This is a genomic window from Nakamurella multipartita DSM 44233 (assembly GCF_000024365.1).
Taxonomy (GTDB): Bacteria; Actinomycetota; Actinomycetes; order Mycobacteriales; family Nakamurellaceae; genus Nakamurella; species Nakamurella multipartita.
The window spans coordinates 5500743-5729660 of record NC_013235.1; the positions used below are offsets into that span (position 1 = coordinate 5500743).

The 228918-nt window shown below is 71.9% G+C and carries 208 protein-coding genes and 5 pseudogenes (2 of these 213 running past the window's edge); 101 read left to right on the forward strand and 112 right to left on the reverse strand.

The annotated features are described in order from the left end of the window. The 11 genes from NAMU_RS24430 to NAMU_RS24480 form a co-directional block, all read right to left on the reverse strand. A protein-coding gene (locus NAMU_RS24430; protein ID WP_015750009.1) for a glycoside hydrolase family 13 protein crosses the window boundary here: on the reverse strand, positions 1-1026 show its 5' portion. Its footprint begins 711 nt before the window's first position; the window shows 1026 of its 1737 coding nt (coding positions 1-1026); it begins with the start codon at positions 1024-1026; its stop codon lies beyond the left edge, outside the window. A gap of 8 nt (positions 1027-1034) precedes the next feature. Further along, positions 1035-1367 (reverse strand): histone-like nucleoid-structuring protein Lsr2, encoded by a 333-nt coding sequence (locus NAMU_RS24435; protein WP_015750010.1) that lies wholly within the window; start codon positions 1365-1367, stop codon positions 1035-1037. A gap of 244 nt (positions 1368-1611) precedes the next feature. Further along, complete coding sequence (locus tag NAMU_RS24440) at positions 1612-2418, reverse strand: sugar phosphate isomerase/epimerase family protein (RefSeq protein ID WP_015750011.1); 807 nt, start codon at positions 2416-2418, stop codon at positions 1612-1614. A gap of 106 nt (positions 2419-2524) precedes the next feature. Continuing rightward, a complete protein-coding gene (locus NAMU_RS24445; protein ID WP_015750012.1) occupies positions 2525-3205 on the reverse strand; it encodes a response regulator transcription factor in 681 nt (226 codons plus the stop codon). 43 nt (positions 3206-3248) lie between these two features. Beyond that, a complete protein-coding gene (locus NAMU_RS24450) occupies positions 3249-4451 on the reverse strand; it encodes a sensor histidine kinase (RefSeq protein ID WP_138180459.1) in 1203 nt (400 codons plus the stop codon). Positions 4452-4568: 117 nt separating this feature from the next. Then, on the reverse strand, positions 4569-5312 hold the full coding sequence (locus NAMU_RS24455) for a phosphoglyceromutase (protein WP_015750014.1): 744 nt from the start codon (positions 5310-5312) through the stop codon (positions 4569-4571). Positions 5313-5425: 113 nt separating this feature from the next. Continuing rightward, the gene (locus NAMU_RS27860; protein WP_015750015.1) at positions 5426-6595 is read right to left on the reverse strand and encodes a DUF4349 domain-containing protein; all 1170 of its coding nucleotides are present in this window, start codon (positions 6593-6595) and stop codon (positions 5426-5428) included. Positions 6596-6725: 130 nt separating this feature from the next. Continuing rightward, the gene (locus tag NAMU_RS30710) at positions 6726-9686 is read right to left on the reverse strand and encodes a C40 family peptidase (protein WP_015750016.1); all 2961 of its coding nucleotides are present in this window, start codon (positions 9684-9686) and stop codon (positions 6726-6728) included. Between the two features lie 167 nt (positions 9687-9853). Next, positions 9854-10333, reverse strand: a complete 480-nt coding sequence (locus NAMU_RS24470; RefSeq protein ID WP_015750017.1) for a type III secretion system chaperone family protein — start codon at positions 10331-10333, stop codon at positions 9854-9856. Further along, on the reverse strand, positions 10330-11730 hold the full coding sequence (mshA, locus tag NAMU_RS24475; RefSeq protein ID WP_015750018.1) for a D-inositol-3-phosphate glycosyltransferase: 1401 nt from the start codon (positions 11728-11730) through the stop codon (positions 10330-10332). The genes NAMU_RS24470 and mshA overlap by 4 nt, the downstream gene beginning before the upstream one ends. A 60-nt stretch (positions 11731-11790) precedes the next feature. Then, positions 11791-13089, reverse strand: coding sequence for a L,D-transpeptidase (locus tag NAMU_RS24480; RefSeq protein ID WP_015750019.1), 1299 nt, complete (start codon positions 13087-13089; stop codon positions 11791-11793). 129 nt (positions 13090-13218) lie between these two features. Between NAMU_RS24480 and NAMU_RS24485 the strand changes: the two genes are divergently transcribed. Together NAMU_RS24485 and NAMU_RS24490 are read left to right on the forward strand one after the other, a co-directional pair. Further along, positions 13219-14298, forward strand: a complete 1080-nt coding sequence (locus NAMU_RS24485) for a UDP-N-acetylmuramate dehydrogenase (RefSeq protein ID WP_015750020.1) — start codon at positions 13219-13221, stop codon at positions 14296-14298. A 107-nt stretch (positions 14299-14405) separates the two neighbouring features. Next, positions 14406-15848, forward strand: coding sequence for a gamma-aminobutyraldehyde dehydrogenase (locus NAMU_RS24490; protein ID WP_015750021.1), 1443 nt, complete (start codon positions 14406-14408; stop codon positions 15846-15848). Positions 15849-15918: 70 nt separating this feature from the next. Here NAMU_RS24490 and NAMU_RS24495 read toward each other — a convergent pair whose 3' ends face one another. Further along, a complete protein-coding gene (locus NAMU_RS24495) occupies positions 15919-17133 on the reverse strand; it encodes a cytochrome P450 (protein ID WP_015750022.1) in 1215 nt (404 codons plus the stop codon). A gap of 73 nt (positions 17134-17206) precedes the next feature. On the opposite strand from NAMU_RS24495, the gene NAMU_RS24500 reads away from it, so the two are divergent. Continuing rightward, positions 17207-17581, forward strand: coding sequence for a rhodanese-like domain-containing protein (locus NAMU_RS24500; RefSeq protein WP_015750023.1), 375 nt, complete (start codon positions 17207-17209; stop codon positions 17579-17581). A gap of 4 nt (positions 17582-17585) precedes the next feature. Here NAMU_RS24500 and NAMU_RS24505 read toward each other — a convergent pair whose 3' ends face one another. The 7 genes and pseudogenes from NAMU_RS24505 to NAMU_RS24535 all read right to left on the reverse strand — a co-directional run. Then, positions 17586-18764, reverse strand: coding sequence for a winged helix DNA-binding domain-containing protein (locus NAMU_RS24505; RefSeq protein ID WP_015750024.1), 1179 nt, complete (start codon positions 18762-18764; stop codon positions 17586-17588). 227 nt (positions 18765-18991) lie between these two features. Continuing rightward, positions 18992-19615, reverse strand: coding sequence for an IS110 family transposase (locus NAMU_RS24510; RefSeq protein ID WP_015746762.1), 624 nt, complete (start codon positions 19613-19615; stop codon positions 18992-18994). Positions 19616-19687: 72 nt separating this feature from the next. Beyond that, complete coding sequence (locus tag NAMU_RS24515) at positions 19688-21070, reverse strand: IS256 family transposase (protein ID WP_407669224.1); 1383 nt, start codon at positions 21068-21070, stop codon at positions 19688-19690. A gap of 326 nt (positions 21071-21396) precedes the next feature. After that, on the reverse strand, positions 21397-22212 hold the full coding sequence (locus NAMU_RS24520; protein ID WP_015750026.1) for an ExeA family protein: 816 nt from the start codon (positions 22210-22212) through the stop codon (positions 21397-21399). After that, positions 22209-23678 (reverse strand): DDE-type integrase/transposase/recombinase, encoded by a 1470-nt coding sequence (locus tag NAMU_RS24525; RefSeq protein ID WP_015750027.1) that lies wholly within the window; start codon positions 23676-23678, stop codon positions 22209-22211. Before NAMU_RS24525 ends, NAMU_RS24520 begins: the two co-directional genes overlap by 4 nt. A 108-nt stretch (positions 23679-23786) precedes the next feature. Continuing rightward, positions 23787-24380, reverse strand: a complete 594-nt coding sequence (locus NAMU_RS24530) for a hypothetical protein (RefSeq protein WP_015750028.1) — start codon at positions 24378-24380, stop codon at positions 23787-23789. Between the two features lie 206 nt (positions 24381-24586). Continuing rightward, positions 24587-25132 (reverse strand): annotated as a pseudogene (locus NAMU_RS24535) (IS110 family transposase); the annotation flags it as partial. A gap of 630 nt (positions 25133-25762) precedes the next feature. Here NAMU_RS24535 and NAMU_RS24540 point away from each other — a divergent pair. Beyond that, entirely contained in the window at positions 25763-26881 is a 1119-nt protein-coding gene (locus NAMU_RS24540; RefSeq protein WP_015750031.1) for a globin domain-containing protein, read from the forward strand. 37 nt (positions 26882-26918) lie between these two features. After that, on the forward strand, positions 26919-27761 hold the full coding sequence (locus NAMU_RS24545; protein WP_015750032.1) for a DivIVA domain-containing protein: 843 nt from the start codon (positions 26919-26921) through the stop codon (positions 27759-27761). 63 nt (positions 27762-27824) lie between these two features. Here the strand turns inward: NAMU_RS24545 and ilvD are convergent, their stop codons facing one another. Then, the gene (gene ilvD, locus NAMU_RS24550; protein ID WP_015750033.1) at positions 27825-29528 is read right to left on the reverse strand and encodes a dihydroxy-acid dehydratase; all 1704 of its coding nucleotides are present in this window, start codon (positions 29526-29528) and stop codon (positions 27825-27827) included. Positions 29529-29658: 130 nt separating this feature from the next. On the opposite strand from ilvD, the gene NAMU_RS24555 reads away from it, so the two are divergent. The 3 genes from NAMU_RS24555 to NAMU_RS24565 are packed head-to-tail and all read left to right on the forward strand — an operon-like array spanning position 29659 to position 33358. Beyond that, entirely contained in the window at positions 29659-30987 is a 1329-nt protein-coding gene (locus NAMU_RS24555; RefSeq protein WP_015750034.1) for a patatin-like phospholipase family protein, read from the forward strand. A 55-nt stretch (positions 30988-31042) separates the two neighbouring features. Next, entirely contained in the window at positions 31043-32230 is a 1188-nt protein-coding gene (locus NAMU_RS24560) for a serine hydrolase domain-containing protein (protein ID WP_015750035.1), read from the forward strand. Between the two features lie 33 nt (positions 32231-32263). Beyond that, positions 32264-33358, forward strand: coding sequence for a M48 family metallopeptidase (locus NAMU_RS24565; protein WP_015750036.1), 1095 nt, complete (start codon positions 32264-32266; stop codon positions 33356-33358). Between the two features lie 288 nt (positions 33359-33646). Here NAMU_RS24565 and NAMU_RS24570 read toward each other — a convergent pair whose 3' ends face one another. Beyond that, positions 33647-35272 (reverse strand): biotin carboxylase, encoded by a 1626-nt coding sequence (locus tag NAMU_RS24570; RefSeq protein ID WP_015750037.1) that lies wholly within the window; start codon positions 35270-35272, stop codon positions 33647-33649. 148 nt (positions 35273-35420) lie between these two features. On the opposite strand from NAMU_RS24570, the gene NAMU_RS24575 reads away from it, so the two are divergent. Then, positions 35421-36506: a C45 family autoproteolytic acyltransferase/hydolase gene (locus NAMU_RS24575; protein ID WP_015750038.1), complete on the forward strand. Its 1086-nt coding sequence runs from the start codon at positions 35421-35423 to the stop codon at positions 36504-36506. Positions 36507-36634: 128 nt separating this feature from the next. Here the strand turns inward: NAMU_RS24575 and NAMU_RS24580 are convergent, their stop codons facing one another. Further along, positions 36635-38398 carry an alpha/beta hydrolase gene (locus NAMU_RS24580; protein ID WP_015750039.1) on the reverse strand — a complete coding sequence of 588 codons (1764 nt, stop codon included), beginning with the start codon at positions 38396-38398 and terminating at the stop codon, positions 36635-36637. Between the two features lie 162 nt (positions 38399-38560). Beyond that, a complete protein-coding gene (locus NAMU_RS27870) occupies positions 38561-40357 on the reverse strand; it encodes a PucR family transcriptional regulator (protein ID WP_015750040.1) in 1797 nt (598 codons plus the stop codon). A gap of 177 nt (positions 40358-40534) precedes the next feature. Between NAMU_RS27870 and gabT the strand changes: the two genes are divergently transcribed. From gabT to NAMU_RS24600, 3 genes are all read left to right on the forward strand, one after another. Beyond that, positions 40535-41917, forward strand: a complete 1383-nt coding sequence (gene gabT / locus NAMU_RS24590) for a 4-aminobutyrate--2-oxoglutarate transaminase (protein WP_041369415.1) — start codon at positions 40535-40537, stop codon at positions 41915-41917. 38 nt (positions 41918-41955) lie between these two features. Beyond that, on the forward strand, positions 41956-43419 hold the full coding sequence (locus tag NAMU_RS24595) for an NAD-dependent succinate-semialdehyde dehydrogenase (protein WP_015750042.1): 1464 nt from the start codon (positions 41956-41958) through the stop codon (positions 43417-43419). Positions 43420-43659: 240 nt separating this feature from the next. After that, entirely contained in the window at positions 43660-45054 is a 1395-nt protein-coding gene (locus NAMU_RS24600) for an NAD(P)/FAD-dependent oxidoreductase (RefSeq protein WP_015750043.1), read from the forward strand. A 75-nt stretch (positions 45055-45129) separates the two neighbouring features. Here NAMU_RS24600 and NAMU_RS24605 read toward each other — a convergent pair whose 3' ends face one another. Then, positions 45130-47061 (reverse strand): primary-amine oxidase, encoded by a 1932-nt coding sequence (locus NAMU_RS24605; protein WP_015750044.1) that lies wholly within the window; start codon positions 47059-47061, stop codon positions 45130-45132. Between the two features lie 240 nt (positions 47062-47301). Here NAMU_RS24605 and NAMU_RS24610 point away from each other — a divergent pair, with 240 nt between their 5' ends. The 5 genes from NAMU_RS24610 (at position 47302) to NAMU_RS24630 (ending at position 51911) form a co-directional block, all read left to right on the forward strand. Next, positions 47302-47796, forward strand: coding sequence for a DUF2505 domain-containing protein (locus NAMU_RS24610; RefSeq protein WP_015750045.1), 495 nt, complete (start codon positions 47302-47304; stop codon positions 47794-47796). Between the two features lie 84 nt (positions 47797-47880). After that, positions 47881-48750: a formyltetrahydrofolate deformylase gene (gene purU / locus NAMU_RS24615; RefSeq protein WP_015750046.1), complete on the forward strand. Its 870-nt coding sequence runs from the start codon at positions 47881-47883 to the stop codon at positions 48748-48750. A gap of 193 nt (positions 48751-48943) precedes the next feature. Beyond that, on the forward strand, positions 48944-49858 hold the full coding sequence (locus tag NAMU_RS24620) for a PAC2 family protein (protein WP_015750047.1): 915 nt from the start codon (positions 48944-48946) through the stop codon (positions 49856-49858). A gap of 78 nt (positions 49859-49936) precedes the next feature. After that, a complete protein-coding gene (locus tag NAMU_RS24625) occupies positions 49937-51133 on the forward strand; it encodes a potassium channel family protein (RefSeq protein ID WP_015750048.1) in 1197 nt (398 codons plus the stop codon). A gap of 67 nt (positions 51134-51200) precedes the next feature. Continuing rightward, positions 51201-51911 carry a GAF and ANTAR domain-containing protein gene (locus NAMU_RS24630; RefSeq protein WP_015750049.1) on the forward strand — a complete coding sequence of 237 codons (711 nt, stop codon included), beginning with the start codon at positions 51201-51203 and terminating at the stop codon, positions 51909-51911. Positions 51912-51935: 24 nt separating this feature from the next. Here the strand turns inward: NAMU_RS24630 and NAMU_RS24635 are convergent, their stop codons facing one another. Further along, positions 51936-52862, reverse strand: coding sequence for a sigma-70 family RNA polymerase sigma factor (locus NAMU_RS24635; protein ID WP_015750050.1), 927 nt, complete (start codon positions 52860-52862; stop codon positions 51936-51938). Positions 52863-53101: 239 nt separating this feature from the next. On the opposite strand from NAMU_RS24635, the gene NAMU_RS24640 reads away from it, so the two are divergent. Further along, a complete protein-coding gene (locus NAMU_RS24640; RefSeq protein WP_015750051.1) occupies positions 53102-53653 on the forward strand; it encodes a SixA phosphatase family protein in 552 nt (183 codons plus the stop codon). Positions 53654-53718: 65 nt separating this feature from the next. Here NAMU_RS24640 and NAMU_RS24645 read toward each other — a convergent pair whose 3' ends face one another. After that, entirely contained in the window at positions 53719-54525 is an 807-nt protein-coding gene (locus NAMU_RS24645) for an inositol monophosphatase family protein (RefSeq protein WP_015750052.1), read from the reverse strand. 73 nt (positions 54526-54598) lie between these two features. On the opposite strand from NAMU_RS24645, the gene NAMU_RS24650 reads away from it, so the two are divergent. Beyond that, complete coding sequence (locus NAMU_RS24650; protein WP_015750053.1) at positions 54599-55552, forward strand: LLM class F420-dependent oxidoreductase; 954 nt, start codon at positions 54599-54601, stop codon at positions 55550-55552. A gap of 9 nt (positions 55553-55561) precedes the next feature. Here NAMU_RS24650 and NAMU_RS24655 read toward each other — a convergent pair whose 3' ends face one another. Then, on the reverse strand, positions 55562-56113 hold the full coding sequence (locus NAMU_RS24655) for a YbaK/EbsC family protein (protein ID WP_015750054.1): 552 nt from the start codon (positions 56111-56113) through the stop codon (positions 55562-55564). Between the two features lie 77 nt (positions 56114-56190). On the opposite strand from NAMU_RS24655, the gene dusB reads away from it, so the two are divergent. The 4 genes from dusB (at position 56191) to phoU (ending at position 60675) form a co-directional block, all read left to right on the forward strand. Further along, positions 56191-57387, forward strand: coding sequence for a tRNA dihydrouridine synthase DusB (gene dusB / locus NAMU_RS24660; protein ID WP_015750055.1), 1197 nt, complete (start codon positions 56191-56193; stop codon positions 57385-57387). After that, a complete protein-coding gene (locus NAMU_RS24665) occupies positions 57377-57910 on the forward strand; it encodes a hypothetical protein (protein WP_041369418.1) in 534 nt (177 codons plus the stop codon). Before dusB ends, NAMU_RS24665 begins: the two co-directional genes overlap by 11 nt. A 308-nt stretch (positions 57911-58218) precedes the next feature. After that, positions 58219-59874, forward strand: coding sequence for an LCP family protein (locus tag NAMU_RS24670; protein ID WP_015750057.1), 1656 nt, complete (start codon positions 58219-58221; stop codon positions 59872-59874). A 123-nt stretch (positions 59875-59997) separates the two neighbouring features. Further along, positions 59998-60675, forward strand: coding sequence for a phosphate signaling complex protein PhoU (gene phoU, locus NAMU_RS24675; RefSeq protein ID WP_015750058.1), 678 nt, complete (start codon positions 59998-60000; stop codon positions 60673-60675). A gap of 414 nt (positions 60676-61089) precedes the next feature. Here phoU and pstB read toward each other — a convergent pair whose 3' ends face one another. From pstB to NAMU_RS31560, 6 genes are all read right to left on the reverse strand, one after another. Then, a complete protein-coding gene (gene pstB / locus NAMU_RS24680; protein WP_015750059.1) occupies positions 61090-61869 on the reverse strand; it encodes a phosphate ABC transporter ATP-binding protein PstB in 780 nt (259 codons plus the stop codon). Positions 61870-61887: 18 nt separating this feature from the next. After that, positions 61888-62967: a phosphate ABC transporter permease PstA gene (pstA, locus tag NAMU_RS24685; RefSeq protein ID WP_015750060.1), complete on the reverse strand. Its 1080-nt coding sequence runs from the start codon at positions 62965-62967 to the stop codon at positions 61888-61890. Then, positions 62964-64073: a phosphate ABC transporter permease subunit PstC gene (gene pstC / locus NAMU_RS24690; RefSeq protein ID WP_015750061.1), complete on the reverse strand. Its 1110-nt coding sequence runs from the start codon at positions 64071-64073 to the stop codon at positions 62964-62966. The genes pstA and pstC overlap by 4 nt, the downstream gene beginning before the upstream one ends. Before the next feature lie 115 nt (positions 64074-64188). Then, positions 64189-65352 (reverse strand): phosphate ABC transporter substrate-binding protein PstS, encoded by a 1164-nt coding sequence (pstS, locus tag NAMU_RS24695; RefSeq protein ID WP_015750062.1) that lies wholly within the window; start codon positions 65350-65352, stop codon positions 64189-64191. A gap of 206 nt (positions 65353-65558) precedes the next feature. Then, on the reverse strand, positions 65559-66470 hold the full coding sequence (mshD, locus tag NAMU_RS24700) for a mycothiol synthase (protein ID WP_015750063.1): 912 nt from the start codon (positions 66468-66470) through the stop codon (positions 65559-65561). Continuing rightward, a complete protein-coding gene (locus NAMU_RS31560) occupies positions 66467-67165 on the reverse strand; it encodes a winged helix-turn-helix transcriptional regulator (protein WP_015750064.1) in 699 nt (232 codons plus the stop codon). The genes mshD and NAMU_RS31560 overlap by 4 nt, the downstream gene beginning before the upstream one ends. A 343-nt stretch (positions 67166-67508) precedes the next feature. Between NAMU_RS31560 and NAMU_RS24710 the strand changes: the two genes are divergently transcribed. The 6 genes from NAMU_RS24710 to NAMU_RS24730 all read left to right on the forward strand — a co-directional run bounded on the left by NAMU_RS24710 (position 67509) and on the right by NAMU_RS24730 (position 71614). After that, entirely contained in the window at positions 67509-68309 is an 801-nt protein-coding gene (locus NAMU_RS24710) for an alpha/beta hydrolase family protein (protein ID WP_015750065.1), read from the forward strand. A gap of 12 nt (positions 68310-68321) precedes the next feature. Then, a complete protein-coding gene (locus tag NAMU_RS24715) occupies positions 68322-69044 on the forward strand; it encodes an LmeA family phospholipid-binding protein (protein WP_169312550.1) in 723 nt (240 codons plus the stop codon). Positions 69045-69103: 59 nt separating this feature from the next. Continuing rightward, the gene (locus NAMU_RS32020) at positions 69104-69202 is read left to right on the forward strand and encodes a putative leader peptide (protein WP_407669178.1); all 99 of its coding nucleotides are present in this window, start codon (positions 69104-69106) and stop codon (positions 69200-69202) included. Between the two features lie 154 nt (positions 69203-69356). Further along, positions 69357-70184 carry a sulfurtransferase gene (locus NAMU_RS24720; protein ID WP_015750067.1) on the forward strand — a complete coding sequence of 276 codons (828 nt, stop codon included), beginning with the start codon at positions 69357-69359 and terminating at the stop codon, positions 70182-70184. Between the two features lie 30 nt (positions 70185-70214). Next, a complete protein-coding gene (locus NAMU_RS24725; protein ID WP_015750068.1) occupies positions 70215-70514 on the forward strand; it encodes a DUF1416 domain-containing protein in 300 nt (99 codons plus the stop codon). Between the two features lie 257 nt (positions 70515-70771). After that, positions 70772-71614, forward strand: coding sequence for an FABP family protein (locus NAMU_RS24730; RefSeq protein WP_217180627.1), 843 nt, complete (start codon positions 70772-70774; stop codon positions 71612-71614). A 110-nt stretch (positions 71615-71724) separates the two neighbouring features. Here NAMU_RS24730 and NAMU_RS24735 read toward each other — a convergent pair whose 3' ends face one another. The 3 genes from NAMU_RS24735 to NAMU_RS24745 are packed head-to-tail and all read right to left on the reverse strand — an operon-like array spanning position 71725 to position 73335. Then, the gene (locus NAMU_RS24735) at positions 71725-72129 is read right to left on the reverse strand and encodes a hypothetical protein (protein WP_015750071.1); all 405 of its coding nucleotides are present in this window, start codon (positions 72127-72129) and stop codon (positions 71725-71727) included. Further along, positions 72122-72718, reverse strand: a complete 597-nt coding sequence (locus tag NAMU_RS27875; RefSeq protein WP_015750072.1) for a hypothetical protein — start codon at positions 72716-72718, stop codon at positions 72122-72124. Before NAMU_RS27875 ends, NAMU_RS24735 begins: the two co-directional genes overlap by 8 nt. Next, positions 72709-73335, reverse strand: a complete 627-nt coding sequence (locus NAMU_RS24745) for an RNA polymerase sigma factor (RefSeq protein ID WP_015750073.1) — start codon at positions 73333-73335, stop codon at positions 72709-72711. Before NAMU_RS24745 ends, NAMU_RS27875 begins: the two co-directional genes overlap by 10 nt. 180 nt (positions 73336-73515) lie before the next feature. Here NAMU_RS24745 and NAMU_RS24750 point away from each other — a divergent pair, with 180 nt between their 5' ends. The 11 genes from NAMU_RS24750 to NAMU_RS24800 all read left to right on the forward strand — a co-directional run bounded on the left by NAMU_RS24750 (position 73516) and on the right by NAMU_RS24800 (position 82111). Further along, on the forward strand, positions 73516-73689 hold the full coding sequence (locus NAMU_RS24750) for a CsbD family protein (RefSeq protein ID WP_015750074.1): 174 nt from the start codon (positions 73516-73518) through the stop codon (positions 73687-73689). Between the two features lie 123 nt (positions 73690-73812). Continuing rightward, positions 73813-74217 carry an Asp23/Gls24 family envelope stress response protein gene (locus NAMU_RS24755; protein ID WP_052308075.1) on the forward strand — a complete coding sequence of 135 codons (405 nt, stop codon included), beginning with the start codon at positions 73813-73815 and terminating at the stop codon, positions 74215-74217. 49 nt (positions 74218-74266) lie between these two features. Further along, on the forward strand, positions 74267-74515 hold the full coding sequence (locus NAMU_RS24760; RefSeq protein WP_015750076.1) for a hypothetical protein: 249 nt from the start codon (positions 74267-74269) through the stop codon (positions 74513-74515). A gap of 62 nt (positions 74516-74577) precedes the next feature. Continuing rightward, entirely contained in the window at positions 74578-74778 is a 201-nt protein-coding gene (locus NAMU_RS24765) for a DUF2273 domain-containing protein (RefSeq protein ID WP_015750077.1), read from the forward strand. Next, positions 74775-75179 (forward strand): Asp23/Gls24 family envelope stress response protein, encoded by a 405-nt coding sequence (locus tag NAMU_RS24770; RefSeq protein ID WP_015750078.1) that lies wholly within the window; start codon positions 74775-74777, stop codon positions 75177-75179. Before NAMU_RS24765 ends, NAMU_RS24770 begins: the two co-directional genes overlap by 4 nt. Next, positions 75176-75724, forward strand: coding sequence for a DUF6286 domain-containing protein (locus NAMU_RS24775; protein ID WP_015750079.1), 549 nt, complete (start codon positions 75176-75178; stop codon positions 75722-75724). The genes NAMU_RS24770 and NAMU_RS24775 overlap by 4 nt, the downstream gene beginning before the upstream one ends. Continuing rightward, entirely contained in the window at positions 75724-76314 is a 591-nt protein-coding gene (amaP, locus tag NAMU_RS24780) for an alkaline shock response membrane anchor protein AmaP (RefSeq protein WP_015750080.1), read from the forward strand. The genes NAMU_RS24775 and amaP overlap by 1 nt, the downstream gene beginning before the upstream one ends. 90 nt (positions 76315-76404) lie before the next feature. After that, positions 76405-77247 (forward strand): ZIP family metal transporter, encoded by an 843-nt coding sequence (locus NAMU_RS24785; protein ID WP_015750081.1) that lies wholly within the window; start codon positions 76405-76407, stop codon positions 77245-77247. Positions 77248-77314: 67 nt separating this feature from the next. After that, positions 77315-79186 carry a lysophospholipid acyltransferase gene (locus NAMU_RS24790; protein WP_015750082.1) on the forward strand — a complete coding sequence of 624 codons (1872 nt, stop codon included), beginning with the start codon at positions 77315-77317 and terminating at the stop codon, positions 79184-79186. Next, on the forward strand, positions 79183-80649 hold the full coding sequence (locus tag NAMU_RS24795; protein WP_015750083.1) for an HAD-IB family hydrolase: 1467 nt from the start codon (positions 79183-79185) through the stop codon (positions 80647-80649). The genes NAMU_RS24790 and NAMU_RS24795 overlap by 4 nt, the downstream gene beginning before the upstream one ends. A 1-nt stretch (position 80650) precedes the next feature. Beyond that, entirely contained in the window at positions 80651-82111 is a 1461-nt protein-coding gene (locus tag NAMU_RS24800; RefSeq protein ID WP_015750084.1) for a wax ester/triacylglycerol synthase domain-containing protein, read from the forward strand. Between the two features lie 21 nt (positions 82112-82132). Here the strand turns inward: NAMU_RS24800 and NAMU_RS24805 are convergent, their stop codons facing one another. The 5 genes from NAMU_RS24805 to NAMU_RS27880 form a co-directional block, all read right to left on the reverse strand. After that, positions 82133-83068, reverse strand: a complete 936-nt coding sequence (locus NAMU_RS24805; protein WP_015750085.1) for a linear amide C-N hydrolase — start codon at positions 83066-83068, stop codon at positions 82133-82135. Between the two features lie 103 nt (positions 83069-83171). Continuing rightward, positions 83172-83765, reverse strand: coding sequence for a copper resistance CopC family protein (locus NAMU_RS24810; RefSeq protein WP_015750086.1), 594 nt, complete (start codon positions 83763-83765; stop codon positions 83172-83174). After that, positions 83762-85006 carry a Dyp-type peroxidase gene (locus tag NAMU_RS24815; protein WP_015750087.1) on the reverse strand — a complete coding sequence of 415 codons (1245 nt, stop codon included), beginning with the start codon at positions 85004-85006 and terminating at the stop codon, positions 83762-83764. The genes NAMU_RS24810 and NAMU_RS24815 overlap by 4 nt, the downstream gene beginning before the upstream one ends. Beyond that, a complete protein-coding gene (locus tag NAMU_RS24820) occupies positions 84999-85610 on the reverse strand; it encodes a copper chaperone PCu(A)C (RefSeq protein WP_217180629.1) in 612 nt (203 codons plus the stop codon). Before NAMU_RS24820 ends, NAMU_RS24815 begins: the two co-directional genes overlap by 8 nt. Before the next feature lie 192 nt (positions 85611-85802). After that, positions 85803-86345 carry a hypothetical protein gene (locus tag NAMU_RS27880; protein WP_015750089.1) on the reverse strand — a complete coding sequence of 181 codons (543 nt, stop codon included), beginning with the start codon at positions 86343-86345 and terminating at the stop codon, positions 85803-85805. A gap of 169 nt (positions 86346-86514) precedes the next feature. Between NAMU_RS27880 and NAMU_RS24830 the strand changes: the two genes are divergently transcribed. Beyond that, complete coding sequence (locus NAMU_RS24830; RefSeq protein WP_015750090.1) at positions 86515-87501, forward strand: aldo/keto reductase; 987 nt, start codon at positions 86515-86517, stop codon at positions 87499-87501. 13 nt (positions 87502-87514) lie between these two features. On the opposite strand, the gene NAMU_RS24835 is transcribed toward NAMU_RS24830, so the two are convergent. Beyond that, complete coding sequence (locus tag NAMU_RS24835) at positions 87515-88099, reverse strand: Rv1733c family protein (RefSeq protein ID WP_015750091.1); 585 nt, start codon at positions 88097-88099, stop codon at positions 87515-87517. A 180-nt stretch (positions 88100-88279) separates the two neighbouring features. On the opposite strand from NAMU_RS24835, the gene NAMU_RS27885 reads away from it, so the two are divergent. Beyond that, the gene (locus NAMU_RS27885) at positions 88280-89329 is read left to right on the forward strand and encodes a GGDEF domain-containing protein (RefSeq protein WP_015750092.1); all 1050 of its coding nucleotides are present in this window, start codon (positions 88280-88282) and stop codon (positions 89327-89329) included. A 75-nt stretch (positions 89330-89404) separates the two neighbouring features. Here NAMU_RS27885 and pgm read toward each other — a convergent pair whose 3' ends face one another. The 4 genes from pgm to NAMU_RS24860 form a co-directional block, all read right to left on the reverse strand. After that, complete coding sequence (gene pgm, locus NAMU_RS24845) at positions 89405-91057, reverse strand: phosphoglucomutase (alpha-D-glucose-1,6-bisphosphate-dependent) (protein ID WP_015750093.1); 1653 nt, start codon at positions 91055-91057, stop codon at positions 89405-89407. A gap of 46 nt (positions 91058-91103) precedes the next feature. Then, complete coding sequence (locus tag NAMU_RS24850) at positions 91104-91970, reverse strand: LLM class F420-dependent oxidoreductase (protein ID WP_015750094.1); 867 nt, start codon at positions 91968-91970, stop codon at positions 91104-91106. An 89-nt stretch (positions 91971-92059) separates the two neighbouring features. After that, on the reverse strand, positions 92060-92923 hold the full coding sequence (locus NAMU_RS24855; protein ID WP_015750095.1) for a protein kinase domain-containing protein: 864 nt from the start codon (positions 92921-92923) through the stop codon (positions 92060-92062). 200 nt (positions 92924-93123) lie between these two features. After that, positions 93124-94851, reverse strand: coding sequence for an ABC transporter ATP-binding protein (locus tag NAMU_RS24860; protein ID WP_015750097.1), 1728 nt, complete (start codon positions 94849-94851; stop codon positions 93124-93126). A gap of 102 nt (positions 94852-94953) precedes the next feature. On the opposite strand from NAMU_RS24860, the gene NAMU_RS24865 reads away from it, so the two are divergent. From NAMU_RS24865 to NAMU_RS24885, 5 genes are all read left to right on the forward strand, one after another. Continuing rightward, complete coding sequence (locus tag NAMU_RS24865) at positions 94954-95223, forward strand: hypothetical protein (protein ID WP_041369422.1); 270 nt, start codon at positions 94954-94956, stop codon at positions 95221-95223. A gap of 9 nt (positions 95224-95232) precedes the next feature. Continuing rightward, positions 95233-96294 carry a sensor histidine kinase gene (locus NAMU_RS24870; protein WP_041369424.1) on the forward strand — a complete coding sequence of 354 codons (1062 nt, stop codon included), beginning with the start codon at positions 95233-95235 and terminating at the stop codon, positions 96292-96294. Continuing rightward, complete coding sequence (locus NAMU_RS24875) at positions 96291-96920, forward strand: response regulator (RefSeq protein ID WP_015750098.1); 630 nt, start codon at positions 96291-96293, stop codon at positions 96918-96920. Before NAMU_RS24870 ends, NAMU_RS24875 begins: the two co-directional genes overlap by 4 nt. A gap of 61 nt (positions 96921-96981) precedes the next feature. After that, positions 96982-97554 carry a hypothetical protein gene (locus NAMU_RS30175; protein ID WP_169312551.1) on the forward strand — a complete coding sequence of 191 codons (573 nt, stop codon included), beginning with the start codon at positions 96982-96984 and terminating at the stop codon, positions 97552-97554. Between the two features lie 95 nt (positions 97555-97649). Further along, entirely contained in the window at positions 97650-98171 is a 522-nt protein-coding gene (locus NAMU_RS24885) for a hypothetical protein (RefSeq protein ID WP_138180467.1), read from the forward strand. Here NAMU_RS24885 and NAMU_RS24890 read toward each other — a convergent pair. Continuing rightward, a complete protein-coding gene (locus NAMU_RS24890) occupies positions 98136-99071 on the reverse strand; it encodes a PfkB family carbohydrate kinase (protein WP_015750101.1) in 936 nt (311 codons plus the stop codon). The two genes, NAMU_RS24885 and NAMU_RS24890, sit on opposite strands and share 36 nt — an antisense overlap. Positions 99072-99080: 9 nt before the next feature. Here NAMU_RS24890 and NAMU_RS24895 point away from each other — a divergent pair, with 9 nt between their 5' ends. From NAMU_RS24895 to NAMU_RS27890, 3 genes are all read left to right on the forward strand, one after another. Next, positions 99081-99362 (forward strand): DUF2277 domain-containing protein, encoded by a 282-nt coding sequence (locus tag NAMU_RS24895; RefSeq protein ID WP_015750102.1) that lies wholly within the window; start codon positions 99081-99083, stop codon positions 99360-99362. Between the two features lie 849 nt (positions 99363-100211). Continuing rightward, entirely contained in the window at positions 100212-103130 is a 2919-nt protein-coding gene (locus NAMU_RS31565; protein ID WP_041369427.1) for a helix-turn-helix transcriptional regulator, read from the forward strand. Positions 103131-103189: 59 nt separating this feature from the next. Next, positions 103190-104107 carry a hypothetical protein gene (locus NAMU_RS27890; protein WP_015750104.1) on the forward strand — a complete coding sequence of 306 codons (918 nt, stop codon included), beginning with the start codon at positions 103190-103192 and terminating at the stop codon, positions 104105-104107. A 134-nt stretch (positions 104108-104241) separates the two neighbouring features. On the opposite strand, the gene NAMU_RS24910 is transcribed toward NAMU_RS27890, so the two are convergent. Both NAMU_RS24910 and NAMU_RS24915 read right to left on the reverse strand, forming a co-directional pair. Further along, positions 104242-104625 (reverse strand): VOC family protein, encoded by a 384-nt coding sequence (locus NAMU_RS24910; RefSeq protein ID WP_015750105.1) that lies wholly within the window; start codon positions 104623-104625, stop codon positions 104242-104244. A gap of 239 nt (positions 104626-104864) precedes the next feature. Then, on the reverse strand, positions 104865-106145 hold the full coding sequence (locus NAMU_RS24915; protein ID WP_015750106.1) for a S8 family serine peptidase: 1281 nt from the start codon (positions 106143-106145) through the stop codon (positions 104865-104867). A gap of 127 nt (positions 106146-106272) precedes the next feature. Here NAMU_RS24915 and NAMU_RS24920 point away from each other — a divergent pair, with 127 nt between their 5' ends. Next, positions 106273-106566: a hypothetical protein gene (locus NAMU_RS24920; RefSeq protein ID WP_015750107.1), complete on the forward strand. Its 294-nt coding sequence runs from the start codon at positions 106273-106275 to the stop codon at positions 106564-106566. A 1129-nt stretch (positions 106567-107695) separates the two neighbouring features. On the opposite strand, the gene NAMU_RS24925 is transcribed toward NAMU_RS24920, so the two are convergent. From NAMU_RS24925 to kdpB, 5 genes and pseudogenes are all read right to left on the reverse strand, one after another. After that, positions 107696-108541 (reverse strand): aminodeoxychorismate lyase, encoded by an 846-nt coding sequence (locus NAMU_RS24925; protein ID WP_015750108.1) that lies wholly within the window; start codon positions 108539-108541, stop codon positions 107696-107698. Positions 108542-108576: 35 nt separating this feature from the next. After that, positions 108577-109254 (reverse strand): response regulator, encoded by a 678-nt coding sequence (locus NAMU_RS24930; protein ID WP_015750109.1) that lies wholly within the window; start codon positions 109252-109254, stop codon positions 108577-108579. Continuing rightward, positions 109251-111862 (reverse strand): annotated as a pseudogene (locus NAMU_RS24940) (ATP-binding protein). The gene NAMU_RS24930 and the pseudogene NAMU_RS24940 overlap by 4 nt, the downstream one beginning before the upstream one ends. 45 nt (positions 111863-111907) lie before the next feature. Then, positions 111908-112774 (reverse strand): potassium-transporting ATPase subunit C, encoded by an 867-nt coding sequence (locus NAMU_RS24945; protein ID WP_015750111.1) that lies wholly within the window; start codon positions 112772-112774, stop codon positions 111908-111910. Then, positions 112774-114930 (reverse strand): potassium-transporting ATPase subunit KdpB, encoded by a 2157-nt coding sequence (kdpB, locus tag NAMU_RS24950; protein WP_015750112.1) that lies wholly within the window; start codon positions 114928-114930, stop codon positions 112774-112776. The genes NAMU_RS24945 and kdpB overlap by 1 nt, the downstream gene beginning before the upstream one ends. A gap of 101 nt (positions 114931-115031) precedes the next feature. Between kdpB and NAMU_RS24955 the strand changes: the two are divergent. Beyond that, positions 115032-116583: pseudogene (locus NAMU_RS24955) on the forward strand (IS1182-like element ISNml3 family transposase). A gap of 181 nt (positions 116584-116764) precedes the next feature. Here NAMU_RS24955 and kdpA read toward each other — a convergent pair. Together kdpA and kdpF are read right to left on the reverse strand one after the other, a co-directional pair. Next, positions 116765-118420 carry a potassium-transporting ATPase subunit KdpA gene (kdpA, locus tag NAMU_RS24960; protein WP_015750113.1) on the reverse strand — a complete coding sequence of 552 codons (1656 nt, stop codon included), beginning with the start codon at positions 118418-118420 and terminating at the stop codon, positions 116765-116767. Next, entirely contained in the window at positions 118420-118509 is a 90-nt protein-coding gene (gene kdpF, locus NAMU_RS29635; protein ID WP_041369434.1) for a K(+)-transporting ATPase subunit F, read from the reverse strand. Before kdpF ends, kdpA begins: the two co-directional genes overlap by 1 nt. A 256-nt stretch (positions 118510-118765) precedes the next feature. Between kdpF and NAMU_RS24970 the strand changes: the two genes are divergently transcribed. Then, complete coding sequence (locus NAMU_RS24970) at positions 118766-119545, forward strand: DUF4118 domain-containing protein (RefSeq protein WP_138180468.1); 780 nt, start codon at positions 118766-118768, stop codon at positions 119543-119545. 16 nt (positions 119546-119561) lie between these two features. Here the strand turns inward: NAMU_RS24970 and coaA are convergent, their stop codons facing one another. Then, entirely contained in the window at positions 119562-120491 is a 930-nt protein-coding gene (coaA, locus tag NAMU_RS24975) for a type I pantothenate kinase (protein WP_015750115.1), read from the reverse strand. A 269-nt stretch (positions 120492-120760) separates the two neighbouring features. Between coaA and ygfZ the strand changes: the two genes are divergently transcribed. The 5 genes from ygfZ to NAMU_RS25000 all read left to right on the forward strand — a co-directional run bounded on the left by ygfZ (position 120761) and on the right by NAMU_RS25000 (position 124920). Further along, positions 120761-121870, forward strand: a complete 1110-nt coding sequence (gene ygfZ, locus NAMU_RS24980; RefSeq protein WP_015750116.1) for a CAF17-like 4Fe-4S cluster assembly/insertion protein YgfZ — start codon at positions 120761-120763, stop codon at positions 121868-121870. Positions 121871-121875: 5 nt separating this feature from the next. Then, complete coding sequence (locus NAMU_RS24985; protein WP_015750117.1) at positions 121876-122826, forward strand: threonine ammonia-lyase; 951 nt, start codon at positions 121876-121878, stop codon at positions 122824-122826. An 82-nt stretch (positions 122827-122908) separates the two neighbouring features. Then, positions 122909-123463 (forward strand): hypothetical protein, encoded by a 555-nt coding sequence (locus NAMU_RS27895; RefSeq protein ID WP_015750118.1) that lies wholly within the window; start codon positions 122909-122911, stop codon positions 123461-123463. An 89-nt stretch (positions 123464-123552) separates the two neighbouring features. Continuing rightward, complete coding sequence (locus tag NAMU_RS24995; RefSeq protein WP_015750119.1) at positions 123553-124527, forward strand: asparaginase; 975 nt, start codon at positions 123553-123555, stop codon at positions 124525-124527. Between the two features lie 150 nt (positions 124528-124677). Then, positions 124678-124920 (forward strand): DUF3073 domain-containing protein, encoded by a 243-nt coding sequence (locus tag NAMU_RS25000; protein ID WP_015750120.1) that lies wholly within the window; start codon positions 124678-124680, stop codon positions 124918-124920. Positions 124921-124945: 25 nt separating this feature from the next. On the opposite strand, the gene NAMU_RS25005 is transcribed toward NAMU_RS25000, so the two are convergent. Continuing rightward, on the reverse strand, positions 124946-125944 hold the full coding sequence (locus tag NAMU_RS25005) for a magnesium transporter CorA family protein (RefSeq protein ID WP_015750121.1): 999 nt from the start codon (positions 125942-125944) through the stop codon (positions 124946-124948). Positions 125945-126072: 128 nt separating this feature from the next. On the opposite strand from NAMU_RS25005, the gene NAMU_RS25010 reads away from it, so the two are divergent. Further along, positions 126073-127284: a type III PLP-dependent enzyme gene (locus NAMU_RS25010; RefSeq protein WP_015750122.1), complete on the forward strand. Its 1212-nt coding sequence runs from the start codon at positions 126073-126075 to the stop codon at positions 127282-127284. After that, complete coding sequence (locus NAMU_RS25015; RefSeq protein WP_015750123.1) at positions 127281-128612, forward strand: MFS transporter; 1332 nt, start codon at positions 127281-127283, stop codon at positions 128610-128612. The genes NAMU_RS25010 and NAMU_RS25015 overlap by 4 nt, the downstream gene beginning before the upstream one ends. On the opposite strand, the gene NAMU_RS25020 is transcribed toward NAMU_RS25015, so the two are convergent. Continuing rightward, positions 128575-129195 carry a TetR family transcriptional regulator gene (locus NAMU_RS25020; RefSeq protein ID WP_217180631.1) on the reverse strand — a complete coding sequence of 207 codons (621 nt, stop codon included), beginning with the start codon at positions 129193-129195 and terminating at the stop codon, positions 128575-128577. The genes NAMU_RS25015 and NAMU_RS25020 overlap by 38 nt on opposite strands. 97 nt (positions 129196-129292) lie before the next feature. On the opposite strand from NAMU_RS25020, the gene NAMU_RS25025 reads away from it, so the two are divergent. Further along, complete coding sequence (locus NAMU_RS25025) at positions 129293-130168, forward strand: oxidoreductase (RefSeq protein ID WP_015750125.1); 876 nt, start codon at positions 129293-129295, stop codon at positions 130166-130168. Between the two features lie 9 nt (positions 130169-130177). Here NAMU_RS25025 and NAMU_RS25030 read toward each other — a convergent pair whose 3' ends face one another. The 4 genes from NAMU_RS25030 to NAMU_RS25045 all read right to left on the reverse strand — a co-directional run bounded on the left by NAMU_RS25030 (position 130178) and on the right by NAMU_RS25045 (position 134638). Further along, positions 130178-131302, reverse strand: coding sequence for a winged helix DNA-binding domain-containing protein (locus tag NAMU_RS25030; RefSeq protein ID WP_015750126.1), 1125 nt, complete (start codon positions 131300-131302; stop codon positions 130178-130180). A 42-nt stretch (positions 131303-131344) separates the two neighbouring features. Further along, the gene (purM, locus tag NAMU_RS25035) at positions 131345-132427 is read right to left on the reverse strand and encodes a phosphoribosylformylglycinamidine cyclo-ligase (RefSeq protein WP_015750127.1); all 1083 of its coding nucleotides are present in this window, start codon (positions 132425-132427) and stop codon (positions 131345-131347) included. Positions 132428-132524: 97 nt separating this feature from the next. After that, the gene (purF, locus tag NAMU_RS25040) at positions 132525-134066 is read right to left on the reverse strand and encodes an amidophosphoribosyltransferase (RefSeq protein WP_217180633.1); all 1542 of its coding nucleotides are present in this window, start codon (positions 134064-134066) and stop codon (positions 132525-132527) included. Positions 134067-134260: 194 nt separating this feature from the next. Then, entirely contained in the window at positions 134261-134638 is a 378-nt protein-coding gene (locus NAMU_RS25045; protein WP_015750129.1) for a sterol carrier family protein, read from the reverse strand. 84 nt (positions 134639-134722) lie between these two features. Between NAMU_RS25045 and NAMU_RS31570 the strand changes: the two genes are divergently transcribed. Then, positions 134723-135439 (forward strand): alpha/beta hydrolase, encoded by a 717-nt coding sequence (locus NAMU_RS31570; RefSeq protein ID WP_169312553.1) that lies wholly within the window; start codon positions 134723-134725, stop codon positions 135437-135439. 222 nt (positions 135440-135661) lie between these two features. On the opposite strand, the gene NAMU_RS25055 is transcribed toward NAMU_RS31570, so the two are convergent. Together NAMU_RS25055 and NAMU_RS25060 are read right to left on the reverse strand one after the other, a co-directional pair. Further along, positions 135662-136447 (reverse strand): oxidoreductase, encoded by a 786-nt coding sequence (locus tag NAMU_RS25055; RefSeq protein WP_015750131.1) that lies wholly within the window; start codon positions 136445-136447, stop codon positions 135662-135664. A gap of 42 nt (positions 136448-136489) precedes the next feature. After that, entirely contained in the window at positions 136490-137290 is an 801-nt protein-coding gene (locus NAMU_RS25060; RefSeq protein WP_015750132.1) for an alpha/beta hydrolase, read from the reverse strand. 166 nt (positions 137291-137456) lie between these two features. On the opposite strand from NAMU_RS25060, the gene NAMU_RS25065 reads away from it, so the two are divergent. After that, a complete protein-coding gene (locus NAMU_RS25065) occupies positions 137457-138416 on the forward strand; it encodes a LysR family transcriptional regulator (protein ID WP_015750134.1) in 960 nt (319 codons plus the stop codon). 161 nt (positions 138417-138577) lie between these two features. Here the strand turns inward: NAMU_RS25065 and purL are convergent, their stop codons facing one another. From purL to purS, 3 genes are read right to left on the reverse strand one after another with little or no spacing between them, the layout of a single operon-like run. Next, positions 138578-141001, reverse strand: a complete 2424-nt coding sequence (purL, locus tag NAMU_RS25070; protein WP_015750135.1) for a phosphoribosylformylglycinamidine synthase subunit PurL — start codon at positions 140999-141001, stop codon at positions 138578-138580. Next, positions 140998-141693: a phosphoribosylformylglycinamidine synthase subunit PurQ gene (gene purQ / locus NAMU_RS25075; RefSeq protein ID WP_015750136.1), complete on the reverse strand. Its 696-nt coding sequence runs from the start codon at positions 141691-141693 to the stop codon at positions 140998-141000. Before purQ ends, purL begins: the two co-directional genes overlap by 4 nt. Beyond that, on the reverse strand, positions 141690-141938 hold the full coding sequence (gene purS, locus NAMU_RS25080) for a phosphoribosylformylglycinamidine synthase subunit PurS (RefSeq protein ID WP_015750137.1): 249 nt from the start codon (positions 141936-141938) through the stop codon (positions 141690-141692). The genes purQ and purS overlap by 4 nt, the downstream gene beginning before the upstream one ends. Before the next feature lie 373 nt (positions 141939-142311). Between purS and NAMU_RS25085 the strand changes: the two genes are divergently transcribed. After that, complete coding sequence (locus NAMU_RS25085) at positions 142312-142878, forward strand: NADPH-dependent FMN reductase (RefSeq protein ID WP_015750138.1); 567 nt, start codon at positions 142312-142314, stop codon at positions 142876-142878. A 117-nt stretch (positions 142879-142995) separates the two neighbouring features. On the opposite strand, the gene NAMU_RS25090 is transcribed toward NAMU_RS25085, so the two are convergent. Next, the gene (locus NAMU_RS25090) at positions 142996-144252 is read right to left on the reverse strand and encodes an acyltransferase family protein (protein WP_015750139.1); all 1257 of its coding nucleotides are present in this window, start codon (positions 144250-144252) and stop codon (positions 142996-142998) included. A gap of 82 nt (positions 144253-144334) precedes the next feature. On the opposite strand from NAMU_RS25090, the gene NAMU_RS25095 reads away from it, so the two are divergent. From NAMU_RS25095 to NAMU_RS25115, 5 genes are all read left to right on the forward strand, one after another. Continuing rightward, positions 144335-145078, forward strand: coding sequence for a CPBP family intramembrane glutamic endopeptidase (locus NAMU_RS25095; protein WP_015750140.1), 744 nt, complete (start codon positions 144335-144337; stop codon positions 145076-145078). A gap of 215 nt (positions 145079-145293) precedes the next feature. Beyond that, a complete protein-coding gene (locus NAMU_RS25100) occupies positions 145294-145923 on the forward strand; it encodes an MBL fold metallo-hydrolase (RefSeq protein WP_015750141.1) in 630 nt (209 codons plus the stop codon). A gap of 57 nt (positions 145924-145980) precedes the next feature. Next, positions 145981-148059 (forward strand): spermine/spermidine synthase domain-containing protein, encoded by a 2079-nt coding sequence (locus NAMU_RS25105; RefSeq protein ID WP_015750142.1) that lies wholly within the window; start codon positions 145981-145983, stop codon positions 148057-148059. 199 nt (positions 148060-148258) lie between these two features. Next, positions 148259-148864 carry a carboxymuconolactone decarboxylase family protein gene (locus NAMU_RS25110; RefSeq protein ID WP_052308249.1) on the forward strand — a complete coding sequence of 202 codons (606 nt, stop codon included), beginning with the start codon at positions 148259-148261 and terminating at the stop codon, positions 148862-148864. Further along, on the forward strand, positions 148861-149796 hold the full coding sequence (locus tag NAMU_RS25115; RefSeq protein ID WP_015750144.1) for an RNA polymerase sigma-70 factor: 936 nt from the start codon (positions 148861-148863) through the stop codon (positions 149794-149796). Before NAMU_RS25110 ends, NAMU_RS25115 begins: the two co-directional genes overlap by 4 nt. Before the next feature lie 87 nt (positions 149797-149883). On the opposite strand, the gene NAMU_RS25120 is transcribed toward NAMU_RS25115, so the two are convergent. From NAMU_RS25120 to NAMU_RS25130, 3 genes are all read right to left on the reverse strand, one after another. Continuing rightward, the gene (locus NAMU_RS25120) at positions 149884-150666 is read right to left on the reverse strand and encodes a hypothetical protein (RefSeq protein WP_015750145.1); all 783 of its coding nucleotides are present in this window, start codon (positions 150664-150666) and stop codon (positions 149884-149886) included. Positions 150667-150772: 106 nt separating this feature from the next. Further along, entirely contained in the window at positions 150773-151858 is a 1086-nt protein-coding gene (locus NAMU_RS25125) for a hypothetical protein (RefSeq protein WP_015750146.1), read from the reverse strand. 180 nt (positions 151859-152038) lie between these two features. Further along, positions 152039-152932, reverse strand: coding sequence for an alpha/beta fold hydrolase (locus NAMU_RS25130; RefSeq protein ID WP_015750147.1), 894 nt, complete (start codon positions 152930-152932; stop codon positions 152039-152041). 59 nt (positions 152933-152991) lie between these two features. Here NAMU_RS25130 and NAMU_RS25135 point away from each other — a divergent pair, with 59 nt between their 5' ends. Further along, a complete protein-coding gene (locus NAMU_RS25135; RefSeq protein ID WP_015750148.1) occupies positions 152992-153315 on the forward strand; it encodes a DMT family transporter in 324 nt (107 codons plus the stop codon). Positions 153316-153354: 39 nt separating this feature from the next. On the opposite strand, the gene NAMU_RS25140 is transcribed toward NAMU_RS25135, so the two are convergent. The 7 genes and pseudogenes from NAMU_RS25140 to NAMU_RS28730 all read right to left on the reverse strand — a co-directional run bounded on the left by NAMU_RS25140 (position 153355) and on the right by NAMU_RS28730 (position 160338). Beyond that, entirely contained in the window at positions 153355-154236 is an 882-nt protein-coding gene (locus NAMU_RS25140) for a phosphoribosylaminoimidazolesuccinocarboxamide synthase (RefSeq protein WP_015750149.1), read from the reverse strand. Between the two features lie 36 nt (positions 154237-154272). After that, positions 154273-154818 carry a HutD/Ves family protein gene (locus tag NAMU_RS25145; protein WP_015750150.1) on the reverse strand — a complete coding sequence of 182 codons (546 nt, stop codon included), beginning with the start codon at positions 154816-154818 and terminating at the stop codon, positions 154273-154275. Positions 154819-154839: 21 nt separating this feature from the next. Continuing rightward, on the reverse strand, positions 154840-156162 hold the full coding sequence (locus NAMU_RS25150) for an ammonium transporter (RefSeq protein WP_015750151.1): 1323 nt from the start codon (positions 156160-156162) through the stop codon (positions 154840-154842). A gap of 161 nt (positions 156163-156323) precedes the next feature. Next, positions 156324-156485, reverse strand: a pseudogene (locus NAMU_RS32025) (helix-turn-helix domain-containing protein); the annotation flags it as partial. Between the two features lie 242 nt (positions 156486-156727). After that, complete coding sequence (locus NAMU_RS25155; protein WP_015750152.1) at positions 156728-157138, reverse strand: MmcQ/YjbR family DNA-binding protein; 411 nt, start codon at positions 157136-157138, stop codon at positions 156728-156730. A gap of 37 nt (positions 157139-157175) precedes the next feature. After that, positions 157176-159215, reverse strand: coding sequence for a M3 family metallopeptidase (locus tag NAMU_RS25160; protein WP_015750153.1), 2040 nt, complete (start codon positions 159213-159215; stop codon positions 157176-157178). A gap of 28 nt (positions 159216-159243) precedes the next feature. After that, positions 159244-160338, reverse strand: coding sequence for an Acg family FMN-binding oxidoreductase (locus NAMU_RS28730; RefSeq protein ID WP_015750154.1), 1095 nt, complete (start codon positions 160336-160338; stop codon positions 159244-159246). Positions 160339-160939: 601 nt separating this feature from the next. On the opposite strand from NAMU_RS28730, the gene NAMU_RS27900 reads away from it, so the two are divergent. After that, positions 160940-162427: a serine/threonine-protein kinase gene (locus NAMU_RS27900; RefSeq protein ID WP_052308077.1), complete on the forward strand. Its 1488-nt coding sequence runs from the start codon at positions 160940-160942 to the stop codon at positions 162425-162427. Positions 162428-162470: 43 nt separating this feature from the next. Here the strand turns inward: NAMU_RS27900 and NAMU_RS25175 are convergent, their stop codons facing one another. Beyond that, complete coding sequence (locus tag NAMU_RS25175; protein ID WP_015750156.1) at positions 162471-162941, reverse strand: universal stress protein; 471 nt, start codon at positions 162939-162941, stop codon at positions 162471-162473. Between the two features lie 269 nt (positions 162942-163210). Here NAMU_RS25175 and NAMU_RS25180 point away from each other — a divergent pair, with 269 nt between their 5' ends. From NAMU_RS25180 to NAMU_RS25200, 5 genes are all read left to right on the forward strand, one after another. Next, positions 163211-164317: a HAMP domain-containing sensor histidine kinase gene (locus NAMU_RS25180; protein ID WP_015750157.1), complete on the forward strand. Its 1107-nt coding sequence runs from the start codon at positions 163211-163213 to the stop codon at positions 164315-164317. Further along, positions 164314-164967: a response regulator gene (locus tag NAMU_RS25185; protein ID WP_015750158.1), complete on the forward strand. Its 654-nt coding sequence runs from the start codon at positions 164314-164316 to the stop codon at positions 164965-164967. The genes NAMU_RS25180 and NAMU_RS25185 overlap by 4 nt, the downstream gene beginning before the upstream one ends. A 32-nt stretch (positions 164968-164999) precedes the next feature. Beyond that, complete coding sequence (locus NAMU_RS25190; RefSeq protein ID WP_015750159.1) at positions 165000-165275, forward strand: DUF3040 domain-containing protein; 276 nt, start codon at positions 165000-165002, stop codon at positions 165273-165275. 95 nt (positions 165276-165370) lie between these two features. After that, on the forward strand, positions 165371-167725 hold the full coding sequence (locus NAMU_RS25195) for a serine hydrolase (RefSeq protein WP_015750160.1): 2355 nt from the start codon (positions 165371-165373) through the stop codon (positions 167723-167725). A gap of 65 nt (positions 167726-167790) precedes the next feature. Next, on the forward strand, positions 167791-168114 hold the full coding sequence (locus NAMU_RS25200) for an ArsR/SmtB family transcription factor (RefSeq protein WP_015750161.1): 324 nt from the start codon (positions 167791-167793) through the stop codon (positions 168112-168114). Between the two features lie 187 nt (positions 168115-168301). Here the strand turns inward: NAMU_RS25200 and NAMU_RS25205 are convergent, their stop codons facing one another. Beyond that, positions 168302-169168: an SAP domain-containing protein gene (locus NAMU_RS25205; protein ID WP_015750162.1), complete on the reverse strand. Its 867-nt coding sequence runs from the start codon at positions 169166-169168 to the stop codon at positions 168302-168304. Between the two features lie 666 nt (positions 169169-169834). Between NAMU_RS25205 and NAMU_RS25210 the strand changes: the two genes are divergently transcribed. Continuing rightward, positions 169835-170392 carry a hypothetical protein gene (locus NAMU_RS25210; protein ID WP_015750163.1) on the forward strand — a complete coding sequence of 186 codons (558 nt, stop codon included), beginning with the start codon at positions 169835-169837 and terminating at the stop codon, positions 170390-170392. 62 nt (positions 170393-170454) lie between these two features. Here the strand turns inward: NAMU_RS25210 and NAMU_RS25215 are convergent, their stop codons facing one another. Beyond that, on the reverse strand, positions 170455-170994 hold the full coding sequence (locus NAMU_RS25215; RefSeq protein WP_015750164.1) for a DUF6328 family protein: 540 nt from the start codon (positions 170992-170994) through the stop codon (positions 170455-170457). A gap of 28 nt (positions 170995-171022) precedes the next feature. Beyond that, a complete protein-coding gene (gene purB / locus NAMU_RS25220; protein WP_052308250.1) occupies positions 171023-172399 on the reverse strand; it encodes an adenylosuccinate lyase in 1377 nt (458 codons plus the stop codon). 276 nt (positions 172400-172675) lie between these two features. Between purB and NAMU_RS25225 the strand changes: the two genes are divergently transcribed. After that, positions 172676-173305 carry a LysE/ArgO family amino acid transporter gene (locus tag NAMU_RS25225; RefSeq protein WP_015750166.1) on the forward strand — a complete coding sequence of 210 codons (630 nt, stop codon included), beginning with the start codon at positions 172676-172678 and terminating at the stop codon, positions 173303-173305. Positions 173306-173321: 16 nt separating this feature from the next. Here the strand turns inward: NAMU_RS25225 and NAMU_RS25230 are convergent, their stop codons facing one another. Continuing rightward, positions 173322-174116, reverse strand: coding sequence for an SDR family oxidoreductase (locus NAMU_RS25230; RefSeq protein ID WP_015750167.1), 795 nt, complete (start codon positions 174114-174116; stop codon positions 173322-173324). Positions 174117-174243: 127 nt separating this feature from the next. Here NAMU_RS25230 and NAMU_RS25235 point away from each other — a divergent pair, with 127 nt between their 5' ends. After that, complete coding sequence (locus NAMU_RS25235) at positions 174244-175032, forward strand: hypothetical protein (RefSeq protein ID WP_015750168.1); 789 nt, start codon at positions 174244-174246, stop codon at positions 175030-175032. A 204-nt stretch (positions 175033-175236) separates the two neighbouring features. On the opposite strand, the gene NAMU_RS25240 is transcribed toward NAMU_RS25235, so the two are convergent. The 4 genes from NAMU_RS25240 to sigK form a co-directional block, all read right to left on the reverse strand. After that, the gene (locus NAMU_RS25240) at positions 175237-176346 is read right to left on the reverse strand and encodes a hypothetical protein (protein WP_015750169.1); all 1110 of its coding nucleotides are present in this window, start codon (positions 176344-176346) and stop codon (positions 175237-175239) included. Further along, positions 176343-176867, reverse strand: a complete 525-nt coding sequence (locus tag NAMU_RS25245) for a SigE family RNA polymerase sigma factor (protein WP_015750170.1) — start codon at positions 176865-176867, stop codon at positions 176343-176345. Before NAMU_RS25245 ends, NAMU_RS25240 begins: the two co-directional genes overlap by 4 nt. A gap of 211 nt (positions 176868-177078) precedes the next feature. Continuing rightward, entirely contained in the window at positions 177079-177867 is a 789-nt protein-coding gene (locus NAMU_RS25250) for an anti-sigma factor (protein ID WP_015750171.1), read from the reverse strand. Continuing rightward, positions 177864-178496 (reverse strand): ECF RNA polymerase sigma factor SigK, encoded by a 633-nt coding sequence (gene sigK / locus NAMU_RS25255; protein WP_015750172.1) that lies wholly within the window; start codon positions 178494-178496, stop codon positions 177864-177866. Before sigK ends, NAMU_RS25250 begins: the two co-directional genes overlap by 4 nt. Positions 178497-178676: 180 nt before the next feature. Here sigK and NAMU_RS25260 point away from each other — a divergent pair, with 180 nt between their 5' ends. The 3 genes from NAMU_RS25260 (at position 178677) to NAMU_RS25270 (ending at position 182359) form a co-directional block, all read left to right on the forward strand. Further along, on the forward strand, positions 178677-180389 hold the full coding sequence (locus tag NAMU_RS25260) for a molybdopterin-dependent oxidoreductase (protein ID WP_015750173.1): 1713 nt from the start codon (positions 178677-178679) through the stop codon (positions 180387-180389). Between the two features lie 145 nt (positions 180390-180534). Then, entirely contained in the window at positions 180535-180945 is a 411-nt protein-coding gene (locus NAMU_RS27905; protein ID WP_052308079.1) for a hypothetical protein, read from the forward strand. 100 nt (positions 180946-181045) lie between these two features. After that, positions 181046-182359: an HNH endonuclease signature motif containing protein gene (locus tag NAMU_RS25270; protein WP_052308080.1), complete on the forward strand. Its 1314-nt coding sequence runs from the start codon at positions 181046-181048 to the stop codon at positions 182357-182359. 28 nt (positions 182360-182387) lie between these two features. Here NAMU_RS25270 and NAMU_RS25275 read toward each other — a convergent pair whose 3' ends face one another. After that, complete coding sequence (locus tag NAMU_RS25275; RefSeq protein ID WP_015750175.1) at positions 182388-182843, reverse strand: MarR family winged helix-turn-helix transcriptional regulator; 456 nt, start codon at positions 182841-182843, stop codon at positions 182388-182390. Then, positions 182840-183214: a cupin domain-containing protein gene (locus tag NAMU_RS25280; RefSeq protein ID WP_015750176.1), complete on the reverse strand. Its 375-nt coding sequence runs from the start codon at positions 183212-183214 to the stop codon at positions 182840-182842. The genes NAMU_RS25275 and NAMU_RS25280 overlap by 4 nt, the downstream gene beginning before the upstream one ends. A gap of 192 nt (positions 183215-183406) precedes the next feature. On the opposite strand from NAMU_RS25280, the gene NAMU_RS25285 reads away from it, so the two are divergent. From NAMU_RS25285 to NAMU_RS25295, 3 genes are read left to right on the forward strand one after another with little or no spacing between them, the layout of a single operon-like run. Continuing rightward, the gene (locus NAMU_RS25285) at positions 183407-185191 is read left to right on the forward strand and encodes an N-acetylglutaminylglutamine amidotransferase (RefSeq protein WP_015750177.1); all 1785 of its coding nucleotides are present in this window, start codon (positions 183407-183409) and stop codon (positions 185189-185191) included. Between the two features lie 3 nt (positions 185192-185194). After that, a complete protein-coding gene (locus NAMU_RS25290; protein WP_015750178.1) occupies positions 185195-187102 on the forward strand; it encodes a S9 family peptidase in 1908 nt (635 codons plus the stop codon). Beyond that, on the forward strand, positions 187099-188568 hold the full coding sequence (locus NAMU_RS25295; RefSeq protein WP_015750179.1) for a circularly permuted type 2 ATP-grasp protein: 1470 nt from the start codon (positions 187099-187101) through the stop codon (positions 188566-188568). The genes NAMU_RS25290 and NAMU_RS25295 overlap by 4 nt, the downstream gene beginning before the upstream one ends. Before the next feature lie 40 nt (positions 188569-188608). Here the strand turns inward: NAMU_RS25295 and NAMU_RS25300 are convergent, their stop codons facing one another. Further along, positions 188609-189139, reverse strand: a complete 531-nt coding sequence (locus tag NAMU_RS25300) for a hypothetical protein (protein WP_015750180.1) — start codon at positions 189137-189139, stop codon at positions 188609-188611. A gap of 638 nt (positions 189140-189777) precedes the next feature. Between NAMU_RS25300 and NAMU_RS25305 the strand changes: the two genes are divergently transcribed. Next, complete coding sequence (locus tag NAMU_RS25305) at positions 189778-192762, forward strand: AfsR/SARP family transcriptional regulator (RefSeq protein WP_015750182.1); 2985 nt, start codon at positions 189778-189780, stop codon at positions 192760-192762. 163 nt (positions 192763-192925) lie between these two features. After that, positions 192926-193153, forward strand: coding sequence for a hypothetical protein (locus tag NAMU_RS29640; RefSeq protein WP_015750183.1), 228 nt, complete (start codon positions 192926-192928; stop codon positions 193151-193153). On the opposite strand, the gene NAMU_RS25310 is transcribed toward NAMU_RS29640, so the two are convergent. After that, on the reverse strand, positions 193119-193556 hold the full coding sequence (locus tag NAMU_RS25310; RefSeq protein WP_015750184.1) for a YybH family protein: 438 nt from the start codon (positions 193554-193556) through the stop codon (positions 193119-193121). The genes NAMU_RS29640 and NAMU_RS25310 overlap by 35 nt on opposite strands. Before the next feature lie 107 nt (positions 193557-193663). Between NAMU_RS25310 and NAMU_RS25315 the strand changes: the two genes are divergently transcribed. Continuing rightward, the gene (locus NAMU_RS25315) at positions 193664-194665 is read left to right on the forward strand and encodes a polyprenyl synthetase family protein (protein ID WP_015750185.1); all 1002 of its coding nucleotides are present in this window, start codon (positions 193664-193666) and stop codon (positions 194663-194665) included. Here NAMU_RS25315 and NAMU_RS25320 read toward each other — a convergent pair. The 4 genes from NAMU_RS25320 to NAMU_RS25335 all read right to left on the reverse strand — a co-directional run bounded on the left by NAMU_RS25320 (position 194647) and on the right by NAMU_RS25335 (position 199556). Continuing rightward, positions 194647-195036, reverse strand: a complete 390-nt coding sequence (locus NAMU_RS25320) for a nuclear transport factor 2 family protein (RefSeq protein ID WP_015750186.1) — start codon at positions 195034-195036, stop codon at positions 194647-194649. The genes NAMU_RS25315 and NAMU_RS25320 overlap by 19 nt on opposite strands. Positions 195037-195155: 119 nt before the next feature. Continuing rightward, on the reverse strand, positions 195156-198371 hold the full coding sequence (locus tag NAMU_RS25325; protein ID WP_015750187.1) for a bifunctional cytochrome P450/NADPH--P450 reductase: 3216 nt from the start codon (positions 198369-198371) through the stop codon (positions 195156-195158). A gap of 142 nt (positions 198372-198513) precedes the next feature. Continuing rightward, a complete protein-coding gene (locus NAMU_RS25330) occupies positions 198514-199230 on the reverse strand; it encodes a VIT1/CCC1 transporter family protein (protein ID WP_015750188.1) in 717 nt (238 codons plus the stop codon). A gap of 77 nt (positions 199231-199307) precedes the next feature. Next, positions 199308-199556: a hypothetical protein gene (locus NAMU_RS25335; protein WP_015750189.1), complete on the reverse strand. Its 249-nt coding sequence runs from the start codon at positions 199554-199556 to the stop codon at positions 199308-199310. Between the two features lie 192 nt (positions 199557-199748). On the opposite strand from NAMU_RS25335, the gene NAMU_RS25345 reads away from it, so the two are divergent. The 7 genes from NAMU_RS25345 to NAMU_RS25370 all read left to right on the forward strand — a co-directional run bounded on the left by NAMU_RS25345 (position 199749) and on the right by NAMU_RS25370 (position 204475). Then, positions 199749-200216 (forward strand): LapA family protein, encoded by a 468-nt coding sequence (locus tag NAMU_RS25345; RefSeq protein WP_015750190.1) that lies wholly within the window; start codon positions 199749-199751, stop codon positions 200214-200216. Positions 200217-200265: 49 nt separating this feature from the next. Next, the gene (locus tag NAMU_RS30180; protein ID WP_015750191.1) at positions 200266-200403 is read left to right on the forward strand and encodes a hypothetical protein; all 138 of its coding nucleotides are present in this window, start codon (positions 200266-200268) and stop codon (positions 200401-200403) included. A gap of 86 nt (positions 200404-200489) precedes the next feature. After that, entirely contained in the window at positions 200490-201281 is a 792-nt protein-coding gene (locus NAMU_RS25350; RefSeq protein WP_015750192.1) for a UbiA family prenyltransferase, read from the forward strand. Next, positions 201278-202372 carry a type III polyketide synthase gene (locus tag NAMU_RS25355; protein WP_015750193.1) on the forward strand — a complete coding sequence of 365 codons (1095 nt, stop codon included), beginning with the start codon at positions 201278-201280 and terminating at the stop codon, positions 202370-202372. Before NAMU_RS25350 ends, NAMU_RS25355 begins: the two co-directional genes overlap by 4 nt. Then, on the forward strand, positions 202369-202926 hold the full coding sequence (locus NAMU_RS25360) for an isoprenylcysteine carboxyl methyltransferase family protein (protein ID WP_015750194.1): 558 nt from the start codon (positions 202369-202371) through the stop codon (positions 202924-202926). Before NAMU_RS25355 ends, NAMU_RS25360 begins: the two co-directional genes overlap by 4 nt. Further along, positions 202919-203950, forward strand: a complete 1032-nt coding sequence (locus NAMU_RS25365) for an NAD(P)/FAD-dependent oxidoreductase (RefSeq protein WP_015750195.1) — start codon at positions 202919-202921, stop codon at positions 203948-203950. The genes NAMU_RS25360 and NAMU_RS25365 overlap by 8 nt, the downstream gene beginning before the upstream one ends. A gap of 54 nt (positions 203951-204004) precedes the next feature. Beyond that, positions 204005-204475 (forward strand): PPOX class F420-dependent oxidoreductase, encoded by a 471-nt coding sequence (locus NAMU_RS25370; RefSeq protein WP_015750196.1) that lies wholly within the window; start codon positions 204005-204007, stop codon positions 204473-204475. A 97-nt stretch (positions 204476-204572) separates the two neighbouring features. Here NAMU_RS25370 and NAMU_RS25375 read toward each other — a convergent pair whose 3' ends face one another. The 10 genes from NAMU_RS25375 to NAMU_RS25420 all read right to left on the reverse strand — a co-directional run bounded on the left by NAMU_RS25375 (position 204573) and on the right by NAMU_RS25420 (position 214161). Further along, entirely contained in the window at positions 204573-204755 is a 183-nt protein-coding gene (locus tag NAMU_RS25375; protein WP_015750197.1) for a hypothetical protein, read from the reverse strand. Between the two features lie 204 nt (positions 204756-204959). Continuing rightward, positions 204960-205412 (reverse strand): flavin reductase family protein, encoded by a 453-nt coding sequence (locus NAMU_RS25380; RefSeq protein ID WP_217180643.1) that lies wholly within the window; start codon positions 205410-205412, stop codon positions 204960-204962. A 35-nt stretch (positions 205413-205447) separates the two neighbouring features. Beyond that, positions 205448-207040: a GMC family oxidoreductase gene (locus NAMU_RS25385; RefSeq protein ID WP_015750199.1), complete on the reverse strand. Its 1593-nt coding sequence runs from the start codon at positions 207038-207040 to the stop codon at positions 205448-205450. Further along, positions 207037-208419: an NAD(P)/FAD-dependent oxidoreductase gene (locus NAMU_RS25390; protein ID WP_015750200.1), complete on the reverse strand. Its 1383-nt coding sequence runs from the start codon at positions 208417-208419 to the stop codon at positions 207037-207039. The genes NAMU_RS25385 and NAMU_RS25390 overlap by 4 nt, the downstream gene beginning before the upstream one ends. A gap of 119 nt (positions 208420-208538) precedes the next feature. Then, positions 208539-209567 carry a bifunctional lysylphosphatidylglycerol flippase/synthetase MprF gene (locus tag NAMU_RS25395; RefSeq protein WP_015750201.1) on the reverse strand — a complete coding sequence of 343 codons (1029 nt, stop codon included), beginning with the start codon at positions 209565-209567 and terminating at the stop codon, positions 208539-208541. Then, a complete protein-coding gene (locus tag NAMU_RS25400; protein WP_015750202.1) occupies positions 209533-210045 on the reverse strand; it encodes a hypothetical protein in 513 nt (170 codons plus the stop codon). The genes NAMU_RS25395 and NAMU_RS25400 overlap by 35 nt, the downstream gene beginning before the upstream one ends. 39 nt (positions 210046-210084) lie before the next feature. Then, positions 210085-211230, reverse strand: coding sequence for an acyl-CoA dehydrogenase family protein (locus NAMU_RS25405; RefSeq protein ID WP_015750203.1), 1146 nt, complete (start codon positions 211228-211230; stop codon positions 210085-210087). Continuing rightward, the gene (locus NAMU_RS25410) at positions 211227-211736 is read right to left on the reverse strand and encodes a type II toxin-antitoxin system RatA family toxin (protein WP_015750204.1); all 510 of its coding nucleotides are present in this window, start codon (positions 211734-211736) and stop codon (positions 211227-211229) included. The genes NAMU_RS25405 and NAMU_RS25410 overlap by 4 nt, the downstream gene beginning before the upstream one ends. Next, positions 211724-213085 (reverse strand): aspartate aminotransferase family protein, encoded by a 1362-nt coding sequence (locus NAMU_RS25415; protein ID WP_015750205.1) that lies wholly within the window; start codon positions 213083-213085, stop codon positions 211724-211726. The genes NAMU_RS25410 and NAMU_RS25415 overlap by 13 nt, the downstream gene beginning before the upstream one ends. Beyond that, on the reverse strand, positions 213085-214161 hold the full coding sequence (locus NAMU_RS25420) for an SDR family oxidoreductase (protein ID WP_015750206.1): 1077 nt from the start codon (positions 214159-214161) through the stop codon (positions 213085-213087). Before NAMU_RS25420 ends, NAMU_RS25415 begins: the two co-directional genes overlap by 1 nt. A gap of 156 nt (positions 214162-214317) precedes the next feature. Here NAMU_RS25420 and NAMU_RS25425 point away from each other — a divergent pair, with 156 nt between their 5' ends. Together NAMU_RS25425 and NAMU_RS27910 are read left to right on the forward strand one after the other, a co-directional pair. Beyond that, the gene (locus NAMU_RS25425; RefSeq protein WP_015750207.1) at positions 214318-215553 is read left to right on the forward strand and encodes an NAD(P)/FAD-dependent oxidoreductase; all 1236 of its coding nucleotides are present in this window, start codon (positions 214318-214320) and stop codon (positions 215551-215553) included. A gap of 371 nt (positions 215554-215924) precedes the next feature. Then, a pseudogene (locus tag NAMU_RS27910) lies at positions 215925-217901 on the forward strand (MMPL family transporter); the annotation flags it as partial. 56 nt (positions 217902-217957) lie between these two features. On the opposite strand, the gene NAMU_RS31250 reads toward NAMU_RS27910, so the two are convergent. Continuing rightward, on the reverse strand, positions 217958-219148 hold the full coding sequence (locus tag NAMU_RS31250; RefSeq protein WP_015750208.1) for an aminotransferase class I/II-fold pyridoxal phosphate-dependent enzyme: 1191 nt from the start codon (positions 219146-219148) through the stop codon (positions 217958-217960). Positions 219149-219155: 7 nt separating this feature from the next. Next, positions 219156-220418 carry a phosphoribosylamine--glycine ligase gene (gene purD, locus NAMU_RS25435; protein ID WP_015750209.1) on the reverse strand — a complete coding sequence of 421 codons (1263 nt, stop codon included), beginning with the start codon at positions 220416-220418 and terminating at the stop codon, positions 219156-219158. A gap of 104 nt (positions 220419-220522) precedes the next feature. On the opposite strand from purD, the gene NAMU_RS25440 reads away from it, so the two are divergent. Beyond that, the gene (locus tag NAMU_RS25440; protein WP_015750210.1) at positions 220523-221296 is read left to right on the forward strand and encodes a maleylpyruvate isomerase family mycothiol-dependent enzyme; all 774 of its coding nucleotides are present in this window, start codon (positions 220523-220525) and stop codon (positions 221294-221296) included. 158 nt (positions 221297-221454) lie between these two features. On the opposite strand, the gene NAMU_RS25445 is transcribed toward NAMU_RS25440, so the two are convergent. Together NAMU_RS25445 and NAMU_RS25450 are read right to left on the reverse strand one after the other, a co-directional pair. Next, positions 221455-222468: a GNAT family N-acetyltransferase gene (locus tag NAMU_RS25445; RefSeq protein ID WP_015750211.1), complete on the reverse strand. Its 1014-nt coding sequence runs from the start codon at positions 222466-222468 to the stop codon at positions 221455-221457. A 151-nt stretch (positions 222469-222619) separates the two neighbouring features. Beyond that, positions 222620-223594, reverse strand: coding sequence for an endonuclease domain-containing protein (locus NAMU_RS25450; RefSeq protein ID WP_052308083.1), 975 nt, complete (start codon positions 223592-223594; stop codon positions 222620-222622). 374 nt (positions 223595-223968) lie between these two features. On the opposite strand from NAMU_RS25450, the gene NAMU_RS25455 reads away from it, so the two are divergent. After that, the gene (locus tag NAMU_RS25455; protein ID WP_015746281.1) at positions 223969-225240 is read left to right on the forward strand and encodes an IS110 family RNA-guided transposase; all 1272 of its coding nucleotides are present in this window, start codon (positions 223969-223971) and stop codon (positions 225238-225240) included. Between the two features lie 183 nt (positions 225241-225423). On the opposite strand, the gene NAMU_RS25460 is transcribed toward NAMU_RS25455, so the two are convergent. Then, positions 225424-226725, reverse strand: a complete 1302-nt coding sequence (locus NAMU_RS25460; RefSeq protein ID WP_015750213.1) for an adenylosuccinate synthase — start codon at positions 226723-226725, stop codon at positions 225424-225426. A gap of 108 nt (positions 226726-226833) precedes the next feature. Here NAMU_RS25460 and NAMU_RS25465 point away from each other — a divergent pair, with 108 nt between their 5' ends. Further along, positions 226834-227523, forward strand: coding sequence for a hypothetical protein (locus tag NAMU_RS25465; protein ID WP_015750214.1), 690 nt, complete (start codon positions 226834-226836; stop codon positions 227521-227523). 85 nt (positions 227524-227608) lie between these two features. Then, complete coding sequence (locus tag NAMU_RS25470) at positions 227609-228826, forward strand: pyridoxal phosphate-dependent aminotransferase (RefSeq protein WP_015750215.1); 1218 nt, start codon at positions 227609-227611, stop codon at positions 228824-228826. Between the two features lie 7 nt (positions 228827-228833). Here the strand turns inward: NAMU_RS25470 and NAMU_RS25475 are convergent, their stop codons facing one another. Continuing rightward, positions 228834-228918, reverse strand: partial view of a DUF3151 domain-containing protein gene (locus NAMU_RS25475; protein WP_015750216.1) — the 3' portion only. 323 nt of this gene lie beyond the right edge of the window; only the last 85 of its 408 coding nucleotides appear in the window; its start codon lies beyond the right edge, outside the window; the stop codon is at positions 228834-228836.

Genomic DNA, 228918 nt, shown 5'->3' on the forward strand with positions numbered 1-228918 from the left:
GTCCCAGTACAGGCTGTTCCAGCCGCGCTCGGCCAATCCCGCCTGCCAGCGACCCAGGCTGGCCTTCAGGTCCAGCAGGCGCAAGGGCCGGATATCCCATTTCCCGCCCGGACCCTGGTCGAGGCTGACATGTTCGAACTGGAAGACCATGTCGACCTCGCGCCGCTGCGGATCGGTGAACAGCACGGCCTCCTCGACCGTCACCCCGGGCATCTCGCCGACGGTCAGCACGTGTTCGGGCCGGCCGGCGAATACCTGCTCGTGCATTTCCTGCAGGAACTCGTGAATACGCGGTCCGCATTGGAACAGGGCCGAGCCGTCGCCGAGAACGCCGTGCGTCACCGGCCCGTCGGCCAGCGGCAGCTGCTTGGAAATCATGTTGATGACGTCCATGCGGAAACCGTCGACCCCGCGGTCGAGCCACCAACGCATCATCGCGTAGACGGCCTGGCGGACGTCCGGATTCTCCCAATTCAGGTCGGGCTGTTTGCGGGAGAAAAGATGCAGGTAGTACTCGCCGCTGGCCTCGTCGAATTCCCAGGCCGGACCGCTGAAGAACGAGGCCCAGTTGGTCGGCTCGGCCCCGGGCGCACCGGGCGCCATCCCCGGACGAGCGCCGCGCCACCAGTACCAGTCCCGGCGGGGACCGGCCGGGTCAGCCCGTGATTCGACGAACCACGGGTGCTCGTCGGAGGTGTGATTGACGACCAAGTCCATCACCAGTCGCATGCCGCGGTCGTGGACCCCGGCCAGCAACTCGTCGAAATCGGACAGGGTGCCGAAGACCGGCTCAATTCCCTGATAGTCGCTGATGTCGTAACCGTTGTCGTCCTGCGGCGAGGGATAGACCGGCGAGAGCCAGATAACGTCCACGCCCAGCCGGGCCAGATGGTCCAGCCGGGAGATGATCCCCCGCAGATCGCCGATTCCGTCCCCGTCGGAATCGGCGAAACTGCGCGGATAGATCTGGTAGACGACGGCCCGTTTCCACCAATCGGGACCGGATGCACGACTCACGACGGCCATCGGGTGCCTCAGCCGGCCGCGGCTTCGTACTTCTCGACGACGTCCGAGGGAATGCGCCCGCGCGCGGACACCGTGATCCCGTTGGCCGCGGCCCATTCCCGGACCGCCTTGGCGTCGACCTTGGCCGGTGCGGCCGCCGCCGCCGGCTTGGCGGCCGGCCGGCCGCCGCGAACCTTGCGCGCGGCCGCGGTGAATTCACCGAGCGCCTTTCGCAGCGCGGCGGCATTTCGCTTGTTCAAGTCGATTTCGTACGAGCGCCCGTCGAGGCCGAATCGCACGGTTTCCGCGGCTTTCGTGCCGTCCAGATCATCTGTCAGCGTCACCGTGGTCTGCTGCGCCATTGTGGTTTTCCGTACCTTCCACTGCCCGCCAAGCGAGAAAACCGCTCCTTGATCTGGACAATTCGGATGGCACCCGCTCAACGGGATCCCCTGGGAGACAGGGCAAGCCCGTGCTGGAACACGATCCGAAGAGGTCGACCCGAGTCGGCGGCCGGGGAATCCCGGCGTGTTGACCACGATAGCGCGTCGAGTGCGTGGTGGCCGCGCATCGATCAACGTCGCGCGGCCGGCCCTGACGCGAACTTTATTGACCGCCGGGCGAGAAGGTGGCCAGATTCAAGCGGGCGAATGTCAACGCCTCGGCCAGGTCGATCTCCCGGGCATCGGCGGTCTTGCCCCGGGTCGAGATCTCGACCACCACCGATCCGTCGAACCCGTTGCGGGCCAGGCCTTCCAGGATTTCCCCACACGGCTGGGCGCCCCGGCCGGGCACCAGGTGCTCGTCCTTGCTCGACCCCGAGCCGTCGGCCAGATGCAGATGGGCCAGCCGCTCGCCCATCTGGTCGGCCAACTCGATCGCGTCGGTGCCCGAGGTGGCGGTGTGCGACAGGTCCAGGGTGAACCAGCGGTGCCCGGCCGGAACCGGATTCCAATGCGGCCGGTAACTGTTCACCACCGTGCCCCGCACCTTCACCGGGAACATGTTCTCCACGGCAATGCGCACGGGCGTGCGGTCCTGCAATTCGGCGACGCCGTCGGTGAAATGGGCGGCCGCCGCCCGCTGCCAGAGAAAGGGCGGATGGACCACCACGGTGCCGGCACCCAGCCGCTCGGCCATGTCGATCGAGCGGGCCAGCTTGACCAGCGGGTCGGTCGACCACACCCGGGCGGTCACCAGCAGGCACGGCGAGTGCACCGAGAGCACCGGCAGGGCGTACTCGTCGACCAGCCCGGCCAAGGCCAGCGGGTCCTGGCTGACCGCCTCGGTCTGCACCATCACCTCGACGCCGTCGTACCCCAGTTCGGCGGCGCGGGCGAAGGCCCGGGCCGTCGACTCCGGATAGACGGCCGCCGTCGACATGCCGACCTTGATCGGCGGAATGCGGATCACCGGCCCCCGCCTGCCCACGTCACGACTGTTTCCCTCCGGTCCGGCGCGGCGGTCCCGGCCCCTGCGTCCGACACCCGACCACGCTACCGGGCGCCGACGAACCGGGTCAGGCCTCCAGCTTGTAGCCCAGGCCGCGCACGGTGACCAGGTAGCGGGGTTCCGCCGGGTCGGGCTCGATCTTGGCTCGCAGGCGTTTGACGTGCACGTCCAGGGTCTTGGTGTCGCCGACGTAGTCGGCCCCCCACACCCGGTCGATCAGCTGGCCCCGGGTGAGCACCCGGCCGGCGTTGCGGATCAGGTACTCGAGCAGGTCGAACTCCTTGAGCGGCAACGACGTCGGCACGCCGTGCACGCTGACCACGTGCCGGTCCACGTCCATCCGGACCGGACCGGCCTGCAGCACCGGCGAGTGGGCGTCGTCGGCGTCCGCCCCCCGGCGCAGCACGGCCCGGATGCGGGCGATCAGCTCCCGGGTCGAGTAGGGCTTGGTGATGTAGTCGTCGGCGCCCAGCTCCAGCCCGACGACCTTGTCGATCTCGCTGTCCTTGGCGGTCACCATGATCACCGGGACCGCGCCGCGGCCCCGCAGCTGCTTGCACACCTCGGTCCCGCTCATCCCGGGCAGCATCAGGTCCAGCAGCACGATGTCGGCACCGACCCGGTCGAAGGTCTCCAGCGCATCCGGACCGTTGGTAGCGATCTCCGTGCTGAAGCCCTCCTTGCGCAGCAGGAACGCCAACGGCTCGGCCATCGACTCCTCGTCCTCGACGATCAGGACCCGGGTCACGCGGCCACCTGTGCGGTTCTGACGTGGGCGCGGTCGGCGTGGATCATGCAGCTCCTCGGGGTGCGGACAGCGGAACGGACGGATCCGTTCCGGACGTCGAGGCGGCGTCGGTGCGGCCGTCCTCGGCACCGGCGTACGCCGGCAAGCTCAGGGTGAAGGTCGATCCGGTGCCCGGGCGGCTCCACACGGTGGCGAGGCCGCCATGGTTGGTCACCACCTGCTTGACGATGGCCAGCCCGAGGCCGGTCCCGCCGGTGGACCGGGACCGGGCCGGATCGGCCCGGAAGAAACGTTCGAAGACCCGCTCGGTGTGCTCCGGGGCGATGCCGACGCCGCGGTCGGTGACCGCCACCCGGACCATGCCCTCACCGGCGGTCCGGCTGATGGACACCTGGGTGCCGGCCGGCGAGTAGTTCACCGCGTTGGTGATCAGGTTGGTCAACGCCATGATCAGCAGGGCCCGGTCCCCGCGGACCAGCAGGCCGGACGGCCGGTCGGCGACGATCGCGATGCCGGCGTCCTCGGCGGCCGCGGCCACCCGGTTGATCGACTCCTCGACGACGGCGTCGATCTCGACGACCGTGGGGTCCGAGAGCGGGTCGGCCCCCTGCAGCCGGGACAGCGTGATCAGCTCGGAGACCAGCGCGCCAAGCCGGTGGGCCTCGTGATGCAGCCGGCCGGCGAAGTGCCGCACCGACTCCGGGTCGTCCGCGGAGTCCACGGTGGCCTCGGCGAGCAGCCCGATCGCCGCGACCGGCGTCTTGAGTTCGTGCGAGACGTTGGCGACGAAGTCGCGACGGACCGCCTCGACCCGCTGGGCGGCCGACTCGTCGGTGGCCGAGACCAGGATCCGGTTGTCGCCGAACGCCTGGACGACCGCGCGGACCACCATCGGCTGCGCGGACGAGGCGGTCAGCGACGGCGGCTGGGTGGGCCACAGTTCGACGTCGACCGGCTCACCGGAGATGGCGACCCGGTCGGCCGCGTCCCGGATCTGCGCGTCGACGATGCCGGCCGCGAGCACGCCCAGCTCGCGGGCCCGGGCGTTGGACAGCAGCGGCAGGCCCATGTCGCTGAGCACCAGGTAGCCGGTGCTGGAGCGGCGCAGGATCTCCCGCTCCAGCGGGACCGGGGCCGGCGGCTGCCGGGTCGGGTCCGACCGGCGCCGGCGGCGCAGCAGGGTCGCGGCCAGCGCGCCGAGGGCAAAAGCCACCACGGCAATCGCCACATATCCCACAGCCGACACACCGTGATGGTAGGTCGGATCACGACCCGATCCGACGCGCCGGTGGCCGACCGAACGACAAAGCGCGGCCACCGGCCTCGGGATTCATCCAGCGTTCACCGGACGTCCACGAACGATTCAGCGGCCCTGGTTGGCCACCGCGGTGATGGCCGCGGCCGCCGCCTCCGGATCCAGGTACTCGCCGCCGGCCTTGATCGGCTTGAAGTTCTCGTCCAGTTCGTACTTCAGCGGGATGCCGGTGGGCAGGTTCACCTTGGCAATGCCCTCGTCGCTGATCTCGTCCAGCATCTTGACCACGGCCCGCAGGGAGTTGCCGTGCGCCGCGACCAGCACGGTCTTGCCTTCCTTCAGGTCGTCGAAGATCGGCCCGTACAGGTAGGACTCCATCCGGGCGACGACGTCGGCCAGGCATTCGGTCTTCGGGGCGTCGTCGCCGAGATCGGCGTAACGGGGGTCCCCGGCCTGGGAGAACTCGTTGGTGTCGCTGATGGGCGGCGGCGGGGTGTCGTAGGACCGCCGCCAGAGCATGAACTGCTCCTCGCCGTAGGTATCCAGCGTCTGCTTCTTGTTCTTGCCCTGCAGGTCGCCGTAATGACGCTCGTTGAGCCGCCAGGACCGCCGCACCGGGATCCAGTGCCGGTCGGCCGCGTCCAGCGCCAGGTTGGCCGTCATGATGGCCCGGCGCAGCAGCGAGGTGTGCAGCACGTCGGGCAGGACCCCGGCGTCGGCGATCAGGCCGCCGCCCCGGATCGCCTCGGCCGTGCCCTTCTCGGACAGCGGGACGTCGACCCACCCGGTGAACTGGTTCAACGCGTTCCAGGTGCTTTCGCCGTGGCGCAACAGGATCAAGGTGTATGTCATGGGCCGATTCTCCCGCAGGCCGGGAGAACTCACCCGACGAGGCCCCGGCACCTCACACCGCCCGAACCCGGCCCGCATTGCCTCCACGGGCCGCGTCGGGGCCGGGTCGGGGCTCACCGCACTCCGGCCGGCTCGCGGGACTCGTCCGGGGCGTTCGGACCCCGGTCCGGGGCCGGGGCCGGGTCGGGCTCGCCGGCCGGGCCGGAGCCCGGGTTCGGCCCTTGATGCGGACCCTGGTTCGGCCCCGCGCCGGCCGGACCGCCCCGCCGGCGCAACCGGCGGACCGCCCACCAGGTGACGGCGACCACGAGCGCGATCAGCGGCAGCCAGGGCAGCAGGCCGCCGACCAGAGCGCCCAACCAGGACAGGAACTGGAGCAGGTTGTCCCAGCCGGCCTTGACCCCGGCGACGAACCCGTTGTCCGGTTCCGGTTCGACGACGCCGGGCCCGGGCAGGGTGACCGCGGTCAGCCCGACCGTGACGGTGGACATCGCGACCTGGCCCTGCAGGGCGGCCTGCTGCTGCTGCAGGGACTCGAGATCGGCCTCCCGGGTGGAAAGCTCGGACTCGATCGAGATGACGTCGGCGACGGTGGTGGCCTGGTCCAGCAGGGCCCGGACCCGGGCCACGCTGGCCGTCATGCTGGCGACCCGGCTGTTGACGTCGACGATCTGGGCGGTGACGTCCTGCGAGCTCTCGGTCCGGTTGGTCACCGAGCCGAGCGCGGCCAGCTTGTCCAGGACCGCGTCGTACTGGTCGGCCGGCACCCGCACGGTGACCGTCAGTTGCGAGCCGCCGCCGTCCGCGGCGGCCACGAAACCACCCGCGGTGGTGGCGATGCCACGCACCGTGCCGGCGGTGGCCGCGACCAGATCGGCCCGGGCCTTGGCGTTGGCCTCGCGGTCGGCGGTGGCGTCGTCGGTGGCCGGGACGGGCTCGGCCTCCAGGCGCAGGGCCAGGTCGGCCACCCGGATCACCGAGGTGCCGCCCACCTGCCCGGTGATCGGCAGCTGGCCCGTCGATCCGGCCGAGGCGTCGGCCGCGCCGCCGGCCGCGCCACCGGCCGACTCCCCGATCGATGCGGCCTCACTCGGCCCGTCCGGAGCGGCGGCCCGTTCCGGCGCCTGGGTGGCCGCCGCGGCGGCACTGGTCTGGTCGGCCGCCCCGACGGTGGAGCTGGCCGAACCCGAACTGCAGGCCACCACCACGCTCAGCGCCAGCGCCCCCAGCAGCGCCGATCCGCCGACGCGCAGCGCGCCGCGTCCGGTCCGTCGTCCCCTCATGGCCATCCTCCATCGGCTCGACACCGCCGCCGCTGACGCGGTGGGCTGCCGGGAGGACGGAGGTCAGCGGTTCAGCGGCTGCACGGCCAAGGTCACGGTTGGGCAACGACGGAACCCGGCCGGGCGCCGATCAGGGCAGGTCGGGCTCGTCGCAGTCGGGCAGCGGGGTGCCGTCGGTCGCGGTGGCGAAACCGTTCTTGGCGGTCAACACGGCCGACAGGTCCGCGCAGGACACCGGCTTGATCGGTGCCGGCGGGTCGGTCGGGGCCGGGTCGCCGGTCGACTCCGCGGTGGTTGATTCAGCGCTGGCCGACTCCGCAGTGGCCGACTCCGCAGTGGTCGACTCCGCAGTGGTCGAGTCAGCGGACGACTCGGCCGCGGAGGACTCGGCCGTGGAGGACTCGGCCGTGGACGACTCGGTGGCGGGGGGCGCAGCGGTCGCGGACGGCGATGCGGTCGTGCCGGTCGCGCTCGATTCCGTCGAGGTCCCCGATGACGTCCCCGATGATGACGTCGGCGCCAAAGACGACGGGCTGGCCGAGGTGGTCGGCGATCCCGTCGTGGTTGCGGGCGAGGTGGTGGTGGTGGTCGGTGTCGGGCTGGTCGAGTCGGCTGAGGTCGCCGTGGTGGTCACCGAGGTCGAAGACCCAGTGGTCGCGGTCGTCGGGACCGGAGCGGTCGTGGCGGTGACCGATGACGGCGGGGCGGCGGGCGGCGTGGGGGTCGCTTCGGCCGGGGGCGCGGTGGTCGCAGCCGGCGGGGTCGGCGTGCTCACCGGTGGCACCTCGGCAACCGGGACGGGCACGGTGACCACCGGCGCGGGCGCCGGGTACGGCACCGGGCGGATCCGGGGGATGTTCGGCGTGTAGGTCGGCGACGAGCCGGAGCCGGCGGCGACCGCCCCGCTGAACGAGGTGATGCTCGAGCGGTAGGTGGGCGCCGTGTACGAGTAGGTCCGCACGATCGAGGAGAAGTCGGCCACGCCGGACGGGCGGACCGCGGCGCCGGTCCAGTAGCGGTGCACCCGGTCGTCCATGTCGGTGCGGGTCAGCGGCACGATGTGCACGGGGGTGCCGACCCAGGACGCTTCCAGGATGTAGGGCCGGCCACCGAAGGTGCCCAGGTAGACGGCCACGTGCCCGGGGAAGCCGACGATGTCGCCGGGCAGCGCCTGCGACCAGCTGACCGAGACCCCGGCCGATCGCTGCGAACCGGAGTCACCGGGGGTCTGGTACCCGGCCATGCCCAGCACGTATGCGGTCAGGCCCGAGCAGTCGAAGCCGATCTCGGGTCCGCAGCTGTTGTAGTCGCCGCCGCCGCGGGCGCAGCCGTTGTTGGGGCCGGCGCCGGAGCCGCCGCCACCCCAGACGTAGGGCAGGCCGAGCGCGCTGAACCCGGCCGCCAGCCCGGCAGCGACCTGGGGGGTGGGCGCGGTGATCGTCTGCCCGGCCAGGGCGCCGGAGACATAGGGGTTATTGGGGACCTTGACCGTGGTGCCGGTGGCCAGCACGGCCGAGTTGACGGCGGTGGTCGAGGCGCCGCCGCCGGTCGAGCCGAAGTACTTGCGAAACAGGAAGAAGAAGTTGCGGTTGCCGTAGGCCGAGCAGGCGTCGCCCGCGCCGGGGTAGGCGGCCAGGGACGCGGCGTTGGGCTGGTACGGCGTGTAGTTGTACAGCGACGCGGTGGCCTGGTTCTTGATCGTCACCGGGGCGCCGCCGCAGCCGGACTCGGCGACGTTCCACAGGATGGTGACCGTCTGGCCGGCCTGGTAGTTGTACTTGCCCGGATCGACCCGGTACCGGGCCCACTGCTTGGCCATGCCGTAGCCCTGGTTGAAGAAGCCGGCGTAGGCGGGGTCGCAGTTGGCGGTGCCGCCGGGCCCGCTGTCCGGGCAGTGCCAGCCCCAGGCCGCGTTGTAGGAGGCGGCGGTGGTGTCGGTCCGGCTGAGCAGGCCGGACTCCTTCTGCAGGGTGACCAGCATGACCTGCGGATTGATGCCGCAGGCGGTGGAGAACTTGGCGATGACCGTGGCCGCGTCCTCGTTGGTCCCGCCCGGATACGCCTGGCAGTACTGGTCGGCCGGCTGGCTGGTGGTGCTGATCCGCAGGTTCTTCAGACAGGCGGCGGCGGTGCAGCCCTCCCCCTCGGACAGCAGGAAGGTGCGGATCTGATCGGCCGTCATCGCCGAGCTGTTGTAGAAGACCGCGTCCGAGATGATGTTCCCCGGATCGAAGGCCGACCCGGTGGCGGCCTGCTCGGCCGGGGCCGGCGTGCAGGTCACCTCGTCCTGCTGGATCGAGACCGCGTCCATCAACTGGTCGACCAGCGCGCCGGCCATGTCGGAGTACTCGGCGAAGCGCCACCCGGTGGTGGTCTTCTGGACCACGTCGCCGATCTCGTCGTCGGAGCGGGCATCGGTGTCGTATCCGGGCACCTGCTTGATCAGCTGGTCGTAGAACATCCAGGCGGCGCCGCCCGGCTCGGTCCGCCGGTACTGGGTGTAGGTGACCGGGTTCTGCTGGAACAGGCCGAGCCATTCCTTGTTGACCGCCTCCGGCCGCAGGCTGGACTGCTCGGTGGCCACCGCGATGCCGATCCGGATGCCGCGCTTGCTGATGCCCATCTGCTTGCCGACGGCGATGACGGTGGCGGCCATCTTGACCTGCTCACCGTCCAGCGCGACGCCGGCGAACACCCCGCCGTCGGCCAGGTCGGCAGGCAACCCCTGCAGGTTGCCCAACGGGGCCGGGGTGCCGGAGCCGGAGACCGGGGTGGATTCCTGACCGGGAGCGCAGATCGGCAGGGCCGAGCCGAGGCTGACGCTGCTGGGACCGATGGGACCCACGGCTAGGGCGGAGGCCGACGGCACGGCCAGGGCCATCACGACCGCGCCGACCGCGGCGCCGGCCAGGACCCGCACCGACAGGGCCGAACGTTCGACCGGTGGCTGGGCCGGCACGGGCGGTTCGTAGGAGGGACGCTGGGTCAGCGGCAGCCAACCGTCCGGAATTCCGGCCGGCGGGGACCGGCGGCGCAGCGGTCGGACGGCGCGCGTGAGCGCGTCACGTACCCGACGCTGTCGCCCGGTCAAGGGCACTCCCCCAGGGTCTCGTCACGTGCCTGGACCGTCCTCAGCCCGGTGAGGACGATACTCGACCACGCTGTGTGGTGTGATTTCGATAATAGTGACCTAGGGTGCTTGACCGAATCCATCGTTCGAGTGCAGATAACCCATTTGCTGACCCTGACGGGCGAAATCTAGCTCGCATCGATGAGATGTCGGAAGGCAGTGAGGTTCGCGACGGACTGACCGCGTGACGTCCGCCAGGCCCACTCACGCCGGATGGCCGAGGCGAACCCCCGTTCCAGGATGGCGTTGAAGTCGGCGTCCGAGGTGGCCAGGACCACGCCCAGCACCGTGTTCAGTTCGTCGGCGGTGATCGACCCGCGGCCGAGCCGGCCGACCAGATGGATGTCGCCGTCACCGTCCACGGCGTAGGCCACCGAGCGAAGCTGGGCGTTGCGCTGCAGCAGGAACCGGTAGACCTGTTCGGTGTTCTCGTCGGGCTTGCGGCACACGAACGACTCGATCAGGACGTGGTGCTCGCCGACGACCAGCCATACCAGCGTGCGATGCCGCCGCTCGCCGGGCAGCGTGATCAGGAACGCGTCGTCCTCGGGGCGGGCGAAATCGACCCCCAGGTCGGTCAGCGCGGCGGCGATGTCGTCGGGGCTCATCGGCCGGCCACCCGGGCCAGCGGGCTGCCGTTCGCCTCGATCCGGCCGATCTGATCTATCCGGGCGATCCCGGTCCGGCCCTGGTCCACCCGGGCGCCGTCGCGGGCGGCCCGGTAGCTACGCAGCAGGCCGTCGACGGTCGCGTCCCAGGAGAACTGGGCGGCCTGCTGCCGGGCACCCACCGAGAGGCGATCCCGCCGGGGCGCGTCGAGGGTGACCGCGGCCAACGCGTCGGCCCACCGACCCGGGTCGTGACCGTTGACCAACGACCCGCTGACGCCGTCGGCCACGGCCACCGTGAGGCCGCCGACCGCGGCCGCGACCACCGGCGTCCCCGACGCCTGGGCCTCGATCGCCACCAACCCGAAGGACTCGTTGTAGCTGGGCACGGCGACCACGTCGGCGGCCCGGTAGATCACGGCCAGCTCGGCGGCCGGCACCGCCGGCCGGAAGTCGATCGTGTCGCGGCTGCCGAGCAGGTCGACCAGCTCGTGCAGTTGATGCCCGGGCCGGCGGCCGGCGCCGGAGGCGCCGCCCACGATGACCAGCCGCCATCGCTGGTCGGGGTACCGGTCGGCCAGCTGATGCACCGCCCGCACCACCACGTCCGGTCCCTTGAGCGGCTGGATGCGGCCGGCGAAGACGATGACCTTCTCGTCCGGCCCGATGCCCAGCGCCTGCCGGGCCGCGGCCCGGTCACCCGGGCTGAACACCTCGGTGTCCACCCCCGGGGGGACCACGTCGATCAACCGCTCGTCCGCGCCGTACAGGCCGACCAGCTCGGCCCGCTCGGCGGCGGTGTTGGCGATCAACCGATCCGCCTCGACCACCACCTGCTCCTCGCCGATGATCCGGCCGCGCGGTTCGGGGTCGTCACCCTCGGCCATGGCCGCGTTCTTGACCTTGGCCAGGGTGTGCGCGGAGTGCACCAGCGGCACTCCCCAGCGGTCCTTGGCCAGATACCCGACCTGGCCGGAGAGCCAGTAGTGCGAGTGCACGAGGTCGTAGTGGCCGGGGGCGTTGCGGGCCTCGGCGCGCATCACCCCGGCGGCGAACGAGCACAGCTGCCCGGGCAGATCTTCCTTGTCCAGGCCCTCGAACGGCCCGGCCACGATGTGCCGGACGAGCACCCCGGGCACCATCTCCACGATGGGCGGCAAGTCGCTGGAGGTGGCCCGGGTGAAGATCTCCACCTCGACCCCGCGCGCGGCCAGCCGGCGGGCGGTGGCCTCGATGTAGACATTCATCCCACCCGCGTCGCCGGTCCCCGGTTGGGCCAGCGGCGAGGTGTGCAGCGAGATCGCGGCCAGGCGTCGGATCGGCGGATCAGCCGGCCCGCCACCGTCCGGGGGGATGAAGGCGGAGGCGTCGTCCTCGGCCGCGGAGTGCTTGCCCATGTCGAGGTCACGGTACGCCCGGCCGGCGTCGCCCCGCCCGGGCCCCCGCAGCCGCCGGCGCTACAGCGCCGACAGTTTCTGCCAGTCGGCGAAGGAGTAGATCCAGTCGTAGATGGAGTCCTTCTCGCTCATCTGCGCGCCAGTGTTGCTCACGATCACCGGGTCGCCGTACAGGGCCGAGTTGTAGTACTCCTCGGCGTCGCCGACGCCCATGTTGATGCAGCCGTGCGAGACGTTCTCCTTGCCCAGGTAGGGCGTGGTCAGCGCGTTCTCGTGGATGAACTCGCCGTTGTTGTTGATCCGGACGGCCCACTTCTCCTCGACGTTGCAGTAGTCGAACTCCGGGTTGCACATGGAGAAGGTGGGGTATTTCTCGGTCACCACGTGGATGCCGCTGACCGTGGCCCGGCCGGGCACCGACTCCTTGCCGTAGGACACCGGATAGTTCTTGACCACCTGGTCGTCGACCAGCACGACCATGTGGAACGTGGTGACGTCGGCCTGGACGACCTGCTTGCGCCCGACGGTGAAGTCCGTGGAGATGTCCTCCTTGCCCCAGGCGCCGCCGCCGTAGTTCACGCCCTGCAGGTTGGCCTCCACGTGCACGTTGGTGTTGGCCGGCCAGAACTCGGCCGGCCGGAAGTGCACGATCGACTGCTTGACCCCGGTGCCCTGGATGTCCTCGTCCTGCAACCAGCCCCAGGAGCCCTTGATGTCGCCCTTGTCGGTGGTCAGCTTGAAGGTGGCCTGCGCGGCCGCCTTGTCGGTGATGGCCTCGGCGAAGGTGATGATCACCGGCGCGGCCACCCCGACGGTCGTGCCGGACGGGATCTGGAACGAGGCCCGCGGGGTCTTCTCCGGCTTGACCGTCTGCAGCGTCCCGGTGAACGGCACCTCGTTGCCGTCGGTGTCCACCGCGGTGCCGTTGAAGGTGTAGGTGGTGTTGTAGCTCAGCCGCTGACCGAGGGTCCAGGTGGCCTTGTCCTCGGAGATGGTGCCGGTCACGGTCGATCCGTCGTCGCCGGTGACCGTCAGGTCCTTCATGGTCGCCGAGAACAGGGTGACGGTGACCGGGTCGGCCGGGGCCACGTCGGTGGAGCCGAACTTGGGCTTGGAACTCACCCGGACCTTGGTGTTCAGGGCCGTCGACTCGCTGGTCGGCGCGGCCGACTGGTCCAGACCGGAGACGGTGACCGGGGCGCCGGCGGTCGAGGTGACCGTGACCACGACGTCACCCTGGGAGCCGCAGGCACTGACCGCGAGCAGCGTGGCCAACGCCAGCGCGATCCAGCCGACGCGACGCCGGGCCGACCACCGGGTTCGGCTCGCTCGATCCGACCGCAGGAACGTTCGACGCACCGCGCGCTCCCTTCACCAGTGTTGCCCGCTCGGTCTGCTCCGCTTGTCCGTTCACGGTAAGCCGCGTTCGTAAGGTCCCGGTGACGCGGGTGAGTCCTCGCGCCCAGAACGCTGACTACCCTGTCCCGGGTGTCCACCCCCGTCCGCCTCGCCGACCTGACCACCTTGCATCTGGGCGGCCCGGCCCCGGCGCTGTCCGAGGCGCACACCGCCGACGACGTCAAGCGCATCGTCGGCCAGGCCGACCACACCGGGACCGGAGTGCTGGTGCTCGGCGGCGGCTCCAACCTGGTGGTGGCGGACGCGGGCATCGATGTGCCGGTCGTGCGGATCGCGATCAAGGGCGTCCGGGTCGAGCCGGCGACCGGGTCCGGTCCGGCCCGAGTGACCATCGGCGCCGGCGAGAACTGGGACGAGGTCGTCGCGCAGCTGACCGCGGACGGCTTCGGCGCGCTGGCCCCGTTGTCCGGCATCCCGGGCTCGTCCGGCGCGACCCCGGTGCAGAACGTCGGCGCCTACGGCACCGAGATCGCCGAGATGTTGCACTCGGTCACCCTCTACGACCGGCCCTCCGGCGCGATCTTTTCCGCCCCGGCCGCCGACCTGCAGCTGCGCTACCGCAGCTCGACCCTGCGCGGCACCCAGCGCGGGGTGATCACCGACATCACCCTGGAGCTGACCCGCGGCCCCGTCGTGGTCAAGTACGCCGAACTGGCCCGCACCCTCGGGGTCCAGCCGGGGGCACTCGCCCCCGCGCAGCGGGTCCGGGAGGCGGTGCTCGACCTGCGCCGGGCCAAGGGCATGGTGCTGGACCCGGCCGATCCGGACACCCGCAGCGTCGGGTCCTTCTTCACCAACCCGATCCTGGACGCCGATCAACTGGCCCGCACCGACCGGGCCATCCGGGACCGGCTGGGTACCGAGGCCAGCTACCCCCGGTACCCGGTGCCGGACGAACCGGCCCGGGCCGGGCGGGTCAAGCTGTCGGCGGCGTGGCTGATCGAGCGGGCCGGCTTCACCAAGGGGCACCCCGGGCCCGGCGGGCGGGTGTCCATCTCCGGCAAGCACACCCTGGCCCTGGTCAACCGGGGTGGCACGACGGCCGACCTACTGGCCCTGGCCGCGCAGATCCGGGACGGCGTGGAAGCCGCCTTCGGGGTGCGGCTGGAGCCCGAGCCGATGCTGATCGGGGTCCAGCTGCCCGGCTGACACCCGGCGGCCCGCACCCGGGTCGGGCGAGCCGATGACCCCAGCGGACCCGCCGAGCCGGGGTTAGGGTCGTTCTCTCACGACGGCGTAGAGAAAGGGCAGGTCCGGTGGGCGAAAAAATCGCACTGGAAAACGTCATCAACGGTGAAACGGTTGCGGCGGCAGACGGGGCGACGCTGGACATCATCGATCCGAGCACCGGTTCGGTGTACGCGACGTCGCCGCTGTCCGGGGCGCAGGATGTGGATCGCGCCTACGCCGCGGCGACCGAGGCGTACGCGTCCTGGCGATGGGCCACCCCCGGCGAGCGGCAGCACGCGCTGCTCAAATTCGCCGACCACATCGAGGCGAACGCCGACGAGCTGGTCGCCGTCGAGGTGCAGGACACCGGCAAGCCGACCGCGCTGACCCTGTCCGAGGAGATCGGCCCGATGGTCGATCAGCTGCGGTTCTTCGCCGGCGCCGCCCGCGTCCTGGAGGGCAAGTCCTCCGGCGAGTACATGCGCGGGTTCACCTCCTCGATCCGCCGCGAACCGGTCGGCGTCGTCGGCCAGGTCGCGCCCTGGAACTACCCGATGATGATGGCCGTCTGGAAGATCGCGCCGGCCCTGGCCGCCGGCTGCACGGTCGTGCTCAAGCCGTCGGACACCACCCCGGCCAGCTCGGTCTGGATGGGCAAGGCGCTGCAGGAGTTCTACCCGCCGGGCGTGGTCAACGTCGTCTGCGGCGACCGGGACACCGGGGCGGCGCTGACCTCGCACCGGGCGCCGGCGCTGGTCTCGATCACCGGCTCCACCGGGGCCGGCATCGCGGTGGCCACCGCGGCGGCCAAGAACCTGACCCGCGCCCACCTCGAACTGGGCGGCAAGGCCCCGGTCGTCGTCTTCGACGACGCCTCGATCGAGGACGCCGTCGAGGGCATCGCCACGGCCGGCTACTTCAACGGCGGCCAGGACTGCACCGCGGCCACCCGGGTCATCGCCCAGGCCGGGATCTACGACGACTTCGTCGCCGCGCTCAGCGCGAAGGCGAAGGAGACGAAGACCGGCAGCCCGAACGACGAGGACATCCTGTTCGGCTCGATCAACAACGCCAACCAGCTGGCCCACATCGCCGGCATGGTGCAGCGGGCCGGCAACAACGCCGAGATCACCGCCGGCGGCGCCCCGCTGGACCGCCCCGGCTACTACTTCCCGGCGACGGTGGTGGCGGGCGTGCACCAGAAGGACGAGATCGTCCAGAACGAGGTGTTCGGCCCGGTCATCACGGTGCAGAAGTTCGACACCGAGGACCAGGCCCTGGAGTTCGCCAACGACATCGACTACGGCCTGGCCTCCTCGGTGTGGACCAAGAACGTGGACACCGCGGGCCGGATGTCGGCGCGGCTGGACTTCGGCTGCGTGTGGATCAACACCCACATCCCGCTGGTCGCCGAGATGCCGCACGGCGGGTTCAAGAAGTCCGGCTACGGCAAGGACCTGTCGATGTACGGGTTCGAGGACTACACCCGGATCAAGCACGTCATGCACTACCACGGCTACACCGGCTGAGCCGGCGCCCGCCCGGGCTGATCAACTCGGCGATTCGCGTCCGGATTGCCCCGCTTCGCGGCCGCGTGGATCAGCCCGGGCTCGGTGAGCCGGTCGTCACCGGCAGGCGTTGGTAGCCGCGCAGGGTCAGGCTGATCCGGCGCATGCCCGACCCGGCCCGGCCCAGCCGCGGGTACCGGCGCAGCAACGCCGGGAACGCGACCTGGCCCTCCAGCCGGGCCAGCGGCGCCCCGAGGCAGTAGTGGATCCCGGCGCCGAAGGCGAGCGACCCGCCCTGCGCCCGGGTCAGGTCGAGCCGGTCCGGCTCGGTGAACCGGGCCGGATCCCGATTCGCCGCGCCGATGCACACCGTCAGCTTCTCCCCCGCGGCCACCTCGGTCTCGCCGATCAGCAAGGGCCGCAAGGCCTTCCGCCGGGCGATCTGCACCGGGGAATCGAACCGGAGCAACTCGTCGACGGCCGGTTCGGCGAGCTCGTCCGGCGCCGACCGCCAGCGCCGTAGCTGGTCGGGGTGACCGAGCAGGCTGACCAGCCCGTTGCCCAGCAGGTGGGTGGCGGTCTCGAAACCGGCGGCGAACAGCAGCGCGGCCATGGTCACCACCTCGTCGCGGCGCAACCCGTCGGCGCCGGTCGCGACCAGCGCGCTCATCAGGTCCTCCCGTGGCCGGGCCCGCCGCTCGTCGGCCAGATCGCCGAGATAGGAGCACATCTCGGTGGCCGCGGCATCGGCCTTGGCCAGCACCCGCGGGGTGGTCACGTCCAGCACGTGCGTCCAGTCCCGGGCCAGTTTCTGGAACGGCGGCTGGTCGGCCCGGGGCACCCCGAGCAGCTCGCCGATCACCGCGATCGGCAGCGGGAAGGCGAACGCGGCGATGAAATCGGCCTCGCCGTCCAGCGTCTCGAGCAACTCGCCGACGACGCCGGCGACCGCCGGGCGCAGCGCGGCCGTGCGCCGCGGGGTGAACGCGCCACTGACGATCCGACGCAGCCGAGTGTGCACAGGCGGATCCAGGCCGAGCAGGCTGGTGCCGAACAGCCGCAGCGCGGGGTGCTCGCGCCAGTCCGGCACCCGCGCACCCCCGACATCGTCGGAATGGCCGACGTCCGGACTGCGCAGCGCGGCCGAGCAGTCGGCGAACCGGGTGATCATCAGCGATCCGTCGCCGAGTCGGGGCAGCACCGGCAGCGCCAGCAGCTCGCGGTAGACCGGATAGGGATCGTCCCGGCCGGCCCGGGACACGAACGCGGCCAGCAAGGATTCGGCGGCAACGCTGTCGGTGAGCACGCGTGTCCTTCCCGGGTCGTCGCCATCGATCCTTGCACCCCACGCGACACCCGGCCCGGTTCACAATGCACCGATGAGCGCGATTGAGGACCTGCTGGCCCGAGCCCGGGACCGCCTGGACAGGGTGTCGCCCGAAGGGCTGGCCGCCGAGGCCGCGGCCGGAGCGCTGGTGGTCGACACCCGGCCGGTCGAGCAACGCGAGCGGGACGGGCCGCTGCCCGGCGCAATCGTCGTCGACCGCAACGTGTTGGAGTGGCGGCTGGACCCGACCTCGGCACACCGGCTGCCCGTCGCGACCGACCACGACCGGCGGATCATCGTGGTCTGCAACGAGGGGTACAGCTCCAGCCTGGCCGCGGCCACCCTGCGGGACCTGGGCCTGCACCGGGCGACCGATCTGGTCGGCGGGTACCACGCCTGGCGGCAGCATCGGGCCGAGCAGCCCTGATCGTTCAGCCGGCGACCAGGTCGCGGTCCAGCGGCACCCGGAACTTGGGGATGACCCGGGCCGGCCCGATCCACTCCTGCAGGCGGGCCGCCTCGGCCGCGACGGCGGCGCCGGCCGCCGCGCCGATGTCGGTCAGCAGCCGGGTCACCACCTCACCGGAGGGTCGCTGCGCCCAGCCGCCGACCACCCGGCCGTCACACCACACGGTCGGCCCGATGTTGCCGGTGCGGTCGAACAGCAGCGGTTTGAACTCGGGCGGGAAGTACCAGTCGCGCTCGATCCAGCCCATCGGCGTCGGATCGAGCGCGGGCAGCAGGGCCACCCACGGCGCCGGGACCGGGACCGGATCCAGATCCGCGGCGAGCACGGCCCCGGGCCCGTCGTCGAGGTCGATGTCGACGGCGCCGGCGGCGGCCAGCGCGGCCTTGGTGTCGCGGCCGTTCCACCCGGTCCACCAGGCGACGTCGGCCACCGTGGCCGGCCCGAACCGGGCCAGCCAGGCCCGCACCAGCCCGGCCCGAGCCACCGCCGGATCGAGCTCGGCGATGCCGTTCGGGAACCAGCTCTCGATCGGCCCCCACTCGTACTGGGCACCGGTCCAGGCACCCTTGGTGCGCCCGCGCACGACCAGCCCGTCGGCGGCCATCAGGTTCAACACCCGGGTGGTGATGGTGCTCGACCCGCCGTAGGCCTTGCCCTCGGCGTAGACGAGCTTGGTCCGCAGCCGCGGCTCGGCGGTGGACAGCGCCGTCGCCGGCGACCCGCCGGTGGTCCGCACGAGTTCGTGCACCGACCCCTCCACGTCGGCCAGCCAGGCGCCCGGTGCCTGCACCACCGCCGTGAGGTCCTTGATCAGCGCCGCCCGCAGCCGAGCAGCGACCGCGTCGGACGACGATCGCTGCACCAGCGCCACCAGGTCCGACGGCACGACGAACATCGTCCGGCGCATGCCCAGCATCCGGACCAGCGACCGGTCCTCGTACAGCGCGCGGCCCAGGTCGTCCGGAGCCAGGTCCGCCGCGCGCGCCGCCACCGAGAGGTAGACCGTGGCCGGGTCGGTCGCGTGCAGTACCAGCACGTCGGCGGCAACCGCGCCGGCCGGGCGGCCGACCGATCGGGCGGCCAGGCCATGGCGGAGGCCGAGCCGGGCCCGGCGCTGCTCGACGGTGATGCGTTGCCCCATCGACCCACTCTCGCACCCGGGCCGTCTCGGAGAGCGGCGGGCCGGACGGCGACGGGGTGGATGCCGGCGCGGATGAAGCAGGCGACTGTCGTCCCAGCCGTCACCAACGACGTCGGTTCCGCCGCGCCGGAGTAATTGACACGAAAGTCTTCAGGGCGCGCGGCTCTCAGGGCACGGTGCAGGGTGGGGCGTCCGTGACGGAGCTCCAGCGGTGCTGCAGGTGAGGGTCAGGCGGTTTTCGGGAGGGGTTCGAAGTGGGCGGCGTAGCCCAGTTCTTGGGCTTGGCGGGTGATCCGGCGAAGGACGTTCTGGGGGTGGCGTCGCTGGTGGTATCCGGCGCCGAGTTCGCGGTAGGGCTGGTTGCTGACCAGCATGTGCCAGATCGAGCGCAGGATGCTGTGCTCGAGCGCGACGATGGTCTTCAGTCCACCGATGCGTGGTTTGAGGCGGTGATGACGGTCCTGCAGGAACGTGTCGTGGACTTGCATGCTGGACATGGCGGCCTGGCCCAGCGCGCCTTTGAGGTAGGAGTTCCCGGGTCTGGTCCTGGCTTTCTGGTTGACCTGGGCGGATTGATGGTGGCCCGGACAGATGCCGGCCCAGGACGCCAGGTGTCCGGCGGTGGGGAACTTGCTCATGTCCGCACCGGTCTCGGCGATGATGACGACCGCGATCTGTTCGCTGACCCCGGGGATGGTGATCAGGAGTCGGAGCTGGCCGCGAAAGGGTTCGATCACCACCTCGATCTGGCTGCTCAGTTCCTCGATCGCCGCGGTCAACTGATCGATGACCTGTAGATGCAGTTTGAGCATGAACGCGTGGTGGCCGGTGAACCGGCCGGTCATGGCCATGGTCAGCTGCTCACGCTTGAGGCTGTCAAGTTTTCTGTGTAAGTCGCGATGTTGATCTTGGGTTGGGGTTGGTCAGCTGATCCTGGGGGTGATGCGGTCGGGGTATTGGATGGCCAGTGCACCGAGCGCGGGTTTCCAACCGGTGGTGACCTGGCCCTCGACGAGCCGGCCCTCGGCGGTGCGTCCGACTCGTTTGCCCTTCTCCGCGGCCCGGTCCCGGGCGCGTTTGTCCTCGATATCGCGGATGGCCAGCCACAGCAGCTTGACCACTGCGTCGTCGTTGGGGAAGTGCCCGCGGTTCTTGATGATCTTGCGGAGCTGGTAGTTCAACGACTCGATCGCGTTCGTGGTGTAGATGATCTTGCGGACCGGCCATGGGAACGCCAGGAACGGGATGAACCGGTCCCAGGCGTCCTGCCAGGTCCGCAGGCAGGCCGGGTAGCGGCGGGCCAGATCGGTCTCGGCGAACGTCAACAGCGCCGTCTCGGCGGCGTCCACGGTCGGGGCGGTGTAGATCGTCTTGAGCTGGGCCACGACAGCCCGCCGGTCGGTGTAGGACACGAACCGCATCGAGGCCCGGATCAGGTGGACCACACACGTTTGGACGGTCGTCCGCGGCCAGGTCGCCTCGATCGCCTCGGGTAGCCCGGTCAGCCCGTCGCAACACACGATCAGCACGTCCTTGACGCCCCGGTTGGCCAGCTCGGCGCAGACCCCGGCCCAGAACTTGGCGCCCTCGGTGGACTGCACCCAGATCCCCAGCACGTGCTTGATCCCGGCCATATCGACGCCGACGGCGATGTACGCGCTCTTGTTCCGAACCTGGTGCCCGTCGCGGACCTTCACCACGATCGCGTCCAGGTACATGATCGGGTAGAGCTCTTCCAACGGCCGGGACTGCCAGGCCTTGACCTCTTCCAGGACCGCGTCGGTGATCTTGCTGATCGTGTCGTGGGACAGCTCGGTGCCCAGTGTCCGGGCCAGATGGGCCTGGATATCGCGGACGGTCATGCCGCCGGCGTAGAGGCTGATGATCTGCTCGTCCAACCCGCCCAGGCGGCGTTGGCCCTTGGGCACCAGCCGCGGCTCGAACGTCGACTTGCGGTCCCGCGGCACGCTCAACGGAACCGGACCGACCTCGGTCGAGAGCGTTTTCGGGGTGTGCCCGTTCCGACTGTTCGGCGAGCCCCGACCAGCCGGGTCGCCCGCTTCGTAGCCCAGGTGCCCGGTCAATTCCGCGGCCAGGCCTCGTTCGAGCACAGCCTTGATCATCTCCGGCAAGAACCCGCCCTCGCCGGTCAACCTGACCCCGCCGGCCTCGGCGCGGTCGATCAACTCATCCAGCCACACGTCGTCGGCCAGCAACTCCCGCAGCTGCCGACCAGTCGACCGGGCCGGACCCGGCACCTCATCATCGACCGGCGACGACGGCACCGATGAGGACTGCTCGGTCATGGTCATGATCCGCTCCTTCGCGAGGCACCCGCCTCAGCATCCGATCGCGGTTCCTACACAGACCATCTGACACGCCCCGTGGTGGCCGGTGAACCGGCCGGTCATGGCCATGGTCAGCTGCTCACGCTTGCCTTTGAGCGAAGCCTTGGCCAACCCGGCCAGCACCTTGGGATCACGCTCACCGGCGACCAATGTTGACCGGCGCTCTTCTTGGCGATGATGGCGTCGTTGTTGTTGACGATGGGCTGGGTGTTGAAAGGCCCCGCCCGGTGGTGCTGGGCGGGGCCGTGGTGGTCGTGGTGACGTGGTCGTCGTCGGAGTGATGTTTAGTCGCCGCCGGTTTCGGCGATCGCGGCGCGGGCGGATTTCTCGTCGACGATGGCTTGGTTGCGGGCGAACGCAGCGGTCAGCGCGTTGATCGCGAGGTTGTTGACGGCGCGGGGGTAGCCGCGGGCGGCGTTGTGGATCAGGGTGATGGCGTCGCCGCTGAACAGGGTGTCGCTGCGGCCGGCGATTTTGAGGTGGTGGGTGAGGTAGTCGGCGGTTTCCTGGTCGGTCATCCCGGTCAGGGTGCAGCGCACGGAGATCCGTTGGTCCAGGGCGGCGAGCACCCCGAGGCGGAGCCGGTGCCGCAGGGTGGGTTGCCCGACGAGCAGGGCTGCGAACGGGCTGCCGGAGTCCATGTCGTGGTTGGACAGCATGCGTAGTGCTTCGAGTTGCTGGTTGTCCAGCAGGTGGGCTTCGTCGATGACCACGACGGGGGTGCGGCCGCGTTCGGCGTGTTCGGCGGCCAGGGCGTCGGCGGCTTGCGGGGCCAGGGTCGCGGTGTAGAACGACGGGGTCCGGCCGAGGGCGGCGACGATGTGGTGGAGCATGCCGCGGACCCCGACGGAGGGGTTGGGCAGGTAGATGACGACGTGTCGGCTGCTGTCCAGGGCGGCGGTGGCGGCGCGGACGGCGACGGTCTTGCCGGCGCCGACCTCGCCGGTGATCACGCCGAGGGCGTGTTGGTCGACGCACCAGCTGATCCGGGCGATCGCTTCGCCCAGTCCGCGGTGCCGGTGCAGCATGCCCGGGGCCAGGTTCCGGCCGAACGGCATGCGGGTGAACCCGTAGTGGGCCTGGAGCCGTTGCACGCTCATCCGGCCACCCCCGGCCGTTCGCCCTGGTCGGGTCGGTCGTGGGTGTTGATGTCGGCCAGGGCGTCGTCGATGCTGAGCTGTCCGGGCAGTTCACCGGGGTAGAGGGCGTGGTAGTTGATCTTCTGATCGGTGGTGATCTGTTGTTGGTGGTCCTGCGCAACCAGCGCGAGGTAGTCGATCCCGGTCCGCGGTGTAGTGGCCGGCTCCGGGGTTTCGGGTCGCGCTTTGGGGTGGGTGTGCCGGTGGATGCGGTGCGGCACGGCCGGCCCGTGATCGCGGCCGTCGTAGCGGACGCGGATGGTTTCCAGGTCGAACGGGGAGAACACCAACTCGACCTTCCGGCCGGCCAGGACCTGGTCGACCTGGTAGGTGTTGCCGTGCAGCGACACCGTCGCGGTCTTGGTCACCACCCGTTGTTCGGACCACAGGAACGCCTCGGTCAGATCGGCCGGGGTCGGCATGGCCGGGGACCGGCCGGCCCGCTGCCACCCGTCGTTCCAGCGTTGCAAAGGGGTTTGCCCGGTCTCGGAATGGACGCGGTGGTGGTAGGACGCTTCGACCCACGCGGTGAACGATCCGTTGAGTTCCAGCAGCGCCTGGGCCGGGGTCATGATCGCGTCGCGGACCTTCTCGGCGGTGCTGTCTTCGATCTCGACGAGGAACTGGTCCCGCACGCTGCGGAACCAGCGTTCGATCTTGCCCCGCCCCTGCGGCTGGCCGGGACGGGAGTGGACCAGCCGGATCCCGAGCACCGCGCAGGCCCGCAGCAGCCAGTTGTCGACGAACGCGGACCCGTTGTCGACGTAGACCGAGCCGGGGACGCCGCGGCTGCCCAGGGCGGGTTGCAGGGCCGCGGCCAGTCGGACGGTGTCCTCGGCGAACCCGAACCGGTACCCCACGGCCAGCCGTGAATGATCATCAAGGAAAGCGAACAGGTAGGTTTTCCGGCCGGCGACCCTGGGGCCGTGCAGGGCGTCACCGACCCACCGTTCGTTGCAGTCCGGGGCCTCGAACCGGCCGAACACGGCCGGGCCGGCGCCGCCGGGGACCATCAGGTCCAGCCGGTGAAAATGTCGTAGCAGCGTCGTTTCCGACGGTGACCAACCCGTGCTGGCTCGCAGGATCCGCGCGACCTGGGCGACCGTGCGGTCCGGGTTCTCCCGTTTCAGGGCGGCGGCCAGCTCGAACACCTGGGCGTCGATCCGGGCGCCGGGCTGCCGGGGTGACGGGGACAGGGCCTCGAACCCGCCGCCCCGGTAGCGGCGGATCCACCGGTCCAACGATTCCCGTGAGTACCGGACCCGGCCGCCGAACGGGCCGTCGTGGTCCCGGTCGGCGATCGCCCGGACGATCCGGCCGCGTTGCTTGGTCGAGAGCCCGGGTTCCAGGGCCGGGCAGATCAGTTGATATCGGAACAACGCGATCTGCTGCGCCCGTTCCCGTTGTTTGACCGTGTCCACGCTCATCACACACCCGTCCTTCGCCGCTCAAGCTGCCCGGCAGGTGTTGCCGGGCAAGGGTCTTCGCGACGATCCCGGACCACCAGCCGCGGCGTCAGGGGCAGCTCGTGTTGATCAACACGGTGTCGACGGCCGGGGCCAGCCCGGGGACAGGAGCCGACCACCCGAGGACGCGCAGGCGACCTGAGCGGCCGTCACCGTGCCGACCAACCCGGCCGACCCGAACCGGGACGTGATCGCCAGCCAGGCCGCGGCGACCGCGGCCACCACGTCCCGCCAGGCGTCGCCCGCCGCGTCCGGGACGGCCTGGTCCACGCCGGCCCGGCGGGTGACCACGGTGAAATGCACCCGGACCGGCTCGAGCCGGGTGCTCATCCGGCGCAGCCACCCACGAGCGGTCGACGTCGGCGTCCCGACCAGGGCAGCGATCGTTCGGTGTCCGTGGCCGGCCGCCCGCGCGACCAACGCGGTCCAGATCACCGCGGCCGCGTCAGCCCGCCGCAGCAGCACCGTGACCGGCAGCAACACGTGCGTGACCAGGCACAACGAACACCTGGCCCGGCGGGGCTGCAGCGTCCCGACGCCACGGACCTCACGTCGGCGGGCCCACCCCCACGGGGTCAGCACCCCCGGGCAGACCGGACACGGCACCCCGCCGGCTGTCAACCGGGACTCGACCAGAACCTGATCCGCCTCTACCGTGACCAACGGGTGCCTCCGTGCATCCGAGCACGGCCCTCCCGCACAGGTCTTCCCGGACACGTCGGCGGGAGGGCCGTTGTCCAATTTTCCGATGCTGGTCACACTGACGGTGACGACCACCAGACTCAACCCACCAGCAGCCGCCGCACGTTCATCGGCAGCATCGATGACGAAGCACGGGTCAGCGGTCGTCATCCAGGGCGGTGGTCAACAACCAATGCCTCCAGCATCAACCGGCACGAGACCCCGTTGATCCTGGTAGCGACAGATGTCAGCTTGATACCCGCGTCTTCGAGCACGGACTGCAACCGGTTGTACTCGCGGGCGCGGTCCCTGGTCAGGTCCGCATGGGTGCGGGTCAGGTCCCGCAGCACCCGGATCGGTGGTGGCGGCACCAGCGAACCCCGGACCAGGCCGTGGGCGGCCAGATCGGCCAACCACTGAGCGTCCGACACATCCCTTTTCCGGCCAGGGAGACCTTTGACGTGCCGCGGATTGACCAGCATCACCTCGAACGGTGCATCTTCTAACAGGTAGTAAAACGGCTTCCAGTAGTCGCCGGTCGATTCCATCACCACCAGCGTGACTCGCTGCTCGAGCAGGAACGTCCGCAACGCAAGGATCTGATCGGTCATCGACCCGAACGTGGTGACCTCGTTCCGGTAACGGCCACCCGGGGCGCCCGGCACCCGGATACACACCTTCACATCACGCTTGGAAATGTCCATCCCGGCGCAGCGCTCATGCAGCACTTCCACAGCTGTCCAACCCCTCCCGGTCACGCCACTCGACCGGCCCGGGCGGGTTACCCGGCCGGGCGCGTCTCGGGCGGGACCAGGGAAGTCAGGAGTTTGACACTCGTGCTCAAAGCAACAATCCGCTGTCCCCGCGGTGGTGAGGGGTCCCGCGCCTCCACGTTGATCCACGGACCGAACCACAGCACCAACTACGTTCACAGGGTCACCGAGACGACGCCCCAGCAGCATCGCCCACACGGCAGCCACCGCCAGACTTTCACCCTCACCACAGAGGGCAACAAGCTCTGCGTCGTTGATCCGCGCGGACGGGTGGGCCGGGGCGGCGGGGGATGACGGTTCGACTGCCTCGACTGAGATGGGGCGGCGATCGTGGAGCCTACTCGGGCGAAGCGGACGCCGGCCGACCCGTCTCCCGGCGGCTTGTCACGCCCTGGTGAGTTTTTCCGGCCTCGCCGCGGCCGCCCTCACACGATCGGCGTAAGGGGGGCTTTGATCCTGCCGCGGTTTGCGGTTACGCTCGCTCCGAGTAATCGTCGACGCTGCGAGGAGCGCCTGTGACGAATTCGCCGCGCCGGAGCCCGCTTGCGGGCCGAGCCAGCCGTCCCACCATGAACGCGTGAGGAACCCGTAGTGGCGGACATCGACACGGCCGGACTCAAGGCGAACTTCGGCGAGGTCGCGGGGCACGGGCCGGACGTGGTCGCGCAGTACTTCTACAGCTACCTGTTCCTGCGCTACCCCGAGACGCGGGACATGTTCCCGCCGTCGATGGCCAAGCAGCGCGACCGCCTGGTCGGCGCCCTGGTCCGCATCGTCACCAACGTGGACAACATCGCCGAGCTGGTCCCCTACCTGGAGGACCTGGGCCGCGATCACCGCAAGTTCGGCGCCCTGTCCGCCCACTACCCGGCGGTCGGCGAGGCGCTGATCACCACCTTGCGCCACTTCAGCGGCGATTCCTGGACCGAGAAGCTGCACGACGACTGGGCCGCCGCCTACGGCCTGGTCGCGGCCACCATGTCCGGCGCGGCCGAGAAGGTGGACGCGTCCGAGCCGGCCTGGTGGGACGCCGACATCACCGAGGTCGACCTGCGCACGTTCGACCTGGCCGTGCTCAAGGTCCGCACCGAGACCCCGCACCCCTACGTCGCCGGCCAGTCCATCTCGGTCGAACCGAGCACGTTGCGACCCCGCGAATGGCGCCTGTACACGCCGGCGAACGCCCCCGGCGGCCTGGAGATCGAGCTGCACGTCCGGTTGATCGACGGCGGCCCGGTGTCCACCGCCCTGGTCCGCAGCGCCGCCCCCGGCGACAAGCTGCGGCTGGGCCCGCCCTTCGGCCAGATGGTGCTCGACCCGGCGTCGCGCCGGCCGCTGCTGCTGGTCGGCGGCAGTACCGGGCTGGCCCCGCTCAAGGCCGTCATCGACCAGCTGGCCCGCGACGGCGGCCGGCCGACCCACCTGTACTTCGGGGCGCGGTCGGTCCGCGAGATCTACGACCGCAAGGACCTGGATCTGCTCGCCGAGCGGTACCCCTGGCTGACCGTGGTGATCGCCATTTCCGACGACATTCGCTGGAAGGGCCCCCGCGGCGTGGTCGGTAAGGTGGTCGCCAACGCCGGCGACTGGTCGTCGCACGACGTGATGGTCTGTGGCTCGCCCGCGATGGTGAAGTTCACCGTCGCCACCCTTATCGCCTCCGGCGTACCGGAGAATCAGATCAAGTTCGAGGATTTCGGCGACGCGTGACGGCGACCGAGCACCGGTCGATCAGAAGGAGAAACCCATGACGGACTCGACCTCCGGGCTTCGAAACCTCGATGCGGTCACCGGCGCGGACCTGCAGACGGTCACGTTCGGCACCTCGAAGGGGTTCGGCCGCGGATACGACCAGCACGAGGTCGACTCGTTCGTCGTGCGCTGCGCCCAGGTCGTCGACCGGCTCCGGGCCCGGATCGACGACGTGGCCGCCCAGTACCAGTCGCAGATCGCCGAGTTGCAGGAACGCATCGACCGGGACAGCCGCAGCAACGAGGTCGCGCAGGCCATGAGCGTGCTGATCACCGCGCAGCAGACCGCCGATAAGACCGTGGCCCAGGCGGACGAGTACAGCGCCAAGGTGATGGCCGAGGCCCGCGAGCTGTACGAGGACACCCGCAAGAACGCCGCGACCCTGGAGCAGGAGACCGAGGACAAGGCTCGCCACGTCTACGAGGAGGCGCTGAGCCGGGCCGAGGCGATCGAGCGTGAGGCGACCAGCCGGGTCGAGCGGATGAACCTGAACTCCGAATCCGTGCAGACCGAGCTCGACCAGCAGACCGCCTACCTGCGCACGCTGCGGGACACCACCCGGGTGCAGATCCAGACGTTCCTGGAGGGGCTGCTGGACCACGTCACCGACGAGTACGGCAAGGCCCACCCGATCGCCGCGGAGGCCGCGTCGGCGGCCACCGCCAACGCCCGCAAGGTGAAGCGGGCGGCCCGCTCGGGCAGCAAGGCGCCGGCCAAGACGATCAAGGTGGCCGGCCTGAACCCGGTCCGCCGCGGCCTGCCGGCGTTGCCGCCGCAGCCCGAGCCGGTCTACCAGGAGCAGTACTACGAGCAGGTCGACGTCTACCGCGACCGCTAGCCCCGCCCGCCTCCGACGAGCCCCCGACCGTTGCGGTCGGGGGCTCGTGCGGTGCGCGGCCGGTCAGAAGCAGACGGCGCCCTTGGCGGCCGAGCCGACCAGCTTGGCGTACTTGCCGGCGACCCCGAAGTTCAGGTTCTGCTCGCGGGGCTCCCAATCGGCCCGGCGTCGCTCCAGCTCGGCCTCGTCGACCAGCAGGTCCAGGGTCTTGGCGGCCAGGTCGAGCCGGATCTGATCACCCTCCTGCACCAGCGCGATCGGCCCGCCGTGCGCTGCCTCCGGGGCGATGTGCCCGATGCAGGGGCCGGTGGTGCCGCCGGAGAACCGGCCGTCGGTGAGCAGCAGGACGTCCTTGCCCAGGCCGGCACCCTTGATCGCGCCGGTGACGGCGAGCATCTCGCGCATCCCCGGGCCGCCCTTGGGGCCCTCCCAGCGGATGACGATGACGTCGCCCTTGCCCAGCGTGCCGTTGGTGACCGCCTCGAGCACCCCGGCCTCGCCGTCGAACACCCGGGCCGGGCCGGTGAACTCGGCGTACTCGATCCCGGCGCTCTTGATCACCGCGCCCTCCGGGGCCAGCGAGCCGTGCAGGATGGTGATCCCGCCGGTGGTGTGGATCGGATTGGACAGCTTGCGCAGCACGTCGCCGTCCAGCTCCGGCGGGTTCAGCTCGGCCAGGTTCTCGGCCATCGTCTTGCCGGTGACGGTCAGCGTGTCCCCGTGCAGCAGGCCCGCGTCCAGCAGCGCCTTCATCACCACCGGCACCCCGCCGATGCGGTCCACGTCGGTCATCACGTAGCGGCCGAACGGCTTGACATCGGCCAGGTGCGGGGTCCGCTCGCCGATCCGGTTGAAGTCCTCCAGGGCCAGGTCGACCTTGGCCTCGTGCGCGATGGCCATCAGGTGCAGCACCGCGTTCGTCGACCCGCCCAGCGCCATCAGCACCGTGATCGCGTTCTCGAACGCCTTCTTGGTCAGGATGTCGCGCGAGGTGATGCCGGCGTCGATGAGGGCGACGACGGCCTGCCCGCTGCGGATCGCGTAGGTGTCCCGGCGCGCGTCCGGGGCGGGCGGCGCGGCGCTGCCGGGCAGCGACATGCCCAGCGCCTCGGCCACGCTGGCCATCGTGTTGGCCGTGTACATGCCGCCGCAGGCGCCCTCGCCCGGACAGATGGCCTTCTCGATCTCGGTCAGCCGCTCCCGGCTGATCTTGCCGGCCAGGCAGGCGCCGACGCCTTCGAAGGCGTCGATGATGGTGACGGTCTCGCCGTCGAGCTGACCGGGCAGGGTCGAGCCGGCGTAGAGGAACACGGCCGCGATGTCCAGGCGGGCCGCGGCCATCAGCATGCCGGGCTCGGACTTGTCGCAGCCGGCCAGCAGCACCCCGCCGTCGAGCTGCTCGGCCCGGAAGACCGTCTCCACCGAGTCGGCGATGACCTCACGGCTGACCAGCGAGTAGTGCATGCCGCCGTGGCCCATGGAGATGCCGTCGGACACCGAGATGGTGCCGAACTCCAGCGGGTAGCCGTCGGCCTCGTGCACGCCCTGCTTGGCCGCCTTGGCCAGCCGGTCCAGGGACATGTTGCACGGGGTGATCTCGTTCCAGGAACTGGCGACGCCGATCTGCGGCTTGCGCCAGTCGTCGTCGCCCATGCCCACCGCCCGCAGCATGCCGCGGGCCGGAGCCCGCTCGATGCCGTCGGTGACGATGTGGCTGTGCGGCTTGCGGTGCTGCTTTCCTGCGGCGTCGGCGGCGGTCTCGCTCATGGGCTCGACCCTACTTCGGCGGGCTCGCCCAGGAGAACTCGCTCACATCGCGACACTGCACGTCAGGGGGTGGCCGATCGGCCAATTACCCTCGACCCACAGTTCTTACCTCTTTCGAAGGGTGCGCCCCATGGCGAACCAGCCTCCGGTCACCATCGCCATTGCCTGTCAGGGAGGTGGCAGCCACACCGCCTTCACCGCCGGCGTGCTCAGCCGCTGGCTCGAGGACGACGCGCTGCGCGAGGTCGAGGTCAAGGGTCTGTCCGGGACCTCCGGCGGCGCGATCTGCGCGTTGCTGGCCTGGTCGGCGTTGCTGGAGAAGCGGCCGGAGGACGCCCGGCGGCGGCTGGCCTCGTTCTGGGCGGCGAACTCGGCCGCTTCGCCGGCGGAGAAGGTCGTCAACGATCTGATCCTGGCCGCCTCCCGGCTCTCGCACTACGTCGCCGCACCGGCGATCAGCCCCTACTCCACGCCGACCTCGACGATGTCGCTGGACCACCTGCGCTCGCTGCTCGAGGACGCCCTGGACTTCACCGCCATCGGACAGCTCGCGGCCGACGCCGGCGAGCAGGCGCCGCTGCTGCTGCTGGGCGCGGTCGACGTGCTCTCCGGCTCATTCAAGGCGTTCAACAGCCACGAGGGGGAGATCAGCGCCGACGCGGTCCTGGCCTCGGCCGCCATCCCCAACCTGTTCCGGTCGGTGCCGGTCGACGGCCACCTGTACTGGGACGGGCTGTTCTCGCAGAACCCGCCGATCGGCGACCTGCTCTACTGCGAGCCCGACGAGATCTGGGTCATCCAGATCAACCCGACCGAACGGGTCACCGAGCCGACCAGCGTGCTGGAGATCGAGGACCGCCGCAACGAACTGGGCGGCAATCTCTCGCTGTACCAGGAGTTGAACTTCATCGAACAGATGGACTCGATGATCGAACGCGGCCTGCTGCGCAGCGAGCGGTACCGCCCGGTCACCGTGCGGATCCTGGAGATGAACCGGCCGCCGTCCTCCGAGCGGCTGGGCTACGCCTCCAAGCTCAACCGGGATCCGGCCTTCCTGCGCGAGCTGATCGCCCAGGGCGAGGAGCAGGCCGGCGAATTCCTGGCCGCGTTGCGCTTCGAGAACGCCTGGGACGCGGGCGAGCTGGAGACCGTGCTGGACTTCTTCGCCCCGGACGCACTGATCGCCTCGTCCAGCCCGTTCAGCGAGCTGGCGCCGACCCGCGACCCGGCCGCCCGTCGCGAGTACCTGACCGACCGGCTGGCGGCCGGGGTGACGATCGACCACAACCGCAAGCAGATCGTCAAGCGCAACCACGCCAAGTGGCGCATCCGCTCCACCGATCCGTCGACCGGGGTGAAGGTCGAGGGCACGGCCGCCGCCGACTTCCGCGACGGCAAGGTGGTCCGGTTCTCGCTGGGTACCTTCGACATGTTCCCGCTCGACCCGCTGGAGGAGTGAGGGCACCGCCCGCCCCGTCCCCCCGGAACCACTTCGCCCTGGAGTCAGCACCCCCATGACCATGATCGGCTTTCCGCCGCGCCCGGCCGACCGTTGGTCGCTCGCCACCTGGCAGAACGCGCCCGCCAACCGCTGGTCGTTCCAGCACGTCCGCGAGGTCGTGCCGACCGCCCGGGTGTCCCGCGGCGGCACGACGGCCACGCCGCTGCCGATGGCCGGCGGGTTCGACCCCGAGCAGGCGGTGTGGCGACTCGAGGGCAACTGGTCGACGGTGGCCGACGTCATCGCCGACACCTACACCGACGGTTTCCTGGTGCTGCACCGCGGCCAGGTGGTCACCGAGCAGTACCCCGAGGGCATGCCGGCGGACCGCCCGCACATCCTGATGTCGGTCTCCAAGTCGGTGGTCGGCGCCCTGGTCGGCATCCTGGCCGACGAGGGCGCGATCGACGTGCTCACCGCGGTGGACGCGTACGTGCCCGAACTGGCCGGGTCCGGGTACCGCGGGGCCACCGTGCAGGACGTGCTGGACATGCGCTCGGGGGTGCGGTTCTCCGAGACCTACCTGGACCCGGCCGCCGAGGTGCGGCTGCTGGAGCAGGTCATCGGCTGGGCACCGCGCACCGATCCGGACCTGCCGACGTCGATGTACGACTACCTGGCGACACTGCGGGCCGATCGCGCGCACGGCACCGCGTTCGAGTACCGCTCGTGCGAGACCGACATCCTGGCCTGGGTGTGCGAGCGGGCCACCGGCAGCCGGCTGACCGAGCTGCTGTCCTCCCGGATCTGGGCCAAGCTGGGCTGCGAGCAGGACATGGACGCGGCGGTCGACCCGGCCGGCGCGGTGTTCGCCGACGGCGGCCTGTCCGCCACCCTGCGCGACCTGGGCCGGTTCGGTCAGATGCTGCTGGACGGCGGGTTCGCGCACGGACGGCCGGTGGTGCCCGGCTGGTGGATCACCGACAGCCTGGCCGGGGCGGCCGACACCCGGGACACGTTCGCCGCCTCCGGCAACGGCTCCTGGCTGCCGGGCGGCGGCTACCGCAACCAGTTCTGGCTACCCGGCGGCCGGGAGGTGTTGCTGTGCCTGGGCATCCACGGCCAGCTCATCTGGATCGAGCCGGCTCGCGAGCTCGTCGTGGTCAAGCTGTCGTCCTGGCCGTTGCCGCAGCAGCCGGCCCTGCTGCTGGACACCTTCGCGGCCATCGACATGATCGGATTCCAGCTCACCCTCGGCTGACCCGACGAACTCGAAGACCAACGGAGGTCAGCGATGTCGAACTCCCCCGCCCGCCGGCGCGTCCGATTCCCGGGCATCAGTTCCCGGGCCTGGGAGCATCCGGCCCACCGGTCCGCGCTGGTCGCGCTGCGGGCCCTGCCGGGCTTCGACACCCTGCTCAAGACGATGGACGGCCTGTTCCGGGGCCGCAAGCAGCGGCTGATGTTCCTGGCCTCGGCGGTCCGGGTCGGCGAACGGCAGTTCCCCGAGCTCGATCGCCTGCTCACCGACGCCGTCCTGACCCTGGACGCCCAGGAGCGGCCGGAGCTGTACGTGCTGCAGAGCCCGGAGGTCAACGCGGTCAGCATCGGCATGCAGCAGCCGTTCATCGTGCTGACCACCGGCCTGCTGGACCTGATGGAGCACGAGGAGCTGCGGGTGGTGATCGGGCACGAACTGGGCCATGTGCTCAGCGGCCACGCCGTCTACCAGACCATGCTCGGCCACCTGCTGCGGGTCGCCGGCAACTTCGGCTGGCTACCGGTCGGCGGCTGGTCGCTGCGGGCCCTGATCGCGGCGCTGTACGAGTGGAGCCGCAAGTCCGAGCTGTCCGGCGACCGGGCCGGCCTGCTGGTCTCGCAGGACCCGCACGCATCGATCCGGGTGATGATGAAGATCGCCGGCGGCGCCGGGCTGGCCCAGATGGACACGGTGGCGTTCATGGAGCAGGCCGCCGAGTACGAATCGACCGGCGACGCCCGGGACAGCCTGGCCAAGCTGATGAACGTCGAGCTGCAGACGCACCCGTTCTCGGTGATGCGGGCCGGCCAGATCCGGTCCTGGGTCGACCACGGCGAGTACAAGGCGATCCTGAGCGGGAAATACCCCCTGCGGGTTGACGATCCGCAGGCCTCGGTGACCGATCAGGTCAAGGCGGCCGCCCGCAGCTACCGGGACAACCTGACCACATCCAAGGATCCGCTCACCCAGAAGGTGGTCGGTGCGACCCGCAACCTCGGCGGCGCCGCGCAGAACGCCGGGCAGAACGTGGCCAGCGCGCTGGCCACCCTCTGGCGGCAGGCCAACCAGGGCGGCACCGACATCGACGGGTCCGCGGATGAAGGGCCGGCGGGCGCACCGCGTCCCTGAGCGCCGACTCCGGGCTGGTTCGCTGATCTTTCCCGCGCCGTCGCCGGCGATCTGCCCGATTCGGCGCGGGTTTCCTCCGCGAACCGGCCCGGCCCGGTTCGCTGATCTTTCCCGCGCCGATGCTGGCGATCTGCCCGATTCGGCGCGGGTTTCCTCCGCGAACCGGCCCGGCCCGCCACGGTTCGCTGATCTTTCCCGCGCCGACGCCGGCCATCTGCCCGATTCGGCGCGGGTTTGATCAGCGGACCGTCAAGGGCGGCCGACCGTCAGGGGCGGCCGACCCCGGGCTCAGCCGCCGGACTTGACCCCGACGCTGGTGGCCGGCGCGACGAACTCGGCGCCGACCGGCACCCCCGCGTACTGGTCGCGGATCGCGTCGATCAGCCGGCGGGCCCGCGCGGTCAGCCGGGGCTTGCCGGCCGGCTGGGGCGCGGACTCGATGCCGACCGGCTGCGCGTCGGACTGCGAGCCGGAGATCAGGTCCGGTGGCGCGGCCTCGACCTCGGGTTCGGCCGTCGTCACCGCGTCGGACTCCTCGGTCTGCAGGCGGCCCTTGGTCACCAGGACGCCGAGATCGGCGCCCTTCCAGCGATAGTCGCCGGCGCCGAAGATGCGCAGGAAGAAGCACTCGCTCTCCCGCTGCAGCTGGTGCCAGTCCAGCGCGGCCCGGCGGAAATGCAGCTCGCCGTCGTCGTCGAAGTACCACTGCCCGGTCCGGGCGCCCTGGGTGATCAGCTCGACCTCGGGTGAGATCTCCTTGATCACCATCTGCGACCAGACGTCGACCGAGGCGAGATCCTCCCAGCGGCGGTTGATCTCGTCGACGTCCAGCTCGTAGTCGACGCCCATGAACTCCAGCAGGTGGAACAGGAACAGCGGCATGTCCGAGTAGGCGCCGGCGGTGACGTTGGTGATCGAGGACGCCCCGCTGATCCGCGGGTTCAGCTCGCCCAGGTAGACCTCTTCGGAGTCCAGGTCGACCAGCACGTCGACCTCGAAGAAGCCCTTGTACCCCTCCCCGGCGAGCCGGTCGCCGAGCCGGCGCACCAGCTGGGTGGCCTTCTCCCGGCGCAGCCCGGTCAGCACCTCCGGGTACATCTCGTTGCCGCACCAGCCGCCCTTGTACGGGGTCAGCTCGGCGTGCCCGACTAGCTCGGACATGAACGGCCCGACCACGGTGCCGTGCCGGGTCAGCACGGCCTCGACCGCGATGCCGCGGTTGTTGATCCGCTTCATGATCTTCTGCTGCTGGCCGACGATGTCGTCGGCGTTCTTGTCCCAGTCCGCCTGGCTGGTCAGGAAGAACGTGGTCTTGCCGGAGTCGCCGTATGGGGTCTGCAGCACCACGTCGGTGCCCAGGCCGGCGGCGGTGCACTCCTTGACCAGCTCGTCCCAGGTGTCCACCGAGGTCAGAATGTTCGGCACGCTGGGCGCGCCGGCCTCGTTGCCCAGCCGGGTGGTGACGATCTTGGAGTCCAGGTGTTCGCGCAACGCGGCCGAGGGCAGGATCAGGTCGTAGCCGAGCTCGGCGCAGATCCGCTCGGTCTCCTCGTCGAAGAAGACCATGGCGACCTTGGGTCGGCCGCCGTTGCGCTGCATGTAGGCCCGCACCTCGGGGTGCTGCAGCAGGTAGTTGTTGATCTCCTCGCCGCTCTCGAACTCGATGTACGGCTTGTCCTTCGGCGTGAACACCCGCGGATGGGCGCCGTCCCACGCGTCGTAGTAGGTCACGTATTCGAAGTTGCGCACCCACCGGTCCAGGCCGAGCAGGTTGAACGGGGTCGCTCCGATGAAGAACACCGGAGTGGTGTTGGTCCGGAAGAAGTGTCGGATCTCGGCGATTCCCTTGAGGGGCCGCTGGCCGAAGGGCGCCGACCCGGAAGCCGTCCCGCCCGGGGTGCTCTGCTCACTCATGGGCCTGATCGTTGCGTACGGGCTGGTCAGCGGCAACCGGGCCGCGCACGGGACCGGCGCGGCGAGCCCGGGCGGGGTCGAACCCGGCGAGGGATGATGACGCGACGCCGGAGTCGGGCCGGCCGCGGGAAGGGATGGTCGGTCGGTCATGGTGCTGGGTGGGGGTCGGCGCAAGGGCCTGAACCCGTTCCCCCGGGCGTTCCCGCCGCCCCGTCCGATCGACGCCGACGCCCCGATCCCGCTCACCGTCTTCGGCATCCACGAACCCACGCCCGGGCCGCGCTGGCAGGCGCTGTTCGCGGCCACCTGGCCGGGCTACCGCCGCTGGTACCTGCAACGCGACGTCCGACCGCGCCCCGCCCTGGGGCTGGCCCAGGACATGCTGGCCACCCACATGCCGGAGCTGCTGCCGACCTACCGGCGGATGGTCGAGCTGGCCGAGGAGTCCGTCGCCGCGCTGAATCTGGCCTCCGACGACGTGGCCGCCCGGATGCTGACCCTGTGGGATCCGCCGCGGTTCCTGCCCGGTTGCTCGCAGGCGGTCATCACCGCGCCGGAGATCGCGCTGTGCCGCAACTACGACTACTCCCCCGCGCTGTGGGAACGGGTCGTCATCTCCACCGCATTCGACGGTCGCCGGGTGATCGGCAACGGCGACTGCCTGTGGGGGCTGACCGACGGGATGAACGACGACGGGCTGGTCGTCTCGCTCAGCTTCGGCGGCCGCCGCGGGTCCGGGCCGGGATTCGCCGTGTCCCTGGTGGTCCGGTACCTGCTGGAGGTCGCCAGCAGCACCGAGCAGGTGCGCGAGATCCTGAGCCGGATGCCGGTCGCGATGGCCTACAACCTGACCGTCGTCGACGCGTCCGGGACGGTGCTGACCGCCTTCGTCGGACCGGACCGGCGACCCGAGTTCAGCGATTCACCGATCGCCACCAACCACCGCGGCGAGGTGCCGGACAGCATCGAGCACGCCCGCCAGTTCGCCAGCGTGCCGCGCCGCGAGCGGCTGGCCGAGCTGGTCGCCGACGACCCGAGCCCCACCGACCTGGTCCGGGCGTTTCTCAAGCGGCCGCTGTACTCGACCCAGTACTGGCGGGCGTTCGGCACGGTCTACACCGCGCTCTACCGGCCGGCCAGCGGCGCGATGCACCTGTACTGGCCGGGCCGCAGCTGGCGGCGCAGCTTCGACGACCCGGACGGCACGTTCGAGGTGGTCCTGCATCCGGGCTGAGCACCCGGCCCACCCACGGCCCGCGCTCACCCCCACCCGCGCGCACACCACGGCCCGCCCCGGTGCCGAGTGTGCAGATACGGCCCCTATTCCGGGCGATAAGGACCGTTTCTGCACACTCGATGGGGTCAGCCGGCGTCGTCCTCGGCCAGGATGATCGCCCGCAGTTGCTCGGCCTTCTCCGGTGTCCACCCGGCCGGCTGCACCACCTGGGCCCAGGCGTCCAGGTAGTTCACGGTGTAGTCGTGGCCGTGCCCGCTGGGCACGTCGACGAGTTCCATCATGTCCACGGTGACCTGCCAGAACGTCACGAACGGGACCCAGAACATGCCCTCGAGCTGGTCCGTGCCGGCCGGTTCGTCCAGCCAGTCCGGGCGGGTCAGCAGCAACGACGGACTCCACCAGACGACCGGATCGGACCCGTGCATGACGTAGAGCACGCGGGTGCCGTCCCACGGGGCGTCCGTCGGCCGGGTCGGCTGGGACGGGTCGGGGGTGAACCGCACGGTGCGGCCGTCACGGAAGACCGGCTCGGCTGCGGTGCTGCCGGGGTCGCGACCGGCCTCGAACTCCTGCCGCAGCGCGTTGAAGTTCGGCGGGCCGACGAACAGCACCCCGTCGGTGCGATTGGCCAGGTCGGCCTCGCCGCTGAAGGCCGCCTCGCCGGAGAACGAGCCCAGGCTCACCCCGAACACCAGCAGCTTGGGCCGATCGTCGACGGGCAGGGCGATCCAGCGCTGGTACACCGCGTCGAACATCGCCCGGCCGGCCTCCCGGGCCCGGACCTGATCGACCATGAACGAGAGCCACGACGGCAGGTAGCTGTACTGGATGCCGACACTGGCCACGTCACCGCGGACCTCGTACTCCAGTGCGTCGATGGAGGCCGGGTCGATCCACCCGGTGCCGGTGGTCCCGGCGACCACGAGGTACTCGCGGTCGAAGCCGCCGGCCCGCTCCAGATCCTGCACGGCCAGCTGCGCCCGTTCCTCCACGTTCGGCGCGGACTGGATGCCGGCGTAGGCCCGGATCGGCTCCAGCGCGGGCCCGCCCCAGAACGCGGCGATCTGCTGCTGGGTCGGTCCGGTGCCGGTGTAGTTGCGGCCCTGCAGGCCGAGCGTGTCCCAGGCGACCAGGGAGTCCGGGCCGCCGGAGCGCAGGGCCGTCGTCGGCTGCTCGGCGCCGTCCGCGGTGCCCCGGTCGGCCACCGAGAAGCTGTTGTCCAGGCCCTGCAGCAGCACGTCCTGCAACAGCCCGGAGACCAGCAGCACGCTGAGCCCGGTGACCGCCACCCAGCCGATCGCCCGGGCCGCCCGCCGGCCGATCCAGCGGGACAACAGCCCCCACAGCCAGCGGTACGCCCCGCGCAACCCCCGGCCGATCGCCACCAGCAGGACGAAGACCAGCGCGGCCGAGACCGGCAGCAACAGCTTGGACCACCAGCTTTCGGCCGGCGCGGACATCATGTCCCGCAGCTGGCGCTGCCAGCGCTGGCCGAGCAGCCAGCACACCAGCAGCAGCACCGCCCCGACGGCGTAGAACACCGGCCAGGACCAGCGCCGGGGTGGACGGGCCGGCCGATCGGGGAAGGCCCGCCAGACCGACGCGCCGACGACGCCCAGCCCGTACCCGATGGCCGCGCTGATGCCGCAGACCACGCCCTGCAGCAGGCCCGGGCGCGGCACCAGGGACGGGCTGAACGACAGGCCCGCGAAGATCAGCGCCGTCCACGCGCCGGGCAGCGTGTACCGGAACCAGGCGCCGCGGCGGGGCGGGCGGTCCGCCGCCGGCGGGGCGGCCGCCGGTGGGGCAACCGCCGGCGGGGCCGCGGGGTCGGTGGGTCCGGCCGGCGCCGTCTGATCGACGGGCTCCACGGACTGATCGGATGGCATGCGGCCCACTCCTTGGTCGTTCCGACGACGGTCAGGCGCCTGCCCGCTGACGTGCTCGTCGCCGCGACCATTGTCCGGCCCGGCGAGGAGCGATCCGTCCTCCGGGCATCCCCACCCGGCGAAAGTGATCCACGTCGCAGCATTCCCCGACGGATCGGGCGGTCAGCCGAGCAGCTGCAGGGCCAGCCACAGCTCGCTGCGCACCGTCGGCGAGTCCAGGTCCCGGCCGAGCAGCTGCCCGGCCAGGGTCATCCGGCGGCGCAGCGTGTGCCGGTGCACCCCCAGCGCGGCCGCGGCCGGGTCCCACTGGCCGTGATGTTCCAGCCAGGCCCGCAGCGAGGCGACCAGCTCCCCGCGTCCGGTCCGGTCGTGCTCGACCAGCGGCGCCAGCAACGACGCCGCGAACGCCGCCGCCCGCCGCGGGTCCCACAAACCCTCGATGCCGGTGGTCGCGATGGCGTCGAAGCCGAGGGTGGGCAGGCCGCGAGCGGCCGCCGCGGCGGCGGCCTGCCGGGCCTGGGTGAGCGCGGCGGGCAGCCCGGTGGCCGGCGTCGGCGCGGACCGGCCAACCGGGCGGGCGCCGGCGGCGGGATCCGCCGGGCCAGCGGGTGGCCCGGTCGGCGGTGCGGCGGCCGTCGCGGTGATCGGTGACGCGGGGGTGGGTGACGCGGGGGTGGGGGACGCGGGGGTGGGGGACGCGGAGGAGGCGGGAAGCGCGGCGGCCAGCTCGGCCGCGAGTTCGGCCGCCGCCGCTTCGGCTCCGTCGGCGGCGGTGAGCACGATGAGGTCGCCGTCCCGGTCGGTCGTCCAGACCGCCCCGCTGACGGCCCCGCCCACCCGCGCAGACCGTCCGCGCGGATGATGTCGTTGACTCCCGTCCCACCCGTCCCAATCGGTGCTGGTTGATCCGCGCCGGCGAAGTTGATCCGCGCGGGGTAGGGGGTGATCCGCGCGGGGAAGGGGGTGATCCGCGCGGGGAAGGGGGTGATCCGCGCGGGACGGCGGGGCGGGGCGGGCGGGGGCGACCAGGACCACCAGGGGGTCGGGGGGCCAGGTCGCACCGACCCGGTCGGCGAGCGTCCGGGCCAGGTCCAGGTGGCCGTCCAGGGCCAGGTCCAGGGCCACCGAGCGGACCTCGGCCAGGGCGTCGGGGCGGGTGGCGTCCTGCTCGAAACCCAAGGTGAGCAGCATGACGGCGGCGTTGACCAGGTGCCGGTCGGCCGACGGCAACGGACCCGGCCGCCCGACGGCCAGGAAGCCGCGCCGGCGGGTGCCCGCCCCGACCGGCTGCAGGCTGACCGTGTCGGTGCGGCCGTCCACGTCGATCTCGAACCCGGCGCCGATCGAACCGCGATGATCGCGCAGCCGGGCCACCTCGACGGCCACCACCGGCACCACCGCCGCGGCCCGCTCCGAGCTGGTCGCCAGCGCGGCTCCGCGCTCGTCCAGCAGTACGGCCCACCCGTCGATCTTGCGGGCCAGCAGCCGGATCAGCCGGGCCGGCGACTGCAGGGAGAGGGCGGCTCGGGTCAGCTCCTGCTGGGCGGTGAAGGTACGGGCCACGGCCGCGTACTCGTCCGCGGCCAGGGCGCTGGACACGGCCCGGGACAGCGCGATGAACGGGGTACGCCGGGGCACCCGCAGCAGTGGCAGGCCCAGCGCGTCGGCGGCCCGGACCAGCTCGTCCGGGATCTCGGCGAAGCTGAGCCCCACCCCGAAGCCCAGGCCCCGGACCCCGGCGTCGCGCAGCTTGCCGACGTACCCGGCCAGGTCCAGGCCGTCCCGGACGAACAGGCCGGTGGTCAGCAGCAGCTCGCCGCCGGACAGGAACGGGGTCGGATCGTCCAGCTCGCTCACGTGCACCCAGGTGATCGGGTCCGGCGCTCCGGGGGCGGCCCCGGCGATCAGGTGCACGCCCAGCTCCGGCAGCTGGGCCAGCTCCCGGACGGTCAGTGCCATGGCCGCTCCCGCGGCGAATGCGCCACTGTGTCCATTCGTTCCACTCTAGTGCGCCAGAACGGCCCATTACCCGAGCGGACGGATTCGAGGAGGCTGAAGCCAGCACGCGATGACCACGCGAACCCCACCCTGCCCGGCTGCTGCCGCGCCGGCGACCGGTCCGAGAACAGGAGCACCATGACCGCCACGCTGCCCACCACGTCCGCCTCCACCACCGTCACCGGCCCGGCGTCCACCGATCTGCCGCAGGAGCGCCGGCTGGTGACCGAGCTGCCCGGACCCAAGTCGCGCGAGCTGTTCGCCCGGCGCAACAGCGTCGTCTCGGCCGGGGTCAGCACCGCGTTCCCGGTCTTCATCGAGCGCGCCGGTGGCGGCGTGCTGGTCGACGTGGACGGCAACTCGCTGATCGACCTCGGGTCCGGCATCGCCGTGACCAGCGTCGGCAACGCATCGCCCAAGGTCGTGCAGGCGGTCAGCGAGCAGGTCGCCGCGTTCACCCACACCTGCTTCATGGTCACCCCGTACGAGGGGTACGTGCAGGTCTGCGAGCAGCTGGCCGAGCTGACCCCGGGCGATCACGCCAAGAAGTCGGCCCTGTTCAACTCCGGGTCCGAGGCGGTGGAGAACGCCGTCAAGATCGCCCGGCACGCCACCGGCCGCACCGCGGTCGTCGCGTTCGACCACGCCTACCACGGCCGGACCAACCTGACGATGGCGTTGACCGCCAAGAACATGCCCTACAAGCACAAGTTCGGCCCGTTCGCCTCCGACATCTACCGGGTGCCGACGTCCTACCCGTTCCGGGACGCCGGCGTCGACGGCGCCGCCGCGGCGGCCCGGGCGATCAGCCAGATCGCGGTCCAGGTCGGCACCGAGAACGTCGCCGCGGTGATCATCGAGCCGATCCAGGGTGAGGGCGGCTTCGTCGTGCCGGCCGCCGGCTTCCTGCCGGCCGTTGCCGACTGGTGCAAGGCCAACGGCATCGTCTTCATCGCCGACGAGATCCAGACCGGCTTCTGCCGCACCGGCGACTGGTTCGCCTGCGACCGCGAGGGCGTCGTGCCCGACCTGATCACCACGGCCAAGGGCATCGCCGGCGGGCTGCCGCTGGCCGCCGTCACCGGCCGGGCCGAGCTGATGGACGCCGTGCACGCCGGTGGCCTGGGCGGCACCTACGGCGGCAACCCCGTCGCCTGCGCGGCCGCCCTGGGCACCATCGCCACCATGCGCGAGCTGGACCTGGCCGGCGCCGCCCGGGCCATCGAGGAGACCATGACGACCCGGCTGCGGGCCATCGCCTCCCGGCACCCGGCCATCGGTGACATCCGGGGCCGCGGCGCGATGATCGCCGTCGAGCTGGTCAAGCCGGGCACCACCGAGCCGGACGCCGCCCTCACCGGGGCGATCGCCAAGGCCTGTCACGCCCAGGGCGTGGTCGTGCTGACCGCCGGCAGCTACGGCAACGTGTTGCGCTTCCTGCCGCCGCTGGTGATCGGCCAGGATCTGCTGAACGAGGGCCTGGACGTCATCGAGGCCGCGTTCGACCAGCTCGCCGCCTGACGCCCGCCACCATCGACGACCCGACACGAAGGACGACCATGGCTGTCACCGACGAAACCGTCACCCGCGTCCTGAACGCGGTCCCCACCGGCCTGCTGATCGGCGGCAAGTGGATCAGCACCGAGCACACCATCGACGTGGAGAACCCGGCCACCGGGCAGACCATCGCCCAGGTCGCGGACGCCACCCCGGAGCAGGGCATCGAGGCGCTGGACGCCGCGGTGGCCGCCGCCGACGACTGGGCCGCGACCGATCCCCGGGCCCGCGGGGAGATCCTGCGCAAGGCGTTCGAGCTGCTCACCGAGCGGGCCGAGGACATCGCCCTGCTGATGACCCTGGAGATGGGCAAGCCGCTGGCCGAGGCCCGCGGCGAGGTCACCTACGGCGCCGAGTTCTTCCGCTGGTTCTCCGAGGAGGCCGTGCGGATCTCCGGCCGGTTCTCCGTCGCCCCCTCCGGCGGCACCCGGCTGCTGACCATGAAGCAGCCGGTCGGCCCGGTCTACGCGATCACCCCGTGGAACTTCCCGCTGGCCATGGGCACCCGCAAGCTCGGCCCGGCCATCGCCGCCGGCTGCACCAGTGTCATCAAGCCGGCCGCGCAGACCCCGCTGACCACCCTGGCCCTGGCCGCCGTGCTGATCGAGGCCGGCCTGCCCGACGGCGTGGTCAACGTGATCACCACCTCGCACTCCGGGCCGGTGTCCGAGCCGATCATCCGCGACCCGCGGCTGCGCAAGCTCACATTTACCGGTTCCACCGGGGTCGGCCGCCGGCTGATCGAGCAGTCCGCGCAGAACGTGCTCAAGACCTCGATGGAGTTGGGCGGCAATGCCCCGTTCCTGGTGTTCGCCGACGCCGACCTGGACAAGGCCGTCGAGGGCGCGATGCTGGCCAAGATGCGCAACATCGGGGAGGCCTGCACCGCGGCCAACCGGCTGCTGGTGCACTCCTCGGTCGCGGAGCAGTTCGCCGCCAAGCTGGCCGCGAAGATGGGCGCGATGACGATCGGCCCCGGCATCGAGGACGGCGTGCAGGTCGGCCCGCTGGTCGACGCCGCCGCGGTGGACAAGGTCACCGAGCTGGTCGCCGACGCCGTGGACAAGGGTGCGACGGTCCTCACCGGCGGCGCCCCGATCGACGGCCCCGGCCACTTCTACCCGCCGACCGTCCTCACCGGCGTCGGCACCGACGCCCGGGTGTTCACCGAGGAGATCTTCGGGCCGGTCGCCCCGATCATCACCTTCGACACCGATGAGGAGGGCATCGCCAAGGCCAACGACACTGAGTACGGCCTGGTCGCCTACGCCTTCACGGAGAACCTGACCCGGGCGATCACCGTCGCCGAGAAGCTGCAGACCGGCATGGTCGGCATCAACCAGGGCATCGTGTCCAACCCGGCCGCCCCGTTCGGCGGCGTCAAGGCCTCCGGCCTGGGCCGCGAGGGCGGCGCCGAGGGCATCGAGGAATACCTGGAGACCAAGTACGTCGGGATCAAGCTGTAGCGGTTCGCCCCGCAGTTTCCGTGACGTGCGCCACGCCGGGCCGGGTTCGCCCGCGCCCGGCGTCCCGCGCGCGCTTCTCGTCATCCACGCGCAATCTTGGATGCGGTAGGACATCGTTGCGGTCGGGCGCCGTCCACCGATGTGTCCGGTGCTGTCCCGCTGGCCAGCAAACGCGGCCTGCGGGCAGCCGGGCGCCCGGTGACCGTGGATGATGGTCATCTTGGAAACCATGGAGGAAATATGTCCAACGGGCGACACCGGGTGGTCGTGGTCGGCGGCGGGTTCGGCGGGCTGAACGCGACCCGCTACTTGAAGGATGCTCCCGTCGACGTCACGATCGTCGATCGCACCAACCACCACCTGTTCCAGCCGTTGCTGTACCAGGTCGCGGCCGGACTCATCTCGCCCGGGCTGATCGCCCCGGCCATTCGGGCCACCATCAAGAAGCAGCGCAACGCGCGGGCCCTGCTGGGCGAGGTCAAGGACCTCGACCTGGCCAACAAGGTGGTCAAGGCGCTCGGCCCGGACGGCCGGCCGCTGGACCTGGAGTACGACTCCCTGGTCGTCGCCGCCGGCGCCTCGCACTCGTACTTCGGCAAGGACGAGTTCGCCGAGTTCGCCCCGGGCATGAAGACCATCGAGGACGCCCGGTACCTGCGCGACGGCATCCTGTCCAAGTTCGAGATGGCCGAGATGGCCACCGACCCGGTCGAGCGGGCCGAATGGCTGACCTTCGTGGTCATCGGCGCCGGCCCGACGGGCGTCGAGCTGGCCGGTCAGCTGGCCGAGCTGGCCCACCTGGTGCTGCCGCAGGAGTACCGCACGGTGGACACCACCGAGGCGCGGATCATCCTGCTCGAGGGTGCCCCCGCGGTGCTGCCGCCGTTCGACGAGAAGCTGCAGAAGTACACCAAGGCCCACCTGGAGAAGATGGGCGTGGAGATCCGGGTCAACACCCTGGCCACCGACATGAACCACGAGTCGATCACGGTCAAGGGCCCGAACGGGGTGGAGACCATCCGCGCCCGCACCCGGATCTGGGCGGCCGGCGTGCAGGCCTCCCCGCTGGCCAAGATGCTGGCCGAGAAGACCGGCGCCGAGCTCGACCGGGCCGGCCGCGTCTCGGTCAACCCGGACTGCAGCCTGCCCGGACATCCCGAGGTCTTCGCCATCGGCGACATGGTCTCGCTCAACAAGCTCCCCGGGGTGGCCCAGCCGGCCATGCAGGAGGGCAAGTACGTGGCCAAGCTGATCAAGGCCCGGACCACCGGCGCCCCGATCCCGCCGCCGTTCAAGTACTTCGACAAGGGCAGCATGGCGACCATCGGCCACAAGGCCGCCGTCGCCGACGCGTTCGGCTACAAGTTCACCGGCTTCATCGCGTACCTGATGTGGGGCTTCATCCACGTCGCGTACCTGGTCGGCTGGGGCAACCGGCTGGGCACCCTGTACAACTGGGCCCACTCGCTGTGGTTCAGCAAGAGCCGCGGCCACCGCATCATCACCTTCGAGCGCACCATGGTCGAGCTCGACGAGAACCGCAAGAAGGGCCGCGCCCCGGTCGTCCTGCCCGGGTCCAAGCCCTCGCTGGCCGACGAGATCGACGCCGCGGAAGGCGCTCCAAAGACCGCCTGAGCAGGTCCCCGACGCCAATGGCGCGGACCCGGGTCAGTACGACCGGGTCCGCGCCATTGGCGTCTGCGGCATCGCTCAGGTGTGGCAGTGATCCCCCGAGCCCGGCTGCGGCGGCACGTCCAGGGACGGGTTCCGGTCGAAGAAGCCGAACGGCTTGAGCCAGAACGAGATGGTGTCCACCGGCATGATCGGCCAGTCCTCGACCCGGGTGATGTGGTGGATGCCGAACACGTACCAGAGCACCACGTCGGTGTTGACCAGCGACTCGTCGTCGGCGATCCACCGGGTCAGCCCGTCGTCGGTCTCGCTCTGCGTGGGATAGGTTCCGGCCGGCCACTTCTCGTCGTCATGATGCTTGGTGACCCAGAGCGTGTGACCCATCACCGGGGCCCGCAGGTACTGCGCGGTGGTCGGTTCCATCATCACCGGGAACGCCGCGCCGGGCACCAGCTTGTAGGCCACCGGGGTGCCGAAGGCGTTGGTCTTGTTCGGGTTGACCACCTTCCAGCCGCGCTGCCGCTCGTAGTTGAAGTCCCGCGCCGACTGCGCCTCGGACTCGATGACGGTCGCCTCGGTCACCACCGACAGCCCGTGCGGGTTGTCCGGCCCGACCGGCAGCGCGTAGGAATCGCTCTCCACCACGCTGTTGTGCTGCCCGTCCACGTCCAGGTCCAGCCGGGCGACCAGGAAGTGCTGGTGGAACGGCGCGTAGGTGCGGTGGTCGACCAGGGTGCCGGTCCGCGGCGTCGGCTCGCCCTCGGGGATCGGGGTGGTGACCATGATCCCGGTCGCCCGGACCTCGCACTCGATGTTGCCGTCCTGGTAGAAGCGCCAGTAGACCAGGTACTCGTAGTTGGCCACGGTGGCGTGGATCGAGACGACCATCCGCCGGGCCCGGCGCACCTCGGCCCGGCCGTTGATCGAGTCCACGTGCTTCCACAGGACCGCGTTGTCCTCCTCGTGCAGGCAGATGGCGTTCTTGATGGTCGCCGGCTCGCCCAGCGAGTCGGTGAGCACCGCGTCTACGTAACGGATCTCGCCCAGGCAGTCGCAGCCGAGCTCCAGCGACTGGGTCATGTAGCCGATGCCCCACTCGCCGATGTCGTAGGCGGTGCGCCGGTAGTGATCGAAGCTGGCGTCCCGGTACGGCACGATCATCTCGGCGAACGACATCCGGTAGGCGATGTCCCGCTCGGTGCCGTGGTCGTTGTAGCTGACCTGGTGGATGACCGGGCCCTCGCGGTAGTTGAAGGCCAGCCGGAACGTCCAGTTCTGCCACTTGATGACGTTGCCGTCGACCTCGAACGAGGGGCCGTCGGGCTGGATGATGTCCAGCGCCTTGATGTCCTCGCGCAGCGTCTGGCCGGGCACCAGGGCCGGCTCGTACTCGCCCATCACCGGGGCCGGGGCGGCAACGACGTCGGCCCGGTCGATCTCCAGCAGCTCCATCGTGTTCATGTCCACGATCAGCTTCATCCCGGAGACCGGGTTGGCGTAGGGATTGCCGGTCGGGCTCGAGCGCACCCAGATGTCGGCCCAGCCCAGCCGCCGGTCCCGGTACTTCTCCGGCATCAACGCCTTGCCGTAGGTCCAGACGTCGATCAGGACCAGGTCCAGGTCGGTCAGACCGCGCTCGGCCAGAGCCGCGACCACGTCGGGGTTCGCCTTCATGGCGACCTCGCAGTCGTGCCACTCGTCCGGGGTGAAGTTGGGCGTGACGCCCGGGATGTGGGTGAAGGAGACCACCCGGTCCGCGTCCGCGCCGGACTCGGCGAGCTCGACGATCGCCTCGTAGGTCTTGTTGTCGGCCCGGTCCCACAGCACCGACAGGGAGCGCCGCACGATCGGGTCGCCCTCCCGCCAGGCCAGCACGTCCGCCTTGGCCGGCTCGTCCAGGGTGATGGAGGCGAACCGACGGGTCGGCACCAGGTCGCCGGACGCCCGCAACGCCCCGGTGGTGCGACGGAACTCCTCAGCGCTGAGAGAGTCGAGTGGATGACGGGACACGGGTGCTCCTCCGGACGTCGGTCGATGGCAGCCGGCCGCACGGTGTCCACAGATCTATGCCTCCATAGATCTGACGTCGGCCGAACCGGTTGACCGTAACCTTTTCGGCCGATCCCGGCAGAGGTGACCCGGCGGATCGCCGGCCATTCGGCGGGGCAGGTTGCACCGCCGGTGGACCGGCCGCGATGATGCGGAGGCGACGCGCAGCCGCATCCACCCATTCCCGAGGGAGTTCCACCGGTGCCCACTCCGCTGAAGGTGACCCAGCAGTACGACGCTCCGGCGGCGGAGGTGTTCGCCCTCTACAACGACCGTGACTTCATCCAGGGCCGGCTGGACGACTCCGGCGCGCTGGATCCGAAGGTGCAGGCGTTCGAGCCGACCGAGGACGGCGTCACCATCGTCACCCGGCAGGCCATCCCCGCCTCGGTGCTGCCGTCCATGGTCGCCTCGATGATCCAGGGCGACCCGGCCACCGAGCGCACCGAGACCTGGAAGGCCGACGGCGAGGGCTACACGGCCGACTTCCTGCTCACGGTCAAGGGGGCCCCGGCCACCATCAAGGGCACGATGTCGCTGGTCAACGCCGGCCCCGGGTCGACCCTGACGGTGGTCGGCACGGCCGCAGTGCCGATCCCGCTGTTCGGTTCCAAGATCGAGGGCGTCATCGCCAAGCAGATCACCGAGCTGCTGGCCATGGAGGAGACCTACACCCGGGCCCGGCTAGCCGGCTGACCCACCCGCCGCCGCCCCGCCCGACGCCGAGCCGGACCCGGGCCGATTTCGCCGGCCGCCCGGCGCCTGGCAGCATGGACCGCCGTGCCCGATGACCGTCGTTTCGTGCTGACCCTGAGCTGCCCCGACCGCACCGGGATCGTCGCCCGGATCACCACCTTCCTGGCCGACATCGGGGGCTGGATCACCGAGGCGGCCTACCACTCCGACGAGGAGTCGGGTCGCTTCTTCACCCGCCAGGAGATCCGGGCCGACTCGACCTCGTTCCCGGTGGCCGAGCTGCGCCGCCGGTTCGGGGCGGTGGCCGGCGAACTGGAGGCCGACAGCTGGCAGGTGGTCGACAGCGCCGACCGCAAGAAGATCGTGCTGATGGTCTCCCGCGAGGGCCACTGCCTGTACGAGCTGCTCTCCCGATGGCATTCCGGCGCGATGCCGGCCGACATCGGGGTGGTCATCGGCAACCGCACCGACCTGGAGCCGGTGGCCCGGTTGTTCGGCCTGCCGTTCCGGCACATCCCGGTGCCGACCGATCCCGAGGGCAAGGCGCAGGCCTTCGAGCAGGTCCGGATCGAGGCCGAGAGCCACCAGCCGGACGCGATCGTGCTGGCCCGGTACATGCAGGTCATCCCGCCGTCGCTGTGCCAGGCGTGGGAGGGCCGGTTGATCAACATCCACCACGGCTTCCTGCCCTCGTTCCGCGGCGCCCGTCCGTACCACCAGGCGTTCGTGCGCGGGGTGAAGATGATCGGCGCCACCTGCCACTACGTGACCCCGGAGCTGGACGCCGGGCCGATCATCGACCAGGACGTCATCCGGGTCGACCACGCCGCCTCCCCGGCCCGGATGGTGCGGCTGGGCCGGGACATCGAGAAGTCCGTGCTGGCCCGAGGACTGACCTACCACCTGGAGGACCGGGTGCTGCGCGACGGCCTGCGCACCGTTGTGTTCGCCTGATCCACCGGCGACCCGGGGCCGCCCGGCGACCACCGTTCGGGAATGCCCGGCCGGCGGATCACGTTGCCCCAGCCACAGGCGCCGGGCGACGATGGACCCGGACGATTTCAGTGCCGTTGTGCAGTGCCGTTGGGCAGTGCCAGCTCAGAGCAACTTTCGGTGCCCCGCGGGGCGGACACACGGAGCGATTCCCATGGGCAGCGAACCGGGCGAGCTGTACGAGCTGCACCTGGAGCGGGATGAGATCGAGCTGCTCAACGAACCGGTGCTGCTGGTCGCGCTGGACGGCTACATCGACGCCGGGTCCGGGGTGCGGTTGGCGGTCGAGCACCTGCTGGCCGCCCAGCCCCACACCGTCATCGCCACCTTCGACATCGACCAATTGATCGACTACCGGGCACGCCGGCCCATCCTGACCTACCAGCAGAACGCGTTCACCGACTACCAGCAGCCCGAGCTGCAGGTGCGGGTGCTCACCGACACCGACGGGACCGCGTTCCTGCTGCTGTCCGGACCGGAACCGGACACCCAGTGGGAACGGTTCATCGCCGCGGTCGGCCAGATCGCCGACCGGTTCGCGGTGCGGCTGACGGTCGGGCTGATGGCCATCCCGATGGGTGTGCCGCACACCCGGCCGACCGGGATGTCCTCGCACGCCACTCGCACCGGCCTGCTGCCCGACCAGGAGGACTGGCTGGGCGTCATCCAGGTGCCCGGGCACGCCGTCGGCCTGATGGAGTACCGGTTCGGCCAGGCCGGTCGGGACGCCATCGGTTTCGCCGCCCACGTCCCGCATTACATCGCCCGGTCCGACTACCCGGAGACCGCGCGCACGTTGATCCAGGCCACCGCCGATGCGACCGGCCTGCTGCTGCCCACCCGGGGCCTGGACGAGGCCGCGGCCAAGGTGCAGGCCGAGCTGGCCAAGCAGATCCAGGACAACGCCGAGGTGGCCGAGGTGGTCAAGGGCCTGGAGCAGCAGTACGACGCCTACGTCTCGGCGACCGGGCAGAGCCTGCTGGCCCAGTCCGCGCCGCTGCCCACCGCGGACGAGTTGGGCGCGCAGTTCGAGGCGTTCCTGGCCGATCGGGAGCCGCCGACCAGCTGAACCCGGGCGGTTCCGGCCGGTCCCGCGCGGCCGGGTCCCGGCCCGGCGACCAGCAGGTTCGGCGTACTGTGCGGCCTTGTGGCGCACGAGAATCCCACGCTGGCGTTGCCGGTCAAGGAACACGGTCCGATCCGGGCCATCAGTTTGCGCATCGTCATCGCGGTGATGTGCGTGGTCATCACCACCGCCGTGGTCTACCTGGAACGGGCCGACTACCGCGACCTGGACGGCCAGATCGACACCTGGCTCGACGCCCTCTACTACGCGACCGTCACCCTGTCGACCACCGGGTACGGCGACATCACCCCGGTCACCGAGACCGCCCGGCTGACCAACATCGTGGTCATCACCCCGCTGCGGTTCCTGTTCCTGATCGTCCTGGTCGGCACCACCATCGAGGTGCTCACCGAGCGGAGCCGCCAGCAGTTCCGCACGAGCCGCTGGAGAAAGCGCGTGAAGAAACACACGGTCGTCATCGGCTACGGCATGAAAGGCCGCTCCGCCGTCGGCGCCCTCATCGACCAGGGGTATCCGGCCGACCACATCGTGGTCGTCGATAGTGACGCGGCCAACATCAAGGCGGCCACCGGCGACGGGTGTGTCGGGGTGCTCGGCGACGCCCGGCGCGAGGAGGTGCTGCGGCAGGCCGCCCTGCCCAGCGCGACGCAGGTGATCGTGGCCGCCGACCGGGACGACACCAGCGTGCTGGTCACCCTGACCGCCCGCCGGCTGGCCCCGCACGCCACCATCGCCGCGGCCGCCCGTGAGGAACAGAACATCGAGGTGCTCCGCCAGGGCGGGGCCGACGTGGTGATCCCCACCGCGGAGTCGGCCGGCCGGATGCTGGGGCTGTCCATCTTCGCCCCGGCCGCCGGCGAGGTCATCGAAGACTTGCTGGAACCCGTTGCCGGGCTGCAGATCTCCGAGCGCGAGGTGCGGCCCGAGGACGTCGGGCTGGCCCCGTCCCGGTTGCAGGCGCGCGGGGAGATCGTGCTGACCGTCATCCGCAACGGGGTATCGCACCGCTTCGACTCCGGCGGGGTCAAGGTGTTCCAGCCCGGCGATCGGATCGTGGTGATCAAGGCGAACGCCGATCAACCGGAGGCGCTGAGCCGGCGCTCCCGGACCCGGCGCGCCGTCGAGCCGGACCGCAGCGGGCTGGCCGACCGGTCCCGGCTGCCTCCGGGCACCGAATCCGGCGGGTCGCGGGAGTCCCGAGAAGGCAGCCCGGGCACTCCGGCGGCGAACCGACCACCGATTCGCGACCTACGCTGATCTGTTGACGGGCCCGCCGATCCGAACGGATCAGGGCGGGCGAGACGACGCGGAAGGAACATCGCGGATGACGGCGAACGGGACCGAACTGCAACCGGACCTGGGCCCGACCTCGGAGTCCGATCTGGCCGAGGCGGCCCGGCAGGTGGCCGACAATCCGGACGTCCAGGACGCGCTGCAGTCGGTGGTCGAGCTGGCCATGGCCTCCTGCGAGTGCTTCGGGGCCAGCGTCACCCTGGTCGGCGTGGCCGGCGGGGCGGAGACCACGGCCACGTCGGCCCAGATCATCGAGCAGGCGGACAACCTGCAGTACGACTTCGACGAGGGCCCCTGCCTGAGTGCGGCGGAGACCGGCGGGGTGTTCCTGATCGTGGACACCCGCACCGATCCCCGGTGGCCGGTCTGGGGGCCCGCCGTGGCCGAGATGGGGCTGGGCAGCGTGCTCAGCATCCACCTGTTCACCGACACGCGAGTGCTCGGGGCGCTGAACCTGTACTACGAATCGATCACCGACTTCAGCGACGACGAGGTGGAGACCGCGCGCATTGTCGCCGCCCACGCGTCGGTCGCGCTGGCCCGGTTGCGGTCCGAACGCGACCTGTGGCGGGCCATCGATTCCCGGCACCTGATCGGGCAGGCCCAGGGCATCTTGATGGAGCGGCTCAAGCTCAGCCCGGAGAAGGCGTTCGCCGTGCTCCGACGCCACTCGCAGCAGAGCAACATCAAGCTGCACGAGGTGGCGGCCACACTGGTCCGCACCGGGCAGCTGCCCTCCTGAAGAGGGGCAGCCACCCGGGGTGGGTCAGCGTTCCACGCAGGACGCCAGCTTCTCGGTGATGGAGCGCAGCCAGCGCGAGACCTGCATCTGGCTCACCCCGATCTCGCGGCCGATCCGGGACTGCGACCAGCCGTTGTCGAACCGCATGTGGACCACGTCCCGCTCGCGATCGGTCAGGGCGTCGAGCAGCCGCTCGACCGTCGCCCGGTCCTCCACCCGCCGCAGCTCGGCGTCCTCCTCGCCCCAGCTCAGCGCCAGCGCCAGGCCGGGGCCCTGCTCCTCGTCCAGCGAGCGCGGCCGGCAGCACGCGGCCGCCGCCCGGGCCTCGTCGATGTCGGTCACCGTGGCCCCGGTGGCCTTGGCCAGCTCGGCGTCCGAGGGCGCGCGACCGTCCTGATGCCGCTGCGACTGCTCGGCCTCGCTGATCGCGGCCCGCAGCTCCTGGATCCGCCGGGGCGGGCGAACCAGCCACGAGTGATCGCGGAAGTAACGCTTGATCTCACCGACGATGGTCGGCACCGCGAACTGCAGGAAATCGTCACTGCGGCCCGGCCGCCAGCGCTGCACGGCCTTGATCAGACCCATGTAGGCCAGCTGCTCGAGGTCGCTGCGCTCCACCCCGCGGCCGGAGTAGCGGGCGGCCAGCGAGCGGGCCACCGGGATGTACTCGGTGACCACCTGCTGCTGGCACCGGCGCAATTCGTCCGGGTCGGTGCAGCCGGCGGTGTACTCGAGCAGTTCGCGCACCCGGCGGGCCCGGTCTCCGGTCGGCGCGGCGGCGATGGTGTGCCCCGAAGCCGGCCGCCGGGCCGGCTCGACCGGCTCGACCAAGCCGACGGACTCGACCGGCTCAACGGACTCGACCGGCTCGACCGGCGCGGGCACCAGGGTGAGGGTGGGAATGGTGGGGGAAGAAGGCGTCAGATCGACGACGTCCAGGACAGCAGTCACGAGGAACTCCCGGCATGTCTGGGATTGTTCCTGGCGCCTCTGCTGGACCAGTAACTCCACTAGATCACACCAGCGGCGTGCTTTCAACGCCGAGGGGGGACAAACCGAACAACACTGCGTCACGTTCCGATGACGGTCCGCGCTCTGCGCTACCGTGTTGCCTCCCGCGGTTGCCTCCCGCGGTTGACTTCCGCGGTTGACTTCCGCGGATGCCCCGCGCGCGAACCCCTGGAGATGCGATGGCCGAGCCAACCGCGCCGAGCGACCGGTCCGATCCGGCCGGCGCCCGGACCCTGGTCCTGATGCGGCACGCTGCGGCCGGCAGCGCGGTCCGCGACCACGACCGGCCGCTCACCCCGGACGGGGTGCGGGCGGCCACCGCGGCCGGGCAGTGGCTGCGCGGCCACCTGCCCGCGGTCGACGTCGTGGTCTGCTCCACCGCGGCCCGCACCCGGCAGACGCTGGCCGCGACCGGCATCAGCGCCCAAGTCCGGTACCGCGACGAGCTCTACGGCGGCGGGGTCGACGAGATCCTGGCCGAGGTGGCCGCGGTCCCGGCCGACGCGAGCACCGTGCTGGTGGTCGGGCACGCCCCGACCATCCCGGCCACCGGCTGGGAGCTGGTCCGGCAGTCCCTGCTGAACCGGGACGCGGACCCCTCTTCGGGCGCCGGCGACGAGCTGCGGCACTTCGCCGCCGGCACGTTCGCGGTGCTGAGCACCACCGGGGCCTGGGCCGATCTGGCGCAGGCCGGCGCCGAACTGCAGCTCGTGCAGCATCCGGTCGCCTGACCTGACCGGCCTGGAACCCGAACCCGGCCCCGAGCCCCGGTCGAGGGGCGGACCGGGAGTCGCCCTCAGCCGGCGTCGCGAATGCGGACCAGCGCGGCCACCAGCTCGTCGAACAGGGCCGGACCGGCGACCAGGATGCCGGGCTGGCCGGCGATCGGCGCCGTCCGGGTCAGGTGTGCACCCGCCTCCTGCGCGATCAGCCCTCCGGCGGCGACGTCCCAGGCCTTGACGCCTTCCTCGAAGTAGGCGTCCACCGATCCGGACGCCACGGCGCACAGATCCAGGGCGGCCGAGCCGATCCGCCGGATGTCGCGGACCTGGGGCAGCAGCCGGGCAATCATCGCGCCCTGCTGCCGCCGGATGTCCGGGTCGTAGCCGAAGCCGGTGGCCAGCAGCGCCCGGTTCATCGGGACCGGGTCGTTGACCCGCAACGGTTGCCCGTCGACGCTCGCCCCGACCCCGCGGACGGCGTGGAACGTCCGCTTGGTCACCGGGTTGTGCACGACGCCGACCAGGGCCCCGTGTTCGTCCTCGGCGGCGATGCTCACCGCGAAGTTGTCCAGCTCGTAGAGGTAATTGACCGTGCCGTCCAACGGGTCGATCACCCAGCGGATGCCCGACGTGGATGCCCGGTCGGCGCCCTCCTCGCCGAGCAGCCCGTCGTCAGGACGCTCCGAGGTGATGAGCTTGACCAGGGTCGACTCGGAGCACCGATCGGCGTCCGAGACCGGGTCGGTCGCCGACGATTTCGTGCTCAGCCCCTCCACCTTGCCGTAGCGGTTGAGCAGTTCCCGGCCGGCGGCGCGGGCGCCGCGCATCGCCAGGTCCAGGAGGCGGGCAGGGTCGACGGCCGTGTCCGGGGCAGGAGACATGGCGCCCATCCTGCCCGGCCGGCGATGATCACCTCGTGCCACCTCCGCGGCGCGCCGCACTACCCTGCCCGTCATGGATCTCCGCATCTTCACCGAGCCCCAGCAGGGCGCCAGCCACGCTGATCTGCTGGCCGTCGCGCAGGCCACCCGAGCGGGTGGATTCTCCGCCTTCTTCCGCTCCGACCACGTGCTGGCGATGGGCGGGGCCGGCTTGCCCGGCCCCTCGGATTCCTACGTCAACCTGGCCGCGATCGCGGCCCTGGTGCCGGACATCCGGCTGGGCACGCTGGTCACCTCGGCCACCTTCCGGCACCCGTCGATGACCGCGCTGGCCGCCGCGTCGGTCGACGACATCTCCGGTGGGCGACTGGAACTCGGCCTGGGCACGGGCTGGTTCGAGGCCGAGCACCGGGCCTACGGCCTGGACTTCGGCGACTCGTTCGGGGAGCGGTTCGACCGGTTGACCGAGCAGCTGAAGATCATCACCGGGATGTGGGCGACCCCGGTCGGCCAGACCTTCAGCCACACCGGCCGGCACTACACGATCACCGACTCGCCCGCCCTGCCCAAGCCGCAGCAGCGCGATGCGCAGGGCCGGGCCCACCTGCCGATCATCATCGGCGGCCACGGACCGAAGCGGACCCCGGCGCTGGCCGCCCGCTTCGCCGACGAGTTCAACGTCGGCTTTTCCGACCTGGACACGACGACCACCCAGCTCGGCCGGGTCCGCGCGGCCTGCGCGGCGGCCGGCCGGGATCCCGGGTCGCTGGTCTACTCGATCGCCCACCCGATGTTCGTCGGCACCGACGACGCGCAGGTCGCCCGCCGCGCCGCCGCCGCGGGTCGCTCGCCGGAGCAGGCCCGGGAAAGCCCGCTGGCCGGCACCGTCGATCAGGTGGTGGACACCCTGGCCACCTGGGCCGCGGCCGGCGTGCAGCGGGTCTACCTGCAGGTCCTGGACCTGGCCGACCTGGACCATCTGGCCCTGGTCGCCGAACAGGTGCTGCCGGCGGTGCGGGAGTTCTGAGCCGGCCGGTCAGACCGGGCCGGCCAGGCCTTCGATCACCTCGGCGCCGGTCAGTTCGACCAGCAGGGCCGCGTCCAGCACGATCTTGGAGCCGCGGATGCCGGAGCCGATGACCACCGGCCCGGCGGCCGCGACCGCGGCGTCGATCAGCACCGGCCAGCCGGCGGGCAGGCCGATCGGGGTGATCCCGCCGTACTCCATCCCGGTCAGGCTGACCGCGTCGGCCATCGCCGCGAACGACACCTTGCGCACGTCCAGCCGGCGTCGCACCACCCCGTTGACGTCCGCCCGGGTGGTGGCCAGGATCACCGCGGCCCCCCAGCGCTGCTCGCCCGCCCGTTTGCCGGCGACGACGACACAGTTCGCCGACGCGGCCGGCGAGACCTGGTAGGCCGCGCAGAACGCGGCAGTGTCCGCCAGCTCGGGGTCGATGGGCGCGACCGCGACCCCGCCGGCCCGGGCGTCGGCGGCCAGCGCGGCGGCCACCGGCGGGGCCAGCAGGTCGGTCCGTTCCAGCGCCGGGGTGGTGCTCAGCGTGCCCAGGGTGCGCAACGGCGTCATGCCGACACCCTGCCACCGGGGTGCACCGGCCCGGCCGGCGACCCGGAGCGGGGGAATCGATCGGGGACAATGGTCCGGTGCATCTCCCGTCCACCCTCACCCCAGCGAGCGCGACGACCGCGCAGCCGGCGCCGAGCCCGGCGCCGGCTGCCGGCACGCTGCAGATCGGTCCGTATCCCGTCTGGCCGCCGGTCGTGCTGGCGCCGATGGCCGGCGTCACCAACGCTCCGTTCCGCTCCCTGTGCCGTGAGTTCGGTGCGGGGCTGTACGTCTGCGAGATGATCACCACCCGGGCGCTGGTGGCCGGCGACCCGAAGTCACGGGCGATGATGCGCTTCGAACCGGACGAGCACCCGCGCTCGGTGCAGCTCTACGGGGTCGACCCGGTGGTGGTCGGGCAGGCCGTGCGCCTGGTCGTCGAGCAGGACCTGGCCGACCACATCGACCTGAACTTCGGCTGCCCGGTGCCCAAGGTCACCCGCAAGGGCGGCGGTTCGGCCATCCCCTACAAGCGGCGGCTGTTCGAGTCGATCGTCCGGTCGGCCGTCGACCAGGCCACCCCGCACGGGGTTCCGGTCACCGTCAAGATGCGCATCGGCATCGACTCCGACCACATCACCTACCTGGACGCCGGCCGGATCGCCGAGGACGCCGGGGTGGCCGCGGTCGCCCTGCACGCCCGGACGGCGATCCAGCACTACTCGGGACAGGCGGACTGGGAGACGATCGGCCGGCTCAAGCAGGCGGTCACCTCGGTGCCGGTGCTGGGCAACGGCGACATCTTCGCCGCCTCCGACGCGCTGACCATGATGGCGATGACCGGCTGCGACGGCGTCGTCGTCGGCCGCGGCTGCCAGGGCCGGCCGTGGCTGTTCGCCGAGCTGGCCGCCGCCTTCGACGGCCGGCCCGCCCCGACCCCGCCGGACCTGCGCGCGGTGGCCGAGGTGATGCGCCGGCACGCGGTGCTGCTGGTCGCCGAGATGGGCGCCGACCGCGGCATCCGGGAGCTGCGCAAGCACACGGCCTGGTACCTGCGCGGGTTCGCCGTCGGTTCGCAGGTCCGCCGCGAGCTCGGCATGGTCGCCAGCCTGACCGAGCTCGACGAGCTGATCGGTCAGCTCGACCTCGACCAGCCCTATCCGCAGGCCGCCGAGGGACCCCGCGGCCGGCAGGGCACGCCGCAGCGGCGGGTCGCGCTGCCGCACGGCTGGCTGGACGACCCGGAATCGGCGGCCGTCCCGCATGAGGCCGAACTGGACGACGGTGGCGGCTGAGGCGGCTGGTGGTAGTGCCGCGCGGGTCCGGGGGGCCCGCGCCGCGCTGGTCGGGGCGTTGCTGCTCGCGCTCACCGCCGTGACCGGGTGTCAGGCCGATGCCGGCACCACCGACACCTCCGGCACCCGGGCGGCGCCGGACCCCGCGGCCGACACCGCCGTGCGAGCGACGATCGAGGCGTTCAACGCCGCGGCCGCCGCCGGCCCGGCCGACCAGCAGCACCGCCTGGCCGACCTGGTCGAGCCCGATCGCGCCGCGGAGGTGCAGAACTGCCCGGCGGCCACGTCGACGGTGCGCTTCGAACCGGTCTACGCAGGGCTGCGCGCGGCCGGCGCCCCCGAGCCAGCGGGCCAGACGGCGGCGGACGCCGCGGCCCAGAGCTACCTGCTGCCGGCGCTCATTCGGATCTACTCCGGCGAGCGCGTCACCGGCACCGATCTGACCACGCTGCACCTGGTGGTGCGGCCGGCGCCCGTAGGCGGCGATTCTGAGGCGTACCTCACACCCTTCTGTGTGAATTGAACCCGACCCCGCCTATTGCGTCATTCAGGGGAACGCGGCCGGGAAAGCAGTAAGCCGATCGTCGCATTCGCGTGAATGAGTGGCCCACGTCAGCCGGATGACACATCGCCGGCGATATGGCGACAACCGTCCGTACGATGGACAATCGCTGAAACCTCGTCCGGCGTCGGCCCAGACGGCAGCGAAGCAGACAGCGATGTGCGACAAGGAGGTCACGTGAGCAAGCCCCGGCGAGCGACCAACCAGCTTGACCGCCGGCGAGCCTCACGGACCGCAGGTCACGGGCCCGTCCGGCGCAGGGCGACGACGTGACCCACAGCGCGTCCCCGGGCCCCGAGAAGTCGCCCACCTCCGCGGCCCCCGCACCCCATCCGCACCACGTCTGGCTCAATGTCGGACGGGTCGCGGTGGCCCTGCTGGCCGTCCTGGTGCTGGCCGCCACCGGCCTGGAATGGACCATCAAGTCCCGGGCCGATTCGGGCATTCTTTCCCGCAGCGTCCAGGCGATCGTCACCGACGACACCAATATCTCCACCGCCCCGGGGACCACGGTCGCGCCCGGCGAATTCACCCCCGAGAACATCCTGCTGCTCGGTTCGGATACCCGGGCCGGAGCGGCTAACGCGCAGGCCGGCGGCACCGACGACAGCACCGCCGACGGGGTGGCCAACTCGGACACCCTGATGATCGCGCACATCAGCAGCGACCGGCACGTCACCGTGCTGTCCATCCCCCGCGACACCATGGTCGACGCGCCCACCTGCAGGGTCTGGGACGGGGCCACCGGGCAGCTCAGCGACCAGACCTACCCGGTCAGCTCGGGCGACAAGTGGCACATCAACTCGGCCTACTCGGTCGGTGGCCCGCAGTGCACCGTCCGCGCGGTCCAGGACCTGACCGGGCTGCGGATCGACCGGGTGATCGGCATCGACTTCGCCGGGTTCCAGAGCATGGTCGACGCCCTGGGCGGCATCACCGTGAACGTCTGCCGGCCGATCGTCGACGGTGAGCTGGGCACCGTGGTGCCCGACGGCGGCGTGCAGACCATCCATGGCGAGCAGGCGTTGAGCCTGGTCCGGGCCCGCAAGGTGGAGGGCGACACCGACTCCGACCTGGCCCGGATCCGCCGGCAGCAGATCGTGCTGTCCGCGATCCTGCAGCAGGTCACCAGCGCCGGCACCCTGCTCAACCCGGCCAAGCTGGACGCGTTCCTGCAGGCGTTCGTGCAGAACACCTTCACCGACAACGTCACCATCGACGACCTGGTCGCGCTGGCCCAGTCGATGGGCAACCTGGACCCGAGCAAGGTCACCTTCTACACCCTGCCCACGGTGCCCAGCCGGTCCAACCCGGACGCCCTTGACCCCGACGAGGACGCCGCCAACGCCGTCTTCGAGGCGCTGCGCAACGACCAGCCGCTGCCCGGTGAGTCCGGCTCGACGACCTCCACCGCGCCCAGTACCCCGGCGGTGCCCGAACCGTCCGCCGGCGCGGTCGGCGGCCTGGCCACCGGCACCACTGTCGACCCGGCCACGGTGAACCTGACCGTGGTCAACGTGACCGGCCGCAGCGGCGTCGCCGGCCAGGCGATGGACGAGCTCAACAACGTCGGCTTCGACATCACCGACGACGACCTGCAGGCCCGGCCGGACGACGTCCAGTCCGCGGTCACCATCGAGTACGACCCGACCAACCTCAACGCCGCCCTCACCGTGGCCGCCGCCGTGCCGGGAGCCACCGTGGTCCCGGTCAGTGGCCTGGGCAAGTCGGTGCGGTTGCTGCTCGGCGAGGACTACGACGGATCGGTGTCGCCGGTGAAGGCGAAGGCGAGTGTGACCGCGACCATGGGTTCGGCCACCAGCACCCCGACCGCGAGCGACGATCAGGACTCCGCCCAGAGCACCGCCCCGTCCCTGACCACCCCGCTGACCTCGATCAATGCCGGCGAGGCGCTCTGCGCCTGAGCGGCCCGGCCGGCCCGATTCCGGGGTGAGTGACCCGCGCGGCGGCCATTCCTTCCCCGGCGTTCATCGCGAGTTCACTCTTCGCGTACCGACCGACCGCGTAACCGACATATTCTGACGATCATGCGCGAGGGTTATCATCTGCGGCTGGCCGAACTCGGTGAGCACGGTTCGTCCATGTGCCAGGTCGCCAGCGATGCGCTGCGCGACGCCACCCAGGCCCTGCTCGACGCCGACCTGGCGCTGGCCGAACGGGTCATCGCCTCGGACGTGCAGCTCGACGACATGCGGGCCAACGCCGAGAAGGTCGCGGTGGAGCTGCTGGCCCTGGAGGCCCCGGTGGCCCGGGACCTGCGGATCGTGGTGTCGGCGCTGTGGATCGTGGCCGACCTGCAGCGGATGGGCGCCCTGGCCATCCACGTGGCCAAGGCCGCCCGCCGGCGACATCCCGCGCACGTCATCCCGGCCGATGTGCGGCCGATCGTCGAGCGGATGGGCCGCGTCGGGGTGCACCTGGCCGACCAGGCCGGCGTCGTGCTGCGCACCCGGGACGTCGAGCTGGCCCGCCAGCTCGAGATCGAGGACGACCTGATGGACGACCTGCAGCGCGACCTGTACAACTCGCTGCTCGCCCCGACCTGGCGGCACGGCGTCGCCCCGGCCGTGGACATCTCGCTGCTGGCCCGCTTCTACGAGCGATTCGCCGACCACGCGGTCTCCATCGCCCGCCGCACCGTGTACCTGGTGACCGGCGAGAACGTCGGCGGCGACACCACCCCCGCCTTCGCCTCCCGCGACTAGCCCCACCGCCCCACCCCACCCCGCGCCCCTGCGCGGGCCTGCCCCAACGCGCCCTCGTCCCGCGCGGATCATCTACGCCGGCGCGGATCAACTCACCCCGTTTGTGACGGATGAGACGCAAGTCGACGACTTCATCCGCGCGGCTGCCCACATCGGATCCGCGCGGATCAAGGTGCACCGGATGTGACGGATGGGGCAGGAGTCGCCTTCTTCATCCGCGCTGGGGAAGTTGATCCGCGCGGGAAAAGGGGCCGCGCCGGGGCAGTTGATCCGCGCGGGAAAAGGGGGCGACGGCGGAGTCGCTCCGCGCGGGAAAGGGGCGACGACGGCGGAGTTGCTCCGCGCGGGAAAAGGGGCGGGGACGCGGAACGGGCGCGCCTGGAGCCAGGCGCGCCCGTCGGACTGCGGCGCGGATCAGCCGAAGCGGCCGGAGATGTAGTCCTCGGTGGCCTTGACCTTCGGGTTGGAGAAGATCGTGGCGGTGTCGTCGTACTCGATCAACCGGCCCGGCTGGCCCACGCCGGCGAGGTTGAAGAACGCGGTGCGGTCCGAGACCCGGGCCGCCTGCTGCATGTTGTGGGTGACGATGACGATCGTGTAGCGGGTCTTGAGCTCGCTGATCAGGTCCTCGATGGCCAGGGTCGAGATGGGGTCCAGGGCCGAGCAGGGCTCGTCCATCAGCAGCACCGACGGCTCGACGGCGATGGCCCGGGCGATGCACAGCCGCTGCTGCTGGCCACCGGACAGGCCCGCACCCGGCCGGTTCAGCCGCTGCTTGACCTCTTCCCACAGGTTCGCACCCTTGAGCGAGCGCTCGACGATGTCGTCCATCGTCGACTTGTTCTTCTTGGTGCCCGCGATCTTGTAGCCGGCGATCACGTTGTCGTAGATCGACATGGTCGGGAACGGGTTCGGCTTCTGGAACACCATGCCGACGGTCCGGCGAACGTTCACCGGGTCGACCCCGGGCCCGTACAGGTCCTCGCCGTCCAGCAGCACCTTGCCGGAGACCCGGCCGCCGGGGATCACCTCGTGCATCCGGTTCAGCACCCGCAGGAAGGTCGACTTGCCGCAGCCGGACGGGCCGATGAACGCGGTCACCGACAGCGGGGCGATGTTGATCGAGGCGTCCTGCACGGCAAGGAAGTCGCCGTAGAACACGTTGACGTCTTCGACGTCGATGCGCTTGGCCATATCGATGGACTCCTGGAACTAGCTGGTCTTGGGCTTGGCGAGGCGGGCGAGCAGCCGGGCGCCGACGTTGAGGATCAGCACCAGCAACACCAGGGTCAGCGCGGCGCCCCAGGCCCGCGCCTCGGTCAGGTCGTTGGAGGTGGTGCCGGAGCGCTTGCCGAGCTGGTCCCACACCATCATCGGCAGGGTGGCCTGGTCGCCGGAGAACGGATTGAAGTTGATCGACGCGGTGTACCCGGTGAGCAGGATCAGCGGCGCGGTCTCCCCGGCCACCCGGGCGATCGCCAGCAGCGAGGACGTGATCAGGCCGGACATCGCGGTGGGCAGCACGACCTTCAGCACCGTCCGCCACTTGGGCACGCCCAGCGCGTACGACGCGTCGCGCAGGTCGCGGGGCACCAGCTTGAGCATCTCCTCGGACGCCCGGACGGACACCGGCACCATCAGGATCGCCAGCGCCAACGCCCCGGCGGCACCGAACGGCCGCATGCCGAAACCCAGCAGCAGGAAGGTGTAGACGAACAGGCCGGCGACGATGGAGGGCACGCCGGTCATCACGTCGACGAAGAACGTGACGATCCGGGCGAACGTGCCGCGACCGTATTCGACCAGGTAGATGGCCGTGAAGATGCCGATGGGCAGGGCGATGATCGCGGCGATCGCCACCTGCTGCAGGGTGCCGATCAACGCGTGGTAAACGCCGCCGCCGTCCATCCGGCTGGTCACGCCGTTCATCGACCGCAGGAAGAAGTCGGCCGAGAACACCGAGAAGCCCTTGACCCCGATGTAGGTCAGGATCAGCACCAGCGGCACGATCGCGGCCAGGAACGAGGCGTAGATCAGCGTGGTGGCGAACCGGTTCTTGGCCTGCCGGCGGCCCTCGATGCCGATCGACCAGGCCGTGAGCACGATGACGAACAGCGCCGCGGCGGCCAGCACGGTGGTCGCCCAGCCGGTCCAGTCCAGCAGGGTGCGCAGCAGCACGGCCAGCCCCATCGCGGCCACCGCGCTGCCATAGGGCGCCCAGGACGGCAGCCGCGCCCCGACCAGCTCGGAGCGGATGGACCCCGGCGAGGCCGGGGCGGTCGCCACACTCATGTGAACTCCTTGCGTCGCGCGATGACGATGCGGGCCGCGGTGTTGACGACCAGGGTGATGACGAACAGGAACAGGCCGGCCGCGATCAGCGCGGCAATGGCCACCGGCGAGCCGCCGGCCTCGCCGAACTTCAGGGCAATGGTCGAGGCGAAGGTGTCGCCGCCGGGCTCGGTGAGGTGCCAGTTGATCCGGAAACCGGAGTTGAGCACCAGGGCCACCGCAATGGTCTCGCCGAGGGCCCGGCCCAGGCCGAGCATGGCCGCCGAGATGATGCCGGCGCGCCCGAAGGGCAGCACCGCCGTGCGGATCATCTCCCACTTGGTGGCGCCGAGGGCCCAGGCCGCGTCCACGGTCTCCCGCGGGACCTGCAGGAACACCTCCCGGCAGACCGCCGACACGATCGGGATGATCATGATGGCGAGCACGATGCCGGCGATCAGCAGGGATTTGCCGAACTGGTCGACGCTGGTCGCGGTGGTGTTGTTGAACAGCGGGATCCAGCCGAAGTACTCGCTGAGCCAGGCCTGGAATCCCTTGGTCTGCGGGATCAGGAAGTACAGCCCCCACATGCCGAAGACCAGCGACGGCACGGCCGCCAGCAGGTCCACGATCGCGCCCAGGGTGGTGGCGGCCCGGCGGGTCGCGTAGTGCGAGATGAACAGGGCGATGCCGATGGCGACGGGGACGCCGACGAGCATCGCGATGAACGCCGAGGCCACCGTGCCGAAGAACACCGCGGCCATGCCGAAGACCGGCGGGCTGCCCTGCGGGTTCCAGGTCTGGGTGGTGAACAGGCTCCCCGAGTTGCCGGTGAACGCCGGGATCGCCTTCCAGACCAGGAAGATGGCGATCGCCGCCATCACGATCAGCAGGATCGCCCCGGACCCGGCGGCGAGCCCCTTGAACACGCGGTCGCCCCAGCGCACCGTCCGACCCGAGATGCCCGCCTCCGGGCGCCCGTCGGGCAGGATCGTGCCGGGGGCGTCGATTGTGTCCGCGCTGTCCGGTTCCGGGCGCCCGATCAGCGGGTTCGCTCCGGGCACCCCCTGCGCGGCTATCTCGAACGGATCGTCCGTTCGCGAGTCGTCTCCGGCCGTCTGAACCATCGCTCCTCGACTTGATGTTGGTTCCGGGTGTCCACGGGCATCGGTGCGATGCCCGTGGACCGGGCGCCGGTGGCCCACCCCGGATCGGCCGTGGCCGCCGGGGTGGGCCGCCGGGTCAGCTGATGGACGACGCCGAGGCGATGACCTGCTGCTGGATGCTGGCCGGCAGCGGGGCCGCGCCCAGCTCGGCGAGCGTGGTCTGGCCGTCCGTCGCGGTGTAGCCCAGGAAGGACTTGAGCAGCGGCGCGGTGTCGGCCGAGTTCCCGGCCGAGCAGACGATCTCGTAGGTGACCAGGATCAGCGGATAGGCGCCGGCTTCCTTGGTGGCGTAGTCCAGCTTGAGGGCCAGATCCTTGCCGGTGCCGACGACCGTGGCCGCCTCGACCGCCTTGCCGGCCGACTCGGCGGTCAGCTCGACCGCGCCGCCGCCGTTGTCCAGCTGGGCGACGTTCAGGCCGTCATCGAGAGCGAAGCCCCATTCGACGTAGCCGATCGACCCGTCCGTGCTCTTGACCTGCTTGGACACCCCGTCGCTGCCCTGGGCGGCGACACCACCGGGCGCGGCCCAGGCCTTGGCCGGGGTGAAGGTCCAGGCGCTCGGCGCGGCGGCGGCCAGGTACTTGGTGAAGTTCTCGGTGGTGCCCGAGTCCTCGGCGCGGTGCACGGCCTGGATGCCGGTGGCCGGCAGGGTGACGCCGGGGTTGATCGCGGCGATGGCTGGGTCGTTCCAGGTGGTGATGGTGCCGCTGAAGATGCCGGCGATGACGGCCGGGGTCAGCGTCAGGGTGTCGACGCCGGAGACGTTGTAGGCCAGGGCGATGGGGCCGGTGACCATCGGCAGGTTCAACGCCGGGTTGCCCGCGCACCGCTGGGACTGCGCCTGGGCGGCCTGGTCCTCCTTGAGCGAGGAGTCCGAGCCGGCGAAGTCGACCTGGTTGGCGATGAAGTCCTGGATGCCCTTGCCGGAGCCGCCGCCGCCGTAGGCGTTCAGGTTAGCGCCGCACTTGGCGTTGAAGTCGGCGATCCACTGCTCCATGACCTTGCCCTGGGCGGTGGAACCCGAGGACCGCAGGGCCCCGGTCGCGCAGCTGAAGCCGGCGCCCTCGAAGGTGGTGCCACCCCCGGCGGCCGCCGACCCGCTCGCTGCCGCGGAGCTGCCGCCGGCCGAACCGGCCGCGGCACTCGTCGTGGTCGTGTTGTTGTCGCTGCCGCAGGCCGCCAGCAGCAGAGTGCCGGACGCCAGGAGCGCCACCAAGCCGGCCCGTCGCGTGATCTTCACGCCTGTTCCTCCGTTGGGTTCATCGTTCGTCGATGCCGGTCCTGCGGCCCGCGTGAGCGGCGCCGGTGTCCGACGCTCGGAATGTAAGTGGCCGGGCGGAACGGATTCCCCACGGCAGGTGAACGGCGAGTGAACCCAGCTGTCCGCGGCTGTGACGGGGCCCACCGGGACCATGCGGACGCATGGGCAGTTGTCGCTGCGCGAACTCAGCCCTGGTTCGTCGGCCGGTAGACCACGTTGCGCTGGAAGACGGTGAACCCGAGCCGTTCGTAGAGCCGGACCGCGGGGGCGTTGTCGGATTCGACGTAGAGCAGGGCGGTGTCCAGGCCGCGCTGGGCCAAATACTGCAGCCCGCGTTCGGCCAGCACCGACCCCAGCCCGCGGATGCCGGCGGCCGGGTCGACGCCGAGAACGTAGATCTCGCCGAGGGCGCCGGTGGGGTTCTGGCCGGCGGGTTCGGCCGGGTGGACCTTGGTCCAGTGGAAGGCCAGCAGCTCGTCGCCGGGGTCGGTGACGGCCAGGAAGAAGCCGTTCGGGTCGAACCAGTCCTGGGCCATCTCCTCGCCCAGCCCGGAGCGGTCCAGCCGGCCCTGTTCCGGGTGGCTGGCGAAGGCCCGGGCGTTGACCCGCAGGAACGCGTCCTCGTCCCGGCCCGGCTGGAAGGTGCGGATCCGCACCCCGGCCGGCGGCTGGTAGCCCAACGGCTCGATCGGCAGCGGGCGGCGCATCTGCAGCAGCACGCGGGTGGGCCGCAGGTTCAGCGCACTGGCCAGGGCCTGCGCCGCGGGCAGGTCGCCGTAAGCCCAGACGGCCCCCTGCCGCTCGACGGCGGCCCGGACCAGCGATCGGCCCCGGCCCTGCCGACGCCGGTCGGGGGCCACGGTGACCTCGGCCGGATCCTGAGCCAGGGCGACGGCCACGCCGGCCGGGTCGTCGGGCGAGGCCCCAGGGTCGATCAGCACCTGTGCGGCGCCGCTGCGCACGGCGTCCCGGACATGACCGGAGATGGGGGCGACGCCGTCGGCGGCCGCGGCCGCGTCGATCAGGGCGGCCAGCGCGGCCGCTTCGTCCGGCGCGGCGTGCCAGGCGGCGGGCTCACCGGCCGGTTCGAGGGTCACGCCGGGGTGCCGGCGGATTCGTCCCGCAAGGCCGAACGGGCCGGCGGGACCATCTTGTAACCGACGTTGCGGACGGTGCCGATGAGCGCCTCGTGCTCGGCGCCGAGCTTGGCCCGCAGGCGGCGGACGTGCACGTCGACGGTGCGGGTGCCGCCGAAGAAGTCGTAGCCCCAGACCTCGGTGACCAGCTGCTCGCGGGTGAACACCCGGCCCGGATGCTGGGCCAGGAACTTAAGCAGCTCGAACTCCTTGTAGGTCAGTTCGAGCGGGCGGCCGCGCAGCCGGGCCGTGTAGGTGTCCTCTTCGATCGTCAGATCACCCAGGCTGATCAGCCCGGAATTGGCCGAATTGCTGGTCCGGGCGGCCAGCAGCCGCAGCCGGGCGTGCACCTCGGCCGGGCCGGCCGAGGCCAGCACCACGTCGGAGACGCCCCATTCCGGGCCAATGGCGACCATGCCGCCCTCGGTCACGATGGCCAGGATGGACACCGCCAGCCCGTCGGCGCCGAGCAAACGGCACAGGGTGCGGGCGGCGGCCAGATCGTGGCGGGCGTCGAGCAGCAACAGGTCGTACGGGCCGGAGGTGACGAGCGAGGCCGCCTCGGGCGCGGCCGAACGAATGCGGATCGGAAGCAGATCGACCGCGGGCAACACCGACGTCGGGCTGGGGTCGGTGGTGAGCAGCAGGAGCTCCATTCAACCTTCTCCTTACCTGCGGTTCACCTTGGTGGAGTCTAACTTCGCACGGACGCACGGGGCCTGCGCGCGCTGGCCCTCGACCTCACACTGCCGAGCCGGCCATGTGAGCTTTCAGTTACGGAATTACCAGGCGCGTATGACGCACGTGTAACGGCGATCACGTTCCCGCAGGTCGGAGACCGCGAATGTGACAGGATCCGCACGTGCCCGACAACGTTGGCGGCGGTGAGCCGCAGCTCACCGTAGACCGGAAATCGGTCCGGCCTGGCCGGCAGGTGCCCCATCGACCCCTCGTTGGCGTTGGGAACCACGCCGGCGCCATGGCGGCCGGAGGCGACAGGTGACGCGGTCATCGCCTGCCCCCAAGACGCACGTGGTGGGGTCGGGGTTGCAGTGCGTCACCGATGATGACGTGACCCTGTCCGGGGTGCACGTCCCGGGTCCGACCGACCGGCCGGCCTTCGTGCTGGGCCACGGCTTCACCCACGGCATCGCCAAGCCGGCCACCCGCGCCGCCATCGACGCGTTCGCCGAGCACGGCGCCGTGGTGGCCGTCGATTTCCGCGGGCACGGCCAGTCGGCCGGCCGCTCGTCGGTGGGTCGCGACGAGGTCCTGGACCTGGACGCGGTGGTGCGCTGGACCCGGGCCGCCGGGTACCCGACGGTGGCCGTGGTCGGCTTCTCCCTGGGCGCCGCGGTGGCCCTGCGCCAGTCCGCCCTGGGCACCGACCGGCCGGACGTGGTCGTCGCGGTGTCGGCACCGTCCCGCTGGTACGTGCGCGAGAGCGTGCCCATGCGGCGCCTGCACTGGCTGCTGGAGCACCCGCTGGCCGTGCAGATGGGCGCCGCGCTCGGCGTCCGGCTCGGCGAGCCCTGGTCGGACCTGCCGCGCAGCCCGATCGAGGTCGCCGGCGACATCGACATCCCGCTGCTGCTGGTGCACGGCACGCAGGACGACTACTTCACCCCCGCGCACGCCATCGCCCTGCAGGACGCGTCCCGCGACGGTCAGCTGTGGATCGAGCCCGGCATGGGTCACGGGGAGAGCGGGCTGACCCCGGAACTGGCCGACCGCATCGCGGCCTGGACCGGCGCCTGGACCGTCGCCGGTCAATCCGCCGGTTCCCCGCCCGGGGCCTGACACACTCGAGTGGTGCGCAAGCTCCTGATCACCCTGGTCGTGCTGGCCGTGCTGCTGGTGGTGGCCGACTTCGGCGGTCGGGCCTACGCCGAACACCGGGCCGCCGCCGCCGTGCAGACCGAGCTCGGGCTCACCCAGCCACCGGACGTCTCGATTGAGGGCTTCCCGTTCCTCTGGCACGCCGTCCAGGGCTCCTACCCGACGGTGATCATCACCGCGGCCGACGTGGACCAGGGCCTGCTGCCCGGCACCCGGGCCCAGGTCGACCTGACCACGGTGACCCTGCCCCTGCGGGACGCCGTCGCCGGGGACACCTCGAACCTGGCCGCCCAGGCCACCACGTCGCAGGTGATCATCCCGCTGTCGTCGCTGCAGGCCGCGCTGCCCCGGCAGGACGTCACCCTGTCGGCCGGACCGAACGGCACCCTGCAGGTCAACGGCACCGTCTCGGTCGCCGGGGTGAGCATTCCGGTCACCGGAACCGCGACCCTGTCCGCGGCCGACAACGCGCTGACCCTGACCGTGGCCAGCCTCTCCGCGGCCGGCATCGACCTGACTTCGGTGGCCCGCAACGCGGCCGCCGCACTCGCCTCGGGCCTGACCACCACCATCCCGCTGCGCGGGCTGCCGTTCACCGTGACCTCGGGTGACGTGCAGGTCAGCGGCACCGACGTGGTGATCACGGTGACCACCGGCCCGGTCACCCTGCAGGAGCTCCGCCGCACGTCCGGTTGAGCGCTCGATGTCCGGCTGGGCCGTCGGCCGGACCGTCCCGGGCTGCTACCGTTTGTTTCATGGGCCCGATGCTGACCAGCCGGCGCGCCGTCGATCTCGTTCGAGTCGGCAGTGCCCTCTGTTGTCACGCCGACGGGCGCCGTAGCCCCGGCTGCTGATCCATCGACGGATCCGTCGCCGCTGCGCCCACTCCCCGATCTGACACGTGTCGGAAATTGCCCGCCGTCCGCAGATCGTCCCAGGCCGCACGCCTGGTCCCTGCCGCCCTGGCATGTCCCACTCACCGCACCACCTGCAAGGAGCAGCCACACAATGAGCCGCGAGGACTCCCTGGTCACGACCGACTGGGCCGAGCAGAACCTGTCCACCCCGGGCATCGTCTTCGTCGAGGTCGACGAGGACACCACCGCCTACGACGCCGGGCACATCCCCGGCGCCGTCCGGATCAACTGGAAGACCGAGCTGCAGGACCCGGCCCGCCGCGACTTCGTCGATCGGGCGGGCTTCGAGAAGCTGCTGTCGGCCAAGGGCATTTCCAACGACGACACCGTCGTGCTCTACGGCGGCAACAACAACTGGTTCGCCGCCTACGCCTACTGGTACTTCAAGCTCTACGGGCACCAGGACGTCAAGCTGATCGACGGTGGCCGCAAGAAGTGGGAGCTCGACGGCCGGGTGCTCAGCCGTGAGGTCCCGGACCGGGTGGAGACCACCTACACCGCTCAGGACCAGGACTTCTCGATCCGCGCCCTGCGCGACGAGGTCGTCGCCGCGATCGGCACCCAGAACCTGGTCGACGTGCGCTCCCCCGACGAGTTCTCCGGCAAGCTGTTCGCCCCGGCGCACCTGCCCCAGGAGGCCGCGCAGCGCGCCGGCCACATCCCCACCGCGCTGAACGTCCCGTGGTCCAAGGCCGCGAACGAGGACGGCACCTTCAAGTCCGACGCCGAGCTGGCCGAGCTGTACGGCAACCTCGACGACGAGAAGGACACCATCGCCTACTGCCGCATCGGCGAGCGCTCCAGCCACACCTGGTTCGTGCTCACCGAGATCCTCGGCAAGAAGAACGTCAAGAACTACGACGGTTCCTGGACCGAGTACGGCTCGCTGGTCGGCGTGCCCGTCGAGCTCGGCGCCTGACCCCGCCCGATCCCCGAGAGGACACCAGTCATGTCGTGTGCTGCCCCCGATCAGACCGCCGGAATTCCGGTCGGCGTCGACGTCTCCAGCCAGGCCGTCGTGCAGGGCAAGGTCTGCAAGAACAACGAGCCGGTCGGTGGGGCCTTCGTCCGCCTGCTCGACGGCTCCGGTGAGTTCACCGCCGAGGTCGTCACCTCCCCGGCCGGCGACTTCCGGTTCTACGCCGCCCCCGGCTCCTGGACCGTCCGCGCGCTGTCCCGCGTCGGTAACGGCCAGGCCAGCGGCGACGTGACCCTGGGCCTGAACCAGCTGGACATCACGGTCGCCTGACCCTGCCCCTGCTGCTTCGCTGATCTTTCCCGCGCCGCCGCCGGACATTCGTCCGGTTCGGCGCGGGAAAGATCAGCGAACCCGGGTCGCTCGGCCGGGCGGCGAGTGTGACGTGCTTCGCGGCACACCAGCCGGGCCGGACGCGCAGGTTAGGCTTCGCGAGTGGAAATCTTCTTCACCGGACTGCTCGTCGCGGTCGCCCTGTTGATCACGTGGTTCGCCTTCTACGTCGTCTACCGGCTGCTGCACGAGGAAAAGTGACCGCTCCCCAGGGCCCCGGCCCGGACCCGCATCACGGCCCCACCGCCGAGGAGATCGCCGGCCTGGTGGGTGCCGAGCGGACCGCGGGCGAGTACGTGCCCACCCGCAATCCGGTGCTGCCCGATTCGGCTGACGGCCCGGCTGACCACGCGGCCGCCAGCTCCGCGGACGATTCTGCGGACAGCTTTGCGGATGGGGGCGCCGATACGGCCCGTGGCCCGGTCCCGGGCAGCGGGGACGCGGCCATCCTGGCCGCCCAGGAGCGCGCCGAGGCCACCCGCGGCCTGGACATCGCCGACGTCCCGCCGCTGCCGATTCCCGCCGACACCGCCAACGTTCGGGCCCGACCGGGCCTGCACCCCGACTGCCAGCCGCTGCTGCCGCTGGTCGGCGTCTGGCGCGGCGTCGGACGCTTCGGCAACGAACCCGGGCAGAACGAGCCGCAGTTCGGGCAGCAGATCGTCATCTCCCACGACGGACGGCCGTTCCTGCGCTACGAGTCGATCAGCTGGCTGCTCGAGCCGGACGGCTCGGTGAAGGGCCCCAGCAGCCGCGAGGTCGGTTTCTTCCGGCCGCAGCCCGACGGCTCGATCGAGCTGATGGTGGCGCACGCCGAGGGCCGGATCGAGCTGTTCTACGGCCGCCCGCGGTCGACCGCCGCGTGGGGCCTGTCCACCGATGCCACGCTGCGCACCCCGACCGCGCCGCCCGTCGTCGGCGCCACCCGGCTGATCGGCATCACCCCCGACGGCAAGCTGGCCTATGTCGAGGAACGGGCTCACAGCGACGTCGAGCTGGCCCCGCACACCTCGGCCGCGCTCGACCGCATCGCCGGCTGACCGGCCCCGACGCCGCATCCCGACGCTGCGTCCCGACACTGCGTCCCGACGTCCGCGCTGATCCAAAGCTCGATTTGCCGCCCGATTTGCCGGGTTCGGTGGTCCTTGGATCAGCGCGCCGACGGGCTGGCGTCCGGCTCCCAGGCGGTGTCCACCACCAGCACCGACACCTGCGCGGTCAGCCCGAACGCGGCGGCCAGAGCCTGCTCGACGGCGGTGCGGACGGCCCCGATGGTGGCCTGCACCGGCGGGGTACCGGTAGCCACGATCCGGATGGTCAGCCGCAGCGCGCCGTCCACCCGTTCGATCTCCACGGCGTCCGGATCGGCCCGGGTCTCCGGCGCCGGTTGCTGACCGGTGAGCTGACGGGCCAGACCGGAGACCGCGTCCCGGATCAGGTACCCGATGGCCGGAACGAGCCGGGTCACCCCCGGGGTGTCGATCGCGGCCTGGGCGGCGGCGATGGCCACCGCGTCGTCGGTGACGGCCGGATCGGCCGCCGACGGCTCAGTCACCGCCGTCCGCGAGGGTGAACAGGTCGACGAATTCCACATCCACCCGCACGTCGTCGAAGCCGAACTGCTCGCGCAGCACCCGGTGGGCGGTGGCCCGGACCTGATCGGCCAGGTCGGCCAGGTCGGCCTGGTAGGCGCCGGCGGCGGTCAGTTCGACGACCAGCGCCGGCTCCCCCTCCGGCCGCAGCTCTCCGGCGGGTTCGCCCGCCCGGACCCGGCACCGGTGCACGATCAGGTCGGGCAGCTCGTCCAGGTGATGGCGCAGCGTGGACACGATCGCCAGCTCGGTGACCGAGGCGGACGGGCCGGCAGCCGGCAGGGCGATCTGGCGGCCCGGCCGCAGCTCGGCGAACACGGTCGCCATCACCCGGGGCAGCAGCGTGTCCGGGGCCGGCACCGGCTCGGCCTCGATCTCCCGCACCGTGGCCAACAACCGGTCCTCGTCGATGGCCTGCTGGCAGTACTCGCAGCTGCGGGAATGGGCGCTGATCCGGCCGGCCCGGGCGTCGTCGACGACGGTCAACGGATCCCGGCCGCAGGGCAGCGCGTCGGGGGCGGGTTCGACCGGGTCGACCTGGTCTACCGCCATGCGCTCATCTCCTCCGCGAGTCGTTGCCGGGCCCGGAAGATCCGGCCGCGGGCGGTGTCCAGGCTCACCTCGGTGATGTCCGCGACCTCTTGGTAGCTGCGTTCGTGGACCTCTCGAAGCAGCCAACATACGCGCAGCTGATCGGGCAGCGCGGCCAGCGCCCGGCGCACCGCGGCCAGCAACGCGGCCCGTTGCGCGTGCCGTTCCGGGTCGGCGTCGACCGTGGTCGATACCCAGGAGCCGGACGCAGCCTCCAGGGTCTCCCGGTCGGCCGGCCGGGGCCGGCGGGACTGGCCGCGAGCCTGGTTGAGCGCCTGATTGGTCACGATGCGGTACATCCAGGTGGAGAACTTCGCGTCCGCGCGGAACTCCGGCAGCCGCCGCCAGGCGGCGATGAAGGCGTTCTGGGTGACGTCCTCGGCCTCGTCCCGGTCGCCCAGGATGCGCACCGCCACCCCGAACATCACCTGCTGGTAGCGACGGACCAGCTGCTCGAACGCGCGGGGGTCGCCGTCCTGGGCGCGCAGCACCAGCACCGCGTCGTCCACGTCCGGTTTGACCGGCCGCCGCGGAGCCGGCGCGGCGGCGCCGTCGATCGCGGCCTCATCGACCTTCATGGGCGGCATGTTTCCAGGTCGGACCCTTGTGCTCGACCAGGTGAGCCAGGTCACACTGGTGGAGTCGTGACGATCGGCCGGTGGGCGGTGTCCGAATACCGTCGCGCCATTCAGCGCGGCGATGCCTGACAGCCGCTCCGCAACCAGCGGCCGGGCGCTGGCCCAGTACGAGGAGACACCATGAGTGCAGTCGACAAGATCAAGAACAAGGCGCAGGAAGTCGTCGGCGAGGTCAAGCAGACCGTCGGCCAGGTGACCGGCAACGAGGACCTCGAGGCCCAGGGCCGAGCGGACCAGGCCAAGGCCGACGTCAAGAACGCCGGCGAGTCCGTCAAGGACGCCTTCAAGAACTGACCGACCACCCCGTTTCCCATCGAGCACGGAGGAAGAGATCCATGAGCACCCCCGACCAGCACCACCAAGACCGACCCCAAGACCGACGCCGGCCAGGCGCTCGCCCCGGCTTCCAGCACCGCGCTGGTCACCAGCCAGGGCAAGACCACGATCGCCGACACCGTCGTGGAGAAGATCGCCGGCCTGGCCGCGCGTGAGATCAACGGCGTCTACGCCCTCGGCGGCGGCGCGGCCCGCATCATCGGCGCCGTCCGGGACCGGATCCCCGGCTCCAAGGCCAGCGTCAGCCAGGGCGTGTCCGTCGAGGTGGGCGAGCGTCAGGCGGCCGTCGACCTGTACATCGTCGTCGAGTACGGCGTGGAGATCGGCGAGCTGACCAAGGCCATCCGGCGCAACGTCATCAACTCCATCGAGCGGATGACCGCCCTGGAGGTGACCGAGGTGAACATCGTCGTCGGCGACGTGCACCTGGACACCGACGAGGACGACACCGAGGACGACAAGTCGGACCAGACCCGGGTCCAGTGACCCCCACGGGCCCTGGTGCGGGGACGGCCGACCGGGGAACACACAGCGGATGAGCGGCCAGGAATCTCCGGAACGTCGAGCCCGACAGCTGCGACGGGCCTGGATCCTGGCCCACCATCCCGATCGTGGCGGCGACCTGGACACCTTCCAAGCCGGCCTGGCGGAACTGTCCGGCCGGCCGGTCCCCCCGCCGGCCGCCGCCCGGCCCCGCGTCGTCCGCTCGCGCAATCCGGTTCGCCGGTTGCGCCGATTCGTCCGCCGGCTGCGGCGGCGGCAGCCGCATCGCACCCTGCTGTGAGGCCCGGATCGACCGGGCCGACCGGCTCATGAGCGCGCCGCGCTCACCGAAGGAGAACTGACATGGACAAACACTTTGGCGCTCTGCTCGGCCTGATCAGCGGGTTGGTCCTGGGCCTGGCCGCCGCGTTCGGGGGCATCTGGGCGTTCCTGCTCGTCCTGGTGCTCGGCGCCGTCGGCCTGATCATCGGCCGCGTCGTCGACGGCGACCTGGACCTGACCTACTACCTGGGCGCTCGCCGCGGCGAACGCAGCCGGCGGTGAGTGCCGCCCTCGCCGTGCGCGAGCCGGGCCCACCGGTTCCGGTCCAACGACCGATCGAGGACCGGGGCACCACCACCCTGTACGACCGGGTGGTGGAGAAGGTCGCGGCCCGGGCGGCGCTCGAGGTCCGGCACTGCCTCCCGCTGCGGCACAGCATCGTCGGCATTGCGGTCAGCGGGCGGGACGCGAACGCGGCCGCCACCACCGACGGGTCGATCACCGCGCTGTCGTTGACCGTGGCGATCGCCTACCCGGCGCCGCTGCAAACCGTCACCCGGGAGATCCGTGAGCACGTCCGGGCCCAGGTCCACCGGCTGTGCGGGCTGCAGGTGGACCATATCGACATCACCGTCGACGAGATCCGCCGGCCGACCGAACCGATGAAGGGACGCGTGCAATGACCGACCAGATCCGCACCCCCCGGGGTCGGCGCGTGGTCGCCGCCTCGCTCGTCGCGCTCGTGCTGCTGATCCTGGCCGGCCTGGCCGGGTACCTGGCCGTGCTGATCGCGACCGACCGGCGCCCGCCGGTCGGCGACCTGGACGCGGCGTCCCGCCAGCTGCAGGGCGTCGCCTGGAACCAGCCGTGGGTGCTGGCCACCGGCATCGGCCTGGCCGTGGTGGGCCTGGTCCTGCTGCTGATCGCCGTCCTGCCGGCCGGCCGGCGCACGGTCGAGCTCAGCGACATCGACACCAACCTGGCCGCCTCCCTGAACAAGCGCAGCCTGGCTCGCACCGCCCGGGCGGCCGCGCTCAGCGTGGACGGCGTCACCGACGCCTCGGCCACCGTCGGTCGATCGACCATCACCGTGCGGGCGGTCACCCCGTTCCGGCAGGTGGCCGGCCTGCCCGCGGCGACCACCGACGCGGTGGACCGCCGGATCGGCGCGCTGAACCTGCGCAGCCCCCGCACCGTGCGCACCCGACTGATCACGAAGGACGCCTGATGAACCGCCGAACCACCCGTGGCAACCGCGTCGGCCTGCTGCTGGTCGGCGCCCTGCTCCTGCTCGCCGGCGTCGGCGTCGCCCTGCTCTCGACCGGAGTGTTCGGCGCCGACCGGGCCGGCCAGCCGGTGTACCCGGAGTCGGCCGCCCAATGGGTCAACGCCAACCCCTGGCTCTGGTGGGCAGCTCTGGCCGTGGCCGTCGTGGTCGGGCTGCTGGCCCTGCGCTGGCTGGTGGTGCAGATCCGGATCGACCGGATCCACCGGCTGAGCCTGGACACCGATCGGGATCCGGATCCGGCCGCCGGCCGGACCGACGCCTCGGCCAAGGCGCTGACCCGGGCCGTCGAGGACGACATCCTGGGCATCGACGGGGTCCGGGACGCCCGGGCCGACCTGTCCGGGCACGCCGACGCCCCCGAGCTGTGGCTCAAGGTGACCACCGACAACACCGCCGACACCGCCCACATCCGCCGTCGGATCGTCGACGACGTGGTGCGCGACGCGCGGACCGCGCTGGAACTGCCCGCGCTGCCGGCGTATCTCACGCTCACCGTCAGCCGTCGCTCGGCCGCGCGGTCGGTGGTCTGATCGGGCGGTACGCAGGTTGACCTGACCGCCCCGGAGGAGCAGACTCGCCGAGTTTGGTGAGGCTTACATCATTGACCACCTGGGAGCAGCATGGATCCGGCCACCGTCGCCCTGCTGGGCACCATTGCCGGCGCGACGATCTTTCTGGGCCTGCCCTTCGGCCGGATCGGATCGCTGAGCGCCGGCTGGCGCGCGATGCTCAACGCGATCGCGATCGGGGTGCTGCTGTTCATCCTGTGGGACGTGGCGGCGCAGGCGATGGAGCCGCTGGAGGCGGCCCTGCAGGCCGCGACCGGGGGCGCGGGCTGGACCGATTTCGTCGAGCTGTCCATCATCGCGGCCGGGGGACTGGCGGCCGGACTGCTCGGGCTCGTCGCCTATCAGGGCTGGATCTCGGACCGCGGCCTGGCCCGTCGTCCGGGCCCGGGGACGGCATCGGCCACCGAGCTGTCCGGCCGCGGGTCGGTCGCCACGACCGACGCCGGCCGCCTCGCGTTGCTCATCGCGGTCGGCATCGGGTTGCACAACTTCGCCGAGGGCCTGGCGATCGGGCAGAGCGCAGCCGCCGGTGAACTGTCCCTGGCCGTGCTGCTGATCGTCGGATTCGGCCTGCACAACGCGACCGAGGGCTTCGGCATCGTGGCTCCACTGGCCGCCGGGTCGACCCGCCCGAGCTGGGGCTTTCTGGCCTTGCTGGGGGTGATCGGCGGCGGCCCGACGCTGCTGGGCACCCTGCTGGGCCAGCTGGTGGTCGACGACCGGCTGTCCGTCCTGTTCCTCGCCCTGGCCGCCGGATCGATCCTGTTCGTGGTGACACAGCTGCTGCGGGTGGCCGACCGAGCCGGCCGGCCCATGCTCATCGCCGTGGGGCTGCTGGTCGGGATCGGCCTGGGCGTGGCCACCGATCTCGTCCTCGTCGCGGCCGGGGCCTAGGCTCGTCGCCTCGAATCACCCACATCGGACATCTGCCCCGTTGACCGGCTGGTGTGATGATCGACGGGTGAAGCTCCCAGGAATCCCCGCACCGGCGCAGGCGGTCCGGCAGCTCTCGGCATCCATGCGGCTGGACAGCCCGGAGGCGGACGAGCTCCTGCGGGCGGACTGGTTCGACGAACGCCTGCACACGGTGGCCGACGAGCTGGGCCAGGACCCGGACGAGGTCCGGGCCGAGGCGGTCGGCTACCTGCGGGAGATGGCCGCCACCCACGACCCCCGCCCGATGAACGCGTGGCGGGCGTTCGGCCGCTGGTTCATGCGGGCCTACGACGTCTACGTCGACGACGACCAGGTGCAGCGGCTGCGCGAATTGGACCGCCGCTGCTCGCTGGCCTTCGCCTTCGCCCACCGCTCCTACCTTGACGGGTTCGCCGTGCCCGAGGTCGTCGCGGCCAAACGGCTCACCCCCGTATACACGCTGGGCGGGTCCAACCTGAACCTGTTCCCGTTCGGCCAGTGGGCCAGCCGGTCCGGGGTGGTGTTCATCCGGCGCAACATCCGCGAGCTGCCGGTCTACCGGTTGACCCTGCGGTCCTACATCGCCGAACTGGTGCGCAGCCGCGGCAACCTGGCCTGGTCGATCGAGGGCGGTCGGACCCGCACCGGCAAGCTCCGGCCCCCCACGTTCGGCATCCTGAAGTACCTGGTCGACGGGTTGGACGAGGCGACCCGGACCGGCGACCCCGCGGTCCACGGGCCCGGCCACGTCGACGCCCTGGACATCCAGGTCATCGGCGTGTCGATCGTCTACGACCAGTTGCACGAGGTCTCCCTGATGACCAAGGAGGCCCGCGGCGCCGGCAAGCGGCCCGAGAACCTGCGCTGGCTGGTGCATCTGGCCCGTCAGCAGCAGCGCCGGCTGGGCCGGGCGTACCTGGACTTCGGCGAACCGATCCCGCTGCGGCAGCGGCTGGCCGAGCTGCGGGCCGACCCGGCCACCGCCGACCACGTGGTCGAACGGATCGCGCTGGACGTGGCGCACCGGATCAACCGGGCCACCCCGGTGACCGCGACCGCGGTGGTCAGCCTGGCCCTGCTCGGCGCCGACCGGGCGCTGACCCTGGACGAGATGCTGGCCACCGTCCGTCCGCTGGCCCGCTACCTGAGCCGGCAGGGCTGGGCGGTGGCCGGCGCGCTCGACCTGACCGACCGGACCACGATCCGGCGCACCCTGCAGGAGATGGTCTCCTCGCACCTGATCGACGTGTTCGACGAGGGCACCGAACCGGTCTGGCAGATCGCCCGCAACCGGGACCTGGTCGCCGCCTTCTACCGCAACACGATGATCCACACGCTGGTGCACCGGGCGATCACCGAGATGGCGCTGCAGGCAGTCGTCGAGGACGCGTCGGTGGACGTGTTCACCGAGGCCATGCGGTTGCGCGAGCTGCTCAAGTACGAGTTCTACTTCCCGTCCCGGGCCCGGTTCGGCGACGAGGTGCTGACCGAACTGCGGCTGATCGGCGCCGACGCGCCCGACCAGCACTGGGCGTGCGGGTCGGACCGGGCGAAGGAATTGCTGGCCCGCTCGGACCTGCAGGTCGCCCACCTGGTGCTGCGCCCCTACCTGGACGCCTATCTGGTGGTCGCCGACCGGCTGGCCGCCGAGCCGGCCGATCCGGAGCCGGTCGACCAGGAGCGACTGCTCACCGAATGTCTCGGGGTCGGCGAGCAGTGGTTGCTGCAGCATCGCATCGCCGGCGGCGAATCGGTGTCGTTGGAGCTGTTCCGGACCGCGCTGCGGGTGGCCGACAGCCGGGGGCTGCTGGCCGGCGGCACCGACCCGGCCGTGCGGGCCGCGTTCACCGCGGAGATCGCCACCGACGTCCGGCGCGCCGACGCCATCGGCACGCTGGCCTGGGGCGGTCAGCGGTGAGCGCCCCGCAGAAGAGCACCGGGCCCACCGCGCTGACCGCCGACGATGCGATCGCCGAGGTGCTGGCCGGACCCGCGGGACCGCAGGTCGGGGCGTTCTTCGACCTGGACGGCACCCTGGTCGAGGGGTACACGGCCAACACGTTCTTCGCCGACAGCATCAAGCGTCGGGACATCGCCCCCGGGGACGTGGCCCGGTCGCTGTTCTCCGCGGTCGACGGGGCGCTGGGCGGCGACCCGACCGCGATCGGCCGGCACGGGGTGGCCGCCATGGCCGGCCGCGACGCCGACACGGTGATGGAACTGGGCGAGCGGCTGTTCGCGCACAAGATCGCCGCCGCGGTCCGCCCGCAGGCCCGCGCCCTGGTCCGGGCGCACCAGCGGATGGGGCACACGGTGGCCGTCGCCTCGGCCGCCACCCGGTTCCAGATCGAGCCGCTGGCCCGGGATCTGGGCATCTCCGCGATCCTGTGCACCGAGGTCGAGGTCGTCGACGGGGTGATCACCGGCAAGCTGGCCGGCCCCATGTTGTGGGGCGAACCCAAGGGCGCGGCGGTCCGGGCCTTCGCCCGCGAGCACGGCGTCGACCTGACCGCCAGCTACGCCTACGGCAACGGGGACGAGGACGTGGCCTTCCTCAGCTCGGTCGGCCGGCCCCGCCCGCTCAACCCGCACACCGGGCTGGCCCTGGCCGCCCGCACCTACGACTGGCCGGTGCTCACCCTGGTCGAGCCGCGCAACGGCGGGCTGCGGGCGCTGGCCGGCACCGCCGCCGCGCTCGGCGGATTCAACATCGGCGTGCTGGTCGGGGCGGCGGCCAGCCTGCTGACCGGTGACTCGGCGGTGGGCCGCAACATCGGCATCCCGTTGGCCTGCGATCTGGCCCTGGCCCTGGCCGGGGTGAAGCTGGAGATCGTCGGCGAACAGAACCTGTGGGCCGCCCGGCCGGCGGTCTTCGTGGCCAATCACCAGAGCTCGCTGGACGCCCCGCTGATGGGGGCGCTGCTGCGCCGGGACTTCACCGGAGTGGCCAAGAAGGAGGCCCAGTTCGACCCGCGGATGGCCATCGCCGGGTTGTTCGTCGATCCCGCCTACATCGACCGCTCGCACCCGGACTCGGCCAAGCGGGACCTGGCCGCGCTGGCCGACCGGATCCGGGCCGGCACGTCGGTGGTGATCATGCCCGAGGGCACCCGCTCCCCCACGCCGAACGTGCTGCCGTTCAAGAAGGGCGCCTTCCATCTGGCCATGCAGGCGGGCGTGCCGATCGTGCCGATCGTCATCCGTAATGCCGGCGAGCTGATGTGGCGCAACTCCAAGCTGCTGCACTCGGGCACCCTGCAGATCGCCGTGCTGGACCCGATTCCCACCGACGGGTGGACCCCGGAGACGATCAACGAGCATTGCCGACAGGTGCGCGAGAAGTTCGTCGCCACCCTCGCCGACTGGCCGGAGGCCCCCTGAGATGACGACCGACCGCGCCGCGGGCCGGCCCGCCGTGCCCAGTCCCGACGAGCTGAACCGCAAGGCCTGGGCGGCCGCCGGGCAATGGGGCCTCGACGGGTCGATGAGCGAGCTGGAGACGCTCATGTGGCGCTCCGAGCGCCACCCCGAGCTGTCCTCGACGATCGTGGCGATGATGCTGCTGGACACCGAGCCGGAGTGGGACCGGTTACGCGGCGCCCACGAGTGGGCGGTCGAGCTGATCCGGCGGACCCGGGAACGGGTGCAGGAGCCGATCCTGCCGGTGGGCCCGCCGGTCTGGGTGCAGGACACCTCGTTCGACCTGGACAACCACCTGCGCCGGGTCCGGCTGGATGCCCCCGGCGACCAGGCCACCCTGCTGGCCTACGTCGAGCGGTTCGCGCTGGCCCCGCTCAACCGGCGGCGCCCGCTGTGGGAGGCGGTGCTGGTCGAGGGCCTGGCCGACGGCCGGGCCGCCTACCTGCTCAAGCTGCACCATTCGGTGACCGACGGGCTCGGCGGCATCCAGCTGCTCTCCCTGGTGCAGAGCCGCACCCGCGAGCACACCGCCGACAAGCCGTCGTCGGCGGTCGGCACCTCGACCGGCCCGGTCAACCCCGCGGTGCTGGCCACCCGGCAGCTGGCTGCCCGCCTCGGGCAGACTCCCGACCTGCTGATGCGCTCGCTCAAGTTCGGCGGCACCGTGCTGTCCGACCCGCTGCAGGCCGGCGAGGAGGCCGTCCGGTTCTCCGCGTCGCTGCGCCGGATGCTGCCGCCGCCGCCCGCCGCCCCCTCGCCGCTGTTCCGCGGGCGCACCGGCCGCAACTGGCGCTTCGCCACCCTGGAATGCCGGTTCAAGGACCTGCGCGCGGCCGCCAAGCAGGCCAGCGGATCGGTCAACGACGCCTACATCGCGGCCCTGCTCGGCGGGCTGCGCCGCTATCACGAGCGGCACGGCACCAGCGTGGAGAGCCTGCCGATGGCCATGCCGGTCTCCCTGCGCCGCGGGGACGACCCGATGGGCGGCAACAAGTTCGCCGGGGCACTGCTGGCCGGGCCGGTCGGGGTCAGCGACCCGGTGGAACGCATCGCCGTCATCCGCGGGCTGGTGCTGACCCTGCGCACCGAACCCGCGCTGGACTCGTTCGGCCTGTTCGCGCCGCTGGTGAACCTGCTGCCGTCCTCGGTCGGCGCCGCCGCCTGGCGGCTCGGGTCGTCGGCCGACATGTCCGCGTCCAACGTGCCCGGGCTGCCGTTCGAGTCCTACCTGGCCGGCGCCCAGGTGCAGCGCATCTTCGCGTTCGGTCCCCTGCCCGGGGTGGCCATCATGGTGGCGATGACGACCCACGCCGGCACCTGCTGTCTGGGGTTCAACGTCGACGGCGACGCGGTCGAGGACCTGTCGGTGCTGATGGAGTGCTTCCAGCAGGGCCTGGACGAGGTGCTCGCGATCGCCCGCTGATCCGGCCTTTCGAGGCCGGGTTCAGTAGGGAAGGGTGGCCGGCCGCAGCCGGTCGGAGATCTCCCCGGACAGCCCGGCCGCCCGCGGGTCCAGGCTGCGGATCTCGGTGGAGTTCAGCGCCCGGTCCAGCTCGACCCAGACCGCGTTCGGGCTCAGCGTGGACAGGAAGCAGTAGGTGCCGTTGGTCAGGTCGGTGGCGGTGATCCACCAGGTCGGGTAGACCCCGCCGTCGTCGTAGGGCGCGCCGTAGGGCACCGCCACGTTGGACGCCAGGTGCACGACGCCGGCCATCGCCTGCTCGGTGTCCTGCGGCTCGGGCAGGTAGTGCAGGAAGTAGCTGGCCCGCACGAACCGGTCCAGCGAGGTGATGTCCCCCGGCGGCGGCAGCTCACCGCCGAACGGCCGGTACCGGGCCCGGTTGGCCAGCTGCTCGTCCAGCAGTGGCGAGTTCGCCATCACCTGGTACTGCGGCCCGTGGTGGATGAGCATCCGGCCCCCGGTCGGCTCCAGGATGGCCGAGTCGCCGGTGCTGTCCTCGATGGCCAGGTGACAGCCCATCGTCTGGCCCCGGAACGGCACCGACTCGATGCGGATGTCCGGCGCTGCGGCCACCACCTCGGCCACCGACCCGAAGGTGTCCAACACGTACTGCACCCACATCAGGTTGGCCACCGTCGGGCGGTCGTCGGCCGGCTCCCAGTCGACGTCGTCCAGATAGAGCGCGTGCGCGCCCAGCCCGGCCCCGTTCACCCCGTCGACGGTGCCGCCCCGCCACATGCTCAGCGAGACCGACGGGTAGGCCGAGGTCCAGCTCAGGGCCCGGTCGCCGACGCCACCCGAGCGGTGCAACCCGGCCGGCAGCGCCCACAGATCCGGTTCGTCACTGATGGACCAGTCCATGGTCCGGCTGACCGTCTTGGCCACCGGGTTGTCATTCCAGAAGATGCGGGTGCACATGCGTGCACACTACTGATCGTGATCACTTCTGGCGCTGCGTGACCGCCGGGGTCGGGTCGGCCCATCGAGTGAAGGATCGGCGCCGCTGGGCGACACCCACCCTTCACTCGCCCTGAGCCGAATGCCGGCCACGCAGCAGCAGCCACCCGGCGCCGGCCGCGGCGATCACGACCGCCAGGCCCACGACACACCACCAGCCGCCCAGCCCGCCGGCCTGATCACTGTCGGCTTGAATACTCCCGGCCGGCGCCGACGCCACCGGGCTGGGCGCCGGCCCGTCCCCGACGGAGAAGGTGATCAGGCCGGAGACGGGATGGCCGTCGGCGGAGACCACCCGGTAGCCGATCTTCCAGGCCACCGGGGTCCCGCCGGAACCGGTGGCCAGGCCCAGGCCGGTCAGGTCGGCCCGAACGGTGGCGCCGTCCACGGTCGGCGTGACCTCCACCGGATCGGCGGCCCCAACGGTGATCGCGAGCTTGGGTTGGAAGTCGCGGATCTCCTCGTTGAAGACCAGCTCCACCCGGTCCGGGGCCTGGGCCAGCACGCTGTCGGCGGCCGGCGAGCTGGAGATCAGCGAGCTGTGCGCCCAGGCCGGCGCGGCGCCACCCCAGAGCAGCACGAGCAGAGCGGCGGCCAGCACCGCGGCGGCCCGGGCCGGCCGTCCGGTCCGGCGGCCGGTCGAATCATCGGTGGTCACGAGAACATCCCTTCGGCGAGGAACCCGCCCGGCGCACAGCCGGGCGGGATGGCGAACACTGCCGACCCGACCGGGGTGATCCACTGATTGAGCAGGTCCCCGGCGGCCAGCCGCTGTTGCATCGGCACGAACTGGGCGCCGATGTCGGCCTGGTAGGCGCAGAACAGCTGCCCGACGTCGCTGGCTCCGTCGGCGCCCGGCGAATCGTCGTAGCTGTACGGGCGGCGCAGCAGCTGGGCCGCCGGGCCGTCGCCGCGGGCCAGCCGCAGGTGCGCGAAATCGGCGATCGCGTGCAGGCCGGTGGCATCGACCGCGTCCAGGTCCGGCTCGTCGTGCTCCGCGGTCCCGGTCAGCGGGGCCCCGGTGGACAGTCGCCGGCCGATCGTCGCCTCCATCGCGGACCGATCCAGCTCGTCCCAGGTGTCCAGCTCCATCCGGATGCGCCGGAAGACCAGGAAGGTGCCCCCGGTGAACCAGCCGGTCCCGGTGGACCAGACCACCCGGTCGAAATCGGCGTCGGTCCGTGGGTTGACCGTGCCGTCGACCTGACCCATCAGGTTCCGCCCGGTCTGGCCGGCCGGCCCTTGCGGCAGGAACCCACGCTGGGTCCAGCGGGCGGTGGCGAACGCCCGGGTGTCCTTGAACAGCATCCGTTGGGCGTGCGCCACCACCAGGGCGTCGTCGGCGCAGATCTGCAGCAGCAGGTCCCCGCCGCCGTAGGTGGGGTCGAGCCGATCGATGGTCGGGAACGCGGGCAGGTCGGCAAAGCCGGCCGGACGGGCCGCGGCCAGCCCGACCTTGTCGAACAACGACGGCCCGAATCCGACGGTCACGGTCAGCCGGGCCGGCGCTGCGGCCAGTTCGGGCGCGGTGTCGGCCAGTGCGGCCCGGCCCGCGCTCATCCGAGCGATGTCGTCGCTGAGCAGGCGCAGCAGCCGCCGCAGCGCGGCGGCGTCGACGTCGGCGTGCAGATCGAACGCGCAGAACGCCGCGGCCGACTGGGCCGGCGACTGCACACCGGCCTGGTGCAGGCCGTAGAACGGGACCGTGTCTTCCTCGCGGGTCTCGGGCGCGGCCGGGGCGGCCGCCCCCGGGCTCCCGGCATCGGCGATGCCCACGCCGACCGCCGCGGCGGCCGCGCCCGACAGCGCGGCCGCCGCGGAGGTGACGAGTAGCCGCCGACGGCTGTACACCCGGGCCGGGCCGGATGCGGCGGGCCGCTCGCCCGGACGCTCAGCCATGGCCGGAGGTCGCGCTGCCCATATCCATCTGACTGTCCATCGGGCTGGTCGGCGAATAGGACTCATTGGCGCCGGCGAACTCCTTGGCCACCGCGGTGAACGGCACCGTGCTCCCGTCGTCCAGGGTCAGCGTGAGGTCCACCTCGTCGCCCGGCTCGATCGGCGTGGTCAGGTTCAGCAGCATGACGTGCAGGCCACCGGGTTCCAGGGTGGTGCGGCCGCCGGCCGGGATGGTGATGCCGCCGCTGATCGGCCGCATCACCATCGCGCCGTCGACCATGGCCATCTCGTGCAACTCGGTGCGATCGCTGGCGCTGTTGGTCGCCGACACGACGGTCAGCTGGCGGTCGGTGTGGTTGGTCAGCACCCCGAACGCCGCGCTCATCGACGGGTCGTCGGTGCCCGGGGTGGCCCGCACCCAGGTATCGGCGATGGTCACCTCACCGGCCGCGGTACTCGATGACGTGCTGCTCATGGACGGGGAGCTCGTGGACGGGGAGCCGGATGAGGTGGCGGCACAGCCGGCCACCAGCAGCAGGCTCGCGGCACCGGCCGCGAGGATCCACCGGGCGGCCCGGTGGGTGGTCGAACGGGAATTCATCATGTCCTCTCGGAACACACAGCAAGGGGCGTGAAGTGGGCCGACGGACCGGCCCGGGAAGGGCACGCGCCGGCCGCCGGCCCCGGCCGGGCCCGGTCGCGACGGCATCGCGATCGGCCGGCCTCGGGGTGGCCGGGCAGCATGCGGACCGACCCGGTCCAGACGTCAGCGACGCCGGCCGAGCCGCGGGAGTTGCTAGCGCGCGCCGATCGGCGGCGGTCCGCGGCGCGGGGCCCGGACCACGAACTCGGCCAGCCGGCCGGTGACGATCGGGGCCACCGCACGGGGCCCCGCGGTGGCCGTCGACGGCTCGACCGGCAGCACCGCCGTGAGCAGCAGCCGACAGCGTCGGGGGCGCAGCGCCGCCGCCAGCAGGCGGTCGGTGAGCACGACCAGAGCTGCGGCCAGCAGCCCGGCCGCCGCGTGGGCAACCAGCATCAGCCAGCCGGCGGCGTGGGCGCCGTGACCGGCGTGCGGACCGGCCGGCTCATCGCCGGCCCAGACGAAGGCCGGGTGCAGCACCAGTTGGGCCAGGCCGAGCAACGGCACCAACGCCGCGCCGGGTGTGCTGCGGCGATAGAACGGAAACGCGGCGACCGCCGCCACCACGGTGACGACCAGCAGCCGGTCCGGGGCGGGCACCGGTGCACCGGCCGCCCCGTGCGCGACCGCGCCGAGTCCGACCGCGATCATGGCGATCACCCAGGAACGCAGCAGGCGCCCCCGGATCGTGTCCACTCAGGCAGGCTAACCGACCGTTCACCGCGGGCCCGCCGGCCCCGGGAGTGGCCGGGGGTGGCCGGGGATGGGCGTCATCGGGTCGTCTGGGCGGTTGGACAGAACCCGCCGGCGGCGCCCATCCTTCGGGGGCGGCCGGCGCCGGCCGCGCGGCACCACGGAGGACGACATGGACATGCGCACGATCGACCGGCTGGGACGCGAGGTCTCGGAGGTGGGGCTGGGCACGTGGCAACTCGGGGCCGACTGGGGCGAGGTCAGCACCGACGACGCGCTGGCCATCCTGGACGCCGCCTACGACAGCGGTGTCCGGTTCTTCGACACCGCCGACGTCTACGGCGACGGGGTCAGCGAGCAGACCATCGGGACCTTCCTGCGCACCCGCGGCCACACCGACCTGGTGGTGGCGACCAAGATGGGCCGCCGCGCCTCGCCGCACGAGGCCGCGGCGTACACGCTGGACAACTTCCGGGCCTGGACCGACCGGTCCCGGACCAACCTGGGCGTCGAGGTCCTCGACCTGGTTCAGCTGCACTGCCCGCCCACCTCGGTGTATTCCGACGACGAGGTGTTCGGCGCGTTGGACACGCTGGTCGCCGAGGGCCGGATCCGGGCCTACGGGGTGAGTGTGGAGACCCGGGACGAGGCGCTGACCGCGATCGCCCGGCCCGGGGTGGCCAGCGTGCAGATCGTGTTCAACATGCTGCGCCAGGCCCCGCTGGACCGGGTGCTGCCGGCGGCCGCCGCCGCGGGCGTCGGCATCATCGCCCGGGTGCCGCTGGCCAGTGGCCTGCTGTCGGGCAAGTACGACCGCACCACCACCTTCCCGGCCAACGATCACCGCACCTACAACCGCCGGGGCGAGGCCTTCGACGTCGGCGAGACCTTCGCCGGGGTGGACTTCAGCACCGGCCTGGAGGCCGTGCAACGGCTGCTTCCGCTGGTCCCCGCACCGGCCACGATGGCCCAGTTCGCGCTGCGCTGGATCCTGGACCAGCCCGGCGTCAGCTCCGTCATCCCCGGTGCGCGCAACGCCGTGCAGGCCCTGGGCAATGCCGCGGCGGCCGACCTGGCCCCGCTGACCCCGCAGGTGCTGGCCGCGGTGACCGAGGTCTACCAGGAGCTGATCGCCCCCCAGATCGGCGACCGTTGGTAGGAGCCGGGCGGACCTAGCGAGCGTTGCGCTCGAACCGCTCCCACTCCTGGGCCCAGGCCGACCACCGGCGCCGGTCCAGCCGAGCCCGCAGCAGCCACCAGAGACCGACCAGCAGCAGGCCGAACCCGAGCCAGCCGCTGACGGCGATGAGCACGGCCTCCACGGTGGCGTCGACGCCGGTCAGCGGCGGGTCGACCACGGACCCGTCGGGGCCCAGCCAGATGGTGATGTGGTCGCCGGCGTGGGCACCCGGCACCGGGGTCACCGCACCGGTGACGGGCAGCCCGGTCGGGCCGACCCACGTCGCCTGCGCGGTCACCCCGGTCGGGATCGACCGGTAGGCGCTCAACTCGTAGCTGGCGTCCTGCAGCAGGGTGGCCTGCACCGAGGTCAGGCTCCGCGACTGGGACGCGGCCTGAGCCTGCAGGTCGGTCCACTGCGTCGACCCAATCACCGCGAGCAGCGGCACCGCCAGCACCCAGATCACCAGCAGCACCCAGGTCCAGGCGGCCTCGGACCGGTCGACGGGACGGGCCATCGGGTTGCCCCACACCCGCGTTGCGAGCGGTCCGGGCCGGCGGCCGGTCGATGGCTTCATGGACGGCTCCGCGGGGACGGCTCGAACGCGATCAGGAGCTTTCATCATGGGCTCGCCGGCGCCTGCGGGGCAGGGACCAAGGACCCCGATCCGGGTCGCGGACGAATCCGACAACTTGCGCAGCGCGTAATCGGTGATCGACGTAGAGTTACCGCAGCGTTCTGGGGAGGGGGCTGCGGTGTGACGTCTGTCGTCGAGCAGGTGACGAGTCGTCCGGACTGCGAGCGCCGGGCCAAGTGGCTCACCGTGATGGTGCTGGCCGGTACCTTCCTGGCCGTCGTGGCGGCCCTGGATCCCACCACCGTCCGACCCGGCTGGATGGCCGCGTTTGTGGCGTTGATCGGCGGCAGCGCGGTGATCGCCGGGGCCAGCTGGCGGTGGGGGGCGGCCTGGTCGGACCGGGTGGTCATGGCCGTCGTGATCGTGCTGGACGTGCTGGTGCTCAGCTCGATCGTCGCCAATCAGGATCGGGTCAGCGCCCTGCTCAACCTCATCCTGCTGTTGCCGCCGACGTTGTTCGCGGCGGTCTGCCTGCCGGCGCCGTTGCCCCGCTGGCAGGAGGGCTTCGTGGTGGTCGGGGCCGCGGGGGTGGCGGCCACCATCGCGGCCAACCCGGTGCAATGGCTGACCCTGACCGGCCTGCCGGTGATCGCCCTGGTCGGCGCGGCCGAGACCGTGCTGGCCCAACGACGCCATCTGGACGGTGCGCTGGCCTCCTTCGCGCAACTGTCCATGACCGACCCGCTCACCGGACTGCTCAACCGGCGCGGGATGCTCGCCCGCCTGCTCGGCACCACCGGCACCACCAACCGGTACTGCGCGGTGCTGGTGCTGGACATCGACCACTTCAAGACGATCAACGACCTGTACGGCCATGCCGTCGGCGACGACGTGCTGCGCGCCGTCGGTCAGGGGCTGCTCCGGGCGACCCGCAGCGACGACGTCGCCGTGCGGTTGGGCGGCGAGGAGTTCGCCGTGCTCGCGCTGAACACCCCGGCGGAGGCCCGCATCCTGGCCGAACGGCTGCGGGTCAGCGCCATGCAGTGGATGGCGCCCTGGTCGGGAACCATCAGCGTCGGCGGTGTGGTGGTCGAGCTGCTCAATTCCGACGAGCTGACCGCCGAGCTGGTCAACTGCCTGATGGAGGAGGCCGACCGGTACCTCTACCAGGCCAAACATGCCGGGCGGAACCGGGTGGTGCTCGCCGAGCACGCCTCGGCGGTCGAGTAGGGCCGAACGACCGAAGGGTCGGCGACGTTCCGGATCGGGAACGTCGCCGACCCTTCGGTCGGCGCGGCGGCTCGGTCAGCCGGCCAGCGCGGCCGAGACCACCTCGCGGGCCTCCTCTTGCACCTGCTTGAGGTGCTCGGGGCCCTTGAACGACTCGGCGTAGATCTTGTAGACGTCCTCGGTGCCCGACGGACGGGCGGCGAACCAGGCGTTCTCGGTGGTCACCTTGAGCCCGCCGATGGCCGCGCCGTTGCCGGGCGCGGCGACCAGCCGGGCGGTGATCGGCTCCCCGGCCAGGCTGTCGGCCTTGACGTCCTCCGGCGCGAGCTTGGCCAGCTTGGCCTTCTCCGCCTTGCTGGCCGGCGCGTCGACCCGCGCGTAGGCGGGGTTACCGAACTGCTCGGTGAGCTCGGCGTACCGCTGGCTGGGCGACTTGCCGGTGACGGCGATGATCTCCGAGGCCAGCAGGGCCAGCAGGATGCCGTCCTTGTCGGTGGTCCAGACGGTGCCCCGCTTGCGCAGGAACGAGGCCCCGGCGGACTCCTCACCGCCGAAGCCGATCGAGCCGTCGATCAGCCCGGGCACGAACCACTTGAAGCCGACCGGGACCTCGACCAGCTTGCGGCCGAGCTGCCCGACCACCCGGTCGATCATCGAGGAGGACACCAGGGTCTTGCCCACACCCATGTCACCGGCCCATTCCGGGCGATGGCTGTAGAGGTAGTCGATGGCCACGGCCAGGTAGTGGTTGGGGTTCATCAGCCCGGCGTCGGGGGTGACGATGCCGTGCCGGTCGGCGTCCGCATCGTTGCCGGTGGCCACGTCATACCCGCCGCCCTTGGCCTTCTGCACCACCGAGGCCATCACGTTGGGCGAGGAGCAGTCCATCCGGATCTTGCCGTCCCAGTCCAGCGTCATGAACCGCCAGGTCGGGTCGGTCTGCTTGTTCAGCACGGTCAGGTCCAGGCCCAGCCGTTCGCCGATGGCCTCCCAGTAGGCGACCGACGCCCCGCCCAGCGGGTCGGCGCCGATCTTGACCTTGGCGTTGCGGATGGCGTCGATGTCCAGCACGTTCTCCAGGTCACCCACGTAGCCGGAGACGAAGTCGTAGTAGCCGGTGGTGTCGGCGTTCTTGGCGGATTCGTAGCTCATCCGCTTCACGTCCTTGAGCCCGCCGGCCAGGATCTCGTTGGCCCGGGCGGCGATCACCGAGGTGGCGTCGCTGTCGGCCGGGCCGCCGTTGGGCGGGTTGTACTTGAAGCCGCCGTCCCGCGGCGGGTTGTGGCTGGGCGTGACGACGATGCCGTCGGCCAGCTTGCTGGTGCGGCCGCGGTTGGCCTTGAGGATGGCGTGGGACACCGCCGGGGTCGGGGTGAACCCGTCCGCGGAATCCAGCATCACCGTGACGTTGTTGGCGGCCAGCACCTCCAGCGCGGTGGCCTGCGCCGGGAAGGCCAAGGCGTGGGTGTCGGCGCCGATGAACAGCGGCCCGTCGGTGCCCTGCTCGGCCCGGTACTCGCAGATGGCCTGGGTGATGGCCAGGATGTGGTCCCGGTTGAACGCCGTGTCCAGGCTCGACCCGCGGTGACCGGAGGTGCCGAACACCACCCGTTGGTCGGGGTTGGAGACGTCCGGATGCAAGTCTTCATACGCGGCCAGCACCGCGTCGACGTCGATGAGATCGCTGTCCTGAGCCAGTTTGCCCGCGCGTGGATCCATGGGCCTCATTGAACCGGACCCGGTCCCGGTCCGCAGGACGGCCCACGCGAACGGCTTACCAGTCGGCGACGACCGGGACGACCCGTTCGCCCAGGATGCTCAGCTGCCGCAGATCCCAGACCTGGGGGATGCGGGAGTGCACGTGGGCGACACCCTGATCGGCCAGTCCGCGCAGGGTGGCCAGGACCGCATCGACGTGCTCGCCGTCCGGACCGACGTCCAACGCCGCCATCACCGTCTTCTCGATGTCGTCGTAGTCGCGGCCCTCCCGCTCGCAGTGCTCGCGCAGCACCGCCAGCTTGTGCGGCAGCTCCGGCGTGGCGAACAGGTTGCAGGCCTGCGCGTACTTGGCGACCAGCCGCAGCGTCTTGCGTTCGCCGGCCCCGCCGATCAGGATCGGCGGCCGGCGCAGCGGCTGCGGCACGTTCAGGGTGCGCTCGAGGGTGTAGTGCCGGCCGCGGTACGGGCTGTCGTCGGCCGACCACATCTGTAGGCAGATCTGCAGGGCCTCCTCCAGCCGCTCGAACCGTTCGGCGGTCGGCGGGAACGGCAGGCCCAGGCCCCGGGCCTCGGGCTCGTTCCAGGCCGCGCCGATGCCGAGCATGGCGCGGCCGCCGGAGAGCACGTCCACGGTGCTGACCAGCTTGGCCAGCAGCCCGGGCTCGCGGTAGACCACCGCGGTCACCCAGGCCAGCAGCTCGACCTTCGTGGTCCGGGCGGCCAGGAAGCCCAGCGCGGTGTACGCCTCGAGCATGTCGTGGTCCTCGGGGCCGACCACCGAGATCTGCCAGACGTGGTCCATCACGCTGAGCCGGGCGAAGCCGTTGGCCTCGGTGGCCTCGGCGATCCGGGTCAGATCGTCGGCCAGCGTCGCCGGCCCGCCGGGAAAGGTGAAATCGGCGACGTGCACACCCAGCTTCATGAAGCGTCTCCTTCGTCCGGCCCGTCCATGCGCCCTGCTGACCCCAGCGTGCCCGAACCCGGCCGGCGACGCACCGGTCGGCCGGCCCGTCATGGGATCAATCCGGCCGGCCAGGGCCGGCCGGCTGGATCGAACAGGTCGGCCAGCGACTGCAGGGCCGCAGAGACGTCCGGCCGGGCCGCCGGATCGGGGGCGGTCATCGCCGTCAGCGCGGCCAGCAATTCCTCGGCGCCGGGTTCGGTCAGGACCTGCGGCCGGGCGGCGCGGACCGCGGCGGCGCTCACCGTGGTCGCGCTCACCGGGTCGGCGGCCAGGGCCGCCAGCACGGTCGCGGCGACCCCGAACACGTCCATGCCGGCCGCGATGGGGTGACCGGCCTCCAGCTCCGGGGCGGCGAAACCGGCGGTCCCGACGGGGTATCCGGGCGGCTGAGGCCGGCCGAGCGGCCGGGCCGAGCCGAAGTCGATCAGGATCGCCCGGCCGTCCCGCACGATGACGTTCTCGGGTTTGACGTCCAGGTGGGCCAGCCCACGCCGGTGCAGCGCGCGGACGGCGCCGAACAGTTCGACGGCGATCAGGGCGGCCGCGGCGACGTCCACCCGGCCTTCGTCGGCGACTTCGTCCAGGCCCGGACCGTCGATCAATTCGGTGACCAGACAAGGGATCTCGCCGTCCCGGTGGTCGGCGTAGAGCCGCGGCCAGGCCGGGTGCAGGTGCTGGTCGAGGGCGGCCACCTCCCGGCCGAGCGAGCGCAGCGCCCGGGTCAGCTGGTCCGGCCGGGCGAGCTTGACCACGACCGGGCACCACAGCGACCGGGACCAGCCCAGCCAGGTCTCGCACCGGGTGCCCACGGCGAGCCGGTCGATCGCGGCCACCCCGGGCGCCAGGTCGGCGCCCTCGGCGACCAGCCAGATCGGCTGACCGTCCTGCTCGTCGGTACCGGTGACGTGCATGAGATCTCCTGCCTGATGGCGCTTGTCCGGAGGTGGTGCGATCACCGGCGGGCGGCCGGCCCGCGGACGCGGGCCGGCCCCCCGACGGCACCGCGCTCAGCCGCGGGTGCGGGTGCGGGTGCTGGTCCGGCTGCGAGTCCGGCTAAGGCCGCGGTGGTTCACGCCGCCGCGGGCCCAGGTGCTGGTGCTGATCATGGCTGTCACCTCCTCTCCAGGGTCAGGGTCGGGTGCTCGTCCCGGGTCGGGACGAGCGCGGAGTGCGGGTCGCGGATGTCGACCACGCGGTCGGCGATCCGGGCGACCCGCTCGTCATGGGTGACGATCAGGGCGGTGCGGCCGCGCCGGCTGGCCACCACGGCCGCCAGCACGGCGTCGGCCGAGGCCGGGTCGAGGGCCGCGGTCGGCTCGTCCAGTAGCAGCAGCGAGGCACCGGAGACTGCGGCTCGGGCCAGGGCGATGCGGCGCCGCTGACCGCCGGACAGCCGCACCCCGCCCTCGCCCAGCGGGGTGTCCCAGCCCAGCGGGAGCCGGCCGATGAACTCGTCGACGTGGGCCAGCCGGCCGGCGTCGATCACCCCGGCCCGGGTGGCGGTCCGGCTGCCGAAGGCGATGTTCTGCGCCACGGTGCCGTCCAGCAGCCACGGGTCCTGCGGGACGAACGCGATCCGCTCGCGCAGCGAGCGTTGCTGCAGGTGCCGCGCGTCGTGCCCGTCGATCAACACCTGACCGGCGTCCGGGTCGTACAACCGCAGCAGCAGGTTGAGCACGGTGCTCTTGCCGGCCCCGCTCGGCCCGATCAGGCACACCAACTCACCGGCGGCCAGGTCCAGGTCGAAGGCGGTCAGCACGGCGTGGCCGGGCTCGTAGGCGAAGCCCACGTCGCGCAGCTGCACCCGGCGGATCGGGGCCGCCGGGATGGCCCCCGGGCGGTCGGTGACCGCGACATCGGCGTCGAGCACCGCGGCGATCCGCGACGCGCTCGCCGAGGCCTTGGCCAGCACCCCGGACAGCCGGGTCAGCGACCGGACCGGCCCGTACAGCTGGCGCAGGTAGGCGGTGGCCACCAGCAGCGTGCCCACGCTCAGCCCGCCGGCCAGCACCTGCCAGCCGCCGGCCACCAGGACCAGCCCGGTGCCCACGGCCAGCACGGCCTCGCTGAGCGGGATCCAGCGGCTCTCCACCCCAATCGCGCCGATCTCGACGCCGGCGACCGCGTCGTTGCGCCGCCGGAAGGCGGCCGACGCGTGGTCGGCCCGGCCGAACGCCTGCACGGCGCGGACGTTGCGGAGCAGGTCGGTGGCGGTGGCCGTGAGCCGGCCGGACTCGGACCGGGCCCGCTGGTGGGCGGCCCGGACCCGGCGTCGTTGCCGCACCGACAGCACCGCCAGCACGGGCACCACGGTCAGGCCGACCAGCGCCAGGCCGGGGTCCAGCAGCACGAGCAGCAGCAGCGACCCGGCCAGCAGCAGCACGTCGGCCAGGGCGCTGGAGCACAGCGCGACCAGCGCGTCCAGCACGCGGCCGACATCGGTGGTGAGCCGGGAGACCAGCTCGCCGGTCGGCTGGCCGTCATGCCAGCGCAGCGACAGCGCCAGGCAGTGCTCGAACATGCGTTGCCGCAGCAACGCCCCGCTGCGTTCGGCCGCGCCCTGCGCCAGCCGTTCGCCGGCCATGTCGAGCAGCCCGGCACCCAGGCTGACCACGATCAGGGCCAGCCCGCAGCCGGCGACCACCAGCCGCGGGTCGGCGTCGCCGAGCCCGGCCGGCGCCGCCCCCGAGGTCACCGTGTCGACCGCGAGCGCGATCGGCCACGGTTGGGCCAGGGTGAGCCCGATGCGCAGCACCGAGACCCCGGCGGCCAGCCCCAGCGGGGTGGCGGTGGCCCGGGCCGGTGCGGCGAGCACGGAGGCCAGATCGGTGCGGAACATGACGACAACGCTCGCCGCGGCGTGGTCGCAGCGACAAGTGGCTGTTGGTACTACGACCGTCGGCCGATCCGGTGGACCCACCGCCGCCGATACGATCCGCCCATGCCAGCCGCGGCCCGGATCTTGGCGCCGCACACTGCGGCCGGTCGCCCCCGACCCCTGTCGATGGCCCGGCTGCTGGCCCGGTTCGCCGCGTCCGGACTGCTGGTCTCGATCCTGCTGGCCGTGGTGATCGCCGCGCTGTCCCGGCAGGCCGGCACCGATCAGGCCGAACAGTCCGCCCGTCAGGTCGCCTGGTTGACGGCCACCGGCATCGTCGAACCGCAGCTGACCGCAGCCGTGCTGGCCGGCGACCCGGCCGCGTTGGAGTAGTTCAACGCGGTGATCAACGACTCGGTCGTGCAGGGTTCGCTGGTCCGGGTCAAGCTCTGGAACGCCGACGGGAGGATCGTCTACTCCAACGAGAGCCGGCTGATCGGGCAGACGTTCACCCTCGACGAGGAGGAGCGCCAGGCCCTCGAAGGCGGCGGAACCGCTTCGGAGATCAGCGATCTGAGCAAGCCGGAGAACCAGTACGAACGCGACTTCGGCACCCTGCTCGAGGTCTACACCGGCATCACCGGCCCGGACGGGCAGCCGCTGCTGTTCGAGGCGTACTTCCTGTACGACTCGGTGACCGAGGCCGGGCAGGCGCAATGGCGCACCTTCGCCCCGACCGCGCTGGGCGCCCTGCTGGTGCTGGAGCTGGTGCAGGTGCCGTTCGCCTGGTCGCTGGCGCGACGGGTGCAACGCCAGCAGCAGGACGCGGAACGGTTGCTGCGGCAGGCGATCGACGCCTCCGACGACGAACGCCGCCGGATCGCCGCCGACCTGCACGACGGGGTGGTGCAGCAGCTGGCCGGGCTGACCTTCACCCTGGACGCCGCCCGGCTGGGCCCGCCGAACCCGCCCCGGGACCGCGAGCTGCTGGCCGAGGCGGCCGCCCAGCTGCGGCGCACGACCGGCGAGATGCGCTCGCTGCTGGTCGACATCTACCCGCCCAACCTGGCCACCGAGGGCCTGGCCGCCGCGCTGAGCGACCTGGCCGACACCGTCGAGCGCGACGGGGTGCAGGTCGAGCTGGAACTGGCCGACGCCGACGGGCTGCCGCTGCCGGTGTCGTCGGTGCTGTTCCGGGCCGCCCAGGAGATCCTGCGCAACGTGGTCGCGCACAGCCGGTCCCGGCAGGTGAGCGTGCGGCTGAGCCGGCCGGCCGGGCGGGCGATCCTGGCCATCGACGACGACGGGCAGGGGTTCGAGGAGTCCGCACTGCCCGAGCGGCGGCGCGAGGGACATGTCGGCCTGCGCTCCCTGGGCGATCTGGTGCGCGACAGCGGTGGCCGGCTCACCGTGCGGTCCGCGCCCGGGCAGGGCACCCGCGTCGAGGTGGAGGTGCCGGAATGAGCCCGAGTCCGATCCGCGTGCTGGTGGTGGACGACCATGCGATCGTCCGCCGCGGGCTGGCCGACCTGATCGGCACCGCCGACGATCTGGCCGTCGCCGGCACCGCCGCCAGCGGCGAGGAAGCGATCGCCATGGCCGCGGATCTCGGCCCGGACGTGGTGCTGATGGACCTGTCCATGCCGGGGCTCGACGGCACCGCGGCCACCGCGCGCATCCTGGCCGACCACCCGCACGTCATGGTGCTGGTGCTGACCTCATTCAGCGATCAGCGCGCGATCAACGGCGCGCTGGAGGCCGGCGCGCACGGCTACCTGCTCAAGCACAGCGAACCGGAGACCATCCTGGCGGCCATCCGCGAGGTCGCCAGCGGTGGATCCCCGCTGGATCCGAAGGCGGCACGGGTGCTGCTGGACAGCCGGCGGGCGCCGCAGCCGAACCTGCTCACCGCCCGCGAGGAGCAGGTGTTGCGCATGGTCGCCGACGGGCTGGCCAACAAGATGATCGCCCGGCGCCTGGGCATCACCGAACGCACCGTGAAGGCCCACCTGACCAGCGTCTACCAGCGGATCGGGGTGACCGACCGGACGCAGGCGGCGCTGTGGATCCAGCGGCGGGACCGGACCTGACCGCAGGTACTAGTACCAGCGGCCGATGCGCCCGGCGACCCACGCCCGGCACCATGAAGCGGTGGACGGATCGGGACTCGACGAGCGCGGCCGGCCGGTCGTCTTCGAAGTGACCCCGGCCCCGCCGGCGCCCACCCATCGCCTCCGCACGGTCGGCGGCATCGTCGCGGTCGTCCTGGTCGGGGCAGCCGTGCTCGGCGGCACCATCGCCCTGGCCGCCCCCGCCGGCCCGGCTGGCGGCTCGGAGGCCCCGCCCCCGCTCTGGTACATCCCGCCCGCGCCGACCACCCCGACCGCCACGTCGGCGGACCCGACACTTTCGCCCACGACCATCTCGACCAGCAGTGATGATCACGGCGGCGACGACCACCCCGGCGACGACCACAGCGGCGACGATCTCAGCGGCCCGGATCGGACGGCTCCGGCCACGGCCGACCCCGCCCCCACGGCATCGACGGCACCCACCGCGGACGACCACCCGAGCAACGGGGACGATTCGAGCCCCGGCACCGGCGGCCACGGCGCCGACGACGGCGGCAGCGGCTCCGGCTCCGGCTCCGGCGGTGGCCGGGGTGGCTCCGGGTCGGGCTCTTCCGGTTCGGGTTCCGGTTCCGGGCACGGCTCCGACGACTGAACGAAGCAGGTCGGGGGTGTGCCCTCGGTCATATCGGGTCCCGCGGCCCCGTTCCCATATGGGGCTCACACGCGCCGAGCCGGACCGTCTGTCCGGTGAGCACACGCAGACGCCCGATGATGCCGACCCGCCCCGCCCCGGACGGCGCGATCAGCTACGTCGCGGACGAACGAACCGCCGGCCGGCTCAGCCGGGCGTTGCTGCGATATCGGTTCTCCCGTCCGGCGTCCTGGATCAACCTGCTGGTGTTGGTGGGCGTCACGATCGGGGTCGGTTTCGCCGTCGGCGAGCCCTGGATGGGGCCGTACCTGATGGTCATCTTGATACCGGCGGCCTTCATCAGCACCTATGTCTCCGTGGCCCGTCAACTCCGGGGCCCGTTCGGGGCGGCCACCACTCATTGGACGCTGTTCGGCGAGGGCTCGATGACGATCGCCGGACCGCTCGGCGTCACCGAGAGCCCGTACGGCACGTTCGAGCAGGCCTGGACGGGCGGCGGCGCCGTGGTGCTGCGGATTCGCGGATTCCGTGTGGTGCACCTCCTGCCCGCGGAGCTGGTCCCCGCACCGCAGCTGGACCGGCTACTCAGCGGGGTCGACGGGCTCGAGCGGCGCTGATCGGCGCGCCAGCTGCGCCCGCCCCGCGCTGATCCCGGCGACCTGGCAGCGCGCGGCGGCCACAACCGCGGACCGGGCCAGCTGATCGGCGAACGCCCGGTCGGGCCGGTCGGCCAGGTGCCAGGCGAAGGCGCCGTGGAACACGTCACCGGCGCCCAGGGTGTCCCGGACGAGAACCGGCGGTACCGGCACGGCGTCCTGCTCGGCGCTCACGCCGGGCGCGCGCCGCTCCCCCGGCTCGACCGACCACCACAGGATCGGCTCCGGCCCGCGGGTGATCGCCACCCGGCGCACCCCACGGTTCAGCAGCGAGGTCGGCGGGGCGCCGTCGGGCAGCGCGAAATCGCCTGAGCAGATGGCGGTGTCGACCAGCGGCAGGAGCTCGTCGAGCACCGGCTTCCAGCTGCCCGCGTCCAGCACGACGGGGACTGCCCGTGTCCGGGCGGCCCGGGCGGCGGCCATCGCCAGGGCCGGGTGGTGCCCGTCGAGCAGCAGCACCGCAGCGTCGTCGAGCACGGCCGGCAGCCAGCCGGGCGCGGCCACGGTGCGGGCGGCCGCGTTCACCGACACCACCGACCGGTCGCCGGAGCCGTCCAGCACCCGGATGCTGCTGACCGCCGGGGCGCCGGCGTGTTCCGGCTCGACCGGGCGCACCCGCACGCCGTAGCCGCTCAGGTCGTCGCCGGCCAACACACCCAGCGGGTGCCGGCCCAGATCGGTCACCAGGGTGGCCTGGCCACCGAGCAGCGCGAACGTGACGGCGGCGTTCGCGGCGGGACCACCGGCGACGATCTCCTGCCCCAATGCGGTCGCCTTCTGGTTCGCGCCGACCGGTTCGGCGATGCGGTGGATGAGGTCGACGGTGGTCAGGCCGACGAAGACGCCCCGCTTCCGTGTCACCCTGGAGGCATGTGCCGCAACATTCGAACCCTGCACAACTTCGATCCTCCGGCCACCAACGACGAGGTGCACGCCGCCGCGCTGCAGTACGTGCGCAAGGTGAGCGGGTCCACCCGGCCGTCGGCGGCCAATCAGGCCGTGTTCGACCGCGCCGTCGAGGAGATCGCCCACATCACCCGGCATCTGCTGGAGGACCTGGTGACCTCCGCGCCGCCCAAGGACCGGGAGACCGAGGCGGCCAAGGCCCGGGCCCGGGCCCGGGCCGAGGTGCGGTACGGCCGCACCGGCTGACCTCCGCCGCGGCCCGCAGCACCTCCGCGTCGCGCAACCCCGCTCCCCGTCGGGCAACCCCACTCCGCGCCGGGCAACCCCACTCCACGTTGGGGTTCTCCACACCTTGTCGATGCGGAGTAGGGAACCCCGTCGTGGAGTAGCGCCGCCCTACGTGGAGTCGAGTGCACCCACCCGGCCCGCGCCCGAGCCGAGGTGCGGTACGGCCGCACCGGCTGACCTCCGGAGCAGCCCGCAGCACCTCCGCGTCGCGCAACCCCACGGCGCGTCGCGCAACAGCACTCCATGTCGGGCAACCCCACTCCACGTTGGGGTTCTCCACTCCTTGTCGATGCGGAGGAGAGAACCCCGTCGTGGAGTAACGCCGCCCTACGTGGAGTCGAGCTGGCGATCTCGGCGTCGAGCCGTCCGCCCCCACGACCCGTCGCCGAGCTGAGGCACCTCAGAGCGAGTCTGAGGTGCCGTCTGAGGCGGCCGGTCGGCCAAGCGTGCCCGTCCGACCGATCCGGGACCCACCCCCTTACCGACACCGTGGAACCTGCCGGCGCCAGAGGGCCCGGCGGGACGAATCGGAAGGGACATGCCCATGACTGCACCCTGGGGGCCGGCTCTGGACGCCGAGATCGCCTACCGCCACGATCAGGTTCGGACCCAGTTCGGCGTTCGTCGCCAGGCCTGGTTCCGCTCGCCGGTACGTTCCGGGCCGCAGCGGCACCGGGGAGGAAAAGCCCGCCAATCCGAGCCTTCCTTCCCCCCGGCGAACGGCCGGTCGGGCACCGTCCGGTCGGCTCCGCCAGGGCGGCGTAAGGATCAGGGCCGGTGTCGGACCCGGCTGCCACTATTGACCTCGTGGCACTGACGGTCGACCTCCCGTTCGTCGGTCGCGCCGACCAGGTGGACCGGTTCCGCGCCGCGCTGGGCCGAGCCCGGGAGGGCGAGCCGAGCGTCCTGCTGGTCTCCGGTGACGCCGGCGTCGGCAAGACGCGGGCGCTGACCCGGATGGCCGAGATCGCCCGCGCCGAGGGGGCGTGGGTCGTCGTCAGCCACTGCGTGGATCTCGGCGAGGTCGGGCTGCCCTACCTGCCGTTCACCGAGACCCTGCAGCAGTTGCGCGGGCGCTGCGACGAGGTGGACCAGGCCATCGCCGCCCGGCCCGCCCTGGGCCGGCTGCTCGACGTCGGGCTGGCCGAGCCGGCCGCCGGCGGGGCCGACCAGGCCGCCCGCGGGCAACTGTTCGACGGCATCGCGTCGGCGATCGGGGCCGGCGGCCGGCCGGACCGGCCACTGGTGTTGATCATCGAGGACCTGCATTGGGCCGACCCGTCCAGCCGGGACGTGCTGCGGTTCCTCATCGCTCGGTTGCGCACCGAACCCCTGGTGGTGGTGGCCTCCTACCGCACCGACGACCTGCACCGGCGCCATCCGCTGCGCCCCACCCTGTCCGAACTGCTGCGGCATCCGCGGGTCGATCATGTCGAGCTGTCCCCGTTCACCCGGGACGAGCTGGCCCAGTTCGGTGCCGCGATCACCGGCCATCCGCTGCCCGACCAGGTGCTGCAGCGGGTGCTGCGCCGCTCCGAGGGCAACGCCTATTTCGCGCAGGAGCTGCTGGAGTCCGGACCCGACACCGCCGCCCTGCCCGGCTCGTTGGCCGACGTCCTGCACGCCCGATTGGAACGGCTGGACCCGGCGGTGCAGGCGCTGGCCGGCATCGCCTCGGTCGCCGGTCGCCGGGTCTCCGGGGAACTGCTCACGGCGGTGGCCGGTGGACGCCCGGATTTCGCCGACCCGGGCACGGTCGACGCGGCCCTGCGCGAGGCGATCGCGCACCACGTGCTGGCCACCGAGGACGCCCGCTGGATCGTGTTCCGGCACGCCCTGCTGGCCGAGGCCGTCTACGGCGACCTGCTGCCCGGCGAGGTCACCGGCCTGCACCGGGCCTACCAGCAGCAGATCGCCGCGAATCCGTCCCTCGGGTCGCCGGCCGAGCTGGCCTATCACGCGCTTCGGGCCCACGAGCTGCCGGTGGCGCTGACCGCATCGTCCGCGGCGGCCCAGGAGGCGGTGGACGTCCTCGCCCCGGCCGAGGCGTTGCGGCACCTGGAGACCGTCATCTCGCTCTGGGACGCCGTGCCGGACGCCGCGCAACGGCTCGGGCGGGACCTGGTCGACGTGCAGATGGCGGCGGCCGCCGCGGCCAGCCGGGCGGGCCGGCCGGCTCGCGCCGCCGCGCTGGCGGTCAGCGCCCTGGACCGCAGCGACGAGGCGCGCTCCGCTCGGCTCACCCCCGACGCGGCCTACTACCTGATCGATGATCAACGGGAGCGGGAGGCGCTCGACCGCGCGGCCCGGGCCCTGCGGGTGCTGGACGCCGAGGGCCCGTCGGCGGACCGGGCCCGGCTGCTGGCCGCCCAGGCCCGGTCGGCGCTGAACTGCGATCATGACGACGAGGCCCAGGCGATCGCCGAACGGGCGGTGGCCGAGGCCCGGGCGTTCAGCGTGCCGGCGGCCGAGGCCGACGCGTTGACCACGCTGGGCGTGCTGGCCGTGAACGAGGCCGACCTGGCCGGCGACCTGTTCGGCCGGTCCCTGGAGTTGGCCCGCTCGGTCGGCGACCTCACCGCCGAGCTGCGCGCCACCCACAATCTGACCGCGAACCGTTACTACGCCGGCGATCTGACCGCCGCGGCCCAGATCTGCGCGGCCGGGATCGACCGGGCGCGCTCGACCGGCGTGCTCTGGATGGGCTACGGCGTCGGGCTCCTGCTGTACCGGGAACTGATCCGGTACCTGAGCGGGGATCTGCGCCGGCCCGAGCCGAGCATGGACATGGTGCCCGAATCGGTGCGCACCATCCTGTCCACCATCGAGTTGTACGCGGCGGTGGCGCGCGGCGACGAGGACGCGTTGGACCGGGGCCGGGCAGTGGAGATCGACTGGTCGCGCGACCCGATGATGGCCCTGACCTCCGGCGGTTGCACCATCGACGCGCTGACCTGGGCGGGCGAGCATCAGGCCGCCGTCGACCTGACCTTCCGGCTCACCGATTTCATGAGCCGGGCCTGGAACGACTACTTCCTGGGCGGCATCTGGCTGTCCGCGCTGGGCCTGGCCGCCCTGGCCGACCGGGCGACCCAGACCCGATTGACCGGCGGTGATCTGGCCGGCGACCTGGCCACCGGCGCCCAGCTCCTGGAGCGGATGGAGCAGACCGCCCGACGGGGACGGCCCCGTGGCGGCCAGCTGGGCCCCGAGGGTCGGGGGTGGGTGGCCCGGGCCCGCGCCGAGTACAGCCGGCTGATCGGCGAGCCCGACCCGGACCTCTGGCGGGCCGCGGTCACCGAGTTCGCCTATGGCTACCGGTACGAGGAGGCGCGATCGCGGTGGCGGCTGGCCGAGGCGCTGGCCGCCCGCGGCGACCGATCGGGCGCGACCGTCGAGGCGAGCACCGCGCTGCGCGCGGCGCAGGACATGGGGGCCCGGCCGTTGGCGGCGGCGCTGATCGACCTGGGCCGGCGGGCCCGGCTCGACCTGCCCGGGTCCACGTCCTCCGGCGGGGTGTTGACCGGCCGCGAGGAGGAGGTGCTGCGGTTGGTCGCCGCCGGTCTGACCAATCGGCAGATCGGCGAGCGCCTTTACATCAGCGGCAAGACGGTGAGCGTGCACATCTCCAACGTGCTCGGCAAGCTCGGGGTCGGCGGGCGCGCCGAGGCCGTCGCGGTGGCGCACCGGCGCGGATTGCTGCCCGATCCGCCACCTGCCGGCTGAACGCGACGTCCCGCCCGTGACCTCCCGGCAGCCGGCGGCGACCGGGGTGAGGATGAGTCGTGGCCGATGACCCGCTTGACTCCGCGATCGACGAGCTGTACGGGGCCGACCCCGATGCGTTCATGGCCCGGCGCACCGAACTGGTCGCGCAGGCCAAGGCGGCCGGCGCCGCCGCGGCCGCCAAACAGATCGGCGCGTTGCGTAAACCGACCAGGTCCGCCTACGCCCTCAACCGCCTCGCCCGTACCGACCCGGACGCCATCGACCGGCTGCGCGAGCTCGGCGAGCAGTGGCGGTCGGCGGAGAAGTCGGTCGACGCCAACCAGATCCGGGCGCTGACCAAATCCCGCCGGCGGCTGCTCGACGAGCTCACCAGGGCCGCGTTCGCCGCGGTCCAGGAGCGCGATCCCGGAGCCGCGGTCCGCGAGGAGGTGGTCTCCACCCTGACGGCCGCCTTGTCCGACGAGGCGGTGGCGCAGGAGATCCAGCGTGGCGCGCTGGTCAAACCGGCTCGGTGGGAGGGGTTCTCGATCGGCGGGCCCGAGCTGACCCTGGTCGCCGGGTCCGGTACCGGATCCGACACCGACACGCAGCGTCCGGCCCGGTCACGACCCTCCCCCCGATCGACCGCAGGATCCACCGCTGGCTCGCGGCTCTCGCCGGCCGAACGCCGCGAGGCCCGGCAGGCGCAGGAACGCGCCGAGGCGCAGCAGCGAGCGCAGGCCGAGCAGGAGGCGGCGGCCGCCCGCGAGGCCGCGCTGGCCGACGCCCGGCAGACCGTCGACGAGGCGGAGGAGGAGCTGATCCTGGCCACCGACGACGAGCAGGCCAAGGTCGACCGGGTGCACGAGCTGGAGCAGGAACTCTCCGACGCCCGGCGCGCGGTGGACGAGGCCCGCCGGCAGGTGCGGCGGGCCGAGATCGCCCAGCGGCGGGCCCACGATGCGCTGCAACGGTTGGAACGGGCCCGGACCTGAAGCGCGGCGGATGCGCTCACCCGTCAATCAGCAGGGCGCGACATCCACACAGACAGCTTCTCGACCTCGTGAGGTGGATCTCGGCCGACGCGAGACCTGGTGGGCGTGCAGCACCAGCGGGATGGCCCGGCCGATCAGCGGTAGCGGTCCGGTTCGAGGCGATTGATCTTGACCAGCAAGCCGTCCGGGGTGGCGACCTGCAACTGCTGACCGAACCCGGTGTCGTTGGCCGGCGCGACGATGGTGACACCGGCAGCGGCCAGACGGGTTTGCACGGCCGCCAGGTCGTCAGCGGTGTCGAAGTTCAGCTCGACCGTCCCCTCGTTCTGCTCCGGGTTCGGCGGGTGGGCGAGCAGACCCAGTTGGCTGTCGCCGATGCGCAGCATCACGAAGTCGCCGTCCCGGCTGCCATGCAGCACGGTGGCGCCCAGCGCCTCGTAGAACGCGACCGCCGGTTCCATCTGCTGGACATGCACCATCGGCTGCAGGTGCAGGCCCGGCGCGGGTGAGTCGGTCATCGTGGGCTCCGATCGAGAAGGCAGGCCGGTGAGCGGCCGGATGACGACCAGGTTCCCGGAAGCGGCCCGAGTCACCACGAACTAGGTTCTTGGATCATGGGGCGGGTGCGGCGGCGCACGATGAAGTCCGTCGGTATCTGCCCCAACAAACCCGGTCCGATCGGCCAGGTCAGCTGATGACGCCCGCCAGCCCATCCGACCGCCGCCCCACCCCGGTCAACCGGGCGGGAACCCGACGCTCACGGCAGCCGCAGCCGCCCGGCCCCGACAACGTTGGCCGGACCACCGATCCGCTCGACACACGTGTCCAGCAGGATGCGACGAATGGCGGCCGGGTCGTCGGGGGCGCCGGTCCGGCGGGCCGACTCGATGAGCAGGGCGCAGGCCCCGGCGACTACAGGGGCGGCGACCGAGGTGCCGCTCTTCATCCCGAACGGCGGCGGGGCCACCGCCGATCCGCCGGGACTGGCCGGCGGGAGCGGCACGGTGGACCGGACGTCCACCCCGGGGGCGACCAGATCCGGCTTGCCCGAGTCGTAGGCGGTCGGCCCGTTGCTGGAGAAGCGGGCCGGCGCATGCGTGGCCTTGTGCGTGGCGCCGACCGTGAGGGCGCCGCGGGCCTGGCCGGGGCAGCTCAGCTCGGTGTCGTAGACCAGTCCCTGCCCGGCCGAGCGCACCCCTTCGCAGCGCTGATGCTCGTTGCCGGCGGCCACCACCACCAGCGCGCCTTCCAGCACCGCGTTGTCCACCGCCGTGCACAGCGGGCAGGCGCCGTCCACGCAGGTCCAGCCGTGACCGCCGGGCACGCTGATCGGGAGGTGGTTGAACCCCAGGCTGATGGACAGGATGTCGGCCGCGCGGTCCAGGGCCCGGTCCACACCGGCGGTGATGTCGGTGTGCCGGCCGGTTCCGTTGGCCCGCAGCACCTTCACGTCGATCAGGTCCACACCGGGGGCGATGCCGGGCGCCCGCGGGTCGGTCGAGGCGATGATGCCGGCGCAGTGCGTGCCGTGGTGGCCGGGGATGTCGACGGATTCGTCGCAGGTCTGGATGCTGTGCGCGACGGTCAGCGCCGGATGCCGCCGGTCGATGCCGGTGTCGAGCACCGCGACGCTCACCCCGGCGCCGGTCAGCCCACCGCCCGCACGGCGGAAGGCGGGGGCGCCGACCAGCTCGTGCACCTCGTGCATCAGCACCACCGGCAGCACCGGATCGAGATCGGCGAACAGGATGGCGATCTGCGGATCGTCGATGACGGCGGCCAGTTGCTCGGTGGTCAGCGAGGCGGCCAGTGCGTTGCCGGCGTACAGCTCGCGCACGTCGCCCACGCCGATCCGGTCCCGGAGCAGGTCGGTCTGCCGGCCGAGCCGGTCTCCGACCCGATCCTTGAAGTGCCCCCACGACTCGTCGGCCCCCGGCGAGAGTGCGTCGATCTGCAGCACGACCGGCAACTCCGGGTCGGCTCCGGGGCCGGCCTCGTCCAATGCCGCGAGCATCATCGACCCCAACGACTCGATCATCGGCTCACCCCCCTTGTCCTAGCTCCGGGTCCATGGTGGCCGGGTGGTCTGACACAACGGGTCGCGGCCCCGGATCAACGGGTCACAATCCATTCCGACAGAACGCCCGGCTGCGTACCATTGCCTCATGCGCACCTCGACCGCACACCGCCGCGTCGCCGGCCGGACGCCGGTCAGCGTGCAATGGCGCGGACGCCCGGACACCGGCGTCAGCCGGGCCCGTCGGGCCGAGGCGCTGGCCGGACATCTGCGGGCCGCGCTGGACGCCGAGCCGTCCGTCGACGTGTGGTGGGACACCCTGTCGCTGTCCGCCCAGACCGTCGAGGCGCTCGTCGACACCGCCGAGTTCGACCGGGTAGTGGCCGACCTGCACTCGCAAGGGTTGCGCGTCGACGAGGTCGTCGACCGGCAGGTCGTCTGAATCACCCGTCCGGCCGGGTTCGCTGAACTTGAAGCCTCCGTTCCATCCCTTCGAGGTAGCCGAGGCCTGCGGTGTGTTCTGTCCCGCGTTGGTGTTGGCCGAGCCAGCCGTGGTCGTAGCTGGATTGGTTAGTGTTCACGATGGCGTCGAAGTCGACGGCGCCTGCGGTGGTCAGGGGTTGGCCGTAGGGGTCGTAGGGCGACCACCGAGCCTGTTTGATGGTCTGGGCAACGTCTGCGGGACCAAACACCTCAGCCAGGACTGGCCGCTCCAGTGCCGGGCGGCGATCGTTGTGTGATGAGCCTCAAGCCTTCCCGATCGTCGGCCAAGATCGACGCCGCCCGCGCCACCGTCGGACCGGCGCGAGCTGGCATCACGCAGGGCTCGGCATTGACCTACCTCGGGGGTGGGCTGGTCATTGGCGGCACCGTGGAAACCCTTCCCCCCGAATACACCAGGACGATTGACGATCTTCTCGTTCAGATTGGCGAGGAGTGTTGGCAGCGGTGGTGGGCGACGGCCGGTCAACCAGCATGCTCGGTGTATTCGTGGATCGGTGGTCCTCGGACGCTCGTCCGCGTACGACGAAGCGCCTCAAGCGTCTACGCCGCCTGTGAGCGTGCGATTGCCACCGACGATCCGCGTCGATTCTCAGACCCTGGTGCACCAGCCGCCCAGGCAGATGCGAACGCGCTCATCGCAAAGCTCCGAGACCGTTTCAACCTCCTAGCACCGCCCGACTTCCGCGACGCCCCTCGCGGGCTCGTTGAGCAAACCCGATAGTCGGGATCCGTGGCTCGCGCAACCGTGATCCCTGAGGTGACTAGAGCTGTCCCGTATGGCGATCCGATGCCCGCCGCTTCCGACACTGCGCTTCCCTTCCTCGGCAGAATTGCCGGTGACCCGCTTTACCCTCGCTCCGCGAGTTCGGTCCCGCTGGTGCGCGAGGACGGGTCTACTCGCCGGAGTTGGGGGCGATCGACCCTTGACCAAGGTCCCGGAGCCGGCCGGCCTGCGCACCTCGAACGCCGCCCCCCGCTGCGACGCGCGATCCAGGCCCGTCAACTGGGCGCCACTGGCGGATGGGGTTCACCGTCGACGACGAGGACCGAGAGACCGCCGAGAGAGCTCAGTCCGGCACGTCGAGCAACCGGTGCAGTTCCCCGGTCAGCGCACCGTCGGCCCGCGGCCGCCCGTCGATCGCCACCACCGGCGCCAGCAGCCGGGCGCTGGAGGTCAGCCACACCCCGTCCGCGGCCCACAGATCGGCCGCCGTCAACGGCTCGGTCTGCACGTCCCAGCCGGCCGACTCGGCGGCCCGGAACAGCCGCCGCACCGTGATGCCGGCCAGGATCGCCTCCTCCGGCGGCGTGACCAAGGTGCGTCCGCGGGCCAGCACGACCGACGAGGTGGGCGCTTCGAGCACCCGCCCGTCGGCATCCAGGAAGATCACGTCGTCGGCCCCGTTGGCCCGGGCGTGCCGCAGGGCGGCCATGTTGACCCCGTAGGACAGCGTCTTCGCACCGGCCAGCAGCCACGGCGCCGACGTCGCCGCCGCCACCGTGAACCCTCGCTCCAGCAGCAGCACGCGCACGCCGGACCGCCGCTGCCGGCGGCTGGCCATCGGCAATTCCGCGCCCAACACGTAGCAGACCGGCTCGCTGCCGTGCTCCGGGCCGCGGCTGGCGATCAGCCGCAGCACCATCTGCGATCCGCCGGTCCAGGCCTGCAGGGCCGCCTGCACGCCCGGCCGCCACTGATCGGGCGCGGGCACGGTCAGGCCGGTCTGCTCGGCGGAGACGGTGAGCCGGATCAGGTGCTCATCCAGATCGCGGGCGATTCCGTCGACCACCAGCGTGGTCTCGAAGACCCCCTCGCCGCGCAGCACCCCGAGGTCGTCCGGGCGCAGCAACGGCTGCGCCGGGTCGAGCAGGGTTCCGTCGAGCAAGGCCACCACCACGCTGCCGTCCGCCACCGCCGCACCCTAACCGGATTCCGGGTCCCCCGGGCTCACGGTTGGAACCGGTACCCCATGCCCGGCTCAGTGAGCAGATGCCGGGGCCGGGCCGGATCGGCCTCCAGCTTGCGCCGCAGGTGGGCCATGTACTGCCGGATGTAGTGGGTCTCCTGCTCGTAGGCCGGCCCCCAGACCTGCTGCAGCAGGCTTCGCTGGGTGATCAGCTTGCCCGGGTGGGTCAGCAGGATTTCCAGCAACTGCCATTCGGTGCGGGTCAGGTGCGGCGGCTCGCCCTCGTCGGCGGCGATCGTCCGGTCGGCCAGGTCGATCCGGAACCGGCCGACGACGACCTCGGCGCTCGCGTCGGCACCGGTCGAGCGCCGGGTAACGGCCCGGATGCGGGCGAACAATTCGTCCAGGCTGAACGGCTTGGTCACGTAGTCGTCGGCGCCGGCGTCCAGGGCCAGCACCTTGTCCGAGCTGCCGACCCGGCCGGACAGCACGATGATCGGCACCGCCGTCCAGACCCGCAGTCGCCGGATCACCTCGACGCCGTCCAGGTCGGGCAGGCCCAGGTCCAGCACGACCAGGTCGGGCGGGTGGGTGGCCGCCGCCTCCAGCGCGCCGCTGCCGTCCTCGGCCGTGACGACATCGAAATGCCTTGCCGCCAGGTTGATCCGCAGCGCCCGCAGCAGTTGCGGTTCGTCGTCGACCAGCAGCACCCGGCTCACGATCGTCCCTTCGGCCAGCTGTCCACCCGGTTCAGGATCGTCGGGTCCGCCGCCTGCGCCTCGGGCGCATCGGCGTGGTCGGCCACCGGCAGGCTGATCGTCATGGTCAGGCCGCCGCCCGGGGTGGTGTCCGGGGTCAGCGTGCCGCCCATCGCCTCGGTCAGTCCGCGGGACAGCGCCAGGCCCAGACCGAGGCCGCTGGTGTTGTCGCGGTCGCCGAGCCGCTGGAACGGCAGGAACACCCGGTCGTAGTCCTGCGCGGCAATACCCGGGCCGTGGTCGATGACGCGCACCTCGACCCGCCCGTCGTGCTCGCTGACGGTGACCATCGGCGGCCGGTCCGGGGGCTGTGCCGGACCGCATTGGCGATGACGTTGGCCAGCACCCGTTCCAGCAGGGCGGCGTCGGCGGTCACGTCGGGCACGTCGTCGGCGTCGCGGACCTGCACGGCGCGACCCGCCTCGCCCAGGTCGTCGACGGCGATCGGAACCAACTCGGCCACGCCGATCGGCTGTAGGTGCATGGCCAGCGCCCCGGCCTGCAACCGGCTCATGTCCAGCAGGTTCTCCACCAACCGGCTCAGCCGGGCCAGCGACTCCTCCGCGGTGGCCAGCAGCTCGTCCCGGTCCTGCGGCCCGAACGTGACGTCCGAGCTGCGCAGGCTGGTCACGGCGGCAGTGGCGGCGGCCAGCGGGGTGCGGAAGTCATGACCGACGGCCGTGAGCAGCGCGGTCCGCAGCCGGTCCACCTCGGTGAGCCGGACGACCGCCGCGGCCTGCTCGGACAGCCGTTGCTGGCGCAGGGCCACGGCCGCTTCGGCGCCGAACGCCTCCACGATGCGCTGGTCGGCGGCCGCCAGCGCCGGGCCGCGCAGGACCAGGGACACCTCGTCGTTGACGGCGACCTCGACACCCTGAGCCGGGGCGGTGCTCGGCGATTCGCCGACCCAGGCCGCGACCGACCAGGCCCGCTGGTCGCGCCGCAGGTCCGGCCCGGCGACGGTGTCCGGGTGCCGCTCCAGCAGGGTCACGCTGTCCTGGCCGAACGTCTCCCGCACCTGTTCCAGCAGCGCGGGCAACGGGCGTTCCCCGCGCAGCACGCTGCCGGCCAGGGTGGACAACGTCGCCGCCTCGGCCTGGGCCCGGGACGCCTGCCCGGTGCGTCGGGCGGCCAGGTCCACCACCACACTGACCGCCACCGCGACCAGCAGGAAGGCCAGCAGGGCCAGCAGGTTCTCCGCCTCGGCGACGGTGAACTGGTGCAGCGGCGGCACGAAGTAGTAGTTGAGCAGCCCGAACCCGAGGAACGCCGCGACCAGCGCGGGCAGCAGGCCGCCGACCAGGGCCACGCCGACCACGCCGAGCAGCAGGGCCAGGATGTCGCTGGGCAGGCTGAGCTGCCCGCGCAGCCCGATCAGCGCCAGGCTCAGCAGCGGCATCCCGACCAGCGCCAGGACGAAGCCCAGGACGCGCCGGCGCCGGGTCAATGCCCCGGCCCAGGACGGGCGCGGCGGCCGGCGCCCGGACTGCGCCTTTTCGTGGGTGACCAGGTGCACGTCGATCGCGCCGGACCCGGCAGTGGTGGTGACGCCCACGCCGCGGGCGAACAGCTGCGCGAACCGGCCGCGCCGGCTGGCCCCCAGCACCAGCTGGGTGGCGTTCACCCCCCGCGCGAAATCCAGCAGGGCGGTGGGGATGTCGGCGCCGACCACTTGGTGGTAGGTGCCGCCCAGGCTTTCCACCAGGGCCCGTTGCCGGGCCAGGTGCGCCGGTCCGGGTCCGGCCAGCCCGTCGGAGCGGATGATGGTGACGGCGATCAGGTCGGTGCCCTTGGTCCGGTCGGCGATCCGCGCGGCCCGGCGGATCAAGGTGTCTCCCTCGGGCCCGCCGGACAGCGCGACCACCACCCGTTCCCGGGCCTCCCAGGTGTCGGTGATGTGGTGGTCGGCCCGGTACCGGTCGAGCTGGTCGTCGACCTTGTCGGCCAACCAGAGCAGGCCCAGCTCGCGCAGCGCGGTCAGGTTGCCGACCCGGAAGTAGTTGTGCAGGGCCGCGTCGACCTTGTCCGGCCGGTAGATGTTGCCGTGGGCCATCCGCCGGCGCAGCGCCTCCGGCGTCATGTCGACCAGCTCGATCTGGTCGGCGCGACGCACGATCTCGTCCGGCACGGTCTCCCGCTGGACGACGCCGGTGATCTCCTGCACCACGTCGTTGAGGGACTCCAGATGCTGGATGTTCACCGTGGTGATCACGGTGATGCCCGCGTCCAGCAGCTCCTCGACGTCCTGCCAGCGCTTACCGTGCCGCGACCCGGGCACGTTGGTGTGCGCCAGCTCGTCGACCAGGACGACCTGCGGTCGCCGGGCCAGCACCGCGTCCAGATCCATCTCGGCGAAGCGGGCCCCCCGGTACGGCCGGACCTGCCGCGGGATCACCTCCAGCCCCACCAGCAGCGCCTCGGTCAGCGGTCGCTCGTGGCCCTCGACGACGCCGACGACCACGTCGGTGCCACGCTCGAGCCGCCGGTGCGCCTCCTCCAGCATCTTGTAGGTCTTGCCGACCCCGGGCGCGGCGCCGAGGTAGACGCGCAGCTGCCCCCGTGTTCCCATCGCGCCTCCTCTCGCCGGCACCCGGTCCGCACCTGCCCGCCCGGTCTAGGCCCGGTACGGGTACTGCCGATCCAACTCCACGTTCAGCTCCAGCACAGTGACGACCGGCTCACCCAGGAACCCGAGGGCGCGACCGGTGGTCTGCTCGTCGATCATGGCCTGCACCGTAGCCAGGTCCACCCCGCGGGCGGCGGCCACCCGCGGAGCCTGCAGCCGGGCATAGTCGGGGCTGATGTGCGGGTCCAGGCCGCTGCCGCTGGCCGTCACCGCGTCCGCCGGAACGGCCGGGACCGCGGGGGCGTCACCGGGGATCGGCGTGAGCACACCGCCCGAGTAGTCCTCCCCGGCGGCGGCGCACTCCACCGCAACCCCTTGGTAGGTCGGCTGGAACGGGGTGGCCGGGCACGGCTGGTTGACGCTGACCGCCCGGACCACCGGACCGGACAGGCCGCCGGACCGGAAGACCGACAGCACCGCGCCGACCCCGTCCTCGGTGCAGTAGGGACGCCGGCCGTCCACCCCTTCCAGCTCGCCGACCGCCTTGCTGCGGGCGCACACCTGGCTCAGCAGGCTGGGCGCGACGGCGCCGTCGACGGTGCGATCCACCACGTCCTCGGGACCCAGGTTGGACGCGCCGCTGACCGTGGGGTCGTACCCGCCGGCCGACGGCCGCGACTGGAAGTACTGCCGCAGCGGGTTGCCGGCGGCGTCGGTGAAGCTCTGGCCGATCAGGCTGCTGCCGACCGCGGAGCCGCCGGAGTCGATCACCGAGCCGTCGGCGCGCCCGTCCAGGCCGGGCAGCTGGGCGATGCCCAGCACGGCCAGCGGGTAGAGCACACCGAGCAGCACGGTGAACACCAGCAACGCGCGGAGCGCGGCGACGTGGGCGGCCACCCACCCGGGGACGCGCATCACGACATCCCCGGAATCAGCGAGACGACCAGATCGATGAGCTTGATGCCGACGAACGGCGCCACGATCCCGCCCAACCCGTAGATCAGCAGGTTGCGCCGGAGCATCGCCGCGGCACTGCCCGGGGTATAGCGGACGCCGCGCAGGGCCAACGGGATCAGCACCACGATGATGATCGCGTTGAAGATGACCGCGGACAGGATGGCCGAGGTCGGGCTGGACAGCCGCATGATGTTCAACGCGTCCAGGCCCGGGTACACCGCCGCGAACATGGCCGGGATGATCGCGAAGTACTTGGCGATGTCGTTGGCGATGGAGAACGTGGTCAGCGCCCCGCGGGTGATGAGCAACTGCTTGCCGATCTCCACGATCTCGATGAGCTTGGTCGGGTCCGAATCCAGGTCGACCATGTTGCCGGCCTCCTTGGCCGCCGACGTCCCGGAATTCATCGCGACGCCGACGTCGGCCTGGGCCAGCGCGGGGGCGTCGTTGGTGCCGTCGCCGGTCATCGCAACCAGCCGGGCCCCGGCCTGCTCCCGCTTGATCAACGCCATCTTGTCCTCGGGGGTGGCCTCGGCCAGGAAGTCGTCGACGCCCGCCTCCTGCGCGATCGACCGGGCGGTCAGGGCGTTGTCTCCGGTGATCATGACGGTGCGGATGCCCATCCGGCGCATCTGGTCGAACCGCTCCCGCATGCCGGCCTTGACCACGTCCTTGAGGTGCACCACGCCCAGCGCGCGGGCCGGATGCCCGGGATCGAGTTCGGCGACCACCAAGGGGGTTCCGCCGCTCGCGCTGATGCCGTCGACCAGCGGGCCGATGGTCGAGATGGCGTGTCCGTCGTTGTCCCGCACCCAGGCCATCACCGCGCTCGCGGCACCCTTGCGCACCCGGCGGATTCCGCCGGCGGCCGGCAGGTCGACCCCGGACATCCGGGTCTGGGCCGAGAACGACACCCAGCTGGCCCCGGCCAGCTCACCCGGATGCCGTTCCCGCAGGCCGTATTCGGTCTTGGCGAAGACGACGATCGAACGGCCCTCGGGGGTTTCGTCGGCCAGGCTGGACAGCTGGGCGGCGTCGGCCAGTTCCTGCGGGGTGACGCCCGGCACCGGCAGGAACTCGCTGGCCTGCCGGTTGCCCAGGGTGATGGTGCCGGTCTTGTCCAGCAGCAACGTGTTCACATCGCCGGCCGCCTCGACCGCCCGGCCGGACAGGGCCAGCACGTTGCGCTGCACCAGCCGGTCCATGCCGGCGATGCCGATCGCCGACAGCAGCGCCCCGATGGTGGTCGGGATCAGGTACACCAGCAACGCGATCAGCACGATGCCGGTCAACCCGGTAGCGGTCAACGCCGCGGTGTCCGGGGCGGCCGGGTTCTGCTGCTTGGAGTAGATCGCCAGCGGCTGCAACGTCGCGACGGCCAGCAGGAAGATGATGCTCAGCGCGGAAAGCAGGATGTTCAAGGCGATCTCGTTCGGCGTCTTCTGCCGGTTGGCCCCCTCGACCAGGCCGATCATCCGGTCCAGAAAGCTCTCCCCCGGCTTCTGGGTGATGCGCACGACGATCCGGTCGGAGAGCACCTTGGTGCCGCCGGTGACCGCGCAGCGGTCCCCGCCGGACTCCCGGATGACCGGCGCGGACTCGCCGGTGATGGCCGATTCGTCGACGCTGGCGATGCCCTCGACGACGTCCCCGTCGCCCGGGATCACCTGCCCGGCCTCTACGACCACGACGTCGTCCACGGTCAGCCCGCTCGCCGGTACGGCAATCTCGGCCGCCTCCCGCGACCCCGGCCGCCAGCCGGTCAACCGGCGGGCCACCGTGTCCTGCTTGGCCTTTCGCAGCGATTCGGCCTGGGCCTTGCCCCGCCCCTCGGCGACCGCCTCGGCCAGGTTGGCGAACAGCACCGTCAGCCAGAGCCAGATCGTGATCGACCAGGCGAACACCGACGGGCTGGCGATGGCCAGGATCGTGGTGCACACCGACCCGATCTCCACGATGAACATCACCGGATTGCGCCACAGGGTGGCCGGATTCAACTTGCGCAGCGCGTCCGGCAGCCCGGCGAGCAGTTGCCGGGGGTCCAGCAGGCCCCCACCGACCCGGTGCGGGCCCTCAGGTCGGGGCCGGGCCGGCGCATCGGCCGTGATCGTCATGTCATTTCTCCACAGATGGTGCGACAGAGTGCTTCTAGGACGCTCCTGAATTATCCGTATGTCGGCCCCTGTTGATCTTGTGGGTTCGGGATGATCTTGGTGTGCAGGGTCGGTCGCGGGATCAGCGTGAGTTGTTGGATGCCGAGTCGGTAGTCGGTGGGCTGCTCAAGCCGGGCAGCGTGTTCGCGTTTCTGGCCGCGCACCGTCGGGAGGTGTTCCCGGACGGCATGTTCGCGGATCTGTTTCCGTCGGGTCGGGGCCGCCCGTCAGTGCCGGCCGACGTGATGGCGTCGGTGATTGTGCTGCAGGCTCTGCACGGCCTGTCCGACGCGGACACGGTGGACTCGGTGACGTTCGATCTGCGGTGGAAGGCAGCGTGCGGGTTACCGGTGACCGCTGCGGCGTTCCATGCCACGACATTGACGTACTGGCGGCGTCGGCTGGCCGCTTCGCAGTCGCCGAACCGGATCTTCGACGCGGTCCGCCAGGTCGTGGACCAGACCGGGGTGCTGGCTGGAAAGAGCAGGCGAGCGTTGGATTCCACGATCCTGGACGACGCGGTCGCCACCCAGGACACGGTCACCCAGTTGATCGCGGCGATCCGCCGGGTCCGCCGCGAGGTACCCGGCGCCGCCGAGGTCGTCGGCGAGCACTGCTCGGCTCACGACTATGACGACCCGGGCAAACCGGCGATCGCCTGGAACGATCAGCAGGCCCGCGAGGCCCTTGTCGATGCGCTGGTCACCGACGCGCATCGGGTGCTGGGACACCTGCCCGACCAGGAGCTCGGACCGAAGGCGGCGGACGCGGTCGCCCTCTTGGCGTTGGTCGCCGGGCAGGACGTGGAACCGGTCGAGGGCTCGGACGGCACCGACGGACGGTGGCGGATCGCGCAGCGGGTCGCCCCGGACCGGGTGATCTCCACCGTGGACCCGGAGGCGCGGCACGCCCACAAGACCGTCCACCGGCGGCAGGACGGGTTCAAGGCACACATCGCGGTCGAACCCGACACCGGTCTGGTCACCGCCTGCGCGGTGACCATGGCCAGCGGACGCGGCAACAGCGACGCCGAGGTTGGACCCACCTTGCTGGCACAGGAGACCGAAAAGCTGCACGTGCTGGCCGATTCGGCGTACGGATCGGGCCGCGCGGGCCGAACTGGACCATGCCGGGCACATCGCGTTGATCAAGCCGTTCCCGCTGCGGTCGGCCGTGCCGGGCGGGTTCACCCTGGACGACTTCACCGTCGACCCCGAGGCCAGGACGGCCACCTGCCCGAACGGGGTGACCCGGTCGATCACCGCGCAATGGTCCGTCACCTTCGGAGCGGCTTGCCGCGGCTGCCCGCTCCGGGCCCAATGCACGACCAGCGACGCCGGTCGATCGCTGAAGCTGACCGAGTACGAAAGCCTGCTCAGGGCGGCCCGTCGACAAGCGGAAACCGAGGACTTCCAACAGGTCTACCGACGGCACCGGCCGATGGTCGAACGATCGATCTCCTGGCTGGTCCGCGGCAACCGCAAAGTCCGCTACCGCGGCGTCGCCAAGAACGACCACTGGTGGCACCACCGCGCCGCTGCGATCAACCTCAGGCGAATGCTCACCCTCGGGCTGACGCGGGTGAGCGGGACGTGGACCATTGCACCGGCCTGACCGGCCGGCACGAGACCTCACCGGGCCGTGAGCAACGGCCCGTCCCTCCGATCAGTCAGGAGAATCATCCAGGGCCGGGCGACGACTCAGGACCACGCCTGACAGCCCGATCACGCGCGAACGCTCCCACTGTCCCAAAGCGAACTCCCGAACCCACAAGTGACCGTTATTCAGGAGCGTCCTAGAGACCCTCGGCCAGCGGGCCGAGGGCAAGCGCGGGCAGGTAGGTCAGGGCGACCAGCACGACGGTGACGCCGGTGAGCATGCCGACGAACAGCGGCTGGTCGGTCCGCAACGTGCCGACCGACGCGGGAGTGGGTCGTTGCCGGGCCAGCGATCCGGCCAGGCCCAGCACCAGCACGATCGGGAGGAACCGCCCGAGCAGCATGGCCAGGCCGAGCGCGGTGTTCCACCAGCCGGTGTTCACCCCGAGCCCGGCGAACGCGGACCCGTTGTTGTTGCCGGCCGAGGCGAAGGCGTACAGCACCTCCGACAGGCCGTGCGGGCCGGTGTTCAAGGCGGTGTCGTTGTTGCCGGTGGCGAACGCGGCGGCGGTGCCGACCAGCACGATCAGCGGGGTGACCAGGAAGTACAACGAGGCGAAGGTGATCTCTCGGGCGCTGATCTTCTTGCCCAGGTACTCCGGCGTCCGGCCGACCATCAGGCCGGCGACGAACACCGTGATCACCGCCAGCACGAGCATGCCGTACAGGCCCGACCCGACCCCGCCCGGGGCCACCTCGCCGATCAGCATGTTCAGGATCGGCACCCCACCGCCGAGCGCGGTGTACGAGTCGTGGAACGAGTTCACCGCGCCGGTCGAGGTCAGTGTCGTCGCGGCCGCGAAGGTGGCCGATTGCGAGACCCCGAAACGACTCTCGGTGCCCTCGGTGGCCGCGCCCACCGCCTCGGGCACGGTCCCCTGGTGGGCCAGCTGCAGGGCGTTGACGGCGATCACACTGAGCAGGGCCAGCGTGGCCATGACGGCCAGGATCGCGTAGCCCTGCCGGCGGTTGCCGACCATCCGGCCGAACGTGCGGGGCAGGCTGAACGGGATCACCAGCAGCAGGAAGATCTCCAGCCAGTTCGTCCACGACGTGGGGTTCTCGAACGGGTGCGCGCTGTTGGCGTTGTAGAAACCGCCGCCGTTGGTGCCCAGCTGCTTGATGGCCTCCTGGCTGGCCACCGGTCCCCCGGTCAGGTGCTGCGTGCCGCCGGCCAGGGTGGCGACATCGGTTCCGGCGGAGAGGTTCTGCACCACCCCGCCGGCCACCAGGACGACCGCGCCGATCACCGCGACCGGCAGCAGCACCCGGATCACGATGCGCACCAGGTCGACCCAGAAATTGCCGAGCCGGTCGGTCGCCGCCCGGGCGAACCCACGGATCAGGGCGGCCGCCACCGCGATGCCGACCGCCGCGGAGACGAAGTTCTGCACGGCCAGGCCGGCCGCCTGCACCAGGTAGCCCATCGTCGTCTCGCCCGAGTACGACTGCCAGTTGGTGTTGGTGACGAAGTTGACCGCGGTGTTCCACGCCTGGTCCGGGGCCACCGCATCGAAGCCCAACGAGAGCCACAGGTGCTGCTGAACCCGTTGCAGCGCATACAGCGCCAGGACGGACACCGCACTGAAGGCCAGCACGCTGCGCGCGTACACCCCCCAGCTCTGCTCGCTGCCGGCGTCCACCCCGACCAGCCGGTAGATCCCCCGCTCGACCCGGGCGGGCCGGCCGGGCTCCAGCACCCGGTACAGGTAGTCACCGACCGGGCGGTGCGCCAGCGCCAGGGCGAGGACCAGCGACCCGACCATCACCACCCCGGCCACCGTCGGGCTCATCAGAACCGCTCCGGGAAGACCAGCGCAACCAGCAGATAGCCGAGCAGGAGCACCGCCACCACGGCCCCGACGGCATTGACCCAGGTCACCGCCGCTCCGCTCCCTTCACCGCCAGGCCGAGCACGGCGAACACCACCACCGTCACCAGCACGAACCACAGATCCAACACCGTCTATCCCTTGCCCATCCAGCTTTTCGCGTCCCCGGCGGTCACCCGACCGCCCGACCGATCACACGCCCGGCCCGGTCGCGATGCGGCCGTTTTCACGCAATCCCTACGGCGCCGGCGCGAATTTTCACGTTTTCGCGACGGCGGCCCCGGCCGGACCGGAGTTCGATGGACTCATGCGAGTGGATCCGTTCCTGCAGGCCCATCGCGGCTGGGTGACCGCGATCAGCGCCGCCGCGCCCGTGCTGGCCTGCGCGGCGCTGGGCCTGTTCACCGACTCGGTCGCCAACACCACGGCGGCCCTGATCCTGGTGCTGTTCGTGGTGGCCGCCGCCGCGACCGGCATCCGGCCGGCCGGGGTCCTGGCCGCGCTGACCGCCGCGGCCGGCTTCGACTACTTCCTCACCGCGCCGTACCACGCGTTCACCATCACCGACCCGGACGACATCGAGACGGCGGTCCTGCTGCTGCTGGTCGGTGCGGCGGTCGGGGAGATCGCGCTGTGGGGGCGCCGGCAGGCCGCCCGGGCCAGCCGCGAACTGGGCTACCTGGACGGGGTGATGGGGACGGCGTCGACGATCGCGGCCGGCCGGTCGTCGACCGCGGAGCTCATCGACCAGGTCGGCCGGCAGATCCGCGCGGTCCTGCAGATCGACGACGCCCGCTTCGACCCGGCCACCCACTACGGCGGGCCGAGCCTGACCGGCGACGGCACGGTCACCCGGGGCGGACACAGCGTCGACGTGAGCCGGCGGGGGCTGCCGACCGACGCGACGATCGCGCTACCGGTGCGCAGCGGCGGCGCCGTCTACGGGCACTACCTGCTGACCTGCTCCACCCGGGTCGCCCGACCCTCGCGCGGGCAGCTGCGGGTGGCGGTCATGCTGGCCGACCAGGTCGGGGCGGCGCTGGCCGGCACCCGTGGGCGCCAGGGATCGCCAACGATCAGCGACTGACCCGGGCCCGCCCGACTCAGAGCTTGCGCAGCCGGATCCGGCTGACCGTGTGGTCGGGGCCCTTGGTCATCACCAGGGTGGCCCGGCCGCGGGTCGGCGCGATGTTCTGCACCAGGTTGGGCTCGTTGATGGTCCGCCAGATCCGTTCGGCCGTCGCCTCGGCCTCCTCGTCGGTCAGCTCGGCGTACCGGCGGAAGTACGAGTGCGGGTCGGCGAACGCGGTCGACCGCAGGTGCAGGAACCGCTCGATGTACCAGCGGCGGACGTCGGCCGGGTTGGCGTCGACGTAGATGGAGAAGTCGAAGAAGTCGGGCAGGGCGAGCACGCTGCGACCCGTCTCGTCCAGCGAGGCCGGCTGCAGCACGTTGAGCCCCTCGACGATCAGCACGTCGGGCTTGCGCACCACGACCTGCTCGCCGGGCAGGATGTCGTAGGTCAGGTGGTCGTAGCGCGGGGCCCGCACCTCGTCGGCCCCGGACTTGACCTCGACCACGAACCGGAGCAGTGAGCGCCGGTCGTATGACTCCGGGAAGCCCTTGCGGTGCATGAGGTTGCGTTCCTCGAGCACCTTGTTCGGGTAGAGGAAGCCGTCGGTGGTGACCAGTTCGACCCGCGGCGTCCCCGGCCACCGGGCGAGCAGCTCACGCAGCACGCGCGAGGTGGTGGACTTGCCGACGGCCACCGATCCGGCCACCCCGATGACGAACGGCGTCCGGTCGGTGCGCTCGCGCAGGAACGTCGTGGTCAGCCGGTGCAGCGCGCCGACGCCACCGACGTACATGTTCAGCAGCCGGGACAGCGGCAGGTAGATGGTCTGGACCTCGTCCAGGTCGATCGGATCGCCCAGGCCACGGAGTCGCTCGATCTCGGCTTCGGTCAGCGGCAGCGGGGTCGACTCGGCCAGCGCCGCCCAGGCGGCGCGATCCATCTCGACGAAGGGCGTCACCCCACTCCCGTTGAACAGCGGGAGCCGCCGCCGTCGTGCCGGCGCGGTCACCGGTGCCCCCGGGACCTCGCTGTCGTCAGCCACGCTGCGCCATTCTGCCGCCCCCACCCCGCGGCGGCAGACCGGTCCCGTTCCCTTACCTGTGACCTGCGCCTCACCGGGTGTTCACCGGCGACCGGGCCGGGCCCGGGCCGAACCCCGGGCCGGACCCTGGCTGAACCGGCCGCCGGCCGCCGACCGGGCGGCCCCGATCGGTGGGCCTGCCTACCATGGGCGACATGGCGACACCGCAGGTCCGATCCTTCCCCCCAGTGCCCTCCCCGCTGCTCGGCCTACCCGGGGCGGTGGCCGCCCGGGGCGCGGACGAGGGCGTGGCCTGGCACTACGGCGATCCGACGGCCGAGCAGCGGGCGGCCGAATCCGGCGCCGCCCTGATCGACCACACCAACCGGGACGTGCTGGCCGTCACCGGTGAGGACCGGCTGACCTGGCTGCACACGCTGAGCAGCCAGCACCTGACCGACCTGGCCGACGGGGCCAGCACCGAAGCCCTCTTCCTGTCCCCCAACGGTCACGTCGAGCACCACGCCGTGCTCACCCACCAGGACGGGGTCGTCTACCTGGACACCGAGCCCGGGGCCGGCGCCGCCCTGCTGGCCTTCCTGGACGGCATGCGGTTCTGGTCCAAGGTCGAGGTGGCCCCGGCCGACCTGGCCGTGCTGGCGCTGGCCGGCCCGACCGCCGCCGACGTGGCCGGCCGGGCGCGCAATGCCGAGCCCGGCCGCTCCGGCCCGGACGGCGGGTTCACCCGGCGGTCCGCCGAAGGCCTGGATCTGGTCCTGCCCCGCGCCGCGGTCGGCGCGGTCGCGCAGGAACTGCGGGCGGCCGGGGCGGTGCCGGCCGGCAGCTGGGCGGCCGACGCGCTGCGCATCCCCACCCGCCGCCCCCGCTGGGGCGTGGACACCGACGAGAAGACCATCCCCAACGAGGTGAGCTGGCTGAGCACCGCCGTGCACCTGCACAAGGGGTGCTACCGCGGTCAGGAGACGGTCGCCCGCGTGCACAACCTGGGCCGCCCGCCCCGCCGGCTGGTCATGCTCAACCTGGACGGCTCTGTCGGCACCCTGCCCGAGCCGGGCGAACCGGTCACCAGCGGCGCCGGCCGGGCCGTCGGCCGCCTGGGCACCATCGCCCAGCACCACGAACTCGGCCCGATCGCGCTGGCCCTGATCAAGCGGTCGGTGGAGGCCGGCACCCCGTTGCTGGTCGGCGGCATCGACGCGGTCGTCGACATCGACGACCGGCTGGACGAGGGCCAGCAGCAGACCCCGCTGTCGGCGATCGACCGGCGCGCCTTCACCCAGCTCCGGCGGAGCTGACCCCGGTGCCCGAACTGGTCACGCTGCCGCTGATCCAGGACGCCGCCACCCTGATCCGTCCGCACGCGGTGCGCACGCCGCTGCTGGCCGCGCCGTGGCCGGACCTGTGGCTCAAGCCGGAGAACCTGCAGCCGATCGGTGCCTTCAAGATCCGCGGCGCGGTCACCGCCATCGCCCGGCTGGACCCGGCCGCCCGGGCCGGCGGGGTGCTCGCCCACTCCTCGGGCAACCACGCACAGGCGGTGGCCTACGCGGCCCGCGCGTTCGGCACCACCGCGCACATCGTGATCCCGGACAACGCCCCCGAGCGCAAGATCCAGGCCACCCGCGACCTGGGCGCCACCGTCGAACTGGTGCCGTTGGAGCAGCGCTTCAGCCGGCCCGAGGAGCTGGCGGCGGCCACCGGCAAGCCGATGATCCCGCCGTTCGACCACCCCGACGTCATCTCTGGCCAGGGCACCATCGGCCTGGAGATCGCGCAGGACCTGCCCGACGTGGACGTGGTGCTGGTCCCGGTCTCCGGCGGCGGGCTGATCTCCGGGGTGGCCGCGGCGATCACCGCGCTGCTGCCGCGGGCGGTCGTCATCGGGGTCGAGCCGGAGCTGGCCGGGGACGCCGCCGAGTCGTTCCGGGCCGGCCGGCGCATCCCGTGGACCCCGGCCCAGACCGCCCGGACGATGGCCGACGGGCTGCGCACGTTCACCGTCGGCGAGCTGCCCTGGGCGCACATCAGCCGCCAGGTGCACGACATCGTGACGGTCACCGAGGACGAGATCGCCGACGCGACCCGCCGGTTGCTGCTGCAGGCCCGGCTGGTCGCCGAACCCAGCGGCGCGGTGGCCACCGCCGCGTTCCTGCACCACAGGCACCAGCTGCCGCCGGGCCGCACCGTCGCGGTCGTCTCCGGCGGCAACATCGACCCGGCCGTGCTGCGCCGGCTGCTGGACGCCGCGTGAGCGGTCCGGGCCGGACCGGGCCGATCGAGGGGCCGGTTCCGGTCCTTCCCGAGCATCCTGAACGACCGGACGTGGCCCCTCGATGAGCGTCGACGGCATCCTGATCAGCCTGGCCCCGGCCGCCGGCGAGCTGGGCCACCTGCTGCGGGTCGCCATCGACGCCGAGCAGGTCGGCGCCACCCGCATCCACCTGGCCCTCGACCAGCCCGACTTCGTCGCCGCGGTGGCCGGGCTGCGCCGGCAGACCGACCTGATCATCACCACCGACCCGGCCCACCCCGGGGCCGACCTGGTCGATCGGCTGCCGCCCGACGTCACCGAGATCGTCCTGGACGGCACCGACCCGGCCGCGCTGACCGCCGAGGTCGCCCGGGTGGTCGCCGCCGCCACCGGCGAGATCAGCGTCGGCGGGCGCGGCGCGGCCGCGGTGCCGGTGCTGTTCGCGGCGATCGCGGCCGGCGCCGACCTGCTGGTCGGCACCGCCCTCACCCCGGTCGAGCCGTCCGCCCCCGGCCAGGACCCGCCGCGCGGCCGGGACGACGCCGCATTGGTCGCCCGGGCCAGCGGGCTGGCCCGGATCGCCGGACGGCCGGCCGCCCAGGGCAAACCGGCCCGTGCCCGCTGGCGGATCGGCTGAGCCGAACCCCGCCCCGCCCGACCCCGCCCGACTGAGCCACCCCGAACCCCGAACCCCGAACCCCAGTCCTGAACCCCGAGGAGCACCGGTTGAGTACAGCCCCCGTCGAACTGGTCCACGTCCACCGGTCCGGCCTGCACGAGGGCACTCACTACGGCTCGGTGGTGATCACCGCCGCGGACGGCTCGGTCGAGTTCGCCCGGGGCGACCTGCGCACCCCGATCTTTCCCCGGTCGTCGAACAAGCCGTTCCAGGCCGTGGCCATGCTCGAGTCCGGCGCCGACCTGCGGGACGCCGACCTGGCCCTGGCCGCGGCCTCGCACTCGGGTGAGCCGATGCACGTCGATCGGGCCTTCGACATGCTCGAGCGGGCCCGGCTGACCGAGGACGACCTGGGCTGCCCGCCGGCGTTCCCGATGGAGGAGACGGCCAAGCGGGCCGCGCTGATGGCCTCGGGAGAGCCCCGGCGGATCTTCATGAACTGCTCGGGCAAGCACGCCGGCATGCTGACCGCGGCCGTGGTCAACGGCTGGTCGACCGACGACTATCTGGACCCGGCCCACCCCCTGCAGCGCCGGGTGCTGGACGTGGTGACCCGCCTCACCCAGGAGGAGCCGGCCGCGGTCGGCATCGACGGGTGCGGCGCCCCGCTGTACGCGGTCAGCCTGCCCGCCCTGGCCCGCGGGTTCGGCGCGACCTGCAGCGCCGAACCGGGCTCGACCGAGCGGCGGGTCGCCGACGCGATGCGGGCGTTCCCGGCCATGGTCGGCGGCACCGGTCGCGACGACACCCGGCTGATGAGCGCGTTCCCCGGGCTGCTGGTCAAGGGCGGTGCCGAAGGCGTGCACTGCGCGGCCTTCCCGGACGGCCGCTGCGTCGCCCTGAAGATCACTGATGGCGGCGACCGGGCCCGGATGCCGGTGCTGGTCGCGGCGCTGCGCCGGATGGGGCTGACCCCGCCCACCGCGGCGGCGGCGCGGCTGCTGGACGAGTTTGCGGCCGGACCGGTGCTGGGCGGCGGGCAGCCGGTGGGCGCGGTGACGGTGGCGCCGGGGGTGTTCTGAGCGTCCGACACGCCGGATGCGGCCCGGACCACACGCCGAGTGGGTGTGGGAACAGTCCGACCGAGCCTGTACTGTTGGGGGCACGAAACACACCTGATTCCGGGGCCGCCGTCTTCGGCCGCCCCGCTTCTTACTGCAAGGGGGTCCGCCATGGGGCGAGGCCGGCAGAAGGCTAAGCAGACCAAGGTCGCGCGGGAGCTCAAGTACCACACCTCGTCGATCGACGTACATGCCTTGCAGCGCGAACTCACGGGCGGGACGCAGTACCAACCGCACCCCCCGGTCGCCGAAGCCGACGAGGATGACGACGACGACCCCTACGCCCTGTACTCCAAGTACGTGGCCGACGAGGACGACGACGCCACCCCGGGGTACGCGAGCGGCCGTCGCTGACGGCTGTCTCTGGTCGTGAGGCTGGTCACCACCAGCCTTTGCGCTTCGACCAGATGAGCAGGGATATCGACATCGCCAGCATGATCGTCAGCAGGATGGCGAGCTGCCCGTAGTGGGTCTCGTCGTTGACGATCACGTTCATGCCATAGATCGAGGACAGCGCGGTGATCGGCAGCGTCACCGCCGCGATCACCGCCAGTCGCTCGGCCGCAATGGTCATCTTGGTGTTCGTTCGCGCCTGGTAGAACTCGATGGTGCCGACCAGATACTCCTTCTGGCCGTGCGCCATCGACCGCAGCCGCTCGAACTGGTCGACGCTGTCCTCCAGGAGCAGTTCGCCGGCCGGGCCGAACGCCTCGATCTTGGCCATCCGGGCGTAGACCTCGCGGCTCAGTGAGGCGATCGTCTCGACCGCGAGCAGGCCGTGCCGAGCCCGGAACATCTCCTCCAGGAACTGCTCGGCGTCGCCCAGGTGGCCCCCGGTCACCCGCTGCTCCAGTCCCCAGACCTCCTGGGTGAGCGAGGCGATCATCGTCCGCAGCCGGCCGGTTAGCGACGAGGTCAACCCGTGCGAGAGCTCGTAGGCGGCCGTCGGCCGCAGCCGGCCCGACTCCAGGCGATGGATCAGCGACGAGGTCTCCACCGTCGCCGCCGCCGGGTCGACCGCCGGGTTGAGCGGGCCGTGCGTGGTGACCAGGAAGTTCGTCCCGATGAACTGGTCGAGCTCGACGAAGTGCACGTGCCCGCCGTGCCCCGGATGCGGGGCGTGTAGGACCAGGAAGACGTGGCCCGGGTAGACGTGGACCTTGGGCACCTGATTGCGTTCCCGGCAGTCCCGGATGGCCAGCGGATGGAACCCGAAGACCTCGGTCAGCACCTGCTCGGCCTGGGCGTCCCAGGTCGGGACGTCCACCCAGGTGACGCCGTCGGTCCGGGCCAGCAGCTGCGGCAGCTCGGCCACTGCATGCTCGGTCAGCACCGGCCCGTCGTCAGCGACTGACGTTCGCACGAACCTGACGTCCACGACGCCTCCCCAAGTGCCTGGTGCCGGACGCCGTGACCCGGCACGGCCGGGACCAGTGTGCCCCCGCGGTATCAGAAGCGGGTGTTCGGCATCTGTTCCAGGGCAGCCGAACCCGACAGGGGGAACCTATGGGACTTCTCGCCGCCGTCGGGGAACCGACGCCCTCGCCCGATGCCCGGCCCGCCGAGCCGGACGCCACCCCCGTCCTGCGGGTGGACTGTGCCGTCGTGCAGGCCCGGTACCGGCGGTTGGCCGCCGTCCTGCCCGGCGTCGACCTGCACTATGCGGTCAAGGCCAATCCGAGCCCGCCGGTTCTGCGTACCCTGGCCGGTCTCGGCGCGCGGTGGGACGTGGCCAGCCCGGGTGAGATCGAGGCGGTTCTGGCGGTCGATCCGGATCCCCGCCACCTCTCGTACGGCAACCCGATCAAGAAGTCGAGCGACATCGCCGCGGCCGCCCGTCGCGGCGTGCGCCGCTACACCGTGGACAGCCCGGCCGAGCTGGCCAAGGTCAGCGCGCACGCGCCCGGCGCGCAGATCCTGGTCCGGCTGAGCACGTCCGGGGCCGGCGCCGACTGGCCGTTGGGCGGCAAGTTCGGCTGCCCGGAGCGGGAGGCGCGGACCCTGCTGCGCACCGCGGCCGCGGCCGGCCACGAGGTCGGGATCAGCTTCCACGTCGGCACCCAGCAGCGTGATCCCGGGGCCTGGGACGGGCCGCTGGCCGCCGCCGGCCGGCTGGACCGGGGCCTGCGGGGGGCCGGCGCCCGGCTGAGCACCGTCAACCTCGGCGGCGGATTCCCGGCCGGCATGCTGGGCCGGACCCAGAGCGCGGCCCGGTACGGGCAGGCGATCCGAGACGCGGTGCGGCGGGCCTTCGGGGCGCAGCCGCCGGCCCTGATGGCCGAGCCCGGCCGGTTCCTGGTGGCCGATGCCGGGACGCTGGTCAGCGAGGTCGTGCTGGTCAGCGACCGCGGGGGCGAGCGGTGGGTCTACCTGGACGCCGGGCTGTTCACCGGACTGGTCGAGGCCTACGGCGAGAGCCTGCGCTACCGGCTGGCCGTCGAACGCACCGGCGGGCCGTTCGCCTCGGCCACCACCGAGGCCATCCTGGCCGGCCCGACCTGCGACAGCCTGGACGTGCTGTACCGGCGGCACCGGTACCGGCTGCCGGCCGATCTGCGACCCGGCGACCGGGTGCATTTCCTGTCCGCCGGCGCCTACACGGCCAGCTACTCCACCGTCGGCTTCAACGGCTTCGCCCCGCTTCGGGTGGAGTTCACCGGGTCGACCGGCGCAGGGTCGGCCGGCGCAGGGTCGGCCGGCGCGGGGCCGACGGGATGAGCCCGCCACCGGCTCCGCGACCGACCTACCGCTCCGCGCTGCGCACCCGGCCGTTCCGGCGGCTGCTGGCCGGGCACGGCCTGGGCACGATCGCCCAGCTGATGCTCACCCTGGCCGTGGGCATCGAGGTCCTGGAGCGGACCGGCTCGGGTTGGTGGGTGTCGGTGACGGTCGCCCTCGGCTTCGTGCCGTACGTGCTGGCCTCGGGCTACGCCGGCCTGCTGGCCGACCGGCACTCGCGCAGCACCGTGCTCACCCTGTCCTTCTCCACCCGGGCCGGCTGCGCGGCCGTGCTCGTCGCCGGTCTGGCCCTGCACGGGCCGATCGCGCTGCTGGTGACGGTGGCCGCGGTGGCCGCCGTGCTGGCCACCCCGTCCTACCCAGCGCTGGCCGCGGCCACCGTCCAGTGCGTGCCGGACGAGCAGCTGCCGCCGGCGAACGCCCTGGTCACCGGGGTGGAGAACGTGACCTGGATGGCCGGGCCGGGCGTGCTCGGGCTGCTGCTGCTGATCGGCGCCGGCCCCACCGTCGGCACCGCGACCGCGGCCGGGCTGTTCGTGCTCGCCGCGGCCCTGTCGGCCGCGGCCCGGCTGCCCGCCCCGGCTCGTCCGGACGCCGCGCCGGGGGTGCTGGCCGAGCTGCGCGCGGGACTGAGCGCGGTGGCGCGGGTCGCCGCCGTGCGCCGGCCGATGACCGTGGCGGTGATCGACAACTTCCTCTACGGCTACCTGGTGGTGGCCATGGTGCTGTTGGCCGCCGAGGTCTTCGCCGGTGACGGCGGCGGCGATGGCGCCGACAACCGGGCGATCGGGCTGTTGAACGCGGCCCTGTCGGTCGGCGGGGTGCTCGCCCTGCTGCCCATCAACCTGCTGGCCGCGCGGTTCCGGCCGGCCCGTCTGCTGCTGGTCACCATGACCGGGTTCGGTGCGGTCACCGTGCTGCTGGGCCTGTCCGGCGCGATCGGCGCACCCGTCGGGCTGGCCATGGGCCTGGTGGCCGTCGCCGGCGCCGGATCCCTGATCGCCGAGGTGACCGCGGTGACGCTGCTGCAACGGGCCGCGCCGGACGAGCTGACCGCCCGCGTGTTCGGCGTCTACGACCAGCTCAACGTCGGTGCCCTGGCCCTGGGGTCGCTGCTGGCCGGCCCGCTGGCCGCGGCGATCGGCGCCGGACCGGCGATGGTCGCCGTCGCGTCGACCTGCCTGGCGCTGGCCGCCGTGGCCACCGGCCGGCTGCGGGAACCGGCCCGCCGGGGCCGGCACGCGGCCGCCGGTCCCGGGCGAGCGAGCCTCAGCCCGCCGGTGGGATCGCTGGGTCCGACGGGGTGATCAACCGGGCGACGGCCCGGCAGGTCGCCTCCCGGCGCTCGGCGAGCTCGGCCGCATCGGCCGGGCGCCCGGCCAGCACGAGGCTGCCCTGCACCACCCCGAGGATGAGCTGGAGCAGGCGCTCGGCCGGCACGGCATCGTCGACCTCGCCCGCCCGCTGGGCCGCGGCCAGCGCCTCGACCTTGCGCACCGAGGAGGCCTTCGCCTGCGGCAGGTCCTCGACCGATCCCGTCCGCTCCAGGCTGTACCACAGGGCCAGCCGGACCAGGCTCGGATGGGTCAGGGTGAAGTCGAACATGCGGCCCGCGTAGCCGGGCAGGTCGTGGGCGTCGAACGGCACGGTGTCCACCAGCTCGCCGATGATCGCCTCGACGGTGGCGTCGAACAGGCCTTCCTTGCTGCCGAAGTAGGCGTAGATCCGTTCCTTGTTCGCTGCGGCGGCCGCCGCGATCCGGTCGACCCGCCCGCCGGCCAGCCCCCGCTCGGCGAACTCGGCCGTCGCCGCGGCCAAGATGCGGCTGCGCGTCAGGGCCGCGGACCGTCCCGGTCCCCGGACCACTGCCTCGTCGTTGTCTGCCGGCACCGGTCCAGCATAGCCAACCAACTGGTTTGTTGACCGATGTCGGGCTCGACGCGTACGGTGGAAGCCAACCAACCAGTTGGCTTTGAGGAGAGAACCCATGACTGCACCCGTCGCCCTGGTCACCGGAGCGTCGTCGGGCATCGGTGACGCCACCGCCCGCCGCCTGCTGGAGCTGGGCTACCGCGTGTATGCGGTCGCCCGGCGACTGGACCGGATGGCGGCCCTGGCCGAGCTCGGCGCGGTCACCGTGTCCACCGACCTGACCGACGACACCTCGATGGTCGAGCTGGTCGACCGCGTCCTGGCCGACACCGGCCGGATCGACGTGCTGGTCAACAACGCCGGCTACGGCTCCTACGGCGCGCTGGAGGAGGTGCCGCTGGCCGAGGCCCGCCGGCAGATCGAGGTCAACGTCTTCGCGCTGGCCCGGCTGACCCAACTGGTCCTGCCGTCCATGCGCGAGCGCCGCCGGGGCACCATCGTCAACATCTCTTCCATGGGCGGCAAGTTCGGGGAGCCGCTGGGCGCCTGGTACCACGCGAGCAAGTACGCGGTCGAGGGACTGAGCGATTCCATCCGGGCCGAGCTGGCCCCGCACGGCATCGACGTCGTGGTCATCGAACCCGGCGCGATCCGCACCGAATGGGGTGGCATCGCCGCCGCCGGCCTGCTCGACCGGTCCGGCTCGGGCCCTTACGCCGACCAGGCCCGGCGCAGCGCCAAGGTGCTGTCCGCCGGCGAGTACCAGGGTTCCGCGCCGGAGGTCGTCGCCCGGGCCATCGGCAAGGCCGTCACCGCCCGCCGGCCGCGCACCCGGTACGCCGTCGGGTCCGGGGCCAAGGCCATGACCGTCGCCGCCTGGCTGTTGCCCGACCGGATGATGGACCGCATGATCAGCGGCTTCTTCGGGGTGGCCGCCCGCTTCACCCCGGACCTGCCGGCGGCGTCGCGGGAGGTCACGCCGACCCGGTAGGCCCTGGGTTCAGCTCGGCTGGGTGGTCACGTCGGCCGCCACCGGCCGGTCCAGGTAGCGGCCGTAGTCCTGCACGGCGTCGTCGATCGCCCGCCGCTCGGCGGCCGACCACGGGCGCAGGGACTGCAGCTCGACGACGGCCTGCGTCGCGGTCAACCGGTGCCGCCAGTGGCCGGCCAGTACGCCGTCGATCAGCACGGCGTGCAGGTAGGTGGTCCCGTTCAGCACCGGCAACCCGGCGGTGGTCCCCGATCCACCGGGCAGGATCGCCGCCCGGCTCTGGCTGTAGGACATGATCATCTCGTCGTAGCCCTGCAGCAGGTCGACCCGCGGGCGGCCTGCGCGGCCGGCCGCGGCCGCCGGTCCGGGTCCGGTCTCGCCGTAGTAGGTCACGCCGTCCCGCTGGTCCTGCGCGACCCCGGTCGCGTCCAGCCCGGCCCGCGCCTGGGTGAGGGTCAGGCTGGCCCAGCCGGCGAAGTCCTTCGCGGTGACCGGCGCCCGGCCGGCCACGTACCGGGCGGCCAGCTCGACCAGGGCATCCGCCTCGTCCCGCTCGCCCTGCGCCGGCACCCGGTCGGCGAAGGCGGCGTAGGTGTGCTGCTGACCGGCCATCGCGCCACTGATCAGCACCTCGTCCAGCTCGGCGTGCATCATCAGGTGACCCAGCCGTTGGCCGCTCGCGGCAATGCCCGCGGCCGCCAGAGCGTCGGCCAGCTCGCGCCGGGTCCGCTGCCGGCCGCCGGCGAGTTCCTCGGCGAGCAACGCCTCCGCCCGGTCGATCTCGGCCCGGTCGAGGCCGAGTTGCCGGTCGTAGCCGGCCAGCTGCCGGCGCAGGCGGGGCGCAGTCAGTCGCAGCAACGGCCGGACGTCCCGCGGCCGCACCAGGTGCCAGGTCGTCCGCAGCACGTGCGTGCGCAGGATGTCGCCGCGGTCGAAAGCGGCCAGCAGGTCGGCCCGGCCGGGCCGATCGGCCGGCCGGACCCGCTGGGCCAATGCCCACAGGGCGTAGGCGAACTCCTGACCCTGCATCGCCACCAGGGCATCGAGCACGGCCGGCGCGTCGGCCGCCGTCGGCGCCCACAGCCCCTGACGGTGCAGCCGGGCCGCGGCGACCCCGTCCCACTGCTCATCCATGGCCACGATCCTCACCCAGGTAGCGGTCAGGATCTGTCCGGATCAGAACCGGGGATGGTCCCCGCACAGGGTGACCCGCTCGCTGCGGTCGCCGGAGTTCTCGACGGTGCCGAGCACGACCGACCACACGTGCCGCGCGGTCAGCATGGCCATGGCCCGGTCGACGTCCTCCTGCGGGAGCACGGCGACCATGCCGATGCCCATGTTGAACGCCTTCTCCATCTCGTCGCGGGCCACCCGGCCGTGCGAGGCGATGTAGCCGAACACCGGCAGCGGGCTCCACGCCCGGCGGTCCAGCGCGGCGGTCAGCCCGTCCGGGATGACCCGGGCCAGGTTGTTGGCCAGGCCGCCCCCGGTGATGTGCGCGTAGGCGTGCACGTCGGTCTCCCGCATCAGCGCCAGGCAGTCCAGCGCGTAGATGCGGCAAGGCTCCAGCAGCTCCTCGCCCAGGGTCCGGCCGAACTCCTCGACGTGCCCGTCCAGCCGCAGCCGGGCGATGTCCAGCAGCACGTGGCGGACCATCGAGTAGCCGTTGGAGTGCAGGCCGGACGAGCCCATGCCCAGCACCACGTCGCCGGCCCGGACCCGGTCCGGGCCGAGCACCTCGTCGGCCTCGACCACGCCGACGCCGGTCGCGGCCAGGTCGTAGTCGTCCGGGGCCATCAACCCGGGATGCTCGGCGGTCTCCCCGCCGACCAGCGCGCAGCCGGCCAGCACGCAGCCGTCGGCGATGCCGGAGACGATCGCGGCGATCCGCTGCGGGTCGAGCTTGCCGGTGGCGATGTAGTCCTGCAGGAACAACGGCTCCGCGCCGCTGGCCACCAGGTCGTCCACGACCATCGCGACCAGGTCGATGCCGATGGTGTTGTGCACGTCCATCGCCTGGGCGATCGCGCACTTGGTGCCGACGCCGTCGGTGGACGAGGCCAGCAGCGGCTCGCGGTAGCGGTGCAGGGGCAGCCGGAACAGCGAGGCGAATCCGCCGATGCCGCCGACGACCTCGGGCCGACGGGTGCGGGAGGTGAAGGGCTTCATGAGGTCGACCGCGGCCTCACCGGCGGCGATCGACACCCCCGACCCTTCGTACGTGGCCCCGGAGCCGATGGGGTGGCGGGTGTCGGTCATGCGGTTGCTCGTCTCGTTCTCGACCCGGAACTCCGCCGGGCCGTACCGGTCGACCGCTCGCCTCTGAACGGTCGTGACCTTGGGTGGTGCCGCGCGATCATGGGCGGCTCAGGGCATCCTCGGCGCCGTAGCCGTGCGCGGCCACCGGGGAGCGGCCGCCCAGGTGGGCCGGTCCGGCGACGCCGCGGGCAATGCCCTCCAGCACGTGCTTGCCGACCTGATCGGGGATCTCGATCGGGTAGTCCCCGGTGAAACACGCGGTGCACAGCCGGTTCTTGGGCTGCTCGGTCGCGGCGATCAGGCCCTCCAACGAGACGTACGCCAAGGTGTCGGCGCCGATCGAGCGGCGGACCGCCTCGACGTCACCGGCGTTGGCGATCAGCTCGGCCCGGGAGGCGAAGTCGATGCCGTAGAAGCAGGGCCAGCGCACCGGCGGGGACGCGATCCGCACGTGCACCTCGACCGCGCCGGCCTCGCGCAGCATCCGGACCAGGGCCCGCTGGGTGTTGCCGCGGACGATGGAGTCGTCCACCACGATCAACCGCTTACCCCGGATGACGTCGCGCAGCGGGTTGAGCTTGAGCCGGATGCCGAGCTGGCGGATGGTCTGCGAGGGCTGGATGAAGGTCCGCCCCACGTAGGCGTTCTTGACCAGACCCTGCCCGTAGGGAATCCCGGAGGCCTGGGCGTAACCGATCGCCGCGGGTGTGCCGGACTCCGGGGTGGGGATGACCAGGTCGGCCTCGACCGGATCCTGGGCGGCCAGCCGGCGGCCGATCTCGACCCGGGACGCCTGCACGCCACGACCGGAGATGGAGGTGTCCGGACGGGCCAGGTAGACGTACTCGAAGATGCAGCCCTTGGGCGTGGGGGCGGCGAAACGCTCGCTGCGCAGGCCGTCGGCGTCGATGGCCAGCAGCTCACCCGGCTCGACCTCGCGGACGAACGAGGCGCCGACGATGTCCAGGGCGGCGGTCTCGGACGCGACGACCCACCCCCGGTCCAGCCGGCCCAGCACCAGCGGGCGCACGCCGTGCGGGTCCCGGGCGGCGTACAGGGTGTGCTCGTCGCAGAAGACGAAGCTGAACGCGCCCTGCAGGTCGGGCAGCAGCTCCATCGCCGCGGCCTCCAGGCCGGCGTCGGCGGAACGGCCGGCGAGCAGCCGGGTGACCACGTCCGAATCGGTGGAGCACTTGCCGCGGCGGGCCTTGCCGGGCAGCGCAGCGACCCGGGCCTCCAGCTCGACGGTGTTGACCAGGTTGCCGTTGTGGCCCAGCGCGATGCCGGACCCGACGTCGGTGATGGCGAAGGTCGGCTGCGCGTTCTCCCAGGTGGTCGACCCGGTGGTGGAGTACCGGCAGTGACCGACGGCGATATGGCCGACCAGGGAGGACAGGGTCTGCTCGTCGAAGACCTGGGAGACCAGACCCAGATCCTTGAACACGACGATCTGCGAGCCGTCGGCGACGGCGATGCCGGCCGCCTCCTGGCCGCGGTGCTGCAGCGCGTAGAGGCCGTAGTAGGTGAGCTTGGCCACATCCTCGCCGGGCGCCCAGACGCCGAAGACGCCGCACTCCTCGCGCGGCGAGGGATCGCGCTCGGGGTCCAGGGATGGGTCGATCGAATCGGACCGGCGCACCGTCGGGTTCGGCAGGGGCGTCGGTGCGGAGTGGGTGGCGCGAGGTGGCGTGCCTATGACCACGTAAACCGTGCTCCTCCGTGAGCGGGTGATGCCAGGGGATCAGCGGTACCCCACTGTACCTGGTTTCGGGGGTACGCCACCCCGAGAACCCGGTGACCCGGCCCGCATCGCGCGGCCGGACGGGCGCCGGGTCAGCCGGTCAGGTCGGTCAGCGGCAGCAGCGCGGACAGGTCGGCCCGGGTCCCGCTGGCGCTCACCCGGCCGTCACCCAGGGCGTCGGCCCAGCTCACCGTGCCGACGACCAGGGCCAGCCAGGTGGCCGGGTCGGTCTCGATGACGTTCGGCGGCGTGCCGCGGGTGTGGCTGAGCCCACCCATCGCCTGCACCGCCGCGTAGGGCGGGACCCGGATCTCCACGGCCTTGCCGGGATGGGCCTGGGCCAGCCAGCGCAGGCTGGCCCGGACCGCGGCGGCCACCCGATCCCGGTCCGGCGCGCCCGGCTGGTCGCTGACCTGGCGCCAGGCGGCCACCGCCGCGGCGGCCTGGCGGTGGGTCACGATGCGGGCCATGGTCGAGCAGCCTAGGGGCTGGGTCGGGCCCGGATGGCCCGCCGATTCCCATCCGAACGGCCCGCGGCTCCGGATACTCGAATTGTGAACCCCACTCATTCCGGTCCGGCCGCCGGCGGCGCGAGGATGTCCGCGATCCGGACCCCGTGCGCGGCCACCGCGGCCGTCCTGGTCCTGCACGGCGGCTCGGCCGACTCCACCGAACCCGTCGGCCCGTTCAGCCTCGCCGCCCTGCGGCTGCTCCCGGTCGCCCGAGCCATCGCCCGGGCCGACCGGAACGCGGCCGTCTACCGGCTGCGCAATGCGGTGAAGGGGTGGAACGGCGACGGGGCCACGGTGCTGGCCGACGCCCGGGCGGCGGTGGACGCGATCGCCGCCACCCATCCGGACCTGCCGGTGGTGCTCGTCGGGCACTCCCTGGGCGGCCGGGTGGCCGTGCACCTGGCCCGGTCGGCCGGGCCGGACGCGGCGGGTCCCGTGGTCGGGGTCGTCGGGCTGGCGCCCTGGCTCGAACCGGGCGACCCGGTCGAGGGGTTGACCCGGGTGCCGCTGGCCGTCGTCCAGGGCACCAACGACCGGATGATCCCCACCCGCTCGACCGAGCCGTGGCTGGACCGGGCGGCCCGGGCCGGGGTGCGGCTGCGCCGGATCGTCGTCGACGGCGGCGAACACACCATGCTGCGGCACTACCGGCGCTGGCACCGGGACTGCGTCGACGGCGTTCGCTGGGTGCTGGCGACCGCCGCCGCGGCGGCCGCCATCCCGCCGGGTCGGGCCGGCTCGGCCGGCCCCCGCCGCTGACCTCGGCGCGCCCCGCGTTCCACCCCGCCCACGCCCGCCCCGCCCGGCCTCCCCGCCCCGCCCGCGCCCGCCCGCCTTCGCGCCGCCCGGCCCCCTTCGCGCCCGGCCTCCCCGCGCGCCCGGCCTCCTTTCGCGCCGACTTGCCAGAAACGCACCGCTGAACAGAGGTCAGCGGTGCGTTTCTGGCAAGTCGGCGTTCTCGGGGGGCCGTTCGCGGCCGGCTCAGATCGTCGTGATCAGGCCGCCGTCGATCGTGACGTCGGCCCCGGTGATGTTGGCCGCCCGGTCGCTGGCCAGGAACACAACCAGGTCGGCCACCTCCTGCGGGCGGGTGAACCGGCCGGTGACGCTGCCGGCCGCGGCCTGCGCCGCGATGGCGGCCGGATCACCGCCGGCGGCCTGAGCGATGGTGGCGGCCACCCCGCCATCGCCCAGCCACAGGTCGGTCTCCACCGGACCCGGGCTCACGCTGTTGACCCGCACGCCCCGCGGTCCGAACTCCTTGGACAGTGCCTTGCTCAGGTTGGTGAGCGCGGCCTTGCCGGCGCTGTAGTCGATGACGGTCGGGTCGGGCAGGAAGGCGTTGACCGAGCCGGTGTTCACGATGCTGCCGCCGCCGGCGGCCAGCATGGTGGGCAGCACCGCCCGGGTCATCCGGACGGCGGCCATCAGGTTCAGATTCAGCGAGGTCAGCCACTGCTCGTCGGTCACGGCCAGGAACCCGTCGAGCCGGGTGCCGACGGCGCCGACATTGTTGACCAGGATGTCCACGCGGCCGCGGCCCAGGGCGGCCGCCAGCAGCTGGTCGGCGGCGTCGGCGGTGGCCAGGTCGACCGGGACGAAGGTTGCCCCGCCGGCCTCGACCAGCCCGGCCAACTCGTCGGAGAGCCGGCGGGCGCCCGCCATGACGTGGACCCCCTCGTCGACGAAGGTCCGGGTGATCGCCAGGCCGATGCCCTTGCTCGCGCCGGTGACGATGGCGACGCGGCCGTCGAGGTCGAGGTTCATGAGCGTGACTTCACGGTCAGGGTCATCGCGGTCCGATCCCGCTCAGATTCCACAGCCGCGCAGCCAGGTCAGGACCTCGTCGGCGACGTCCTTCCAGCCGTGGTCGATGGTCAACGAATGGCCCCGGCCCTCGAACTTCTTGAGGTGGGTGACCGCGATGGAGTCCCGGTACTGCTTGAAGGTGGACCGGGTGACGACGTCGGGCACCGTGTGGTCGGCGGTGCCGGAGATGAGCAGCAGCGGGCCACGACTGGCGTTGTCGGTGTCGACCGCGGCCTGCGAGTGCAGCACGAAGTTGGCCGCCGCGGCCTGGAACAGCGGCCGGGCCGGCGACGGGATGGTGTAGGCCGCGAAGAGTTGGTCGGACTCCTCCTCGGTGAGCGCGTTGCCGAAGCCGAACCGGAACTCCTTCTCGGTCAGCGCGACCGCCCGGTGCAGGTTCGCCGGATTGCCCAGGGCCGGCAGTCCGGATCGCAGCTGGGCCAGCGGCAGCGGCAGCACGCCCTTGATCTGGGCCGGGTCGATGGCCACGCCCGCGGCGCCCAGACCCTGACCCAGCAGCTTCTCGGTGATCAGCCCACCGAACGAATGCCCGATGAGCACCGGCGCGGCCGGCAGGTCCTTGATGATCTGCGCGTAGTGGTCGGTGACATCGTCGATGCCCAGGTTCGCGACCGCGTCGGGGTCCTCCCGGGCCGCCTCGACGGTGGCGGGTTCGCCCGGCCACCCTGGGGCGATCGGGTCGTAGCCGGATTCCCGGAACAGATCCATCCAGGGTTGCCAGCTGCTGGCGTGCAGCCACAGGCCGTGGATGAAGACCGCCGGGGTGGTGGGTGCGGTCACGATGGTGCCCTTCGTGGGGAGAGGTCGGTGACCGAAGCCAACACCCGCGACAAATGGGCGTCCAAGTCCCGTTCGAGCCGGATTGATAACTGCGGGATCCGGGTGCGGGCGTTACCGTGGGTCGACCGGTTCGCCCCCCCGTGATCGGATTCGACGGGAAGGCTCGATGGACCTGGATCTGCGGTCGGTTCGCTATTTCGTCGCGCTGGCCGACGAGCTGCACTTCGGTCGCGCCGCCGCGAAGCTGTACTTGAGCCAGCCGGCGCTGTCCAAGCAGATCCGCAAGCTGGAAGAGCGGCTGGGCACCCGGTTGCTCGTCCGCGACACCCGCCACGTCACGCTGACCGCCCGCGGGGAGCGGTTCCTGGTCGAGGCCCGTCAGCTGCTGGCCATCGCGCAGTCCATGCAGCAGCCGGATCGGGTGAACAGCCTGCGGATGGCGCACATCTTCGAGCTGGACACCAGTCGGGTGATCGCCGACGCCTTCGCGTCGGCCTGTCCGGACGTCGACCTGAGCGAGCACGCGATGGACAGCGCCGCTCAGCTGGAGGCGCTGCTGGAGCACCGGCTGGACGTGGCGATCCTGCGGATCAGCCCGCGGATGGTGCTGGATCATCCCGCCGGCTGGACGCACCGCCTGCTCCGGCTCGAGCCCTTGGTGCTGGTCGGTCACCCGGGCCCGGCCGGCCCGGCGGACTCGCTGCTGGATCGTCCGCTGGACGTGTTCGGCGACCCGCCCGAGTCCGGCAGCTACAACGCGCACGGCGACTACCTCACCGCGCTCGAGCACGACCTCGGCGTCCGGCTGCGGTGGCTGGGCACCCCGGGGGCGTTCAGCCACTGCCTGACCCGGGTCACCCGGGCCCCCGGTCCCACCCAGTTCCTGGAGTTCCACAGCTACGCGGTCCGGTACGCCGAGCACGGGCTGGCGCTGTCCTGGCCGCGGGAGGCGCAGCCGTACTACCCGTGGTCGCTGGCCTGGCGGGACGAGCCGGCGAGCCCGGCCCTGGCCGACTTCCTGCGGATCGCCCGGGACGAGGCCGGTCGCCGCGGCTGGCTGGCCCACCCGGCGGCCGCGCACGGGGCGCCCTGGCTGCCGCCGGACGATCCGAGCCGCGCCGCCTGACCCGAGCCGCGCCGCCTGACCCCCCGCCGACCACCACCGACTTGCCTCAGGCGAACCGCTGAAGGCGGGTCAGCGGTACGTATGAGGCAAGTCGGCGCACGTGCGGGTGGGTGGGCAGCGTGGGGCGCGGGCGGGGCGGCGGCGGGGCGCGGCCGAACCGGTCAGCCGAACAGGGCCGGCAGGGTGCCCTCCCAGGCCTGGCGCAGCTCGGCCAGGGTGAAGGTGGCCACGCCCTGGATGTCCAGGCGCTGCTCGGCGGGCGCGCCGGTGTCGCCGCGGTCGACGACGCCGACCTTGACCCAGGGCTGCTGGCGCACCGTGCACATCTCGGTGAACCGGAGCTCCTCCGTGCGCGGCACGGCGACCACCACTCGGGCGGTCGACTCGGAGAACAGCAGCCGGAAGGCGTCGGCGGCGACGTCGTCGGTGGGCAGCACGATCCGCGCCCCCGACTCGCCGCTGATGCACATCTCCACCAGCGTCTGCACCAGGCCGCCCTCGGACACGTCGTGCGCGGCCGAGATCATGCCGTCGCGCGAGCCGGCGACCAGGATCTCGCCGAGCACCCGCTCGGCCTCCAGGTCGACCGCCGGCGGGCGGCCACCCAGGTGCCCGTGCACCACGTCGGCCCAGGCGGAGCCGTCGAACTCGTCCCGGGTGGTGCCCAGCAGCAGCAGGGTCTCGCCGGTGTCCTGGCCGATGCCCGGGATGGTGCGCCGCCGCACGTCGTCGATGACGCCGAGCACGCCGACCACCGGCGTGGGCAGGATGTTCACCCCGGCGGTCTGGTTGTACAGCGAGACGTTGCCGCCGGTCACCGGGATGCCCAGCTGCGCGCAGCCGTCGGCCAGGCCACGCACGGCCTGCTCGAACTGCCACATCACGGCCGGGTCCTCGGGCGAGCCGAAGTTCAGGCAGTCGGTGACGGCCAGCGGCACCGCGCCGGTCGTCACGACGTTGCGGTACGCCTCGGCCAGGGCCAGCTGCGCGCCCGCGTACGGGTCGAGCAGGGTGTACCGGCCGCTGCAGTCGGTGGCCATGGCCAGACCGCGCTCGGTCTCGGTCGGGTCTTCGGCCACCCGGATGATGCCGGCGTCGGCCGGCTGGGCCAGCACGGTGTTGCCGCGCACGTACCGGTCGTACTGGTTGGTCACCCAGGCCCGCGAGCACAGGTTCGGCGAGGCGACCATCCGCAGGATCAGCTCACGCAGCTCACTGACCTCCGGCCGGGCCAGAGCGGCGGTGGTGTCGGCCTGCAGGGCGTCCTGCCAGTCCGGGCGCTGCACCGGGCGCCGGTAGACCGGGCCGTCGTGGGCGACCGAGCGGGGCGGCACGTCCAGCACGATCTCGCCGGCGAACTCGATGGTCAGCCGGTCGCCGTCGGTGACCTCACCGATGACGTCGGCCTGCACCTCCCACTTGGCGCAGACGGCCAGGAACTCCTGCACCTTGTCCGGGGTGACGACCGCGCACATGCGTTCCTGCGACTCGCTGGACAGGATCTCGGCCGGGGTCATGCCCTCGGCCCGCAGCGGCACGTTGTCCAGCACGATGTGCATGCCGCCGTCGCCGGCCGAGGCCAACTCGGAGGTCGCGCAGGACAGGCCGGCGCCGCCGAGATCCTGGATGCCCACCACCAGGCCGGCGTGGAAGACCTCCAGGGTGCACTCGATCAGCACCTTCTCCGCGAACGGGTCGCCGACCTGCACCGACGGCAGCTTCTTGCGCGCCTTGCTGTGCCCACTTCCGGACCCGCCACCGTCATCGGAGTCGCCCGCGAACGTGTCCGAGGCCAGCACCGACACCCCGCCGATGCCGTCCAGGCCGGTCCGCGAGCCGTACAGGATGACCTTGTTGCCGGTGCCGGAGGCGTGCGCGGTGTGCAGGTCAGAGGCCCGGAGGACGCCGATGCAGGCCGCGTTGACCAGCGGGTTGCCGGCGTAGGACGGGTCGAAGATGACCTCGCCGCCGATGTTGGGCAGGCCCAGCGAGTTGCCGTAGCCGGAGACCCCGGCGACCACGCCGGGCACCACCCGCTGCGAGTCGGCGGCGTCGGCCGGGCCGAACCGCAGCTGGTCCATCACCGCGACCGGCCGGGCGCCCATGGCCAGGATGTCGCGGACGATGCCGCCGACGCCGGTGGCCGCGCCCTGGTAGGGCTCGACGAACGACGGGTGGTTGTGCGACTCGATCTTGAAGGTGACCGCCCAGCCGTCACCGATGTCGACCACGCCGGCGTTCTCGCCGATGCCAGCCAGCATCTTGGCCTTCATCTCGGGGGTGGTGGTCTGCCCGAAGTAGGCCAAGTGCACCTTGGAGGACTTGTACGAGCAGTGCTCGGACCACATCACCGAATACATGGCCAGCTCGGCGTCGGTCGGCCGGCGGCCCAGGATCTCCCGGATCCGGGCGTACTCGTCGTCCTTGAGTCCCAGCTCGCGGTAGGGCTGCGCGACCTCCGGGGTGGCCGCGGCCCGGGCCACGGTGTCCAGCTCCGGCCCCTGGTCGACCAGGTCGACGGCACCGACCGGATCGGTGATGTCCAGGAGGTCCGCCTGGGTCGGGTGGGCCACCTGATCCGTCATGCCGAGACCCCGATCGAATCGAGCACCGAGTAGAACAGGCCGAGGCCGTCGTCGGTCGGCCCGGTGAGCGGGTCGATGGAGTGCTCGGGGTGCGGCATCAGGCCGGCGATCCGGCCGTCGGCCGAGCAGATCCCGGCGATGTCGCGCATCGCGCCGTTGGGGTTGCCCTGGTCCGGGCCGTCGCCGACGTAGCGGAACAGCACCCGGCCCTCGCCCTCCAGCTCGTCGAGCACCGCGTCGGCGGCGACGAAGCAGCCCTCGGCGTTCTTCATCGGCACCAGGATCTCGGCGCCCTCGTCGAACCGGGAGGTCCAGGTGGTCGCGGTGTTCTCCACCCGCAGCCACTGGTCGCGGCAGATGAACCGCAGGCTGGCGTTGCGGATCAGCGCGCCGGGCAGCAGCCCGGCCTCGCACAGGATCTGGAAGCCGTTGCAGATGCCCAGGACCGGCATCCCGCCGCGGGCCGCATCGACCACGGACTGCATGACGGGCGCCTGCGCGGCGATCGCGCCGGCCCGCAGGTAGTCGCCGTAGGAGAAGCCGCCGGGCACGACGACCGCGTCCACCCCGCGCAGGTCGGCGTCGGCATGCCAGAGCGCGACCGGCTCGGCACCGGAATAGCTCACGGCACGGGCGGCGTCGACGTCGTCCAGGGTCCCCGGGAAGGTGATGACGCCGATCCGGGGGCTCACCCGGCCACCTCGGCCAGGCGGGTGACCGTCCAGGTCTCGATCACCGGGTTGGCCAGCAGGGTGCCGGCGATCTCCTCCAGCTCGGCGTCGGTGACCGAGTCGTCGACCTCGAGATCGAAGTGCTTGCCCTGCCGGACGGAGGTGATGCCGGTGTGTCCGGACCGGCCGAGCGCGGCGAGGATCGCCTTGCCCTGCGGGTCGAGGATCTCCGGCTTGATGACGACATCGACGGCCACGCGAGCCACGACATACCCCCAAGGGTTCGGCGTTCGGGACGGCCGCACACCAGGGCCGCGGCGTTGCGGCTCGCGAACCTGCCCCGGTTCGGCCGCCGTCGAGCTTAGTCGGCCGGACCGCCGCGCCGATCCACCGACCTGACCCGCCGCTCGGTCCGGCGGCGCCGGAGGGGGCCGGTGGCGCGGCTGCGCGGATCAACTCACTCCGAATGTGCTGGGTGGGACAGGAGTCGCCGGGTTGGGCCGCGCTGGGGAAGTTGATCCGCGCGGGTAACGGGGCGGGGACACAGGGTGAGCACGCTCACGTCGACAACGGAATGTTGACACGTCATCCTTAGTTGAGACCTCATATATGAGCCGCGCGAACAATACGGGAGATCCGATGAGCACCCTGAAGATCGTCATTGCCTCCACCCGCCCCGGCCGCCTGGGTGAGCCGATCGGCCATTGGCTGGCCGAGCGGGCCCGCGAGCAGGGCAGCTTCGACCGGGTCGAGGTCCTGGACCTGGCCCAGATCGATCTGCCGATGTTCAACGAGCCGCACCACCCGCGGACCGGTCAGTACGAGCACCCGCACACCAAGGCCTGGTCGGCCGCGGTGGACGAGGCCGACGCGCTGATCTTCGTGTCCCCCGAGTACAACGGCTTCCCGCCGGCCACCCTGATCAACGCCGTCGACTACCTGCACGCGGAGTGGACCGGCACGCCGCTGGGTGTGCTGACCTACGGCGCCGGTGGCGGCGGCGCGCGGGCCCGCGCCCAGCTCGAGCTGCTCGGCGGCTACCTGACCATGCCGCTGGCCAGCTCCAACTTCGGCCTGGCCAACGTCTTCGGCCAGGTCCGCGACGGCGCCTTCACCCCGGTCGAGGGCAACGACGAGTCGGCCGACCGGTTGGTCGCCGAGCTGGCCGAGCTGGCCCGGGTGGCCGAGCTGACCCCCGCCGCCTGAGCCCACCCGCAGCGAATCAGCCGCCCCGAATCAGCCGCCGACTTGCCTCATTCGCACCGCTGGGCCGCGCCCAGCGGTGCGGATGGGGCCAGTCGATGGCTTAGGGGAACCGCGCGATCAGGGATGCGCGCGACGTGAGCGGGCCCGGGCCGGGTCCGGGCGGGGCGCATCCCCGCCGTCACCGACCTCGTCGTCCTCGATCGGGAAGATCCGCGGCGGCGGCGCGGTGGTCTGCGTCTGCCAGCGCCGCCCGAACAGGTAGATGACCGGCAGGGTGGCCAGCAGCGGGCCGATGATCGACACCGGACGCAGCAGCCACCACATCAGGGTCGGCTCGACACCCTCGGTCTGCGGCCCGAAGATCGACCATTCGACACCCCGGGACAGGGCCATCCCGGTGGTGTGGAACAGGAACAGCGGCAGCGCGAACCGGGTGAACACCGTCGTTGCCTTGGCGAAGGCGCCGCCCTTGCCCAGCCCGTGCATGACCGCGGGCCGCAACAGCTCGGCGACGCCGGCCTGGAAGATCATCAGCGCGATGATGCAGACCGTCGGCGGGGCCATGTTGGAGTCCTCGCCGGGCACCCCGACCATCGAGCCCGGGTACAGGCCGGAGCCGACCAGGCCGATCAGCGCGAACAGCCCGGCGAAGGTCATCACCCGGGCCTGCTGCCGGTACCGCGGCGTCTGGTAGGCCCAGTCGATCCGGCCGTCGGCGTACCGCGGGGCGCTGCCGGCCCCGGAGATCCGGTCGTAGAAGAAGCCGAGCTGGAAGCAAAAGCCCCAGACGAAGATCATGTTGACCCACTCGATGCCGGGGATGTCCACCCGGAACCGCAGGATGTCGATGACCACCGCCATCCCGCCCATCACCACCAGGACGAGCAGGTCGTACCGGCGGTGCAGCCAGACGGTGATCGGCATCAGGCAGACCAGCAGCAGGTAGACGGCCACGAACCACAACGGCGAGAGCACCATGATGATCGCCTGCCAGGCCCACTGGATGTCCCAGACGCTGGTCACGATGATGCCCAGCACGATCCATGTGCCCATCAGGGCCAGACACGGGATGGCCAGCGACCGGGCCTGCCGCAGGGCGAAGTGCCACAGCCGTTCCCCCTTGGCCGCGGCCCGCTCCCACGACTTGAGGTGCACGTAGGCGCCGATGTAGAAGAACAGCGGCATGACCTGCAAGAGCCAGGTCGCGATCCACAGGCCCGAGGTGAAACCCAGGGGGCTCGTCGCGTACGGCCCGTTGTCGTTCCAGACCAGGATGGTGAAACACCAGTGCCACAGGATGACGATGAGCAGGGAGAACGCCCGCAGGAAATCCGCGTACGGGTTGCGTTGGACCCGCTTGACCGGGCTCCCCATCACGCACCTCCCCCGCGCCCTGCCCATCGACCTGTGACGGGCATCAATGGTGCGGCTCAGCTTCCAGGTCCACGATAGGTCTATGGCCACCGTTGCCGCGGCCCGACCCGCGGTTCACCATCGCGCCCGCCGCCGACGGCGGTGGGCGCTGGCCATCGTCATCGTCCTGCTCGTCATCAGCAACATCGTCGCCAACCGGGTGATTCCGCAGTGGGCGTACGTGCCGTGGAACCTGTCCATGGCCGGCCTGCTGCTGTACGTGTCCACCCGCGGCGGGGCCGGCCCGGTGGCCATCGGGCTGGGCATCCGGCACTGGCACCGCCCGGTCGGCGTCGGGCTGCTGCTGGTCGGCAGCACCGCCCTGGTCTTCGCCCTGGGCATGATCATCCCGGCCACCCAGAACGCGTTCCTGGACACCCGCATCGGCGACGCGACCCTGGGCCAGATGCTGTTCATCGTCCTGGTGCAGATCCCGTTGGGCACCGTGGTTCTCGAGGAGGTCGCCTTCCGCGGCGTGCTGCCGGCGTTGATGGGCGGCGCCCCGGCCATTCGCTGGCGCTGGGTCCCGGTCCTGGGCGCCTCGTTCCTGTTCGGCCTGTGGCACATCCTGCCGTCGATGGGCATCGGCAACGCCAACGCCGCGGTCGGACAGACCCTGGGCACCAACCCCTGGATCACCACCACCGCCGCGGTGCTGTCGATGACCGCCGCCGGGGTGCTGATGTGCGTGATGGCCCGGGTCGGCAAGGGCATCAAGACCACCATGCTGTTGCACTGGGCGACCAACTCGCTGGGCTTCTTCGCCGCCTGGTTGCTGCTGCAGTAGGCCCGCCTCCCCCGCTCGGGCCCCGCCCCCGAACCCCAGCGACTTGCCTCAAACGCACCGCTGAGTGCGGGCGAGCGGTGCGTCTGTGGCAAGTCGGCGCGGGTTCGGCGCGGGTTCGGGGCGGCGGGGTTCGGGGCGGCGGGGTTCGGGGCAGCCAGGGCGCGGGCGCGCCCGCGCGCGTGCTCCGGGCGGGCGCGACGTAACCTGACCGGATTATGCGGATCACCAAGTACGGCCACGCGTGCCTGCACGTCGTCGACGAGGCGGCCAGCATCCTGATCGACCCCGGATCCTTCTCGGGTCCGTTCGAACAGATCACCGGCCTGACCGGGGTGCTGATCACCCACCAGCACCCGGACCACGTTGTGCCCGACCGGCTCAAGGCGGTGCTGGCGGCCAATCCGGCGGTCCCGCTCTACGCCGACCCGGACACCGTCGCAGTGCTGGCCGAGCACGACATCGAGGCCGAGCCGGTGCGCACCGGTGACGTGCTGGACCTGGGCACCAGCGTCGAGGCCACGGTGTCCGACCACGCGATCATCTACGGCGAGCTGCCCGGCATCACCAACGCCTGCTACCTGATCGGCGACCGGCTGTTCCACCCCGGCGATTCGTTCACCCTGCCGGGCCGGGACATCGACATCCTGGCGTTGCCGGTGTCCGCGCCGTGGATGGCCGTCAAGGAGGCCATCGACTACCTGCACGAGGTCGCGCCGGCCGTCGCCGTGCCGATCCACGAGAAGGGCCTGTCCAGCACGGGCATGGTCTACAGCCTCATCGATCGCCTGGCCCCGGAGGTCACCCAATGGGTGGACATCGACGACGGGGAACCGCACGACCTGTAAGGAACACCCGCCCCCTGAACTAAGCCGACCCGTCGCAGGGCCGGTGGAGGATCTCGGATGACGGACGCCGCCCAGGACAACACCGGTTCGACGACCGGTACGGTCAGCCCGACGAACCGGTGGCGGCTGCGCCGCCGCACCGAGACGGATCCGGAACGTCCCGATTACGCCGTGGTCCGGCGGCTGGTTCTCGGATCGGCGCTGATGCTGTTCCTGGAGCTGGCGCTGATCCGCTGGCTCGGCGCCAACGTGGTGCACCTGAGCTACTTCTCCAACTTCGTGCTGCTCGGCTCGTTCCTGGGCATCGGCCTGGGCTTCCTGATCGCCCGCAAACGGTGGTCGATCCTGCCGGCCGCACCGGTCATCCTGGCCGCGCTGGTCATCCTGACTTTCCTGGAACCGGTCACCATCGACCGGGCCGGCAACGACGTCATCTACTTCACCTCGCTGCACACCTCCGGCCCGCCCGCCTGGGCCGTGCTGCCGGTCATCTTCGTGCTGGTGGCCGCGTGCCTGGCCGGGCCGGCCGAGGCGGTCGGCCGCTGCTTCGCCGACCTGCGACCGCTCACCGCCTACCGCTGGGACCTGGTCGGCTCGCTGATCGGCATCCTCTCGTTCACCGCGCTGTCGTTCCTGCGGGCGCCGTCGGTGGTCTGGGGCGTCCTGGTCACCATCGGGTTCGTCCTGCTCATCGGCGGCTGGAAGCGCTGGCTCACGGCCGCCAGCGGGCTGGCCATGGTCGCGTTCCTGCTGGTCGAGACGCTGTCTCCGGGCATCTCCTGGTCGCCCTACTACAAGATCCACACCGAGGACCGGGTGTTGGCCGACGCGCCGATCACCGACATCTCGGTGAACGGGGTGCCGCACCAGATCATGCGGCCGGCCCAGGTCCGGCTGGCCGAGGAGCCGCAGTACGGGCTGCCGTACGAGCGCTCGCCGGAGAACCCGCTGGGCAACGTGCTCATCATCGGGGCCGGGTCCGGCTCGGACGTGGCGATCGCCCTGTCCAAGGGCGCGCAGCACGTGGACGCCGTCGACATCGACCCGCGGATCATGCAGATCGGCGCGGAGAAGAACCCCGACCACCCCTACGACGACCCCCGGGTCACCCGCTACGTCAACGACGGGCGGGCGTTCCTGGAGACCACCGACACCAAGTACGACCTGATCCTGTTCGCCCTGCCGGACTCGTTGGCGCTGGTCACCGGGGCCTCGCAGATCCGGCTGGAGAGCTTCCTGTTCACCGAGCAGGCGCTGACCGCGGCTCGCGAACACCTCACCGACGACGGCCTGTTCGCGATGTACAACTACTACCGCGAGGACTGGCTGATCGACCGGCTGGCCGGGACCGCCGCCGCCGCGTTCGACCACACCCCGTGCGTGGACAAGGTCGGCGGCGGGCAGGCGGTGGTCAGCGCCGCCCTGAACGAGCAGAACCAGTCGTGCGGCACGCCGTGGCAGGCCGCCGGCGCGGTGATCGCGCCGGTCACCGACGACCGGCCGTTCCTGTACTTCCAGGGCGGCTCGATCCCGGCGATCTACCTGTGGACGCTGGCCGGCATCCTGCTCATCTCGCTGATCGCGGTGCGGGCGCTGGGCGGACCGTTCCGGTCGATGCGGCCCTACGCCGACCTGTTCTTCATGGGCGCGGCGTTCCTGCTGCTGGAGACCAAGAACATCGCCACGTTCGCGCTGCTGTTCGGCACCACCTGGCTGGTCAACGCGTTGGTGTTCGCCGGTGTGCTGGTGATCGTGCTGGCGGCGGTGGAGACCACCCGCCGGTTCCGCACGCCGCCGTTGCCGCTGGTGTTCGCCGGCATCGCCGTCTCGTTGGCGGTGTCCTACTTCATCGAACCCGACTGGCTGCTCACCCTGCCGTTCTGGCCGCGGCTGGTGGTGGCCACCCTGCTGGCCTTCATCCCCATCTACCTGGCCAACGTGGCCTTCTCCAAGCGCTTCGGCGCCTCCGAGGACTCCCGGTCGGCGTTCGGGCTGAACCTGCTCGGCGCCATGCTGGGCGGCTGCATGGAATACCTGGCCCTGCTCACCGGCTACCGGAACCTGCTCATCCTGGTCGCCGCGCTGTACCTGTGCGCCTTCCTGCTCGCCCCCCGCAAGGGCCTGGTGACCATCTGACCTCGCGCGGATCAACTACCCCGGCGCGGCTCAACTCGCGCTCAACCGTCCCACCCGTCCCATCCGGTGCGAGTTGATCCGCGCGGACGGTGCCGGCCGGTGGGAAGCCGCGCAGCGCCACGGGCTGCCGGTGGCGATCCACATCGGCGGGCTGTCACACCGGCTGTCACACCGCGAGCCCGGTCGGTGTCCCATGGGCATGACTGCCACCATTCCGGCCTCCCGGACCATCCCGACCCTGACCCACTCCCCCCGCGCCCGGGTCCCTCTCGACCCGCCGACCGGCCGCTTCGCCCGGCTGGTGGACCGCCTGGTCGCCCGCCGGTTCGGCGGCGCCGCCGACCCGTTGCGGGCGATGTGGCACAACCCGCGGGTACTGCGCGCCGACCTGGCGCTGGAGGCCGGGGTGTCCCGGTTGCGCACCCTGCCCGGCCACCTGGGCAAGCTCGCCGAGATGACCGTCGCGCTGCGCATCGAATGCGAGTGGTGCATGGACTTCGGCTACTTCCTCGCCCACGCTCAGGGCATGGACCCGCAGAAACTGGAGCAGGTGCCGACCTGGCGGACCAGCGACGCGTTCACCCCGGTCGAGCGCCGGGTGATGGAGTTCGCCGAGGCGGCCACGGCCACCCCGCCGGCGGTGACGGACGAGATGGCCCAGGACCTGCGCACCGACCTGGGCGAGGACGGGCTGGTCGAGCTGACCATGCTGGTGGCGGTGGAGAACCTGCGGTCCCGCTTCAATTCGTCGTTGGGCCTGTCCTCGCAGGGTTTCTCGGAGAGCTGCCGGGTGCCGGGCCGATGACCGCCGGTGAGCCCGCCGACCCGGCCCCCGCCGACCCGACTCACGGCGGACTTGACGATTTCGTCCGGCACCGAGACCTGCTGTTCACGATCGCCTACGAGATCACCGGCTCGGTGGCCGACGCCGAGGACGTCGTCCAGGAGAGCTACCTGCGCTGGCAGGAGGCGGTGGCCGGCGCGACCGAGATCCGGCATCCGCGGGCCTACCTGGCCCGGATCGCCACCCGGCAGGCCCTCAACCGCAACCGGGGGAACGCCCGGCGACGGGAGGAGTACGTCGGTCCCTGGCTGCCCGAGCCGCTGGTGACCGTGCCCGACGTCGCCGAGGACGCGGTGCTGGCCGAGTCGGTGTCGATGGCGATGATGGTCGTGCTCGATTCCCTGACCCCGGACGAGCGGGCGGTCTTCGTGCTGCGCGAGGTGTTCGCGTTCGGGCACGACGAGATCGCGGCGGCGATCGGCAAGTCGCCGGTCGCGGTCCGGCAGATCGCGCACCGGGCCCGGTCCGGGGTGCAGTCCCGCCGCCCCGATCTGGATTCGTCGACGTCGCAGAACGCGGCCGCCCAGCAGGTGACGGCGCGGTTCCTGCAGGCCGCGACCACCGGCAACCTGCAGGATCTGCTCGACGTGCTCGCCCCCGACGTGGTGCTGATCACCGACGGCGGCGGCAAGGTCAACGCCGCCCGCCGCCCGATCGCCACGGCGGACAAGGTCGGCCGGTTCCTGCTCGGCATCCGCGATCGGGGCGTCGGCGACGCGCAGTACGACCTGGTCACGGTGAACGGACGGCCGGGCGTGCGGGCCTACCTGGATGGGGTGCTGGACACCGTGTTGACCTGGAACGCCGTCGACGGCCGGGTCACCGCGATCTACCTGGTGCGCAACCCGGACAAGGTCGGCACGGCCGACCGGACCAGATCCGTGACCCGCTGACCGCACGCCAGCCGTATCGGAAAGGGTCGGCCGGGCAGCCGGAAAGGGCCCGGCCAGACGGCCGGGCCCTTTCGAACCAGGGGGTGGTCAGTGCCCGCCGGCGATGTAGTTCTTGAGCTGGGGCGCGTCGTTAACGTTGAACAGGCCGCCGCGCAGGTTGGTGGGCACGTTGACCGCGTTCATGTCGGCCTCCATCACCCGGTAGTTGGTGACCGCCTGGCCACCGACGGTCGGGGCGGCCGGCTGGGTGATGGTCACGTTCTTCACCAGGTACTCGTTGCCGCCGTAGCTGAACCGGAAGTCGCCGGTGAACGTGGCCGTGCTGGTCGAGGCCTCGATCCAGACCGCCTTGTTCGGCATGGCGGTGGCCCAGATCTGGGCGGTGTCGGAGGTCGAGGAGTCCCAGGTGTGGCCGCCGCTGAACTTGAAGGACAGCTCGGTGTCGACCACGCCGGCCAGGTCGTACCCGAACGAGGTCTCCACCGAGCCACCGATCTTCACGCTCGAGGACTCGGTGTGCTTGACGCTCAGCTCCAGACTGATCTTGTCGGTGGCCGAGCCGGCGACGCCGGGGATGCCGGTCTTGCCGTCGGCGAAGGTGGCCGGCTGCCAGTCGGACGTGCCAAAGGTCGGCTGGCCGTTCGGGATGAAGGTGTGGTCGGGGGCGTCCTTGTAGTGGGTGAGCAGGTTGACCGCGGCGTCCTTGTTGGTGGTGGCGTCGATGACGACCAGATGCCCGCTGCCGGCGACGACCCCGGCGTTCGGATCGACGGCGGTGCTGTCCGCCTGGGCCATCCCGACGGCGAAGGTACCGATGACGCCGGCGGCGAGAATCGCGGTGCCCATGCGGGCAATGGTGCGGATGTTCATGGTGATCTCCTATGGGGGGCCAACTCTCGCCCGGGGCGTGGTCGGCGGCGGTGGCGGATCGGGATGGTGCTGGGCCGGCGCGGGATGATGCCGGCCGAGGGGCTGCTTACTTGTCGCCGTCGCAGCTGGCGTCGCTGATCGGGCAGGAGTGCGGCATCTCCAGCTCGCCGACCCGGATCGGTGAGGTCGAGGAGTTCGGGTTGACCAGGTCACCCTGGGCCAGCGTGACGTTCTTGATGTCGAAGGTGACGCCTTCCGGGGTGGTGAACTGCAGCTCACCGGTCAGGGATCCGGTGGACTCCTTCTTGTCGATCCAGCCGACCTGACCCGGCTCGACCTCCATGTCGGCGGTCACCTCGGTGGAATCCTCGGTGCCCCAGTCCTTGTCCAGGTCCACCGAGGCGGCCAGCTTGGCCGACGCGCCGAACACCTTCATGCCGACCGAACCGGTGATCTCCAGACCGAAGTTGGCGCTCTGGCCGACCGAGGTCTCCTGGCCCGCGAGCAGCTTGGCCGGCGCCGACGAGTTGTTGTAAAGCATGCCGGTGGCCCGGGTGGGGGCGCTCCAGTTCCAGGCCTCGGAGCCGGTGTTGGTGGTCCACTTGGTGCTGCCGTCGACGGCCCGCGGGAACTGGCTGTTCACCGCCGAGGTCGCGGCGGCCGAGTCGGTCTGGTTGTCGATCGCCACGGTCACCGGGGTGTTCCAGAACACGTCCCAGTGGTACTGGTACCCGTCCTGGTCCTGGGTCTCGTGCGAGAGCGTGGAGGTGGGCCGCTGCGCGTGATAGGCGGAGTCCTGCAGGTAGATCGAGTCGTAGCCGTTGTTCTCCACGATGTCGACGGTCTGCTGCTTGTTCTTGTAGGTGATGCCGGCCGACTGCCCGGTCACGTCATAGGTGTATTTCCAGTCGGCCATGTTCACGCCGGTGTCCGCGTCCCAGACGCCGGTCTGCCCGGGCCCGATGGTCTTGGGCGCCGGCGCCTGGGTGCCGGGCTCGGAGACCGAGGTCAGGTTCCAGGTGTAGGGCGTGTAGTTGGTGACCTGGACCATCGAGAAGCTCTGCGGGTCCGCGCCGGTGTCGGCGCTGGCCGGGTTCGCGCCGAGCAGCGTGGCCATCGCAACACCGGCGACCACCAGGCCACCGGCCACCGCACGGCCGGCGACGCCACGGCCCTTCATCGTCTTCGTCATCTGTGAGAACCTCCGTCGACGCCCTCCGCTGAGGGCCTGCGGCGCCGCTCGCCGCTATCAACGACTCTCGTCCGTCGCGGTCGTTCGAACAGTCCGTCGGCCGGCCGACCGCGGGGATGAACCGTCCTCGTCCGATCGGGGGACAGGGACGGTGCGGGCGGCGGACTGCGCCGGCCGAGCTCAGCCCAGGAAGGTGCGGATCTCCAGCTCGATCTCGTCGGGCAGCTCCTCGGGCAGGTAGTGACCGCAATCGACCGATCGGCCGGTGACGTCGTCGGCGACGCCGCGCCACAACGCCAGCGGGTCGAACAGCCGGTGCACGATGCCTCGCGCACCCCAGAGCACCCGCAGCGGCACGGCGATCCGCCGGCCGGCCGCGCGGTCGGCCCGGTCGTGCGCCAGGTCGATGGTGGCGGCCGCGCGGTAGTCCTCGCACATGCCGAAGGCCCGGTCCGGCCCGGTCATCGCGTCGACGTACCGGTCGAGCACCTCCGGCGGGAACGGGTCCAGGCCGGCCGATCCGCTACCCATCAGCTGCTCCACGAACAGCCGCGGCTGCGCCCCGATCAGCTCCTCCGGCAGCGGCGCCGGCCGGATCAGGAAGAACCAGTGCCAGTAGGCGGTGGCGAACTCGCGGGTCGTGCCCTCGTACATGTCCAGGGTGGGCGCGATGTCCAGCAGCATCGCCCGGGTGACCCGGTCCGGGTGGTCGGCGGCCAGCCGGGCGGTCACCCGGGCGCCGCGGTCGTGCCCGACCACCGCGAACCGGTCGTGGCCGAGATGCTCCAGCAGGGCCACGCAGTCGCGGGCCATCTCTCGCTTGCTGTAGGACGCGTGGTCGGCGGTGGCCGGCGGCCGCTCCGAATCGCCGTAGCCCCGTAGGTCGGGCGCGACGACGAAGAAGTCGCGGGCCAGCGAGGGCGCCATCCGGTGCCAGATCAGGTGCGACTCGGGGAAGCCGTGCACCAGCAACAGCGGCGGCCGGGCCGGGTCCCCGCCGACCCGGCCGCGCAACCGCACCCCGTTGACCCGGACGTCCAACTCCGCGAAGCCCTCGAACATGGAGCTGATCATGCCGGGCCGCGCGGGTGTGGCGTACCGGCGACGACCGAGCGGGTTGGCACACTCACCCCATGGCATGGGTGATCCTGATCGTGTCCGGGCTGCTGGAAGCCGGCTGGGCGCTGTCGCTCAAGGCGTCCGACGGGCTGTCCAAGCTCTGGCCGTCGGTGGCGTTCGTCGTGCTGCTGGTGGCCTCGATGGCCGGGCTGATGGTCGCCCTCAAGACGCTGCCGGTCGGCCCGGCCTACGCCGTCTGGGTCGGCATCGGCGCCGTCGTCACCGCCGTGGTCGGCATGATCGCCTTCAAGGACCCGGTCAACGCGCTGACCATTGGCTCGATCGTGCTGATCATCGCCGGCGTGGTTGGCCTGCAGGTCGCCGGCGCCGGGCACTGACCGGCCGCGACCAGCGCCCGCGACCGGCGATCAGCGGGGTCAGTGGATCCAGCTGCTGAACGGGCGGCCCGAGATCAGCTGGTAGGCCTCGATGTAGCGGGACCGGGTGGCGCCGACGACGTTGTCCGGCAACGGTGGCGGCTGCTCGCCGGAGTGACGGTCCCAGCCGGACTCGGGCGAGGTCAGCCAGTCCCGCACGTACTGCTTGTCGAACGAGGGCTGCACCTGGCCGACCCGGTAGCCGAAGCTGGGCCAGAACCGGGACGAGTCGGGAGTGACCAGCTCGTCGCCGAGCACGATCGTGTCGCCCAGCAGGCCGAACTCCAGCTTGGTGTCGGCGACGAGCATGCTGCGGGTCAGCGCGTGCGCGGCGGCCCGCTCGTACAGGGTGATGCTCAGCTCGCGCAGCTTCTCGGCCAGCGGGGCGCCGATGGTCCTGGCCACCTCGTCGAACGAGACGTTCTCGTCGTGCTCGCCCTGCTCGGCCTTGCTGGCCGGGGTGAAGATCGGCTCGGGCAGCATCGAGGCCTCGGTCAGGCCCGGCGGCAGCGCGATCCCGCAGACCTCGCCGGTGCGCTGGTAGTCGGTCAGCCCGGACCCGGTCAGGTAGCCGCGGGCCACGCACTCCACCGGCAGCATCTGCAGCTTGCGGACCAGCAGCGCGCGGCCGCGGACCTCGTCGGGAATGCGCGGGTCGTCGTAGGAAACCACATGGTTGGGCACGACGTCGCCCAGCAGCTCGAACCAGAACACGCTCATCGCCGTGAGCACCCGGCCCTTGTCCGGGATGGGCGTGGGCAGCACGTAGTCGTAGGCGCTGATCCGGTCGGAGGCGACCATCAGCAGCAGCTCGTCGTCGACCTCGTACAAGTCACGGACCTTGCCCGTCGACAGGTGGCGGTAATCCTCAAGAGTGGGCACGATCGCACGCTACTGGCCTTCCGGGCCGCACGCGCGTCACCGCCGGGCGCCGCGCTGATCGGTGTCGACCCCGGTGATCAGGACGACCAGCGCAGCCTCGGCGCGGGCGCTCCCGGCGGCCACCGGCGCCAGCGTGTCCAGCGGGCCCAGGCGGGCGCCGTCGGGCACGATGACCGACCCGGTCAGCACCACCATCGCCGCGGCCGGCGGGACGGCACCGCAGATCCGGTCGACGCTCACGTCGGCGCGGCCCCGGCCGCGGTCGGTCATCACGTTCACCGCGACGACCGGGCCGGCCAGCGGCGCGGCCGTCACCGGGACCTCACCGGCAAAGGACCTCACCTGGCCGGCGGTGAGCCGGTCGGTGACCCCGCCCACGGTCAGCTCGAGCTCACCTCGGGCGACCACGAAAATCCGGTCGATCTCGGGGAACCGGGAGAATTCGCCGGCCGCGGCGATGGTGGCGATGCTCAGCCGCCACCCGTCGCCCCGGCGGATCTCCCGGGTGCGTCCCCTCCCGTTGCGCCACGGCGAGTCCGGCACGTCCTGGTACCGGATGACCGGGCCGGCGCAGGTGTTCATCGGTGCAGTGTCCCGGGCCGGTCAGCTCACCGGCGCGTCGGCGACCCGCCGGTGATGAGCGCCCAGCGGAGCCGTCTCCTCGTCCCCGGCGGCCGCCGCCCCCAGGTCGTAGGCGGTCTCCCCGTGCACGGCCAGGTCCAGGCCCTGCTGCTCGTGGTCCGGGCTCACCCGCAGCCCGATGGTCTTGTGCAGCACCAGCGCGATGATCGAGGTTACGACGAAGGAGTAGGCGATGACGGCGCCGGCGGCCACCGCCTGCACCCCGAGCAGCTCCCAGCCGCCGCCGTAGAACAGCCCGGACCGGCCGTTGGGGGCGGCGTCGGTGGCCAGCAGGCCGATGAGCAGGGTGCCCAGGATGCCGCCGACCAGGTGCACCCCGACCACGTCCAGCGCGTCGTCGTAGCCGAAACGCCGCTTGAGGCCGATGGCGAACGGGCACACCGTGCCGGCCACCACCCCGATGATCAGGGCGCCGACCGGGGACACCGCGCCGCAGGACGGGGTGATGGCCACCAGGCCGGCGATGAGGCCGGACGCCGCGCCCAGGGTGGTGGCGTGCCCGTCGCGGAACTTCTCCACCACGAGCCAGGCCAGCAGGGCCGTGCAGGCGGCCGCGAAGGTGTTCAGGAAGACCACCGACGCCGCCGTCCCGGCGGCCAGCGCGGAGCCGCCGTTGAAGCCGAACCAGCCGAACCACAGGATGCCGGCCCCGAGCACCGTGGCCGGCAGGTTGTGCGGCCGGGGCGCGTGCGGCCAGCCCAGCCGGCGACCGAGCACCAGGACGACGGCCAGACCGGCGATGCCGGCGTTGATGTGCACGGCCGTCCCGCCGGCGAAGTCGATGGCCCCCAGGGTGTTCGCGATCCACCCGCCGACCACCGAGCCGTCCGGGGCGTCGAACGCGAACACCCAGTGCGCGACGGGCAGGTAGACCAGGGTGACCCACAGGCCGGCGAAGACCATCCAGGCGCCGAACTTCATCCGGTCGGCGACCGCGCCGGCGATCAGCGCCACCGTGATGGCCGCGAACAACGCCTGGAAGGCGGCGACCAGGATCGGCGGCAGGGTGGCGTCCGGGGTCGGCGCCATCAGCTGGCCGAGGCCGAGATATTCGAACGGATGACCCAGCAGCCCAAGGGATCCCAGCGAGGTGCCGAAGACGGCCGAGTAACCGAAGAGCACCCAGATGACGCCGGTGACGGCCACCGAGCCCAGCACCATCATCATCATGTTCAGGGTGCTGCGGGCCGCGGTCATGCCGCCGTAGAACAGGGCCAGGCCGGGGATCATCAAGCTGACGGCCATCGAGCTGGCCAAGATCCACGCTGTACTTCCGGTGTCCATGCTGATGCCTTCCCGGGTCGTCACGGTCGTCTGGGTCGTCGCCGCACACGGTCTCGACGCCCCCGCCGATCGACGGAGCGAAGACTACTGGTGAGAGACTGTGTCTAATAGCAGTAGACAGGCGTGATGTTTCCGCGGGCGGCCGTTCGGTTACAGCCGTGTCAACACGACGGCGGATCAGCCGGGCGGGCGGCTGCTGATCTCCCAGGCGCTGCAGGCCAGCCAGAGCTCGGCCACGTCCCGGTTCGCCGCACGCTGCGGCCGGTGAGCTTTTCCACCCGGTCGAGCCGGTAGACCAGGGTCTGGCGGTGCACCCCGAGGACCGCGGCCGTGTCGCCCTACCGCAGACGGCAGCTCAGACCGGATCTGAGGTGCCTCAGTTGCGGACGGGTGTGCGTGATGGGCGCGGGCCGGGCGGGTGCACTCGACTCCGCGACGGACAGCTGCACTCCGCGAGGGTGTTCCCTACTCCGCATCGACAAGGAGTGGAGAACCCCAACGTGGAGTGGGGTTGCCCAACGTGGAGTGGGGGTGCCCGGGGTGGAGTGGGGTGCCGGCCGGTCGATCAGGTCGGGTGCTCGGCCAGCCAGGCCCGGGCCCGGGTCTTGGAGGCCCGGCTCAGCCAGGCGTCCTGCACCAGCTCGGTCAGCTCGGTCAGCGACAGCCGGCCCAGCTCGCTCTGCCGGATCAACACCGACGGGTGGCCGTTGAAGTGCGCAGTGGTGAAGTAGGGCGGGCCGGACTGCAGCAGCGCCTGCTTGTCCTGCTCGCCGTCCACCCAGAACACGATGACGTCGTCGTACTTCTCCCCGGTGTCCGGGTCACGGGCGTCCGGCCGCGGCGTCCGGAAGAACACGAAGCTCTTGCCGCCGACCTGGTAGACCGGTCGGTCCTCGGTGCCCGGATAGACGGTCACATGCGGCATCCCGGCGGCGAGCTGATGCACGTCGGACACCCGGGCGCGACGGTCGGCCATGGGACCAGTGTCCCGCGACCCGGCCCGCCGGGCCGGGTCAGCCCGTCCGGTCCAGCCCGCGACGGCGCAGCAGCGGTTCGATCCGGGCGTCCCGACCGCGCAGCGCCCGGAAGGCATCCAGCGCAGGCACCGACCCGCCGACCGAGAGCAGGGTGGCCCGCAGGTGGTCGCCGTTGGCCCGGGTCAGGCCGCCGTTCTCGGTGATCATGTCGACGGTGTCGGCGTCCAGCACCTCCGACCAGATGTAGGAGTAGTAGCCGGCCGAGTACCCGCCGTCGAAGATGTGCTGGAAATAGGTGCTGCGGTAGCGCGGGGGGACCAGGGCCAGGTCGATCCCGGCGGCGGCCAGCGCGGCCCGTTCGAACTCGACCACGTCCGGCACCACGTCGTCGGGCCCGAGGCGGTGCCAGGCCTGGTCCAGCAGCGTCGCGGCCAGGTACTCCACCGTGGCGAACCCCTCGCCCCACAGCTGGGCGGCCCGGATCGAGTCCACCACCGCCGCGGCCAGCGGCTCCCCGGTGTGCACGTGCCGGGCGTACCCGGCCATCACCTCCGGCCAGAAGATCCACATCTCGTTGACCTGGCTGGGGTACTCGACGAAGTCGCGAGGCACGTTCGTCCCGGAGAAGCGCGGGTAGCGGACCCGGGAGAGCAACCCGTGCAGCGCGTGCCCGAACTCGTGGAACAACGTGCGCAGCTCGTCCAGCGTGAGCAGGGCCGGTTCGCCGGCCGCCGGGTGCGGGATGTTGAGCACGTTGACGATCACCGGCGGGGTGCCCATCAGCTCGTTCTGGTCGACGAATGAGCTCATCCAGGCGCCGCCGCGCTTGCCCTCCCGGGCGAAGTAGTCGCCCAGGAACAGCCCGATCGGCTCGCCGTGGGCGTCCCGGACCTCCCAGATCCGCACCTCCGGGTGGTAGCCGACCAGGTCGGTCCGCGGCACCAGCTCGATGCCGAACAGGCCGCGGGCGGCCGCGAACACCCCGTCGGTGAGCACCCGTTCCAGCTCGAAATACGGGCGCAGCGCGGCGGTGTCGACCTGGTAGCGCTCGGTGTAGATCCGCTCGCTGTAGTAGGCCCAGTCCCACGGGGCCAGCTTGTCGACGCCGTCCGCGGCGGCCGCCGCCGCCAGCAGCTCGGCCTCGGCCCGCGCGTTGGCCACCGCCGGTCCGACCAGCCGGCCCAGGAACTCGTCCATCGCGGCCAGTGACCCGACGGTCTGGTCGGCGACGGTCGCGTCGGCGTGGGTGGCGAATCCGAGCAGCTGCGCCCGCCGGGCCCGCAGCGTCGCGATCTGCAGCACCAGCGGCCGGTTGTCGTGCTCGCCGCCCTCGGCCCGGTGCACCGACGCCTCGAACAGCCGGCGGCGCACGTCCCGGTTGCGCAGCACCTTGAGCAGCGGCTGGCCGGTGGGCAGCACCAGGGAGATGACGTACTTGCCGGTCAGCCCCCGGTCGGCGGCGGCCGCCGCGGCCGCGGCGATCGCGTCCGGGGACAGGCCGTCCAGCTCGGCGACGTCGTCGACCACGACCACCGCGGCCTCGGTCGCCTGCAGCAGGTTCTGCCCGAACCGGGTGGTCAGCGTCGACAGCTGCTCGTTGAGCTCGGCCAGCCGGCGACGCCCCTGCTCGTCCAGCCCGGCGCCGGCCAGCACGAAGTCCAGGTGGTAGCGGCGCAGCAGCTGGGCGTCCTCGCCGGTCAGCGTGGGTGCGGCCGCCTCGGCCCGGGCAATCGCATCGATCCGGGCGAACAACGCCGGATCCAGGCGGATCCGGTCGTAGTGCGCCGTCAGCGCGGGCACCACCCGCGCCTCGACCGCGCGCAACGCCTCGGTCGAGCAGGTGCCGGTGAGATTGAAAAACGTGCTCGACACCCGCACGAGCCGGGTACCGGCCCGCTCCAGCTCCACGATCGTGTTCGCAAGGGTCGGCTCCTGCACGTTGTCGGCGATCGCCCGAACCTGCGCCTGGTGCTCGGCCATCGCGGCCAGGAAGGCCGGTTCGAGATCGTCGGTCCGGATCTGGGGAAACGGCGGCAGCTGGAACGGGAGGGTGGACGGCTCGGCGACGTCGTACATGGGCCGATCATCCACCGACCCGCCGGCCTCACGACTCGCGGGTGAGCACCTGATGCGCCGCCCGTCGCGGCGTCGGCTTGCCCGGCCGGACCGGCCAACCCACCCGGAACAGGCACAACGCCCGATGCGCGTCGGCCCCCAGCACCCGGGACAGCCGAACTTGGAACTTGTTCGGCCGGCCCCGGTGACGGTCGCGGTCCATCCGTTCGGTGATCTGGTTCATGTGCTGCAGGGCCAGCTGATGGGTGGTCGCCGCGAGGTGGATCCGCTCCGCCAACCGGCCGCCGGCCAGCTGGTCCGCGCGCCGGTACGGATCGTCGACCAGGACGATGCCGTAGGCCGCGGCCGTCCTGGTGTGCACGGAGCGGGTCTGCTTGACCCAGTTGGCGTCGGTGATCGACCGGCTGGTCAGCGGGGGCACCAGCTTGGCCACCGCCCGCACCGGGGCGGCCAGCCCCTGCCCGTCCACGGTCAGCCCGTCCCGGTGCGCGTCGGCCTGGGCGGTGGTCGAGCGGAACCAGGCGTACCCGTCGCGAGACATCGCGTCGTCGTCGACGACGGCCTGCGCGGCGTCGACCAGCAGGTCGCCGAGCGTGCACCGGGCGCCGTCCTCGGTCACCCAGCGCACGCTCGTGCCGTCCTCGGCCAGCGCGGCCAGCTCGGCCAGCAACTCGGGGGCGACCGGGTCGGACCGGTAGGGACCGCGGTTGGTGTGCCGCTGGGCGATCGCCTCGGCCATCGGGGTCAGCTCGACGTGATCGGCGGTGACGTCGATCCGGGCGACCAGATCGGAGTCCGGCCCGTGGGGCAACAGGGTGACGGTCGGCCGCAGCCCCTTGGCCGGCGCCGCGACGACCGCGTTCTCGACGGCCGCACCCAGCGCGATGGTCCGCTCCCGCCGGTAGGGATCGACGGTCGGCATCACCCGGTCGACGTCGGCGTAGACGTCCAGCCAGGACGGGCCCGCGGTGAACCGCCACGGCTGCGTGTTGTGCGGGCTGGGCGCCAGCACGGCCGCCGCGATCATCCCGACGATGCCCGGCGCACCGGCCGCCGCGTCCCAGGGATCCAACGCGGCCCCGCGCGATGTCGCGAAGACTTCGGTGAACATGTCGGTACCCATGGGCGGACTCCATCTGCGTCGGTGGCTGTGCGACCCACGCTAGGAACGCCCGTCCGGGGCGGGCAGAGTCCAAGGTCCCGCCCCGCCCTCGCACCCCCGTCCCCGGCGCCCCTCCGGCGCCGACTTGCCCAAGACGCACCCCCCGCTTCACCCCGCCGACTTGCCAGAAACGGACCCCTGATCGCCGCCCAGGAGTCCGTTTGTGGCAAGTCGGCGCGCGGCGGGGGCGGGGGGCGGCACTGGGGCTGGGGGGAACCGGGGGGCGGAACACGACGCACGGAAAAGGGCCGGCGCGCGCACCCGAAGGCGCGCGCGCCGGCCGTCGACAGGCGGTGCTGACGCAAACCAGACCCCCTGGCCGGATCCACACCAGGAGCTAGGCTCAGTCCCCGCCGCGGGACGTGACCGGTGCGATCCGACGGGCATCGTTCCTGTCGAACAAGGTTAGGCTAACCTACGTCGGCAGCCGCCCGCAACCCCTGGCCCCAGAAACTTCGCTCCGACCCCGACGCGCCGCCACCCAGGCCGGCGAGGCCCCCGGGCGAGCCGCGCGGATCGCTCACAACTGGCCGCCCGCCCGCATCCCGATAGGCTGACCGGCGTGCCGGACCACGACCAGACCGCCGCCAGCGGCGAGCCCTCCGATCCGACCCGGCGCACCGGACCCGACCGAGCGGCCGGATCCGACGGTCCGCCGACCCAGGCCGGCCACCCGCAGGGCTGGTTCGACGACACCGGCACGGGTCTGGACCGCACCGCGCCCTACTCGGCGGCCAACGACCCGACCCCGGGCGTGGTCCCCGGGATCGTGCTGGACAACCGGTACCGCCTGGAGGAGATGCTCGGGCGGGGCGCCACGGCCGAGGTCTACCGGGGTCTGGACGAGCTGCTGGGCCGCCAGGTCGCGGTCAAGGTCTTCCACCGTGGTTTGAGCGACCCCACCACGGTGGCCCGCCAACGCACCGAGATGCAGGTGCTGGCCAAGCTGCAGCACCCCAATCTGGTCACCGTCTACGACGCCAAGCTGGGGGTCGAGCCTCCGCCCGGGGCCACCGACACCCACCCTGACGCCGACCTGACCTACCTGGTGATGGAGCTGGTGCAGGGCGGCACCCTGGCCAACCGGATCACCCCGACCGGGATGGCGCCCAGCGACGTCGCCCGGATCGGCGCGGCGGTGGCCGGCGCCCTGGCCGCGGTGCACGCGCACGGCCTGGTCCACCGGGACGTCAAGCCGGCCAACATCCTGATGTCGACCGCCGGCGATGTGAAGCTCAGCGATTTCGGCATCGCCCGGGAGCTGGCCGCCGAGCGGCTGACCGCGGCCGTCGACGTCATCGGCACGGCCGCCTATCTGAGCCCGGAGCAGGCCCGCGGCGCCGAGGTCGGTCCGCCGACCGACGTGTACGCGCTGGGCCTGGTGCTGCTGGAGGCGCTGACCGGCCGGCGCGAATTCCCCGGCCAGGCGGTCGAATCCGCGGTCGCCCGGCTGCTGCGCGACCCGGTCGTGCCCGACACCCTGCCCGGCTCGTGGCCGGCGTTGCTGCGCTCGATGACCAGCACCGACCCGGTCCGGCGACCCAGCGCGGCCCAGGTCGAGGCGACCCTGACCGGCCGTGGCCAGCTGCCGGCCGCGGCCTCGCCCACCGCGACCCTGCCGCAGCCGGTGGCCCCGCCCCCACCGCCGCCGACCAAGTCGAACGCCGGCCGGACCTTCGCGATCACGCTGCTGATCCTGGCCATCGCCGCACTGGCCGTCATCGGGGTGGTCGCGTTGATCCAACGCAACTCGCAGACCGACACCCCGACGGTGCCGAGCACGACGCCGACCTCGGCCACCTCGACGCCGCCCTCGCAAGTCACGGTGACCACGACGGCGACCACCGCGCCGACCACACCCACCACCACGACGCCGACGACGCCGACCACGACGTCCACTTCGACGACACCCACCACGCCGACGACGCCCACCACACCGCCGACGACGCCCACTACACCGCCGACGACCCCGACCACTCCGACGACGCCGACCACTCCCACCACGGCGGCCGAGCAGACCACGGCGGCGCCGGGTTCCGGCGCCCCCTGACCCCGGCCGGGGCCGGCATCTCACCCAGGGCCGGTGCGGCGGGTCAGTTCGCCGACACCTCATGGGCCTGGCCGGTCGCGCGATCGGGGCCGGGCGGGCGCCACGGGACGATCAGCACCGGGCAGTGCGCAACCTTGAGCAGGTGGCTGGTGAACGAGCCCAGCAGCAGTCCGGCGACCGGCCCCCGGCCGTGGCTGCCGGCGACGATGAGGTCGGCGCCCTCGTCCTGCGCCAGGTCCGCGATCAGCTGCGCCGGGTGGCCGCCGTCGTTGTCGTGCAGAGCCAGATCGGCGTCGAAACCCTCAGCGATCAGTGCGTCGACCCGCCGGCGCAGCTCCGCCTCGATCGGCTGGTGGTCCTCGACCAGCACCGGCCGGTGCCCGAGATGCCAGTCCCGGTGCACGTAGGACACGGTGAGGCTGGCCCCGGTCGAGGCGATCAGATCCTTGATCACCGGGAGCGCCCGGTCCGCCGAAAGGGTCCCGTCGTTGGCCCAGATGATGCGGGTGACCATTTCTCCTCCGATCGCGTCGTGCGGTGAGTTGGACGGTCCGCGTTCGGGCGGCCCCACGCTGGACCGGTCCCGAATCGCGGCCGTGACTGCAGTCTGCGACGTCGTCGGGGCCTCGCCCATCGGGTCCAGCACCCATCTTTCGCCGGCCGGCCCGGGCCGACCGGGACGGGCCCGGCAGTCACAGCGCTGTGCAGCAGTCAGGAGCGCCGGCGAGGCACTGTGGGCCAGCCACCATGGACAGGGCGGACAAACCCGGTAACCCTGGGTTCATGTCCGTGACCATCGGTCGCCGCGCGCCGGTCCGTCCGGCGGCCCGCCGCCCACCCACCTCGCTGTACCGGCGACTGCTGGCGTTCAACGCGGCGGTGGTGCTGGCCGGTGCGCTGGTGCTGATCGTCACGCCGGTGACGGTGTCGAACCCGGTACGACTGACCGAGGTCACGGTCCTGGTCATCGGCGGGGCGTTGATGGTGGCCATGAACGCGATCCTCGTCCGGGCCACGCTGCGCCCGCTGGATCAGCTGTCCGCCCTGATGGAGCGGGTGGATCTGCTGCGCCCGGGGGACCGGCTGGCGGTGCCTGCCGACCGGGACATGGCCCGGGTGATCGGCCGGTTCAACGAGATGCTGGATCGGCTGGAGCACGAGCGCGGGGTGAGCAGTGCCCACGCCCTGGCCGCTCAGGAGGGTGAGCGGCAGCGGATCGCGCGGGAACTGCACGACGAGATCGGGCAGAGCCTGACCGCCGTCCTGCTCGGCCTCAAGCGCACCGCGGACCAGGCTCCCGCCCCGCTGCGCGAGGAACTGCACGACGTGCAGGAGACCATCCGGGCCTGCCTGGACGAGGTCCGCACCGTCGCCCGCCGGCTGCGACCGGGAGTGCTGGAAGACCTCGGGCTGCGCAGCGCGATGGCCGCCCTGGCCAGCGATTTCACCGCGGCCAGCCGCGTGCCGGTGGACATGGCGGTGGACCCTCGGCTGCCCGCGCTGGGCGCGGACGCCGAGCTGGTGATCTACCGGATCGCCCAGGAGGCGCTGACCAACGTCGCCCGGCACGCCGACGCCGACCGGGTGGACCTGACCCTGATCGCCCACCCGGACGGCGTGGAACTGACCATCATCGACGACGGGCGGGGCTTCGACCCGGCCACCGAGGGCGCCGGCATCCGGGGCATGCGGGAGCGGGCGATCCTGGTCGCGGCGACCCTGACCATCGGCCCGGACCCCGGCGGGGGCAGCCGGCTGCGGCTGTTCCTCCCCCGCCCGGAAACGGCCGACAGCGAGGCCGCCGCGGGCCCCGGTGTCGATCGGGGTGTCGATCGGGGTGTCGATCGGGGTGTCGGGCACCGGGTCGGGTCGACCGGGACGCGCCGATGAGCGCACCGACCCGGATCCTGCTGGCCGACGACCACACCCTGGTCCGGCGCGGCCTGCGGCTGATCCTGGACGGCGAGCCGGACCTGCAGGTGGTGGCCGAGGCCGGCGACGGGGCGCAGGCGGTGGAGCTGGCCCGCCACGGCGAGATCGACCTGGCCATCCTGGACATCGCCATGCCGCGAATGACCGGGTTGCAGGCGGCCCGCGAGCTGTCCCGCCGGGGCAGCGACGTGCGGGTGCTGATGCTCTCGATGTACGACAACGAGCAGTACTTCTTCGAATCGCTCAAGGCCGGGGCCTGCGGGTACGTCCTCAAATCGGTGGCCGACCGGGAGCTGGTGCAGGCCTGCCGGGCGGCCGTCCGCGGCGACCCCTTCGTCTGCGCCGGCGCGACGTCCGCACTGATCCAGGACTACCTGCGCCGGCAACGCTCCGGCGAGCGGATCCCGGACAGCATCCTGACCGCGCGGGAGGAGGAGGTGGTCAAGATGATCGCCGAGGGCCACTCCTCGCGGGCGATCGCCGACGCCCTGGTCATCAGTGTCAAGACGGTGGACCGGCATCGGGCCAACGTGCTGCACAAGCTCGGCCTGCACGACCGCCTGGCCCTGACCCGATTCGCGATCCGGGCCGGTCTCATCGAGCCCTGACCCACCCGACCCGCGACCCCGAGGAGGATGCGATGCCCCTGTCCGATCAGGACCGACGCCGGCTCGATGCGATCGAGCAGGCCCTGGTCAGCGACGACCCCGACCTGGCGGCCGCGTTCACCTCCCCCCGGCGGGTGCCGGTCAAGGCCGTGCTGGACGGTCTGCTGATGGTCTTCGGGGCCGTCGTGCTCGTCGCCGGCCTGGTCACCACCCACGCGTACGTCATCACCGGCGGCCTGATCGCGGTGGCCGGGGCGGCGGTCATCGCGACCGGGGCCGGGCGGCTGGCCCGGTATCTGCGCCGCTGACCCCAACCCGGCCGGCCGATCCGGTGAGGCAGCCCACAACCGCTCAGTGGTCCGATCGGCTGGTCGAGCGCGAACGCCGGGTCAGGATGGACGGGATGCCTGCCGCCACCGACCCGATGCCCGGGACGACGCCCCGTCCGGGGACCCGGGACCCCTTGGTCGACGGCCTGCGGACGGTTGCGCTGGGCCGGGTGGTGCTCTGGCACGCGTTCGCCGCGCCGTGGCTGAGCTGGATCTTCCCGGCCATGCCGGTGATGTTCTTCCTGGCCGGTTCGGTGCTGGCCGGTTCGGCCCTGAGCGGTTCGGCGCTGAGTGGTTCGGCGCTGAGTGGTTCGGCGCTGAGCGGGCCCGGGGGGAACGGGTCCGGGCCGATCGCGCACGCACGCCGGCTGGCCCGGCGGCTCGGGCGGCTGCTGATCCCGTTCTGGGTGTACTCGCTGGGGCTGCTGGCCACCATGCTGGTCGCCGGCGGCACCCTGGACACTCCCGACGGCGACGCCGAGTCCACCGGCCAACGACCCTGGCAGCTGGCGCTGTCCCTGCTGGTCCCCCTGCACCAGACCACGGGGACGGACCGGGACTGGCTGACCGGGCACCTGTGGTACCTGACCGACTACCTGCTGCTGGTGCTGCTGCTACCGGTCGCAATGGTGCTGGCCCGGCGGATCGTGCCGGTGACGGCGGTGGCGCTGGCCGGTCTGGTCGCGCTGGAGGTCGGGCCGGCGCTCGGCCTGCCCGCGCTGACCGGCGCGGCCCGGGTCGCCGCCGGTGACCTGCTCTGTTACGGCCTGTTCGCGCTGCTGGGCATCGCGTGGGCGACCCGCCGTCCGGGCCGGGTGACGGCCGGCGGTGTGGCCGTCCGGGCGATGACTGGGGGCCTGCTGATCGCGGCCACGCTCGCGGCCGCCCTGGTCGTGCCGCTGCCCCGGGGCTCGCTCAACGAGTCGTACCTGCTGCTGGCCGTGGCCGCGCTCGGGTGGCTGCTGCTCATCGGCGCGGCCGAGCAGCCGTTGCGCCGGTGGGCCGGCGGGCCGCGGGTGGCGGCGATCGGCCGCGGGGTCAGCGCGCGGGCGCTGACCGTCTACCTGTGGCATCCGGCGGCCATCCTGCTGGCCTTGTCGCTGGCCCCGGACGGCCTGCTGCACGTCCCGGGGGTGCTGGCGTGGACCGTGCTGTTCACCGCGGCCGCCGTGCTCGCGTTCGGCTGGGTCGAGGACGTCGCCGCCCGCCGCCCGCCCCGGTGGTGGCCCGGCCGGCGCCCCCGCCCGGCGCGGCGCGGGCCCACCCCGATCCCGCTCCGGCTGGGTCTGGTCGCGGCCTGCGCCTCGCTGCTCGCGGTGGCCGCCGTCGGCGTGTCCGGCGTCTTCGTCGACCGGGCCGGGACGGCCGTCGCCGCGATCCCGCGGCCGTCGGACCGCACCGCGCTCGCCGATACGGCGTTCGTCGGGATCAAGGACCGGGCCGCCGCCAGTACCGAGTCCCCCGCTGAGCTCCCGGTGGGCGAGCTGCAGGACGGGCTGGACGCCTGGATCCTGGCCCAGCCCGACGTCGACGACGCAGTGGTCAGCGTCGCGTCGGGCACCCAGATCTGGAGCGGCAGCGGCACCCGACCCGAGGAGGCGCTGGCCGGCCGGGCCGCCGACGCCGCGGTCGGCATGGCCTCGCTGACCAAGACGTTCACCGCCGCGCTGGCCGTGCAGTTCGCCGCGGACGGCGTGCTCGACCTGGACGCCGCGGTCCCCGAGTTGCCCGGGGTGGCACCGCTGCCCGACGGCGTGACCGTGACCGCCCGTCAGCTGCTGCAGCACTCGACCGGCCTGGTCCAGTACAACGACGCCGTCGGGTACGACCCGGCGCACGTCTACACGGCCGCCGAACTGGTCTCCCTGTCCACCCGGACCCCGCTGCTGCACGTCCCAGGGGCCGCGGTCAGCTACAGCAACAGCAACTACCTCTGGCTCGGCCTGCTGCTGGAGTCGTTGACCGCCCAGGACTACGGCTCGCTGCTGTCCGACCGGATCACCGCGCCCCTGGGCCTGGCCACGGTCGGCGTGATCGACGACGGGCGGGCCGGCTGGGTGGGCTCGTCCTCCGGCGGGATCACCGCCGCCCCGGCCGATGTCGCGCGCTTCTTCGACGCGCTGCTCAACCGGGGCGAGGTCCTGTCGCGGGAGGCGCTGGCCCGGATGACCGAGCTGAACGAGCTCAACACCGGCCTGGGCCTGTGGCCGCTGTGCCCGTGCGGGGAGGTCCCGGAGGGCGGCAAGTGGGCCACCGGCCTGGGCCACTACATCGGTGACGGCGCCGCTTTCGCCTTCCCCGACGACGCGCTAGCCGTCTACATCCGGGTGAGCGGGCCGGCGATCACCGCCGAGCGGATGACCCAGCTGCGCGACGACCTGCTGGTCACCATGCGCGACACCGCCACCCGCTCCGGCGTCGAGCACTGAGCGGACGGACGGGCGCCCGACCCGAGCGCACCTCACGATTCACGTCCGGATGTACCCTTGGCGCCATGGTTGTGGTCACCCACGGGGAGGTGCTCGCCCGGTTCGGGGCGGCGCTGTCCGATTCCACCCGGGCCCGGGTCCTGCTCGCCCTGCGCGAGGCGCCGGCCTATCCGGCGGAACTGGCCGAGCTGTTGGGGGTTTCCCGGCAGAGCCTGTCCAATCACCTGGCCTGCCTGCGCGGCTGCGGGCTGGTGGTGGCCGTGCCCGAGGGGCGCCGGGTCCGCTACGAGCTGGCCGACGGGCGGCTGCGGCACGCGCTGAGCGACCTGCTCGGCGTGGTGCTGGCCGTGGACAGCAGCCACGAGCACCGCGCCGACCGGCCTGCCTGAGACCGGCCCGCCTCGGACCGGCCTGCCTCGGACCGTTCTGCCGGCCAGCGGTCCGGGTGTCGCCGGCCTGAAGGCAACGGCCCGCAAAGCGAAACGCCGCCCGAACCCAGGGGTTCGGACGGCGTTCCGACGGCGCTCGGCGAGCCGGGCCGGTCAGCCCGACCGAGCCAGTCAGTCAGTCAGTCAGTCAGTCAGCGGAGCGCAGACGCTCCCGCAGCTCGGCGACGTTGCCCGACTTGGGCAGGCCCCGGTTCACCAGCTCTTCCTGGAGCTGGGCCTTGGTCCACCCGTCGTAGGACTCGGCGGCTTCCTCGACGGTTTCCTCGACCGCGTCGTCGACGGTGTCGACGGCTTCCTCGGCGGTGTCGGCCGCCGCCTCAGCGGTGTCGACGGCCGCGTCGGCCGCGGTATCGGCGGCCGCCTCGACGGTCTCGGCCGCAGACTGGGTCTTCGCCGCACCCGGGGTGACGGCGGCCAGGGCCTGCTCGCCGGCCTTGGTCATCTGATCGGCGATGTCCGACAGCGGCGCGGACAGGGTCTTGGCCTGCTTGCGGGCCGCCTCCAGGATCAGCTCGGCCTGCTGACGGGCCGCCTCGAGGACCTTCTCGGCCTGCTCCTTGGCTGCCTTGCTGGCCGCGTCGGCCCGCTCGCGCGCGGCCTCGATGATCTCCTCGGCCTGCTTGCGGGCGGCGTCCGACCGCGCGGTCAGGTCGTCACGAACCGACTCGGCCGCCTTGCGGGCCGCCTCGGTGCGGGTCTCGACCTGGTCGCGCACCTTCTCGGTGGCCGATTCGATTTCTTCGCGGGCGGCCTCTCCGACCTTCTCGCTCATGCCGAGCATCTTGTGCGCGAACTCGCGCTGACCCTCGAGCATCTTTTCGGCGAAATCGAAGACCTGATCGATCACCTGATCGGGCTGCGGGGCCTTGGCCGGCGCATCGCCGATCTTGCCGAATGCTTCCTGGGTGATCTTGGTCCACGTCTCGACTGCATCGGCTGCCTGCGCCTGAGTAGAGCGCACGGCTGCCGCGAACTGTTCCTGGGGGGAGGACATCACGTTCCTTCCGATCGACGCCGCTCGAGCTCAACACCGTGGCGCGGCTCAAATCAGTCATGAAGGTGTTGGCCGGGATCACGGTATCGACATTTGGGCACCGACAACACCTGAAGATGCCCCGGCCGACCTGCGACGACGACCGATCCACCGCCCCCGGCCGGCCGGTCGCAGCGAACCCGACCACGGCCGTCGACCCGCCGCGCCCGACCCCGACGGCGCCACCTCACCGGCTCCGACCAGGCCTCTTCCGCGGCCCGGCGGGCCGGACCGGCCCCGCCCGGGCCCCGTCGATCCGACGAGAATCATTGCGGCCAAGACGGTCTGGACATCCCTGCGATCGGGTCCGGCACTTGGACCGGCGCGCCGGCCACCCGTGCCGCCCATCCGGGAGGATCGGTGCGGGCACCGAGCGGTCATCCGCTGGCCACGGTCACCCCCGGCAACCGGGTGAGCCGCGTCGTCCGGCCAGCGCCAGCGATTCCACTGTTGCGCGCCTCACGATTTCCATCCAGTGATCCCGGGTATGTCCGTTCTGGTGGTCCTATGTCTTTCGGTGGCCCGGCTCACAGCTTCAGCGTTAGCCAGTTAGCTAGAAATCAGCTAACGTTGCTAACAGGCGCCGGGCTGGCCGGTGCCGCAAAACTTCACTGAAGGAGTGCCCCAATGGCTACCGCCACCAAGGCCGCGCAGAGCGGGGCCGAGAAGGCCGAAAACGCTGTCGCCCAGGTCACCGAGACCATTTCCTCCACCGTGTCGAAGGCGACCGCCGTTGCCAACGACCTGGTCACCAAGACCACCGACGCCTTCGCGCCGGTCGTCAAGTCGGCCGAGGAGAAGACCCAGGAGCTGACCGCCGCCTTCGCCGAAGAGGTGAAGAAGGCCGAGGCCAAGGGCCAGGAGCTGACCGAGCAGTTCGCCGCCGAGGTCAAGAAGGCCGAGGCCAAGGCTCAGGAGCTCTCCGAGAACCTGACCGAGGAGTACAAGAAGGCCGAGGCCAAGGCCAAGGAGTACGCCGAGGCGTTCGCCGCCGAGGTCAAGAAGGTCGTCGTCATCTCCGTCGACACCTACCAGGAGGCCGTCAAGCGCTACCTGGAGCTGACCGTCGATTTCGTCGACTCCTTCAAGAACGACGCGGTCAGCGACCTGACCAAGAAGAACGCCGCCGCCATCACCGAGCTGGTCGACGCCTCCGTGGCGCAGACCAAGGACCTGCTCAAGTAAGCAGCGGTCGGTCGAGCATCACCACCCCGGGGTGAACCCCGGACCCGAAGGGGCGGACGGCATCAGCCGGCCGCCCCTTCGGCGTGCTCGGGGTCGGACTGCCGTTCCCGGATGATCAACGGCAGCACCACCCACAGCGCCAGCAGCACCAGGGCGGCCGCACCCGCGGCGATGCCCGCCGCGGTCCGGCCGACCACCACGTCGAAGATCAGCAGCACCACACCGACGATGGCCAGGGCGAGCAGCACCAACCCGATCTCGGCCAGCCGGTGCGCCACGTCCACCGTGACCCGGCGAGCATGCCGGCGAAACAGCAAGCGGTGCAGGCTGACCGGCGCGATCAGGAACCCCATGGCCAGCACCGCCAGGCACAGGGTGACCAGGTAGATCCCCGTCTGGAACGAGGTCAGATCCTCGAACCGGGACTGGAACGGCAGCACGACCAGGAATCCGGTGAGGATCTGGACACCGGTCTGCACGACCCGCAGTTCCTGCAGCAGGTCGACCCAGTTGCGGTCCAGCCGTTGCAGCGGCGTCTCGTGACGCTGTTGATCCACCCCGGGACCGCCGGCCCGGCCGGGCTCCGCCTGCGCGCCGGTCATCCCCCCATTGTGCGCGGATCCGGTTGAGCTAGAGGATGTCGCCGGGCCGGTAACCGGCGGCGGCGGGATGTTCCCCGCGCAGCTCGGCGATCCGGCGGACCACGGCCGCGGTCTGCCGTTCGGCCAGGCCGGTGAACGAAAGCCGGTCGGCCAGCAGCTCATCGAGCTCGGGCCGGCCCAGCGGCAGCCGCGGGTCGGCGGCCAGCCGGTCCAGCAGGTCGTTGTCCACCTGCCCCTGCTCGCGCATGGCCAGCGCCACCGCGACGGCATGCTCCTTGATCGCCTCGTGCGCGGTCTCCCGGCCGACCCCGGCCCGGACCGCGGCCATCAGCACCTTGGTCGTGGCCAGGAACGGCAGGTACCGCTCCAGCTCCCGGTCGATGACGGCCGGGTACGCCCCGAAGTCCTCCAGGATCGTCAGGAACGTCTCGATCAGCCCGTCGATCGCGTAGAACGCGTCCGGCAGGGCGACCCGGCGCACGACCGAGCAGAACACGTCGCCCTCGTTCCACTGCGCGCCGGACAGTTCACCGGTCATCGAGGCGTAGCCGCGCAGGATCACCGCCAGCCCGCAGACCCGTTCACAGGAGCGGGCATTCATCTTGTGCGGCATCGCCGACGAGCCGACCTGCCCGGGGCGGAAGCCCTCGGTGGCCAGCTCGGCGCCGGCCATCAGCCGGATGGTGGTGGCCAGCGACGCGGGCCCGGCGGCCAGCTGTACCAGGGCCGAGACGACCTCGTAGTCCAGCGACCGCGGATACACCTGGCCGACACTGATCAGCGACCGCCCCGACGGCGAGATCCGGCCCACCACCTTGGATTCGAGCAGATCGACGTCCTCGGGTTCACCGAGCAGGTCGAGCATGTCCTGGGCGGTGCCGACTGGGCCCTTGATGCCGCGCAACGGGTATCGGGCCAGCAGCTCGTCGACCCGCTCGTAGGCCAGCAGCACCTCCTGGGCGGCCGAGGCGAATCGCTTGCCCAGGGTGGTCGCCTGGGCCGGGACGTTGTGCGAGCGGCCGGCCATCACCAGGTCGGTGAACTCGACGGCCCGCCGGCCCAGCCGGTCGAGCACCGCGACGGTCCGGTCGCGCAGCAGGGTCAGCGAGCGGACGATCTGCTCCTGCTCCACGTTCTCGGTCAGGTCCCGGCTGGTCAGCCCCTTGTGCACCTGCTCGTGGCCGGCCAGCGCGTTGAACTCCTCGATGCGGGCCTTGACGTCGTGCCGGGTGATCCGTTCCCGGGCGGCGATGGAGGCCAGGTCGACGTCCTCGACGACCCGCTCGTAGTCGCTGAGCACCTCGTCGGGCAGATCCAGGCCGGCGGCCCGCTGGGCCCGCAGCACCGAGATCCAGAAGCGGCGCTCGGCCACGATCTTGTTCTCGGGTGACCAGATGGCCACCATCTCCGGCGACGCGTATCGCTGGGCCAGCACGTTCTCCACTGCGGTCTCACTCACCCGTCGATTCTCCCAGCCGATCCCCCCGGGTCCGTCCACCGGGCCCGCGGCCGCGCTCACCGAGGCGCCTGGCCCCGGGCGGCCGGAAAGGCGATTGTCGGCCGCGGCGGCCCTGCGCGATGATCGCGGCATGACCCGTCCGAGCCTGCCGGCCACCCGTCCCGCGACGCCTGCGGCCCGGACGCAGCAGCCGGGCCGGTTCGGTGCGGGAGCCCGACGGTCGTGAGCGAGGCACTGGTCGCCGGCCTGCTGGCCGGCTGGGGCATCGCCGTGCCCGTGGGCGCCGTGGCCGCGTATCTGGTGGCGCTGACGGCGCGGACGAACGCCCGGGTCGGGGCGGCGGCCGCGCTCGGGGTGGCCAGCGCGGACGGAATCTACGCGCTGGTGGCCGTCGTCGGCGGGGTCGCCCTGGCCGCACCGATCGCCGCGATCGCCACGCCGCTGCATTGGCTGTCGGTGCTCGTGCTGATCGGGCTGGGCGTCCGGATCATCTGGACCGGCCTGCGCGATCATCGGTCCGGCACCGACCTGCCGGCCGTCGGGACGACGAATCGGCCGGGCCGGGCCTACCTCTCGCTGCTGGGCATCACCCTGCTCAACCCGGTGACGGTGCTGTACTTCGCCGCCCTGGTGCTGGGCAGCACGGCGGCCGATCTGGGCACGTCCTGGGTGACCGGGCTGGTGTTCGTCCTCGGCGCGTTCTGCGCGTCGGCGAGTTGGCAGCTGGTGCTGGTGGCCGGCGGGGTGGCGCTGGGTCGCGCCCTGACCGGCCGGACCGGCCGGCTGGTTACCGCGCTGATCTCCGGCGCCCTGATCATCGGCTTCGCGGTGGTGCTGCTGCTGGGCGGCTGATCCGGTGCCGCCGCGGTCAGCGGGACCGGCGGATGGCCCGGGCCAGGAACTCCTCGAACGTCACCGTCCCGATGTCCTGGTCGGGCGTCAGGTTCCAGCCGGCCCGGAAGGCCTTGACCTTCTTGCCCGGCACCGGGATGTCCACGATCCGGCGCTTCTTGCCGGCCGCGGCCAGGTACTGCTGGGCCAGGTCGTCGACCGTCTGGACCAGCGGGCCGCCGATGTCCGGGGCGCGCCCGCCGGACCCCTCGGCCGGCCCCGCCTGCACCAGGTCGACCAGGCAGCGGGCGGCGTCGGCGGTGTCGATGGACTGGAACTGCACGCCGGACGGCGACGGCAGCACCGGCAGCCGACCGGCCGTGCGCAGGATGGTCAGCACCAGGTCGTGGAACTGGGTGATCCGCTGCACGGTGGCCGGCAGCCGACCGGCCAGCACGAGGTCCTCGATGCCCCGCTTGTAGCGGTACATCTTCAACGGGATGCGGTCCACGCCGACGATCGAGACGTAGATCAGGTGCGGCGATCCACCCAGCAAGGCGGTGTCCATCAGCCGGCGGGTGGCGTGTACGTCGTTGCGGGGGTGCCGGTAGTCGGTGGCGCAGTGGACGATCGCCTCGACGTCGGCCACCGCGTCCGCCACCCGCTCGCCGGTGACCAGGTCGCCGGTCACCCAACGCACACCGGCCGGGTCGTCCGAGCACCGCTCGCGCCGGCTGAGAATTACTGGCCGACGGTCTCTTTCGAGCAGTTCCCGGACCACGGCCCGGCCCAGCGTGCCGGTGCCCCCGGTCACCAGGATCGCAGCGCCCATAGTCCGTCACGCTCTCACGGCCGCTGCCCTCGCGCACGACATCGGACGGCTTGACGTCGGCGGACCCGATGCGCAGGCTGGACCGGCCAAGCACCCGGCCACGGAACACCGACAGAGGAGTCGTCGCATGGCGCTGGAAACCGGCTGGCGCGACGATGCGCCCGTCGCCGATTCGATCCTGCGGTCCTTCCTGCACAACCAGGCCGACGTCGGTGACCTGCTCGCCGGCGCGGTCGGCGGCCGGCATCTGCGGGTGCCCGGGCTCGCCCTGGCCGACACCGGCGGCCCGGTGGTCTACACGAACCAGGCCGTGCTGTTCCGGCCCGTGCTGACCGCCGACGACCCGCTGCTGATCGAGATCGACCGGTTCTTCGCGGACGCGCCGCCGGCCATGGTGCTGTCGGCCTGGCCGACACCCGACCTGGCCGAGCGTGGCTGGCAGCTGATCGGCCACCCGATGTTCGTCGTGCGGGCCCCCGGACCGCACCCGGAACCGGACGCCGCCGGGACCGACATCACGCTCGCCCGCACCCCGGACGAGCTGGCGCTGGCCGAGCGGATCGCGATCGAGGGGTACCCGCTGCCGGAGGCGGCCGGGCTGCCGCCGCACGCACTGTTCGGCTCGGCGCTGCTGGACGGGCCGATCCAGGTCCGGATCGCGCGGGTGGACGGGCAACCGGCCGGGGTCGCCTCCGGCCACGTCGGGCACGACGTGCAGAACCTCTGCCTGGCCGCCACCCTGCCCGCCGCCCGGCGCCGCGGCGCCTGGCGGGCGCTGGTCTGGGCCCGGGTCGACGACGCCCCCGACCTGCCCGCAGTTGCCTTCACCAGCGACGACAGCCGCCCCGGCTTCATCCGGCTCGGCTTCCTGCCGATCACCCGGTTCACCCTGTGGCTGGTGCCCGGCCGGGCCTGAGCCCCTGCCCCGCCGGCCCGCTTGTCCGTCTGCCCGCCCGCCTGCCCCCATGCCCGCCCGCCCGCCCGCCCGCCCCAGGACGCCGCCGACTTGCCGAAGACACACCGCTGGCGGCCGTCCAGCGGTGCGTTGGTGGCAAGTCGGCGCGCCCGAGGGGGCGGGCTCGGGGGCGGGCCAGCCCGGCGTGCGTCAGCCCGGCGTGCGTCAGCCCAGCGTCGACAGGACCGCGGCGGCCGCCGTGGCCAGCTGATCCGCGGTCAGCCCCGACGGGATGGGCGCGATGCCGGTGGCCGGACGCCCGCCGACCTCGACCTCGTACCCGTTGCCGTAGGCGTAGACCGACAGGTTGCCGCCGTCGTTGGACACGTACTGGTCCCCGCCGCGGGCGACGCACTTCGCGCCGGTCTCGCTGGCCGACTGCGCGCAGGCACCCGGCTCGGCTCGGATCGCCTGGACCACCAGCTGGGTGTCGGGCGCGGTGCCGGCCAGTTCGGCGCCGGCCACCGGGTCGGTGGGGCAGCCCAGGCCGAGCAGCCCGGGTGCACCGAACGCACCGGCGGGCAACGACCCGACCAGGGCGGCCGCGGAGGCGTCGGACAGGGCGGGCCAGCAACTCGTGGCCGCGCCGCCGGCCGTCGCCTCGGTGGGCACGGCACCGGTGGGCACCGCTCCCCCGGGCACCGGCACCGTCTGGGTCAGCGCGTTCTCCCCCGGCGCCGGGCGGTTGGCATCCGGGTTGGCCGGGTCGATCGTCGCCGACGAGCCGGCGTCGGCCTGGCCCTGCGCCTGCCCGCCGGCGTCCGACTCACCCTCGGCGGACTCGCCCGACGGGGCGGCCGCGGCGGCGGACGAGGCGCGGCCGGCGACCGTGTCGGCGGCGCTGCCGGCCGAGGTGGTGATGCCACCGGAGGAGGACAGGGTGATCGGGATGACCACCGCCGCGATCGCGACCACACACGCGGCCGCCAGTCCGATCAGGATGGTGGTCCGGCGGCGCCGCGACCGCTGCTCGGCGTCCCGCTGAGCGCTCAGGACATGCAGCTCACCCACGCTGGCCTGGTCCGGCGCGGCCGGACGGTCGGTCGAGGCGACCTCGGCGGCCCGCGCGACGGGCGCGGTGACCGTCGCCGCGGCGGCCCCGGTCGTGGCCGCACCCCCGGATTTGGCTGCGGCGATCACCGACAACGCGGACACCGGGGAGGCCGGGGCGTCCGGATCGTCGGCCAGGTCGCTGAACAGGCGGCCCAGCGCCGCGGCCTCGGCGGCGTCCTGGTCACCGTGATCCGGGGTGGGGCCGGTGCTCGGATCGGTCACGGCCGTCCTCCCTCCGCGCTCACGGCACCCTGCCGGATGAGGGCCTGCTTCATGGCCGCCAGTCCCCTGGCGGTCTGCGACTTCACGTTGCCCTCCGAACACTCCATTGCGGCCGCGGTGGCCGCCACGTCCAGGCCGTCGAAGAACCGCAGCACCAGCATCGCCCGCTGGCCGGGCGGCACCTCGTCCAGGGCCGTGCGCACCAGCTGCCGGTCGGCCACCACCGAGGCCAGGTCCAGGGTGGGCGCGGGGGTGTCCGGCAGATCGTCGACCGTGTGTTCCCGGCGCCAGGGCCGGCGCGACTCGTCGACTGCCGCCCGCATCAGGCAGCGGCGCACGAACCCGTCCAGGGCGCCGTAGTCACGGATCCCCGACCACGCCCCGTAGAGCTTGACGAACGCGATCTGGGTCAGGTCGTCGGCCCGGTGCCAGTCACCACACAACAGATAGGCGGTGCGGCGCACCCGGTCCCGTCTCGCCGTGACGTACACGGAAAACTGCGCCTCCTCCTCCGGTCCCATCAGCCACCGCCCGCCCGTGACCTGGGCACGGAGCGGGCCGCCCGACCGGTGGTGCCGTCGGGTCGGCGACGCGGTGATGATCGTTCGCTCGGCAAGCCTGACTCAGCCTCCAGCACGGACATGGACAAGACGGACAGTGACCACTCGATGGTTGCATGACCGGCGTCCATCGGTCGTCACTCGTTCGGCTCGTCCCACGGGTCGGCCGGGCTTACGCCAGTTCGGTCATCCAGACGATCGGCATGGTGGGGCTGGCCGATCCCTGACCCGGCTCGGCCGTGACGGCGACCGCCACCTCGCCGGGCCGGGTCATCTGGGTGACGACCTGGGGCTGTCCGGCCGCGGCCTGCGGCAGCAGCCCCAGGGAGCGGGGGGCCACCTCGGCCTGATCCGACAGAGCCCAGAGCTGGTAGGTGCGATCGTCGGGCAGGGCGGGCAACCCGGCGACGTCGACCGTCACCGCCCCGCAGGACGGGGCATAGGTCACCACCCCTTGGCCGTTGGCCGGAGTGAGCTCGCTGCGGTCGGTCGCCGTGGCCACGCACTGCTCCGGCGACTGCGCCACCTGCTGCTGGCCGCGGAACTGATCGACGGCGACCAGGCCGCCACCGATCACCACGGCAGCCACGGCCGCGGCGATCCAGGTGACCGGCCGGCGGTACCAGGGCCGCAGGTAGTGCACGTTGTCCGGGGTCTCGACCGGTCCGGGCGCCTCCGGCGGAGGGCTGGCGATCGACGGTCGGAACGCGGGGACCGGGCGGTCCACCGGCGGCAGCTGCGGGGTGACGGCAACGGCGGCCAGCACCGACCGGCGCAGCGACGCCGGCGGGATCTCCGCAGACACCGTGGCCAGCAGGGCGACGGTCTCCTGGAATCCGGCCAGCTCCGCCCGGCACAACTCGCAGGTCTCGATGTGCGCCTCGACGGCCGGCCGCTCGCCCGGCGGCAACGCCCCCAGGGCCAACGCGGCGGTGTCCAGATGCAGGTCGGGCTCGGTCATGACGCCACCCCCATGCAGTCGCGCAGCCGGATGAGGCCGTCCCGCAGCCGGGTCTTGATGGTCGGCAGCGGCGCGGTCAGCAGCTCGGCCACCTCCCGGTAGCTGTAGCCGCTGAAGTAGGCCAGCGTGATCGATTCTCGCTGGAGCTCGGTGAGCGTGCCCAGGCACCGCTGCACGGCACGCCGCTCGAACGAGGATTCGACCGCCTCGACCACGGTGTCCACATCGCGCTCGGTGGAAGACTGGGCGACCTTGATCTCCCGGTCGGTGGCCGCCTGGGCCGAGCGCACACGATCGACGGCCCGGGCGTGCGTCAGGGTCAGGATCCACGACGTCGCCGACCCCTTGGCCCGATCGAACCGGCTCGCCCGACGCCAGATCTCCAGGAACACCTCCTGGGCGATCTCCTCCGCGTGGCTGGGATCGCGCACGATCCGCCGGGCCAACCCGAAGACGCGGGCCGAGAAGGTGTCGTAGAGCCGTTCGAAGGCGTCCTCGCGGCCCAGGGCGGTCAGCCGCAGCAGTTCCTCGGGTGACTCGTCGGGCACCGGATCGGGCAGCGCAGTCAACGGCGGCGCGGACAACGGCGGCCCGGATGGGCCGGGCCGGGATGGTTCGGAGTCAGGCATGGGCAGTCCCTCGCGCCGCAGTGGTCACGTCTCGCCCGATATTCGGCGGCGGGGCCGTTCCGGATGGGTCCGGCCCGCCGCGCCGGCCGATGGTAGCCCGCAGGTACCCATTTCTTACGGGTTCTTACGGCCTGGCGCCGGAACCCTGATTTTCCCGGCGAGCAGGCGGACGATGGACCGGTGGCGGTCTCCAATGAATTTCCCGGCGCGGAGCTCCCCGGCGCCGAGCGTCCCGATCCGGTCGACCGGCTGCCCTCCGGGTGGCGGCCGAGCCTGGCCCAGTCCGGGCTGGTCGGGGTCATCGCGCTGGGGCTGACGCTGGCCGTGGCCGAGTTGCTGGCCGCCCTCGGCCAGCTGGTCGGCTGGTTGAGCCCGGCGTCGTCCCCGCTGTCCGCGCTCGGGCAGAGCTTCATCGGGCTGACGCCGGAGTGGCTCAAGCAGTTCGCCATCAGCACGTTCGGGTCCAACGACAAGACCGCGCTGATGGTCGGCATGGGCCTGACCCTGCTGCTGGTCGGGGTCGTGATCGGGCTGGTCGGCCGGGACCGGCCGCGGATTGCCGTCGGCCTGGCGGTGGTGCTGCTGGTGGTGACCGGGGCGGCGGTGCTGAGCCGGCCCGACGCGACCGTCGTGGACCTGCTGCCGCTGGCGCTCGGCGGGGCCGCCGGCATCGGCTTCCTGGTCTCCGCCTTCCGCCGCCAGCTCGCGCCGGCGACCCCCGCCGCCGAGCCCTCCGTCGAACCCGTCGCCGACGCGCAGCCGACCGGCACCACCGGCGATCACCACCCGATGCTGCGGGCCACTCCGGTCGGTCCGGCCGCCGCGACCAGACGGGACTTCTTCCGCTTCGCCGGCATCGGCGCCCTGGCCGCGGTCGCGGTGGGTGCGGTGGCCCGGTGGATCCCCAGCACCGCGCAGGTCGCCGCCAGCCGCAGCGCCGTGGCGCTGCCGGCGGCGACCGCCGGCACCGCCGCCGCCCCGACCGACGTGCTCGACGACGTGCCCGGGATCAGCCCGTTCGTCACGCCCAACACCGACTTCTACCGGATCGACACCGCGTTCGTGGTGCCGCGAATGACCACCGATCAGTGGCAGCTGCGGGTGCACGGGATGGTCGACCGCGAGATCACCCTGTCCTGGTCGGATCTGCTGGCGATGCCCTCGCTCACCCACATGGTCACGCTGACCTGCGTGTCCAACCCGGTCGGGGGCGAGTACATCGGCAACGCCGACTGGCAGGGCGTGCGAATCGCCGACGTGCTGGCCATGGCCGGCCCGCAGGCCGGCGCCGACTGCGTCTTCTCCACCAGCGTGGACGGGTTCACCGTGACCACTCCGCTGGACGTGCTCACCGACGACCGGGACGCGTTGCTGGCCTACGCGATGAACGGCGAACCGCTGCCGGTCGAGCACGGTTTCCCGGTGCGGATGGTGGTGCCCGGCCTGTACGGGTTCGTCTCGGCGACCAAGTGGGTGGTCGACCTGGAGGTCACCACCTTCGCCGACGCGACGGCCTACTGGACCGTCCGCGGCTGGTCGGCCAAGGCGCCGATCAAGACCTCCTCCCGGATCGACGTGCCGCGCAGCCAGGAGTCGGTGTCCAAGGGCAAGGTCCCGATCGCCGGGGTCGCCTGGGCCCAGTACCGCGGAATCAGCGGGGTGCAGGTACAGATCGACGACGGCCCCTGGATGGACGCGACCCTGTCCGGCGATGCCGGCGCCGACACCTGGCGGCAGTGGGTCTACTACTGGGACGCCACCGCATCGGGCACGCACACCGCCCGGTGCCGGGCGACCGACGCGACCGGCGCGGTCCAGATCGACGCCATCGCTGATGTCGTGCCCGACGGGGCGACCGGGTTGGACGAGCGGACGTTCATGGTCACCGCCTGAGGCGACGGCCGGCTGACGGGGCGGCCCGGGTCATACTCGCCGGGTGTGGGCACAGACATTTCCCGGCGTCCCGGCGTCTGACGTTCGGGCAGCAGCGGGTTCGCTGGGCCCCACCACACTGGCGCCGTCTGGAGCGTTCACCGCGATGGTGACCGGTCGGCGCGTCGAGATCCCCTACCGGATCTACCACGCCGTACCCGGCCCAGAGACGCGGAGCGTCTTGACGGCCCGGCAGCTCCTGATCCTGGACTGCCTGCTGACCCGGCATCACGACGGCTTCGTCCGCCAAAGGGCGGCGTCGCGCATCCTCCCGGCAGACCGGCCCTGGGTCGTCCCGTTCGTCGTCCACCTCATCGGCGAGTACGTGGTGGAGATCGTCGCGGCGATCGCCGCCGAACTGGCCGTCGGCGACGATCGGCTCGCTCTGTACCGGGAGTTCGCCTGCGAGAACCAGGGCCTCATCGCCCTCGTTCGTGCGCGCGATCAGCTACTGGAACTGTTATTACCGCCGCGCCTGGCCGTCCTTCGACGACTATCCGGCACGGGCCCTGCTTGATCGCCTGCGGTGACTCACCCTCCGACCTTCCCCCCTTGAAGCTGAGAGTCTTTCTGCAGCTAAGAATTTAGTATCGAACATATGTATGGTACGATTGACCATGGCCGGGACCGCGGTAACCACCCTCGACGACGTGCACCACGTCGCCGAGCAGGTCCAGACCGGCCTGACCCAACTTCTGACCGCCGAGTACTGGAAACTGCCCGGCCCGGACCTGCTGGACGCTGCCCGCACCGTTGAGCGCCTGGCCCACCTGACCTACGCCATCCAGGTCACCCTGGCCGGCGAAGCCGACCTGGCCCACCTCGCCCAGAGCCACGGCCAACCCAGCACCGCCGCACTGCTGCGGCACGCCCTGACCATCAGCCCCGGCGATGCCCGCGGCCGGGTCCGCGCCGCCCAAGCCGTCCTCCCCCAGGACGCCATCAGCGGCGGCGAAATCCCACCCCGACACCCCGAACTCGGCGCCGCCCTGCGCGCCGGCACCGTGGGCCGCGAACACACCAGCATCGTGCTCACCACCCTGAGCCGCCTGCCCAGCACCGTGCCTGCCGACCTCCGCGAGCAAGCCGAAACCACCCTGGTCGAGCACGCCACCCACATGGACCCGATCCACCTGAACCGGGTCGCCGACCGACTCCTGGACGCCCTGGACCCCGACGGCCACTTCGAACCACCCGACCCCGCCGACCGCGCCGAACTCACCCTCGGCCCCCGCGATCGGCGCACCGGCCTGACCAGCATCAAAGGCCGCCTGGACGACCACACCATCGCCGCGTTCATCGCCGCCACCGACCCCCACGCCGCGCCCCGCCCGCACACCGACGGCACCAAAGACCCCCGCCCCGCACCCACCCGCCTGGCCCACGCCCTGACCACCGTCCTGGACCAACACCTGGCCACCGGCGCCGGACCCGTCCACGCCGGCGAACGCCCCCACATCACCATGACCGTGCACTACGACGCCCTCACCAACCGCCTGGGCACCGCCACCCTGGACGCCACCGGCACCACCATCAGCCCCGCCCACGCCCGCCAACTCCTGTGCGACGCCGCCCTGATCCCCGCCGTCCTGGGCGCCGCCGGCGAACCCCTGGACATCGGCCGCGCCACCCGCACCTGGCCCACCGCCATCCGCCGCGCCATCACCCTGCGCGACCAAGGCTGCGTCTTCCCCGGCTGCGACCGCCCCGCCCGCTGGTCCGATCTGCACCACATCCACCACTGGGCCGACGGCGGAGCGACCAGCACCAGCAACGGCGCCGTGCTCTGCGGACACCACCACACCCTCATCCACACCGGCCACTGGCACATCCGCATGGCCCCCGACGGCCACCCCGAGATCATCCCGCCCACCTGGATCGACCCCCACCAACAACCCCGCCGCAACACTCTGCACCGAATCCGCCAATAACGAGTCCGGCCAGGAAATCAGGCGGCCGTCACGGTGGGGTGATGACCGGCAACCGCCCGCCGTGGGAGTGCTCCAGCGCGGTGGTCAGATCGGCCCGCAGCGTCTCGACCGCTCCGGCGCCGAGCACCGCGGCCCACTCGGATTCCAGCTCGGCGTAGATCTCCTCGACCGCGGCCAGCAGCGCCAACCCGCGATCGGTGAGCACGATCTGCTTGGCCCGCTCGTCGCCCGGATCCGGCTCGCGGGCCACGTAGCCGTCGTCGCACATCGCGTCGACCAGTTTGGACGCGGCCTGCTTGCTCACCCCGAGCAGCGCGGCGATGTCGGCGCCGCGCAGGCCGCCGCGCCGGGCGGCGAGGAGCACGAAGCCGTAGTTGACCCGCACGCCGGTCCAGCCGCGCTCGACCAGCCGCCGGTGCAGCCCGTCGATCAGGGTCCGGTAGGCGATCGCGAACAGCCGGGCCAGCGGAACCGGCCCGGTCACTGGGCCCAGGGCGGGGTGAACGGTTCGCCGCCGTCGAGCTGGGCCTGACCGCCGACCGGCAGCAGGCACAGGGCCCGCAGGGGCTCGTCGCCGGTGGCGGTCAGCTCGAAGGCCACTCCGGCCGGCACCACGATGGCGTCACCGACCTCCGCGGAGCCGGGCCGCCCGTCGATCCGGACCGCGGCCCGGCCGGCCAGCACCACGAACACCTCCTCGCGGGTGAGCCGGTGCGGCGTGGCCGGGGTGCCCGGCTCGATCTCCACCCGCCACACGCTGGTGTCGTGCGACCCGCGGCTGGGCGTGGCCAGGGCGGTGAACCGGGCGGTGCCGATGTCGTGGGTGGGGCCGGGCGGGGCGGTGAGCACGGGCATGACGATCCCTTCACAGTTGGTCAATCCGGTTGACCTTCTCAGGATGACGGCACCTCCCCTAATAGTCAACTCAGTTGACCGAACGGCCGGCTTCGGCACGGCCCCGAAACATAGGGCGTGTAGCTTCGACGGGATTGCCGAAAGGCCGCCCACCGGCCGGGTGTAGCGGTCGATCCGTCTCGGGAGGGCATCGTGTGCGGGCTGAGCGGTGAGTTCAGGTTCGACGGAGGACAACCCGATCTCGAAGGGCTGACCCGGATCTCCGCCGTGTTGGAGCCGCGCGGGCCGGACGGTCACGGGCTCTGGCACGAGGGTCCGGTGGCGCTCGCGCACCGCCGGCTCAAGATCATCGACCTGACCGAGGCCGGCGCCCAGCCCATGGTCGACGACGAGTTGAACCTGGTCACCGTCTTCAACGGCTGCATCTACAACTACCAGGACCTGCGCAAGGAACTGCAGGCCGAGGGCTACCGGTTCTTCTCCACCTCCGACACCGAGGTCATCGGCAAGGCCTACCACCGGTGGGGCGTGCACTGCGTCGACCACTTCATGGGCATGTTCGCCTTCGCCGTCCTGGAGCGCGGCTCCGGCCGGCTGATCCTGGGCCGCGACCGGCTCGGCATCAAGCCGCTGTACCTGGCCCAGACACCCGAGCGGCTGCGGTTCGCCTCCTCGCTGCCCGCGCTGCTGGCCGGTGGAGACATCAACACCTCCATCGACCCGGTCGCCCTGAACTTCTACATGTCCTTCCACGCCGTCGTGCCGCCGCCGTACACGATCCTGACCGGGGTCCGGAAGCTCCCGCCAGCGACCGTGCGCATCGTCGAGCCGGACGGCACCAGCACCGACCGGCACTACTGGTCACCCCGGCACGAGCGCCTGGACAAGTACGCCGGCCTATCCGAGAACGACTGGCAGGACCTGGTTCTGGACACGCTGCAGACCGCCGTGCAGCGGCGCATGGTGGCCGACGTGCCGGTCGGCGTGCTGCTGTCCGGCGGGATCGATTCCAGCGTCATCGTCGCCCTGCTGGCCGATGCGGGACAGCATGGGCTGCAGACGTTCTCGATCGGTTTCGAGCGGGTCGGCGACCGCGAGGGGGACGAGTTCGAGTTCTCCGACATCGTGGCCAAGGAGTTCGACACCCATCACCACAAGTTGATGATGCCGTCCTCGACGGTGCTCGACGGGCTGGACGGCGCGGTCGGGGCGATGACCGAGCCGATGGTCAGTCACGACTGCATCGCCTTCTACCTGCTGTCCCAGGCGGTGTCGCAGCACCTGACGGTGGTGCAGTCCGGCCAGGGCGCGGACGAGCTGCTGGCCGGCTACGACTGGTACCCGCCGTTGGCCGACGTGCCGGCCGAGCGTGCCCTGGAGGTCTACTCGGCCCGGTTCTTCGACCGGGACAAGGCGACGATGGCCACGATCCTGCAGCCGCGCTGGACCATCGAGCAGGACGCCCCGCGCGACTTCGTGCGCGCCCATCTCGACCAGCCCGGCGCGGACACCGCACTGGACCGGGTGCTGCGGCTGGACTCGCAGGTGATGCTGGTCGACGACCCGGTCAAGCGGGTGGACAACATGACCATGGCCTGGGGACTGGAGGCCCGGACCCCGTTCCTGGACCACGAGTTCGCCGAACTGGCGGCCGCGATCCCACCCGCCCTCAAGCTGGCCAACGGCGGCAAGGGCGTGCTCAAGCAGGCGTCCCGAAAGGTGTTGCCGGCGGCCATCATCGACCGCAAGAAGGGGCACTTCCCGGTACCCGCCATCATCAATCTGGAGGGTCCCTACCTGGGCCGGGTGCGGGACGCGCTGACCGACCCGCAGGCCAAGGAGCGCGGGCTGTTCCGCCCCGAGTACGTGGACCGGCTGCTGGCCGACCCGAACAAGCTGCGGACACCGTTGGGCTCCAACCAGTTGTGGCAGCTGGGCCTGCTCGAGATGTGGCTGCAGCGGCACGGAATCGGCTGAGCGTTGCTGGAACACGCCCCCACTCACGACCAGCTCGGCCTGACCCCGCAGCTGCGGACGGCGATCGATCGCATCGCCGGCGTCGTCGGCTCCTGGTGCCCGTCGATCTCCCCGGACGGCCGGCAGATCGCCTACGTCACCGACCGTTCCGGGCTGCCCCGGCTGGAGGTCGCCCATCTGGACACGGCCGGCGAATGCGCCGACCGCACCCCCCGGCAGGTCTCGCTGCCGGACCAGGAGGTCATCTCGGTGGCCTGGTCGCCGGACGGACAGTGGCTGGCCTACCTGGTCTCGCCGCGCGGGTTCATCCGGGCCGAGCTGCACGCGATCCGACCGGACGGCACCGATCACCGCGCACTGGCCGGCCTGGCCGACCTGGAGACGGCGTTTGCCGGGACCTGGACCAGCCTGCCGCACACCTACGCGTTCTCACTGGCCGACGGCCGCAGCCCGGACGCCGACGTCTGTTTCGTCGATGTGCAGACCGGCGCGGTTCGGCGGGTCGCGACCGGCGGCTTCCTGCTGGTGACCGGGGTGTCCCCGGACGCGACCCGGGTGCTGGCCCGACGGGGGCCGCGGGGCCGCCGGCACCTGGTGCTGGCCGACGTGCCGCCCATCGCCGACGCGCCGTTGACGCCACCTCGCCGCCTGCTCGAAGCCGACTTCCCCGTCGAGGGGACCGATGTCGCCGAGGACGGCCGGTTCTCCGCCGATGGTGGCACCGTCTACCTGCGGGTCGGCGCCGGGCGCGAGCACCCCGCCCTGGGCGCCGTCGACCTGGACCCAGACGGCCGCCCGGGACGGCTGCGGATCCTGGCCCAGCGCGACGACTCGGACCTGGACGCCTACGCGGTGCTGGACCGGGGCGCTCGAGCGATGTTGGTGTGGAACCTGTCCGGGCACAGCGCGATCGAGATGCGGGACCTGCACACGGGGGCCGGGCACCGGGTGGACATCGGGCAGCGGGTGATGCCCGGCTGGTCGGTGTTGCCGGACGGTCATTCCGGCATCCTGGAACTCACCGAGCCGGTCGCCCCGCGCAGCGTGTATCACGTCGATCTGGTCGACCACCCGGACGATGCCCCACCGGCGGCCTCCCGGATCACCGGCCTGCCGGTGCCCCGGATACCGGCGGCCGAGCTGTGCGTGCCCGAGCGGGTCACCTTCGCCGCCGACGACGGTGTGCGGCTGCGCGGCCTGCTGTACCGGCCGGCCGGCGAGCCCCCGTGGCCGACCGTGATCCTGCTGCACGGCGGGCCGGAGGCCGAGGAGCGACCGGCGTTCTCCATCCTGATCCAGTCGCTGATCGCGGCCGGCTTCGCCGTCTTCGCCCCCAACGTGCGCGGCTCCACCGGGTACGGCGCCAGCTTCACCGCCCTGGACGACCTGGACCGGCGCGAGTCCTCGTTCGCCGACGTCAAGGCCGCGGTCGACTACCTCCTCGGCCGGGGCCTGGCCGCGCCGGGCCACATCGGCGTGCACGGCTGGTCTTACGGCGGCTACCTGGCGATGGTCGCCGTGACCCGCTTCGGCGAGCTGTTCGCCTCCGGTTCCAGCCACGCCGGCATGTCCGACCTGCGCACCTTCTTCCGCCACACCGAGCCGTGGATGGCGGCGGCCTCGGTGACCGAGTACGGCGATCCGATCACGGACGCGCAGCTGCTGGCCGATCTGTCCCCGTTGGTTGGTTTTGCCGACCTGCGGGTACCCACGATGTTTGTGCACGGAGAAAGCGATACGAACGTCCCGGTCATCGAGTCGGTGCAGGCCGCGGCGGCCCTGACCGATGCCGGGGTGCCGACCAGGCTGATGCTGTTACCAGGGGAAGGACACACCATCGTCGGACGCGAGGGTCGGATCGCCTCGACCGAGGCCATCGTCGACTGGCACCTGCGCTGGGCGGCCCGGTGACCGCCGACGGCCCGACTCCCCCGCCCCGCAGTGATCTGCTGGCGGGGTATGAGGCGGGTCCACTGGACGAGGCGATCGAGGCCGACGCCACCATCCGGCCCGGGTACACGGCCATCTTCGAGGCGATGACGCCCGGCGGCATCGAGGGCCTGCGCCTAACCACCAAGGACCTGGACCGGCGGCGGGTGCGCGAGGGCATCTCGTTCATCGCCGAGATCGACGGGGTGCTCACCGAGCAGCCGTTCCCGCTCGATCCGATGCCCCGGGTGATCGGCCTGGCCGACTGGGACGCCATCCGGGCCGGACTGCAGCAACGGGCCCGCGCCCTCAACGCGTTCCTGGACGACGTCTACGGCGAGCTGCGGATCGTGCGGGACGGGATCATCCCCGAGTCCGTCGTGCGCAACTGCCCCGGGTTCCTTCCGGATGCGGCCGATCTGGCCCCGGGTGGCCGGCCGCGGGCGACCGTGGTCGGGTTCGATCTGCTGCACGCGCCGACCGGCGAGTGGGTGGTGCTCGAGGACAACCTGCGGGTGCCGTCCGGGCTGGGTTACGCGGTGGCCAACCGGCGCACCGCGGCCGCCGAGCTGCCGGTGCTGCATCCCTGGCCCGGGTTGCGCTCGCCGGAGACGGTCGGCGCGGACCTGCTCGACGCGCTGCGCCAGGCGGCGCCGCCGCGCTGTCCCCGCCAGGTGCCGGCCGTCGCCGTGCTCTCGGACGGGCCGGCCAACTCGGCCTGGTACGAGCACCGGCTGCTGGCCGACCTGATGGGGGTCCCCGTGCTCACCCCGGCCGATCTGTCCGGCGACGCGGACGGCGTCATCGCCACCGTGGACGGGTCGCCCTGGCCGGTGGACGTGCTGTACCGGCGCCTGGGCGACGACGAGCTCATCGCCGGCGAGGCGGCCGATCCGGCGGTGGACGAGCTGCTGGTGGCGGCCAGCCGGGCCGGCACCCTGGCCGTGGCCAACGCACCGGGCAACGGGGTCGGCGACGACAAGGCGATCTATGCCTTCGTGCACCCGATGATTCGCTACTACCTGCACGAAGAGCCGCTCATCGGCGACGTCGGCACCTGGGTGCTGGCCGACGAGGGGCAGTACGAGGGCGTCCGCGGCCGGCTGGCCGAACTGGTGGTCAAGCCGGTCGACGGCTCCGGCGGTACCGGCGTGATGATCGGCCCCGACCTGACCGAGGACGAGGCGGCGGCCATGGTCGCCGAGGTGGCGGCGGCGCCGCACCGGTTCATCGCCCAGGAGGTCATCCGGTTCTCCGCGCATCCCACCCTGGTCGCCGAGGGCCTGCGGCCCCGGCACGTCGACCTGCGGGTGTTCGCCCTGGTCGGCCGGGACGGCTCGGTGGTGGTGCCGGACATCGCGCTGAGCCGGGTGGCCCTGACCTCCGAAGGGCTGCTGGTCAACTCGTCCCAGGGCGGCGGTTCGAAGGACACCTGGCTGATCGACTGACTCGACTTGACTGACTCATCCCAGCTCGGTCGGCCTCGGGTCACCCCGGGGCGGCGCGCCCGACGTCGGTCCCGGCCGAGCCGCCGATGGCGCGACGCTGGGCGATGTCCTGCACCAGGGTCAGTGCCTGCCCGGCCGCGGCCACCGCGCCGCGGGTCGTGCCCAGCGGGTACAGCCGGTCCGGGGTGCCCAGCGCCATGGAGCGGGCGCGCATGATGCAGCCCCACCGTCGAGGATCGGCCAGCGGACCGACCCGGACCCCCGCCCGCAGGGCGTCGACGACCACCCAGTCGCGCACGTTGGCCGCGTTGTAGGCCAGCAGATGCCTGGATCCGACCGCCTGCACCATGGTGTGCAACGCCCGGCTCGACCCCTCGCCGAGCCAGTCATGGGCGCGGACCCGACCGTCGGTGTCCAGCACGGCGATCTCGGTCGCGGCGGCGGATCCGGTCGGAATTGAGATGCCGATCACCAGCGCGACCCCCGGCCGCAGCATAGTGGTGGCCCACTGCACCGCCTGCTCCGGCGTCAGGCACGCTGGCCCGTCCACCGGCGCGGTACCCGTGGGCATGCGGCCTCCTGTTCAAATTCCTGGGGTCACGTCCATCGCTCACCCCGGGCGGCCTCGCCCGCCCGAGGTCGACGTCGCCCGCGGCGTCGTCGTGCATCTCGCCGTGCCTGTTGTGCTGGTCGTCGTCGTGCATGTGACCGCCCCCCTCGATCCCGACCGGGCCCCCTTCCGGCGGCCGGCATACCCCCCGGCATGCCGTCCGCCGGACTACCAGCAGAGGATTTCGTCGCGTTCGTCCGGGTCCCCGGACGGCCCAGGTTTCGCGCACCCGGACCCCGTCTCCGGCCGACTGCCGGTCATCAGGCCCCCGGTAAGTTCGAATGCGGCGTTCGATACCTCCGCATTCAGTGCGAAGATGGTCCCGATCAATACCGGATGGATTCCTGCAGAGTCGAACACTGACTGCCTCCGGTTCATCGGTTGGGGGACTCGGTGACGCGGTGGCAACCTCTCGACCTTCACGTTCACCCCTCGATCGGAACGCCCGGCCGACAACGTTGCCGCACGCATCCGACGATCGTGAAGGCTCGATCGGCCGCCCCCTCCGTCACGAGCACAGAACACCCCCCGGGTGGGACGCCGGTGGGACGCCGCCCGAGCCGGCCGCCCATCGCGGCCGGCGAACCCAGGCCGGCGCCATGAGCGAGCCGGACTCCGCCACCGGACCGATCGTCGACCTGCTCGGACCCGTGCGCATCCAGGGGCCCGCCGAACCGCAGATCCTGACCCGGCGCATGGAGATCGGCGTGCTGGGCATGCTCGCGCTGCACGCCGGGACCCCCGTCACCGGGTCCAACCTGATCGACCTGCTGTGGCCGCAGGACCCGCCCCGCACGGCCGCCAAGACGCTGCAGGGGTACGTCAAGCGCGTCCGCGGCCTACTGGCCGGCGCCCGGGTCGAGCTGTCCTACGTCGGGCCGGCCGGGTACCTCCTGGCCCTGGCCCCGGAGCAGGTCGACGCCCTCCGGTTCGAGTCGCTGGTCGCGGCCGCCCGGACCTGCCCCGACGACTCGCTGCGAGTCCAGCAGCTGGACGAGGCGCTGGCGCTCTGGCGCGGCGAGCCGTTTGCCGGCTGCGACCTGGAGGGTCTGGGCCCCTTCCGCCAGTGGCTGGAGCGGCTGCGTAGCGGGGCCCGGTTGGAGCGGGCGACCGCGGACATCCGGCGCGGGGTCACGGAGCAGACGATCAGCGCGCTGCGCGTGCTGATCGCTCAGGAACCGACCAACGAGCGGCTGTGGCTGCACCTGATCGCGGCGTTGTACCTGGTCGGCAACCCGGTCGCGGCGCTGGAGGCCAGCGCCGAGGCCCGGCGGGAACTGGACGAGCGGGTCGGGGTCGCCCCCGGACCCGAGTTGATGGAGATCGAGCACCGGATCGGCGTGCACGACGACGTCGAGGGGTGTTACGTCCGGCTCACCGGCATCGAGCTGCGGCCGGCCACGGTCACCCCGGCTCCCGCCTCGGGTTCGACCCCGGGGTCCGGATCCGGCGCGGATCGCGAACGAGCCAATGCCGCCCTGCCGATGCCCGTCTGGGCCGGCGAATTGGTGGACCGCGAGGACACCGTCGCCGACATCGTCCGGCAGATCGACCGCGGCGTGCCGGTCGTCACCATCGTCGGGCCGGGCGGGATGGGCAAGACGCGGTGCGCCGTGGAGGCGGCCCGACAGGCCGGCACGGTCTGCGTGGGATTCCTGGATCTGAGCGGCATCGTCTCCGCCGATGCGCTGGCCGTGCACCTGGCCGGCACCATCGGCACCCCCGGCCACGACGACCCGTTCGTCGCGATCGCCGAGAGGCTGGCCGGGCATCGCTGCTGCGTCCTGCTCGACAACGCCGAGCAGATCGTCGGCGGCGCCGACGTGATCGGCCGGCTGGCCAGTCTCTGCCCGTCGGTCACCTGGCTGGTCACCTCGCGCCTGGAGCTGGGGCTGGAGGCCGAGCGGGTCACCCGCCTGCAGCCGCTGCCGTTGGACCCGGTCGCCGGCGGGATGAGCCTGTCGGCGGCGCTGCTGCTCTCCGCCGCCCAGCGCCGCGGCGTCAGCCTGCCGGCCGCGGCCCATCCGGTGATCGAACAGATCGCCGCCGCAATCGGCGGCATCCCGCTGGCCCTGGAACTGGCCGCCTGCCAACTGCAGTCGCTGGACCCGGCCACCCTGCTGCGCGCGCTGGACGATCCCCTGGTCACCCTGGTCGACCGGCGTCGGGCCATCGACCGGCACCGGTCCATGCGCGCCTGCTTCCAGCTCGGCCTCGACCAACTCTCCCCCGACGGCCTCGTCCTGCTGGCGCTGCTGTCCGGGCGCCCCAACGGCGCCCGCTACGACGACCTGGCCGCCGTCTGGCCGGCCGAGTCCGCCGAGCCGCTGCCCGCGGCTCTGGCCGAGCTGGTCGAACTCGGTTTCGCCGCCGGCGCCACCGATACTGCCGGGGCGACCCGGATCACCCAGCTGCCGGTCGTGCGCGCACTGGGCCGGGAACTGACCGTCGCCGACCAACTCGGCCCGCTGCCCGCCGCGCTGGACGCGGTGGTGATGGGCCGGGTGGCCGCCGCATCGGCCGGCGGCCACACTTCCGACGTCGAACCCGATCTGGCCGATGTGCGCCGCCTGCTCCAGTTCGGGGTCGATGACGACGCCGGGCTGGAACCGGCGCTGGGCTTGGCCGCCGCCCTGGTCATCTACTGGTGGTCGCATCGAATGGTCGAGGGTCGTGGTTGGCTCCACGCCCTTCTGCGCCGCCCGGTCCGGCAACAGCCCTCGGTCAATCGTCTGCTAGCGCTCAACTCGGCGGTGTTTCTGGACTACGGCGTCGGCGACAGCGATTCGGCTCGGCGGCACGCAGATGAGGCGCTCGCCACCGGCGCCGCGATGGTTCCGCCGGTCCACTCCATGCTGCTGTCCCGTACTGCCATGCTGGACGCCGCCGAAGAGTCGATCGACCTGGCGCGATCGCGGGCCGCTGAGTCGTTGGCCATTGCCCGGGCAATCGGTGACGGGCAGGTCTTGTGGCTGACGCTGGGGAATTGTGGTGACGTTGCCATCGCGACCGGCGACCGGCACCAGGCTCGTGAGCTGTATCTGGAATGCATCGATCAGCTCCGGCGGAGCGGAATCTCCTGGTTGGCGGCCGCGCCATGCGGGAGGCTGGGCGACCTGGAGCTCTCCGCCGGTCGTCTCACGGAGTCTCGAATGTGGTTCGACCGAGCGGTGTCACTGTGGCTGGATCGTGAACTCGGAGCAGGTGCCGGACAGACCCTGGCCGGAGCTGCTCGATTGGACGTGATCGAGGGGCGGTTGGCCGATGCGCGCACTCATCTCGACGCCGGGCTGCTCGCCGCTGAGAAGTCCGGAAGCCGAGTTGAGTACCCGTTCCTGACGATCGGCTACGCAGCCCTCGCGGCGGCTCGTGACGATGACGACACGGCTCGAGCCCTGTTCGCCCTTGCTCTGTCTCACGGACGGCGGGCGGGTGTCGCGTTGCGTCCGATGATTGATGGAGAGCTTGCGTCGCTCTACCGGTCAAAGGTCGACCGTTCCTCTCGTGAAAATGATGAGGCCCTGGCGCTGACGACTTCACTCGAGGACCTCCCGACGATCATCCGGCGCTTGATCGGTCCGTGATCTAACGGGCCTTATCGCCTGACCGGGGCCGGCTCGCAACAGTTGGTGGGCCGACCCCAGGCGGCGCGGCATCGAAACCACCACTCGATACCGCTGCGCGTCGAACTCCCAGTCGCTATGCTCTCACCCGACGGGGTGTCGAGCTGTGTCACAAGGGGGCGAAATGACCGACGATTCATCGCGGACAGAGAAATACGAGCTGATCAGGAAGAGGTTTCTCAGTGATCCGGAATTCCGCGATCAACTCACCAAGAATCCTGCCGAGACTCTTGAGTCAATTCTCGGGCCACTGACCGACCAGGAGCGCAACTGGCTCTCGTCCGCCCCTGAGGGCGCGGACGAACTGCTGGACTACGTCAAGCAGAACCCTCCGCCGGTGGGCTACTGGTAATCGACGTGACGGTGGAGTGATCGGCCAGGTACTGCCAGCCCTGGTCGTCACTTCGGCCGAACACCTCGAACGCGGAGACCGTCATCGTCATCCGTTCACCGGTCGCTTTCACGGTCAGCGTTGATTCGAAGGTCCCGTTCCGGGCCGCCTGGTTCGGGCCGTGATATTCGAACGGCGCGGTCGGCTCAGTCTGATTGTCGACGGTGTATTGCGCCATTGCCTCGGCAATCATGGCGACGATCTGGTCTCGACCGACCACCCACGACGAGCCGAATGGACCTCCGGTCGTCGTCAGCACGGCCGATTCGATATACAACTGGCCCAGCCCGACGGCGTCACCCGACTTCAGCCGGGCGAGATAGACAGCGGAAAAGTCATCGAGCGACCACACCGGTTCCCCCATGACACCCACTATCGCACGCCAGCCTCAAGCGCGGCGGAAAGGCATTCGGGTTCGGTGGGCATTGGCGGCAGAAGGAACCGAGGCTGTGGCAACCGGCAGGCTCATCGATGAAGCACCAGGCCGGATCGCCGGGCGACTGGCGTTGTGCCGCTATTGAGTCCGTACGCGCCGCGCTCGTGCCCTGGCGCGGACAGCTGCGTCCGCTCGCCGCGCAAGCGGTCGACCACCTCGACGCCGTTCTGGGCGCCGGCGACGGCTCGCAGATTGCTGCCCTGGCCGTTCCGGTGGCCGTGCACGCGGGTCTGCGCGGAAGCCATCCTCCACCGTGGTTGTTGGCCGCGGCCGGCGCGACCTATCTCGCCTGGAGTGTCCTGGACAACGATATGGACGGCGATCCGCCTCGATTCTGGAGTGAAAGCTCAGCGGCGGAGCGCTCTATCGGTGCCCATGTGCTGATTGCCACCGCGGCCGCCCAGGCCCCGATCGGCGCGGTCCCTTCCCTGGTCCCCACCCTTGCTCAGATCTACCTGGACATGGTGGCCACGGTCACCGAGGGCCAACTGCGGGCGGAGGACCGGCTTGACGAGCAAACGGCTCCCGAGGATGTGACCGCCGGCATCGAGGCCCGCAGCGGCGCCATGCTGGCCGGGTTCGCCGACCTGACTGCCGTCGCAGCCGGCACCGGCGCCGACATCCGCCGGGCCGTCCGACGGTTCGGGCGCGAGTTGGCCATGGCTCGCCAACTCGTCAATGACATCACCGAGTTGGAGTCCGGCCGAACCTCCGATCTGCGCAACGAGACGGCCACCATGACCGCTGCCTTCGCCCTCCAACGCGCCGCGGCGGCCGATCGGGCAGCTCTGGTTGATCGCCTCCGGGCAGCTGCGTTCGACGAGTCCCTCCGTCGGCAAATGATCGACGGTGAGCTGCAACCGGCGCTGGTCGACACCCGCATGCTCGCCCGACTGCACCTGGTCGGTGCGGCCCGGGCGGCCGAGTCATTCGTGGGCAGTGAGAAGGGCCGCGCTGTGTCTGATGCCTTGATCGACTACACCCTCGGGCCGCTCGTGGACGGAGCCATTACCAGGGCTCAAGCCGGCAATGCGTGATCGACCGGCAGGGCGGTGGCCTGGAAGTAGATCAGCCGCGGGCCGCCCGCCGACGAGCGCCACACCGCCACCGCCCGGCTCCGGTAGGGCTTCGGCACTCCGTGCAGCACCAGTTCGGCCCGCATCTCGTGCTGCACCAGCAGCGCGTCGCCGGCGGGGATCACGACGTGCTCCGCGGTCCGGATCCAGGTGTAGGCCAGCGCTCCCGATTCGATCGTGGCCAGATAGCTGTCCTTGGTGTCGCTGACACCGGTGGAATGCACGTACCGGCAGTCGTCGGCGATCAGCTCGCGCAGCGCCACGAGATCTCCGGCCACCATGGCCGCCGTCCGCCGGTCGTCCGCCGCCCGCACCAGGTCCTCGTCGATCACCGGCCCACCCTAGCGACCGCCGCCCCACGTGCAGTTGATCATGGGCAGAGTGCCGTTCTGACGGAGTCAGAACGGCACTCTGCCCATGATCAACTGCAAAAAACCGGCGCCGCGGGGCGTCAGCGGGCACCCCAGATGTCCTCCAGGTACCGGTGCTGGCGGCGCAGGTCGGTCAGCCAGTCCTCGGCCGCGGCGCCGCCGAGACCGAGCTTGTCGGCGGCGATCTGGGTCAGGGCGGCGCGCACGCCGGGCGCCAGGGTACGGGCGTTGCCGCAGACGTACACCACCCCGCCGGCCTCGAGCAGCGACCAGATCTCGTCCGCGTGGGCCAGCATCTCGTGCTGGGCGTAGCGCCGCTGCTGGCCCGGCTCGCGCGAGAATGCCGTGTAAGTCTGCACACTCGCACTCGTCGCGAAGTCGGCCAGCTCCTGCTCGTACAACCGGTCGTCGCGGGTCCGGCAGCCGAAGAACAGCAGGGACGGGGCCAGCGCGGCCCCGTCGGCACCCTGGGCGGCGCGTTCCTGCAGGAACCCGCGGAACGGGGCGAGCCCGGTCCCGGCCCCCACCATGATCATCGGCACGCTCGGGTCGGCCGGCGGGCGGAACGGGATGGTCGGCTCCCGGGTGAACACGAACACCGTGCTGCCGGCGTCCATCGACGCCAGGTAGGTCGAGCAGACCCCCTCGAACCGGCCGGCGCCGGATCGGGCCGGCTCGGCCAGCACGCCCTCGGTCACGCACACCGTGTCCGGACTGGCCAGCGGCGAGGAGGAGATGGAGTAGTACCGCGGGGCCAGGGCCGGCAGCAGATCCAGGAACACCGGGAACGGCAGCGCGCAGGCCGGATAGCGCTCCAGCAGGTCGAGCACCGACAGGTTCGGCTCACGCACCTGCGTCCGGTAGGTCTCGTCGTCGGTCAGCGCCCGCAACGCCGCCTGCTGCGCCGGGTCGTCGGTGTGCTCGGCCAGCACCTCCAGGTCGGCCCGGGTGGCCGTCGCCTGCAGTTCGACGCAGGCCCCGAGCACGCCCAGCAACGGCGACGGCTCGTCGACCGGCAGGTGGGTGTGCGTGCCACTGTTCGCCGTGATCGTCACGTAGGTGCCCATGTCCAGGCCGAAACGTCGCATCACGCGGCGGATCTGGGCCTGGTTGTTGCGGGGCAGCACGCCCAGGTGATCGCCGGCCCGGTAGCTCAGCCCGGCCGGCAGGGCGACCTCAACGTGCCGGGTCGAGCGCACCCCGGCCGCCCCGGTCGCGGTCAGCTCGACGTTGCGGGTGACCAGGGTCGGCGTCGCGTCGTAGGACACGACCACCGGGTTGGTCAGCTGGCGGTTCACCGTGGCGATCGTCAGCCGCGGCCCGGCCGCCGTCACCTGCGCCTGCCGCTCCGACAGGCCCAGCCCGGCGGCCAGATCCGCCCACAGGTCGGCGTGCCAGGCCCGGTACTGGCCGTCGAAGTCGGCCTGCGCATCTCCGGCGCCGCGAGGGTGGATCCGGGTGCCGCCCAAGCGTTCCAGCTCGGCGTCCAGCAGGATCGGCACCGCCTGATAGGTCGCCGCCCAGTCGGTGTCGCCGCAGCCGAACACCGTGAACCGCACGCCCGCGTATGCCCCGTCGGGCACCGCCCGGCTGCGCAGCTTGTCCACGAAGGCGGCCGCGTTCTCCGGCGCCTCGCCGTTGTAGGAGGCACTGACCACCAGCACCGCACCTTCGGCCGGCAGGTCGGGTCCATGGTCGTCCAGAGCGGCCACCGTCACCGCGTACCCACGGTCGGCGCCCTCCCGTCCCAGCCGGTTGGCGATGCCCTCGGCCGTGCCCAGGTTGGAGCCGAACAGCACCAGCAACGGCGTGCCGTGCGCCGTCGCCACCGCGGACGCGTCGGCCTCGGCCGGCCCTTCGTCGGCCGCACCCGTCACCGCGGCCTGCGCCCGCGCCACTCCGGCGAAGCCCTCCCGCGGCCGCAGCCGGATCCACATGTCCTCCGGCTTGACGGTCAGGGTCGCGCGGGTGTGCAGCTGGTAATTGCGGTGGTCGATGATGTCGAAGCGCTGCAGCAGCATGCCGAGCACCAAAGTGGCCTCCTGCAGGGCGAACTGGCGACCGATGCACGCGCGCAGCCCGGTGCCGAACGGCCGGTAGGCCAGCGGCGGCACCGCGGCGAACCGCTCCGGGTCGAAGTGATGCGGGTTGAAGTCCTCGGCGTCCGGCCCCCACACGCTGGGGTCGCGGTGCAACATCGGCAGCAGCACCGAGATCCCGACATCCTTGGGCGCGAGGTACTTCCCGCCGATGACGGTGTCCGTCCGGGCCGCCCGGGTGAACATCGGCGCGGTCGGCCACAGCCGCAGCGACTCGTCCAGGATCTGCCGGACGAAGGTCAGCTGGTGCACCTGCTCGTACGTCGGCTCGGCGGTGTCCCCGAGCACCTCGTCGATCTGCACCCGCGCCTGGTCGATGTACTGCGGGCTTTTCATCAGGTAGTTGATGGCGAACGAGAGCAGGCCGCTGGTGGTCTCGTGGCCGGCCACCAGGAACGTCATGCACTGGGCGATGATGTTGTCGTCCGGCAGCCCCTCGCCGCTGGACTTGTCCACCCCGGTGAGCATCCGGCCGAGCAGGTCGGTGTTGTCGGCCGCGTCGCCCTGCCGCCGGCGGTCCTCGATCAGACCCTTGACCAGGTTGATCTGGAACTCGCTGTCCTCGCGGGCCTGCCGGCGGGCCTGCACCCGGAGCTTGCGCTGCAGCGGCAGTTCCTTGGCCTCCTTCTGCGCCTCCAGCAGGTTGCGGACCATGGCCGCCACGAACGGGTGCGGGGTATCCCGGTAGAGCGAGTTGAAGCGGTAGCCGAACCCGCACAGGGCGATCGTGTCCAGGGTGAGCGCGGTCATGTCGGCCGGCACGTTCACCTCATCATCGGGGTTGAGCCGCGACCACTTGTCCATCAGCTGGCCGGCGATGTCGACCATCCGCGGCAGGTAGCCGCGCATGCTGGACTGGCTGAACGGGGCCATCAGGATGTTGTGCGCCCGCCGCCAGAGCGGATCGCTGGTCTCGGACAGGAACAGCCCCGGCGTCCCGGTGCCCCGCGCGGCGACCAGCCCGGGCCCGAGTTGCTTGTCGAACCGTTCGTCGTCGCAGATGTCGGGCATCAGGTCGGCACCGGAGACGACGATCCGGGTGGTGCCGGGAACGGTCAGCTTGTAGATCGGGCCGTACTGGCGGGCCCAGTCCATCAGCGTGTCGATCGGGTGCGGGTTGTTCAGATCCAGCAGGTTGCCCAGGATCGGCACACCGTGCGGGCCGGGCAGCTGATCGACGGAGATGGGGGCGGTCATGGGGCCTCCGCACGGCACGAGTACCGGACCGCCTGGGTCGGTTCTCGATGGCGTGAACGCGGCGCATCGCCCGGACGGGCGAAAATCACCCTACGACGGACAGAGCGCCCGGGCGAGATCTTGCCCGGGCCCGGTCGTCCGCTCAGCCGATCAGGCCGCCGGCGATGCTGCCCAGTAGGTAGGTCACGCCCATGGCCAGCAGGCCGCCGGCGATGTTGCGCAGCACCGCCCGCAGGACCGGCGCCGACCCCAGCCGGGCGCTGACCGAACCGGTGACCGCCAGGGCGAGAGCCACGGCAACGACCGTCACCCAGGCCGAGGGCGCCACCACCACCCCGAGCAGCGGGACCAGCGCCCCGACCAGGAAGGCCAGGAAGCTGGCCCCAGCCGCGTGCCACGGGTTGGTCAGATCATCGGGGTCCAAGCCGAGCTCGGCCTCGGCGTGGGCCCGCAGCGCGTCCTTGGCGGTGAGCTGGACGGCGACCTTGCGGGCCAACCCGGGCTCGATGCCCTTGGCCTCGTACAGGCCGGCCAGCTCGTCGAGTTCCTCCTCAGGGGTCTCGGCCAGCTCGCGGCGTTCCCGGTCGAGCACCGCCTTCTCGGTGTCCCGCTGGGTCGAGACCGAGACGTACTCGCCGGTGGCCATCGACATCGCACCGGCCATCATGCCGACCAGGCCGGACAGGATGATCGAGCCACGGTTGTCGGTGGCCCCGGCCACGCCGAGCACGATCGCCGCGGTCGACACGATGCCGTCGTTGGCGCCCAGCACCCCGGCCCGCAGCCAGTTGAGCCGGCTGGCCAGTCCGGGGTCGTGTGGCTCATGGTGCTCGTTCAGGTCTGGTTCGGTCTCGCTCACAGATCCCAGTTTGACGTCCTGACCTGGGCATTTCCAGCAAGCCAAGCCTGCCCTCAGCGTGATCGGCCGGCCAGCGGTCAGGCCGTCGGCCCGGTCGGATCGGGGCCCGTCGGGGCGGGCCCGGTGGGGTCGGGATGGACCGGGCCAGGAACCGGGAACGGCGAGCCCGGATTGGGGTTGTCCGGCACCGGGTCCACCGGCTGCGGCTCCGGCGTGGGCGGCGGTTCGAACGGCACCGGCGGACGGTCCGGCGCGGGGTCCGTCGGCACCGGCGGGCCGGACGGGTCGGTGGGGCTCGGGCTCGGGAAGGGATCGGGCATGGTCATGGATTTCTCCTCTCCACCGGGCCGATCGACGATGACGGCCCACCCGGTCAGTGCCCGCCCGGGCCGGTGGGCACACCGGTCGGCCCGAATTCCTCCGGTCGCGACAGCCGGCCGGTTTCGCCGCGTCGGGGCCGGGTACCCCCAATGCGCGGGCGCAGGTCCCGCGCAGGCCGACACCGGGAGGTGCACAGGATGAGCACGCCCAGCCAGTACGACCCGGCCCGGCCGAACACCCCGTACGACATGACGACCGCGCCCACCCCGCCCTCGGGCCTGCCGGCGATCCAGCCGACTCCGGCGGCCGACCCGAGCTATCCGCCGGATCCGTCCGGGCCGTCCTTCGGCGGGTCCGACGCGGTCGATCCCGCGGCCGGCGCGCCGAGGGCGACCCCGAACTCGGCGGCCAAGAAGCATTCCCGGACCGGCGCCGCCTGGGTCGCGCTCGTCGTGGCCGCCATCGTGATGATCTTCCTGCTGATCTTCATCCTGCAGAACTCCGACCCGGTCCAGGTCCGGTACTTCGGCTTCGAGGGCACCATGTCGCTCGGCGTGGCGATGATGTTCGCCGCCCTCGCCGGTGCGCTGACCGCCGGACTGCTCGGCACCGTCCGGATCCTGCAGTTGCGCGCCCGGGCGCGCCGCGCCACCGGCTCCCGCTGACTCGATCCATCCATCGGCCCCAATCCATCCATCGACACGAGGAGCACCCATGAGCCACCCCAACACCACCGATCCGGCCACCACCGAGGAGACCCCGCAGGCCCAGGAGGCGCTGGAATCGGACGACGGCATCGGCGCCACCACCGACGAGGCCAACACCTTCGAGCCGGAAGAGCCCACGAGCTGACTGCGGCCCACGACCCGGCGGCCGGGGCGGTCCAGCAGTCGATCGGGCAGTATTCGGTTGACGAGGGGCCATCGGCGGGAGCCGGGATGAAGAACCTGCTGCGCGCGGCCCACATCGGTCCCGCGCTCGCGGTGACCATCTTGGCGGCCGCCCTGGCCATCGCCCACCGGCTGCCGGCCGGCCAAGCCGTGCTGGTCGTCGCCGCGGTCCTGGCCGGGCAGCTCTCGATCGGCTGGTCCAACGACCTCATCGACCGGTCGCGCGACCGGTCGGTCGGCCGTGCGGACAAGCCGCTGGCCACCGGTGCGCTGTCCGTTCGGCTGGTCACCGCGGCCTGCGCGAGCGCGGTGGTCGCGGCCGTCGTGCTCTCACTGCTGTGCGGCCTGGTCGCCGGTCTGGTCCACCTGGTCTGCGTGGCCGCCGGCTGGGCCTACAACCTGGGCCTGAAACGGACCGTGTGGTCGTGGGTTCCGTACGCGGTCGCGTTCGGCGGCCTGACCATCTTCGTCTCGTTGGCCGCCCCGGCCGCAGCGGTGCCGCCGCTGTGGCAGCCGGCGGTCGGCGCGATGCTGGGCGTCGGGGCCCACCTGGTCAACGCCCTGCCCGACCTGGCCGACGACGAGGCCACCGGAGTGCGCGGGCTGCCGCATCGCCTGGGCGCCCGGCTGACCCGGCTGCTGTCCGTGGTCGTGCTGGTCGCGGCGTCGGTCGTCGTGGTCTGGGCCAGCGACCAGGTCCGGCTGCCGATCCGGATCGCGGTGCTCCTCCTGGTCGCCGCGCTGGCCGCGATCGCCCTGCTCACCCGGGGCCGGACGCCGTTTCGCGCCGCGATCGCGATCGCGGTCGTCGACGCCCTGCTGCTGGTGCTCGCGCAATGACGCCGTCGAGGACCGACCGGGCCCGCATCCTGGCCGTCCGCGGGGCTCTGCCCGCCCATCGCTCCCGGCAGGCCGCGATCACCGACGCCTTCGCCGCCGCGATCCACCCGTCGCGCGCGACCGAGCGTGTGCTGCGCAGCCTGCACGGCAACTGCGGGGTCGAGCAGCGCCACCTGGTGCTGCCGCTGGCCGACTACGCCGACCTGCGTTCCTTCGACCAGGCCAACGACCTGTTCCTCGAGCACGCGGTGGCGTTGGGCGCCCGGGCCCTGGAGGACGCGCTCAAGGCCGCCGGCCTGACGCCGACCGATGTCGATCTGATCATCTCCACCACCGTCACCGGCCTGGCCGTCCCCTCCCTGGACGCCCGGATCGCCGCGGTCGTCGGCCTGCGGCCGGACGTGCGCCGGGTGCCGCTGTTCGGCCTGGGGTGCGTGGCCGGCGCCGCCGGCATCGCCCGGCTGCACGACTACCTGATCGGCCATCCCGACCACGTCGGCGCCCTGGTGGCCGTCGAGCTGTGTTCGTTGACCGTGCAACGCGACGATTCCTCGCTGCCGAATCTGGTGGCCAGCGGTTTGTTCGGGGACGGCGCCGCCGCGGTCATCGCCGCCGGGCGTCACTCGCAGGCCCCGGATGCCGACCGGGCCGTGCAGGTCCTGGCCAGCCGTAGCCGCCTGTACCCCGACTCGGAACGGACCATGGGCTTCGACTTCGGGGCCAGCGGGTTGCGGATCGTGCTCGACGCCCAGGTGCCCGCCCTGGTCACCCAGTACCTCGGCGACGACGTCGACGCCTTCCTGGCCGATCACGGCCTGGACCGGGCCGACATCGGCTTCTGGGTGTGCCATCCCGGCGGGCCGAAGGTGATCGACGCGGTCCGGGACGTGCTGGACCTGTCCGACCGGGACGTCGGCCTGACCCGATCGTCGTTGGCCCGGATCGGCAACCTGTCCTCGGCCTCGGTGCTGCATGTGCTGGCCGACACCCTGCGGGAGCGGCCGCCGGCCCCGGGCACCTTCGGCGTCCTGCTGGCCATGGGCCCCGGCTTCTGCTCGGAACTGCTGCTGTTGCAGGCGGCGTCGTCATGACCAGCCTGACCGCCTTCGTCGTGCTGGTGGCCCTGGTCGGCCTGGAGCGGCTGGCCGAGCTGGTGGTCTCCACCCGCAACGCCACCTGGAGCTTCGCCCACGGCGGCCGGGAGACCGGCCGCGGCCATTACCCGGTGATGGTCGTCCTGCACACCGGGTTCCTGGTGGCGATGCTGGTCGAGGCGTTCGTACGCCGGCCGGTGGTGCCCGGGTGGCTGGCCTGGTCGATGCTGGCCCTGGTGCTGGCCGCCCAGGCCCTGCGCTGGTGGTGCATCGCCACCCTGGGACGCCGTTGGAACACCCGGGTGATCGTCGTGCCCGGGCTGCCCCCGGTCCGCTCCGGCCCCTACCGCTGGCTGGCCCATCCCAACTACGTTGCGGTCGTCGTCGAGGGGGTGGCCTTGCCGATGGTGCACGCCGCCTGGATCACCGCCGTCACCTTCACCGTGGCCAACACCGCGCTGCTGGCCGTCCGGATCCGGGTCGAGAACGAGGCCCTGTCCGCCCTGCGCGGGCCCGCCGACCGGCCGGTCGGCGCACCGACCGATGCGTGACCTGGTCGTCGCCGGCGGTGGCCCGGTCGGCCTGGCCACCGCGCTGTACGCCGCCCGCGCCGGGTTGGACGTGCTCGTCCGCGAGCCGCGGACCGGGCCGATCGACAAGGCCTGCGGCGAGGGTTTGATGCCGGGCGCGGTCGCCGCACTGACCGACCTGGGCGTCGTGCCGGCCGGACGCCCGATCGTCGGCATCCGTTACCTGGACGGCTCCCGCCGGGTGCAGGCCGACTTCCGCCACGGCCCCGGCCGCGGCGTGTCCCGACCGGTGCTGCACCAGGCCCTGCTCACCGCGGTGGCGGCGGCCGGGGTGGACGTCGTCGGGCCCCGGGTGGAACGGGTCGAGCCGCGGTCGGAACGGCTGCTGGTCGACGGCGAAGCCACCCGGTACCTGATCGCCGCGGACGGGCTGCACTCCCCGGTCCGCCGGCTGGTCGGGCTCGACCGACCGGCCGCCCGGGAGGATCGGTCCCGGCGCTTCGGGCTGCGCCGGCATGTGCGGATGGCCCCGTGGACCGATTACGTCGAGGTCCACTGGTCGCCGGGCGGCGAGGCCTACGTGACGCCGCTGGCCGACGACCGGATCGGCATCGCCCTGCTCACCTCCCGGCGGGCCCCGTTCGACGAGCTGCTCGCCGAGTTCCCCGCCCTGGCGCGGCGCCTGGCCGGCGGTGACCCGGAGCGGGTCCGGGGGGCCGGACCATTGCGTCAGCGGGTCCGGGGCCGGGTGCGGGGGCGGGTGCTGCTGGTCGGCGACGCCGCCGGATATGTCGATGCGCTGACCGGGGAGGGTCTAGCCCTCGGGCTGGCCCAGGCCCGGGCGGCGGTGGCCGCGGTCGCCCGCGACCAACCGGCGGCCTACGAGTGGGCGGCCCGGCGCGTCGGTTGGCGGCACACCGCACTGACCCTGGGCCTGCTGACGGCCACCCGGGTACCCGCGGTGCGCGGCCACCTGGTGCCGGTCGCGCGGCGGGTGCCCTGGGTGTTCGGGGCGGCGGTCAACCAGCTCGCCCGGCCCGCCTGAGCCGGTGGGACGAGAATCGGCAGCAGTGTGAGTTCGCCATCGCAAGGAGCGTCCGTGCCCAGAACCATCGCCACCACCACCAGCGTCGACCGGGACGAGCTGCTCGCGTTCGTCCGGCCCCGGCACCAGCACATCCTGATGACCACCCGGCACGACGGCTCGGTCCAGGCCTCGCCGGTCAGCGCCGGGGTCGACCCGCAGGGCCGGGTGGTGATCGCCAGCTATCCCGAGCGGGCCAAGTCGCGCAACGCCCGTCGCACCGGGACGGCCTCGGTGCTGGTGCTCTCGGCCGAGTTCAACGGAGCCTGGGTACAGATCGACGGCGACGCCGAGGTTCTGGACGTACCCGAGGCGATCGAGCCGCTGGTGGACTACTTCCGGTCCATTTCCGGCGAACATTCCGACTGGGACGAGTACCGGCGGGCCATGGTCGACCAGGGCAAGTGCCTGATCCGGATCACCCCGACCCGGTGGTCGCCGATCGCCACCGGCGGCTTCCCGCCGCGCCTGGCCACCGACGGCTGAGGCAGAGCCCGGCCGCCGAGCGGCCGAGGGGCCCCGCCGGTCTCGGGCGGGTCACGCGGACGGCGGGTGCGCTGATCGCGTCACCCGCCGTCGGTGGTCAGCGTCGGTAGCCGACCTGGTTCTTGCGCTTGTTGGCGATGGCCGCCACCGCCCAGATGCCGCCGCCGATGACGGCGACCCAGAACAGCAGGCCGATCGTCTTGCCGATCAGCCACAGCGCCAGGCTGATGCCGATCCAGATGACCACGATCGCGCCCACGATCTTCAAGAACTTGTCCATGTCGAACTCCTCCGCTGTCCTCGACTGCCGCGACCCAACATCACGGGCAGGCCGCCCCGGCCGTCCGGACTCCTCGCCTGCACCATCCACTGTCCGCTCCCGGACACCGGTCGGCCTCCGGTGAGAACCCTGATTTCCTCTCGGGGTACCCGTACCAGGGCAACGCCGGACCCCGGCGGATCGTTCCACCGGACCGGCCGGCGCTCAGGCCACGGACAGGAAACGGCCGCGGTGGAAGGCCAGCGAGTCGACCGCGCCGTCCAGCCGCAGCCCGATCACCTCGCCCACGTACATCAGGTGGTCGCCGGCGCGGATGCGCTGCCGGACCAGGCATTCGAGCTGGGCCGCCGCTCCGTCGATCAACGGCACCTCGGCGACGCCGATCCGGTGCGGCACCCGGTCGAACGCGCCGACCCCGCTCGGCCGGTCGGCCCGGGCGAAGAACCGGCCGAGCTCCTCCTGCCCGGCCCCCAGGATGCTGACGCCGAAGTGGGTGCTGCGTCGCAGTGCGGCCGCGCTCCGGCCGGCGCGCCGCACGCAGACCCCGATCAGCGGCGGATCCAGCGACAGCGAGGTGAACGAGTTGACCGTCACCCCGTGCGGCCCGGCGCCGTCCACCACCGTCACCACCGTCACCCCGGTGACGAACCGCCCCATGACGGACCGGAACTCGCTCGGGTCGCACCCGGCGGTCATGACCGACCCGCCACCGACGGTTGCGGCTGACCCCGCAGAAGCATGGCGGCGCGTTCGGCGATGGCCGTCGTCGGGGCGTGGGTGTTGCCGCGGGTGATGGTCGGCATCACCGACGCGTCGGCCACCCGCAACCCGTCGACGCCGTGCACGGCCAGCGTCGGGTCGACCACCGCCCCGGGGTCGGCCGCCGGACCCATCCGGCAGGTGCCGACCGGGTGGAACATGGTGTCCACCCCGGCCCGGATGGCCCGGATCACCGCGTCGTCGCCGGCGTCGGTCAACGGGTGCGGGGCGCGCGCCGCGCCGGCCAGCGGTCCCGTCGCGCCGATGCGCAGGGCCAGCCGAACCCCGCGGACCAGCGTGTCCAGGTCTGCCGGGTCGGACAGGTACCCGGGGTCGATGACCGGCCGGGCCAGCGGGTCGGCGCGGCGCAGGGTGATCCGGCCGCGGCTGCCGGGCTGGAGCAGCACCGCGCCGATCGAATAGCCGTGCTCGCGAGGTTCGCTGACCCGTTCGTCCCGGATGCCGTCCAGCAACACCGGCGCGAAGACCAATTGCACGTCCGGGGCGGCCAGCCCGGGCCGGCTCCGGACGAATCCGCCGGCCTGCCCGATGTTGGAGGTCAGCGGGCCGCGCCGGTGCAGCAGGTAGTGGGCGACGTTGACCGGACGCCGGCCGTCGAGCAGGCTGGTCGGCTCGGCGGCCCGCCAGCACATCGGGATCATCAGATGGTCCTGCAGGTTCCGGCCCACGCCCGGAAGGTCGGCCCGCACCGGGATGCCCAGCCGGTGCAGGTCGGCGCCGTCGCCGATGCCCGAGGCCAGCAACAGGGCCGGGGTGTTGATCGCCCCGCCGCACAGCACGACCTCGCTGCCGGCCCGCGCGTACTCGGCCCGGCCCCGACGAAGCCACCGCACCCCGACGACCCGCGGGCCGCAGAACACCAAGCCGGTGACCTGGGCCCCGGTGACGACGGTCAGGTTCGGCCGGGCGGCGATCGGGCGCAGGTAGGCGTCGGCCGCGCTGCACCGGACCCCCCGCCGCTGGGCCACCCGATGCCGGCCGACACCGTCCTGCCCGGGCCCGTTGAGGTCCGGGTTCCGGACCAGCCCGGCGCGCTCCGCGGCAGCCAGGAAGTCGGCGGTGCGCGGCGCCCGCCACCGATGCTCACCCCGGTCGGGATCGCCGTCCGGCCACAGCTGCGCCTCGGCCGCCTCGAAGGCGGGCAGCAGGCCGGCGTGGTCCCAGCCCGGGTTGCCGGCGGCCGCCCACCCGTCGAAGTCGGCGGCGTTGCCGCGGACGTAGACCATGTCGTTCATCGTGGAACTGCCCCCGAGCATCCGGCCGCGCGGCCAGTACAGCCGCCGGCCGTTCAACTCGGGCTGCGGTTCGGTGCGGTAGGCCCAGTCCGCCGCGGTCCGGAACAGCCGCGAATACAGCGCCGGCACCCGCGACTCGGGTCGCCACCGGCCGCTTCCGGCCTCCAGCAGCAGCACCGTGCACGACTCGTCGGCCGAAAGACGCGCGGCCAACGCACATCCGGCCGACCCGGCACCGACGATGACGACGTCGAAGCCCTGGGCCCTCATCGGTGGGCTCCGCTGAGCCGGGCGCTGACCGGGGGTCGCACGAACTCCCGGCCGACGGCGCCGAAGTGGTGTAGCATCCGGTCCCGGCGGTCCAGGCCGGCCAGGTAGGCCTGCAGGCCCCAGTCCCGCGGTGGGCCGCCGGGCAGGGCCAGCACCTTCTCGCGGTACCAGGCGACGTCGTCCTGGCCGGCGACTCCGGTGATGCGCCGGGCGATCTCGTACCCGGCCTGGACCGAGAGCGGGATGCCGTGCCCGCACCAGCCGCCGGTGAACCAGACCCCGGGCGCCGCCGGGAGCCGGCCCAACCGTGGCATCCGGTCCAGGACCGACCCGATGCGGCCGGACCAGCGATTGCTGACCGGGACCGAGGCGAGATCCGGGAAGATCGTCCGCAGCTCGTGTTCGATGCGGTTCCAGGCGGTCGTACTGCCCACCCCGCCGCGGATCCCGGGCGGCAGGGTGACCCGGCCGCCGCCCATGATGATCCGGTGGTCGGGCGTGAGCCGGTAGTAGTTGAAGAAGGTGCGGCAGTCCACCACCGAATCGCGGTCCAGCCAGCCGATCCGGTCGAGCTGGCGGTCGGTGAGCGGGTCGGTGCGGATGACGTGCCCGGTGATCGGGACGACGCCGGCCGAGCCGAGCCCCTCGGGCTGCACGCCGTCGGTGGCCATCACCACATGCCGGGCCCGGACGATGCCGGACGGGCAGCGCAGCTGCACCGGCACGCCCGGCCGGATCGACAGCACCGGGCTGCGTTCGTGGATCGTCACCCCCAGCCCGGTCAGCACGCCGGCCAGCGACCGGCTCAGCCGTACCGGATCGAGCGTGGCGGCCAACGGATGTCGCAACGCCGACCGGTACGGGCGGCCCCCGAACCGTTCGGCCAGCTCCCGGGCCGGCAGGTAGGGGATGTCGAATCCCAGTTCGGCGAACGAGCGGTGCTGCGCACGCAGGGCCCGGTCCTGACGCGCGGACACGGCGCACACCAGCTGGCCGTTGAGCTCCAGATCGCACTCCAGGTGCTCACGCTCGACGAGCTCGACGGTGCGGGCGACCGCGGTGACCGAGCCGGCGAAGGTCGCGGCGGCCACCCGATCGCCGTAACGGCGACGCAGCACGGTGATCGGCCCGCCGACCCCGGGCGCGACGATGCCGGTGCTGGCCCCGGTCGCCCCGGAACCGACCCGGTTCGCCTCCAGCACCACCACGGTCGCGTCCGGCCGGTTCCGGCGCAGGAAGTAGGCGGCGGCCAGCCCGGCCAGCCCGGCGCCGACCACCACGTAGTCCACCCGGACGTCGCCGACCAGCGGCGGCCGCGGGTGGGGAGCGGCTCCGGACCACCAGGGAGACGGTTCGTATCCGGCCGGGACGGTCGTCATCGTCATGTCCATGCGCTTTCTGTCTCGTGTGCGGGGCGGCCCAGTTTCGGGGTGGCCCGTGTGCTGGGCGGTCCGTGTGCTGGGCGGTTCGGGTGCCGGGCGGTTCGGGTGCCGGGCGGTCAGATGACCCGGGTCAGGCGCAGCAGTCGGGCGACCGCGCCGACACTGGGCCGGCCATGGAAGGCCAGGTAGTCGGGCTGAATCAGGTGCGGGCGCCATTTGAGCTTGTAGGCCACCTGATCGGCGGCGGGATACAGCTTCCCGCCGCGGCGGGCGAGCAGGCCGACGACGTGGTCGACCGCGGGCGACCCTCCGGCCACCCGATGCCGCTGGTCCAGCCCGACGAACGGGGTGAAACCGAAGTGCAGCCAGCCCGGTTCGGCCCGGTGCCGCATCCGGCCGACCGCGTCGCTGACGATCAGCTCCATCACCCCGGGCGGGGCGTCGGGATGCCGGCGGGTCAGGTCGTGCAGCCACCCAGGCCGCGTTCCGGGCACCGGCGAGAAGCTGATGTAGCCCAGGACCTGGCCGTCCCGCTCGGCCACGAACAGCCGCCGGTACCGGTCGGCCGGGCCGGACCGCTCGCCGATCATGAACGCCAGCTCGTGCGATCCCTTGCTGCGCAACCACTGCCGGTCCAACGCGGCCAGCTGGGCGGTCAGGTCGGCGGTGGCCGGCCGATCCACCCCCACTTCGGCCACCTGCACGCCGGCCCGCCGGGCCCGGGAGATCTTGTTGCGCAGTGGCACGAAGTGCTTGCCGGCCAGCGAGTATCGGCTCAGCTCCAGGGCGTAGGAACTGCCCAGCTGGTTGATCCGGTACCCGGACCGGCCGAACAGCGGCAGGTCCGCGGGGGTGAGCTGGACGGCCAGCGTCCGCTCCCCGGCCGACCGGGCGTCGGCCAGGAAGGCCTCGAGCAGGGGCGCCTGCCGGTCGGGTGCGGCGACCACCCCGCCGAACTGCACCCGGGTCCGGCCGGACCGCCGGTAGGCGACGAAGCCGTCGACCTCGGCGATCTCGAAGTACTCGGTGTCCCGGTTGACGGTCAGGAACGCCGAGTGGTTGTCGGCGTACGCGGCCAGCAGCGCGACCCGGCGGTCCAGCGCGGCCTGATCAGCGGACGGCCGGCTCGGTGAGTGCGGCCGCATCGGTCGCCGACCCCCTCTCGACGCCGGACGGATCGCGCTGGGCGGCGGCGTAGGCCCGAACGAACTCGGCGTACACCGGGTGCGTCGTGGGCTCGAAGGACACCCCGAACGGCTTGAGCATGTTGCCGAACAGCGCCCGGTCGCCCATCAGATGGATGGGCAGGGCCAGCAGCGCCCACTCCGGGCCGATCAGCACGCACCACAGGCCGGCCAACACGGCCGAGGTGCCCAGGTGGTGGGCCACGTTGTAGGACACGTAGAACGCGCGGGGCACCTGCCCGTGCCGCCGGATCCAGATGAAGAGTCCCGGTAGGTAGCCGATCACGTCGATGACGGCGAACAGGGCCAGGAATACCGGCCAGCGGATCTCACCCAGGTGGGCGACCGCCAGCACGACACAGACGACCAGGGCGATCAGGTATTCCAGACGCAGCAGCCGGTGGGTGGTGCGGGTCATGAAGAAGTTCTTGTGGTCCACGGGTTTCTCCCTTCCCTCGTGATGACCAGGGGTGACGGGTCAGGCGGTGAACCGGCCGCCGCGCAGCGAGCGGTCCAACGCCTCGCTGACCGGGCCGACGGCCGGCGGGTGCATGGCCAGCGCCCGGGACGCGGCCAGCAGGTAGGCGATGTCCGGGGCGCTGACGAAGGCGATGCCGCCGGCCAGCGCGGCGGCGGCCATGGCGGTGCGGGCGATGGCGTTCTCCACCCCGTAGCGCACGTACAGCGACCGCGTGAGCAGTCGCTCCACCGCCTGGTCGTCCTCGGCCGGCAGGCAGCCGGCCACCGCCTCGACCGCGGCCATGGCCGATTCCAGATCGGCGGCCAGCGCCACCCGGTCCTGCGCGGTGCCGCGGCCGGACTGCAGGACCCGTTCCACCAGGGCGGAGGCCACCCCGATGTAGGACGCGGCCACCAGCAGCTCGAACCAGAGGAACCCGCGGCCCTGGATCGGGTCGGTCATGGTGGCCTCGGCCGGGCGGAAGACCATCATGTCCGGCACGAACACGTCGGTCAGCACCACCTCGTCGCTCTCCGCCCCGGCCAGCACGAAGCTCTCCCAGAAGGGACGCCGGCTGATGCCCGGGTCGGTGGCCGGGATGAGCACGATGGCCAGCCGGTTCCCCTCGCCGCGGCCGCTCCGGTCGTCCTCGCCGACGACGGCGACGCTGGCCGACATCAGGTCCATCGACCAGGTCAGGCTGCACGGCCGCTTGCTGCCGTTGATCAGCAGGCCGCCGTCGACCGGGCGGGCCTGCACCCGCGGGGCCAGGATGTTGGTGCTCGGGTTGCCCTCGGCGAACGCCGAACTCAGGTACCACCGCTGTTCGGCGATCGCCTGCAGCACGGCCCACTCGAAACCGGTTCCCAGGGCGGACAACTCGGCCAGCGAGGCGACCGAGAAATGGTGCATGGTGGTGGCCACCGCCAGCGACGGGGAACGGGCGCCGATCGCCCGCTGCAGCCGGACGGCCGCCACCGGGTCGACCCCGCGGCCGCCGTGCTCGGCGGGCACCAGCAGGCCGCACCCGCCGGCGTCCCGGAACAGTTCGAGCGCCTTGCTGTCCCGGCTCTCCCAGGTCATCAGCGGTTGGGCGGCCAGGGCCTCGTCCAGGCCGGGCAGCAGCTCGTCCAGCACGGCTCGTTCGGCGGCCAGGAAGCTCATGCCGCCACCGCCTTGAGGAACGGCAGCGCGCCCGTGGGCACCTCGGTGGCCTCGTGGTCGATCGCGTCGAAGCGGACTCCGTCGCCGAACAGGCCGAGCAGGATGGCGCTGATCGTCTCGGCCAGCGTGCGCGCGGCGATCGGGTCGAGCACGGCGGCCAGGCTGGCGATGCCCAGGTCGACCAGGGCCTCGAACCGGACGGCGGTGCCGTCCGCACCGCCCCGGCACCACCAGCTGCCCGCGAACTCGGCGACATCGCCCTCGGTCTGGGTGAAATCGATGCGCAGCGCCGCGGTGTCGATCACGTCTCGCTCGGTCCAACGCAGGATGCCGTTGCGGAAGTTGACCTCCCAGCTGCTGATCAGGTCGCCGCCGGCCTCGGTCCACACCTGGACCTCGCGGACGACGGGCGTGAGCTCGGGGTAGCGGGCGTAGTCCGCCAGGGTGCGGAACACCTCGTCGGACGGTCGGTCGGGCACGACGGCGTCGATGGTCACGAAGCGCACGGGTACTCCTCGGTCGGGGGGTCGGTCGGGGGGTTGGTCGGAAGGGCGATCGGCGGGACGGCCGGGACGGGACGGGTGGGGGCGGCGGGCCGGCGGGACGCGCGGGCCCGGCGCCGGCCGACCTCGCGGGCGGCTCCGGTCAGCGCCTCGTGCAACTCGGCCACGTCGGCGGCGGTCAGGGTGGCCGGCGGGGTGAGCCGCAGCACGTTGTACTTGTTCAACGAGTAGGACGGCACGACCCGGCGGGCCAGCAGCTCCATCAGGAATTCCACCGCGAGATCGCTGGACACAAAGTCCATCCCGATCAGCAGCCCGCGGCCGCGGACCTCGGCGACCAGGCCGGGGCAGTGCTCGGCGAGCACCTCACGCACGAGCGCGGACAGCTCGACGCCCAGCTCGGCCGAGCGGGCGACCAGGCCCTCGGCGCGCAGGACGTCCAGGGTTGCGGTGACGGCGGCGGCGGCCAGCGGGCTGCCGGCGAACGTGGACGAGTGCAGCATCGGGTCCTCGTCCAGCGGACGGAACACCGCGTCGGTGGCCAGCACGGCGCCCACCGGGACCACCCCGCCGGACAGGATCTTGCCGGACAGCAGGATGTCCGGCACGACGCCCTCGGTGTCGGCCGCCCACCAGGCGCCGGTCCGGCCGAGCCCGGTCTGGATCTCATCGAGGATCAGCAAGGCTCCGGTGCGGGTGCACAGCTCCCGGACCGCGGCCAGCCAGCCGGCCGGCGGGACGTGCACCCCGCCTTCACCGAGGATGGGTTCGGCCAGCACGCAGCTGCGCTCGCCATCGGTGGCCAGCCGCCGGGCCAGGTCGTCGATGTCGCCGAAGGCGGCGAACTCCACGCCGGGCAGCAGGGGCTCGAACGGCGCCCGGTAGGCCGGCCGGCCGGTGACGCTCAGCGCGCCGAAGGTCTTGCCGTGGAAGCCGTCCCGCATGGCGATGACCCGGGTGCGGCCGTGCAGCCGAGCGAGTTTGAGGGCGACCTCGACGGCCTCGGCCCCGGAATTGGTGAGGTAGACGTGGTCGAGCCCGGGCGGGGCGACATCGGCCAGGGCGGCCGCGGCGTCGGCCGTGACCCGGCTGATCAGCGGCCGGCTGACCAGCGGTGAGCGGTCCAGCTGGCGCTTGACCGCATCGACGACCACCGGGTGCCGGTGGCCGATCAGGTTGACACCGAACCCGGCACAGTCCAGGTACCGCACACCGTCGGCGTCGTACAGGTGATTGCCCAGCGCCACTTCGGGCAGCGGCGCGCCGAGCAGCTCGACCAGCGCGGCCGAGGATTTGTTGACGTGCCGCCGGTACCGGTCCAGGGCGGCGCGGCGGTCGGTCGGAGCCGTCATCAGGCCACCGCCTCGACGACCTCGACGGCCGCCGCCGCCTCGGACTCCCGGTGCCAGAAGTCCAGGCTGGCCCGGATGGCGGCGGGGAAGTCGGGCGGCGCGGCCGCGCCGGCCGCGGCCAGCTCGTCCAGGGAGCTGGGGAACGGCTCTTCCATGGATACGTAGTCCAGGAACAGATCCATCAGTGAACTCACCGCCATTCGCATCGTGCGGGGCAGGGCGTCGAGGAAGACCGGCGCGATCAACCGGTGGTAGGTGTCCGGGGCGACGAAGCGCGGGCGATCGACGCGGATCCCGTGGGCCCGGGCGTGGTCGAGGTGCAGATCGACGGTGTCGGCGACGGTCAGGGCGCGGGCTCCGGCGGTGAGCCAGTAGTCCCGACCGAACAGGTTCCGTTCGAGGATGGTGGCGATGCCGTCCGCGACCACGTCGCACGGGATCAGGTCCAGCGGCCAGTGTGAGCCGAACGGGAGCATGGGCAGCATGCCCCGGCGCAGGGCCGACAGCACGTGGTAGAAGCCCTGGAATTCGGTGGTGGCGCCGGTCCGGCTGTGCCCGATCACGATCGACGGTCGGACGATGCTGGTCGGCCCGCTGGCCTGCCGGATCACCTGTTCGGCGGCCCGTTTGGACGCGGCATAGCGGGCCGACGTCCGGGGGTTCGCCGCATCGTCCTGCGGGTGCAGGTAGGCGGTGCTCACGTGCACCAGCGAGGCCTGCGCCCGCTCGGCGAACTGCACGACCTCGCGCGTGCCCACCACGTTGGTCGCGGCGTGGTCCTCGGACTTCTTGAACGAGACGATCGCGGCCGCGTGCACCACCTGATCGACCCGGTGGGCCAATGCGGCGTACTCGGCGGCCGACAGGCCCAGTTGCGGGGCGGTGACGGAGCCGCGGACGGACCGGACGCCGGGGTGCTGGATGTCCCGGCGATGCACGAGGGCGATCACCTCGGGTCGACCGGGCCCGGCGCTCAGCCGGTCCAGCAGCGCCGAGCCGATCACCCCGGATCCCCCGGTGACCAGGATGGTCGGCTGGTGGTGGGCACGCCTGAGCCCATCGAACTGAGTGGTCATTTTCCGGCTCCCCCGGTGGTCGGGCTCGGATCGTCGAGCGGACTGCCGGTAGAGAGAACGCACGATCCTGGGGAATACATGGGGAAATGTCGGTATTTACCCGGCCGGCCGGCCCTCTCTGTGCGTAGTGCGCGCCCCGACCCCACAGGAGGCCCCGTGCGCCGAGCCCATTTCGACGTGGTGATCGCCGGTGCCAGCCTGGCCGGCTGCACCGCGGCCACACTCTTTGCCCGTCAGGGACTTTCGGTCGTCCTGCTGGAGGCGCACCGGGACCCGAATCACTACAAGCGCGCCTGCACGCACTTCATCCAACCCACCGCCTGGCCAACTATCAGCCGGCTGGGCCTGGGCGCGGCGATCCGGCAGGCCGGAGGACAGCCGAACAGGCTGTCCATCTGGACCCGCTGGGGCTGGCTCGACTTCCCCGGCCCCGCCGGCCACACCGGGCACGGGGAGATCGGGGTGAACATCCGGCGCGCACAGCTCGATCCGCTGGTGCGGGCGCAGGCGGCCCGCGAACCGCGGGTGACCGTGCTGATGGGGCAACGGGTCTCGCAGGTGGTGGTGCGCGCCGGCCGGGCCGTCGGGGTGCGAGCGGGCGACCCCGGCCGGGAGACCGAGTACTTCGGCCGGCTGATCGTCGGCGCCGACGGGCACCGCTCCCGGGTCGCCGACGCCGTCGGTCCGGCAGTGACCAGCCCGCACGGCCGCTTCGTGTACTTCGCCCCGTTCACCGGGGTCGGCCTGCCCGATGATGCGTCTCGGATGTGGATGCTCGAACCGGATATCGCCTACGCCTTCCCCAACGGTGAGGTGACCATTCTCAGTGTCATGCCGACCCTGGACCAGTTGCCGGATTTCCGGAAAGATCTGCGCGGCAATTACTTTGCCCGCCTCGGCCGGCTGCCCGACGGGCCCGACCTGTCCCGGGCCGAGCAGGTGGGCGAGCTGTCCGGGGTGCTCAACTACGCCTGTGCGGCCCGGCCGCCGGCGGCCCCGGGACTGGCCCTGGTCGGGGACGCCGCGATGACCTCGGACTACCTGTGGGGCACGGGCTGCAGCTTCGCCTTCCGCAGCGCGGCCTGGCTGGTCGACGCGACCGCCCCGGAACTGATCCGGGGCGCCGATCCGCAGGTCGGGCTGCGCCGGTACGCGACGCAGCACCGCCGGGCGCTGGCCGGGCACCACCGGTTGATGAGCGACTACGCCACCGGGCGGGCGTTCAACCCGGTGGAGCGGGCGCTGTACGCCGGGGCCGTGCGCGATCCACTGCTCGCCCGGCACGTCGCCGCGTTCGGCGAGCGCCGCATCGGCGTCCGGCAGTTCCTGGCCCCCGGCATGCTCGCGCGCAGCGTGCTGGCCAACCGCCCCCGGCCCACCGCCGCGGCGTGACCGTCCGGCAAGGAGATCCCGTGGCTGACCTGCTGGCGCCGCCGCTCGCCCCTGGGCCGACCCGAGGTCGGCATCACGCGGTCGAACCCGACGAGTCGCCGACGACGATCCTGCCGCCGTCCGCCCGGCCACCGCTTCCGGCCGTGCCGGTGCCACCGGCCGTGCCGGCACCCGACGCCGCGCCGGCACCGCCGGCCGACCCGCCGCCCGCCGCCGACCCGCCGTCCCCGGCGGGCGGCTGGTTCGAGCGGCTGGGCACCGCGGTCACCGGCCACCCGCGGTCGGTCATCGTGGTCTGGGCGCTGCTGCTGGCCGGGCTCAGCGTGCTCGGACTGGGACTGCCGAACCGGTTGGCGGCCGGCGGGTTCGAGGTGCCGGGGTCGGCCTCACTGGAGGTTCAGCACCTGCTGCAAGACCGTTTCCCCGGGCAGGCGGCCGACCCCGTCGTCGTGCTCATTCAGGCCACCGACCCCGCGGCGGCCGACCAGCTGCCGGCCACCGTGCGAGCGGCCGGCGAGCGGATCACTGGGCTGGCCGGGGTGCGGTCGGTGCGCAGCTACCTCGACCCCGGGGCGGCCGGCCAGCTGACCGCGGACGGCACCACCACCTACCTGTCGGTCGCGGTGGACGGCGATCAGAGCGAACAACTTGCTCACGCCGCCGCGATCGAAGCAGCCCTGGCCGATCTCGCTCCGCCCGGGGTGCAGGTGTCGGTCGGCGGGCGGGCGGCGTTCTACACCTACCAGAACGAGATCTCCCGCAGCGACCTGGAAAAGGCCGAGCTGATCACCTTTCCGGTCACCCTGGTCGTGCTGCTGCTGGTCTTCGGCAGCGCCGTGGCCGCCGGCCTGCCCGTCCTGCTGGCGATGGTCAGCCTCGGCATCACCCTCGGCCTGCTGTACCTGCTCACCCTTCTCATGCCGTTGTCGGTCTACGTCACCAACACCGCGACGGTCATCGGGATCGGTGTCGGCATCGACTACGCCCTGTTCATCGTGACCCGATTCCGGGAGGCGCTGGCCGACGGCCGGCCGGCCCGCGCGGCCGTCGTCGAAGCGGTGACCACTTCCGGGCGCAGCGTCACCGTGTCCGGGCTGACCGTGGTGGTCGCTCTGGCCGGGATGTTCCTGGTCGACATTGCCGGCTTCCGGTCCATGGCGGTGGGCACCATGGTGGTCGTCACGCTGGCCGTGGTGGCCAGCCTGACCCTGCTCCCCGCGGTGCTGGTGCTCATCGGCCCGCGCATCGACCGGTTCACCGTGCTGCGCCGGTCCAAGGCCCGGCACCGGGTCAGCGGCTGGCAGGTGTGGACCACCCGGGTGATGCGCCAACCCGTTCGTCATCTGCTCGCCGCGCTCGGCGTGCTGTTCCTGCTGGCCGCGCCGCTCACCGGCATCGTGCTCGGCCAACCCAGCGCGGACACCTTGCCCGCGGACAGCCCGCCGCGGGTGGCGCTGGACCGGCTGGCCGCGGGATTCGGTCCCGGCAGCATCGGCCCGGTGGAGATCCTGGTGCCGGTGCCGGGCGGCCTCGACCGCCCCGAGAATCGTGACCGCATCAGCGCTCTCACCGACCGGCTGGCCGCCGACCCGGGCGTGGCCGGCGTGCTGAGCGTGACCGTGCCCGGGACCGATCCGGTGTCGTTGACCAGCACCGACGGGTCCCTGACCCGGGTGGTGGTGATCGGTACCGACACCCCGCAGTCCACCGCCGGGCAGGACCTGGTCCGGCGAATCCGCGCCGACCTGCTCCCGGCCGCCGGCATCGACGGCGCGCTGGTCGGCGGTCAGGGGGCCAGCGATCTGGACCTGACCGACGAGATCGGCGCCCGGCTGCCGTGGGTGATCGGCGGCGTGCTGGCGCTGTCGTACCTGCTGCTGATGGTCGCCCTGCGGTCGGTGATCCTGCCGCTCAAGGCCATCGTGATGAACCTGATGTCGGTCGGCGCGGCCTACGGGGTGGTCGTCGCGCTGTTCCAGTGGGGTTGGGGCGCAGCTCTTTTCGGCTTCGAACCGGAAGGCTTCATCCAGGCCTTCGTGCCGCTGTTCCTGTTCTCGGTGCTGTTCGGGCTGTCCATGGATTACGAGGTCTTCCTGATGACCCGGATGCGCGAGGAGTGGGAGCGCACCGGCTCGAACGAGCAGGCCGTGACCCGCGGCCTGGAACGCACCGGCCGGACCGTCACCTCGGCCGCGTTGATCATGGTGGTGGTCTTCGCCGCATTCACCGGCAGCCGCCTGCTGGCGTTCAAGGCCATGGGATTCGGGTTGGCCGCCGCCGTGCTGATCGATGCGACGGTGGTCCGGGTGGTAGCCGTGCCGGCCACGATGCGGCTGCTCGGCCGGTGGAACTGGTGGCTGCCCGGCTGGCTGGCGAGGCTGTTGCCGCACCTGGAACCGCCGGCTCAGCCGGCCAGGAACCGTTCCAGCGCGTCCAACGCACCCTCGATCGTCCGCATCGACCCGGCGAAGGAGAACCGCAGGAACCGGTGGCCGTCGACGACGTCGAAGTCCACGCCCGGGGCGGCGGCGATACCGGCCTCGGCCAGCAACCGGGCGCAGAACGCGGTGGAATCCGAGGTCAGGTCGCCGATGTCGGCGTACACGTAGAACGCCCCGTCGGCCGGGGCGAGCCGGTCGAAGCCGAGCCGGCGCAGGCCGCCCAGCAGCAGATCGCGGTGCTGCGCGTAGCGCTGCACGTGACCGTCGCATTCGGCGTAGGCCTCGAAGGCGGCCATCGCCGCGTACTGGGCCGGGGCGGGCGGGCAGATGGCCAGGTTGCCGGCCAGCGCATCGACCACCTCGACCAGATCGTCGGGAACCAGCAGCCACCCGATGCGCCAGCCGGTCATCGAGAAGTACTTGGAGAACGAGTTCACCACGATGCCGTGCCGGTCGGTCTGCCAACTGCTGCTGGTGCTGCCGGTGTAGGTGATGCCGTGGTAGATCTCGTCCGAGACCAGCCGGACCGCGTTTCCGGCGCTCCAGGTGGCCAGTGCCGCCAGCTCCCCCGGTTCGAGCATGGTGCCGGTCGGGTTGGCCGGGCTGGCCACGATCAACCCGTCCAGGTCGTGCTCCCGGACCATCGACACCGTCGGCTGGTACCGGGTTTCCGGTCCGCACGGCAGGTCAACGACCGCACAGCCCAGGGCGTGCAGGATGTTCCGGTAGGCCGGGTACCCCGGGCGGGCCAACCCGACCCGGCTGCCCACGTCGAATGCGGCCAGGAAGGCGAGCAGGAATCCGCCCGAGGACCCGGTGGTGACGACGACGTTGTCAGCGTCCACGGCCAGCGCGTAGCGGTCGCGGTAGTGCCCGGCGATAGCCTCCCGCAGGGGCCGGATCCCCGGCGCCTCGGTGTATCCCAGGATGTGCGAGTCGAGCGTGGCGTGCGCCGCCCGCCGCACGGGCTCCGGGGCCGGGGTGGACGGCTGCCCGGCGGCCAGGTCCCAGACCACCTCGCCGGCGGCCCGCCGACGGGCCGCCGCGGCGAGCACCTGCATCACGTAGAACGGCGCCACCCGGGACCGGTGGGACGGCCCGAGACCGGCGGCTTTGCCGATGATCTCGTCGCCGCGACGGCCCGATCCGGTCATCGCCGGATCAGGCGGTACCGGGGACGCGCACCCGGCCCTCGGCGGCGGCCAGGGCGATGTCGGTGCGGTGGTGCGAGCCGCGCAGGTGTACCGACCGCACCAGTTCGTAGGCCCGCTCGCGAGCCTGGGCCAGGTCGTGCCCGGTGCCGACGACCGACAGCACCCGACCACCGGCCGAGATCACCGACCCGTCCGGCGCCACCGCCGTTCCGGCGTGCAGCACGCCGTCGGTGTCGGCGCCGCTGATGACGTCGCCGGTGACCGGCGAGCCGGGGTAGTTCTCGGCGGCGATGACCACCGTCACCGCGGCGGCCCCGCGCCAGCTCAGCGGGCAGGACCCCAGCCCGCCGGCCGCCGCCGCCGCCAGCAGCGATCCGAGCGGGGTGTCCAGCAGTTCCAGCACCACCTGGGTCTCGGGATCGCCGAAGCGGCAGTTGAATTCGATCACCTTGGGGCCGGTCGCCGTGATCACCAGGCCCGCGTACAGCAGACCGCTGAAAGGCGTTCCGCGGCGGCCCATCTCGGCCAGAACCGGGTCCAGCACGGTACGCTGCACGGTGTCCACCAGGCCGGCCGGCGCCCAGGGCAGCGGCGCGTAGGCACCCATGCCACCGGTGTTGGGTCCGGAATCGCCGTCGCCGACGCGCTTGAAGTCCTGGGCCGGCAGCAGCGGGATCGCCTTGTTCCCGTCGCACACCGCGAACAACGACACCTCGGGGCCGGCCAGGAACTCCTCGACCAGCACCGGGTGGCCCAGCTCCAGCACAGCGCGGGCGTGCGCGACGGCGGCCGCCCGATCCTCGGTGACGACCACACCCTTGCCGGCGGCCAGGCCGTCGTCCTTGACCACGTAGGGCGAGCCACAGGCGTCCAGCGCGGCGTCGATCTGCTCGGCGGCGGACACCGCGACGGCCTTGGCCGTCGGCACCTCGGCCGCGGCCATCACGTCCTTGGCGAATGCCTTGGACCCCTCGATCCGGGCGGCCGCGGCGCTGGGACCGAAGACGGCGAACCCGCGGGCCCGCAGCACGTCGGCGGCTCCGTTGACCAGCGGCACCTCGGGGCCGATGATCACCAGGTCGGGCGAGACCGCCTCGGCCACCGCCAGGATCGCGGCGTTGTCGGTGACGTTCACCGGGTGCGAGGTGGCCAGGGCCCGGGTGCCGGCATTGCCGGGAGCGATGTGAAGGTCGGCGACATCGGGGTCGCGTCGCAACGCACGGAGCAGGGCGTGCTCGCGGGCGCCCGAGCCGATGACGAGAATGCGCACGTCGGGAGAGTACTGCCTCCGGCGGCCGGTCCTGTGCGGATGCGGGGCCGGCGTGACCCGGCCCCTGCCGGCGACGGCTCGACGCGGCGTGCGACGCTGGGCCGATGCCCCTCCGGTTGTCCCAGGCGGACCTGCTCGCGGCCCTGGATTCCGAGGCGACCCGGCTGGCCCGCGAGGCGAACCGGGTGCTGCCGTCCGACCCGGTGCCCAGCTGCCCGCAATGGTCGGTCGGCGACCTGGTCCGGCATATCGGCGGCGTCCATCGCTGGGCCACCCGGATCGTCACCGACGGCCTGAGCAGCAACGTCGAGGACGACCGCGAGTTCTTCGCCGCACCCGACGACGGTTCGCTGCTGCCCTGGTTCGTCGAGGGCAGCAGCGCGCTGATCCGCGCGTTGCAGGCCGCCCCGGACGACCTGCAGGCCTTCGTGTTCCTGAAGAACGCGCCGCCGCCCGCGCTGTTCTGGGCCCGGCGGCAGGCCCACGAGACGACCATCCACCGGGTCGACGCCCAATCCGCCCGCCTGGGCCGGATGCCCTCGACCGCCGAGGCGGCCATCCCGACCCCGCTCGCCGTAGACGGTCTGGACGAGCTGCTGACCGGCTTCGTCCCGCGTCGCAGCAGCCGGCTGCGTACCGACGAGCCGTTCCGCACCGTCATCGCGGCCACCGACGCGCCCGCCGCCTGGACGGTCTCGGTGTCCGCCGACCCGCCGGTGGTCACCGAGGGGGCCGACCCCGCGGCGCAGTCCCACGTCACCGGCACCGCCGCCGCGCTCTACCTGGGCCTGTGGAACCGCGGCGACGACGTGGCCGAGAACGGCACCGTCGACCTGCTCGGGCACTGGCGGGACCAGGTCCGGGTCAGCTGGAGCTGACTCCGCCCGGCCCTGCAGTTGCGCCGTCCCGGCCCTGCAGTTGCGCCGGCCCGGCCCTGCAGTTGCGCCGCCCCGGCCCGGGCCCGGCCCTGCTGTTGATCATGGGAAGAAGGCCGTTCTGGCTGCGCCAGAACGGCCTTCTTCCCATGATCAACTCTTTACGCGGGGCTCGCCGGCACCAGGTGCCGCTGCCATTCCACGATCCGCCCGACCGGGCGATAGCCGAGGGCCTCGTTCACGCCAATCATGTGGGCGTTGGATGCGGCGTTGAACGTCTCCAGCACCCGCACCTGCGGCTCCTCGGCAGCCAACCGGCGCAGCATGGCGATCTTGAGCGCCAGCCCCAGCCGATGCCCACGGTGCTCCCGGCGGACACTGGTGTCCTGCTGGCGGGCATGCCAGGGCTGTTGCACCTCCACCGTCACCACGGTGTGACCCGCCAGGTCGCCGCTGGGCCGATGCCGGGCCACGAGCCGGTACATCCGCCGGTCGCGGGCCATCTGGGCCTGCTCGAAACCGAGCAGGCGTTCCGGGGTGAACACCTCGTCCTCGATGTCCAGGTCGTCGACGGGCGCGTCGTTGATCGCCGCGGTCAGCTCGCTGATCGCCGGCAGCAGGCCCTCCGGTGTGGGGTAGTCGATGGGGACGATCTCGTAGTCGGCGTGCCGGGCGGCGGCCGCCGCGTCGAGCTGGTCAAGCCGGGCCCAGTCCAGCGTCCACAGGTCCTGCGCGCGACGAACCGCCGCACTGGCCCGGTCCAGGCCCATCGCCTTGGCGAAGGCGACGGCGGGAGTGTCCTGCCAACCGGCCGCGGTGACCAGCGTCCGGCCCTGCGATCGGGCCCGGTCCAGGCCGGTCTCGAAGAGGTGCCGGCCCAGGCCGCGGCGGCGGGCCGACGGGTCGACCGTCACGTCCAGGTGGGCGGCGTGGTGGTTGTCCCAGCGTGAGGTGCTGACCTCGAGCAGGCCGATCACCCGGCCGGCGGCGTCGCGGGCCAGGGCCGGGACGCCGGGATCGAGGTCCCAGCCGTACCGAAGTTCGGCGCCGACCGCCCGGGCGTGGGTCGGCAGGTCCTCGGGACGGTCGACGCGACGCACGGCCTCGCGCAGCGCGGTGACCGCGTCGACGTCCCGCTGATCCAGGGTGTGCGGGTCGAGCCAATCCAGGTGCATGCCCCTGACGGTGCGCCGCGGCCCGGCCCGGCCGCCACCGATTTTCCGCGCGCCCTGCCCTGCTGTTGATCATGGGGAGAGGCCCGTTTTGGCTCCGCCAAAACGGGCCTCTCCCCATGATCAACACGACTCCGGGGCGGCGGCTGCGCCCTCAGCGGCGCCACCCTCTGGCGACCAGGGCCTGCTCCACCCGCGCCAAACACCCGGCCCGGTCGGTGAAGAACGCGTCGGCCGTGATCCGCACTACCCGCCACCCGTGCGCGGCGAAGTCGTCCAGGCGGCGGATGTCCCGATTGAACTGCCCGACGTCGACCCGGTGCTGGTCACCGTCGTATTCCACGATGAGCCGGTAAGCCCGGTAGAGCATGTCGCCGCGCCCGAGGAACACACCCTGCTCGCTGTAGACGTCCACGTTCAGTTCCGGCTCGGGCAGGCCACCGGCGACGAAGGCCAGCCGAACCAGGGATTCCGGGCGTGACTCGGCCCCGGGCCGGACCAGAGCCAGGGCCTGTGCGGCGCGGGTCTTACCGCGTCCGCGGAACCGGTCGACGCGCTCACCGAGCTCGCCGAGCGAGAGCCACGGCCGCTCGTCGGCCGGGTCGCCGAACCTCGGCGTCAGCACCAGGGCGTCCCCCACCGCGACCAGATCATTCAGTCGCAGGGCCGTGCTGAGCTGGCAGAACAGCGTCGCCGGGTCGATGAGCCACCGGCCCCGACGCAGCACCGCGTGTGCCGCCGGGTCCGAGATGTGGTGCCCGATCACCCCGGCCCGCCGCGGCGGATGCTCGGGCGGTAGCACGCCGACATGGACCGGTTCGACCTGCTTGGGCATCGGCAGCGGCAACGGCCACAACCGGGCGGCGGTGAGATGGCTGAAGAAGGCCCGCGGCGGGATCACCAGCTCCGCTGCCGAGCATTGGTCCTGGAGCCGCGCCTCCAGGAGCGCGCGCGGAGACGGGCCGTCTTCCCCCGGACCAGCCACGATGGCCCGGCGGACGCCGTACAGCGGCCGCTCGAGGTCGGCCGCCCGGAGGCGGGTGCGGCTCAGGCCCAGCTCGCGGCCCTGCTCCACGGTGAAGGCAGCCTTCGTCAGGTCCGATGGGAGTTCGCCCGGCCGCCGTGTCACCGACAAAGCGTGACTGATCGGGTGCCGGCGCCGCCGAAGTTATCCACAATTGTCGGCCGAAGCCCCACCCCCCGAAGTTGATCATGGGAAGAGTGCCGTTCTGGCGCAGCCAGAACGGCACTCTTCCCATGAACGACTGGGGGCCCTTGCGGGCCGTCCCGTGGCGGCGAAAATGTTCTTGGTGCTGCCCTCGGGTTGTCTGACGTCGATGTTGATTGGTGCCGGCGAGCCTGGCCATGAACTGGACGCTGGAGGTCGGTCAGGGATCCCGTGGTGTTGCTTCGAGCACGTGACTGATCGTCTTTGCCGGGAGACCTCCCACCCGACGGCGGCACCACCCGTCACAAGGGATACCGGAAACGGAGGTAAGGCTGATGCCGGTGATCGACGACGACGAGATCGCCTACGGCCGGGTCGCGGGGATGGACATCTCCAAGCGCGATGTCAAGGTCGCGGTCCGGCTGATCGAGAACGGCCGGGTCAAACGACTCAAGGTCCGCACCTTCGCCACGACGACACCATCGCTGCTGCGGCTACGGGACTGGCTGACCGAACTGGACATCGAGCTGGTCGCGATGGAATCGACCGGGGTGTACTGGAAACCATTGTTCCTGGTGCTGGAAGACCAGTTCAGATGCTGGCTACTCAACCCGCGGGACGTCAAACGGGTACCGGGCAACAAGACCGACGTCAAGGACGCCGAATGGATCGCTCGGATGGCTCAGCTCGGGCTCGTCACACCCTCGTTCGTGCCGGACATCCCGGTGCGGGAGCTGCGGGAGTTGACCCGGTACCGCAGCAACGTGGTCCGCGACCGGACCCGCGCCGTGCAACGGCTGCAGGATCTGCTCGAATCCGCCGGGATCAAGCTGTCCAGCACGGTCAGCGACATCACCGGCAAATCGGCCACCGCGATGCTGCACGCGATGATCAACGACCCGGCCGGGGCGATGAGTGATCCCCGCCAGGTCGCGGACCTGGCGCTGGTCCGGATGCGCAGCAAGCTCCCGGAACTGACCGAGGCCCTGACCGGACACTTCACCGACCACCACGCGCGACTGGCCGCCACGATGATGCGACAGATCAACGACCTCGACACGCTCCTCACGGACCTGGACCAACAGATCGACCAGGAGATCGCCCCTTTCGCCCGAGCGGTTGACCACCTCGAGACGATCCCGGGAGTCAGCCGCCGCGCCGCGATGATCATCGTCTCCGAGATCGGGATCGACATGAGCCGGTTCACCGGGACCGACCGGCTGGCCTCGTGGGCCGGGCTCAGCCCCGGGAACAACGAATCAGCCGGACGACACCTCTCGACCCGGACCCGCAAGGGCAACCGGTCACTACGCGCAGTGCTGTTCCAGTGCGCCAAGGCCGCCGCCCGCACCCACAGCACGTACCTGGCCGCGAAGTACGCCGATCTGTGTACCCGGATGAAACCAACCAAAGCCCTGGTCGCGATCTCCAGGATCATCCTGGAGACCTGTCACCACCTGATCCGCAAAGACACCGACTACCACGACCTCGGACCCACCTACCTGAACGAATACCGCCGCCGCGACCTGGACAAGAACCGGATCCGCCGCGCCCGCACCATCCTCGAAACCAACGGCTACACCGTCACCCACAACGACGCCGCATGAACTAACCCCGCCCCGCCAACCCCCACGCCCGTCACCAACCAGCCCACACCAGCAGGCCGGCAACTCAAACACGCCCCCGTCCGAGCCGCCCGTCACCTATTTTCGACTGATCAACACCAAGCCAGGGCCGGGGCGGGACCGGGCACGGGGCGGGGCGGGGCGGAGGCAGGGGCCGCGCGGGGGTCAGCCGCGGTTCTCCTCCAGCACGTCGTGCAGCACGATCGTCTGGTCCCGGCCGGGTCCGACGCCGATGGAGGACACCCGGGAGCCGGAGAGTTCCTCCAGCCGCCGCACGTAGGCCTGCGCGTTCGGTGGCAGCTGCTCGAACGAGCGGCAGGCCGAGATGTCCTCGAACCAGCCGGGCAGGTACTCGTAGATCGGCTTGGCGTGGTGGAAGCCCGACTGGGTGGGCGGCATCTCGTCGCACCGGGTGCCGTCGACGTCGTAGGCCACGCACACCGGCACCCGCTCCAGCGAGGACAGCACGTCCAGCTTGGTCAGGAAGTAGTCGGTGATCCCGTTGACCCGGGTCGCGTAGCGGGCGATGACCGCGTCGAACCAGCCGCACCGCCGCAGCCGACCGGTGGTGACACCGACCTCGCCACCGGTCTTGCGCAGGTACTCGCCCCACTCGTCGTGCAGTTCGGTCGGGAACGGACCCGAACCGACCCTAGTGGTGTAGGCCTTGAGGATGCCCAGCACCGCGGTGATCGCGGTCGGCCCGATTCCGGCGCCGACGGCCGCGCCGCCGGCGGTCGGGTTCGACGAGGTGACGTACGGGTAGGTGCCGTGGTCGACGTCGAGCAGGGTGCCCTGCGAACCCTCGAGCAGGATGTTGTCGCCGCGGGCGACCGCTCGACCCAGCTCCAGGCGGGTGTCGGCGATGCGGTGCTTGAAACCTTCGGCCTGCTCCAGCACGTCGTCGACGATCCGGTCGGGATCCAACGCCTTGCGGTTGTAGATCTTGACCAGGATCTGGTTCTTGATGTCGAGTGCGGCCTCGACCTTCTGCCGCAGGATCGACGGGTCCAGCAGGTCCTGCACCCGCACGCCGAGCCGGGCGACCTTGTCACCGTAGGCCGGTCCGATGCCACGCCCGGTGGTGCCGATCTTGGCCTTGCCCAGGTAGCGCTCGGCGACCTTATCGATGGCCACGTGGTACGGCATGATCAGGTGCGCGTCGGTGGAGATCATCAGCCGGCTGGTGTCCACCCCCCGCGCGTCCAGCCCGCCGAGCTCGGTCAGCAGCACCCCCGGGTCGATGACCACCCCGTTGCCGATGACGTTGGTCACCCCCGGAGTCAGGATCCCGGAGGGGATGAGATGCAGGGCGAACGACTGTCCGTCCGGCAGCACCACGGTGTGGCCGGCGTTGTTGCCGCCCTGGTACCGCACCACCCACTGCACGCGTTCGCCGTACAGGTCGGTGGCTTTACCCTTGCCCTCGTCACCCCACTGGGCGCCGATCAGCACCATCACCGTCATGGCACACTCCCATCCGTCGACGGCACGCCACCCGACGGTGGCCGGGCACGCGCGGGGAAGGCTCCCGGAATGTCCGGCCGCGGTTGCACCAGTGGGAAAGGGTAAACGGTGAGCGAAGCTCACGGGCTCACCGCGCTGTGGTGCGGCGCCGATTCGGTCCCCGGTGGGCATTTCGCCCCCATCCTCGCGGCCGTCCCGGACGCCGCGATTCACCCGGTCGGCCCACAGCCGGGCAAGCAAATCGATCCGCTGCTGACCGGCCGGGTGCTGGTCGTCGGTAGCGACGCGGACCTGGCCGCGGTAGCCCTGCGGTTGTTGCGCAAGGACCGGCTCGGCTCGGTCGAGCTGGCCTACGCCACCACCGGGCCGACCCCGGTCGTCCGCCAGCACCGGTTGCCCACCGGGCCGGTGGCGGTGCAGCTGGCCCGCGACGGGCGGGCCGACGAGGTGGTCCTGGTCCGTGACGACGTCGGCGGCGTGCTGGTCGGTCGCGGCGAGATCGGCCCGATCACCGGCGGCACGGTCTTCGTCGACGAGCACAACGTGCTGCGGGGCCCGGCCGAACGGATCACCGTGACCCCCGACCCGGTGCGAGGACTGGCCGTCACCGTGACCCGGCGGCGGCGGGTCGCCGGCCTGTTCGGGCCACGTCCGGTCACCACCCTGGGGCGGGCCGTGCAGCTGGGCATGGCCCCCACCGCCGTGCGGCTGGACGGCCGGGACCACCCACGGCCGATGGACCGGTGGACGTTCTACAAGCACACCGCCCCGCTGCGGCTGGTCCGACCCGGCGGCTGACCAGGGCCGGGCGGCTGGGCGAGGGCCGGCCGGTGACGCCGCTCCCGAAGTGGGACGAACCACACCGGGGTGGCAGGCTAGGACCATGCGTCTGATCACCCAGAGTCTGAAACTGCGCGGCGTCCGCTACGACGTCCGGGGACCGATCCTGGAGGAGGCCGAGCGCCTCGAGGCACAGGGGCACAAGATCCTCAAGCTCAACATCGGCAACACCGCACCGTTCGGATTCGACGCTCCCGACGCGATCCTGGCCGACATGATCCACAACCTGCCGCAGTCCCAGGGCTACAGCGACTCCCGCGGCATCTACTCGGCCCGCACGGCCGTCGCGCAGTACTACCAGTCGCGGGGTCTCAAGGACGTCGACGTCGATGACGTCTACATCGGCAACGGCGTGTCCGAGCTGATCTCCATGGTGCTGACCACGTTCATCGACGACGGCAATGAGGTGCTCGTGCCGGCCCCGGACTACCCGCTGTGGACGGGCGCGGTCACGCTGGCCGGCGGCACCCCGGTGCACTACCGCTGCGACGAGGCCAACGGTTGGATCCCCGATCTTGAGGACATCGAGTCCAAGATCACCGACGCCACCTTCGCGATCGTCATCATCAACCCGAACAATCCCACCGGCGCTGTCTACAGCGCGGACGTGGTGCGGGGCCTGGTCGACATCGCGCGCAAGCACGATCTGGTGGTGATGGCCGACGAGATCTACGAGAAGATCATCTTCGACGATCACGTGCACCACCACGCCGCCACCTTCGCCGGCGACGACGTCCTGTGCCTGACGTTCAGCGGCCTGTCCAAGGCCTACCGGGTCTGCGGGTACCGGGCCGGCTGGGTCATGGTCTCCGGGCCCACCCATCTGGCCACCGACTTCCTGGAGGGCCTGACCCTGCTGGCCAACATGCGCATGTGCGCGAACGTGCCCGGCCAGCACGCCATCCAGACCGCCCTGGGCGGGTATCAGTCGGTCAACGAGCTGATCGTTCCCGGCGGCCGGTTCTACGAGCAGAGCAAGCTCGCCTGGAACCTGCTGAACAAGATCCCCGGGGTCAGCTGCACCGAACCGCAGGGCGCGCTGTACTGCTTCCCCCGGCTGGATCCCGAGGTCTACCCGATCGACGACGACCAGGAATTCGTCATCGACCTGCTGCGGGCCAAGAAGATCCTGGTCACCCACGGCACCGGGTTCAACTGGTTCCACTCCGACCACTTCCGGCTGGTCACCCTGCCGTCGGTGGAGATCCTGGAGGAGGCGATCGGCCGGATCGCCTCCTACCTGGAGTCGCTGCGCGAGTAGCGGCCGCTCAGGGCAGCAGGTCCTGGGGGATCTGCGGGTCCGCGTCGAGCAGGAACGCACGGACCCGGGCGACCTCGTCGGCCTCCTCGAAC

Excerpts from the sequence above, each read along its gene's own strand:
- NAMU_RS25015 (WP_015750123.1), top strand. The coding sequence starts at position 127,281 with ATGAGCCCGCCACCGGCTCCGCGACCGACCTACCGCTCCGCGCTGCGC.
- gabT (WP_041369415.1), top strand. The coding sequence starts at position 40,535 with ATGACCGCCACGCTGCCCACCACGTCCGCCTCCACCACCGTCACCGGC.
- NAMU_RS25090 (WP_015750139.1), bottom strand. The coding sequence starts at position 144,252 with ATGGGGAGCCCGGTCAAGCGGGTCCAACGCAACCCGTACGCGGATTTC.
- NAMU_RS24850 (WP_015750094.1), bottom strand. The coding sequence starts at position 91,970 with ATGAAGCTGGGTGTGCACGTCGCCGATTTCACCTTTCCCGGCGGGCCG.
- NAMU_RS24630 (WP_015750049.1), top strand. The coding sequence starts at position 51,201 with ATGACGGCGAACGGGACCGAACTGCAACCGGACCTGGGCCCGACCTCG.
- NAMU_RS25130 (WP_015750147.1), bottom strand. The coding sequence starts at position 152,932 with ATGATCAGCTCCATGTTCGAGGGCTTCGCGGAGTTGGACGTCCGGGTC.
- NAMU_RS27860 (WP_015750015.1), bottom strand. The coding sequence starts at position 6,595 with ATGAGGGGACGACGGACCGGACGCGGCGCGCTGCGCGTCGGCGGATCG.
- NAMU_RS25010 (WP_015750122.1), top strand. The coding sequence starts at position 126,073 with ATGGGACTTCTCGCCGCCGTCGGGGAACCGACGCCCTCGCCCGATGCC.
- NAMU_RS25375 (WP_015750197.1), bottom strand. The coding sequence starts at position 204,755 with ATGGACAAGTTCTTGAAGATCGTGGGCGCGATCGTGGTCATCTGGATC.
- sigK (WP_015750172.1), bottom strand. The coding sequence starts at position 178,496 with ATGCCTGACTCCGAACCATCCCGGCCCGGCCCATCCGGGCCGCCGTTG.
- NAMU_RS31250 (WP_015750208.1), bottom strand. The coding sequence starts at position 219,148 with ATGACCGGATCGGGCCGTCGCGGCGACGAGATCATCGGCAAAGCCGCC.
- purL (WP_015750135.1), bottom strand. The coding sequence starts at position 141,001 with ATGACGGATCAGGTGGCCCACCCGACCCAGGCGGACCTCCTGGACATC.
- NAMU_RS24505 (WP_015750024.1), bottom strand. The coding sequence starts at position 18,764 with ATGGGGCAACGCATCACCGTCGAGCAGCGCCGGGCCCGGCTCGGCCTC.
- NAMU_RS24600 (WP_015750043.1), top strand. The coding sequence starts at position 43,660 with ATGTCCAACGGGCGACACCGGGTGGTCGTGGTCGGCGGCGGGTTCGGC.
- ilvD (WP_015750033.1), bottom strand. The coding sequence starts at position 29,528 with ATGAGCGAGACCGCCGCCGACGCCGCAGGAAAGCAGCACCGCAAGCCG.
- NAMU_RS29640 (WP_015750183.1), top strand. The coding sequence starts at position 192,926 with ATGACCGACGATTCATCGCGGACAGAGAAATACGAGCTGATCAGGAAG.
- NAMU_RS24785 (WP_015750081.1), top strand. The coding sequence starts at position 76,405 with ATGGATCCGGCCACCGTCGCCCTGCTGGGCACCATTGCCGGCGCGACG.
- NAMU_RS25175 (WP_015750156.1), bottom strand. The coding sequence starts at position 162,941 with ATGGTCACCCGCATCATCTGGGCCAACGACGGGACCCTTTCGGCGGAC.
- NAMU_RS24435 (WP_015750010.1), bottom strand. The coding sequence starts at position 1,367 with ATGGCGCAGCAGACCACGGTGACGCTGACAGATGATCTGGACGGCACG.
- NAMU_RS24970 (WP_138180468.1), top strand. The coding sequence starts at position 118,766 with ATGCGAGTGGATCCGTTCCTGCAGGCCCATCGCGGCTGGGTGACCGCG.
- pstB (WP_015750059.1), bottom strand. The coding sequence starts at position 61,869 with ATGGCCAAGCGCATCGACGTCGAAGACGTCAACGTGTTCTACGGCGAC.
- NAMU_RS24525 (WP_015750027.1), bottom strand. The coding sequence starts at position 23,678 with ATGAGCGTGGACACGGTCAAACAACGGGAACGGGCGCAGCAGATCGCG.
- NAMU_RS25095 (WP_015750140.1), top strand. The coding sequence starts at position 144,335 with ATGGCCACCGTTGCCGCGGCCCGACCCGCGGTTCACCATCGCGCCCGC.
- NAMU_RS24640 (WP_015750051.1), top strand. The coding sequence starts at position 53,102 with ATGGCCGAGCCAACCGCGCCGAGCGACCGGTCCGATCCGGCCGGCGCC.
- NAMU_RS25200 (WP_015750161.1), top strand. The coding sequence starts at position 167,791 with ATGGTTGTGGTCACCCACGGGGAGGTGCTCGCCCGGTTCGGGGCGGCG.
- NAMU_RS25300 (WP_015750180.1), bottom strand. The coding sequence starts at position 189,139 with ATGCCCACGGGTACCGCGCCGGTGGACGGGCCAGCGTGCCTGACGCCG.
- NAMU_RS25280 (WP_015750176.1), bottom strand. The coding sequence starts at position 183,214 with ATGCCCGTGCTCACCGCCCCGCCCGGCCCCACCCACGACATCGGCACC.
- NAMU_RS24565 (WP_015750036.1), top strand. The coding sequence starts at position 32,264 with ATGTCGAACTCCCCCGCCCGCCGGCGCGTCCGATTCCCGGGCATCAGT.
- NAMU_RS24455 (WP_015750014.1), bottom strand. The coding sequence starts at position 5,312 with ATGACATACACCTTGATCCTGTTGCGCCACGGCGAAAGCACCTGGAAC.
- NAMU_RS25065 (WP_015750134.1), top strand. The coding sequence starts at position 137,457 with ATGGACCTGGATCTGCGGTCGGTTCGCTATTTCGTCGCGCTGGCCGAC.
- NAMU_RS25055 (WP_015750131.1), bottom strand. The coding sequence starts at position 136,447 with ATGAACCTCGACCTCGACGGCCGCGTCGCCATCGTCACCGGCGCGAGC.
- NAMU_RS24515 (WP_407669224.1), bottom strand. The coding sequence starts at position 21,070 with ATGACCGAGCAGTCCTCATCGGTGCCGTCGTCGCCGGTCGATGATGAG.
- NAMU_RS24915 (WP_015750106.1), bottom strand. The coding sequence starts at position 106,145 with ATGATCGAGTCGTTGGGGTCGATGATGCTCGCGGCATTGGACGAGGCC.
- purB (WP_052308250.1), bottom strand. The coding sequence starts at position 172,399 with ATGGTGGCCATCTGGTCACCCGAGAACAAGATCGTGGCCGAGCGCCGC.
- NAMU_RS27895 (WP_015750118.1), top strand. The coding sequence starts at position 122,909 with ATGAGCGTCGACGGCATCCTGATCAGCCTGGCCCCGGCCGCCGGCGAG.
- NAMU_RS24815 (WP_015750087.1), bottom strand. The coding sequence starts at position 85,006 with ATGGCTGAGCGTCCGGGCGAGCGGCCCGCCGCATCCGGCCCGGCCCGG.
- NAMU_RS24895 (WP_015750102.1), top strand. The coding sequence starts at position 99,081 with ATGTGCCGCAACATTCGAACCCTGCACAACTTCGATCCTCCGGCCACC.
- NAMU_RS25390 (WP_015750200.1), bottom strand. The coding sequence starts at position 208,419 with ATGACGACCGTCCCGGCCGGATACGAACCGTCTCCCTGGTGGTCCGGA.
- NAMU_RS25025 (WP_015750125.1), top strand. The coding sequence starts at position 129,293 with ATGACTGCACCCGTCGCCCTGGTCACCGGAGCGTCGTCGGGCATCGGT.
- NAMU_RS25190 (WP_015750159.1), top strand. The coding sequence starts at position 165,000 with ATGCCCCTGTCCGATCAGGACCGACGCCGGCTCGATGCGATCGAGCAG.
- NAMU_RS24910 (WP_015750105.1), bottom strand. The coding sequence starts at position 104,625 with ATGACCGACTCACCCGCGCCGGGCCTGCACCTGCAGCCGATGGTGCAT.
- NAMU_RS25030 (WP_015750126.1), bottom strand. The coding sequence starts at position 131,302 with ATGGATGAGCAGTGGGACGGGGTCGCCGCGGCCCGGCTGCACCGTCAG.
- NAMU_RS25105 (WP_015750142.1), top strand. The coding sequence starts at position 145,981 with ATGACGGACGCCGCCCAGGACAACACCGGTTCGACGACCGGTACGGTC.
- NAMU_RS24555 (WP_015750034.1), top strand. The coding sequence starts at position 29,659 with ATGGCGAACCAGCCTCCGGTCACCATCGCCATTGCCTGTCAGGGAGGT.
- NAMU_RS24655 (WP_015750054.1), bottom strand. The coding sequence starts at position 56,113 with ATGACGCCGTTGCGCACCCTGGGCACGCTGAGCACCACCCCGGCGCTG.
- NAMU_RS25405 (WP_015750203.1), bottom strand. The coding sequence starts at position 211,230 with ATGAGCTTCCTGGCCGCCGAACGAGCCGTGCTGGACGAGCTGCTGCCC.
- NAMU_RS25460 (WP_015750213.1), bottom strand. The coding sequence starts at position 226,725 with ATGACGGTGATGGTGCTGATCGGCGCCCAGTGGGGTGACGAGGGCAAG.
- NAMU_RS25230 (WP_015750167.1), bottom strand. The coding sequence starts at position 174,116 with ATGGGCGCTGCGATCCTGGTGACCGGGGGCACCGGCACGCTGGGCCGG.
- NAMU_RS25395 (WP_015750201.1), bottom strand. The coding sequence starts at position 209,567 with ATGCGGCCGCACTCACCGAGCCGGCCGTCCGCTGATCAGGCCGCGCTG.
- NAMU_RS24920 (WP_015750107.1), top strand. The coding sequence starts at position 106,273 with ATGCGCACCTCGACCGCACACCGCCGCGTCGCCGGCCGGACGCCGGTC.
- NAMU_RS25420 (WP_015750206.1), bottom strand. The coding sequence starts at position 214,161 with ATGACCACTCAGTTCGATGGGCTCAGGCGTGCCCACCACCAGCCGACC.
- kdpA (WP_015750113.1), bottom strand. The coding sequence starts at position 118,420 with ATGAGCCCGACGGTGGCCGGGGTGGTGATGGTCGGGTCGCTGGTCCTC.
- NAMU_RS24560 (WP_015750035.1), top strand. The coding sequence starts at position 31,043 with ATGACCATGATCGGCTTTCCGCCGCGCCCGGCCGACCGTTGGTCGCTC.
- NAMU_RS25325 (WP_015750187.1), bottom strand. The coding sequence starts at position 198,371 with ATGACCGCCCCCATCTCCGTCGATCAGCTGCCCGGCCCGCACGGTGTG.
- NAMU_RS25470 (WP_015750215.1), top strand. The coding sequence starts at position 227,609 with ATGCGTCTGATCACCCAGAGTCTGAAACTGCGCGGCGTCCGCTACGAC.
- NAMU_RS25380 (WP_217180643.1), bottom strand. The coding sequence starts at position 205,412 with ATGGGGCGGTTCGTCACCGGGGTGACGGTGGTGACGGTGGTGGACGGC.
- NAMU_RS25235 (WP_015750168.1), top strand. The coding sequence starts at position 174,244 with ATGGCGCTGGAAACCGGCTGGCGCGACGATGCGCCCGTCGCCGATTCG.
- NAMU_RS25315 (WP_015750185.1), top strand. The coding sequence starts at position 193,664 with ATGAAGCACCAGGCCGGATCGCCGGGCGACTGGCGTTGTGCCGCTATT.
- NAMU_RS24720 (WP_015750067.1), top strand. The coding sequence starts at position 69,357 with ATGAGCCGCGAGGACTCCCTGGTCACGACCGACTGGGCCGAGCAGAAC.
- NAMU_RS32020 (WP_407669178.1), top strand. The coding sequence starts at position 69,104 with ATGGGCCCGATGCTGACCAGCCGGCGCGCCGTCGATCTCGTTCGAGTC.
- NAMU_RS24765 (WP_015750077.1), top strand. The coding sequence starts at position 74,578 with ATGGACAAACACTTTGGCGCTCTGCTCGGCCTGATCAGCGGGTTGGTC.
- NAMU_RS25160 (WP_015750153.1), bottom strand. The coding sequence starts at position 159,215 with ATGTACGACGTCGCCGAGCCGTCCACCCTCCCGTTCCAGCTGCCGCCG.
- phoU (WP_015750058.1), top strand. The coding sequence starts at position 59,998 with ATGCGCGAGGGTTATCATCTGCGGCTGGCCGAACTCGGTGAGCACGGT.
- NAMU_RS24570 (WP_015750037.1), bottom strand. The coding sequence starts at position 35,272 with ATGAGTGAGCAGAGCACCCCGGGCGGGACGGCTTCCGGGTCGGCGCCC.
- NAMU_RS25345 (WP_015750190.1), top strand. The coding sequence starts at position 199,749 with ATGAGCACGCCCAGCCAGTACGACCCGGCCCGGCCGAACACCCCGTAC.
- ygfZ (WP_015750116.1), top strand. The coding sequence starts at position 120,761 with ATGGGCGACATGGCGACACCGCAGGTCCGATCCTTCCCCCCAGTGCCC.
- NAMU_RS25355 (WP_015750193.1), top strand. The coding sequence starts at position 201,278 with ATGACGCCGTCGAGGACCGACCGGGCCCGCATCCTGGCCGTCCGCGGG.
- NAMU_RS24800 (WP_015750084.1), top strand. The coding sequence starts at position 80,651 with ATGACGACCGACCGCGCCGCGGGCCGGCCCGCCGTGCCCAGTCCCGAC.
- NAMU_RS25365 (WP_015750195.1), top strand. The coding sequence starts at position 202,919 with ATGCGTGACCTGGTCGTCGCCGGCGGTGGCCCGGTCGGCCTGGCCACC.
- NAMU_RS25000 (WP_015750120.1), top strand. The coding sequence starts at position 124,678 with ATGGGGCGAGGCCGGCAGAAGGCTAAGCAGACCAAGGTCGCGCGGGAG.
- NAMU_RS24860 (WP_015750097.1), bottom strand. The coding sequence starts at position 94,851 with ATGTTCCGCACCGATCTGGCCTCCGTGCTCGCCGCACCGGCCCGGGCC.
- NAMU_RS24520 (WP_015750026.1), bottom strand. The coding sequence starts at position 22,212 with ATGAGCGTGCAACGGCTCCAGGCCCACTACGGGTTCACCCGCATGCCG.
- NAMU_RS25455 (WP_015746281.1), top strand. The coding sequence starts at position 223,969 with ATGCCGGTGATCGACGACGACGAGATCGCCTACGGCCGGGTCGCGGGG.
- NAMU_RS25305 (WP_015750182.1), top strand. The coding sequence starts at position 189,778 with ATGAGCGAGCCGGACTCCGCCACCGGACCGATCGTCGACCTGCTCGGA.
- NAMU_RS24875 (WP_015750098.1), top strand. The coding sequence starts at position 96,291 with ATGAGCCCGAGTCCGATCCGCGTGCTGGTGGTGGACGACCATGCGATC.
- NAMU_RS25195 (WP_015750160.1), top strand. The coding sequence starts at position 165,371 with ATGCCTGCCGCCACCGACCCGATGCCCGGGACGACGCCCCGTCCGGGG.
- NAMU_RS25135 (WP_015750148.1), top strand. The coding sequence starts at position 152,992 with ATGGCATGGGTGATCCTGATCGTGTCCGGGCTGCTGGAAGCCGGCTGG.
- NAMU_RS24595 (WP_015750042.1), top strand. The coding sequence starts at position 41,956 with ATGGCTGTCACCGACGAAACCGTCACCCGCGTCCTGAACGCGGTCCCC.
- NAMU_RS27875 (WP_015750072.1), bottom strand. The coding sequence starts at position 72,718 with ATGGCGGTAGACCAGGTCGACCCGGTCGAACCCGCCCCCGACGCGCTG.
- NAMU_RS24835 (WP_015750091.1), bottom strand. The coding sequence starts at position 88,099 with ATGAAGCCATCGACCGGCCGCCGGCCCGGACCGCTCGCAACGCGGGTG.
- NAMU_RS24470 (WP_015750017.1), bottom strand. The coding sequence starts at position 10,333 with ATGAGCCCCGACGACATCGCCGCCGCGCTGACCGACCTGGGGGTCGAT.
- NAMU_RS25445 (WP_015750211.1), bottom strand. The coding sequence starts at position 222,468 with ATGCACCTGGATTGGCTCGACCCGCACACCCTGGATCAGCGGGACGTC.
- NAMU_RS24830 (WP_015750090.1), top strand. The coding sequence starts at position 86,515 with ATGGACATGCGCACGATCGACCGGCTGGGACGCGAGGTCTCGGAGGTG.
- NAMU_RS25085 (WP_015750138.1), top strand. The coding sequence starts at position 142,312 with ATGAGCACCCTGAAGATCGTCATTGCCTCCACCCGCCCCGGCCGCCTG.
- NAMU_RS25145 (WP_015750150.1), bottom strand. The coding sequence starts at position 154,818 with ATGAACACCTGCGCCGGCCCGGTCATCCGGTACCAGGACGTGCCGGAC.
- NAMU_RS24775 (WP_015750079.1), top strand. The coding sequence starts at position 75,176 with ATGACCGACCAGATCCGCACCCCCCGGGGTCGGCGCGTGGTCGCCGCC.
- NAMU_RS24645 (WP_015750052.1), bottom strand. The coding sequence starts at position 54,525 with ATGTCTCCTGCCCCGGACACGGCCGTCGACCCTGCCCGCCTCCTGGAC.
- NAMU_RS25210 (WP_015750163.1), top strand. The coding sequence starts at position 169,835 with ATGGCTACCGCCACCAAGGCCGCGCAGAGCGGGGCCGAGAAGGCCGAA.
- NAMU_RS24510 (WP_015746762.1), bottom strand. The coding sequence starts at position 19,615 with ATGGCCATGACCGGCCGGTTCACCGGCCACCACGCGTTCATGCTCAAA.
- NAMU_RS24725 (WP_015750068.1), top strand. The coding sequence starts at position 70,215 with ATGTCGTGTGCTGCCCCCGATCAGACCGCCGGAATTCCGGTCGGCGTC.
- pstC (WP_015750061.1), bottom strand. The coding sequence starts at position 64,073 with ATGGTTCAGACGGCCGGAGACGACTCGCGAACGGACGATCCGTTCGAG.
- NAMU_RS24945 (WP_015750111.1), bottom strand. The coding sequence starts at position 112,774 with ATGCGCGTCCCCGGGTGGGTGGCCGCCCACGTCGCCGCGCTCCGCGCG.
- NAMU_RS24805 (WP_015750085.1), bottom strand. The coding sequence starts at position 83,068 with ATGTGCACCCGCATCTTCTGGAATGACAACCCGGTGGCCAAGACGGTC.
- NAMU_RS25110 (WP_052308249.1), top strand. The coding sequence starts at position 148,259 with ATGACTGCCACCATTCCGGCCTCCCGGACCATCCCGACCCTGACCCAC.
- NAMU_RS27905 (WP_052308079.1), top strand. The coding sequence starts at position 180,535 with ATGGTGACCGGTCGGCGCGTCGAGATCCCCTACCGGATCTACCACGCC.
- NAMU_RS25205 (WP_015750162.1), bottom strand. The coding sequence starts at position 169,168 with ATGTCCTCCCCCCAGGAACAGTTCGCGGCAGCCGTGCGCTCTACTCAG.
- pstA (WP_015750060.1), bottom strand. The coding sequence starts at position 62,967 with ATGAGTGTGGCGACCGCCCCGGCCTCGCCGGGGTCCATCCGCTCCGAG.
- NAMU_RS25180 (WP_015750157.1), top strand. The coding sequence starts at position 163,211 with ATGTCCGTGACCATCGGTCGCCGCGCGCCGGTCCGTCCGGCGGCCCGC.
- NAMU_RS25245 (WP_015750170.1), bottom strand. The coding sequence starts at position 176,867 with ATGGGACCGGAGGAGGAGGCGCAGTTTTCCGTGTACGTCACGGCGAGA.
- NAMU_RS25125 (WP_015750146.1), bottom strand. The coding sequence starts at position 151,858 with ATGACGAAGACGATGAAGGGCCGTGGCGTCGCCGGCCGTGCGGTGGCC.
- NAMU_RS25155 (WP_015750152.1), bottom strand. The coding sequence starts at position 157,138 with ATGGCCGACCGTCGCGCCCGGGTGTCCGACGTGCATCAGCTCGCCGCC.
- NAMU_RS25120 (WP_015750145.1), bottom strand. The coding sequence starts at position 150,666 with ATGAACATCCGCACCATTGCCCGCATGGGCACCGCGATTCTCGCCGCC.
- kdpB (WP_015750112.1), bottom strand. The coding sequence starts at position 114,930 with ATGACGATCACGGCCGATGCGCCGGCCCGGCCCCGACCTGAGGGCCCG.
- NAMU_RS24500 (WP_015750023.1), top strand. The coding sequence starts at position 17,207 with ATGAGCGCGATTGAGGACCTGCTGGCCCGAGCCCGGGACCGCCTGGAC.
- NAMU_RS25185 (WP_015750158.1), top strand. The coding sequence starts at position 164,314 with ATGAGCGCACCGACCCGGATCCTGCTGGCCGACGACCACACCCTGGTC.
- NAMU_RS30180 (WP_015750191.1), top strand. The coding sequence starts at position 200,266 with ATGAGCCACCCCAACACCACCGATCCGGCCACCACCGAGGAGACCCCG.
- NAMU_RS25150 (WP_015750151.1), bottom strand. The coding sequence starts at position 156,162 with ATGGACACCGGAAGTACAGCGTGGATCTTGGCCAGCTCGATGGCCGTC.
- NAMU_RS24750 (WP_015750074.1), top strand. The coding sequence starts at position 73,516 with ATGAGTGCAGTCGACAAGATCAAGAACAAGGCGCAGGAAGTCGTCGGC.
- NAMU_RS25385 (WP_015750199.1), bottom strand. The coding sequence starts at position 207,040 with ATGAGGGCCCAGGGCTTCGACGTCGTCATCGTCGGTGCCGGGTCGGCC.
- NAMU_RS24575 (WP_015750038.1), top strand. The coding sequence starts at position 35,421 with ATGGTGCTGGGTGGGGGTCGGCGCAAGGGCCTGAACCCGTTCCCCCGG.
- purM (WP_015750127.1), bottom strand. The coding sequence starts at position 132,427 with ATGACCGACACCCGCCACCCCATCGGCTCCGGGGCCACGTACGAAGGG.
- NAMU_RS24650 (WP_015750053.1), top strand. The coding sequence starts at position 54,599 with ATGGATCTCCGCATCTTCACCGAGCCCCAGCAGGGCGCCAGCCACGCT.
- NAMU_RS24620 (WP_015750047.1), top strand. The coding sequence starts at position 48,944 with ATGGGCAGCGAACCGGGCGAGCTGTACGAGCTGCACCTGGAGCGGGAT.
- NAMU_RS25250 (WP_015750171.1), bottom strand. The coding sequence starts at position 177,867 with ATGACCGAGCCCGACCTGCATCTGGACACCGCCGCGTTGGCCCTGGGG.
- amaP (WP_015750080.1), top strand. The coding sequence starts at position 75,724 with ATGAACCGCCGAACCACCCGTGGCAACCGCGTCGGCCTGCTGCTGGTC.
- NAMU_RS27870 (WP_015750040.1), bottom strand. The coding sequence starts at position 40,357 with ATGGCACTGACCGTCCGGGAGCTGGCCCAGCTGCCGGAGCTGGGCGTG.
- NAMU_RS31560 (WP_015750064.1), bottom strand. The coding sequence starts at position 67,165 with ATGGAGCTCCTGCTGCTCACCACCGACCCCAGCCCGACGTCGGTGTTG.
- NAMU_RS24865 (WP_041369422.1), top strand. The coding sequence starts at position 94,954 with ATGCCAGCCGCGGCCCGGATCTTGGCGCCGCACACTGCGGCCGGTCGC.
- NAMU_RS24760 (WP_015750076.1), top strand. The coding sequence starts at position 74,267 with ATGAGCGGCCAGGAATCTCCGGAACGTCGAGCCCGACAGCTGCGACGG.
- NAMU_RS25350 (WP_015750192.1), top strand. The coding sequence starts at position 200,490 with ATGAAGAACCTGCTGCGCGCGGCCCACATCGGTCCCGCGCTCGCGGTG.
- NAMU_RS25415 (WP_015750205.1), bottom strand. The coding sequence starts at position 213,085 with ATGACGGCTCCGACCGACCGCCGCGCCGCCCTGGACCGGTACCGGCGG.
- NAMU_RS25335 (WP_015750189.1), bottom strand. The coding sequence starts at position 199,556 with ATGACCATGCCCGATCCCTTCCCGAGCCCGAGCCCCACCGACCCGTCC.
- NAMU_RS25100 (WP_015750141.1), top strand. The coding sequence starts at position 145,294 with ATGCGGATCACCAAGTACGGCCACGCGTGCCTGCACGTCGTCGACGAG.
- NAMU_RS24855 (WP_015750095.1), bottom strand. The coding sequence starts at position 92,923 with ATGCACGTCACCGGTACCGACGAGCAGGACGGTCAGCCGATCTGGCTG.
- NAMU_RS24545 (WP_015750032.1), top strand. The coding sequence starts at position 26,919 with ATGACGGACTCGACCTCCGGGCTTCGAAACCTCGATGCGGTCACCGGC.
- NAMU_RS24820 (WP_217180629.1), bottom strand. The coding sequence starts at position 85,610 with ATGATGAATTCCCGTTCGACCACCCACCGGGCCGCCCGGTGGATCCTC.
- NAMU_RS25045 (WP_015750129.1), bottom strand. The coding sequence starts at position 134,638 with ATGGCCCGCATCGTGACCCACCGCCAGGCCGCCGCGGCGGTGGCCGCC.
- pgm (WP_015750093.1), bottom strand. The coding sequence starts at position 91,057 with ATGAGGCCCATGGATCCACGCGCGGGCAAACTGGCTCAGGACAGCGAT.
- mshA (WP_015750018.1), bottom strand. The coding sequence starts at position 11,730 with ATGGGCAAGCACTCCGCGGCCGAGGACGACGCCTCCGCCTTCATCCCC.
- NAMU_RS28730 (WP_015750154.1), bottom strand. The coding sequence starts at position 160,338 with ATGGGTACCGACATGTTCACCGAAGTCTTCGCGACATCGCGCGGGGCC.
- NAMU_RS25440 (WP_015750210.1), top strand. The coding sequence starts at position 220,523 with ATGCCCCTCCGGTTGTCCCAGGCGGACCTGCTCGCGGCCCTGGATTCC.
- NAMU_RS25115 (WP_015750144.1), top strand. The coding sequence starts at position 148,861 with ATGACCGCCGGTGAGCCCGCCGACCCGGCCCCCGCCGACCCGACTCAC.
- NAMU_RS25215 (WP_015750164.1), bottom strand. The coding sequence starts at position 170,994 with ATGACCGGCGCGCAGGCGGAGCCCGGCCGGGCCGGCGGTCCCGGGGTG.
- NAMU_RS25310 (WP_015750184.1), bottom strand. The coding sequence starts at position 193,556 with ATGGGGGAACCGGTGTGGTCGCTCGATGACTTTTCCGCTGTCTATCTC.
- NAMU_RS24580 (WP_015750039.1), bottom strand. The coding sequence starts at position 38,398 with ATGCCATCCGATCAGTCCGTGGAGCCCGTCGATCAGACGGCGCCGGCC.
- NAMU_RS24745 (WP_015750073.1), bottom strand. The coding sequence starts at position 73,335 with ATGAAGGTCGATGAGGCCGCGATCGACGGCGCCGCCGCGCCGGCTCCG.
- NAMU_RS25270 (WP_052308080.1), top strand. The coding sequence starts at position 181,046 with ATGGCCGGGACCGCGGTAACCACCCTCGACGACGTGCACCACGTCGCC.
- NAMU_RS25360 (WP_015750194.1), top strand. The coding sequence starts at position 202,369 with ATGACCAGCCTGACCGCCTTCGTCGTGCTGGTGGCCCTGGTCGGCCTG.